General features: G+C 71.9%; 171 protein-coding genes and 1 tRNA gene. 93 read left to right on the top strand and 79 right to left on the bottom strand.

From position 1 onward, the window contains the following. The first annotated feature begins 98 nt into the window (after positions 1–98). Positions 99–752 carry an SIMPL domain-containing protein gene (locus tag H9641_RS01745; RefSeq protein ID WP_191800431.1) on the top strand — a complete coding sequence of 218 codons (654 nt, stop codon included), beginning with the start codon at positions 99–101 and terminating at the stop codon, positions 750–752. Between the two features lie 22 nt (positions 753–774). On the opposite strand, the gene H9641_RS01740 is transcribed toward H9641_RS01745, so the two are convergent. Further along, the gene (locus H9641_RS01740; protein ID WP_191800429.1) at positions 775–2,088 is read right to left on the bottom strand and encodes a UDP-glucose dehydrogenase family protein; all 1,314 of its coding nucleotides are present in this window, start codon (positions 2,086–2,088) and stop codon (positions 775–777) included. A gap of 227 nt (positions 2,089–2,315) precedes the next feature. Here H9641_RS01740 and H9641_RS01735 point away from each other — a divergent pair, with 227 nt between their 5' ends. The 6 genes from H9641_RS01735 to H9641_RS01710 all read left to right on the top strand — a co-directional run bounded on the left by H9641_RS01735 (position 2,316) and on the right by H9641_RS01710 (position 9,332). Continuing rightward, on the top strand, positions 2,316–3,011 hold the full coding sequence (locus H9641_RS01735) for a GOLPH3/VPS74 family protein (protein WP_191800427.1): 696 nt from the start codon (positions 2,316–2,318) through the stop codon (positions 3,009–3,011). A 298-nt stretch (positions 3,012–3,309) separates the two neighbouring features. Then, on the top strand, positions 3,310–3,900 hold the full coding sequence (locus H9641_RS01730) for a 50S ribosomal protein L25/general stress protein Ctc (protein ID WP_191800425.1): 591 nt from the start codon (positions 3,310–3,312) through the stop codon (positions 3,898–3,900). A gap of 135 nt (positions 3,901–4,035) precedes the next feature. Next, positions 4,036–4,635: an aminoacyl-tRNA hydrolase gene (pth, locus tag H9641_RS01725; RefSeq protein ID WP_191800423.1), complete on the top strand. Its 600-nt coding sequence runs from the start codon at positions 4,036–4,038 to the stop codon at positions 4,633–4,635. A gap of 154 nt (positions 4,636–4,789) precedes the next feature. Beyond that, positions 4,790–6,004, top strand: coding sequence for a glycosyltransferase (locus tag H9641_RS01720; protein ID WP_191800421.1), 1,215 nt, complete (start codon positions 4,790–4,792; stop codon positions 6,002–6,004). Continuing rightward, positions 6,001–8,100: a polysaccharide biosynthesis tyrosine autokinase gene (locus H9641_RS01715; RefSeq protein WP_191800419.1), complete on the top strand. Its 2,100-nt coding sequence runs from the start codon at positions 6,001–6,003 to the stop codon at positions 8,098–8,100. The genes H9641_RS01720 and H9641_RS01715 overlap by 4 nt, the downstream gene beginning before the upstream one ends. Before the next feature lie 44 nt (positions 8,101–8,144). Further along, the gene (locus tag H9641_RS01710; RefSeq protein WP_191800417.1) at positions 8,145–9,332 is read left to right on the top strand and encodes a glycosyltransferase; all 1,188 of its coding nucleotides are present in this window, start codon (positions 8,145–8,147) and stop codon (positions 9,330–9,332) included. Here H9641_RS01710 and H9641_RS01705 read toward each other — a convergent pair. The 5 genes from H9641_RS01705 to H9641_RS01685 are packed head-to-tail and all read right to left on the bottom strand — an operon-like array spanning position 9,292 to position 16,079. Next, complete coding sequence (locus H9641_RS01705) at positions 9,292–10,500, bottom strand: glycosyltransferase (RefSeq protein WP_318244315.1); 1,209 nt, start codon at positions 10,498–10,500, stop codon at positions 9,292–9,294. The two genes, H9641_RS01710 and H9641_RS01705, sit on opposite strands and share 41 nt — an antisense overlap. Next, positions 10,497–11,525: a glycosyltransferase family 4 protein gene (locus H9641_RS20550; RefSeq protein ID WP_191800415.1), complete on the bottom strand. Its 1,029-nt coding sequence runs from the start codon at positions 11,523–11,525 to the stop codon at positions 10,497–10,499. The genes H9641_RS01705 and H9641_RS20550 overlap by 4 nt, the downstream gene beginning before the upstream one ends. Further along, a complete protein-coding gene (locus H9641_RS01695; RefSeq protein ID WP_191800413.1) occupies positions 11,522–12,700 on the bottom strand; it encodes a glycosyltransferase family 4 protein in 1,179 nt (392 codons plus the stop codon). The genes H9641_RS20550 and H9641_RS01695 overlap by 4 nt, the downstream gene beginning before the upstream one ends. Continuing rightward, on the bottom strand, positions 12,697–14,043 hold the full coding sequence (locus tag H9641_RS01690; protein WP_191800411.1) for an O-antigen ligase family protein: 1,347 nt from the start codon (positions 14,041–14,043) through the stop codon (positions 12,697–12,699). Before H9641_RS01690 ends, H9641_RS01695 begins: the two co-directional genes overlap by 4 nt. Next, positions 14,040–16,079: a glycosyltransferase gene (locus H9641_RS01685; protein WP_191800409.1), complete on the bottom strand. Its 2,040-nt coding sequence runs from the start codon at positions 16,077–16,079 to the stop codon at positions 14,040–14,042. The genes H9641_RS01690 and H9641_RS01685 overlap by 4 nt, the downstream gene beginning before the upstream one ends. A gap of 158 nt (positions 16,080–16,237) precedes the next feature. Here H9641_RS01685 and H9641_RS01680 point away from each other — a divergent pair, with 158 nt between their 5' ends. Both H9641_RS01680 and H9641_RS01675 read left to right on the top strand, forming a co-directional pair. Next, positions 16,238–17,260 (top strand): NAD-dependent epimerase/dehydratase family protein, encoded by a 1,023-nt coding sequence (locus H9641_RS01680; protein ID WP_056645653.1) that lies wholly within the window; start codon positions 16,238–16,240, stop codon positions 17,258–17,260. 34 nt (positions 17,261–17,294) lie between these two features. Further along, entirely contained in the window at positions 17,295–18,470 is a 1,176-nt protein-coding gene (locus tag H9641_RS01675; protein ID WP_191800407.1) for a Rossmann-fold NAD(P)-binding domain-containing protein, read from the top strand. Between the two features lie 75 nt (positions 18,471–18,545). Here H9641_RS01675 and rfbC read toward each other — a convergent pair whose 3' ends face one another. Next, positions 18,546–19,094 (bottom strand): dTDP-4-dehydrorhamnose 3,5-epimerase, encoded by a 549-nt coding sequence (gene rfbC / locus H9641_RS01670; RefSeq protein WP_056646631.1) that lies wholly within the window; start codon positions 19,092–19,094, stop codon positions 18,546–18,548. Positions 19,095–19,330: 236 nt separating this feature from the next. Between rfbC and H9641_RS01665 the strand changes: the two genes are divergently transcribed. The 4 genes from H9641_RS01665 to H9641_RS01650 are packed head-to-tail and all read left to right on the top strand — an operon-like array spanning position 19,331 to position 23,558. Next, complete coding sequence (locus H9641_RS01665) at positions 19,331–20,749, top strand: glutamate-1-semialdehyde 2,1-aminomutase (RefSeq protein ID WP_191800405.1); 1,419 nt, start codon at positions 19,331–19,333, stop codon at positions 20,747–20,749. A gap of 4 nt (positions 20,750–20,753) precedes the next feature. Next, positions 20,754–21,608: a sugar phosphate nucleotidyltransferase gene (locus H9641_RS01660; protein WP_191800403.1), complete on the top strand. Its 855-nt coding sequence runs from the start codon at positions 20,754–20,756 to the stop codon at positions 21,606–21,608. Beyond that, a complete protein-coding gene (locus tag H9641_RS01655; RefSeq protein WP_191800401.1) occupies positions 21,605–22,243 on the top strand; it encodes a PIG-L deacetylase family protein in 639 nt (212 codons plus the stop codon). The genes H9641_RS01660 and H9641_RS01655 overlap by 4 nt, the downstream gene beginning before the upstream one ends. A gap of 4 nt (positions 22,244–22,247) precedes the next feature. After that, on the top strand, positions 22,248–23,558 hold the full coding sequence (locus tag H9641_RS01650; protein ID WP_191800399.1) for a polysaccharide pyruvyl transferase family protein: 1,311 nt from the start codon (positions 22,248–22,250) through the stop codon (positions 23,556–23,558). Here the strand turns inward: H9641_RS01650 and H9641_RS01645 are convergent. Then, positions 23,516–24,457 (bottom strand): glycosyltransferase family 2 protein, encoded by a 942-nt coding sequence (locus tag H9641_RS01645; protein WP_191800397.1) that lies wholly within the window; start codon positions 24,455–24,457, stop codon positions 23,516–23,518. The genes H9641_RS01650 and H9641_RS01645 overlap by 43 nt on opposite strands. 173 nt (positions 24,458–24,630) lie before the next feature. Between H9641_RS01645 and H9641_RS01640 the strand changes: the two genes are divergently transcribed. From H9641_RS01640 to H9641_RS01615, 6 genes are read left to right on the top strand one after another with little or no spacing between them, the layout of a single operon-like run. Continuing rightward, positions 24,631–25,599, top strand: a complete 969-nt coding sequence (locus H9641_RS01640; RefSeq protein WP_191800396.1) for a glycosyltransferase family 2 protein — start codon at positions 24,631–24,633, stop codon at positions 25,597–25,599. Continuing rightward, positions 25,596–26,387, top strand: a complete 792-nt coding sequence (locus H9641_RS01635) for a hypothetical protein (protein WP_191800394.1) — start codon at positions 25,596–25,598, stop codon at positions 26,385–26,387. Before H9641_RS01640 ends, H9641_RS01635 begins: the two co-directional genes overlap by 4 nt. After that, positions 26,384–27,307 carry a hypothetical protein gene (locus H9641_RS01630; RefSeq protein ID WP_191800392.1) on the top strand — a complete coding sequence of 308 codons (924 nt, stop codon included), beginning with the start codon at positions 26,384–26,386 and terminating at the stop codon, positions 27,305–27,307. Before H9641_RS01635 ends, H9641_RS01630 begins: the two co-directional genes overlap by 4 nt. A gap of 25 nt (positions 27,308–27,332) precedes the next feature. Then, entirely contained in the window at positions 27,333–28,907 is a 1,575-nt protein-coding gene (locus tag H9641_RS01625) for an acyl-CoA ligase (AMP-forming), exosortase A system-associated (RefSeq protein WP_318244314.1), read from the top strand. Further along, positions 28,904–30,157, top strand: a complete 1,254-nt coding sequence (locus H9641_RS01620) for a pyridoxal-dependent decarboxylase, exosortase A system-associated (protein ID WP_191800389.1) — start codon at positions 28,904–28,906, stop codon at positions 30,155–30,157. Before H9641_RS01625 ends, H9641_RS01620 begins: the two co-directional genes overlap by 4 nt. Continuing rightward, the gene (locus H9641_RS01615) at positions 30,154–30,420 is read left to right on the top strand and encodes an acyl carrier protein (RefSeq protein ID WP_191800387.1); all 267 of its coding nucleotides are present in this window, start codon (positions 30,154–30,156) and stop codon (positions 30,418–30,420) included. Before H9641_RS01620 ends, H9641_RS01615 begins: the two co-directional genes overlap by 4 nt. An 18-nt stretch (positions 30,421–30,438) precedes the next feature. Here the strand turns inward: H9641_RS01615 and H9641_RS01610 are convergent, their stop codons facing one another. From H9641_RS01610 to H9641_RS01580, 7 genes are all read right to left on the bottom strand, one after another. Then, positions 30,439–31,572 (bottom strand): GNAT family N-acetyltransferase, encoded by a 1,134-nt coding sequence (locus H9641_RS01610; protein WP_191800385.1) that lies wholly within the window; start codon positions 31,570–31,572, stop codon positions 30,439–30,441. Further along, a complete protein-coding gene (locus H9641_RS01605; RefSeq protein WP_191800383.1) occupies positions 31,569–32,672 on the bottom strand; it encodes a glycosyltransferase family 4 protein in 1,104 nt (367 codons plus the stop codon). The genes H9641_RS01610 and H9641_RS01605 overlap by 4 nt, the downstream gene beginning before the upstream one ends. 77 nt (positions 32,673–32,749) lie before the next feature. After that, a complete protein-coding gene (locus H9641_RS01600; protein ID WP_191800381.1) occupies positions 32,750–33,742 on the bottom strand; it encodes a glycosyltransferase family 2 protein in 993 nt (330 codons plus the stop codon). Continuing rightward, positions 33,736–34,578, bottom strand: coding sequence for a glycosyltransferase family protein (locus tag H9641_RS01595; RefSeq protein WP_191800379.1), 843 nt, complete (start codon positions 34,576–34,578; stop codon positions 33,736–33,738). The genes H9641_RS01600 and H9641_RS01595 overlap by 7 nt, the downstream gene beginning before the upstream one ends. Further along, a complete protein-coding gene (locus H9641_RS01590; RefSeq protein WP_191800377.1) occupies positions 34,579–35,397 on the bottom strand; it encodes an ABC transporter permease in 819 nt (272 codons plus the stop codon). A 2-nt stretch (positions 35,398–35,399) separates the two neighbouring features. Further along, positions 35,400–36,614 carry an ABC transporter ATP-binding protein gene (locus tag H9641_RS01585; RefSeq protein ID WP_082608444.1) on the bottom strand — a complete coding sequence of 405 codons (1,215 nt, stop codon included), beginning with the start codon at positions 36,612–36,614 and terminating at the stop codon, positions 35,400–35,402. A 65-nt stretch (positions 36,615–36,679) separates the two neighbouring features. Beyond that, complete coding sequence (locus tag H9641_RS01580; RefSeq protein ID WP_191800376.1) at positions 36,680–37,687, bottom strand: glycosyltransferase family 4 protein; 1,008 nt, start codon at positions 37,685–37,687, stop codon at positions 36,680–36,682. 248 nt (positions 37,688–37,935) lie between these two features. Here H9641_RS01580 and H9641_RS01575 point away from each other — a divergent pair, with 248 nt between their 5' ends. Genes H9641_RS01575 through H9641_RS01565 form a run of 3 tightly spaced genes read left to right on the top strand, consistent with a single transcriptional unit; the run spans position 37,936 to position 41,665 of the window. Continuing rightward, on the top strand, positions 37,936–39,081 hold the full coding sequence (locus H9641_RS01575) for a glycosyltransferase family 4 protein (RefSeq protein ID WP_191800374.1): 1,146 nt from the start codon (positions 37,936–37,938) through the stop codon (positions 39,079–39,081). Next, positions 39,078–40,223: a GNAT family N-acetyltransferase gene (locus tag H9641_RS20545; protein ID WP_191800372.1), complete on the top strand. Its 1,146-nt coding sequence runs from the start codon at positions 39,078–39,080 to the stop codon at positions 40,221–40,223. The genes H9641_RS01575 and H9641_RS20545 overlap by 4 nt, the downstream gene beginning before the upstream one ends. A gap of 2 nt (positions 40,224–40,225) precedes the next feature. Next, complete coding sequence (locus tag H9641_RS01565) at positions 40,226–41,665, top strand: apiosidase-like domain-containing protein (protein WP_191800370.1); 1,440 nt, start codon at positions 40,226–40,228, stop codon at positions 41,663–41,665. A gap of 22 nt (positions 41,666–41,687) precedes the next feature. On the opposite strand, the gene H9641_RS01560 is transcribed toward H9641_RS01565, so the two are convergent. The 4 genes from H9641_RS01560 to H9641_RS01545 all read right to left on the bottom strand — a co-directional run bounded on the left by H9641_RS01560 (position 41,688) and on the right by H9641_RS01545 (position 45,563). Further along, the gene (locus H9641_RS01560; RefSeq protein ID WP_191800368.1) at positions 41,688–42,389 is read right to left on the bottom strand and encodes a GNAT family N-acetyltransferase; all 702 of its coding nucleotides are present in this window, start codon (positions 42,387–42,389) and stop codon (positions 41,688–41,690) included. After that, entirely contained in the window at positions 42,386–43,594 is a 1,209-nt protein-coding gene (gene lhgO, locus H9641_RS01555; protein ID WP_191800366.1) for an L-2-hydroxyglutarate oxidase, read from the bottom strand. Before lhgO ends, H9641_RS01560 begins: the two co-directional genes overlap by 4 nt. Positions 43,595–43,657: 63 nt before the next feature. Continuing rightward, positions 43,658–44,317 carry a phosphatase PAP2 family protein gene (locus tag H9641_RS01550; protein ID WP_191800364.1) on the bottom strand — a complete coding sequence of 220 codons (660 nt, stop codon included), beginning with the start codon at positions 44,315–44,317 and terminating at the stop codon, positions 43,658–43,660. Then, the gene (locus H9641_RS01545) at positions 44,301–45,563 is read right to left on the bottom strand and encodes an acyltransferase family protein (protein ID WP_191800362.1); all 1,263 of its coding nucleotides are present in this window, start codon (positions 45,561–45,563) and stop codon (positions 44,301–44,303) included. The genes H9641_RS01550 and H9641_RS01545 overlap by 17 nt, the downstream gene beginning before the upstream one ends. Positions 45,564–45,788: 225 nt before the next feature. Between H9641_RS01545 and mfd the strand changes: the two genes are divergently transcribed. The 12 genes from mfd to H9641_RS01485 all read left to right on the top strand — a co-directional run bounded on the left by mfd (position 45,789) and on the right by H9641_RS01485 (position 63,093). Beyond that, positions 45,789–49,487 carry a transcription-repair coupling factor gene (gene mfd / locus H9641_RS01540; RefSeq protein WP_191800360.1) on the top strand — a complete coding sequence of 1,233 codons (3,699 nt, stop codon included), beginning with the start codon at positions 45,789–45,791 and terminating at the stop codon, positions 49,485–49,487. Between the two features lie 478 nt (positions 49,488–49,965). Then, a complete protein-coding gene (locus H9641_RS01535) occupies positions 49,966–51,468 on the top strand; it encodes an ABC transporter substrate-binding protein (RefSeq protein WP_191800358.1) in 1,503 nt (500 codons plus the stop codon). Between the two features lie 10 nt (positions 51,469–51,478). Then, a complete protein-coding gene (locus H9641_RS01530; protein ID WP_056645730.1) occupies positions 51,479–52,447 on the top strand; it encodes an ABC transporter permease in 969 nt (322 codons plus the stop codon). Continuing rightward, positions 52,444–53,379, top strand: coding sequence for an ABC transporter permease (locus H9641_RS01525; RefSeq protein ID WP_191800356.1), 936 nt, complete (start codon positions 52,444–52,446; stop codon positions 53,377–53,379). The genes H9641_RS01530 and H9641_RS01525 overlap by 4 nt, the downstream gene beginning before the upstream one ends. Then, positions 53,376–54,197: an ATP-binding cassette domain-containing protein gene (locus H9641_RS01520; RefSeq protein ID WP_191800355.1), complete on the top strand. Its 822-nt coding sequence runs from the start codon at positions 53,376–53,378 to the stop codon at positions 54,195–54,197. The genes H9641_RS01525 and H9641_RS01520 overlap by 4 nt, the downstream gene beginning before the upstream one ends. Continuing rightward, complete coding sequence (locus tag H9641_RS01515; protein ID WP_191800353.1) at positions 54,194–55,021, top strand: ABC transporter ATP-binding protein; 828 nt, start codon at positions 54,194–54,196, stop codon at positions 55,019–55,021. The genes H9641_RS01520 and H9641_RS01515 overlap by 4 nt, the downstream gene beginning before the upstream one ends. Positions 55,022–55,446: 425 nt before the next feature. Beyond that, positions 55,447–57,783: a carbohydrate-binding module family 20 domain-containing protein gene (locus H9641_RS01510; RefSeq protein ID WP_318244313.1), complete on the top strand. Its 2,337-nt coding sequence runs from the start codon at positions 55,447–55,449 to the stop codon at positions 57,781–57,783. 66 nt (positions 57,784–57,849) lie between these two features. Then, complete coding sequence (locus H9641_RS01505) at positions 57,850–58,656, top strand: MazG family protein (protein ID WP_191800348.1); 807 nt, start codon at positions 57,850–57,852, stop codon at positions 58,654–58,656. A gap of 182 nt (positions 58,657–58,838) precedes the next feature. Then, positions 58,839–60,119 (top strand): phosphopyruvate hydratase, encoded by a 1,281-nt coding sequence (gene eno / locus H9641_RS01500; protein ID WP_191800346.1) that lies wholly within the window; start codon positions 58,839–58,841, stop codon positions 60,117–60,119. A gap of 236 nt (positions 60,120–60,355) precedes the next feature. After that, positions 60,356–61,309 (top strand): FtsB family cell division protein, encoded by a 954-nt coding sequence (locus H9641_RS01495; protein WP_191800345.1) that lies wholly within the window; start codon positions 60,356–60,358, stop codon positions 61,307–61,309. Positions 61,310–61,552: 243 nt separating this feature from the next. Further along, positions 61,553–62,071: a DUF501 domain-containing protein gene (locus tag H9641_RS01490; RefSeq protein ID WP_191800616.1), complete on the top strand. Its 519-nt coding sequence runs from the start codon at positions 61,553–61,555 to the stop codon at positions 62,069–62,071. Positions 62,072–62,139: 68 nt separating this feature from the next. Then, positions 62,140–63,093, top strand: a complete 954-nt coding sequence (locus H9641_RS01485; RefSeq protein WP_191800343.1) for a Ppx/GppA phosphatase family protein — start codon at positions 62,140–62,142, stop codon at positions 63,091–63,093. Positions 63,094–63,160: 67 nt separating this feature from the next. Here the strand turns inward: H9641_RS01485 and H9641_RS01480 are convergent, their stop codons facing one another. Beyond that, positions 63,161–64,060, bottom strand: coding sequence for an endonuclease domain-containing protein (locus tag H9641_RS01480; RefSeq protein WP_191800341.1), 900 nt, complete (start codon positions 64,058–64,060; stop codon positions 63,161–63,163). Positions 64,061–64,326: 266 nt separating this feature from the next. Here H9641_RS01480 and H9641_RS01475 point away from each other — a divergent pair, with 266 nt between their 5' ends. The 5 genes from H9641_RS01475 to H9641_RS01455 all read left to right on the top strand — a co-directional run bounded on the left by H9641_RS01475 (position 64,327) and on the right by H9641_RS01455 (position 68,945). Further along, positions 64,327–64,659: a PadR family transcriptional regulator gene (locus tag H9641_RS01475; protein WP_191800339.1), complete on the top strand. Its 333-nt coding sequence runs from the start codon at positions 64,327–64,329 to the stop codon at positions 64,657–64,659. After that, complete coding sequence (locus H9641_RS01470) at positions 64,659–66,101, top strand: hypothetical protein (RefSeq protein ID WP_191800337.1); 1,443 nt, start codon at positions 64,659–64,661, stop codon at positions 66,099–66,101. The genes H9641_RS01475 and H9641_RS01470 overlap by 1 nt, the downstream gene beginning before the upstream one ends. Before the next feature lie 199 nt (positions 66,102–66,300). After that, positions 66,301–67,860 (top strand): NAD(P)/FAD-dependent oxidoreductase, encoded by a 1,560-nt coding sequence (locus H9641_RS01465; protein WP_191800335.1) that lies wholly within the window; start codon positions 66,301–66,303, stop codon positions 67,858–67,860. A 94-nt stretch (positions 67,861–67,954) separates the two neighbouring features. Then, complete coding sequence (locus tag H9641_RS01460; protein ID WP_191800334.1) at positions 67,955–68,809, top strand: oxygenase MpaB family protein; 855 nt, start codon at positions 67,955–67,957, stop codon at positions 68,807–68,809. Between the two features lie 62 nt (positions 68,810–68,871). Beyond that, positions 68,872–68,945 (top strand) — tRNA-Leu (locus tag H9641_RS01455). A gap of 6 nt (positions 68,946–68,951) precedes the next feature. Here H9641_RS01455 and H9641_RS01450 read toward each other — a convergent pair. Continuing rightward, entirely contained in the window at positions 68,952–69,347 is a 396-nt protein-coding gene (locus H9641_RS01450) for a VOC family protein (protein WP_191800332.1), read from the bottom strand. Positions 69,348–69,501: 154 nt separating this feature from the next. Between H9641_RS01450 and H9641_RS01445 the strand changes: the two genes are divergently transcribed. Both H9641_RS01445 and H9641_RS01440 read left to right on the top strand, forming a co-directional pair. Beyond that, the gene (locus H9641_RS01445; protein WP_191800330.1) at positions 69,502–69,930 is read left to right on the top strand and encodes a helix-turn-helix domain-containing protein; all 429 of its coding nucleotides are present in this window, start codon (positions 69,502–69,504) and stop codon (positions 69,928–69,930) included. Positions 69,931–70,108: 178 nt separating this feature from the next. Further along, entirely contained in the window at positions 70,109–70,873 is a 765-nt protein-coding gene (locus H9641_RS01440; protein WP_191800328.1) for a DUF6882 domain-containing protein, read from the top strand. A 102-nt stretch (positions 70,874–70,975) separates the two neighbouring features. Here H9641_RS01440 and H9641_RS01435 read toward each other — a convergent pair whose 3' ends face one another. The 4 genes from H9641_RS01435 to H9641_RS01420 form a co-directional block, all read right to left on the bottom strand. Continuing rightward, entirely contained in the window at positions 70,976–71,581 is a 606-nt protein-coding gene (locus tag H9641_RS01435; protein WP_056645763.1) for an ATP-dependent Clp protease proteolytic subunit, read from the bottom strand. Further along, complete coding sequence (locus H9641_RS01430) at positions 71,581–72,216, bottom strand: ClpP family protease (RefSeq protein ID WP_056645766.1); 636 nt, start codon at positions 72,214–72,216, stop codon at positions 71,581–71,583. Before H9641_RS01430 ends, H9641_RS01435 begins: the two co-directional genes overlap by 1 nt. Positions 72,217–72,324: 108 nt before the next feature. Then, positions 72,325–72,552: a hypothetical protein gene (locus tag H9641_RS01425; RefSeq protein ID WP_191800327.1), complete on the bottom strand. Its 228-nt coding sequence runs from the start codon at positions 72,550–72,552 to the stop codon at positions 72,325–72,327. Continuing rightward, positions 72,549–73,187 carry an ArsR/SmtB family transcription factor gene (locus H9641_RS01420; RefSeq protein ID WP_191800325.1) on the bottom strand — a complete coding sequence of 213 codons (639 nt, stop codon included), beginning with the start codon at positions 73,185–73,187 and terminating at the stop codon, positions 72,549–72,551. The genes H9641_RS01425 and H9641_RS01420 overlap by 4 nt, the downstream gene beginning before the upstream one ends. A 108-nt stretch (positions 73,188–73,295) precedes the next feature. Here H9641_RS01420 and H9641_RS01415 point away from each other — a divergent pair, with 108 nt between their 5' ends. Continuing rightward, positions 73,296–73,802, top strand: a complete 507-nt coding sequence (locus tag H9641_RS01415; RefSeq protein WP_191800323.1) for a hypothetical protein — start codon at positions 73,296–73,298, stop codon at positions 73,800–73,802. Between the two features lie 84 nt (positions 73,803–73,886). Here the strand turns inward: H9641_RS01415 and H9641_RS01410 are convergent, their stop codons facing one another. Beyond that, positions 73,887–74,441, bottom strand: coding sequence for a MarR family winged helix-turn-helix transcriptional regulator (locus H9641_RS01410; protein ID WP_191800321.1), 555 nt, complete (start codon positions 74,439–74,441; stop codon positions 73,887–73,889). 96 nt (positions 74,442–74,537) lie between these two features. Between H9641_RS01410 and H9641_RS01405 the strand changes: the two genes are divergently transcribed. Then, complete coding sequence (locus H9641_RS01405; RefSeq protein ID WP_318244312.1) at positions 74,538–75,773, top strand: MFS transporter; 1,236 nt, start codon at positions 74,538–74,540, stop codon at positions 75,771–75,773. A 79-nt stretch (positions 75,774–75,852) separates the two neighbouring features. Here the strand turns inward: H9641_RS01405 and H9641_RS01400 are convergent, their stop codons facing one another. After that, entirely contained in the window at positions 75,853–76,359 is a 507-nt protein-coding gene (locus tag H9641_RS01400; RefSeq protein WP_191800318.1) for a MarR family winged helix-turn-helix transcriptional regulator, read from the bottom strand. A gap of 277 nt (positions 76,360–76,636) precedes the next feature. On the opposite strand from H9641_RS01400, the gene H9641_RS01395 reads away from it, so the two are divergent. Then, positions 76,637–79,735, top strand: coding sequence for an efflux RND transporter permease subunit (locus tag H9641_RS01395; protein ID WP_318244328.1), 3,099 nt, complete (start codon positions 76,637–76,639; stop codon positions 79,733–79,735). Positions 79,736–79,821: 86 nt separating this feature from the next. Here H9641_RS01395 and H9641_RS01390 read toward each other — a convergent pair whose 3' ends face one another. The 5 genes from H9641_RS01390 to H9641_RS01370 all read right to left on the bottom strand — a co-directional run bounded on the left by H9641_RS01390 (position 79,822) and on the right by H9641_RS01370 (position 85,345). After that, positions 79,822–81,102: an alpha/beta hydrolase family protein gene (locus H9641_RS01390; RefSeq protein WP_191800316.1), complete on the bottom strand. Its 1,281-nt coding sequence runs from the start codon at positions 81,100–81,102 to the stop codon at positions 79,822–79,824. A gap of 106 nt (positions 81,103–81,208) precedes the next feature. After that, positions 81,209–81,853 (bottom strand): response regulator, encoded by a 645-nt coding sequence (locus H9641_RS01385; protein WP_197486996.1) that lies wholly within the window; start codon positions 81,851–81,853, stop codon positions 81,209–81,211. Between the two features lie 128 nt (positions 81,854–81,981). Further along, positions 81,982–83,424, bottom strand: a complete 1,443-nt coding sequence (locus H9641_RS01380) for a sensor histidine kinase (protein ID WP_191800313.1) — start codon at positions 83,422–83,424, stop codon at positions 81,982–81,984. 65 nt (positions 83,425–83,489) lie between these two features. Then, the gene (locus H9641_RS01375) at positions 83,490–84,374 is read right to left on the bottom strand and encodes an ABC transporter permease subunit (protein WP_191800310.1); all 885 of its coding nucleotides are present in this window, start codon (positions 84,372–84,374) and stop codon (positions 83,490–83,492) included. Then, positions 84,371–85,345 carry an ABC transporter ATP-binding protein gene (locus H9641_RS01370; RefSeq protein ID WP_191800308.1) on the bottom strand — a complete coding sequence of 325 codons (975 nt, stop codon included), beginning with the start codon at positions 85,343–85,345 and terminating at the stop codon, positions 84,371–84,373. The genes H9641_RS01375 and H9641_RS01370 overlap by 4 nt, the downstream gene beginning before the upstream one ends. A gap of 286 nt (positions 85,346–85,631) precedes the next feature. On the opposite strand from H9641_RS01370, the gene H9641_RS01365 reads away from it, so the two are divergent. Genes H9641_RS01365 through H9641_RS01355 form a run of 3 tightly spaced genes read left to right on the top strand, consistent with a single transcriptional unit; the run spans position 85,632 to position 88,466 of the window. Then, the gene (locus H9641_RS01365; RefSeq protein WP_191800306.1) at positions 85,632–86,501 is read left to right on the top strand and encodes a Bax inhibitor-1/YccA family protein; all 870 of its coding nucleotides are present in this window, start codon (positions 85,632–85,634) and stop codon (positions 86,499–86,501) included. A 59-nt stretch (positions 86,502–86,560) separates the two neighbouring features. After that, entirely contained in the window at positions 86,561–87,052 is a 492-nt protein-coding gene (locus tag H9641_RS01360; RefSeq protein WP_191800304.1) for a hypothetical protein, read from the top strand. Between the two features lie 7 nt (positions 87,053–87,059). Then, complete coding sequence (locus H9641_RS01355; RefSeq protein ID WP_191800302.1) at positions 87,060–88,466, top strand: cystathionine beta-synthase; 1,407 nt, start codon at positions 87,060–87,062, stop codon at positions 88,464–88,466. 105 nt (positions 88,467–88,571) lie between these two features. Here H9641_RS01355 and H9641_RS01350 read toward each other — a convergent pair whose 3' ends face one another. From H9641_RS01350 to H9641_RS01335, 4 genes are all read right to left on the bottom strand, one after another. Beyond that, on the bottom strand, positions 88,572–89,270 hold the full coding sequence (locus H9641_RS01350; protein ID WP_191800300.1) for a hypothetical protein: 699 nt from the start codon (positions 89,268–89,270) through the stop codon (positions 88,572–88,574). A 36-nt stretch (positions 89,271–89,306) separates the two neighbouring features. Beyond that, positions 89,307–89,903, bottom strand: coding sequence for a TetR/AcrR family transcriptional regulator (locus tag H9641_RS01345; RefSeq protein WP_191800298.1), 597 nt, complete (start codon positions 89,901–89,903; stop codon positions 89,307–89,309). Then, positions 89,896–90,756, bottom strand: coding sequence for an alpha/beta fold hydrolase (locus H9641_RS01340; RefSeq protein ID WP_191800296.1), 861 nt, complete (start codon positions 90,754–90,756; stop codon positions 89,896–89,898). The genes H9641_RS01345 and H9641_RS01340 overlap by 8 nt, the downstream gene beginning before the upstream one ends. A gap of 81 nt (positions 90,757–90,837) precedes the next feature. Beyond that, on the bottom strand, positions 90,838–92,874 hold the full coding sequence (locus H9641_RS01335) for a glycoside hydrolase family 15 protein (RefSeq protein WP_191800294.1): 2,037 nt from the start codon (positions 92,872–92,874) through the stop codon (positions 90,838–90,840). Between the two features lie 184 nt (positions 92,875–93,058). Between H9641_RS01335 and H9641_RS01330 the strand changes: the two genes are divergently transcribed. Further along, complete coding sequence (locus H9641_RS01330) at positions 93,059–93,463, top strand: FKBP-type peptidyl-prolyl cis-trans isomerase (protein ID WP_056645814.1); 405 nt, start codon at positions 93,059–93,061, stop codon at positions 93,461–93,463. A gap of 41 nt (positions 93,464–93,504) precedes the next feature. Here the strand turns inward: H9641_RS01330 and H9641_RS01325 are convergent, their stop codons facing one another. Together H9641_RS01325 and H9641_RS01320 are read right to left on the bottom strand one after the other, a co-directional pair. Continuing rightward, positions 93,505–94,791, bottom strand: a complete 1,287-nt coding sequence (locus tag H9641_RS01325; RefSeq protein ID WP_404821914.1) for a class I SAM-dependent methyltransferase — start codon at positions 94,789–94,791, stop codon at positions 93,505–93,507. A 34-nt stretch (positions 94,792–94,825) separates the two neighbouring features. Further along, entirely contained in the window at positions 94,826–95,695 is an 870-nt protein-coding gene (locus tag H9641_RS01320; RefSeq protein ID WP_191800292.1) for a LysR family transcriptional regulator ArgP, read from the bottom strand. A 69-nt stretch (positions 95,696–95,764) separates the two neighbouring features. Here H9641_RS01320 and H9641_RS01315 point away from each other — a divergent pair, with 69 nt between their 5' ends. Both H9641_RS01315 and H9641_RS01310 read left to right on the top strand, forming a co-directional pair. Continuing rightward, on the top strand, positions 95,765–96,376 hold the full coding sequence (locus tag H9641_RS01315) for a LysE/ArgO family amino acid transporter (protein ID WP_191800290.1): 612 nt from the start codon (positions 95,765–95,767) through the stop codon (positions 96,374–96,376). Positions 96,377–96,534: 158 nt separating this feature from the next. Further along, on the top strand, positions 96,535–96,843 hold the full coding sequence (locus H9641_RS01310) for a SelT/SelW/SelH family protein (RefSeq protein ID WP_191800287.1): 309 nt from the start codon (positions 96,535–96,537) through the stop codon (positions 96,841–96,843). Positions 96,844–96,878: 35 nt separating this feature from the next. On the opposite strand, the gene H9641_RS01305 is transcribed toward H9641_RS01310, so the two are convergent. Beyond that, entirely contained in the window at positions 96,879–97,313 is a 435-nt protein-coding gene (locus H9641_RS01305; protein WP_191800285.1) for a DUF5997 family protein, read from the bottom strand. Positions 97,314–97,373: 60 nt separating this feature from the next. On the opposite strand from H9641_RS01305, the gene H9641_RS01300 reads away from it, so the two are divergent. Beyond that, complete coding sequence (locus tag H9641_RS01300; RefSeq protein WP_191800283.1) at positions 97,374–98,303, top strand: LysR substrate-binding domain-containing protein; 930 nt, start codon at positions 97,374–97,376, stop codon at positions 98,301–98,303. A 27-nt stretch (positions 98,304–98,330) separates the two neighbouring features. On the opposite strand, the gene H9641_RS01295 is transcribed toward H9641_RS01300, so the two are convergent. Next, positions 98,331–99,167 carry a CPBP family glutamic-type intramembrane protease gene (locus tag H9641_RS01295; RefSeq protein ID WP_191800281.1) on the bottom strand — a complete coding sequence of 279 codons (837 nt, stop codon included), beginning with the start codon at positions 99,165–99,167 and terminating at the stop codon, positions 98,331–98,333. A 126-nt stretch (positions 99,168–99,293) separates the two neighbouring features. Here H9641_RS01295 and H9641_RS01290 point away from each other — a divergent pair, with 126 nt between their 5' ends. Further along, on the top strand, positions 99,294–100,073 hold the full coding sequence (locus H9641_RS01290) for a phosphatase PAP2 family protein (RefSeq protein WP_318244311.1): 780 nt from the start codon (positions 99,294–99,296) through the stop codon (positions 100,071–100,073). 131 nt (positions 100,074–100,204) lie between these two features. Here H9641_RS01290 and msrA read toward each other — a convergent pair whose 3' ends face one another. Continuing rightward, positions 100,205–100,867: a peptide-methionine (S)-S-oxide reductase MsrA gene (gene msrA, locus H9641_RS01285; RefSeq protein WP_191800279.1), complete on the bottom strand. Its 663-nt coding sequence runs from the start codon at positions 100,865–100,867 to the stop codon at positions 100,205–100,207. 164 nt (positions 100,868–101,031) lie between these two features. On the opposite strand from msrA, the gene H9641_RS01280 reads away from it, so the two are divergent. Genes H9641_RS01280 through ilvA form a run of 3 tightly spaced genes read left to right on the top strand, consistent with a single transcriptional unit; the run spans position 101,032 to position 104,851 of the window. Next, on the top strand, positions 101,032–102,264 hold the full coding sequence (locus H9641_RS01280; RefSeq protein ID WP_191800277.1) for a cystathionine gamma-synthase: 1,233 nt from the start codon (positions 101,032–101,034) through the stop codon (positions 102,262–102,264). Further along, on the top strand, positions 102,261–103,634 hold the full coding sequence (locus tag H9641_RS01275) for an AI-2E family transporter (protein WP_191800275.1): 1,374 nt from the start codon (positions 102,261–102,263) through the stop codon (positions 103,632–103,634). Before H9641_RS01280 ends, H9641_RS01275 begins: the two co-directional genes overlap by 4 nt. A 50-nt stretch (positions 103,635–103,684) precedes the next feature. Continuing rightward, the gene (ilvA, locus tag H9641_RS01270) at positions 103,685–104,851 is read left to right on the top strand and encodes a threonine ammonia-lyase (RefSeq protein ID WP_191800608.1); all 1,167 of its coding nucleotides are present in this window, start codon (positions 103,685–103,687) and stop codon (positions 104,849–104,851) included. A 193-nt stretch (positions 104,852–105,044) separates the two neighbouring features. Here the strand turns inward: ilvA and H9641_RS01265 are convergent, their stop codons facing one another. The 3 genes from H9641_RS01265 to H9641_RS01255 form a co-directional block, all read right to left on the bottom strand. Then, a complete protein-coding gene (locus H9641_RS01265; RefSeq protein WP_191800273.1) occupies positions 105,045–106,028 on the bottom strand; it encodes a PDDEXK family nuclease in 984 nt (327 codons plus the stop codon). Between the two features lie 504 nt (positions 106,029–106,532). Beyond that, entirely contained in the window at positions 106,533–107,015 is a 483-nt protein-coding gene (gene greA, locus H9641_RS01260) for a transcription elongation factor GreA (protein WP_191800271.1), read from the bottom strand. Positions 107,016–107,564: 549 nt separating this feature from the next. Next, entirely contained in the window at positions 107,565–108,056 is a 492-nt protein-coding gene (locus H9641_RS01255; protein WP_191800269.1) for a DUF4307 domain-containing protein, read from the bottom strand. A 166-nt stretch (positions 108,057–108,222) separates the two neighbouring features. Here H9641_RS01255 and mca point away from each other — a divergent pair, with 166 nt between their 5' ends. From mca to H9641_RS01235, 3 genes are read left to right on the top strand one after another with little or no spacing between them, the layout of a single operon-like run. Continuing rightward, positions 108,223–109,092: a mycothiol conjugate amidase Mca gene (mca, locus tag H9641_RS01250; RefSeq protein WP_056646692.1), complete on the top strand. Its 870-nt coding sequence runs from the start codon at positions 108,223–108,225 to the stop codon at positions 109,090–109,092. Continuing rightward, a complete protein-coding gene (locus H9641_RS01245) occupies positions 109,089–109,553 on the top strand; it encodes a hypothetical protein (RefSeq protein ID WP_191800267.1) in 465 nt (154 codons plus the stop codon). The genes mca and H9641_RS01245 overlap by 4 nt, the downstream gene beginning before the upstream one ends. Position 109,554: 1 nt before the next feature. Then, on the top strand, positions 109,555–110,565 hold the full coding sequence (locus tag H9641_RS01235; protein WP_225219751.1) for a carbon-nitrogen hydrolase family protein: 1,011 nt from the start codon (positions 109,555–109,557) through the stop codon (positions 110,563–110,565). Positions 110,566–110,646: 81 nt separating this feature from the next. On the opposite strand, the gene trhA is transcribed toward H9641_RS01235, so the two are convergent. Then, entirely contained in the window at positions 110,647–111,324 is a 678-nt protein-coding gene (trhA, locus tag H9641_RS01230) for a PAQR family membrane homeostasis protein TrhA (RefSeq protein ID WP_318244326.1), read from the bottom strand. Between the two features lie 430 nt (positions 111,325–111,754). Between trhA and H9641_RS01225 the strand changes: the two genes are divergently transcribed. The 6 genes from H9641_RS01225 to H9641_RS01200 all read left to right on the top strand — a co-directional run bounded on the left by H9641_RS01225 (position 111,755) and on the right by H9641_RS01200 (position 118,554). After that, a complete protein-coding gene (locus tag H9641_RS01225; RefSeq protein ID WP_191800263.1) occupies positions 111,755–112,516 on the top strand; it encodes an isoprenyl transferase in 762 nt (253 codons plus the stop codon). A gap of 163 nt (positions 112,517–112,679) precedes the next feature. After that, positions 112,680–113,186: a MarR family winged helix-turn-helix transcriptional regulator gene (locus H9641_RS01220; RefSeq protein ID WP_191800261.1), complete on the top strand. Its 507-nt coding sequence runs from the start codon at positions 112,680–112,682 to the stop codon at positions 113,184–113,186. Then, positions 113,183–113,776 carry a CE1759 family FMN reductase gene (locus tag H9641_RS01215; protein WP_191800259.1) on the top strand — a complete coding sequence of 198 codons (594 nt, stop codon included), beginning with the start codon at positions 113,183–113,185 and terminating at the stop codon, positions 113,774–113,776. The genes H9641_RS01220 and H9641_RS01215 overlap by 4 nt, the downstream gene beginning before the upstream one ends. A 167-nt stretch (positions 113,777–113,943) precedes the next feature. Further along, positions 113,944–115,842 (top strand): alkaline phosphatase, encoded by a 1,899-nt coding sequence (locus tag H9641_RS01210; protein WP_191800257.1) that lies wholly within the window; start codon positions 113,944–113,946, stop codon positions 115,840–115,842. A gap of 226 nt (positions 115,843–116,068) precedes the next feature. Beyond that, complete coding sequence (locus H9641_RS01205; protein WP_191800255.1) at positions 116,069–117,283, top strand: WxL protein peptidoglycan domain-containing protein; 1,215 nt, start codon at positions 116,069–116,071, stop codon at positions 117,281–117,283. Between the two features lie 23 nt (positions 117,284–117,306). After that, the gene (locus H9641_RS01200) at positions 117,307–118,554 is read left to right on the top strand and encodes a glycerate kinase (protein ID WP_191800253.1); all 1,248 of its coding nucleotides are present in this window, start codon (positions 117,307–117,309) and stop codon (positions 118,552–118,554) included. A 70-nt stretch (positions 118,555–118,624) separates the two neighbouring features. Here H9641_RS01200 and H9641_RS01195 read toward each other — a convergent pair whose 3' ends face one another. From H9641_RS01195 to H9641_RS01170, 6 genes are all read right to left on the bottom strand, one after another. Continuing rightward, positions 118,625–119,965 carry an AAA family ATPase gene (locus H9641_RS01195; RefSeq protein ID WP_191800251.1) on the bottom strand — a complete coding sequence of 447 codons (1,341 nt, stop codon included), beginning with the start codon at positions 119,963–119,965 and terminating at the stop codon, positions 118,625–118,627. A gap of 112 nt (positions 119,966–120,077) precedes the next feature. Then, positions 120,078–120,485 carry a RidA family protein gene (locus H9641_RS01190; protein ID WP_191800249.1) on the bottom strand — a complete coding sequence of 136 codons (408 nt, stop codon included), beginning with the start codon at positions 120,483–120,485 and terminating at the stop codon, positions 120,078–120,080. 58 nt (positions 120,486–120,543) lie between these two features. Next, the gene (locus H9641_RS01185) at positions 120,544–121,947 is read right to left on the bottom strand and encodes a type III PLP-dependent enzyme domain-containing protein (protein WP_191800247.1); all 1,404 of its coding nucleotides are present in this window, start codon (positions 121,945–121,947) and stop codon (positions 120,544–120,546) included. Next, the gene (locus H9641_RS01180) at positions 121,944–122,849 is read right to left on the bottom strand and encodes an IclR family transcriptional regulator (protein WP_191800244.1); all 906 of its coding nucleotides are present in this window, start codon (positions 122,847–122,849) and stop codon (positions 121,944–121,946) included. Before H9641_RS01180 ends, H9641_RS01185 begins: the two co-directional genes overlap by 4 nt. Next, positions 122,846–124,495, bottom strand: coding sequence for an N-acyl-D-amino-acid deacylase family protein (locus H9641_RS01175; protein WP_191800242.1), 1,650 nt, complete (start codon positions 124,493–124,495; stop codon positions 122,846–122,848). Before H9641_RS01175 ends, H9641_RS01180 begins: the two co-directional genes overlap by 4 nt. Next, positions 124,492–126,294 carry a beta-N-acetylhexosaminidase gene (locus H9641_RS01170; RefSeq protein WP_191800240.1) on the bottom strand — a complete coding sequence of 601 codons (1,803 nt, stop codon included), beginning with the start codon at positions 126,292–126,294 and terminating at the stop codon, positions 124,492–124,494. Before H9641_RS01170 ends, H9641_RS01175 begins: the two co-directional genes overlap by 4 nt. A gap of 118 nt (positions 126,295–126,412) precedes the next feature. Between H9641_RS01170 and H9641_RS01165 the strand changes: the two genes are divergently transcribed. From H9641_RS01165 to hemQ, 8 genes are all read left to right on the top strand, one after another. After that, a complete protein-coding gene (locus H9641_RS01165) occupies positions 126,413–126,778 on the top strand; it encodes an ACT domain-containing protein (RefSeq protein WP_191800238.1) in 366 nt (121 codons plus the stop codon). An 82-nt stretch (positions 126,779–126,860) separates the two neighbouring features. Next, a complete protein-coding gene (locus H9641_RS01160) occupies positions 126,861–127,880 on the top strand; it encodes a LacI family DNA-binding transcriptional regulator (RefSeq protein ID WP_191800236.1) in 1,020 nt (339 codons plus the stop codon). Between the two features lie 358 nt (positions 127,881–128,238). Continuing rightward, positions 128,239–129,942, top strand: a complete 1,704-nt coding sequence (locus tag H9641_RS01155) for a glycoside hydrolase family 13 protein (RefSeq protein WP_191800234.1) — start codon at positions 128,239–128,241, stop codon at positions 129,940–129,942. A gap of 83 nt (positions 129,943–130,025) precedes the next feature. Further along, positions 130,026–131,417: an ABC transporter substrate-binding protein gene (locus H9641_RS01150; protein WP_191800232.1), complete on the top strand. Its 1,392-nt coding sequence runs from the start codon at positions 130,026–130,028 to the stop codon at positions 131,415–131,417. A gap of 258 nt (positions 131,418–131,675) precedes the next feature. Then, positions 131,676–132,632, top strand: coding sequence for a carbohydrate ABC transporter permease (locus tag H9641_RS01145; protein ID WP_318244310.1), 957 nt, complete (start codon positions 131,676–131,678; stop codon positions 132,630–132,632). 146 nt (positions 132,633–132,778) lie between these two features. Continuing rightward, positions 132,779–133,747 (top strand): carbohydrate ABC transporter permease, encoded by a 969-nt coding sequence (locus H9641_RS01140; RefSeq protein ID WP_191800602.1) that lies wholly within the window; start codon positions 132,779–132,781, stop codon positions 133,745–133,747. A 396-nt stretch (positions 133,748–134,143) separates the two neighbouring features. Further along, on the top strand, positions 134,144–135,340 hold the full coding sequence (locus H9641_RS01135; protein ID WP_191800230.1) for a ferrochelatase: 1,197 nt from the start codon (positions 134,144–134,146) through the stop codon (positions 135,338–135,340). Positions 135,341–135,428: 88 nt separating this feature from the next. Beyond that, positions 135,429–136,163, top strand: coding sequence for a hydrogen peroxide-dependent heme synthase (hemQ, locus tag H9641_RS01130; RefSeq protein WP_191800228.1), 735 nt, complete (start codon positions 135,429–135,431; stop codon positions 136,161–136,163). Between the two features lie 42 nt (positions 136,164–136,205). On the opposite strand, the gene H9641_RS01125 is transcribed toward hemQ, so the two are convergent. After that, complete coding sequence (locus H9641_RS01125; protein WP_191800226.1) at positions 136,206–136,469, bottom strand: hypothetical protein; 264 nt, start codon at positions 136,467–136,469, stop codon at positions 136,206–136,208. 129 nt (positions 136,470–136,598) lie between these two features. Between H9641_RS01125 and H9641_RS01120 the strand changes: the two genes are divergently transcribed. Continuing rightward, positions 136,599–137,432: a tryptophan-rich sensory protein gene (locus H9641_RS01120; protein ID WP_191800224.1), complete on the top strand. Its 834-nt coding sequence runs from the start codon at positions 136,599–136,601 to the stop codon at positions 137,430–137,432. A 112-nt stretch (positions 137,433–137,544) separates the two neighbouring features. Here the strand turns inward: H9641_RS01120 and H9641_RS01115 are convergent, their stop codons facing one another. The 4 genes from H9641_RS01115 to H9641_RS01100 all read right to left on the bottom strand — a co-directional run bounded on the left by H9641_RS01115 (position 137,545) and on the right by H9641_RS01100 (position 141,217). Continuing rightward, positions 137,545–138,741 carry a Glu/Leu/Phe/Val family dehydrogenase gene (locus tag H9641_RS01115; protein WP_318244325.1) on the bottom strand — a complete coding sequence of 399 codons (1,197 nt, stop codon included), beginning with the start codon at positions 138,739–138,741 and terminating at the stop codon, positions 137,545–137,547. A gap of 222 nt (positions 138,742–138,963) precedes the next feature. Continuing rightward, positions 138,964–139,734, bottom strand: coding sequence for an aldo/keto reductase (locus tag H9641_RS01110; protein ID WP_191800220.1), 771 nt, complete (start codon positions 139,732–139,734; stop codon positions 138,964–138,966). An 80-nt stretch (positions 139,735–139,814) separates the two neighbouring features. Continuing rightward, a complete protein-coding gene (locus tag H9641_RS01105; protein ID WP_191800218.1) occupies positions 139,815–140,363 on the bottom strand; it encodes a hypothetical protein in 549 nt (182 codons plus the stop codon). Between the two features lie 86 nt (positions 140,364–140,449). Then, entirely contained in the window at positions 140,450–141,217 is a 768-nt protein-coding gene (locus H9641_RS01100) for an AraC family transcriptional regulator (protein WP_191800216.1), read from the bottom strand. Between the two features lie 53 nt (positions 141,218–141,270). Here H9641_RS01100 and H9641_RS01095 point away from each other — a divergent pair, with 53 nt between their 5' ends. Continuing rightward, entirely contained in the window at positions 141,271–144,852 is a 3,582-nt protein-coding gene (locus tag H9641_RS01095; protein ID WP_191800214.1) for a proline dehydrogenase family protein, read from the top strand. A 267-nt stretch (positions 144,853–145,119) separates the two neighbouring features. Next, positions 145,120–145,245: a hypothetical protein gene (locus H9641_RS20440; RefSeq protein ID WP_263600569.1), complete on the top strand. Its 126-nt coding sequence runs from the start codon at positions 145,120–145,122 to the stop codon at positions 145,243–145,245. Positions 145,246–145,287: 42 nt separating this feature from the next. On the opposite strand, the gene H9641_RS01090 is transcribed toward H9641_RS20440, so the two are convergent. Continuing rightward, positions 145,288–146,076, bottom strand: coding sequence for an anaerobic ribonucleoside-triphosphate reductase activating protein (locus H9641_RS01090; protein WP_191800211.1), 789 nt, complete (start codon positions 146,074–146,076; stop codon positions 145,288–145,290). A 325-nt stretch (positions 146,077–146,401) separates the two neighbouring features. Here H9641_RS01090 and H9641_RS01085 point away from each other — a divergent pair, with 325 nt between their 5' ends. After that, a complete protein-coding gene (locus H9641_RS01085) occupies positions 146,402–146,620 on the top strand; it encodes a helix-turn-helix transcriptional regulator (RefSeq protein WP_191800209.1) in 219 nt (72 codons plus the stop codon). Positions 146,621–146,632: 12 nt separating this feature from the next. Next, entirely contained in the window at positions 146,633–147,007 is a 375-nt protein-coding gene (locus H9641_RS01080; protein ID WP_191800207.1) for an SdpI family protein, read from the top strand. Between the two features lie 177 nt (positions 147,008–147,184). On the opposite strand, the gene H9641_RS01075 is transcribed toward H9641_RS01080, so the two are convergent. The 6 genes from H9641_RS01075 to H9641_RS01050 form a co-directional block, all read right to left on the bottom strand. Continuing rightward, the gene (locus H9641_RS01075) at positions 147,185–148,201 is read right to left on the bottom strand and encodes a LacI family DNA-binding transcriptional regulator (protein ID WP_191800205.1); all 1,017 of its coding nucleotides are present in this window, start codon (positions 148,199–148,201) and stop codon (positions 147,185–147,187) included. A 57-nt stretch (positions 148,202–148,258) separates the two neighbouring features. Beyond that, complete coding sequence (locus H9641_RS01070; RefSeq protein ID WP_191800203.1) at positions 148,259–149,710, bottom strand: GH1 family beta-glucosidase; 1,452 nt, start codon at positions 149,708–149,710, stop codon at positions 148,259–148,261. Then, on the bottom strand, positions 149,707–150,636 hold the full coding sequence (locus H9641_RS01065) for a carbohydrate ABC transporter permease (protein ID WP_068624496.1): 930 nt from the start codon (positions 150,634–150,636) through the stop codon (positions 149,707–149,709). Before H9641_RS01065 ends, H9641_RS01070 begins: the two co-directional genes overlap by 4 nt. Then, complete coding sequence (locus H9641_RS01060; protein ID WP_191800201.1) at positions 150,633–151,757, bottom strand: carbohydrate ABC transporter permease; 1,125 nt, start codon at positions 151,755–151,757, stop codon at positions 150,633–150,635. Before H9641_RS01060 ends, H9641_RS01065 begins: the two co-directional genes overlap by 4 nt. 103 nt (positions 151,758–151,860) lie before the next feature. Next, positions 151,861–153,195 (bottom strand): extracellular solute-binding protein, encoded by a 1,335-nt coding sequence (locus tag H9641_RS01055; RefSeq protein ID WP_191800199.1) that lies wholly within the window; start codon positions 153,193–153,195, stop codon positions 151,861–151,863. 284 nt (positions 153,196–153,479) lie between these two features. Then, a complete protein-coding gene (locus tag H9641_RS01050) occupies positions 153,480–153,986 on the bottom strand; it encodes a DUF2505 domain-containing protein (protein WP_191800197.1) in 507 nt (168 codons plus the stop codon). Between the two features lie 123 nt (positions 153,987–154,109). Here H9641_RS01050 and H9641_RS01045 point away from each other — a divergent pair, with 123 nt between their 5' ends. Continuing rightward, complete coding sequence (locus H9641_RS01045; RefSeq protein WP_191800195.1) at positions 154,110–155,597, top strand: sensor histidine kinase; 1,488 nt, start codon at positions 154,110–154,112, stop codon at positions 155,595–155,597. 110 nt (positions 155,598–155,707) lie between these two features. Here H9641_RS01045 and H9641_RS01040 read toward each other — a convergent pair whose 3' ends face one another. Then, positions 155,708–155,956, bottom strand: a complete 249-nt coding sequence (locus H9641_RS01040) for a WhiB family transcriptional regulator (RefSeq protein ID WP_056645926.1) — start codon at positions 155,954–155,956, stop codon at positions 155,708–155,710. Between the two features lie 232 nt (positions 155,957–156,188). Here H9641_RS01040 and H9641_RS01035 point away from each other — a divergent pair, with 232 nt between their 5' ends. Beyond that, positions 156,189–156,653 carry a hypothetical protein gene (locus tag H9641_RS01035; RefSeq protein WP_225219750.1) on the top strand — a complete coding sequence of 155 codons (465 nt, stop codon included), beginning with the start codon at positions 156,189–156,191 and terminating at the stop codon, positions 156,651–156,653. Between the two features lie 53 nt (positions 156,654–156,706). On the opposite strand, the gene H9641_RS01030 is transcribed toward H9641_RS01035, so the two are convergent. The 5 genes from H9641_RS01030 to H9641_RS01010 all read right to left on the bottom strand — a co-directional run bounded on the left by H9641_RS01030 (position 156,707) and on the right by H9641_RS01010 (position 167,067). Beyond that, on the bottom strand, positions 156,707–160,876 hold the full coding sequence (locus H9641_RS01030; protein WP_225219818.1) for an FtsK/SpoIIIE domain-containing protein: 4,170 nt from the start codon (positions 160,874–160,876) through the stop codon (positions 156,707–156,709). Between the two features lie 113 nt (positions 160,877–160,989). Further along, positions 160,990–163,719: an ABC transporter permease gene (locus H9641_RS01025; RefSeq protein ID WP_225219749.1), complete on the bottom strand. Its 2,730-nt coding sequence runs from the start codon at positions 163,717–163,719 to the stop codon at positions 160,990–160,992. Between the two features lie 23 nt (positions 163,720–163,742). Then, a complete protein-coding gene (locus tag H9641_RS01020; protein ID WP_191800189.1) occupies positions 163,743–164,585 on the bottom strand; it encodes an ABC transporter ATP-binding protein in 843 nt (280 codons plus the stop codon). A gap of 245 nt (positions 164,586–164,830) precedes the next feature. Further along, on the bottom strand, positions 164,831–165,553 hold the full coding sequence (locus H9641_RS01015; RefSeq protein WP_191800187.1) for a response regulator: 723 nt from the start codon (positions 165,551–165,553) through the stop codon (positions 164,831–164,833). Further along, positions 165,550–167,067, bottom strand: coding sequence for a sensor histidine kinase (locus H9641_RS01010; protein ID WP_191800184.1), 1,518 nt, complete (start codon positions 167,065–167,067; stop codon positions 165,550–165,552). The genes H9641_RS01015 and H9641_RS01010 overlap by 4 nt, the downstream gene beginning before the upstream one ends. 295 nt (positions 167,068–167,362) lie before the next feature. On the opposite strand from H9641_RS01010, the gene H9641_RS01005 reads away from it, so the two are divergent. Both H9641_RS01005 and H9641_RS01000 read left to right on the top strand, forming a co-directional pair. After that, positions 167,363–168,046 carry a response regulator transcription factor gene (locus H9641_RS01005; protein WP_056645940.1) on the top strand — a complete coding sequence of 228 codons (684 nt, stop codon included), beginning with the start codon at positions 167,363–167,365 and terminating at the stop codon, positions 168,044–168,046. A 34-nt stretch (positions 168,047–168,080) separates the two neighbouring features. Further along, positions 168,081–169,436 (top strand): ATP-binding protein, encoded by a 1,356-nt coding sequence (locus H9641_RS01000; RefSeq protein ID WP_191800181.1) that lies wholly within the window; start codon positions 168,081–168,083, stop codon positions 169,434–169,436. Between the two features lie 45 nt (positions 169,437–169,481). On the opposite strand, the gene H9641_RS00995 is transcribed toward H9641_RS01000, so the two are convergent. Continuing rightward, entirely contained in the window at positions 169,482–170,018 is a 537-nt protein-coding gene (locus tag H9641_RS00995; protein WP_191800180.1) for a GtrA family protein, read from the bottom strand. A gap of 102 nt (positions 170,019–170,120) precedes the next feature. Between H9641_RS00995 and H9641_RS00990 the strand changes: the two genes are divergently transcribed. Both H9641_RS00990 and purE read left to right on the top strand, forming a co-directional pair. After that, positions 170,121–171,356 carry a 5-(carboxyamino)imidazole ribonucleotide synthase gene (locus tag H9641_RS00990; RefSeq protein ID WP_191800178.1) on the top strand — a complete coding sequence of 412 codons (1,236 nt, stop codon included), beginning with the start codon at positions 170,121–170,123 and terminating at the stop codon, positions 171,354–171,356. Positions 171,357–171,359: 3 nt separating this feature from the next. Further along, positions 171,360–171,932 (top strand): 5-(carboxyamino)imidazole ribonucleotide mutase, encoded by a 573-nt coding sequence (gene purE, locus H9641_RS00985; protein WP_191800176.1) that lies wholly within the window; start codon positions 171,360–171,362, stop codon positions 171,930–171,932. Between the two features lie 79 nt (positions 171,933–172,011). On the opposite strand, the gene H9641_RS19840 is transcribed toward purE, so the two are convergent. From H9641_RS19840 to H9641_RS00965, 4 genes are all read right to left on the bottom strand, one after another. Further along, complete coding sequence (locus tag H9641_RS19840) at positions 172,012–173,145, bottom strand: LCP family protein (RefSeq protein ID WP_318244309.1); 1,134 nt, start codon at positions 173,143–173,145, stop codon at positions 172,012–172,014. An 886-nt stretch (positions 173,146–174,031) separates the two neighbouring features. After that, a complete protein-coding gene (locus H9641_RS20540) occupies positions 174,032–176,428 on the bottom strand; it encodes an LGFP repeat-containing protein (protein ID WP_191800172.1) in 2,397 nt (798 codons plus the stop codon). Next, on the bottom strand, positions 176,425–176,952 hold the full coding sequence (locus H9641_RS00970; protein ID WP_191800170.1) for a hypothetical protein: 528 nt from the start codon (positions 176,950–176,952) through the stop codon (positions 176,425–176,427). Before H9641_RS00970 ends, H9641_RS20540 begins: the two co-directional genes overlap by 4 nt. 198 nt (positions 176,953–177,150) lie before the next feature. Then, positions 177,151–177,501 carry a GtrA family protein gene (locus tag H9641_RS00965; protein WP_191800168.1) on the bottom strand — a complete coding sequence of 117 codons (351 nt, stop codon included), beginning with the start codon at positions 177,499–177,501 and terminating at the stop codon, positions 177,151–177,153. 296 nt (positions 177,502–177,797) lie between these two features. Here H9641_RS00965 and H9641_RS00960 point away from each other — a divergent pair, with 296 nt between their 5' ends. The 9 genes from H9641_RS00960 (at position 177,798) to H9641_RS00920 (ending at position 189,124) form a co-directional block, all read left to right on the top strand. Next, a complete protein-coding gene (locus tag H9641_RS00960) occupies positions 177,798–179,387 on the top strand; it encodes a DUF2142 domain-containing protein (protein ID WP_191800166.1) in 1,590 nt (529 codons plus the stop codon). A gap of 73 nt (positions 179,388–179,460) precedes the next feature. Continuing rightward, positions 179,461–181,359, top strand: coding sequence for a rhamnan synthesis F family protein (locus H9641_RS00955; protein WP_191800164.1), 1,899 nt, complete (start codon positions 179,461–179,463; stop codon positions 181,357–181,359). Further along, positions 181,356–182,627, top strand: coding sequence for an acyltransferase family protein (locus tag H9641_RS00950; RefSeq protein WP_318244308.1), 1,272 nt, complete (start codon positions 181,356–181,358; stop codon positions 182,625–182,627). The genes H9641_RS00955 and H9641_RS00950 overlap by 4 nt, the downstream gene beginning before the upstream one ends. Further along, positions 182,624–183,826, top strand: coding sequence for an alginate O-acetyltransferase AlgX-related protein (locus H9641_RS00945; RefSeq protein WP_191800162.1), 1,203 nt, complete (start codon positions 182,624–182,626; stop codon positions 183,824–183,826). Before H9641_RS00950 ends, H9641_RS00945 begins: the two co-directional genes overlap by 4 nt. Positions 183,827–183,901: 75 nt before the next feature. Next, positions 183,902–184,945: an NAD-dependent epimerase/dehydratase family protein gene (locus H9641_RS00940; protein ID WP_318244307.1), complete on the top strand. Its 1,044-nt coding sequence runs from the start codon at positions 183,902–183,904 to the stop codon at positions 184,943–184,945. Next, a complete protein-coding gene (locus tag H9641_RS00935) occupies positions 184,932–185,813 on the top strand; it encodes an ABC transporter permease (protein WP_318244306.1) in 882 nt (293 codons plus the stop codon). Before H9641_RS00940 ends, H9641_RS00935 begins: the two co-directional genes overlap by 14 nt. Next, the gene (locus H9641_RS00930) at positions 185,810–187,057 is read left to right on the top strand and encodes an ABC transporter ATP-binding protein (RefSeq protein ID WP_318244305.1); all 1,248 of its coding nucleotides are present in this window, start codon (positions 185,810–185,812) and stop codon (positions 187,055–187,057) included. The genes H9641_RS00935 and H9641_RS00930 overlap by 4 nt, the downstream gene beginning before the upstream one ends. Then, positions 187,044–188,162, top strand: coding sequence for a glycosyltransferase family 4 protein (locus H9641_RS00925; protein WP_191800156.1), 1,119 nt, complete (start codon positions 187,044–187,046; stop codon positions 188,160–188,162). Before H9641_RS00930 ends, H9641_RS00925 begins: the two co-directional genes overlap by 14 nt. Continuing rightward, the gene (locus tag H9641_RS00920) at positions 188,159–189,124 is read left to right on the top strand and encodes a glycosyltransferase family 2 protein (protein ID WP_191800154.1); all 966 of its coding nucleotides are present in this window, start codon (positions 188,159–188,161) and stop codon (positions 189,122–189,124) included. Before H9641_RS00925 ends, H9641_RS00920 begins: the two co-directional genes overlap by 4 nt. 159 nt (positions 189,125–189,283) lie before the next feature. Here the strand turns inward: H9641_RS00920 and rfbD are convergent, their stop codons facing one another. Together rfbD and rfbB are read right to left on the bottom strand one after the other, a co-directional pair. After that, positions 189,284–190,141: a dTDP-4-dehydrorhamnose reductase gene (rfbD, locus tag H9641_RS00915; RefSeq protein ID WP_191800152.1), complete on the bottom strand. Its 858-nt coding sequence runs from the start codon at positions 190,139–190,141 to the stop codon at positions 189,284–189,286. 49 nt (positions 190,142–190,190) lie between these two features. Continuing rightward, entirely contained in the window at positions 190,191–191,189 is a 999-nt protein-coding gene (gene rfbB / locus H9641_RS00910; protein ID WP_191800150.1) for a dTDP-glucose 4,6-dehydratase, read from the bottom strand. 187 nt (positions 191,190–191,376) lie between these two features. Between rfbB and H9641_RS00905 the strand changes: the two genes are divergently transcribed. Next, on the top strand, positions 191,377–192,348 hold the full coding sequence (locus H9641_RS00905) for a class I SAM-dependent methyltransferase (RefSeq protein ID WP_191800148.1): 972 nt from the start codon (positions 191,377–191,379) through the stop codon (positions 192,346–192,348). Positions 192,349–192,416: 68 nt separating this feature from the next. On the opposite strand, the gene H9641_RS00900 is transcribed toward H9641_RS00905, so the two are convergent. The 3 genes from H9641_RS00900 to H9641_RS00890 form a co-directional block, all read right to left on the bottom strand. After that, positions 192,417–193,268: an NAD-dependent epimerase/dehydratase family protein gene (locus H9641_RS00900; RefSeq protein ID WP_318244304.1), complete on the bottom strand. Its 852-nt coding sequence runs from the start codon at positions 193,266–193,268 to the stop codon at positions 192,417–192,419. Positions 193,269–193,373: 105 nt separating this feature from the next. Then, on the bottom strand, positions 193,374–194,657 hold the full coding sequence (locus tag H9641_RS00895; protein ID WP_191800144.1) for a polysaccharide biosynthesis protein: 1,284 nt from the start codon (positions 194,655–194,657) through the stop codon (positions 193,374–193,376). Next, on the bottom strand, positions 194,654–195,718 hold the full coding sequence (locus tag H9641_RS00890) for a glycosyltransferase (protein WP_191800142.1): 1,065 nt from the start codon (positions 195,716–195,718) through the stop codon (positions 194,654–194,656). The genes H9641_RS00895 and H9641_RS00890 overlap by 4 nt, the downstream gene beginning before the upstream one ends. Positions 195,719–195,824: the final 106 nt, after the last annotated feature.

Here is a 195,824-nt window from a genome sequence, read left to right as displayed (position 1 = left end):
GGGGGGGCGGGGCCGTCGTCGTCCTCCCGGACGAGCCGAGCGGCACGTGCGACAGGTGGGACGGGCGGCTCCGTCGTCGGGCTGGCAGGATGCCTGCTGTGACCCAGACGCAGACCCAGGACCTGTCCGCCGGCGTGACCACCACGGGACAAGGGGCCGCCACCGCGGTGCCCGACGTCGTCGTGGTCGAGCTCGGTGCCGAGGCGAGCGGCGACGACGTCCAGGTCGCGCTCGACTCCGCCAACGAGGGGGTCCGTGCCGCGCGCGAGGCGCTGCTCGCGGGCGGGGTCGCGGAGGAGGACCTGCGCACCGCGCAGACGTCCACGTGGACGCAGCAGTCACAGCAGCCCGACGGCGCCACGAGCCTGCGCGTCACGGCCCGCCTCACGCTGCGGGTCACGGTGCGCGACGTCGCGGTGTCCGGGGAGCTCGTGCGGGCCGCGCTGGGCGCCGCCGGGCCCGTCGCCCGGCTCGACTCGATGCGATTCGCCGTGAGCGCGCCCGGCCCCCTCGCCGTCGCGGCCCGCGAGGAGGCGTTCGCCGACGCGCGGACCAGGGCCGAGCAGTACGCGGCCCTCGCGGGCCGCAGGCTCGGCGCGGTCGTCGAGGTCAGCGAGCAGGGCGGCGGGTTCGTGCCGGTGCCCCGCATGATGTCCGCCAAGGCCGCGGGCGCTCACGACGCGCTGGCCGTGGACCCCGGGCACGAGCAGGTCGACGCGAGCGTGACCGTGCGCTGGGCGTGGGCGGACTGAGCACGTTTCTTCTGGGGCGGGCTCAGGGCCGTCCGAGGGCGCGGTACGTCCAGCCGGCGGCCCGCCATGCCGCAGGGTCCAGGGCATTGCGCCCGTCGAGGATGCGTCGGTGCGCGACGAGCTCGCCGAACGCCGCGGGATCGAGCGTCCGGTACTCCTCCCACTCGGTGAGCAGCACCACGACGTCGGCGTCCGCGGCGGCCTCCTCGGCCGTGTCCGCGAACTTGAGGTCGGGCACCATCCGGCGGGCGTTCTCGATGGCCTGCGGATCGGTCAGGACGACGCGAGCGCCCTGGAGGTGCATCTGGGTCGCGACGTTGAGCGCCGGGGAGTCGCGCGTGTCGTCGCTGTCGGGCTTGAACGCCGCGCCGAGCACCGCGATGTTGCGTCCGACGATGGAACCTCCGCAGACCTCGCGGGCCAGGTCGACCATCCGTACCCGTCGGCGCATGTTGATCGAGTCGACCTCCCGGAGGAACGACAGCGCCTGGTCCACCCCGAGCTCGCCTGCACGTGCCATGAAGGCGCGGATGTCCTTGGGGAGGCAGCCTCCACCGAAGCCGAGCCCCGCATTGAGGAACCGGCGCCCGATCCGCGCGTCGTGACCGATCGCGTCCGCGAGCACGGTCACGTCACCGCCCGTGGCCTCGCACATCTCCGCCATGGCGTTGATGAACGAGATCTTGGTCGCGAGGAACGAGTTCGCGGCGACCTTCACCAGCTCGGCCGTCGCGTAGTCGGTGGCGACCTTGGGGACGCCTTCGGCCAGGAGCGAGGCGTAGACCTCGTCGAGCACGGCCTCGCTGTGGCGGTCGACGTCCTCGGGTGGCAGACCGTAGACCAGGCGGTCTGGATGCAGCGTGTCGTCGACCGCGTGGCCCTCGCGGAGGAACTCCGGGTTCCAGACGAGGTGAGCGCCCGGGCTCACCTCGCGGACGCGCTCGGCGAGCCGTCCCGCGGTGCCGACCGGGACCGTGGACTTGCCGACGACCAGGTCGCCCGGCTCGAGCGAGGGGAGCAGCGCCTCGACTGCGGCGTTCACGTAGGCCAGGTCGGCGGCGTTCTCCCCGCGCTTCTGAGGGGTCCCGACGCACAGGAAGTGCACGCGGGAGCCGTGGGCGAGCGTCACGTCGGTCGTGAAGGTCAGTCTGCCCGAGGCGATGCCCTGGGCGAGGACGTCCGAGAGACCGGGCTCGAAGAACGGCGCCTGGGCACGGTTGAGGGCGTCGACCTTGTCCGCGTCGAGGTCGACACCCACCACCTCGTGGCCGAGCACGGCCATGCTCGCAGCGTGCACCGCGCCCAGGTATCCGCAGCCGATGACCGACAGTCTCACGGTGAACTCCTCGGAGGCTCTTGACGGTGGGCGACCCGAAGGAAGCAGAGATCGCTCACGCTACTACCGGGACCGAACACATCGACCGTGCGGTGTGGATGAAGGTTCTGCCGGGGGCGGGTGAACTTGTCGTCGAGCGCGGTGAGGTCGGGCCGCTGGCCGGTTCCGCCGAGGAGCGTGACAAATCTCAGGGGAGCGGCGCTCCGGGGCGCGCTACGTTTGTCGGCATGCTGATCATCGAGGACTACCTCCTGCTCGTGCTGGACGACGTCACGGGCAAGCCCGTCGGTGACAGCTCGTACCTCCAGCAGATCGCCGGTGGTGCGCTCCTCGTCGAGCTCGCCCTGCTGGGGCGGGTCGATCTCGCGGGCGACGGCTCGGGTTGGCGCTCGGGACGCGTCGTGGTCCGCGACCAGTCGCCGACCGGGCGGTCGCTGCTCGACGACGCGCTCATCGTGGTGAAGTCGAGGGAGGGCTCCAAGCCCAAGAACCTGGTCGACACCCTCGCGCGGACCAAGCCGGCCGACGCCGCGCTCGACGACCTCGTCGCGCGTGGCCTGCTGCGCCGCGAGGACGGTCGGATCCTCGGCATCTTCCCCACGACGCGCTGGCCCGCGGCGGACTCGCGTCACGAGGGCGAGCTGCGGGGCACGCTCGCACGCGTCCTGCTCGACGGCGGAGCCCCCGACGAGAGGACCGGTGCGCTCGTCGCGATCCTCGCCGCCACGCGGCAGGCGGGTCGCGTCATGGCGGCCGGTGCCCCGCTCACGGCGTCCGAGCGGCGGGCGGTCGACCACCGGGCCAAGGGGCTCGCGGAGGGGAGCTGGGCCGCGGGCGCGACCCGCGCGTACGTCGAGGAGATCACCGCGGCCACGACCGCGGCGATCACCACGACCGCGGTCATCGCGGGGGCCACGGCCTGACCCGCACGCCCTGCCCACGTCCCGCCCGTGTCGCGACACGAGCGGGTTTCCCTTGACGTCGTGCGCCCAGGTACAGTAGTTCGGTTGCCTCGGCGAGGGACGTCTGACGGCCGGTGAGTCACCGGAAGGTCAGCAGGATCCTGAAGGGTCCCCGTAATCGACTGGGCGGTCGTCCTCGTGCGCCCGTCATGTGTCCCGCGCCGACGCAGCCGCCCGTCCTCCGGTGACCAACCAGCCGGCCGGACAGCCGACTGCTTCCCACTGGTGGTCGGCCCGCAAACGTTCTTCAGGAGCTCACGTGTCCGATATCAAGCTTGTCGCAGAGGCCCGCACCGAGTTCGGCAAGGGTGCCGCCCGCCGTACCCGCCGCAACAACCAGATCCCCGCCGTCCTGTACGGGCACGGCACGGACCCGGTCCACGTCGCGCTCCCCGCGCACCAGACCACGCTCGCCCTCAAGCACTCGAACGCGCTCTTCACGATCGCGCTCGACGGCACCGAGGTCCTGGCCCTGGCCAAGGACGTCCAGCGCGACCCGGTCAAGGACGTCGTCGAGCACATCGACCTCCTCATCGTGAAGAAGGGCGAGAAGGTCGACGTCGACGTTCCCGTCCACGTCATCGGTGAGGCCGCCCCCGGCACCATCCACATCGTCGAGCAGCTCACGCTCTCGATCCAGGCGCTGGCGACCAACCTGCCCGAGGTCATCTCGGTCGACATCACCGGCCTCACCGCCGGCACGGTCGTCTTCGCGGGCGACATCGCACTGCCCGAGGGCAGCGTCCTCGTGACCGAGCCGACCGCCGACGTCGTGCTCATCACCGAGCCGCGCGTCGAGGCCACGGCCGCCGAGGTCGCCGCCGAGGCAGAGGCCGCTCCGCTCGTCTGATCGAGCTGACGGTCCGATCCACCGCTCCAGGACCAGGTCCAGGAGCGGCAGGACCTTGACGACCCGAGGCGTCCGGTGCAGCTCTGCACCGGACGCCTCGGACGTTCCCCGACCCCGACCAAGGACACAGGTGACATGACCGACCAGCCGTGGCTCGTCGTCGGGCTCGGGAACCCCGGCCCGACCTACGCGGGCAACCGCCACAACATCGGGCACATGGTGCTCGACGTCCTGGCCGGCCGCTCGGGCTCGACGTTCAGCGCGCACAAGGCCCGCGCGGCCGTCGCCGAGGCGCGCCTCGGCGTGCTGCCCGGCGGTGCGCCGGGACCGCGTGTCATCCTGGCCAAGCCCTCGACGTACATGAACACCTCGGGCGGCCCCGTCGCGGGCCTCGCCCAGTACTTCGGGATCGACCCGGACCACGTCGTCGTCGTGCACGACGAGGTCGACATCCCGTTCGGCGACGTCAAGCTCAAGTCGGGCGGTGGCGAGGGCGGCCACAACGGGCTGCGCGACATCACCAAGGCGCTCGGGACCCGCGACTACCTGCGCGTGCGCGCGGGCGTCGGACGCCCCCCGGGGCGCATGGACACGGCCGACTTCGTCCTCAAGAACTTCTCGGGCGCCGAGGCCAAGGAGCTGCCCTTCCTGCTCGACGACGCCGCCGACGCGGTCGAGATGGTCCTCACCGAGGGGCTGCTCGCGGCCCAGGGGAAGTTCCACACCAAGGCGTGAGGCCGTCGCTCCGCGCCCCGAGGGCGCGGACGGATGGCGTTTCACCCGGGTGAGGTGTCCTTGTCGCCCCGTTTCGCCCCGACCCCGCACCTAGGCTGGATCGATATCCATTCCTGGGCGGGTCTCCGACGTCCTGCCCCACGACGGAGGCACGATGACCGACGGTGTGGCACTGGCGCACGACTACGCGACGCAGCGCGGCGGCGCCGAACGGGTGGCGCTCTGGCTCGCCGAGGCGTTCCCGGGCGCGCCGATGTACACCACCTTGTACGACGCCGACGGGACGTTCCCGGAGTTCGCGGATCTCGACCTGCGCACCTCGGCCCTCGACCGTGTCGGCCCCCTGCGCCGTCACCACCGGCTTGCGCTGCCGTTCCTCGCCCCTGCCGTCTCGGCGCAGCGGGTCGAGGCCGACGTCCTGCTCGCGAGCTCGACGGGCTGGGCCCACGGCTACCGGGGGGCCGGGCGCACCGTCGTCTACTGCCACGCCCCGGCCCGGTGGCTCTACCAGCGTGACCGCTACCTGGGCGGCCGGGACGGCGCGAGCGCGCTCGACCGCCTGCGCGGCGGGGTCGCCTCGACCGCGCTGTCCGCGCTCACCCCTGCCCTGCGGGGCTGGGACCGGCGAGCCGCCGAGCGCGCCGACGTCTACCTCGCCAACTCGACCGTCACGCAGCGGGCGATCCGCGACGCCTACGGCATCGAGGCGGAGATCCTGCCGCCGCCACCCGCGATGATGCCCGCGGGGGCCGAGCGCGAGGTGCCGGGGCTCGAACCGGGCTTCCTGCTGTGCGTTGCCCGGCTGCTCCCGTACAAGAACGTCGACGTCCTGATCGAGGCTGCCCGCCTGGCCGGCAGACAGCTCGTGATCGTCGGCGACGGTCCCGACCGTGCACGCCTCGAGGGGCTCGCCGCGCGCGGGCGAGCGACCACCGGATGCTGGGGCACGCCGTCGGGCACGGGGCGCACGGGCGGCCGGACGACGCTCCTGGGTCGCGTCGACGATCCCGAGCTGCGGTGGCTCTACCGCCACTGCTCGATGCTCGTCGCGGCCTCGTACGAGGACTACGGTCTCTCGCCGCTCGAGGCGGGGGCGTTCGGACGCCCGTCGGTCGTCCTGCGCGACGGCGGCTACCTCGACACCGTGGTCGACGGGGTGACGGGGACGTTCTTCGACGCCCCCGAGCCCGGACTCGTCGCGCAGGCCGTCCAGGAAGCCCTGGGCGTCTCGTGGGATGATGGCGCTCTGACGTCGCACGTCGAGACCTTCGCGCTCCCGCGCTTCGTCGCTCGGCTCCGCGAGGTGGTAGACGCGCAACGAGGGCTCGTGCACACGGAGCTCAGCACGCCAGGGGAGAGGAACCCATGACCGTCCGGGAGTTCATCCGTACCGTGTGGGCCGGCAAGTGGTACGTGCTGGCGGCCGTGCTCGTGGTCGTCGCCGGCGCGACGTTCTACGTGCAGAACCAGGAGACCGTCTACCGGGCGACGGCGACGGTCCAGATCACGTCCGTGCAGTCCTCGCAGGGCGGGGACACCCCGGTCCAGGTCACGGTCACGACCGGGCTCGACGACGTCACCTCCGAGCCGGTCGTGACGCAGGCAGCGGACGAGCTCGGGTCCCCCGCCACGCCGGAGAGCGTCGCGAGCTCCGTGACGGCAGAGGTGGCATCCGAGGACGGGGCACTCATCGCGGTCAACGCCGAGAGCCTGGACCCCGACGAGTCGGTCGACACGGCCAACGCCGTGGCCACCGCCTACGTGGCCCAGCTGTCGGTCCTCCGGGACGCGCAGAGCGCTGACATCACGGCCCGCATGCAGGCCCTCAGCGAGAAGCTCGCGAGCGTCACCGCTCGGCTGGGGCCGGACCCGACCAACCCGCTCGTCCTCGCCGAGCAGGACGCGATCGTCACCGAGTACAAGAGCCTCATCACCCAGAACAACACCCTGAGCTCGATCACGACGCCAGGGGTCGTGGCGACCCCCGCGACCTCGGCCGAACCGCTCGGGCTCGGGACCCCGCTCGTGCTGGCGATCGCCCTGCTGGCCGGTCTCGTGGCCGGGATCGGCATCGCGTTCGCCCGTCGCGGCCTCGACCTCCATGTCCGGACGGCGGCCGAGGCCTCGCGCCTCGCCGACGCCCCCGTCCTCGCCGAGCTGTACGAGGTGCGCGCCGCGGACAAGGAGTTCCACCGCTCGCGCACCCTGCCCATCTCCAGCCGGGTCGCGACGCCGTTCACCGAGTCCATCAGAGAGCTCCGCACGGCGGTCCAGGTCTCGCTCGGCGACACGGAGCGGATCGTCGTGGTCGTCACGGCCGTGGACCCTCATGCGCCGCGCTCGTTCATCGCGGCCAACCTGGCTGCGTCGTTCGCGCTCAGCGGTCGTCGGACCATCGCGGTCTCGGGTGACCTGCGCCGGCCGCAGCTCGACCGGATCCTCCCGCCACCGGAGGGCTGGAGCGGTGGCGACAACGAGCTGCGCCCCACGGCGGTCCACAACCTGAGCGTCTTCCCGGTGCCGGTCGAGGAGCTCGACCCGGCCGACTACCTGGCCACGGCCGAGGCGCGGCGGCTCGTCGACGACCTCCGTGGTCAGGCCGACGTGGTCGTCATCGACGCGCCGCCCGTGCTCGCCGCGGCCGACGCGACGATCCTGGGAGGGTACGCGCACGGTGTCGTCCTGCTGGCGGCCGCGGGCCAGACCGACCGCGCGGTGCTCACCGAGGCCGCGGAGAGGCTCCGGATCAACAACGTTCCCCTTGCAGGCCTCGCCCTGGCAGGCGTCAAGGGCGATCGCCGGATGCTGTACGCGTCGACCTACGGTGCCGATGCGTCTGCGGCGGCAGCACGGGGACCCGAGGCGTCCCCCGGCGGGCACAAGGCGGCCGCTCCTCAGGAGCCGGCGAGCCCTCCCGTGACCGGGGCGGCACCCGCGACCTCCGACCCGACCGCCGAGGGGACGACCGCCCTTCCGGAGGCGTCCCCGGAGGTCCCGGAGCGAGCCCCTGGATCGATCGAGGACCCGGTCCCCGCGGAACCGACCTCGACCGGGGCGACGGACGACGGTCACCCCGTCGCCACCTCGACGCAGGACGACGCGGCACGCACCGGGCTGCGAGGTCCGGCAGAGCGCGCCGCTGCGATCGACGTCGCGCGCACCTCGACCGGCCCGGACACGACCGAGCCGGTCCCCCCGACGATCGGTAGCCACGCCCAGGCCACGGCGCCGGGCACCGACGACCGACGTGCACGGCGAGCCGCTCCCACGGTCGACGCCGGGGCTCCGGCGAGCCCCCCGACGAGTCACTCGGGCGGGCAAGGACAGGCACAGGGGCAGGGCCGTCCGCTCCTCTCGCCCGAGTGGAGCAAGGTGCCGACCGTCGTCGCCGACCAGACCGAGCACCGCCCGGCGACCGACGAGGAGCAGCAGAGCGGTACCCGCCGGCTGCCTTTCCGCTGGTGACGAGGGGCCGTCGCTCCGACGTTCCCGGGACCCCGGCCAGGCCGTTGAGAGTCCTCGTCCTCGACCACACCGGGGCACTGGGGGGAGCCGAGCTCGCTCTCGTCCGGACGTGCGAGGCGCTCGGGCCCGACGTCGACGTCCGCGTCCTCCTCTTCGCCGACGGTCCGCTGCGGGACAGGCTCGAGAGCCTCGGGGTACGTGTCGAGGTCCTGCCGCTCGACCCGGACCTCAACGAGCTCGACCGGGCCACGGTGGCGAGGGCCGCACCGGCCCACGCGAGGAGCGTCGCGCGGCTCCTAGCCTTCGAGGTGCGGCTGGCGCGCAGGGTGCGGGAGCTGCGGCCCGACGTCGTGCACACCACGTCGCTCAAGGCGGACCTGCTCGGGATCGTGCCTGCCCGCGTGGCCCGACGCCCCCTCGTCTGGCACGTGCACGACCGCATCAGCGACGACTACCTCGCCCGGCACCTCGTGACAGCGGTCCGGGCGCTCTCACGCCTCGCGGACGCCGTCGTGGTGAACTCGCACGCCACCGCGGCGACGCTGCCGGGTCCGGTGACGATCGCGTACCCGGGGTTCACGCCCGACCAGGCGACCGGCGAGGCGGTGCACCGCGCCCCGCGCCCCCCGGTGGTCGGCCTGGTCGGCCGGTACGCGCCGACCAAGGGGCAGCTCGAGCTCGTCCGCGCCGCAGCGACCGTCCTCGAGCGGCACCCCGAGGCGCGGTTCAGGTTCGTCGGAGCACCGTTCTTCGGGGCCGAGGGCTATGTGGAGAGCGTGCGTGCCGAGGCACGACGTCTCGGGGTCGACGAGGCAGTGACCTGGACGGGCTTCGCGGAGGATCCTCGCGCCGAGATCGACGGGCTGACCGTCCTTGTGCACGCGTCTCCTGTCCCCGAGCCCTTCGGACAGGTCGTCGTCGAGGCGATGGTCAGGGGTGTGCCGGTGGTGGCCACCGCTGCGGGCGGCGTCCCTGAGATCCTCGACCCGGACGGCGCGGTGACGGACGTACCGGCACCCGGGACGGTCCACGAGTCCGATCTGGGCCTCCTCGTGGCCCCGGGCGACGTCGCAGGACTCGCGGCAGCCGTCGTCGCGGTCCTCGGCGACCCGGTCGCTGCGGGACGTCGGGCTGACCGAGCCCACCTGTCCGCGACCACCAGGTTCTCCGTGGCATCGACGGCCGGCACGCTCAGCGACGTGTGGGAACGGGTGACCGCAGGCGGTCGATGACCTCCGCCATGCGGCGGGTCTGTCCCTCCCACGTCGGGACGTCCTCGGCGACGTCCGCAAGCCGGTCCTCGGCCCCGGTCCCCGGGGCCGAGAGGATCTCTCGCACGGCGGAGGCGAAGTCGGCGGCAGCCGCGACCGTCACCTGCGGATCTGTCGTGTCCCGGAAACCTGCGACCGGCGTCGCGACGACGGGTCGCCCGACGGCACGGTACTCGTAGAGCTTGATCGGGTCCAGGCTGTCGGTGAAGTCGTTGACGAGGTGCGGGACCAGGAGCACCGTCGCGTGCTGCAGGTAACCGGGAACGGCAGACCAGGGCCGTGAACCGAGCAGCCGGACCCCGGCAGCCCGCAGGGCACGGACCTCCTCCGTGCTGAGGTCGACGAGCGGGCCGACCAGGACGACCGTCCCCGTGCCGTCGAGCTCTCGTGCGGTCCTCAGCAGCGTCGGGACGTCGAACCTGTCGTGGTGGACCGTGCCGAGGTAGAGGGCCACGGGGCCGGCAGGCAGGTCGGGCGGTCGAGGGACCGGGCGACGGTAGCGGTCGAGGTCCACCGCGTTGGTGATGAGCGTGACCGCGCGATCTGCTCCCTTGGACCGTGCGAGGTGCTCGGAGCACACGACGACCTCACCGCAGCCGACGAGCAGCGTCCGCTCGTCGGCTGCGAGCCGCCGAAGTTCCTCGGACGTCCGGTTCGCCGCCAACCAGTCGTCCGTCACGTCGTAGAGCGCGGGCCAGGAGGTCAGGTCGAGCAGGTTCGCCGCCGCCGGGTCGTTGATCCACAGCACAGGGTGCGTGAGGCCGGCGCGACGTGCGGCACGACGCGTGAGCGCCGCGAGCCTGCCGTCGACCACCGGGTCGATCCTGCGAGGCAGGATCTTGGTCGGCTGATAGAGCCACAGGCGGTCGGGGTCCACGCCCTCGAGATCCGTGGCCCGGCGCAGGCCCTTGCCCGGGCGAGGGAGGAACCCCCGTCGGAGCTCGTGCAGGGGGTCCGTGGCCGGCTCGACGAAGAGCACCCGGAGCGTGGGGTCCGCGCGGAGCAGACCGGCGACGAGGTACTGGTTGCGCCGCCAGTGGTCGTCCCACGCCTCGAGCGAGACCACCACGATCTCGTTGCCGTCCGGGTCACGTGGTCGGTGCGGCCGGAGGGACAGGTACCGACTCACAGGACGCTCCGATAGACAGCAGCGGTCGCCGAGGCTTGTGCCTCGACGGTGAAACGGGTGCGCTGGGCGGATCGGGCGGCGCTCGCGTAGGCCTCGCGACGGCTCGGGTCCCGCGCGAGCGACCGCAGCCGTGTCCCCGCGGACTCCACGTCCCCGGGCGGGAAGAGCGCGAGCGGGTCGAGACCCTCGAGGGTCTCGAGGTGGCCACCGGCCGCAGAGGCCACGACGGGGAGCCCGTAGGACATCGCCTCCAGGACGCTCAGCCCGAGGCCTTCCACGTCGCAGGGAGCGAGCAGGATCGAGGCCGTCCTGAGAAGCGGCTCGGTGTCGCGCTGATGGCCGAGGAACGTGACAGCCGTCGCGATCCCCAGTTGGCCCGCCAGGACCTCGAGCTCCCCACGCTCCGAGCCGTCGCCCGCGATCTCGAGGGACCAGCCGTGCGCAGCGAGCCCCGAGGCGGCGAACGCGTGCATTCCTGCACCGGTCCGCTTCTCGGGTTCGAGCCGTTGGAGCATCACGATCGTGCGGCGCCGGTCGGACACGCTCAGCCCCGCGGGCTGGTCGAGGACTCCGGGGTGGACGACGACGCTCGGGCCGTCGACCGACTCCGCGACGTAGCGGCTGATGGCGATCTGCACGTCGACCCGGTGCCGTCCGACTGCGGCCACGAGAGCAGAGCCGGGACCGCTGCCGCGCGGGCCGGCGAAGTGACGTGTCGTGACGACGGGGGGCAGCCTCCGGCCGGATGCCCCTGCGAGGGTCGTGCCGACCTCGGCCGCGGTCATGTGGGTGTGGACCACGTCGGCGTTGCGGGACGAGGAACGGATCGCCCGGGCCACGTCCATCGTTCGCGCGGCCGCGGCCCTGCGGACCCCGGTGTTCGCCAGCGCGGAGGCCATGGCATCCTGTCTGCCTCCGACGACGAGCACCGTGTCGCCCCTCCGAGCCTGCTCGGCGGCGAGGCGGGCCACGTGCCTCTCGACCCCGGCGAACCCGTCGGACCGGATGGCGTGGACGATCCTCACGCGGTCTCTCCCTTCGTGCGCAGCGGCGCGGGGTTGATGCTCGTGGTCGGCCCCGTCGAGCCTGGGTGGTGGAGGGACTCGAACAGACGGAGGTACGACTGCGACACCTCGTGCCAGGAGTGCTCCTCGGCCACGGCTCGCGCCGCGGTGGCGAGCGCGCTGCGGTCCAGGCCGGCGAGGTCACGGACCGCTCGTGCGAGTGCTCCGGGGTCGGCCGACGTCATGTAGCCGTCGATGCCGTCGTGCAGGACCTCGGGCACGCAGCCGACGGGCGTCGCGACGACCGGTACCCCGCACGCGAGCGCCTCGAGGACCACGAGCCCGTAGGACTCGTACGCGCTCGGGAACGTGAAGACGTCGCTCGCGTGAAAGGCCTCACGAGGGTCGGGGACCTGTCCGAGAAGGATGACGCGGTCGGACAGGCCCAGGCGGTCGGCGGCACGACCGGCGTCCTGCACCATGTCCGGTGTCCCCCCGACGACGATCAGGCGAAAACGGGCCGGCAGCAGGGCTAGGGCGTGCATCACCGCCGGGAGTCCCTTGCGCTCGAACTCGTGCCCGACGAAGAGCAGGGCGACGTCGTCGTCGGTCAGACCCAGGCGACGACGTGCTGCGGTGCGCTCCGACGTCGTGGGCGGCCGGTACCGCCCGACGTCGACCCCGTTGCCGATCGTGACGGTCCGTGGTCGCAGCCGCGGGTAGGTGGCCCGGAGCGCCGAGTCCTCCTCGTCGACGAGGTTGACCACGGCCTGGTGGATCGCCGACCGGTACCGCAAGGTGTCACGTGCCGCGACGAAGAGGTGCATGGGGTTGCGGAGCATGCGGAGCCCGTAGCTGCCTCGTGAGCGCATCGCGGCCTGCAGGATGCCGTGGTTGACGTAGACGTCGCCTGCCAGGACGTCGTTGTGGCAGAGCGCGACGACGTCGGGGTGCCGCCGCAGCTCCCTGCGTGCGAGGAGGCTGCCCACCGTCGAGAACCAGACGACCCGTGCCATGAGTGCGAGCTTCCCGCGCATGCCAGGACCGGGCTCGGGGAGCCACGAGCCCCGGGCGTCGTCCATGGTGAACCGTCCCACCTGGTGCCCGGCCGCGCACCACTCCTGCTCCAGGTGGTGAGCAACGGCCCCGACGCCGGTGCCCGGCCCGATCACCGGGGCGATCTGCAGGATCCTCACACGCTTCTCATCTCTTCGACCGACCGCAGGTGGTCGGGGTTGGGGAGGACGTCCCCGGTGAGGTCTCGCGCCTCCTGCTGTCTTCGGGCGTAGGCCTCCGCGCCGACGCACAGGCCGACGATCATGAAAGGGACCGAGACCACCACGGAGGACCAGAAGAGGTCGAACTGGCCCTGGATGAAACGCATGAGAAGGATGGAGAAGGCCAACGTGCCGAAGCGGGGGTTCATCCGCCACAGGACGACGAAGGCCCCGAAGAACAGCACCAGGAAGCCGATGAGCCCCACGACGCCCGCCGAGGAGAGCACCTCGAGCTCGGCGTTCGGCGGCTGGAAGAAGTACTCGGTCCGTCCGGCCGTCCACCACCGCAGGCCCACGCCGAAGGCCTCGTTCTGGTGCCACACCTCGAGCGCCTGCTGGTACCAGGCGAGCCTCTGGTAGGCGGAGTTGAACTGGTTGTTCTCGGAGAGCTGCTCGCGCACCACGAGCACGACGAAGTAGATCGCCGGGATCACGGCGAGCAGGATCAGCTTGGACCGCTTGCGGTCCGGGTCGGCGCGCAGGGTCACGAGGATGAGCCCGATGGCGAGCCCGACCAGGGCCTGGCGCGCCTGGGAAGCGAGGACCGCGAGGCTGCACAGCCAGAACGATGCGAGCGCGAACCAACGGGGCCAGCCCACCCACCACGGCCGGGCGTACGCGACGAGGGCGGCGAACGCGAGCACGCACCCGATGAAGTTCTTGTGCATCCCGAAGGGCCACTCGAGATAGACGGCTCCCGTGTTGCCCGCGGCGAGCTGCTGCAGCGCGGTGACGCACGTGAGGACGGCGATCCCCAGGCACGGGACGAGGAACAGCGTCAGGCCGACACGGGCCCTGCCGGCGCGTCCGACGGCCCAGCCGACCACGAGGGCGCCGCCCACGGAGAGCCACGCGTGGAACCACTCCACGGTGTTGGCGACGTAGGGGTTCGCGATGACCGTGAAGAGGGTCGCGACCTGGTAGAGCGCCGACAGCCAGAGCAACGAACGCATGGGGCCGGAGAACGGGCGCGGGGCGAAGAACAGGGCGAACCAGAAGGCGCCGAAGAGGGCGAAGTCACTGAGCGACAGGTCGACCCCACCGCCACCGACCCGCTGGACGACCACCAGCGCGGGCATCGCGAGGATGGGGACGGCCACGGGCTCGTACACCGTGAGCCCGATCGCGAGCAGGACCACGGCCGCGCCGAGCGCGACCGGACCGGTGGCCGGGACCAGGACGCCGACGAGGGCCAGCACCGCGACGAGCGCCACCCCTCCGACGAGGACCGCCGACCCGTGCCGGAGCTGCCGGAGCCTCATCGTGCACCCACCGGGAGCGCCGCCTCGGAGCGCACCGGACCGCGTGCGTAGAGGCCGACCCGCCGACGCGCGGCGTGCTGTGCGGGGCCACGGAGGGCGACGGCTCGCGCGGCCGACCCGAGCAGCGCCGCGACCCGGGCCGTCTGCCAGCCGAGTACCCCGAAGTGCTTGCGCAGGTAGCGTTCCTGGGACGCGTGGAAGTGGGTCTCGCGTCGGGCCGGGTCGCTGCTCGTCGCGCCTCCCAGGTGCAGTGCGCGAGCTTCAGGGACGAGGACGTGGCGCCAGCCGGCGAGCGTGGCCCGGTACGCCCAGTCCGTCTCCTCGGCGTACAGGAAGAACCGCTCGTCGAAGCCACCCACCTCTGCGAGCGCCTGTGCACGGAGCAGGAGCACGGACCCGATCACGAACGAACGGTCGGGGGGAGTCGACCGCAGCCTCCCGAGGCCGGCTGCCTCGACCCAGGTGGCGAGCGGCGAGGGGTAGGGCCACGTGACACGAGCAGCGGTCCCCTCCCCGTCGACCTGTCGTGGTCCGGCGCTCGCGGCCCGCGGGTCGCCGTGCAGGCCGAGCTGGAGCGCGACGACGTCCTCGGGCGTGACCACGGCGTCAGGGTTCAGGAGCAGCACGTCGGACCCGGGAGTCCGCCGGTGAGCGAGTGCGTGGTTGACTCCCGCTGCGAAGCCGCCGTTGCGTCCCGGGTCGAGGTAGGTCGCCCCCGCGAGTGCCGCGACCTCGCGGATCTCCGGCATCGAGGAGTTGTCGACGACGGTCAGCTCGAACTTTCCGGCGAGCGGTGCCAGGGCGTCGGCCAGCAGCTCGGGGGAGCCGTAGGCCACGACCACGACCTCAGGTGCGGTGAGGTCGCCTGCTGGTCGAGCCGGTGTCGCGCCGGGCTGCGCGGCCTCGGCCAGGACGTCGGTGTACATCCGGTGGTAGCGGTGGGCGACCTCTGCCCAGCTGCAGGTCGCGGCCCGCTCGAGCCCCTCGCGCCGGAGCGTCGCGGCGAGGTCCGGGTCGGTCCCCACGCGGAGCAGGGCTCGCCGCAGGGCGTCGGGGTCTCCCGGGGGGACGAGCAGCCCCGCGCCGCCGACGACGTCCGGCAGCGCGCCGGAGTCGCTCGCCACGACCGGGGTGCCGCACGCCATCGCCTCGACGGCCACGCGACCGAACTGCTCGATCCACCCCGGCGTGTTGCGCGAGGGCACCGCGAGCACGTCGAGCCCGCGGTAGAAGTCGGGCAGCGCGGCGTCGTCGAGCGGCCCGAGGAACGTGACCCGGTCGCCCAGCGGGCCGGCCGTCGCACGGAGCGCGTCGGCGTCGGGTCCCGCTCCGGCGACGCGCAGCGCCAGGCGGTCGTCGCCGGCGACGGCGCGCAGGAGGACGTCGACGCCCTTGTGCGAGGCGAGCCGCCCGGCATATCCGACCACGACACGGCCCGACGACGGAGCGCGCGTCCCGTGGTCGGCATGCCCGGGTGCGTGCTCGTCCGCCGGCCCGGGCGAGAAGTGCTCGACGTCGACGCCGAGAGGGATCACCTCGACAGCTCCCCGTATGCCCTTGGCACGGGCCACGCGTCCTGCTTCCTCGTTGCACACCGAGATCGCGGAGGCCCCGCGCAGGGCGCGAGCCTCGAGCCACCGGAAAGGCCAGGGGTAGCGCTTGGTGATGTTCTGCGCCGAGTACAGGACGTAGGGCGCCGGCGGAGTTCCGGTCATCCGCCGCAGCGCGCGAAGGAGGAGCACCTCGGCCGTGGCGAGCGCGAAGGGTTCCTCATGGACGTCGACGACGTCCCAGGTCTCGCCGAGCGCGTGCCACAGCGGCAGCGGGTCGTAGAGGAAGAGCGCCGGGTGGCTGCCGATCGTGCGCACGCCCAGGACCTTCTCGCCGGGACGGCGCACCAGATCGACCGCCGTGCCGCCCTCGTCCCAGGTCCGGGCGCTCAGGAGGCGGACGTCGACCCCGCGGGCCCGCAGGCCACGCTCCCGCCCGCGCCAGGCGTCGACGACGGCGCTGTGGGAGACACGGAGGACCTTCATGCGTGCGATTCTCCCGCACGGTCTGCCGGTTGATGCACCGATCGCCGGAAGATCACCCGGGGCGGATTCCACCCGCTCCTGCAGTGCTGAGGCGTCGGGGGAGCGAGTATCTTCGACAGCGAACCTACCCACCCTGCCCCTGGCTGAGAAGGACCATCATGCGCGTACTGGTTGACGGAGACCGTGGATACATCGGAGCGGTCCTCGTCCCGTTCCTCCAGGAGGCGGGGCACGAGGTCGTCGGCCTCGATGCCGGGTGGTACGACGGGTGCGACTTCGGCCCCCAGCCCGGTGGCTACGAGCAACGCACCGGTGACATCCGCGACGTGGTCCCGGCCGATCTCGAGGGCTTCGACGCGGTGGTCCACCTCGCGGCGATCTCCAACGACCCGATCGGTCACCTCAACCCCGGGGCGACGTACTCCGTCAACGCCGAGGGCGCGGTGCACATGGCGCGCGCGGCCAAGGCCGCGGGTGTCGAGCGGTTCCTCTTCTCGTCGTCGTGCTCCCTCTACGGGGCAGGAGGCGATGCCCCCGTCGCCGAGGACGGCGACTTCAACCCGGTCACCCCTTACGGTGAGAGCAAGGTCATGGCGGAGCAGGGGATCTCCCCGCTCGCGGACGCCTCGTTCTCCCCTAGCTACCTGCGCAACGCGACGGCCTACGGCTCGTCGCCGCGCCTGCGGGCCGACATCGTGGTGAACAACCTCACCGGGACGGCGTTCACCCAGGGCCAGGTCCGGCTCCAGTCCGACGGGTCGCCGTGGCGTCCGCTCGTGCACGTCGAGGACATCTCGCGAGCCTTCCTCGCGGTGCTCGAGGCGCCGCGCGAGGCCGTCCACGACCAGGCGTTCAACGTCGGGCGCGACGAGGACGTCGTCCAGATCCGCACCATCGCCGAGCAGGTCAGCGAGATCACCGGGGCGCCGGTGTCCTTCGCAGCCGGGGCCGGTCCGGATGCCCGCAACTATCAGGTCGACTTCACGAAGATCCGCTCCGTGCTGCCCGCCTTCGCCCCGCAGTGGACGGTGCCCGACGGCATCCGGGAGATCTGGCGCGACGCCGGCGAGCGCGGGCTGACGACCGACGACTTCGAGGGACCGCGTTTCGTCCGCTTGCGCAAGATCCAGGAGCTCGCATCCGCGGGACGCCTCGACCTCGCGACCCTGCGCACCCCCTGACATCCCGAACACGACGACCCATCGAGGAGCCCGCATGAGTGACGCGACCAGCACCGCAGAGGCCACCAGCCTCCCCTTGCCCGACCCTTCCTGGCGCGACCGTTGGTCGGGGGCCGAGGGGGGCTACGTCGTCCTCGACCTGGGTGACCAGCCGCCTGCCGACCTCTTCCCCCTGCCCGACGACCCCACGCCGGACCCCGAGCACCCGCTGCGGATGGTGATCGGGACCGGCACCGGCCTCGTCCAGCTCGAGACCGACCCCACGACCCCGCAGGAGCCGCGCGGCGTCGAGCCGGCAGCCCTCGTGGCGCAGGCCGAGGCGGCGGTGGCGCAGGCCGAGGCGGCGGGGTTCGTCCGGCCGGGGACCCGCGTCCTGGAGTACCCGAGCCCGCACGGAGGCTCCTGGGTGGACCAGCTCGCGGCCCGCGACATGGTCGAGGTCTCGGAGGGTGAGGCCGAGCTGCTCGTCGACATCTTCGGCATGATGCACGACGCCGACCAGAAGGCCGCGCTGCTCGAGCGCGCCGGGCACCTGACCGACGACGGGGTGCTGCTCATGCAGTACCACACGGTCGCGGCGATCGTCCGCTCCGGGATCTGGAACGCGTTGCGGCACGGGCACTTCGCGTACTACTCGACGCCTGCCCTCGTCGAGATGGGCAAGGAGGTCGGCCTCGTCGCCGTGGGCGCGTGGGAGTACCCGCTCTACGGCGGGACCGTGATGCTCGCCTTCGCCAAGGAGGGGTCCCGTTTCGGAGCCCAGACGGCCGACGTGACGGCGATGGTCGAGCGTGAGCTTGCGGAGGGGATCACCGACCCGGCGTACGTCGCGACGCTCGGGACCGCACTGTCGGAGTCGGTCGCCGCGATCGAGGAGTACCTGCGCGGGACGACGGCCGAGGGTCTGGTCGTCGCGGGGTACGGCGCGGCCTCGCGCACCTCGGCGCTGCTCCGCTCGGCGCACATCGAGAAGGAGCAGGTCGTGGCCGTGGCCGACGCGTCGGTCGCCAAGCACGGGCGGACCATGCCTGGCAACCGCATCCCGATCGTCTCGCCCGCCGACCTGGTCGGGCTGCGCCCCGATCGCGTCCTGCTCTTCGTGCCGGACCTGCTCGACGAGGTCCGCAAGGCGCTCCCCGAGATCGAGGCGAACGGCGGGCGATGGGTCGTCCTCGACCCGATGCCGCGTGAGGTCGAACCCGTGGCGTGACGTCCGATCCCTTCGACGAGAGGGGCTCGACCCGGAACGGGGTCGAGTCCCTCTCGTCGTGCCTGGGCACGTGCCTCAGACGCCGAGCGTCTCCTGGAAGGCGGCCCAGGACATGCCCTCCTTGTCCCGGTCGCTCACCACGGTGATCGGCGCGGGCCACGGGACGGCGAGCTCGGGGTCGAGGTAGTTCACCGTGACGTCCTCGTCGGGACCGTAGAAGTCGTCGATCCGGTAGACGAAGTCGGTCACCGAGGTGAGCGCCTGGTACCCGTGCAGGAACCCGCGCGGGATGTAGACCTGGCGGCAGACCTGGTCGTCGAGCAGAAACGTCTCCATGCGGCCGAACGTCGGCGACCCGGGCCGGGCGTCGATCGCGATGTCCAGGACCGCGCCGTGGGCGCACCGGACGAGCTTTGCCTCCCCCTTGTTCGTGCGACCGTGCAGTCCACGGACGACTCCCTGGTAGGAGCGCGACTGGTTCTCCTGCTTGAAACCTGCCGGGTCGATCCCGGCGTCGGCCAGGATGTTCACGTCGAGGGTCCGGGAGAAGTAGCCGCGGGCATCGCGGTGGGGGGTCGGTTGGAACACGATGAGGCCGGGGATTGACGTCTCGATGATCTCCATCCGCTCAGCGTAGGGCTGCTGCGTCCCGTGCGGCACAGGGGGAGCGGATGAATCGGGCGCGGATGAAAACGGCCCGGTCGGCTTCCCTGCCTGCCGCAGGGCGGGGACACTTGGACCGTCGACGCCGTGGCGCATCACGCAGGACGGCCCTCCACCGGAGAGCGGAGCCGCAACCGCCGTCAGCTGGTCCTCCACCGAAGACGCCCGCACGACCGCAACCTCAGGAAGAGCCAAAGATGTCCTACCCCGCCCACGCCGCGCTCGCCCCGTCCGGTGCCGCATCTCGTCGATCGTTCGTCCGGTCCGCAGAGGCCCAGCGAAGGCTCCACGAGCTCGTTCCCGGCGGGGCGCACACCTACGCGCGGGGGTCTGACCAGTACCCCGAGAACATGGCACCCGTCATCGCCCGGGGCGTGGGGGCCCGGGTCGAGGACCTCGACGGGAACTGGTTCGTCGAGTACGGCATGGGCCTGCGTGCGGTGACGCTGGGGTACGGCTTCGCTCCCGTCGTCGAGGCGGTCTCCGCAGCAGCGCGCGACGGCGTGAACTTCTCGCGGCCCACGGTGTGGGAGCTGCGGGCCGCCGAACGCTTCCTCGAGCAGGTGCCGGGCGCCGACATGGTCAAGTTCGCGAAGAACGGCTCCGACGTCACGACCGCGGCCATCAAGCTCGCACGGTCCGCGACCGGGCGCGACCTCGTCGCGGTCTGCGGCACCCAGCCGTTCTTCTCGACCGACGACTGGTTCATCGGCACCACCCAGATGACGGCCGGTATCCCGCAGGCCCAGCGCGACCTCACGGTGTCCTTCCGGTACAACGACCTCGACTCGGTCCGTGCGCTGCTCGACGCCCATCCCGGGCAGATCGCCGCACTGATCCTCGAGCAGGCGACCGCCACCGCGGAACCTGCACCAGGATTCCTCGAGGGGCTGCGCGAGCTCGCCGACCTCCACGGGTTCGTGCTCGTGTTCGACGAGATGATCACGGGGATGCGATGGGCAGCCGGGGGCGCCCAGTCCGTCTACGGCGTCCGTCCGGACCTGTCGACCTGGGGCAAGGCGCTCGGCAACGGCTTCTCGGTGTCGGCCCTCGCCGGCCGTCGAGACCTCATGGATCAGGGTGGCCTCAACACCGACGGGTCCCGTCCCTTCCTCCTGTCCACGACCCACGGCGCCGAGACGACAGGTCTCGCCGCCTATCTCGCCGTTGCGGACGCCTATGCCGAGCGTGACGTCGTCGGGCTCATGGAGTCGCAAGGAGCCAAGCTTCGCGACGCGCTCGTGTCGGCTGCCTCGGAGGCGGGCCTCGCCGACCACGTGACGATCATGGGACGCCCGTCGTGCCTCGTCTTCGGTACCAGGGACCACGAGGGCAACCCCTCGCAGGCGTTCCGCACCCTCTTCATCCAGGAGATGCTCGAGCGGGGCGTGCTGGGACAGTCGCTCGTCATCTCCGCGGCCCACACCGACGAGGACCTCGACCTGACGGTCGACGCGGCGCGCGGGGCGCTCGCCGTCTACGCACGAGCCGTTGACGCCGGCACGACGGACGGGTTGCTGCGGGGACGTCCCGTGGCGCCCGCGATGCGCGAGTACGCCGCACCGCGGCGCCTGCCGGACACGTCCGCGGGCGACGCGGACCGACAGGAGGGGTGACGCCATGAAGGTCGTGCTGTTCTGCGGAGGACTCGGGATGCGTATGCGTTCCGGGACCGACTCCCTGCCCAAGCCGATGATGCCCATCGGCTCGCGCCCGGTGCTCTGGCACATCATGCGGTACTACGCGCACTTCGGGCACACCGAGTTCATCCTCTGTCTCGGCTACGGCGCCCGGGCCGTCAAGGACTACTTCCTCAACTACCAGGAGACTCACTCCAACGACTTCGTGCTCTCGAAGGGTGGGCAGGAGATCGAGCTGCTGTCGAGCGACATCAGCGACTGGCGGATCACGTTCGTGGACACCGGGATGGACACCGCGATCGGAGAGCGCCTGCGGCGCGTGCGCAGGTACCTCGACGACGACGAGGTGTTCCTGGCCAACTACGGGGACGTCCTGACGGACGCCCCCATGGACCAGATCGTCGACGACTTCCTCACGACCGACGCCGTCGGGACGCTCCTCGCGGTCGACCCCCAGGACTCGTTCCACGTCGTGAAGATCGACCCGACGGGGAACCTCACCGGGATCGAGCCGGTCGCCGACATGGAGATGCGGATCAACGGTGGCTTCTTCGTGCTGCGTCAGGGGATCTTCGACTACCTGAGCGAGGGCGAGGACCTGGTCATGGACGGCTGCGTGCGCGCCGCCAAGGACGGTCGCTTCCGTGCCGTGCGCTACGACGGCTTCTGGGCCCCCATGGACACGCTCAAGGAACGGTCGCACCTGGAAGAGCTCTACCGGACGGGCGAGAGTCCCTGGGCCGTGTGGGACGGGACGGACCGTGAGCCCGGTCGAGTCGTGCCCGTGGTCGAGGTCGGGGACGTCACGACGATCGGGTCGGGGAGGCGGCGTTGATCGAGCTCTCGCTCCCCGCGGGCCTGCTGGAAGTCCTGTGCGTCGGGGCGCACCCGGACGACATCGAGATCGCGTGCGGAGGCACGCTCCTCGAGCTCGCCGCCGCCCGGGAGGTCCGTGCGACCTTCGTGATGCTCACCGGATCGCCCGAACGCCGACTCGAGGCCGCAGCGGCCGCCGAGGCGTTCGTCCCCGGTTCCGAGGTCAGGTTCTGGGACCTGCCGGACGGCCGCCTGCCCGCGCACTGGGGCGAGGTGAAGGCAGCGATCGAGGAGCTCGCGTCGTCGCTGCGGCCGGACCTCGTCCTGTGTCCCAGCAAGACCGACTCGCACCAGGACCATCGGCTCGTGGCCGAGCTCGTCCCTACCGCGTGGCGCGACGCGCTCGTCCTCGAGTACGAGATCCCCAAGTGGGACGGCGACCTCGGCCGTGTCACCCACTACGTGCCCGTCAGTGCGGAGAACGCACGGCGCAAGGTCTCCCTCCTCACCACGTCGTACCCGTCCCAGGTGGACCGCGACTGGTGGGACGACGAGACCTTTCTCGGCCTGATGCGTCTGCGTGGCGTCGAGTGTCGCCAGCAGTACGCGGAGGGCTTCGTCATCCGGAAGGCAGTTCTCACCCTCGGAGAGTGATGCGATGGCACGACGGTCGAAGGTCGGCGGGAACGAACCGCTGAAGGTCGGGCTCTATGGAGGCTTCGGCACCGGGAACATCGGGAACGACGCGACGGCACGGGTCGTGGCGGAGCATGTACGCGGCCATCACGACGACGTCGAGGTCGTGCTCGTGTCCTATGCCGACGAGACGACGCCGTCGACCTCGATCGATCACCTGCCGCTCATGACGCTCGGTGAACCGGTCGAGGAGCGTGGTCGGACTCGGGTCGGCCGCGCGGTCCATCGACGCTGGCAGTCGGTCCGTCAGCTCGGACGCGACTGGACGATCACCCGGCAGTTCGACGCCATGGTGATCACCGGTGGGGGGGTGTTCGAGGCGGAGTCCACCGCGGCCGCCGGGGGGTTGGTGGGAGCGGTGGGCTTCTTCCTCTTGGCACTCGTCAGTAGTCACCGGCACCATCACTTCGCGACGCTCTCTATCGGTGGGACGTCGATGCGTCGGTCGCTCGAGCGGTTCCTTCTGGTCCGCTCGATGCGCTACGCGGAGTATCGGTCCTTCCGTGACGCGGCGAGCAAGGACGCCCTGGTCGGCATGCACGGTGCGCAGGACGACGACCGGGTCAGCAGCGACCTGGTATTCGCCACACCCATGATCTCGAGGGCTTCTCGCACCCAGTCAGGGCCGAAGCGGGTGGCGATCGGCGTGATGCGCTTCCCGTGGCTCGGCGAGGGCTGGGCCGACGAGCTTGCTCGGACGGCATATGTGCAGGCGCTCGCGGACGTCGTTGAGCACTTGCTCCCGACGAGCACGGTCGCGGTGTTCGGCGGAGACAAGGCCGACGCTCCGGTGATCGAAGCGCTCGTCCGTGTCGTCGAAGGGCGGGTCGGTCACGAGGTGGTACTGCATCGCGTCGAGGTCTGGGGCTCGCCCGCCTTTCATGACACGGTCGAACGTCTCTGCGACGTCGACGTCGTCGTCTGCTCCCGGTACCACAACCTCGTCGCCGCGTTCCTCCGCGGGACGGGCGTCATCGCGGTGGCGGACCGCGTCAAGGTCCGCAGCCTGATGAGGGAGGCTGGGGTGTCAGACCTCGTCGTCGAGGCACGGGGCCTCGACGGGCAGGACCTTGTCGAACGGATCGAGCACGTGGTGGCGCACCTCGACGACGTCCGCGCGGCCGTCTCGTCGACTACGCGCCAGTTCGCGCTGAGTGCCGAGGCCCAGCTCCGCGAGCTGGATGACCTTCTCGAGAGATGGAACAAGGGTCGGCACGGGGGCCGAGCACATCAGTCTGTCGTCGAACGACTTCCGGCTCGCCCGAGCCTCTGACGAACCCACGACACGGGTGCGCCCGGTGCGAACCGGGCCGCCCAGGCGAGCTCGCCGAGAGCTGGACCAGGTCGGCGCTCGGCGAGGAGCCGTCTGGCCGCCCGGGCCGAGCTCCACGCTGCGAACCGGTCGTTCGCCGCGAGGCTCGCCTCGTAGTCCGGGACGAGGTCGTCGCGTCCGCGCTCCCGAGCGTTCCACAGGTGCAGCCGGACGACATGATCGATGCTGCGGCACAGCTCCCGGTGACGCCGAGTGTTGTTCGCTCCGTGGAACCGGTAGTCCACGAGCGTCTCGTCGATGAACAGGAAGTCGCCCTCGAGCGCGGCCTTGAGGACCAGGTCGAGGTCCTGGGCGCGACGGAACGATGGATGGAATCCACCGATTCGCAGGAACGTCTCCCGGCGGATCATGACGTTCGGGAGGATGATCCCCGTCGTCCGACGAAGCACCTCGTGGACGTCGCGGACCTGGCGCTGGTCGGCAGCGAGGAGCTCGTGACCGTCCGCGTCGATCGTCCGCATCCCGCAGTACGACAGCACTGCTCCAGGATCGGCATCGAGGGCGGTGACCTGGCGCGCGAGGCGTTCGGGTTCCCAGCGGTCGTCGTCGTCGAGGAAGACGAGGAGGTCGCCCTTGGACACGGAGACCCCGTAGTTGCGTGCGACCGAGACTCCGGCGTTCTGCTGGCGGAGCACGCGCACGTCGGGGAACTGGTCCGTGATGGCCCGGAGTGCGTCGGGTGCCTTCGAGCCGTCGTCCACCAGGATCGTCTCCACCTCGCGAAAGGTCTGCCGATCGATGGACTCGAGCGCCTCGGCGAGGTAGGGACCTCCTCGGTCCGTCGCGACGACCACGCTCACGCGCGGTGTCACGGATGCGCCGGGAGGATGTTCGATCACTCTCTCTCCAACGTGAGGGTGGCGACGACGGTTCACCTGTCGATTCTGCCGGAGCGAGCCCGGGAAGGACATGGGACGGACTGTATTTCGCCCGGTCACGGTGGTGTCCGGAGGAGGTCGCTGCCCTAGGCTCGTGAGTGTCGACCACCTGCCCGCGACCGATGGAGCTCTCCGTGGATCCCGAGTCCCCCCGGCTGCACGCTGTGCCGTCCGTCTCCGTGGGAGTCCCCGTCTACAACGGCGAACGCTTCCTGGAGCGGACTCTCGTCGCGTTGCAGGAGCAGGACCTCGCTGACATCGAGGTCATCGTGTCCGACAACGGCTCGACCGACGGCACTCTGACGATCGCCGAGAAGTTCGCGCAGGACGACCCACGTTTCGTCGTCCTGCGCAGCACCGAGAACCGTGGAGTCCCCTGGAACTGGAACCGGGTGCTCGCGAAGGCCCGAGCCCCCTACTTCATGTGGAACGGTGCCGACGACGTGGTTCGACCGGACCACCTGCGAAGGTGCCGCGACGCACTCGTCGAGCACCGTGACGCGAGCATCGCGTTCTCCCGTGTGCTCCTCGTGGACGTCGACGACGTCCCGGTCGGCGAGATGGACGACCTGGGGCTGGACTTCGTGCACGGCTCGCCGTCCTCACGCGTCGACCTCTTCCTGGCACGGCACGTGTACCAGGTGATCGGCTTCGGCGGGGTGATCCGCACGGACGTCCTCCGGGCGATGGGCGGGCTGCCCGGCTACTACGGTGGCGACGTGGCCCTGGGCGTCAAGATGGCGATGCGTGCACCGTGGATCCAGGTCCCCGAGCAGCTCTTCGTCTCACGACGCCACGACGCGCAGACCAACAAGGTTCAGGGCGGCGACGTGCTCGACCAGGTCCGGACGTATGCGCCCGGTTGGCGCAGACCGGTCGCCTTTCCCCAGTGGTACCTCAATCATCGGATGATCGTCGAGGCCGCCACTGCGCCGGCCTCCGTCACCCAGCGCGCACGTGCGGTGGGTGTCGTGGTCCGCCGATGGACCGTCCCGAACTGGCGCTTTTTCCCTTTCGACGTGAAGAGGAACGTGATCCGACTCGCCAAGGGGCGCTACGTGGGGGCGTTCCATCCGTCCACCACGCGTGAGGCCGAGCTGTGAGGGCGCTGTCCTGGGAGCAGCATCAGCGACTCCGTGACATCGGACGAGGACTGGGTGGGCATGTCGGCCGTGCGGTGGTCGGTGTTCTCACCAAGCTGCTCGGGGCTCCCCGGCTCGCGGCCTGGGCAGTGGAGTCGACGAGGGATCGACGCGCGGCCGTCGCCTATGTGACCGAGGAGCTCACGCCGCTGGCACCCGTCACTGCCTCGGACGTCGTCGCACAGTACGTTCGTGGCTTCGTCCTCATGGGACGTGGCGGCGACGCCCAGCCGGAGCCTGTCTTCCGCTATGTGTCACCGCGAGCGATCATCGACGTCGACACGGCTCACGTGCCGAAGCGGGTGCGGACCTACCAGCGCCGAGGGGAGTACGTCGTGGACATGGACGCGCCGCTGTCGCCCGTGATCGCGGGGTGCGCCGACCGTTCCCGCACATGGATCGTCGCTCCGGTCGTCGAAGCGTGGAGTCGTGTCGAAGATGCTGGCTACGTGCGGAACCTCGCCGCGTACCGCGATGGTGAGCTGGTAGCCGGCATCTGGGGGATCGAGGTCGGACGGACCTTCGGGATCGTGAGCATGTTCCACCACGAGAGCGGGGCGGGGGCAGTGGTGATGGCGACGCTGGTCGACGCCCTGGGAGATGAGTGGGACGTCATCGACTGTGGAAGCCTCACGGCGAACTTCGCACGGTACGGCGCACATGAAATGGGGACGGACGAGTTCTCAGCACTGGTCCTCGCGGGTGTTCGCGGTGGACGGCCGGGGTCGGCAGAACGGGATGCCCGATGAGTGGCCAGTTTCGTGCTGACGTCGAACCGATCGGAGCGGAGAGCGTCACCGAGGTCGCCCGGTTCCTCCAGGAGAATACCCATGAGGGCCTCACCGCCGAGGACTGGCAGAGGACCATCGCTCCGTCCTGGACCAGTGCTGCGCCGAACCACGGGTTCCTGCTTCGAAGCGCGGGGCACGTCGTCGGCGTCTATCTCGCCTACTACTCCACCCGGTCGGTGGATGGGCGAGACCTGAGCGTCTGCAACCTGGCGACGTGGGTGGTCCACGAGGACCACCGGATCGCGAGCCTCAGGCTGCTCCGTGCGCTCCTGGCGCAGGACCACGACCTGTTCACCGACGTCTCGCCGAGCCCCAAGGTGGTCCGGATCAACGAACGCATCGGGTTCGAGTCGCTGAGCCAGGTCGGGCAGCGTGTCCCGAACGTGCCGCGGATGTCGCTTCGACGCAGGATCCGCGTCGTCACCCGGCCCGCGGAGATCGAGAGCCTGCTCACGGGGGCCGTGCTCCAGCAGTATCTCGATCATCGAGAGATCGACAAGCTCGAGCATCTCGTCGTCGTCGCCGACGGCAAGCCGTGCTACGTCGCGTACCGGGCCTACCCGGACCTGGCGCTCGGCCGGGTCATGGTTGCGCTGAGGCAGCGCGGGGTCGTCGCGATTCTGCACGTGAGCGACCGGGACGTCTTCAGGACCGTGGGTCCGCGGGTCTTCAGCTGGTTCCTGTTCCGCTACGGGCGACTCTTCACCCTGATCGAGGAACGAGTTGCGGGATTCCGCCCGAGGTTCTCCAAGCCCGCAGGAATCAGGCTGGACCGGATGTACCGCGGCGAGGGATTCCCCGACGAAGCGATCGACTACCTCTACAGCGAGCTGATGTTCATCGAGCGCACCGTCGGCTCTCCCGAGTCGAATGGCTGAGCAGCCCAGGAAGGGAGCGCACCGCGTGCTCACGACACTCTTCGACCTCGTCGAGCTCGCGACGGAGCGGGACCCGGATGCGCCTGCGATCACGTACCGCGAGTCGACGTCGACCTACGGCGAGCTCCGCCGCGCAGCGCTGGACGTGTCGCGCGGGTTCGCTCGCCTCGGAGCCGAGCGGGGTGCCCGCGTGGCCGTGTTCCTGGAGAAGCGCCACGAGTTGGTCACGACGATTCTCGGTGCCTCGGCCGCGGGCCTTGCCTTCGTACCGATCAACCCTGTTCTCAAGGTTCGCCAGGTCGAGCACATCCTCCGGGACAGCGGTGCGACGATCCTCGTGACCTCCGCGGACCGGTGGAGGGCTCTGACGGCGACACGTGCGGAGGCCTCGTCCCTGCGTCATGTCGTGCTCGTGGGTGCCGCCACGCACGAGGAGGGATCGGGGGCGAACATCGTCCCGTGGGACGTCTTGACCGCCCCTTGTGGTCCGGACGACGAGAGCGCGACGGCGGTACGGTCGATCGACCTCGACCTCGGAGCGATCCTCTACACCTCGGGGAGTACGGGTGGGCCCAAGGGGGTCGCCCTCACTCATCGCAACCTGTTGGCCGGGGCCGACAGCGTGAACGCCTACCTGCACAACGGTCCGGACGACGTCCTCCTGGCCGTTCTCCCCTTCAGCTTCGACGCGGGGCTCAGCCAGCTCACGACAGGCCTGGCAGCGGGGGCTCACGTCGTCCTGACGAACTACCTCCTCCCGCGGGACGTCGTGAAGCTGTGTGCACAGCACGGGGTCACGGGACTGACCTGCGTGCCTCCGCTGTGGCGGCAGATCGCCGATCAGGAGTGGGCAGAGGCAGGGCGGACGCTTCGCTACTTCGCGAACACAGGAGGGCGCCTGCCGCGAACCGTCCTGGACCGGCTGCGCTCGGCCTTCCCGTCGGCAGCGCCGTTCCTCATGTACGGGTTGACCGAGGCGTTCCGTTCGACCTATCTCGAACCCGACGAGGTCGACAGGCGCCCGGACTCGATCGGCAGGGCCATCCCCAACGCAGAGATTCTGGTGGTAGCGCCGGACGGCTCCCGCACCGGCCCGGGAGAGGTCGGTGAGCTCGTCCATCGTGGTGCCCTGGTCGCGCTGGGCTACTGGAACGACCCCGTGCGCACCGCTGAGAGGTTCAGGCCGGTCCCGGGCAGCGGCGCCGGGTGGGGAGCACCCGAGATCGCCGTCTGGTCGGGCGACCTGGTGCGCACCGACGACGACGGGTTCCTCTACTTCGTGGGACGCGCGGACGAGATGATCAAGACCTCTGGCTACCGCGTGAGCCCCACCGAGATCGAGGAGGTGGTCTACGCGACACGGTTGGTCGGCGACGCCGTTGCCCTGGGTGTCCCCGACGACGATCTCGGCCAGTCGATCCTGCTCGTGGTGACGGCTCCCGACGGATCGGTCGTCGACGTCGAGCGGCTCCTCACGGCCGTGCGCCGGGAAGTTCCTCGCTACATGGTGCCGTCGGAGGTCGTCGTGGTCGACGAGGTGCCACGAGGCCCGAACGGAAAGTTCGACCGCGCGACGCTGCGAGAGGTGCATGCTTCATGAACGGCCACGAACAGGTGATCGGCTCCTACAGGACTCAGGGCGGAGAGCTCCTCGTCGGGGGTGTTCCCCTTGCGCGGCTGACGCAGCGCGTGGGGACCACCCCGTACTTCGCGTACGACCGGGGGCGCCTCCTCGAGCGTGTCTCGCGGGTTCGCGGCGCGCTTCCCCCCTCGGTACAGCTCAGCTATGCGGTGAAAGCCAACCCGTTCGTCCCGGTCGTCCAGGCCTTGGCGCAGGTGGTGGACCGCTTCGACGTCGCGTCAGGGCGCGAGCTGCGCACGGCGCTCGACACGACCGTCCCCGCTTCACGCGTCAGCTTTGCGGGACCGGGCAAGTCTCGCCAGGAGCTCGCGCAGGCCGTGGCCGCGGGCGCGACGATCGAGCTCGAGTCGCGAGGTGAGGCGGTGCGCGTCGCCGAGACCGGGAACGCCCTGGGGATCCGTCCTCGCGTCGCTGTGCGGGTCAACCCGGACTTCGTGGTCAAGGGGTCAGGCATGCGCATGGGTGGTGGTGCGCAGCAGTTCGGTGTCGACGCAGAGGCGGTGCCCGACCTGTTGCGGTGGCTCGGGGAGGCCGACGTCGACCTGCTCGGGTTCCACGTCTTCGCCGGGTCTCAGAACCTCAGCGCCGAGGTGCTCGCCGACGCCCAGCGACGGACCGTCGATCTCGTGGTCGAGCTCGCGGCCGACTGCGTCGACCCCGTCCGCTACGTCAACCTGGGCGGCGGCTTCGGGATCCCCTACTTCGAGAAGGACTCGCCGCTCGACCTCGAGGCGGTCGGCGCGGGGCTCGCCGCTGCCGTCGACCGACTGGGGCGGGCCCTGCCCGAGGCACAGCCGGTCATCGAGCTGGGCCGCTACCTGGTGGGCGAGGCGGGGGTCTACGTGACCCGCGTGATCGATCGGAAGGAGTCTCGCGGACAGGTCTTCCTGGTCGTGGACGGCGGACTGCACCACCAGCTCGCCGCGTCAGGCAACTTCGGTCAGGTGATCCGGAGGAACTATCCCCTGGCGATCGGCAACAGGATGGGCGAAGCACCCACGGAGCCGACCAACGTCGTGGGCAAGTCCTGCACCCCGCTCGACCTGCTCGGTGATCGTCTGGACCTCCCGCTTGCGACGGAAGGTGACCTCGTGGTTGTCTTCCAGGCCGGGGCCTACGGCCTGACGGCGAGCCCCACAGCGTTCCTCAGCCACCCCGAGGCCGTCGAGGTCCTCGTCGGAGATGCACCAGCAAAGGAGACGTCATGACAGATCCGGATACGGGTTCGACCCTGGACGGAGTCGTCGAGGTGATCGTCTCGACCTTGGGCATCGCCGACCGGGCTGCGAGCCTCGACGCCGAGACCGAGCTCTTCGGGGCTATGCCCGAGCTGGACTCGCTCGCGGTCCTGGACCTCATCGCCTCGCTCGAGGATCGGTTCGAGATCACGATCGACGACGACTTCGTGACCGGCGACGCGTTCCTGACCATCGGTTCGCTGGCACGGTTGGTCGAGTCGCTCACCTCCTGACGTTCTCCCGCCGCGACCTCAGTCCTCGCCCAGCCGGTCACGGAGGCGATGCACCGCTCGCCCGGCAGTGGTCCGCAGCCTGAGGGCACCGTGGACAGGCCACGGGCCGAGGGCGACCGTCAGCGACACGGTGCTGACGCGGTCGGGAAAGTGCTGTGTCTGGTCGGGATAGCGGGACGGGTCCATGCAGGTGTCGAGGAGGTCGTAGGCCCCCGAGACCGAGAAGTGCTCGTTGACCAGCAAGCGCCCGAGCGAGCCGGGCGAGAACGAGCCGAAGGCCGGGGCGTATGCGTCGTACATGCAGAAGACGCTCCGGCCCGAGCTGAGGAACGTTCCCATGTAGGCCGTCTGCCCGCCATCGACGGTGAGCTCGAGGAGATGCCCGTCGCCCCTGGTGCTGAAGCCCTCGAAGACGGTGCGCCACCACTCCGCACCTCCGTCGCGCCGTGCGAAAGCCGGTCCGTCCTCGCCGCCCTTCCAGGAGCCCATCTCGAAGGCGAGGTAGGCGTCGATGTCTTGCGCCGAGCGGACCAGTGCGAGGGGGTGCTGCTCGTCACCTCCCAGGGCGTCCCGGAGCAGGCGCAGGCGTCGCCGCAGCACCCGGGCGCGTTTGGTCGAGACGAGATCCTGCCAGCTCGTCGGCCGGCGGTCCGCCGCGACCACGGCGGCGCGTTCCGAGGTGCCCCACACGTGCACGGCGCAACGCCTGCGTGCGATCTCGTCGAGGAGGGCGCGGCCCCCCGGCATGGTCGTCGTGACGAGGTGGAACGTGAAGACGCGGCCGAGAGCAGATCGGTGCGCGAGCAACGCGTCCAGGAGCGCACGCGCAGACTCCGCCGGGTCCCCTCGCAGGAGAGGGGTGCCGAGCGAGGTGTACTCGTAGAGGCCCGGACCCGCGTTGCTCGCATGGGGGAACGGCCACCGCGTGTCTCCTGGGACCGACTCGAACGGCAGTGCGGCCTGCCACGACCCGTCGGGCGACAGGGCCACGACGAGCCGGATGCCACGCCCCTCGCCGAAGTGCTGGTGCGTCGGCACGACGAACTCGGGCTCGTAGAAGACGTTGGGTTCTACGACGTCTTCCGCGAGAGCGCGCCATCGCTCGAGGTCGTCCGACGACAGGGCCGAGACGTCGACGATCCTGCCGTTCATCTCGTTCTCCTGTCGGCCGGTCGCTGTCCGACGAACGGTGCGAGGCGGTCGTCGAGCTCGTGGCGGACGGCCGACCACGTCCGGGAGCGTGCGCGGTCGATACCGGCATCGCTCCAGCGGGCGAGCTCCTCGGGCGAGTCGGCGAGTCCCTCGATCACCTGCGCCAGGGCGTCGACGCTTCCCGGTGCGACCAGGACGCCCGCGCCACGGACGGTCTCGGGGATCCCGCCGATCTCGGAGCCGACGACGGCCGCGCCCGCGGCCATGCCTTCGAGCACCGTGAGCGGGCAGGGGTCGGGCCATCGCGACGGGACGACCGCGACGTCTGCCTCACGCAGGACGTCGACGACCCCCGGGCGGTCAACGAAGCGACGGAAGACGACTCGTCCTCCGGCCGGGGTGGCGGCACGTCTCAGCTGGGCCTCGAAGTCGGTGAGAGGTGCCTCGGGGTCGAAGCCCGCACTCCCGACGACGAGGAGGTGGACGTCGGGACGCCCGAGCCGTACCACCGCATCGACGAGGACGTCGGGACCCTTCTCGGGGATCGTCCGCCCGACGAAGACGACCCGCAGCACACCGTCGTCGGTCCGCGTCCGGGGCGTGAACGCCTCCGCGTCGACCCCGTTGCGCACCACGACGACCCGGTCACGAAGCTCGGGAGGCAGGTGTGAGGCCAGCGCCTCGGCCAGATAGTCGCTCACCGCGACGATCGCGGCGGCGGGGCCGAGCGTGCGACGGGCCTCGCGCCGGTCGTACGTGCGCAGCAGCTGGTTGTGAGCGTAGAGGACGGGCGCGTGCCGGTCGGCGTCGATCAAGGGGACGGCTTGCGGCAGGTTGTGGGCGAAGAACACCGTGGGATCCCAGTCCGACTGCGCCGTGAGCGCCGGTCGCAGGGTGGCGCGCGCTGCCGGGCGCACGGCCAGGGTACGCGCGAGCGCGAGGTCGAGGTACCGGTCGGTCCGTCGGCCGGGGCGCAGGGGGTACTCGACGCTCTCGGCACTGTCGTAGCGTTCGGAGTAGGTGCCACGGGCGACGAGGACGCGTGGGCGGGGTGCGGTGGTGGGTGTCGCACCGCACAGGCCGTGCACCACGGTGGGCACGGCACTGCCGGTCCGGGGGGAGTAGTGGTCCCCCGGAGTGAGGAGATGCGTGTGTCCGAGAACCGCACCCCCTCGGCTCACGGCGTCGACACCCCCTCGGCGCGGTCCCGCCGTCGGGCGACGAGCGCGGCGGGGAACCCGGCGCCCAGTCCGATGATCTCCGCGAGCGAGCGGGTGAGCACGACCGGGGCGGTCAGCCGGCGCCGTCTCGAGGGGACGACCCCCTCGTGGTCGGGCCGCCCGCGGACCAACCGGTAGGTCGTCCGCAGGTAGTCACGCTGCTCTCGGAGAGCGGTCAGGACGTATCGTCGCAGCACCGGGGCGCGGAAGCCGAACACGCGGGCAAGGAGCACCACGTGGTTGCGCCGGGCGTAGTAGAGGTATCTCCGGTCGAACCGCTGTCCACCGGTCTGGTACGGGGCTGCGACGTGCCGCACCACGGCTGTCGGCATGAACACCAGGCGGTGGCCCGACTGTCGAACGCGCAGCGAGATGTCCGACTCCTCGCACAGGCAGGTGCCGGGATAGTTGCCACGAATGCCGCCCAGGGCGAGGAGCGTGGACCGACGGAACGACATGTTCGCGCCCAGGAGGTGATCGACGTCGATCGAACGTCCCGGATCGGCCCCGAAGTACCCGGTGAGCCGCCCGTCCGGCAGGAAGCGACCGATCAGGTCGAGCCCTCGCGACTCCTCGCCGTCGATCCCGTTCGAGGCGCGCCCACCGACACCGCCGACGCTCGGATCGGCATAGGGCCGCACGAGCTCGTCGAGCCAGTCGGGGTCGACGTACGCGTCGTCGTCGATGAACGCGACGACGTCACCGGTCGCGTTCACCAACCCGATCTGCCGTGACTCGGGCATCGTGCCCGGTCCGAGGTCGTTGCGCAGGTAACGCACGTCCGGGAAGTCCTCGCTCACGAGGGTGCGGGTGCGAGGGTCCGGGGAGGCGTCGACCACGAGCACCTCGTGGGGCGCCGTCCGCAGGGCGGCAAGGTGGCGCAGGCACTCACCCACGAAGTGCGGGCGAGCGTAGGTGATGATGACGACCGACACCGTGGGGTTCACCATTCGCCCTCCAGGTGGTCAGGAGCGTGCGTGACGCGGTACCAGTCTCGGGAGCGGAGGGGGCTCGTGAGGGCGGTGAGTCGAGGGTGTCGTGCACGACGGACCCAGGCGTCGTAGACGTCGGGCCGCGAGTACACGGCCGTGTGTCCCGACCAGCCGAACTTGCGACGCATGGTCTCGTCGGAGCGGACCCAGCTGTAGTGGATCACCGCGTCCTCATGGCCCACGACCTCGTGGACCGTGGCCGTCCGCGGGTGGAAAGGGTCGGTGTTCCACGGCCGCAGGTCGACGCGGAAGAGCGGTACGTCTGCCTGCCGGCAGTGTCTGAGCGTGGTCCCTGACCGGACAGCGAGCGGTCCGGGGAAGCTCGCGGCCGGGCGGCCTGATCGGGTGCTGGCCTCGAGGTAGGTACCAGGGCCGACGCGGGCGTAGAGCCACCGCGCAGGGTAGTCGACGCCACCGTGGCCCGACGCCTCGGCCGACCGGATGGCCGACACCAGCGGGGCCGACGACGGGAGCACCTCGTCGGTGTCGAGCTGGAGCACCCAGTCCGCGCCCTCGGACGCGAGGTCGAGCGCGGTCTGGCGCTGGTACGTGTCGTTCTCGAGGGGTTCGTGGTCGAGGCGGGCGAACGCCCCGGGGACGAACACGCACTTGTCCTCGGTGTCGATGGCTCGCAGTATCTCCAGGCACTGCTCGACGGGGATCGGGGTACCCGTCCACGACAGACCCTCCGCGTCGTACGACACGACGATCCGGTCCACCACGTCGTAGTAGGACTGCACGCTCTGGGCGAGGAACGCCGGGTCGGCAGCCAGCACGTACGCGTGGAGGCGCACTCAGATCACGTCCGCGAACTCGCGCTCGAACTTCTGGAACACGAACATGCCCCACGTGAGCACCAGGAGCGAGACGACGACGGCGCCGACGAACTTCCACGGCTCGGGTGCGGGGGTGCCCAGCAGCGACCAGCGGAACAGGTCGAGGAACCATGCGAGCGGGTTGAGGTTGAACAGCGTGGTGAGGTTCGACGGGACGTCGCTGACCGAGTACGCGACGGGCGATGCGAACATGAGGGTCTGGACGAGCCAGGGCAGCACGTAGGCCACGTCACGGTATCGGACCATGATCGCCGATGCCGCCAGCCCTAGTCCCGCACCCAGGAACGCGATCAGGACCGCCCAGAGGGGGAGGAGCAGCACAGGCCATCCAGGATTGATGCCGTAGACGAACAGCAGCACGATGCAGAGCCCGAGCGCGATGACGAAGTCGACGAAGACGGAGAGGATCCCCGACAGGGGGACGAGGATCCGCGGGAAGTACACCTTGGAGATCAGCGCCTGGCTACCGACCATGGAGCCGGCCGAACGGTTGAGCACCTGGGAGAACAGGTTCCAGGCGAGCATCCCGACGAAGCTGAAGATGAAGTAGGGCTTGCCGTCGCTCGACAGCCCCGCGACCTGGCCGAAGACGATCGAGAAGATGCCCGCCGAGACGAGCGGCTGCAGCAGGACCCACACGACGCCGACGGCGGTCTGGCGGTAGCGCAGGACGATGTCTCGCATGCCGAACCGATAGAGGACCTCCCGGGCGTTCCACATCTCCCGCAGGTTCGGCGCGGCGAACCGGCCGGGCGGCGTGATGACGGTCTGAACCACGGTCAGTCCTCCTTGTAGTCGAAGTCGGCGAGGACGAGCCCCTTGGTCAGCGCTTCGTCGCCGGCCAGCTCGGGGTACGGGTTGTGCGGGAGCACCTCGAAGCCGGCTGCGCCCTCCCAGGCGTCGAGGACACCGGTCTTGCAGACGAAGACGTCCACGGTGTAGCGGCCGGGCTTGAGCCAGGGCGTCCGGACGGTCAGCCGGATGGTGTGTTCCGTCGCGGCGTCGTACCACCCGCCGACCACGCGCGAGTCGCACTGCACGAGGACGCTGCCGTTGACGTCGTTGATGTGGCAGGACACGAAGTAGCTCCCGATGAGCTTCGGGTTGGCACCGACCCGGACGAGGATCGTCTTCTCCCCGTCGGGCTCGAGCTGGTCTTCGCCGATCTCCACGTCGATCGCCCGGAGCTCTCCCGATCCAGGCCGGGTGCCGGCGTCCCGTTGTTCGAGGGCGAACTTCTCGAAGCTGCGCCGGTACAGGTCGAGCGCGCCCGCGACGTCTCCCTCGTACGCCAGGCGTCCTTTGTCGAGATAGATCGCCGACGTGCACAGTGCGGTGACCGTCTGCACCTGGTGGCTCACGAACAGGACGGTTCGTCCGTCCTTCGCGACGTCGCGCATCTTCGCGAGCGACTTCGCCTGGAACTCGGCGTCTCCCACGGCCAGGACCTCGTCGATCGCCAGGATCTCCGTCTCGAGGTGTGCCGCGACGGAGAAGGCGAGGCGGACGTACATCCCGGAGGAGTACCGCTTGACGGGCGTGTCGAGGAACTGCGCGACTCCCGAGAAGTCGACGATCTCGTCGAAGTGTCGCCGGATCTCTCCACGCGTCATCCCGAGCAGAGCGCCGTTGAGGTAGATGTTCTCGCGGCCGGTCAGCTCCGGGTGGAAGCCCGTCCCGACCTCGAGGAGCGACCCGATGCGTCCGTTGAGCTCGATCCGGCCGCGTGTCGGGGCAGTGATCCTGGTCAGGACCTTGAGCAGTGTCGACTTCCCGGCGCCGTTGCGTCCGATGATGCCGGTCGCCTCGCCCCACGGGATGTCGAACGTCAGATCGTCGAGCGCGTCGAACAGCTCGTGCGACCCGCGGCGGACCGGATTGCGTGCCCAGCGAAGCGCTGCTTCGACGGCGGTCGTCGGACGGTCGCCCGAGAGACCGATGCGATAGGTCTTGCCGAGGCCGGCGACACGCACCGCAGGAGTGGAGGAGGACACACAGGGAACGATAGCCAAGTGACGGGGTTCGTAGCACCGCGGACGGGGTGAATTGCGCTCCCGAGTCAGGCGGCGGCCAGCACGCGCCGCCAGATCTCGGCGTGCTTGGTCGCGCTCGCCTCCCACGTGAAGCTGCGCGCTCGGGCGCGACCACGCTCGATCATGTCCGAGAGCGGCACCTCGCCCCGGAGCACCGCGATCAGTGCTTCGGCGATCCCGTCGGCGTCGGGCTCGACGAGCAGTGCGGCGTCCCCGCAGACCTCCGGCAACGACGACCGGTCGGCGGCGACGACCGGGACCCCGCAGGCCATGGCCTCGATCGCGGGCAGCCCGAAGCCCTCGTACAGCGACGGCACCACGACGGCGCGCGCACCGGCGACCAGGCCCGGAACGAGCCGTGAGGGCACCCTTCCGACGCGCGTCGCCGTCCGCGAGGGGCCGAACAGCGCGTCGCGTCGCGTCGACGGCGGGCCGGAGAGCACGAGCAGGGCGTCGGGGACCGCGCGTTCCACGAGGCGCCAGGCCGCAGCGAGACCGTCGAGGTTCTTGCGCTGCGAGGAGCCTCCCGCGTGCAGCACATAGGGGCGCTCGACTCCGAGGCGCGCCAGGTCGTCCTTCGACAGGGGCTCGGCGTGGAAGAACGCGTCGTCGACGCCGTTGTGGACGACGTCGACGTGCTCGAGCCCGAGGCGCTCGGCCACGTCGTCGGCGGAGAACCGAGAGACGGACACGACGGCGGCGGCGCGTCGGGCCTCGACGGCCGCGTGCGGCTCGGGGGTACCTTCGTCCGGGAATCGCCAGGCGACCGTGTCGTGGATGGTGACGACCTCTGGCCCTGGGGCGGGCGGGAGCGAGAGACCCATCCGATGGACGAGCCCGCTCCGCGGATAGACGAGCCTCCCGGCCGCGCGTCGCACCGAGGAGGGAGCGGCGCCGAGGACCCACGCCGGCAGCCGATCAGTCCCGGGCAGATCGGACCGGAGGCTCCGCACGACGGTCCGGCGGACGTCGAGCTCGGGGGCCACCTGCGGCGCTCGCCGCGCGATCTCCTCCTCGTAGACCTGTGCCCCCATCGGGGCAGCAGAAGCGAGAGTGGCTATGGTCAGCCGTGTCGGCACGGTGCTCCTCGAGGTTCTTGACACAGGGCGCTCGACGGTGCAACGCCATGGTCACGATTCTCTCTCATCGGGGTCGGGTGGCACGGGTGAATCTTGCCCGTCGAGGTCACAGCCGCAGACCGACGACGTATGCTCCTGGCCTGGGGTGGCTTGGCGATCGGCAGCCGAACGAGACACGGGACGACGAGGTGGAGACCTGACCGATGACCGACGTCGTGCTGGTGACGAGCTCGTTCCTCCCTCGCTTCGGCGGTGTCGAGGAGCACGTGCTCAACGTCGCGCGGGAGCTGCGAGCGCAAGGGGTCTCCGTCGCGATCTGGGCCGTCGACCAGAGCGACGTGGGGGCTCCCTCCGAGGTCGACGGGATCGTCGTGCGCTACCTGCCGTGCCCGCTGCCCGCTCGTTCCCCGCGCGCCGTCCTGTCCTTCGCCCGGAGAGCCCCGCAGGCACTCGCCGAGTGGCGTCGGGCGATGCGCGCGGATTCGCCGCGAATGCTCCACGTGCACTGCTTCGGCCCCAACGGTGTCTGGGCATCGGCTGTGGCGAGCATGTACCGGACCCCGTTCGTCGTCACCACTCACGGCGAGACCTTCGGTGATGCCGACGGGGTCTTCCAGTCGTCCAGGCTGCTCCCTGCTGCACTCCGGCGGTCTCTGCGCAGAGCCGCGGCGGTGACCGCCTGTTCCAGGTACGCCGCCCACGACCTGACGTCGTACGGCGTCGATCCGGCTGACGTTGTCGTGATCCCCAACGGCATCGACCTGCACGAGCCTGCGGGGGCTGCGCCTGCGGGGCTTCCGGGGCGCTACGTCCTGGGTATCGGTCGGCTCGTCGACAACAAGGGCATGGATCTTCTGGTGGAGGCCTTCGCCGCGGCGTCGCTCCCCGACGACGTGGGACTCGTCATCGCAGGGGACGGCCCGGCTCGTCGCGGGCTGGAGAGGCTGGTGGGCGACCTGGGCATCGACGACCGGACACTGTTCACCGGTGCGCTCGAACGGCCCCAGGTCGTCGAGTGCATGTCCCGCGCGGAGCTGCTCGTGGTCGCCAGCCGTGCGGAGGCGTTCGGCATCGCGATCCTCGAGGGGTGGCGTGCAGGGCTCCCTGTCATCGCGACGACGCACGGTGGGCCCCCGGAGTTCGTGACGACAGGGGTCGACGGCCTGCTGGTAGACCCGGAGGACACGGTGCGCCTCTCCGCCGCGATCACCGCGGTGGTGGACGATCCCGTGCTGGCCCACCGACTGGGAGACGCGGGCAGGGTCCGGGCGGCAGGCTACAGCTGGAAGCGGGTCGCGGGAGACTACGTCGAGCAGTACCGCCGCTCCGGCGCGAGGAGCGGTTCGTGAGGGCGAAGACTGTCCGGCTGTCGGACGTCGGTACGCAGGACGCGGACGCGTGGCGAGGGCTGTCGTCCGACGCCGTCGAACCGAACCCCTACTTCGACGTCGACTTTCTGCGTACCACGCACCGTCGGCTGCGTCCCGACGTCGACCCCTGGGTCGTCCTCGTCGGGGACGACGACAGACTGTGTGGTGTCCTCCCTTACGTCCAGAGGCGCTCGCGGACGGGGGCGGTGGTGCGCAGCACAGGACCTCCGCTCGGCTCCACCGTGGTGGACCTCCAGACGCCGCTGCTGCGGCGAGGGCGGCATCTCGAGGCGTCGCGAGGGATCCTCGCTGAGGTCGGCCGGGGGGCGTACGGGGCGCCCGTCGTCGTCATCGTCGAGCAGCAGCGGCTCGACGGTCCGGCGTGGGACGGCCTCGTCGGTGCCGTCGGGGGCTCGAACGTGCTGGTCCGGCACCGGGGCGAACGGGGGGCGGTCCTGCCCGCGCACGGTTCCACGGGCTCAGGGACGAACGACCGGCCGGCGTCGGGCCGGCCGGTGGCGATCGACGCCACGATGCTCGGGCACCTGTCGGGCAGTCGTCGCAAGTCGCTCAACCGGTCGCTGTCCGGCCTGGCCCGGGAGCTCGGCCCCGTCACCTGGTCCGACCGTTCGGACGACCCGCAGGCGATCGTCGACTTCATCGCGCTCGAGCAGCGGGGATGGAAGGGCGACGTCGCGCGGGGAGGAGAAGGAGTGGCGACGCGTCCGGACGGCGCACGGTGGCTCGTCGAGGTGACGGACAGTCTGCGGGACGCCGACGAGCTCTTCGTCGGTGAACTGCGCGCGGGGGACGTCACCCTGTTCGCGACCATCGATCTCCGCGCGGGCGACCGCTGGTTCGGGATGCGCGACGCCTACGACGAGCGGTTCTCAAGGTTCGGCGTCGGCAACCTGGGGCGGCTCTCCGAGATCCGGCACATGGAGCAGAGCGGTCTTCAGTTCGACTCCAGCGCCAACCCGCAGACCTATCCGCAAGCTTCCGCGCTCTACCCTGGCCGACTGCCCGTGGGCAAGATCGTGTACGGGGCGAACGCCGCGGGCCGGGCTGCCCTGCGGATCGCCCGGACGCTCGAGCGCGCCCGTGCGGCGGTGAGACGATGACGATGCGCACGCGAGCGGTCGGTGCGCTCCTCCTCGCCTTGCTGCTCGGAGCGTGCACCAGCGGGCCCCAGGAGCGCGAGCCGAGCCTCACCACGGGACCGAGCACCGCCGGACCGCAGTCGTCGGCACCGGCACGCTCCGAGAGCGCTCCGCCGTCGGCGCCGACGGGCACCTGGTCCACGGAGGGCCTGCCGGTCGTCGCGGGAGCCGACGGGCAGCACCTGGTCGACCAGCGGGGCGATCCCCTCCTGGTCCACGCAGAGACCATCTGGGCAGCGATGCAGAGTCTCGACGGCGACGAGTTCGCCGCGCACATGGCCCGTCGGCACGCCCAGGGCTTCAACGCGGTGCTCATGACTCCGGTGCCCTGGATCGGCCTCGATGGTGAGTCCATGGCCACGGTGGACGGGCTGCGCCCGTTCGAGGACGACGGCGTCACGTTCGTCGAGGAGTACTGGGCAGAGCTGGACCGTCGTCTTGCCGTGGCACGGGAGAACGGGATCACGGTCTTCCTCGCGGCCTCGGGGGTCGGCGTCGCGGCCGAGCAGCAGGGGCACGCATGGGGTGCGGACCAGGCGAGCGCGATGGGCCGGGCGATCGGGGAGCGCTACGCGGCCACCCCGGGGATCGTGTGGCTCATGGGGGTCGACTACCGCCCGGAGGACTGGGAACGGTATGACGCCGAGATGCTCGCCTTCGTCGACGGGCTTCGGGCGGGTGGCGACCGGCACCTGGTGACGGTCCAGTACTACAACACCGACTCGACGTCCTACGACAACCCTGCCTGGCGTGGTGTCTACCAGCTCGAGGCCGCCTACACCTACCGACCTTCCTACGGCCCGGTCCTGACCGCCTACGAGCGCGGCATCGCGCCGGTCATGCTCATCGAGGCGAACTTCGAGTCCGAGAACAACGAGGGCGGCCCGCCGACGACGGACGAGACGCTCCGCCGTCAGATGCTCTGGACCTACACGTCGGGTGGGACCGGCGCCGCGTACGGTCACCGCTCGGTGTGGCAGTTCAGCGACGACTGGGAGTCGGTGACGGACACTCCCGCCGTCGAGCAGCTCCAGCTGATCCACGCGCAGTTCTCGTCGATCCGGTGGTGGGACCTCGTCCCCGACGCTGACGACGCGCTCCTGGTCGAGGGCGGCGGCGAGGCGACCACCCGAGGGACGCAGGACGGCGGGTTCGCCGACGTTCTCGAGTCCGACCGGGCGACGTCGGCCCGTAGCGCGGCGGGAGACCTCGCCGTCGTCTACGTCCCCACCGCGCGCAGGCTCTCCCTGGACCTCTCGCTCGTCCCGGAGGTGACCCGTGCGCGGTGGTTCGACCCGACGTCGGGTGCACTCGTGGAGTTCGCCCTGACGGCGGACATGACGACCCCCGGCGCCAACGCCGCGGGGGACGGCGACTGGCTCCTGCTCCTCGATCGCGGCTGAGCGCCCGCAGGCTTCCCGGTGCCTACGGAGACGGTATGTCGAGGACCAGCCCGTGGTGGCAGGCGTCCTGCCACCGGACGTCGTCGTCGGGGGTCGCGTGGTAGGCGCTGCGCATGACGCCTTCCTTCTCGAGACCGAGCGAGGTGCTCATGAAGCAGGCCGGTCTGTTGAGCACGTTGTGGCGCGAGACGACGCGGTGGACCTGCTGGGTCTCTCGGAGCCAGGTCAGGACGAGTTCGACCGGTTCCCGGCCGAACGCCTTCCCGCGGAACGCGGGACGAAGCGCGATGGCCAGCTCGACCGTCTGCGGGACGTCTCGCAGGGGGAAGATCGTCAGCTCGCCGACGTACTGGTCGTCGTCCGTCGTCGCGATCGCGATCGAGTACGGCCCCCTGCTCTCCTTGAACATCCGGTTGCGCACCGCGAGCCAGCGCGCGTACTCCGCCGTCGTGGTCATTGGTTCGAGCAACGGGTTCCAGAACAGGATGCCGGCGGATCCTTCGAGCTCGATGCGTCCCTCGCAGTCGGACACCACGTGCTGGCGCAGCGTGGCGACCGGTCCGGCGATGCCGCCGGCCGGGAACGGCGGAAGCATGAGCTCGGTGTAGTAGCCGACCCGCCACCGCACCGCCTCGACGACGCGGGTCTGCAGTCGGAGCCAGAGATCCTGGACGTCTGCCGGGAGCGGAAGCACTCGCCGTGAGGTGCGGCTCTGCGCGTTCATGCCGCGATACCCGCATCGAGCTCGCGCTCGATGTGCTTGGCGATCTCGAGCGAGGCCGTGGCCGCAGGGGACGGAGCGTTGAGCACGTGGACCTGCCGGGGGACCGTCTGGATCAGGAAGTCGTCGACGAGCCCGCCGTCACGTCGAAGTGCTTGGGCACGGACGCCGGCGGGCGAGGGAGTGAGGTCGTCGCGACCGATCTCGGGGACGAGGCGGGCGAGCGACGATGCGAAGAGAGAGCGTGACATCGAACGTGCCACCTCACGGGCACCTGGAACCCAGTTGCGTGCCCCGAGACGCCACAGGCCGGGCCAGGTCAGGGCGTCTGCGACGTCCGCGGGCGACACGTCACGCCACCTGTAGCCCTCGCGTGCCAGGGCGAGAACCGCGTTCGGCCCGGCGTGGACTCCGCCCCCCACCATCTTGGTCAGGTGCACACCGAGGAACGGGAAGCGGGGATCCGGCACAGGGTAGATGAGTCCGTTCACGAGCTCGGCCGCCTGGGGTGCCAGCTCGAAGTACTCACCGCGGAACGGGACGATGCGCGCCTCGGGCTCGAGACCGCATGCCCGAGCGAGCCGGTCCGCGTGCAGGCCGCCGCAGACGACCAGGGCATCGGCGACGATCTCCTCGCGCTGCCCTCCGTCGAGGACATCCACCCATGCCCGAACGCGGTCGCCCTCGGTCCGGGCGCCGCGGAAGGCCCGTCCGAACAGGATCTCGCCGCCGCCGGCGCGCACCTGGTCCGCCAGCGCTCGGCACACGCCGCGATAGTCGACGATGCCGGTGCTCTCGACGTGCAGCGCCGCACGACAGACCACGTGGGGCTCGTACTCGCGTGCCTCGGCCGCGGAGATCTCACGCACGGGCACGCCGTTCGCCCGTCCACGCTCAGCCAGCACCGCGAGCCGTGCGACCTCGTCCTCCTCGACGGCGACGACCAGCTTGCCGCACGTCTCGACCGCGATCCCGTGCTCCTCGGCGAACTCCGTCATGGACCGCGCCCCCGCGGTACCGAGCGTCGCCTTGAGGCTGCCGGGTGGGTAGTACAGACCCGAGTGGATCACTCCGGAGTTGCGGCCGGTCTGGTGCTCGGCGACGTCCGCCTCTTTCTCGAGGACCGTCACCTCGTCCCCGCGGGCCGCGAGCCGGGCCGCTGTCGCGAGCCCGATGATCCCTGCCCCGACCACGATGAAGCGTGTCATGTCCTACCTCTTTCGGTCGGCGCCCTCCCAGAGGACGGCGCACACGGTCCGATTGTGCACCGGTCACGCCGGTGCCGTTCTCGGGACGCGCAGGAGCGCGCAGGTCAGGCACGTCACCGAGCCGACGAGCAGGACCGATGCGAGGGCGTCGCTCGGTCTGTGCGCGTGGCCGACGACCGATGCGACGCATGCGACCAACACGACGCCACCGGCGACCCAGGGCGCGCTGCGGGGGAGCGGCGGCGGCCAGAGCAGGAGCGTGGCCACGACGAGTGCCGTGGCCACGGTGACATGACCCGAGGGAAAGCTGTTGACCGTGTAGCCGAGGTCGCCGAGGTAGGGGCGCTCGAGCACGTCCTCCTTGAGGACCTCCGACAGGACGGCTGACACGAGGACAACGACCGTGGCTGCGGCGAGCAGACGCCAGCGGCGACGGCGGGCGGAGAGCGCCCCGAGCACGAGAGCCACCAGCCCGACGGCCACAGGCAGGCCAGGCCGTAGGAGCCCTGCGAGTGGTGCGAACACCTGGTTCATGGATTGCGCGTCGGCGAAGAGCAGGATGTCCTGGCGCTGGCCCGGGGAGGTACGGACAGCCCACCAGTAGAGCGTGACGAACCCGACGGTGAGTCCGAGGAACCCGAGCAGGAGGAACGGCCGGGAGAGGGCGCGCCGCGGGACGCGAGGGACCGGGCAGGTCTCAGTTGGGTCATCGGTGGAAGGCATGCAGCACCGTTCCGATCCGGGCGGTCCGCAGTCGGGACGACCAGGCCATCGCTGGCCTCTCTACCAGGCGATGGACCACCGAGGCTGCACCGAGAGAGACCGCCGCTGCGACCGCGTATGCGGCGAGTGCACCGACCGTGCTGTCGCCGGTGACCTTGTATGCGCCCGCCATGACGGTGTCGATCACGGGAAGGTGCACCAGGTACAGCGAGTAGGAGAGGGTTCCGAGGTAGAGCAACCAGCGAGGAGGCTGCATCGACATCTTGCCCGTGATGAGGAGCAGAAGGATTGCCAGCCCGGTCAGGTAGGCGAACCAGTGACTTCCCCAGGGATCCGCGACTGGGGACCATAGCGAGACGGCCACACACCAGACCCCCACGATGCCGCAGATGGCGGCGATCACGTGACCGCTGAGCCTGCCGAGCATGAACCAGGTGATCGCCATGCCGAAGCAGAACATCCACCAGGTACCGATGAACCATGGTCCGCCGTCGGCGCCGAGGAACGGGAGGCTCAGCGAGACCAATCCGAGCAAGAGCGCAATGGTCGTCACGAAGCGGATGCGGTGCTCGGTTGGTCCTGGGCCTCGCGAAATCCAGCCTGACGCGATGACGAGGACCACGACCACGAGATAGAACTGGACCTCGAGGCAGAGGGTCCAGGCGACGGCAAGGACAGCGGGCGCGCCGGCGATGTCCTGAAGGTAGAACATGTTGAGGAGGACGTCGCCAGTGGTCAGTGTCCGTGACTCAAGACCGGGCACGAGGCGCTCGCCGACCGCGAGCACCAGGACGATCGCCATGACGACGTAATACGGGGGGTCGAGACGCACTTGGCGGCGGAGCGCGAACCGGACCCCGTCGCGCACCCGCGGGCCCAGGTCTCGAGTGGTGTAGGCGATGACGAACCCCGAGATGACGAAGAAGACCGCGACGCCGCTGCGAGCGTAGTCCGAGAAGATCTCAACCGGGCCAGGGAACGCGGCGGCAAGTACGTCTGTCTGAGGGGGGCTTCGGAACAAGTGAAAGACGAGCACCGACATCGACGCGATCCCACGCATTGCGTCGATGGGCAGGAACCGTCCGGCGGGTGGCGGCTTCATCGCCCGGCCCCCTCCCCGTCGGTGCTCTCGGTGCTCTCGGTGCTCTCGGTCGCTCGGCGTGACCGTTCCGCCGTCAGTATCGAGGCTAGTGGTCGGCCCGACGTCGGCGTCAACGTCGACGCGGGGTGAAACGACACGTGTCATCGATGGATGGTCCGCCGCGACCGGACACGGCAAGGTGTCGGTCCCTCGGCGTAATCTGGTGCTCGCACCCCCAGCCCGGACCGTCTCCACCTCGGTTCGGGCCGCTCGTGCTGTTCCGGCGCGCCCGCCTCTCGCTGTGGGTCGCGTCGAACGGTGTCCACACCTGCCCGGGCTCTTGCCCGTGGGCGCCCTGCCACGCCGTCGGTGACCTGCTCGAAGGAACACATGAACCTCACCGGAATCCTGCCCGCCCTCCTGGCCGACCCGACCGCGCGCGCGGTCGTCGAGCACGTGCGCCTGCGGGGCGCCGTCGACGTCGTCGGACCGGTCGGCGTGCGCCCGCCGTTGCTCGCCGCGATGGCGGGGGCGACCGCGACCGGGGAGACCACCGGGGCAGAGAGGGGCGCCCCCGCCCAGGGCTCCCGGCCCCTCGTCGTCGTCACCGCGACGGGGCGCGAGGCCGACGAGCTCGCCGCGAGCGTGCGCGCCTACCTGCCCGACGAGCTGGGCGACCTGGTCGCGGTCCTGCCCGCGTGGGAGACGCTGCCGCACGAGCGTCTGTCGCCGCGCAGCGACACGGTCGCCAAGCGGCTCGCGGTGTTCCGGCGCCTCGCGCACCCGACCAGCGAGATCAGCCAGTCGGGCCCGGTGCGCGTCCTGGTCATGCCGGTCCGGGCCCTGCTGCAGCCGGTCGTCGAGGGCCTGGGCGACCTGGAGCCGGTCGAGCTGAGCACGGGCGAGACGGCCGACCTCACGGACGTGGCCGAGCGCCTGAGCGCGGCCGCCTACCAGCGCGTGGACATGGTCGAGCGGCGCGGCGAGTTCGCGGTGCGTGGCGGCATCCTCGACGTGTTCCCGCCGACCGAGGACCACCCGCTGCGCGTCGAGTTCTGGGGCGACGAGGTCACGGAGATCCGCTGGTTCGCGGTCGCGGACCAGCGCAGCCTGGAGATCGCGGACCACGGCGTGTGGGCGCCGCCGTGCCGCGAGATCCTCCTCACGGACGCGGTGCGTGCCCGCGCGGCCGAGCTGATCGAGACGCTCCCCGGAGCGACCGACATGCTCGACAAGCTCGCCGCCGGCATCGCCGTGGAGGGCATGGAGTCCCTCGCACCCGTCCTCGTGGACCGCATGCTGCCCGTCCTGGAGCTCGTCCCCGACGACGCGCTGCTGATCATCAACGACCCCGAGCGAGTGCGCCGTCGCGCGCACGACCTCGTCGCGACGACCGAGGAGTTCCTCGCCGCCGCCTGGACCGGTGCGGCCGCGGGCGGCTCGACCCCGATCAACCTCTCGGCCGCGTCGTTCGAGACGTTCGCCGACGTCCACGACGTCGCCGAGCGTCGCGGCCTCGGGTGGTGGACGCTCAGCCCGTTCGGCCTCGACGAGGGCGCGACCCCCGACAGCGAGACGCACCCGGGTGACGAGCTCCCCGGAGGCGAGGGCCCGACGTCGGGCATGGGCACGGACGGCGTGACCACCTTCACCGTGCCCGCGCGCAACGTCGAGTCCTACCGCGGGGACGTCGCGCGCGCGCGCGACGACCTGCGCTCGCTCCAGCACGCCGGCTGGCGACTGGTCCTGACGACCGAGGGCCACGGTCCCGCGCGCCGCATGACCGAGCAGCTGTCCGCGGTCGACACCGCGGCGCGTCTGGTCGCGTCGATCGACACCGAGCCCGAGGGCGGCGTGGTGCTCGTGACGCCCGCGCCCGTGGGGCCGGGCTTCGTCGCGCCAGAGCTCAAGCTGGCGGTCTTCAGCGAGTCGGACCTCACAGGACGCCAGGGGTCGAGCACGCGCGACATGCGCAAGATGCCCTCGCGGCGGCGCAACGTCGTCGACCCCCTCGCGCTGCGCGCGGGCGACTACGTGGTGCACGAGCAGCACGGCGTGGGGAAGTTCGTCGAGCTCGTGCAGCGCACGCTCGGCACGGGCGGCAACGCCGCGACGCGCGAGTACCTCGTGATCGAGTACGCGAGCAGCAAGCGCGGCCAGCCGGGCGACCGCCTGTTCGTGCCGTCCGACCAGCTCGACCAGGTCACCAAGTACACGGGCGGCGAGTCACCCAGCCTGAACAAGATGGGCGGCTCGGACTGGGCCAAGACCAAGAGCCAGGCGCGCAAGCACGTCAAGGAGATCGCGGGCGAGCTCATCCGCCTCTACAGCGCCCGCATGGCGACGCAGGGGCACGCGTTCGGCCCCGACACCCCGTGGCAGCGCGAGCTCGAGGACGCGTTCGCGTACGTCGAGACGCCCGACCAGCTCGTCACGATCGACGAGGTCAAGGCCGACATGGAGAAGCCCGTCCCCATGGACCGGCTCGTGTGCGGCGACGTCGGGTACGGCAAGACCGAGATCGCGGTCCGGGCGGCGTTCAAGGCCGTGCAGGACGGCAAGCAGGTCGCGGTCCTGGTCCCCACGACGCTCCTGGTCCAGCAGCACTTCCAGACGTTCGCCGAGCGCTACTCGGCGTTCCCCGTGACGGTCAAGGCACTGTCACGCTTCCAGACCGAGGCCGAGTCCAAGGAGACGGTCGAGGGGCTCAAGGACGGCTCGGTCGACGTCGTCATCGGCACGCACCGCATCATCTCCGGGTCCATCAAGTTCAAGGACCTGGGCCTGGTCATCATCGACGAGGAGCAGCGGTTCGGCGTCGAGCACAAGGAGACGCTCAAGCAGCTCCGGACCAACGTCGACGTGCTCGCCATGAGCGCGACCCCCATCCCGCGCACGCTCGAGATGGCCGTCACGGGCATCCGCGAGATGTCGACGCTCGCGACCCCGCCCGAGGAGCGCCACCCCGTGCTCACGTACGTGGGCGCGTACGAGGAGAAGCAGATCTCGGCCTCGATCCGGCGCGAGCTGCTCCGCGAGGGCCAGGTCTTCTACGTGCACAACAAGGTCGAGACGATCGACCGCACGGCCCAGCGTCTGCGGGAGCTGGTCCCCGAGGCCCGCATCGGCGTCGCGCACGGCAAGATGAGCGAGTCCCAGCTCGACCAGACGATCACGGCGTTCTGGGAGAAGGAGCTCGACGTCCTGGTCTGCACCACGATCATCGAGACCGGCCTCGACATCTCCAACGCCAACACGCTCATCCTGGAGCGCGCCGACATGCTGGGCCTGTCCCAGCTCCACCAGCTCCGTGGCCGCGTGGGTCGTGGGCGCGAGCGCGCCTACGCGTACTTCCTGTACCCGCCAGAGCGCCCCCTGACGGACACCGCGCACGACCGCCTCGCGACCATGGCCGCCAACACGGACCTGGGCGCGGGCATGCAGATCGCCATGAAGGACCTCGAGATCCGCGGCGCGGGCAACCTCCTGGGCGGCGAGCAGTCGGGGCACATCGCGGGCGTCGGTTTCGACCTGTACGTGCGCATGGTCGGGGAGGCCGTGGCGTCGTTCAAGGGCGAGGTCGAGGAAGAAGCTCCCGAGGTCTCGATCGAGCTCCCGGTCGACGCGCACATCCCGCACGACTACATCGCGCACGAGCGCCTGCGCCTCGAGGCGTACCGCAAGATCGCGGCGGCCCAGGACGAGCCCGCGCTCGCCGAGGTGCGGGCCGAGCTCGTCGACCGCTACGGCGCGCTCCCGGAGGTCGTCGAGGCGCTGTTCGCCGTCGCCGACTTCCGCAACCACGCGCGCCGCGCGGGGCTCGCGGACGTCACGGCGCAGGGCAAGTTCGTGCGCTTCGCGCCCGTCGACCTCCCGGAGTCCGCGGAGCTGCGCCTCAAGCGGCTCTACCCGGGCACCATGCTCAAGCCCGCGATCCGCGCGTTCCTCGTGCCCTTCCCGACGACGGCGCGCATCGGTGGCCGTCCGCTGCGGGGCATGGAGGTGCTCGCCTGGGCACGCCAGCTCATCGACGCGGTCATCACGGGCGACGTGAGTGCGGCCGCGTCGGTGGGGACGGCGAAGCGGTAGCCGTCTCCGGTGTGGTGGCGGTCGACGTGACCACCACCACACCCGCCGCGCGTATCCATACCGCTCGGTCGGTGAGATAGTTGTCGCATCATGTTTCTCGACCTGAGCGCTCCCACGCGCACCCCCAGCACCGGACGGCACGGCTCGACGAGCGCCGCCCGCTGTTGTCGCTGTCTCTGAGCAGCCGCTGACAGGCGGCGTCCGTCGCGGGACCACCCCGACGTGACGGCCCCTCTCGCACAGGTCTGATCCTTCCCCCGCCTTCCGGCAGTCGCCTCCCCCTGCCTGCCGCGCCCTCGCGCGGCGCGCTGCGGCGACGCCCGACGGCCCCCTCGGCCCCCGGTCTCGTGGCTTCGTCCACGCCGTCGGACTGCCGACGCTCCACGATCCCCCTCACCACACCGTCCGTCGGCCACCGGCCGCGTCCGGGGTGGTCCCCGTGCAGCCGTGCTGCACCTCCTGGAACGGAAGAACCCCCATGAGAACCCTCAAGGCAGCCGCCGCGGTCCTGGCGACGACCCTCCTGCTCGCCGCGTGCGGCTCGGGCGGGTCCGGTGGTGCGAGCAGCAGCGCTGCGGCCGGAGCCGACGCCGAGATCGTCATCGGCTCGACCAACGAGCCCACGGGCCTCGTCCGCAACGTCGGCGGCAGCTCGGGCGTCTCGCAGACCATGACGCGCAACGTCTTCGAGGGCCTGACCTCGGTCGACGTCGACGGTCTGGTGGTCCCGACCCTCGCGAAGGACTGGGACGTGTCCGAGGACGGCCTGGTCTACACGTTCCACCTGCAGCCGGGCGTCCACTTCCACGACGGGTCGGACCTCACGGCGCAGGACGTCGTCTGGAGCATCTCGCAGACCATCGCGCCCGAGTCCAAGAGCGCACGCAAGAACGACCTGTCGGTCATCTCCTCGATCACGGCGCCCGACGACGCCACGGTCCAGCTCGACCTGTCGCGCCGCAGCCAGTCGTTGCCGTTCTACCTCGCGTCCGTGACGATCGTGCAGGACGGTGACACCGAGCTGTCGAGCGAGAACGGCACGGGCCCGTACCGGTTCGTCGAGTGGACGCAGGGCGACCACCTGACGATCGAGCGCAACGACGACTACTGGGGCACCCCCGCCAAGAACTCGGGTGTCACGTTCCGCTTCTTCAAGGACACGACCGCGCTCAACAACGCGCTCCTGACCGGCGACCTCGACCTGGTCATCGCGGAGGACTCCCCGGACCAGCTCGTGCAGTTCGAGGGGAACGACGCGTTCACCATCACCGAGGGCACGTCGACGACCAAGCAGATCTGGGCCTTCAACGACCGCGTCGCCCCGTTCGACGACGTCCGCGTCCGCCAGGCGCTGTACAAGGCGATCGACCGTGAGAAGGTGCTCGACGCCGTGTGGGACGGCTACGGCCAGGTCATCGGCTCGATGGTCCCCCCGACCGACCCGTGGTTCGTCGACCAGGCCGACGTGCACGCGTACGACCCGCAGGCGGCGAAGGACCTGCTCGCGCAGGCGGGCGTGAGCGACCTGACGATCGCGGTCGACTATGTCGCGGGCGACCCGTCCGAGACGATCGCCCAGCTCCTCCAGGCCGACCTCCAGGCCGTGGGCGTCACGCTCACGCTCAACCCGGTCGACGACGCGACGTGGTACCAGAAGATCTACACCGATCACGACTTCCAGACCACGCTCATGGGCCACGTGAACCCGCGCGACGTCGTCTGGTACGCGAACCCTGACTTCTACTGGGGCTACGACAACAAGGACGTCCAGCAGTGGGTCGCGGACGCCGACCAGGCGGCCACGACCGAGGAGCAGACGGCCCTGCTGACCCAGGTCAACGAGACGATCGGGCAGGAGGCGGCGAGCGCCTGGCTGTACCTCGACCCGCAGATCCGGGTCGCTCGCGCCGAGATCACGGGTTTCCCGGTGAACCAGGTGACGGAGAGCTTCTACGTCGCCGACATCGTGCGGGAAGGCTGACCGAGCACCCATGTCCCGCTACCTCCTGACGCGCGTCGGCACGCTGCTGCTGTCGTTGGTCCTCGCGAGCGTCGTGGTCTTCGCCGTCCTCCGGTTCCTGCCGGGGGACAGCGCGGGCACGTCGCTCGGCGTGGGCACGACGAGCGACCAGCTCGAGCAGCTGCGTGCCGACCTCGGCACCGACCAGCCCCTGTGGACGCAGTACGGGCAGTGGGTCGCGGGACTGTTCTCGGGGAGCGCGGGCACGTCGTTCGTCTCGCGCCTCCCGGTAGGCGAGCTGATCGCGAGCAAGCTCCCGATCACGCTGCCCCTGAGCCTCGCGGCCTTCGTGGTCTCGGTGCTCGTGTCGGTGCCGCTCGGCGTGGTCGCGGCGGTCCGTCGGCGTGGCGTCGTGGGGGTCACGGTCTCGGCGGTGTCCCAGCTGGGCGTCGCGGTGCCGGTCTTCTGGGTCGGCGTGATCCTGGTGTGGATCTTCGCGCTCGAGGCGGGGGTCCTGCCGCCCGGCGGGTTCCCCCGCCAGGGCTGGGAGGACCCCGCAGCGGCCGTGCGGTCGCTGGTCCTGCCCGTGGCGACGGTGGCCATCGCGATGTCGTCGGTCATGGTCCGCTACGTGCGCTCGGCGACGCTCGACGTGCTGGACCAGGACTACGTCCGCACGGCTCGTTCGCTCGGCTACGGCCGGTGGCACGCCCTCGCGCGGCACGGTCTGCGCAACGGCGCGGTCCCGGTCGTCGCGATCCTCGGCATCGAGCTCGCGACGTCGTTGCTGGGGGCCGTGGTCGTGGAGAACGTCTTCGCGCTGCCGGGCCTCGGCACGCTCCTCGTGTCGTCGGTCGAGGGGCGCGACCTGCCGGTCGTGCAGGCCCTCGTCCTGGGGCTGACGGCCCTGGTCCTCGTCACGAACTTCCTGGTCGACCTCGCCCAGCGCGGGATCGACCCCCGGCTGCGCGCCGGCTCGGCCCTCGGAGGCGCACGATGAGCATCAACCTGGGCGGGGAGATCCCCGGGGCCGCTGCGGGCCGCATCGAGGTCGAGGAGTCGCTCGCGCCGCACGTCGCGGGCGGCGCGGGGGAGGCCCCGCGTGCCCGACGACGGAGCGTCAGCCCGTCGTTCGTCGCGGGTCTCGTCATGGTCGGGCTGGTCGCGCTCGTCGGTGTCGTCGCGATCTTCTGGACGCCCTACGACGTGGGTGCGGGCGCTGCCGGCACGGGTGGACGGCTCGAAGGGCCCAGCGCGCAGTTCTGGGCCGGCACCGACCGGCTGGGACGCGACCTGCTGAGCCAGCTCATGGGCGGTGCGACGGTCGCGATGACCGTGGCGATCGCCTCGGTCGTCATCGCGGGCGTCCTGGGCATCACGATCGGCGTGGTCGCCGCGGCGACCACCCGGTGGGCCGACGTCGCGCTGCTCAACGTGATCGACCTGATGATCGCGTTCCCCACGCTGCTGCTGGCCATGCTCATCGTGACGGTCCGCGGGGCCTCGCTGACCTCGGCGATCGTCGCGATCGGCATCTCGGGGGCGGCGGTGATCGCGCGCGTCACGCGGGTCAACGCCGCGCGCGTGCTGCGCGAGGACTACGTGACGGCCGCGACGGCGTCGGGCACGGGATGGTGGGGGACGATCCTCCGCCACGTCCTGCCCAACGTGGCCCCCACCCTGCTCGTCCAGCTCATGCTGCTCGCGGGCGGGGCGATCCTCGCCGAGGCGTCGCTGTCCTACCTGGGCCTCGGCTCGCCGTCGGCCCTGTCCTGGGGGCGGCTGCTCAGCGCCGCCCAGAAGTCCGTCGCGGTCCAGCCGCTCGGGGCGATCCTGCCCGGGCTCCTCATCGCGTGGACCGTGCTCGGCCTGAACCTCCTGGGCGACGGCATCCGCGAAAAGACCGACCCGAGCCTGCGAGGCGACCGATGACCGCGACCCCCACGACGAGCACCGCCGGGCTCGAGGTGCGCGACCTGACGGTGGCGACGTCGTCGGGCCGGGTGCTGCTCGACCGCGTGAGCTGGCGCGTCGCACCCGGCGAGCGCCTGGGCGTGATCGGCGAGTCCGGCTCGGGCAAGTCCCTCACCGCGGCCGCGATCCTCGGGCTGCTGCCCGACGGCATGACCGCGACCGGGCAGGTCCTGCTCGACGGGACCGACCTGCTGCCCCTGGGCGAGAAGGCGCTGCGCCGCGTGCGCGGGGCGCGCATCGCGATGGTCTTCCAGGAGCCGCTCACTGCCCTCGACCCGCTCATGACGATCGGCCGGCAGATCGCCGGGCCGCTGCGCCTGCACCGCAAGGTCTCGCGTGCCCGGGCCGCCGAGCTCGCCGCCGACCTGTGCCGCCTGGTGCGCCTCGACGACACCCAACGCATCCTCGGGTCCTACCCGTGGCAGCTCTCGGGCGGGCAGCGCCAGCGCGCGTGCCTCGCCATGGCGCTCGCGTGCGAGCCCGACGTGCTGATCGCCGACGAGCCCACCACGGCGCTCGACGTGACCGTCCAGGCCGAGATCCTCGCGCTGCTCGACGACCTGATCGAACGCACCGGGACGGCACTCGTGTTCGTGTCGCACGACCTGCCCGTGGTCGCCCGCGTCACGCGCGACCTCGTCGTGATGCGGCACGGGAAGGTCGTCGAGGCCACGAGCGTCGCACGCGCCCTCGACGCGCCCGAGGACCCCTACACGCGCTCGCTGCTCACCGCGGCGCGCGCCGTGACCCACCTGCCGACCCTGGAGGACCGATGAGCGACCAACCCACGAGCGGCGACCGGCCCGTCCCCGGCGACAGGACTGCAGGCGACGCCGTGCCACTCATCGCGCTCGACCGCGTGCGGCGAGAGTTCGGCGGGTCGCGCCGCACGCCCCCGACGACGGCGCTCGCGGGCGTCGACCTCACGGTCCGGGCCGGGCGCAGCGTGGGGATCGTCGGCGAGTCGGGAGCCGGGAAGTCGACCCTCCTGCGGCTGCTGCTGGGGCTCGACAGCCCGACGAGCGGCACCATCTCCTACCGTGGCGCGCCCCTGGACCGTCGGGACCGCGCACTCATGCGGCGGTACCGGCGAGAGGTCCAGGTCGTCCTCCAGGACCCGCGCACGTCTCTCGACCCGCGCATGACGGTCGCCCGGATCGTCGCCGAGCCGTTGCGCTCGCTCCGGGTCGGGGGCGACGTGTCGGCGCGTGTCGACGAGGTCCTGGGATGGGTGGGGCTCGACCCCGACGTCCGGACCAAGTACCCGGCCCAGTTCTCGGGCGGCCAGCGCCAGCGCATCGCGATCGCGCGGGCCCTCGCGCCCTCGCCGTCGGTCCTGGTGGGCGACGAACCCGTGAGCGCGCTCGACGTATCCGTCCGCGAGCAGGTCATGGACCTGCTGCGCGGGCTCCAGCGCGACCTGGGTCTCACGCTCGTCCTGGTCAGCCACGACATGGCGATCGTCGGGCAGCTGTGCGAGGAGACCGTGGTGCTGCGCGGGGGAGAGGTCGTCGAGGCCGGTCCCACGCGCGAGGTGCTGACCCGGCCGACGGCGGCGTACACGCGCGAGCTGCTCGCGGCGGTGCCGACGCTGCCCTGAGGTGCGTCCCGCCGTCGGGCACGGTGGCGGCGCAGCGAGATCCCGTCGACGTAGAGGGTTCTTGTCGAGACAGAGGCCTGTGGACCTCTGTCTCGACAAGAACCCTCTTTCTCGTGGTGCCCGCGCCCTGCCCGAGAACCCGCAACCTTCTTGCATGTCCGGAAAGGGAGACACGTCCTTCGGGTCTGTGTAATCTTTCAGCAAGAACTCGCAATTCTCTGCAAAGGTGACAGACGCGGGTTCGGCCGGCGGTCAGGCCGGTTCAGGGGGAACAGGGGGAGCGGTAACGCACCGGCACCGATGCCGGGGCGCGGACGGGCAGTCACGCACCGACGCGGGGCTGTACGCAGCACCGAACGGAGAACGCAGCAATGATGCTCAGCCGAACAACCGGGAGACCGGTCCGCAGGAAGCCACGGCACAGGGTGCTCGCCGGGCTCACGGCGCTCGCCGTGATCGCGTCGGGCCTCGCGGCGGGGGCGGTGCCGGCTTCGGCCAAGGCGCCGACCCCGTCGCCCGTGGTCGCGTCCGACAACGGGCGGGGGAACGTCGTCCTCAACATGTTCCAGTGGACCTGGGACTCGGTCGCGGCCGAGTGCGCCAGCACGATCGGGCCCGCCGGCTTCGGCTACGTCCAGGTCTCGCCGCCCCAGGAGCACATCCAGGGCACCGCGTGGTGGACCTCCTACCAGCCCGTGAGCTACAAGATCGAGTCCAAGCTCGGCAACCGCGCCGAGTTCCAGAACATGGTCAGCACCTGCAAGACCGCCGGCGTCGGCATCGTGGTGGACGCGGTCGTCAACCACACGGCCGGCGCGGACACCGGGTCCGGCACGGGCACGGGAGGGACCAGCTACTCGGTCGACAACTTCCCCGGCGTCCCGTACGGCGCCAACGACTTCAACGACTGCCGCGCCAACATCACCAACTACGGCGACCGGTACAACGTCCAGAACTGTCGCCTCGTCTCGCTCCAGGACCTGCGCACGAGCTCGGACTACGTGCGCGGCAAGATCGCGGGCTACATGAACGACCTGATCGGCCTGGGCGTCGCCGGCTTCCGTATCGACGCGGCCAAGCACATCCCGGCCGCAGACCTCGAGGCCATCAAGGCCAAGCTCACCAACCCGAACGTCTACTGGGTCCACGAGGTCATCGGGGCCGCGGGCGAGCCCATCCAGCCCTCCGAGTACCTGGGCAGCGGGGACTCGCACGAGTTCAACTACGCGCGCACGCTCAAGAGCCGCTTCGACGGCAGCATCGCGAGCCTCGACGAGATCGGCAACGGGCTGCTCACCTCGGACCGCGCCGGAGTCTTCGTGGACAACCACGACACCGAGCGCAACGGCGAGACCATGAACTACAAGTGGGGCGCCAAGTACAAGCTCGCCAACGCCTTCATGCTCTCCTGGCCCTACGGCTCGCCCTCGGTCTACACGGGCTACACGTGGACCGACAAGGACGCCGGAGCCCCCGGCGCCACCAGCACGTCGGTCCCCGACGCGAGCTGCTCCAACAGCGCCTGGACCTGCACGCAGCGCTGGACCGAGATCGCCGGCATGGTCGGCTTCCACAACACGGTCGAGGGCACGTCGGTGTCGAACTGGTGGGACGACGGCAACAACAACATCGCCTACGGGCGCGGCGACAAGGGCTACGTCGCGATCAACAACACCGCCTCGGCCGTGACGCGCACCTACCAGACGTCGCTGCCCGCGAACACCTACTGCGACGTCGTGGCGAGCAAGGACTGCTCCACGACCTACACCGTGAGCGCCTCGGGGACCTTCACCGCGACCGTCCCCGCGTACGGGGCTCTCGCGCTGCACGTCGGGAAGGTCAAGACGACCCAGCCCACGTGCGCGAACGACACGACCGCGCCGAGCGTCCCCCAGAACGTCAAGGCCACCGCGGCCGGGACCTCGATCGCGGTGACCTGGGCCGCGTCGACCGACGACTGCGCCTCACCCCTCACCTACGAGGTGGCCCGCACCGCGGGCGGCACGACCGTGAAGACGACCGTGACCGGCACGTCCACCACCCTGACGGGCCTCACGGCCTCGACCGCCTACTCGATCACGGTCACCGCGATCGACGGGTCGGCGGCCAAGAACAGGTCGGCGGCGAGCGCCACGGCCACGGCCACCACCGGCGCGCTGCCGGTCGACACGACCACGACGGTCTACTACTCGACCTCGAAGGGGTGGAACGCGTACAAGGTCCACTACAAGGTCGGCTCGGGCGCCTGGACCACGGCCCCCGGCGTCGACATGACCGCGGCCTGCACGGGCTGGGTCTCCCGTGAGATCCCCGCGAACGGGGCGACCGTCACGGCCGCGTTCACCAACGGGTCGGGCGCCTGGGACAACAACGGTGGCAAGGACTTCAGCCTCACGGGGCAGCACGTCCAGGTCTCGGACGGAGTGGTGACCGCGGGCAACCCCTGCACGGGCGGCGAGGGCGGCGGCACCGAGGGTGATGCGAGCTTCTCGGTCAACGCCACCACGGTCCTGGGGCAGAACGTCTACGTCGTGGGCAGCATCACGGCACTCGGATCGTGGGCACCCGCCTCGGCCAAGCCGCTCTCGGCCGCGACCTACCCCGTCTGGAAGCTCACGCTCGACCTGCCCGCCGGGACGACCTTCGAGTACAAGTACGTCAAGAAGGACGGCGCGGGCAACGTGGTCTGGGAGAGCGGTGCCAACCGCACCGCGACGGTCGGGGCGAACGGGGCCGTGACCTTGAACGACACCTGGAAGTAGCCGCAGCAGGCAGTCCGGAGGGTCCCCGTCCGGGGGCCCTCCGGTCCGCGCTCCTACGATGGGCGCATGACCACGAGCGAGCCGTCCAGCCCCGTCGACCCCCTGCGCGAGTCCGTCGCCGTCATGGACCGCCTGTACTCGCCCGGTGGCTGCCCGTGGGACCGCGAGCAGACCCACGAGTCGCTCGTGCGCTACCTGCTCGAGGAGGCGCACGAGCTCGCGGAGGCCATCGAGACGGGCGACCGCGCGGGCGTGCGCGAGGAGCTGGGCGACCTGCTGCTGCAGGTCCTGTTCCACGCGCGCATCGCGAGCGAGGACCCGGTCGACCCGTTCACGGTCGACGACGTCGCGGCCGACCTCGTCGCCAAGCTCGTCAGGCGTCATCCCCACGTGTTCGCGGACACCGCGGTCGCCACGGGCGACGGCCACGCGGCCCTCTACGCCCAGTGGGACCAGATCAAGCAGCAGGAGAAGCAGCGCGAGTCGGTCCTGGAGGGGATCCCGCTCGCGCAGGGCGCGCTGGCCCGTGCGCAGAAGGTCCTGTCCCGCGCGGAGCGCGCCGGGCTCGTCCAGGATCCCGGCCCGACGACGGAGCTCCCGTCGGTCCCGTCCCCCGCCCCGGGCGAGGCGCGGCTCGGGAGAGGAGCGGCGCCGTCGGGCCCGACGGACGTCCGGACCGCGGGCGACGAGGGTGCCCCCGGCGGGGCGCCGGTCGACGCGGCCGAGCGGGCCTACGGGCACGAGCTGCTCGACGTGGTGCGCCGTGCGCAGGCCGACGGCGTGGACGCCGAGACGGCGCTGCGGGGTGCCCTGCGCGAGGTCGAGCAGGCGGTCGTGGCGGCCGAGAAGAGCGCGACCGCGCCCCGAGCGTGACGCACGCCGGACGCCCGGTGGCCGCGGGCGGTCGACATGCGGGCGATCGTGTCCACGTGCCGACGACGGGAGCACTATGTGTTCCCGACCACTAGGCTGGGTTGCGACAACCCCGGACGCGCCCGACCGCCATCGTCGCCTGCCCTGCGCTCCGGACCTGGAAGCAGCCTGAAGGAGCAACCGTGGCAAGCATCGAAGCCGTTGGAGCACGCGAGATTCTCGACTCGCGCGGAAACCCCACCGTCGAGGTCGAGGTCGTTCTCGACGACGGTACCTTTGCGCGCGCAGGCGTCCCCTCGGGTGCCTCGACCGGCGCCTTCGAGGCCGTCGAGCGCCGTGACGGCGACAAGTCCCGCTACCTGGGCAAGGGCGTCGAGAACGCGGTCAACGCGGTCATCGACGAGATCGCCCCCGAGCTGATCGGCTACGAGGCAGAGGACCAGCGCCTCATCGACCAGGCCCTGATCGACCTCGACGGCACCCCGAACAAGGGCAAGCTCGGCGCGAACGCCATCCTCGGTGTCTCGCTGGCCGTCGCGAAGGCCGCAGCCAAGAGCTCGGGCCTGGACCTCTACCGCTACGTCGGTGGCCCCAACGCCCACGTCCTGCCCGTCCCCATGATGAACATCCTCAACGGTGGGTCGCACGCGGACTCCAACGTCGACATCCAGGAGTTCATGGTCGCCCCGATCGGCGCCACGTCCTTCCGTGAGGCGCTGCGCACCGGTGCAGAGGTCTACCACTCCCTGAAGTCCGTGCTCAAGAGCAAGGGCCTCGCGACGGGCCTCGGCGACGAGGGCGGCTTCGCCCCGAACCTGCCGAGCAACCGCGACGCGCTGGACCTGATCCTCGTCGCGATCGAGCAGGCCGGCTTCAAGCCGGGCGTCGACGTGGGCCTCGCGCTCGACGTCGCCGCGACCGAGTTCTTCAAGGACGGCGCGTACCAGTTCGAGGGCAAGGCGACGAGCTCGGACGAGATCATCGCGTACTACAAGCAGCTCGTGGCGGACTACCCGCTGGTCTCGATCGAGGACCCGCTGTCCGAGGACGAGTGGAGCGCCTGGTCGCAGCTCGTGACCGAGGTCGGCGACAAGGTCCAGATCGTCGGCGACGACCTGTTCGTCACCAACCCGGAGCGCCTCGCCAAGGGCATCGAGCTCAAGTCGGCGAACTCGCTGCTCGTCAAGCTCAACCAGATCGGCACGCTCTCGGAGACCCTCGACGCCGTCGAGCTCGCGCAGCGCAACGGCTTCACCGCGATGGTCTCGCACCGTTCGGGCGAGACCGAGGACACGACGATCGCGGACCTGTCCGTCGCCGTCAACGCCGGCCAGATCAAGACCGGTGCCCCCGCCCGTGGCGAGCGCATCAACAAGTACAACCAGCTCCTGCGCATCGAGGAGGCCCTGGACGACGCGGCTCGCTACGCCGGCGCCTCGGCGTTCCCGCGCTGGAAGGCGTGAGCTGACGCTCACCTGCTAGCCGCGGTCTGATCGCGGTCGGCGACCGGACGCCCGGTGGTTCCTCGGAACCACCGGGCGTCCGTGCGTCCGGGCGGCGTGACCTCTCGGGGGGAGCGCGCCGCCGCGACACGTCAGGGGGCACGGGTTGTGAACGCTTGGTGTGGATCCGACCACGTTGCCCGGCACGCCGCAGACCCTGCGGCGGGCGGGGACCGCGGGACGGCACAATCGGCACCATGCCCTCGAACCGCCGCCCGTCCACCCCTGGCGCCTCGGCGCGCCCGGGCGGACGTGGCGCGGGATCGCGCGGGGACGGTCGTTCGTCGTCGGGCCGCGCGCGCAGCCCGGGCTCCAGCCCGACGACGTCACGCGCCGACACGGCGACGTCCGGTCCGGCGTCGGGCGCGTCAGGCGCTGCGAAGCCGGCCAAGAAGGGCGCGCCGGCGGGAAAGTCGCCGAAGTCGCCGAAGTCCACGGGCGCGAACCCGACAGGTTCGGCGTCCGCCGCGGCCAAGGGCTCGGCGAGGAACAGCACGAAGAAGCCCCCGGCCCCGGGCGGTGCAGGCGCCCGGTCCGGGTCGACGAAGCCCGCCGCCGCGCGTCCGGCGTCGTCCCGTTCTCCGCGTGCTCGCAGCACGGCAGGAGGCCGCGCCCCCGCGCTCGCCGACCGCCGTCGGAGCAGGTACGGCCTGCTGCTCCCCGAGGTCGTGACGGTCCGCGCCCTGGTGATGTCCGTCGTCGTGCTCCTGGCCGTGATCCTCCTGCTGCCCACGGTGCGCGCCTACGTCAACCAGACGGGCGAGCTCCGGGCGCTGCGCGCCGACGTGGCCGAGGCGCAGGCGACACGCGACGCGCTCGAGGTCGAGCTCGGCCGGTGGGACGACCAGGCCTACGTGATCGCGCAGGCTCGCGACCGGCTCAGCTACGTCATGCCGGGCGAACGGTCCTGGCGCGTCGTCGACCCGGACACCGTCGTCGACGACCTGGACCCCGAGACGGGGCAGGTCGTGACCGACGGGCCGGTCGACGTCGCGGGGCACGTCGGTGCGCCCTGGTACACCTCGCTGTGGCGCTCGGTCCAGCTCGCGGGCGAGCAGCCCGAGCCGGGGTCGGCGAGCCCCACGGGCGGCGTGCAGACCCCGCCGCCCGCGAGCGACACCCCGACCGATCCCGCGACGCCCTCGGGCTGAGCCGGCGGATTGCGGAACCACCCGGGGGAGCGGGGACAATGGGAGAGCGCCGGTACCCGGCGCCGGACCAGCACCGCACGCCGCAGAACGGAACCTCTCGTGAACGACTCGCACCCCGCAGCCTCCGACCTGGAGAACGTCCAGGTCCCGGGGAACCCCTCGGGCACGACCACGGCCGCTACCGACAGCACCGACGCTGTGCCTGCCGCGCCTGCCGCGCCTGCCGCGCCTGCCACGCCCGCCGTGCTCGCCGTGCCCCAGGCCGACCGGTCCCGCCCCGAGGTGACCCCCGAGGACCTCGAGGTCCTGCAGGAGCAGCTCGGTCGCCCGGCGCGCGGCGTCGTCGGGATCGCGGCGCGCTGCGTGTGCGGCCGCCCGCTCGTGGTGCACACGGCCCCGCGCCTGCCCGACGGCACGCCCTTCCCCACGACCTACTACCTGACGAGCCCGGGAGCGGTCGCGGGCGCCTCGACGCTCGAGGCGAACAGTGTGATGAAGGAGATGTCGGAGCGCCTCACGCAGGACGAGGAGCTCGCGGCGGCCTACGCCCGCGCGCACGAGCACTACCTCGCGGCCCGCGAGTCGCTCGGCCACGTCGAGGAGATCGCGGGCATCTCCGCAGGTGGCATGCCCGTGCGCGTCAAGTGCCTGCACGTGCTCGTGGGGCACGCCCTCGCAGCAGGGCCCGGGGTCAACCCGCTCGGCGACGAGGCGCTCGTCATGATCTCCGGCTCGTGGCGCGCGGACCGCTGCACCTGCTGACCGCCTGAACCGGTCCACGGGCGGGCCGGCCGCCCGCCGGTGGCGCAGAGGATGGCACCCTTGATGCCATGACTTCTTCTCGTGTCGCCGCGATCGACTGCGGTACCAACTCGATCCGCCTCCTCGTCGCCGACGTCGACTCCACGACGGGCGTCCTCACCGAGCTCGACCGCCGCATGGAGGTCGTGCGGCTCGGTCAGGGCGTCGACCGTACGGGGCGGTTGGCGCCCGAGGCGCTGGCCCGCACGCTCGACCAGGCGGCCGAGTACGCGGCCGTGATCGAGGAGCTCGGGGCGACGCGCACGCGCTTCGTGGCGACGTCGGCCACGCGCGATGCCGAGAACCGCGGCGAGTTCGTCGAGGGCGTGCTCGCACGCCTGGGCGTCGAGCCGGAGGTCGTCTCCGGGAACGAGGAGGCCGAGCTGTCGTTCCGCGGGGCGACCGGTGTGGTCGCGGCGCACCACGAGGGTCCGTTCGTGGTCGTGGACCTCGGGGGAGGGTCGACCGAGCTCGTGCTCGGCACCGATGCCCCCGAGGCGGCGTGGTCCATGGACGTCGGGTGCGTGCGCCTGACCGAGCGTCACCTGCGCTCCGACCCGCCGACCGCCGAGGAGATCGCGGCGGCGAGGGCCGACGTGCGGGCCGCGCTCGACGTCGCGACGCAGACCGTCCCGCTGGGCAAGGCCGCGACGCTCGTCGGGCTCGCGGGCTCGGTGACGACCGTGACCGCGCACGCGCTGGGCCTCGAGCGCTACGACCGCGACCGGATCGACGGCGCGGTGCTGACCGTCGAGCAGACGCTGGACGCGTGCGAGGACCTGCTGGGGCGCACGCGCGCCGAGCGCGAGGCGCTGGGCTTCATGCACCCGGGACGCATCGACGTGATCGGGGCGGGGGCGCTCGTGTGGTCCGAGGTCGTGCGCCGGGTGCGCGAGGACGTCGCGGCCGCGGGCGGCGAGCTCACGTCGGTCGTGACGAGCGAGCACGACATCCTGGACGGGATCGCGCTGTCGATCGCGTGAGGTTCGCGAAGTCTCCTGCCGAGAAGTGAGTAGATGCCCCTGGATCGCGCGATCCAGGGGCATCTGCTCACTTCTCGGCACGCCCCGGGACCGCACGAGCCCGGAGCAGGGCCGCCACGCGTTCGACCAGCCGGGCGGGGTGGCGATAGACGTCGTCGGCCGTGACGACCACGGTCCTCCACCCGAGGTCCTCGAGCCACTGCCGCTTCTCGACGTCCCGGCGCCACGTCCGCATGTCGGTCCGGTGCACGTCCCCGTCGTACTCGATCGCGATCTTCTCTGCCAGGTAGGTCATGTCCGGGAGCGCGACGAAGCGTCCGGCCGGGTCCAGGACGGGAACGTTGACGGCTGGGCACGGCAGACCCGCACGCACGAGGACGAGCCGCGCCCTGGTCTCCATGGGCGAGTCGGTGCCTGGGCGGAGGTCGTCGAGCGCCGCACGCATCCGTGCGACACCACGCGCCCCGGGCGGCGTGGCGTGGACGGTCGCCTCCAACGAGGCGCGGTCGGAGACCGCGCCCTTGCGACGCAGCAGCGAGTCGCCGAGAACGACCAGCTCGTCGAGGGGCAGCACCCCGGCGAGCTGGCGCCACGCATGCTCCGCGGTCACGACCAGCAGTCCGTTCGTCCGGCGTACCGGCAGGTCGGCGTCGTACGTGTGGATCACGTACCCGGCCCGGCGCGGCACGACGGCGCTGCTCGGGACGCTGACGTGCACGAGGTCGTCGCGGTCGACCTGCCGGGTAAGGTCGACGCCGACCAGACGGAGCGCGCTGCCGTGGCTGATCGCCGAGCCGGGCGGCGCGCACCTCAGCAGCGCGCCGGCCCGGACGGTGAGGTCGTCGGCCCTGGTCGCGGCGACACGCAGTCCCCGTGTGGGGATCGCCAGGCGGGGATGGCGCAGCTCCTTGGTGGAGAGGCCGGCGGCTCGGCCCTCGGCCACCGTGAACGGTTCGTCGGTGCGCATGCACGCACTGTGGCGGGAAACCCCGCCTCGCGGTCGAGGCCCCGGGGGCTTCGGTGGAAACGGTCACGTGGGGGCGGCCTGTGCATGAGCATCGCTCCGCCGAGAAGTGAGTAGATGCCCCTGGATCGCGCGATCCAGGGGCATCTGCTCACTTCTCGGCGACGGTGTGTGCTCACGAGCGCGACACGCGGTAGTTCGCTCTGACCGGTAGTGCGGTTCGCGTAGTAGTGTCTGCCGCACAGGAGCCGGTCGAGCAGGGAGTCAGGGTGGACACCACACAGCTGTTGAAGGGCGTCCTCGACGCGGCGGTCCTCGCCGTCGTCGCGGACGAGGACGGGTACGGGTACGACGTCGTGCGCCGCCTACGAGCCGCAGGGCTCGTCGAGGTGGGTGACGCGTCGGTCTACGGCACGCTGCGCCGCCTGTACTCGGGCGGGATGCTCACGAGCTACGTGGTCCCCTCCGACGAGGGCCCGCACCGCAAGTACTACGGCATCAACGCGCAGGGGCGGGCCGTGCTCGACACCCAGCGCAAGGAGTGGCAGGAGTTCTCCGGCACGCTGACCGGCCTCCTCGGGACCTCGGAAGGAGCCGCGTGATGTCCACGACCATGAGCCCCGAGGACGTGATCCTCGACCAGGTCCACCGCTACGCCGCGGAAGTCCGCGCGCACCTCGCGGACCTGTCGCCCGAGCAGGTCGACGACCTCACGGACGGCCTCGAGGCGGACCTCGCGGAGGCGCTCGCCGACATGCCGGGTGCGCTGCGGCCCGCCCCTGCGGGGAGCGAGGTGCCCGACGGCGGAGCGACCTCGTTCCTCGACGTCACCGCACGCTTCGGTCCGGCCGCCGAGTACGCGGCCGAGCTCCGGTCGGCGGCCGGCCTGGATCCCGCAGCACCGGGGCCCCGCCCACGGATCGGGGTGCGCGGTCGGTTGACCGTGGTCGGAGGGATCTTCGAGTCGGGGTGGAAGTCCCTGTGGGCTCCGCTGACGTCCACCCCGCAGTGGGCCGCGTTCAGGGAGTTCGCAGCCGAGCTGCGGCCCGTGTGGTGGGTGCTGCGCGCGTGGGTCGTGGTGCTCGTCGTGCACCAGTGGCTGGGCGGCTCGGAGGGCTTCGGCCTCGTGCCACAGGTGCCGTTCTGGCGCCTGCTCCTGCTCGCGGCGATCGTCGTGAGCGTGCAGTGGGGGAGGGGCCGGTGGCTGCGATGGCGCGCGGTGCACGTCCTGCGCAAGGTCGTGAACGTCGTCGCGGTCGTCGTGGCTGTGCCCCTCCTCCTGGGTGCGGCCTTCGGTGCGAGCAACGGGCTCACCGGCTGGGGCGGCTACGACGATGGCGGGTCGTACTCTCACGGCCACGAGATCGGATACGGGGCCGGCTACGAGGCGGCTCAGCGCGACGGGATGAGCCAGGTCAGCACAGGGAGCGGGGACGGCGGCGTGTTCGTCGACGGCTCGCAGGTCAGCAACCTGTTCGTCTACGACGCGAGCGGTCGGGCTCTCCAGGACGTGCAGATCTTCGACGACCGGGGGCGTCCCGTCCGGACCATCACGGGGGAGGGCACCACGCAGGCCTGGACCCTCCCGGACTTCGAGCAGGGTTGGTACTTCCAGCCGTCGTTCTCGACCGACGGGCGCGAGCGCTGGAACGTGTACCCGTTGCGCGGGCTGCCCGACGACGCGGTCGAGTGGGACGGCTCCGAGCGTCCCGTGCCGCTCGAGGGCGAGCAGCCGCGGTCCATGCCGTCGCCCTTCCTGCAGGCGCAGCCGCTCCTGGTGCCCTCGACGGGCGGCGGCGGACAGGCGGCCACGCCCGGCACGTCGCCCGGCACCGCACCTGACGCCACGCCCGGCACTGCGCCGGACCCGGCAGCCCCCGAGGTGCCGGCCTCCCCGGAGGCCCCGGTCGGCGGCGAGACCCCGGTCGACCAGCCGGTCGAGGGGACCACGGCCCCCTCGGGCCGGGGGCCGGGCGCGCCCGCCCCGGCCACGGCCCGACCGGTGCTCGAGGCCTCGACGGGAGCTGCGTCGTCGGGCGGCTGAGCCCCGTCCGTCACCCGAGGTTCTCCAGGCGACCCACGTCGGTCGCCTGGCGAACCTCGGGTTCGGCGACCTCGCAACCCTCGCCAAAGCGCCGTACCGCCCCCAAACGACACGCAAACAGGCCGCTTGTGAAGGTTGTCACGCCCACGGATCGGACAGAAGTTCACCAAGAAGTTGAAGACGGTAATACTCTGGTTTCATGCCTCAGAATGACCTGACCTCGGTCACCCCTGCCCAGAACGCGGACAACGCTGCGTCGCCGCGTCCCCGCAAGGTCCCCCGCATCATCGTCCTGGGTGGCGGCTCTGTCGGTCTGTACTCGGCCCGCCGTCTCCGCAAGAAGCTCGGCAAGCGCGAGGCGGCCATCGTCGTCGTCGACCCGCGCCCGTACATGACGTACGCGCCCTTCCTGCCGGAGGCCGCCGCCGGGTCGATCGACGCGCGCGACGTCGTCGCGCCCCACCGCCGCGCCCTCAAGGGTGTCGACGTGCTCCAGGGCAAGGTCGTCGAGATCGACCACGCCGGGCGCAACATCACGATCCACCCGGAGGAGGGCGACGACTACTCGGTCTCCTACGACCACCTGATCGTCGGCCTCGGCTCGGTCTCGCGCACGCTGCCCATCCCGGGCCTCGCGGAGAACGCGATCGGCTTCAAGAACGTGGAAGAGGCCATCGCGGTCCGCAACCACGTCATCAACCGGATGGACGTCGCGTCGTCCACCTGGGACCAGGACCTGCGCAAGCGCATGCTCACGTTCGCCTTCATCGGCGGCGGCTTCGCCGGCATGGAGGCGATCGCCGAGATCGAGGACATGGCGCGCTACGCGACCCGCAACTACCCGACGATCAACCCCGAGGACCTGCGCTTCGTGATGATCGAGGGCTCGGGGCGCATCCTCCCCGAGGTCTCCGAGCCCATGGGCCTCTACGCGCTTGAAGAGCTCAAGAAGCGCGGCATCGAGTTCCACCTCAACACGTTCCTGTCCTCGTGCGTCGACGGTCACGTCGTCACCTCGACTGGCGTCGAGTTCGACACCGACACGATCGTGTGGACCGCGGGCGTCAAGGCGAACCCGGTCCTCAAGGAGAACTCGGACCTGCCGGTCGACAAGCTCGGCCGCGTGATCGTGCTCCCGACGCTCCAGGTCGCGGACGAGGACGGCAACGTCATCCCCGACGCCTGGGCCGCGGGCGACTGCGCCGCCGTCCCGGACCTGCTGAACCCCGGCAAGTTCTGCCCGCCGAACGCTCAGCACGCGATCCGCGAGGCCACGCGCCTCGCCGACAACCTGGTCGCCGTGCTGCGCAGCGACGAGCCCGTCGAGTACAAGCACAAGAGCGTCGGTACGGTCGCCTCGCTCGGCCTGTACAAGGGTGTCGCCGAGCTGTTCGGCATCTTCAAGCTCAAGGGCTTCCTCGCCTGGGCCATGCACCGCAGCTACCACGTGATGGCGATGCCCACGGGCAACCGCAAGATCCGCATCGCGATCGGCTGGATGGGTCAGTTCCTCATGGGCCGCGAGCTCGTCTCGCTCGGTTCGCTCCACGACCCGCGCGCGGAGTTCCGCCAGGCGTCCGTGCCCCCCAAGGCTGCGGGCGAGCCCGTCAAGCAGGAGGCCGTGTCGTCGGCCGCCGAGGCCGAGTCGGGCGGTGCCGAGGCGAAGTCCTCCACGGCTGCTCCCGCCGAGGCAGCGGGCACCGACGCGGGCCACGGTCCGGCCAAGAAGGCGACCAAGAAGGCCTCGACCAAGGCCTGAGCCACCCGCACGTCAGCACGTCCCGCGAGGGCGGTCCCGGAAGGGGCCGCCCTCGCGGCGTCCCGGGAGGCCGACCGGCGCGCACAATGGACGGGTGAGCACTCGCGTGGTCGACGACCTGCGGTCCCGTGCGGGCCGTGCCCTGTTCGAGCGTGTCGCAGGCCCGGACGGCCCGGCCGAGCGCTCTCGGATCCACGACACCCCGGGCCCCCGCTGGTTCGCACCGGACTCGGCGATCGCGCGCGTCCACGGCGACGCGTCGATGTTCGTGGGCGGCCTGCGCGCCCTGCTGCTCCAGTCGTTGCACCCGCTCGCCATGGCGGCGGTCGCGGCGCACTCGGGGTACCGCGGCGACCCGTGGGGTCGCCTGGCCCGCACGAGCACCTTCCTCGCGGTCACGACGTTCGGGACGGTCGAGCACGCGCAGCAGGCGATCGACGTGGTCCGCTCGGTGCACGTCCGCGTGCGCGGCACGGCTCCCGACGGTCGCCCGTACGCTGCCGACGACCCCTGGCTGCTGCGCTGGGTCCACGTGGCCGAGGCCGACAGCTTCCTCGCCGCGCACCAGCGCTACGGCGAGCGTCCCCTCGACGCCGCGGGCTGCGACGAGTACCTGGCCCAGGCCGCGACGATCGCGGACCGGCTCGGAGCCGTGGACCCGCCGCGCTCGCGTGCCGAGCTGGCGCGGGCCTTCGAGGAGTTCCGCCCGCAGCTCGCCAGGACCACCGAGTCCGACGACGTCGCTCGCTTCCTGCTGTCCGAGCCGCCGCTCCCGTTCCTCGCTCGTGGCCCGTACGCAGCCCTGGGCGCGGCCTCGGTCGCGTCGCTGCCCCCGTGGTCTCGGCGCATGATCCCGGTGCGGTGGCCGATGCGGGGCGAGTCGGTGCTCGTGCGGGCGGGTGGCCGGACCGTCACGCAGGCGATCCGCTGGGCGCTGGCCGGGTCGTAGCGCAGGGCGCGCCGTGCGGGCCGTGCGGTGTCCCTGGCCGTCGCCGAGATATCCTCACCCGGGCCCCCATAGCCCAATCGGCAGAGGCATCCGACTTAAAATCGGCGCAGTCTGGGTTCGAGTCCCAGTGGGGGCACCCTGCCTACGACAACCCCGTCGGCCCGTCCGGCTCCGGGTCCTCGGCGGCCTCCTGGCCGAGGGACACCTGGTTGCCGTCAGGGTCCAGCACCCGGGCGACGCGTTCGCCCCACGGCTGGTCCTCGGGCGGCGAGACCACGACGACGCCGGCCGCGGCCAGGTGCGACACGGCCAGGTCGCAGTCGTCGACCGTGACCCACAGGTGAGCGTGCCCGACGTCGGTGCTCTCGCGGTCGACCCCGATCCCGAGCGACGCGTCGCCCACGGCGACCGAGACGTAGACGGGTGGGCCGTCGGCAGGGAACTGGTACTCCACGGTGCCGCGCAGGAGGTCGCGGTAGAAGCCGAGCGACCGGTCGAGGTCGGTCGTGACGAGGATGGGGAAGAGCGTGCGGAACATCGGTGGGCCGCCTCTCGCGAAGGTCTCCTCGGAGTCGTTCCCACGTTACGCCAGGAGCAGACGAGCCACTCCTGCGGGCCTCTGGGCCGCAGGGCGGCGCTAGGTTGAGGGGACGAGGGCCGCCGAGCCCACGACCGCGACGAAGGAGCACGCGATGGCAGCCGCAGGCCAGGTGGTGCTCTTCGAGCGCCGGACCGCCGAACCGTTGCTGCGCCACGTCGTGGGCGGGATCCTGCGGGCAGAGCGCACCGAGCAGGCGCGCACCCTGCTCGACGTCGCCCTCGCGGCGCAGGTCTCGACCGCGTACCTCTCGGAGGTCGAGCGCGGCCGCAAGGAGGCGTCCTCGGAGGTGCTCGCCGCGATCTGCCGCGCTCTCGGCCTGCGCGTGGTCGACCTGCTGGCGCGCAGCCAGGACGAGTTCGACGCCGAGGCGAACCGCCGTGCGGGCGTCGAGCGCCGCAGCCTCACGTCACGCCCGCGTGCCGCGCGCGATCTCCACACGCTCGGCGCCGCGCCGCGCCGCAGCAGCGCACCGGTGCGCAGCACCACGCCCACCACGACGGTCCTGCTGCTCGCGGCCTGATCGCCTCGGCTCACCCCGTCCACCGCGCCGTCCCCGGCCGGGCCCGCCTCGTCCCCTCGCCCGCGGGCCGCGCGCTCCGGCGAGCCACCAATTCCGCCGAGGGTGAATCGCCCCCTCCCGCGCGGCGATCTGTCCGTTTCGCCGCGCGCCCGCGTCCGGTCGGTGGTGTGCTGAACGGATGTCGCAGACGAACCCGGCCCCGACCCTCCAGGACCTCGTCGACCGAGCCGTGATCCTCTCGACCGAGCACCAGGCGCACTTCGCCGAGCTGGGTGGCGAGTCGGCGTGGGACGCCGACCTCCAGGCGGGCACGCTCACGTTCCACAGCGAGATCCCGCTGGTGTGCGGGGCGCACTTCCTGGGCACCGCGGCCCCGGGGACGCAGAGCTGGTTGTGGGGCTGGCACAACGTGAACAACTTCCCCGAGGGCGTCGTGGCCGCGGCCGAGCACGTCCACCAGCGCGGGGTCTCGGGAGGGATCTTCGAGCTGAGCACGGCCGAGATCCTCCTGACCGACGCGGTCCCGTACCGGCTCGCGCTCGCGGCCAAGGCCGTCACGGGCCACTTCACGCACTTCGCGGCCCCCACGGGCGGCGGGACGTGCGCATGGTTCCTGCTGACCCACCCGCGGTTCGAGCTCCCGCCGGCCTCGGTCCCGCGGGTCCTGCGCGTGATCCCGGAGGGGATCGGCAGCACGACGGTCGCCGACCACCGCCGCGCGGTGCGCGCGTACGCGGTCCTGCGCGGCCTCGACATCCGGTGGCTCGACGAGCAGACGGCCGTCGTCGGGGCGTCCGACGGCGAGGTGACGGTCGCGTTCGACGGTCACGGTCGCCTGACGAACCTGTCCGCGACGCTCACGGCCCCCCCGGAGCCGGAGCCCGCGCCGGCGCCGCCGCCCGAGCGGCCCGAGCGCCGTGGCTGGTTCGGCCGCAAGAAGTAGCCTCCCCTCCGCCCGCCCGGCTCACCGCGCGGGCGACCCGGGCGCGGGAGGTGAGCGACGCCGTCGGGCAGGGGGACCACCGTGCCCGACGGCGCCACGCACCTACGCCGCGACCGGCAACTTGCGCGAGGTCACCACGGCGTCGGCGAGCCCGTACTCCACGGCCTGGTGGGCCGTGAAGATGCGGTCACGGTCGGTGTCGGCCCGCAGCCGCTCGACGGTCTGGCCCGTGTGCCGCGCCAGGACGAGCTCGGTCTCCGCGCGCAGGCGCAGGATCTCCTGGGCCTGGAGCGTCAGGTCGGAGATGGTGCCCTCGGCGCCGCCCGAGGGCTGGTGCAGCAGGACCCGCGAGTGCTCGAGCACGAACCGCTTGCCGGGCGTCCCCGCGGCGAGCAGCACCGCGGCGGCCGACGCAGCCTGACCCATGCAGATCGTCGAGACGTCCGAGCGGATGAACTGCAGGGTGTCGTAGATGGCCATGAGCGCCGTGATCGACCCGCCGGGGGAGTTGATGTAGAGCCCGATCTCCTGGTCGGGGGCGTCCGACTCGAGGTGCAGGAGCTGGGCCATGACGACGTTGGCGACGCCGTCGTCGATCTCTGTTCCGAGGAAGATGATGCGCTCCGAGAGGAGGCGGCTGAAGACGTCGAACGCGCGCTCGCCGAGCGGGGTGCGCTCGACGACCGTCGGGATCGTGTAGGTGGACATCAGAGGCCGACCTTCCGGGAGTGGGCGGTGGGGCGGACGTCGTCGACCGACGTGACGACGTGGTCGACCATGCCGTAGGCGAGGGCCTGCTCGGCCGTGAACCAGCGGTCGCGGTCGCTGTCGGCCGTGACGGTCTCGGTGGTCTGGCCCGTGTGCTCGGCCGTGAGCCGGTGCATGAGTCCCTTGGTGTACTCGAGGTTCTCGGCCTGGATCGCGATGTCCACGGCCGTCCCCCCGATCCCGGCGGACGGCTGGTGCATCATGATGCGCGCGTGGGGGAGCGAGTAGCGCTTGCCCGCGGTGCCCGTGCACAGCAGGAACTGGCCCATGCTCGCGGCGAAGCCCATGGCGAGCGTGCTGACGTCGTTGGGGACGAGCTGGATGGTGTCGTAGATCGCGAGCCCCGCGCTCACCGAGCCGCCGGGCGAGTTGATGTAGAGCGCGATGTCGGCGCGCGGGTCCTCGGCCGAGAGCAGGAGGATCTGCGCGCACACGCGGTTCGCGACGGCGTCGTCGACGGCCGTGCCGAGGACCACGATGCGCTGGTGCAGCAGGCGCGACGCGAGCTGGTCGTCGAAGGGGGAACTGGGCGGCGGGGCCGCCTCGGTCCGCAGGAGCGGTGGCTGGTTCGTCATGCCTCGACCATCTCGCGGGGGAGGAGAGCGAGGTCGGGGTATCTGCCGGGGGCGGATCTGCCGACGGCAGACGGGATCCGCGGTGCGACGACGCACCGCGGGACCCGGTCAGACCATCGAGCGGCCCTCGTGCAGACGAGCGGCGAGCTGTGCCCGGTCGTCCGCGGCGGCGTCGAGCCCGGTGCGGCGAGCGAGCCGCAGCGCGTGCGAGGCTGCGCGGCGCTCGCCCCAGGTCGTGAGCCGGGCGCCCGTCACGACGAGGAACCGGTCGCTCGGGCGCAGCGCGCGCAGGGACGGTGAACGGAGGTCGGCGCGGGTCGGTGCGTAGGCGCTCATGAGGGGTTCTCCTTGCCGTTGATCAGGGGGAACGCGTTGAAGTGGACCTGGACGGGGCGGGCCCCGGGGGTGTCCTGCTGACCGGCGAACCGGTCGAGGACCGTGTCGCTGAAGCGCTGCCACTCGGCCTGCACCTCGGCGAGCTGCTCCTTGGTGAGCCACATGTTGATCGTGGCGAGCGTCGCGCCCGAGTCGAGCCACGCGCGGTCGAGGGTGCGGGCGTTGTCGAGGAAGTCCATGATCTTGCGCTGACGCATGGCCTCGAACTCGCGGTTGACCGCCAGCGTCGCGACGACGGCGCCTTGGTTGCCGTCGTCGGCCGCGGCCTCGTCGTCGGGCAGCTCGATGGTGAACCCGCCGGGCGCTCGCTCCCACCAGCGCTCGCGGGCGGTGCCACGGCCCGGGACCTCCTGGACGAACCCGTGACGCTCGAGCTGGCGCAGGTGGTAGCTCGTGGCGCCGCTCGACTCGCCGAGCAGCTCGGCCAGACCGCTCGCCGTCAGTGCGCTGTGGTGACCCAGGAGATCGAGGATCTGGATCCGCAACGGGTGCGACAGCGCCTTGAGCGCGTCAGGGCCGACGGGCCGCTGAGTGCGGGGCTCGGGTGCCTGCTCGGGTTCGTGGTTCGTGGGCATGACACCACCGTAGCGATGCAAAGATCTCTTTGCAAGAGTTTCTTTGCAACAAGTTCTTTGGAGCTGTTGTGGGCGGGCGTGGTGGGCCCGACTGGCTAGGGTGTCACCGTGAGCATCGAGGAGCCGCGCGAGACGGCTGACGGGTTGTGGTCGGTCGGCGTGCACGGCATGCACCCGTCGACGCTCGTGCAGGCCCTCGATCTGGAGGTCCCGTTCGTGGTGATCGAGGGGCACCTACCCTTCCGGTCGGGCTGGCACGACGTCGACGTCCCGCTCGCACCGCTCGATGTCGCGGGGGTTCGCAGGGTGCGGAGGCTCCGGTACGACCTGATCATGAGCCCGGCGGAGGTGCTCGATGCTGCCGACAGGCTCGACCGGGCGGGCCAAGGGTGGCTCTTCGCGTGGCAGGCGATCCGGATGCCTCCACCCGATCTGCTGCTCGATGGCAAGAGCGGGCGCGCACGCTCGGCGGCTGTCCGCGGGTGCGGCGTCACTCTGATCCTCGATCTGCCGCACGCGGACGAGAGCGCCGTGCTGACGAGTCCCGACCGGACGAGGTTGCGGGGTGCCGTCGGTCGCCTCGAGCGTCATCTCGCTACCCAGCGCCTCGCGTGACCTGCGTCGGGTGCTGTGACGCCCGTCCGTCGCACGGGCCCAGGGGCACGGGCCGTCCGACCGGGCTGCGCCGTGGCGACGCCGTCAGTCCCCACCCCTGCGTCCGCCGCGCTTGTAGGCGTCCAGGTCGTCGTTGAGCCGTTCGAGCAGCTCGCCCAGGAGCGCCCGGTCGAGGCGTGACCAGTCGGCCAGGACCTCGGCGTAGAGCTCGGTGCGCATCTCGCGGTGCCGGGCGAGCTCGTCGATGCCCTGCGGCGTGGCCTCGACCAGGACGGCGCGCCCGTCCGCGGGGTCGCGCGTGCGGCGGGCGAGGCCGGCCTTCTCCATCGCGACGACCTGGCGGGTCACGGTCGAGGCGTCGAGGCCCAGGTGGTCGGCGAGGGTGTTGACGTTCTGGGCGCCGTCGACGAGGAGGTCGTGGAGCAGGAGGTAGGCCGACCTGTCCAGGGAGCCGCTCGGTGGCCCGCCCGCCCGGGCCGACTTGGCGCGCCCTGCGGCCGTCGTCCGTTCGGCGCGTCGCAGGAGCTGGGCGAGCTTGAGCTCGATGGTCGAGAGCACCTCGCGCGCGGCCGGATCGGGCGCCCCGGTGTTGCCCTCGGCGACGCGATCCACAGAACTGTTACCCCGAGCAGCTGTCATGGGTGTATTCTACAGGTAGTTATCTGCATGATGCAGGTAAATTCCCAGCGAGGCCGCAGCGGCCCGCGCACCAGCACCCACAGACCCGGGGGACGTGTGTCCAGAACCACCAGGAACGAGCCCAACAAGACCGCGATCTACGCGACCGCCCTCACGGCCTTCTTCGCCATCGCGGGCATCGCCGTGGTCGACCCGATCCTGCCGATCATCGGCCAGGAGATCGGCGCGAGCACCTGGCAGATCGAGCTGCTCTTCACGGCCTACATCGCGGTCATGGCGATCGGCATGATCCCGGCCGTCCTCGCGACCGGGAGGTTCGGGTACAAGAAGGTCCTCGGCGCGGGCGTGAGCCTGGTCGCCGTCGCGGCGATCCTCGCGGCGCTCTCGCAGAACATCGGTCAGCTCGCCGCGCTGCGCGGGCTGTGGGGACTGGGCAACGCGATGTTCTTCGCGACCGCGATGGTCCTGCTCGTCTCGCTCGCGAACGACCGCGAGTGGGTCGTCGGGCTGTTCGAGACCTGCGTGGGCCTGGGCTTCGCGGTCGGCCCGCTCATCGGCGGGCTGCTGGGCCAGTTCAGCTGGCGCATCCCGTTCCTCGCGTGCGGCCTGTTCATGATCGTCGCGCTCGCGTTGTCGATCACACGTCTCAAGGACCCGGCCGAGAAGCCGGCGCCGCTCCACGTGGGCCAGGTCTTCGCGCTCTTCCGCAAGCCCGGCTTCCGGGCGCTGTGCATCGTGACCGCGGCCTACAACTTCGTGTTCTTCATCATCCTGGGCTACACGCCGGTGTTCCTGGGTCTCGACGTCATCCCGCTCGGCCTCGTCTTCACGGCCTGGGGCATCGGGCTCGCGTTCGGCATCCTCGTCGTGGGGCACAGGCTCGCGCACACGGTCGGTGCCGTCCAGACCATGGGGATCGCCGTCGTGGGCGTGCTCCTGGCCACGGTGGCCCTCGCGCTCGACCTCGGCACGGCCGGGTCGGTCGTCGTCCTGGTGGTCGCCGGGGTGTTCATGGGCATCGCGAACGCCAACCTGACCGACCTCTCGCTCGCGCTCGGCAGCCCCGACCGGCGCGTGACCACCGGTGCCTTCAACCTGGTCCGGTGGGGCTTCGCGGCCCCGGCTCCCGTGATCGCGGGCCTGCTCCACCCGGTCGGGCTCTCGGTCCCGTACTGGGTCGGCGCGGGCGTGCTGCTCGTCGGGGTCGTCGCGTTCCTCGCGACCGCCCACAGGATGGCGGGCGAGCTGGGGGAGTCGGTCCTGTGGTCGCGCTGGAACCGTCGTGCGCGGGCCGTCGAGGGGACGCCCGAGGAAGCGCTCGGCGAGATCTGAGCGGGAGGCGGGAGGCGCCGTCGGGCATCCGTGGGGGGACGCGCCCGCCGCCGGCCCGACGGCGCAGCCCGCCCCGCGCCTACTGCTCGCCCGGGTGCGAGGTGTCCTGGGCGGGGGTCTCCGGGGCCCGCGCGCCACCCTCGCGCACGACGCGCAGGAGCCCGCCGAGGCCCGCCTTGAGCCCTTCGAGCTCGGGGACCGTGAGCAGTGCGAGCGTCTCGGGACCCGCGGGCCCGTCGTTCGCGACGATGCTGCGCACCGCCTCGGCACCGCGCTCGGTCGCGGCCACGAGGCGGACGCGCCCGTCCTCGGGGTCGGCGCGACGGGACGCCATGCCGGCGGCCTCGAGCCGGTCGACGATCCCGGAGATCGTGGCGGGGCTGACTCCCAGGACCTCGCCGAGGTGGGTCGTGCTGCGCTCGCCGTCGATGAGCAGGATCCCCAGGGCGCGCATCTGCTGGGCCGTCAGGTGCGTGCGCATGAGCGGCTCGAGGCGTCGCGCGAGGACGAGCTCCTGCAGGGCGCGCTGCGCCTCGACGAGCTCGTGCTCGAGCCGGGCGCGGTCGGGGTCGGGGGACGGGGTCACGCGGCCGACTCTATCGGAGGCGCGGCGGGCGCCCTGGCCCCCTGAGGGGCCGTGACCTGCGGTTTCCCGGCTGGTGGGACACGGGAACTTCTCGTAATTGCTTAGCGTTAGGCTAACGACCCCGCGACGACGACGTCGTGACAATCCACCGTGCCCTGGAGGCCCCGTGTTCCGTCTCGCCCGAACGTCGTTGGCGAACCGCGCCGTCGTCGCGCTCGCCACGATCGCGATAGCCGTGTTCGGCGTCGTCAGCATGGGATCGCTCAAGTAGGAGCTCATCCCGAGCCTGCAGATCCCCACCGCCGCCGTCGTCGCCGTGTACCCCGGATCTGCCCCGGCGATCGTCGAGCAGCAGGTCACGACCCCCCTCGAGACCGCCGCCCGCGGAGTCGACGGCGTCGAGGACGTCACGTCGAGCTCCTCGACCGGCATGTCCGTGACGACCGTGCAGTTCACGTACGGCACCGACATGGACCTCGCCGCGCAGCAGCTCCAGACCGCGGTCACGCGCGTGAGCAGCCAGCTGCCCGCCGACGTGGACCCGACCGTCGTGACCGGCTCGGTCGACGACCTCCCCGTGATCCAGCTCGCCGTCTCCGGGGGAGCCGACGAGGCAGCGCTCGCCCAGACGGTCGACAGCGTCGTGGTGCCCGCGCTCGAAGAGGTCGCGGACGTGCGCAGCGTCGCGGTCAGCGGCGTCGCCGACCAGCAGGTCACGATCGACCTCGACGTCGCGGCCCTCGCCGCCGCGGGCCTGAGCCCGGCCCAGGTCACCACGATCCTCCAGGACAACGGAGTGGTCGTCCCGGCCGGGACGGTCGCCGCGGGCGACCGCACCCTGTCCGTCCAGGTCGGCTCGGCGGTCACGAGCGCCGACGACCTGATCAACCTGCCGCTCGTCGCCTCGCCGGCCGCGTCCGCCGCGGGCGCCGCAGCCGGGATCGCTCCGAGCGCGCCCGTGACCCTGGGCGACGTCGCGACCGTGACCGTGGGCCCGCAGCCCGCGACCTCCTACTCGCGCCTCGACGGCGAGCCCGCGCTCGCCGTGGCGATCACCAAGACCCCGGCCGGCAACACGGTCGAGGTCTCGCACGCGATCCAGACCGCGATCGAGGACATGGACGGCGCCCTCGAGGCGAGCGACGTGCGCGTCGAGGTCGTGTTCGACCAGGCCCCGTTCATCGAGGAGTCCATCGAGGGCCTCGCGACCGAGGGCCTCCTCGGCCTGGTGTTCGCGGTCGTCGTGATCCTGCTGTTCCTCACGTCCCTGCGCTCGACCCTCGTCTCGGCCGTCTCGATCCCGCTGTCCCTGTTCGTCACGTTCATCGTCATGAACGCGACCGGGTACACCCTGAACATCCTGACCCTCGGGGCCATGACGGTCGCGATCGGCCGCGTGGTCGACGACTCGATCGTCGTGATCGAGAACATCAAGAGACACCTGTCCTACGGCGAGAAGAAGACCACCGCGATCCTCACCGCGGTCAAGGAGGTCGGCGGCGCGATCACGGCCTCGACCGTCTGCACCGTCGCGGTCTTCCTGCCCATCGCGCTGGTCGGCGGCATGGTCGGCGAGCTCTTCCGTCCGTTCGCCATGACGGTCGCGATCGCCATGACGGCGTCGCTGCTCGTCGCGCTGACGATCGTCCCCGTCCTGGCCTACTGGTTCATCAAGGCCCCCGCGGTCCCGGCCGACCCCGAGCAGGCTCGGATCGTGGCGGAGCAGGCTCGCGAGGAGGCCGAGCTCAAGGAGCGCCGCGGGCTGTGGCAGCGCGGCTACCTGCCGACGCTCAACGCCGCTCTGCGCCACCCCGCCATCACGCTGACGGTCGCTGTCGCGGTCCTCGCGGGCACGGTAGCGCTCGTGCCGCGCCTCGAGACCAACTTCCTGGGCGACTCCGGTCAGGACACGATCACGGTCACCGAGTCCTTCGCACCGGGCACGTCCTTGGCGACGCAGGACGCCGCGGCTCGTGAGGTCGAGCAGGCGCTCATGGACCTCGAGTCCGTCGACACCGTCCAGACGACCGTCGGTACCGCGGGCGGCCCCGAGGCCGCGTTCTTCGGCGGCGGAGGGTCGCCGAAGGCCACCTTCTCGCTCACCCTCTCGGCCGACGCCGACGGCGTCGCGGCGCAGCAGGAGGTCCGTGACGCGGTCGCCGACCTGGGCGGCGAGGACTCCGAGGGCATCACGGTCGCGGGCGCCGACGCGGCGTTCGGCAGCTCGACCGTCGACCTCGTGGTCCGTGCTCCCGACACCGAGACGCTGGCCGACGCGGCCGACCAGGTCCAGCAGCTCGCCGAGGACACCGAGGGCGCGTCCGAGGTCACCAACAACCTCGCGAGCGCGCAGTCCACGATCCAGGTGACGGTCGACCGGGACGCGGCAGCCGCCGTCGGGCTCACCGAGACCCAGGTCGCCGGGACCGTCGCGAGCCTCATGTCGCCCTCGCCCGTGGGCAGCGTGAACCTCGGTGACGGCCCCGTGCAGGTGCGCGTCGCCGTCGGGCAGGCTCCTGCCACGGTCGACGAGCTCGAGGCGCTCGTGGTACCCACGGCCGCGGGCGTCGTCCCGCTCACGCAGATCGCGAGCATCGACGAGGTCGAGGTCCCCACGTCGATCTCCCGGGTCAACGGCGAGCGCAGCGCGACCATCGCGGTCACGCCCGCGAGCCAGGACCTCGGCACGCTCACGACGGCCCTCACGGCCGCGATCGACGACCTCGACCTGCCGGGCGGGGCGACCGTCGAGCTCGGCGGCGTCGCGACCCAGCAGGCCGACGCGTTCGCCGACCTGGGCCTCGCGCTCCTGGTCGCGATCGCGATCGTCTACCTCGTCATGGTCGCGACGTTCCGCAGCCTGCTGCAGCCGTTCATCCTGCTCGTGTCGATCCCCTTCGCCGCGACCGGTGCGCTGCTCCTGCTGCTCGCGACCGGCACGCCGCTCGGTGTGCCGGCGCTCATCGGCATGCTCATGCTGGTGGGGATCGTGGTCTCGAACGCGATCGTCCTCATCGACCTCATCAACCAGTACCGCCAGCAGGGGCGCGGGCTGGACGAGGCCGTGCTCGAGGGCTCGCGCCAGCGCCTGCGCCCCATCGTCATGACGGCCGCGGCGACGATCTTCGCGCTCACGCCCATGGCGATCGGCATCACGGGTGGCGGCTCGTTCATCTCGCAGCCGCTCGCCCTCGTCGTGATCGGCGGGCTCCTGTCCTCGACGCTGCTCACGCTCGTCGTGGTGCCCGTGCTCTACACGATCGCCGAGCGTGCGGGCGAGAAGCGGGCTGCCAGGCGCGCTGCGAAGCGTGACGCCGAGGCCGCCGAGCTCGTCGGCAAGACCACCGAGGAGCCGGAGGTCGAGCCCGCGGTCTGACACCTGCTGCGTCCTGCACGCTGTCCCGCGAGGGCTCAGCACACCGAGGCCCGCCCGTCCTTCCCGGACGGGCGGGCCTCGTGCGCTCACCGCTCGTCGGCCACGAGCACCGGGGCGAGCGCCTCGTCGAGCCAGTCGAAGACCCGTTGCTCGGTCAGGGCGCGGGCGAGGGGCTGGCAGTGCAGGCTCGCCCCCTCGGCGGCGGTGAACCGCACGAGGGTCGCGACGTCGGGCGCGAGCCGGACGAGCTCCTCGGACTGGCCGGGCCAGAACTGCTCGCCCTCGGGGGCCGTCACGAGCAGGGGCGTGGTGATGCGGGCGGCGACGTCCCGCAGGTCGTACTTCTGGACCGCGCGGAGCGTCGCGGCGTAGCCCTCGACGCCGTACGGCCGCGAACGGAACCGCCACGTGGCCGCCGTGCCCTTCGACAGGCGCAGGCCCAGGTCCATGTCCCGGTCGAACGCGTGGTCCTTGCCCTCGTCGAGAAGCTTGAGGAGAGCCTTCGGCATCGTCGTCGTCCACGAGGCCGCGACCTCGACGACCCCGGGATCGACCACGGCCGCCGCGGGGCGGTGCTCGAACGCGAGCGCCCGCGGCACCCAGTACCCGGCCTGGCTCGAGCCGTAGACGGCGACCCGCTGCGCGTCCACGTCCGGTCGGTCCACGAGGGCGTCGAGCACGGGAGTCAGGACCGCCTCGAAGTCGTACCGGAAGGGCGTGCCGTGCTCGAACAGCATCGACTGCTGCCCCGGGCCGTCGAACACGAACGCGTGGTAGCCGCGACGCAGGGCTCCCGCCGCGCACGCGTTCCACATCGCGGTCAACGAGCCGTCGGACCCGTTGACCGCGACCAGGAGAGGTCGCGGACCAGCGGGCCCGCGCCCCGCGTCGCCGGTCGTCGAGCCGCCAGGCATCCGGGGGGCGTGGAAGAGGTAGCCGGGCAGGGTCGTGTCCTCGTACGGGACGTCGACGCGTTCGACGTCGAGCCCGCTCGTCCCGACCCACCGGTCCCACGCGGCGCGGTGCTTGCGGAAGGTGGGCAGGAGCAGGTCGTCGCTGCCGAGGGCCGCGACCGCGTCGACCGCGACCGCGTAGTACGCGGACGCGCGCAGGAACGCGGCGGCAGCGCTCGCGTCGTGCCCGGCGGCTGCCGCGTCCGTGGCGATCCCGGCCACGCGGTCGCCGAGCGCGTGCCACGCGTCGAACCACCCCTGGTGGTCCTTGTCGCGGACGTGCGCGACGGCCGCGAGGACCTCGCCCACGTCCGCCGTCCCGTTCGTGGCGCCGCCCAGGACGGTGCGGATCTCGTAGTCCCGGTCGCGGTCGCCGGAGAACCCGGCGTCGAACGGGTCGTGGTGAGCGGGCATGGCGGTCCCCTCGTGCGGCGTGCGCGGCGGAGCCGACGGGCGTCGGGTCCTCTCCGACGATCCCCCTGAACACGGGCGCTCACCAGCCGGGGCCCGACGGCGTCGCTCAGCTCGGGCGGGCCACGCCCGTCTCGTAGGCCAGCACCACGGCCTGGACCCGGTCGCGGAGTCCGAGCTTGCCGAGCACCCGACCCACGTGCGTCTTGACGGTGGCCTCCGAGACCACGAAGCGCGCCGCGATCTCGGCGTTCGACAGCCCCTCGCCGAGCGCGGCGAAGACCTCGAGCTCGCGCGCGGTCAGCTCGCGCAGGCGCGGGTCGTCGACACCGTGCCCGGGACCCGCAGCACCCTGTGCGTGCGCGTCCTCGGGCAGGTAGCCCGCGAACATCTCGAGCATCCGGCGCGTGACCCGGGGCGAGACCGCGGCGTCGCCGCTCGCGACGTTGCGGATCGCGCCGACGAGCTCGGCCGGCCGCGCGTCCTTGAGGAGGAACCCGCTCGCACCCACGCGCAGCGCCGCGAACGCGTACTCGTCGAGGTCGAACGTCGTGAGGATGATGACCCGGCTCGCGGGCAGCTCGGCGACGATCCGCTCGGTCGCGTCGATCCCGTTGACGCCCGGCATGCGCACGTCCATGAGGATCACGTCGGGGCGCAGGGCCGTGGCCTGGGCGAACGCGGTCTCGCCGTCGCTCGCCTCGCCGACCACCTCGATGTCGTCCTCGGCGGCAAGGATCATGCGGAAACCCATGCGCAGCAGCGACTGGTCGTCGACGAGCAGGACCCGGACCGGGTGCGTGGCGTCGTGCGGCACGGACGTCCGGGCGCCGTCCTCGGCACTCTCGTCCGAGCCGCCCGGCCCCCTCGTGGACGGGAGGCTCACAGCGGGGCCCCCGTGCCGCCGTCGGGCCGGGACGCGTGGTCGCTCCCCGTGCCGTCGAGGCGCAGCCTCGCCACGACCTCCCAGCCCGAGCCCGTGGGACCGGCCGTGACCGTCCCCCCGTAGAAGGCCGCACGTTCGCGCATCCCGATGATCCCTCTTCCTGTGCCGATGGGTTGGTCGCCCGCGATGCCCGCGGGCAGGGGGCGGGCGTCCGCCCCGTCCCGGGCCGTCCCGCCCGGTGCGCGCCCCGCCTTGTTGGTGACCGTGATCACGAGCCAGTCTCCACCGTCGACCTCGCCCGCGTCACGCCGGGCGATCTCGACCACGACCATGGGGGTCAGGGGCGCATAGCGCAGGACGTTGGTCAGCGACTCCTGCACGATCCTGTGCGCCGCCTGACGCAGCCCCGGGTCGGGGTCCGGCTGGACGCCCACCCGCACGAGACGCACGGGCAGGCCCGCGTGCCGGAAGCGCTCCGCGATGTCCTCCATGGTCGGCACGTCGGCGGTGGGCGTGAGGGGGGCGACCGAGCCGTCGGGGTCGCGCAGGACCCCCAGGACCCGGCGCATGTCGGCGAGCGCGGCCCGGCCCGTCTCGGTCAGCTCGTCGAGCGCCTGGCCCGCGAGCTCGGGGTCCTTGGCCCCCAGCGCCTTGGCTCCGTCGGCGAGCGCGACCATCACGGTCAGGCTGTGCGCGACGACGTCGTGCATCTCGCGCGAGATCCTCGCCCGCTCTGCGGCGGCCGCGAGCTGCGCCTGCTGGTCGCGGTCGCGCGCGATCGCGTTGGCACGGTCCACGAGGTCCGCGACGTGCAGACGCCGGCCGCGCACGCTCGACCCGATCGCGATGCCCAGCAGCGCGAACGTGAGCGTGATCGCGACGGCCGCGACCCGGGACCCCGTGACCTCACCGCTGCCCACCTCGGCGCGCACCACCGCGCCGGACTCGCTCACCGCGAAGTCGTACCAGATCATCTCTGCGGTGCACACGGTCAGGACCAGGGCTCCGAGCACGCTCCACGCCACGACCGGGCGGTAGGTCGTCGCGACCGCGTAGATCGCGAACGCGACCGCGAGCTCGAAGCCAGCCGAGTCGCCGCTGAGAGCGATCGTGAGGACCGCGAGGACCCCGATGGCCGCTGCGGTCAGGAGCGGGTTGCGCCGACGCCACAGCAGCACGGCGCCGCCCACGAGCGTCGCGGCAGCGACGCCGTAGCGCGCGTGCTCGGGCGGCAGCAGGGTCGTCAGGAGGCCGGGGACCGTGAACCAGGCCGCGACGAACCAGTCCATGACGACCGGGTGACGGACGAAGTACCGGCGGACCGGTCCGAGCTTGCGCGCGTCGAGCTCGGTGAAGACCGCGATGCTGCCCGAGCGCGGCCGGGGGGAGGGCTTGGGTGCCCTGCCGGCACCGGGGTTGCTCGGAGCCCCGGGACGCACAGCGCCCGACGCCGGACCACGGGTCTCGTGGTCCGGCGCCGGGCTGTGCGCTGTACGGGAGATGGTCAGGCGTCCCGACGCTTGAGCATCACCGCGGCGACGACCAGGACCAGGACGGTCCAGCCGGCGAGGACGCCGTAGCCGACCCACGGCTCGAGCGCGCCCGAGGAGGAAGCCCCGGTCATGGGGTCGATCGACCCGCCGGTGGCGAGGAGTCGTTCTCCGGCCACCCCCGGCAGGAACTTGTAGATGTTCTCCACGACCTTGTTGCCCGTGGCCATCGCGACGATCGACAGGATTTGCGGGACCACCATGAGCAGGCCGACGACCGTGAAGATCGCGCCCGCGGTGCTGCGGAGCAGCGCACCGATGCCGAGCGAGAGCGCCGAGATGGTCGCCACGTAGAGCGCCGCCCCGATCAGGATGCGCACGTTGTCGCTCGACCCGAGGTCCAGGGCCATGCCCTGGTTCGACAGCAGCGGGGCCGTGACGAGGGCCGAGAGGCCGACACCGAGGAGCGTGACGACGAAGCTCGTCACGAAGAGCACGGCCAGCTTGGCGAAGAACGCCGGCAGGCGGCGCGGGACCGCGGAGAACGTCGAACGGATCATGCCCGTCGAGTACTCGCCCGTGATGGCCAGCACACCGAGCACGGCGATCGCGAGCTGCCCGACCGAGTAGCCGATCGTCACGATCGTCGCGGACGGGAAGAAGTCCGACATGGACGAGCCGTCGCCCCCGCCCGCCTCGACGTCCGGGATGTTCAGGATCGCGGCGAACATCAGCGCGATCCCGACCATGACCACGACCGTGATCGCGAGCGTCCACACGGTCGAGCGCAGGGTCCAGAGCTTGATCCACTCGGACTTGAGGACTCCGCCGAAGGTGAGACGGGCGGACGGGGCGCGCTGCGCCGTCGGGCGTGCTGCGGAGACGGTGGCGGCGGTCATCGCTGGGCTCCTTCGGAGATCGGGGCGTCGGCCGGAGCGTCGACGCCGTGGCCCACGTGCTGGGTCGCGGACTCGGTCTGGTACTCGACCGAGTCGGCCGTGAGGAGCATGTACGCCTCCTCGAGGGTCGAGGTCACGGGCGTGAGCTCGTGCAGGACGATGCCCGACGCCGCGGCGAGCTCGCCGATGCCGGGCGCCTCGACGCCCGTGATCTGGAGCAGGCTGGGCTCGTCCGACGTGACGGTCGCGCCGTCACGGGTCAGCAGCTCGGCGAGCTGCGTGGCCTGCGGGGTGCGGACACGGACCGTGTGCTGGGCGCCGCCGTCGACGATGTCCTTGACGGGCGCGTTCGCGATGATGCGCCCCTTGCCGATCACGATGATGTGGTCCGCGGTCAGCGCGACCTCGCTCATGAGGTGGCTGGACAGGAAGACCGTCCGACCCTCGGACGCGAGGTAGCGGGCCAGGTTGCGGACCCACAGGACGCCCTCGGGGTCGAGGCCGTTGACGGGCTCGTCGAGGATGAGCGTCTTGGGGTCGCCCAGCAGCGCGGACGCGATGCCCAGGCGCTGGCCCATGCCGAGCGAGAAACCGCCGACGCGCTTCTTCGCGACCGACTGCAGGCCGGTCATCTCGATGACCTCCTGCACGCGGGTCTTCGGGATGTTGTGCGTGGCCGCCATCGCGAGGAGGTGGTTGTAGGCGCTGCGGCCCGTGTGCACGGCCTTGGCGTCCAGGAGGGCCCCGACCTCGGTCAGGGGCGAACGGTGCGCGGCGTACGGCTGACCGTTGACGGTCACGGTGCCGGCCGTCGGGCGGTCGAGCCCCATGATCATGCGCATCGTGGTCGACTTGCCGGCGCCGTTCGGGCCCAGGAAGCCCGTGACCTGGCCGGGCTGGACGGTGAAGGAGATCCCGTCGACAGCTGTCTTGGGCCCGTACCGCTTGGTCAGGCCTCGTGCTTCGATCATGCTCGCCCCTCGGGTGGGTTGCGTGTGGTGGCTCGTACGTCCTCCAGCCTAGGGACCGGGACGTCGGCAGCGATGCCCCCGCACGGTCGATCTTCACGACGGGCTCGCGTACGCCGCAAGGATGACGTCGTCGACCAGGGGAGCGATCCTGCGCCGCGAGCGGGTGGAAAAGTCGGACGAACCTCGCGGGAACACCGGCGCGAACCCGCTCGTTGCATAGGATGGAAACACGGCCAGCGACACCCGCCTCGCCAGAGGGCACTGGACGCCGCGACCAGGAGGAAGCATGAGCAACCCCGTCTTCAACAACAGCGCCATCTTCGGCGAGCCCAAGCGCGCGCGCACCAACCAGGGGGCTGCGGGCACCATCCAGCAGAACCCCGCGTACGGCACGCCGCCGCAGCAGGCGCAGTACGGCAGCTACGGTGCGCAGGCAGCCGACGCCGCGACGCTCGACGCCATGTACAACGCGCCGACCGCGACATCCGCGGACACCAAGCGCCTGACGTACGACGACGTCATCATCAAGACCGGTGGGCTGCTCGCCCTGCTCGTCGTCGTGGGTGCCGCGAGCTGGCAGCTCGTCGACACCATGCCGTTCCTGTGGATCGGCGGCGCGATCGTCGGCCTGGTCCTGGGTCTGGTCAACGCGTTCAAGAAGAGCCCGAGCCCCGCGCTCATCGTGGCGTACACGATCGCGCAGGGCGCGTTCCTGGGCGGCATCAGCGCGTTCTACAACACGCAGTGGAACGGCGTCGTCGTCCAGGCGGTCCTCGCGACCGTCACGACCTTCGCCGCAGCGCTCTTCCTCTTCAAGTCCGGCAAGGTGCGCGTCACGCCCAAGTTCACGCGCTGGCTCATCATCGCGATGGTCGGCTACCTGGCCTTCTCGCTCGTCAACCTTCTGCTGACGATGACGGGCGTCCTCGACGGCTGGGGCATGCGCGAGGGCGGCCTCGGCATCATCGTCGGGCTCGTCGCGGTCGGCCTCGCCGCCGCCTCGCTCATCGTCGACTTCGACTCGATCAAGCGTGGCGTCGAGGCCGGCGTCCCCGCCAAGTTCGCCTGGTCGGCCGCGTTCGGCCTCATGGTCACGCTCATCTGGCTGTACCTCGAGTTCCTGCGCCTGTTCGCGATCCTGCAGGGCAACGACTGATCTTGGCCGACGCCCGGAAGAAGTCCCCGGCACCCGCTTCGGAACCCGTTCCGACGCGGGTGCCGGTCTTTGCCGCCGGCCTGGTGCTGGCTGCCTTCACGCTGCTCGCCCTCCAGGTGCCGTACGGGCTCCTCGTGGGCCGCAGCCTCCCCAACGCCGTCGCGTGGATCACCGTCGCCGCGGTCGTCATCCTGCTCGTGACGATCACGGCCGGCGCGGTCGTCGCCTGGCTCGGGCACCGCATCTCGCGCGAGTGGGACGACCGCAAGGCGACCACGCTCTTCTTCGTCCTCGGCTTCGTCGGGGCCGGCATCTGGAGCTTCATGGTGCTCGGCTCGCTGCTGAGCGCCGCGACGGGGAACCCGGGCACCGCGACGAGCGGCGTCGCCCTGGCCTCGGTGCTGTACCTGGCCGTGGCGGGAGGGCTGAGCGGCGCCGTCGGGCGGTACTTCGCGCGCGACGCCGCGGACCGTCCCCTGCTCGTCGTGGTCCTCGGGGTCGCGGTCGCCCTGTGTGCCGTGCTGGGCGGGATGGCCCTCGGCAGCGCATGATCGGTGCATGAAGTTCGCACACCACATCTCTGACCTCGTCGGCGGGACACCCCTGGTCCGGCTCGGATCGGTGACCGACGGCCTCTCTGCGACGATCCTCGCCAAGGTCGAGTACCTCAACCCGGGCGGTTCCGTGAAGGACCGCATCGCACTCAAGATGATCGAGGCCGCCGAGGCCTCCGGAGAGCTCGCACCCGGTGGCACGATCGTCGAGCCCACCTCGGGGAACACCGGGGTCGGGCTCGCTCTCGTCGCCCAGCGCAAGGGGTACGACTGCGTGTTCGTCTGCCCCGACAAGGTGAGCCAGGACAAGCGCGACGTCCTGGCGGCCTACGGGGCGCGCGTCGTCGTGACCCCCACGGCCGTGGCCCCCGACCACCCCGACTCCTACTACTCGGTCTCGGACAGGCTCGTCGCCGAGATCCCCGGGGCCTGGAAGCCCAACCAGTACGCCAACCCCAACGGCCCCGCGTCCCACTACGAGAGCACGGGCCCGGAGATCTGGGCCGACACCGACGGCCGTGTCACGCACCTCGTGGCGGGCGTCGGGACGGGCGGGACCATCACGGGGACCGGCCGGTTCCTCAAGGACACGTCCGTATCTCGGGAGGCCGAGGCCGGCGGCCGGGTGCACGTCGTGGGCGCCGACCCCGCCGGGTCCGTCTACTCGGGCGGCGACGGTCGCCCCTACCTGGTCGAGGGCGTGGGCGAGGACTTCTGGCCCGCCGCGTACGACCCGACCGTGCCCGACGAGATCATCGCCGTGAGCGACGCCGACTCGTTCGAGATGACGCGCCGGCTCGCGCGCGAGGAGGGCCTGCTCGTGGGCGGCTCGTGCGGCATGGCCGTGGTCGCGGCGCTGCGGCTGGCCCGTCGGCTCGAGGACGAGGACCCCGAGGCGGCGGCACGCGCCGTGGTCGTCGTGATCCTGCCCGACGGCGGGCGCGGCTACCTGTCCAAGATCTTCAACGACTCCTGGATGCGGTCCTACGGGTTCCTCGACGCCGAGGAGGGCGTGACCGCGGGCGACATGCTGCGCTCCAAGAGCGGGCAGCTGCCGGACCTGGTCCACACCCACCCGGGCGAGACCGTGCGCGACGCGATCGAGATCCTGCGCGAGTACGGCGTCTCGCAGATGCCCGTCGTCGGGGCCGAGCCGCCCGTCAAGATCGGCGAGGTGGCGGGGGCCGTGAGCGAGCGGGCCCTGCTGGACGCGGTGTTCTCGGGCAAGGCGTCGCTCGCCGACCGGGTGGACAAGCACATGGAGGCGCGGTTCCCGCTCATCGGGGCGGGCGAGGGCGTCGCGGCGATCCGCTCGGCGCTGCACGACGCCGACGCGCTGCTCGTGATCGACGACGGCGACCCGGTCGGGGTGCTCACGCGCCACGACCTGCTGGGCTTCCTGGCGCACTGACGGCCGCTGGTCCGCCGGCCCGCCGAGGGTGACGGAACCGCCCGCCGAGGGTGACATCGGATGTCACCCTCGGCATCGGTGGCGGTCACCCTCGGCGAACGGGCGTCACCGTCGGGGCCGATCCAGGTCACCCTCGGCGTTCGAGGTGAGGGTCCACGCCACGAGCCAGCAACCAACGGCCAGCAGCACCCCGTGCGCGATCCGTCCTGCCGGAGGCGTGAAGAACTGCGGCAGGTAGAGCGCGAGCCCCGCTGCGAGCGGGACGCCCACCCAGCGGGGCACGAGCCCGCCGCGCCACGCGGCCACGGCCACGAGCACCCCGCTCGCGCCGATCGTCAGCAGACCCGCGCCGAACATCGTCACCGCGACGGGCTGCATCCGGACGGCCTCGATCGTCGTCAGGAAGTCGAGGCTGCCGGTCGAGAGGGCATCCTGCGCGATCGCATGGATCCCGAAGATCTCCGCCCCGAAGTAGGGCAGGGCCAGCCCCGCTCCCAGCCAGCTCGTCACCACCGCGCCCGACGCCGGAGCCCGGCCCCGCGTCCCGGCGAGCCGTTCGCGCAGCGCGAGGAACGTGGCGGGGAGCAGCACGAAGCCCGCCGCACCGCACAGGTGCGCAGCGATCCAACGCCCCGAGGCGAACGCGGCGGCGAGCTCCGGCGCGGCGACGTCCTCGGGGACCCACGGGCGTACGAGCGGGAACGCGAGGAAGAGAACGCCCGCGACCACGAGCAGGATCGCTCCAGTGCGGGGGCGGACGAGGCCCAGGTCGGGGCGGGTCCGGTCGATCGACGGTGCGTTCATGGCGGCTCTCCTTCGGTGGGTGGGACGGCGGTCGTGTCAGGACGCAGCCGGGCGGGCGAGGTCCGCGATCCCGACCACGAGCAGGCCGACGAGGACCTCGAAGCTGTGGTCGACGTCGTCGGGCATGCCGAACCCGCCCAGGAGCTCGAGCGAGACGAACCCGTGGACCGCCGACCGCACCGCGCGGATGGCGTCGACCGTCGTGGCCTCCGGGAGGCCGAACCCGCGCAGGACTGCCGCGACGACCGCGACGGACTCGGCGGCCGCGAGCGAGAGCGGGTCGTCGGCGCCCGCGCCGAGGTCGGGAGCGACCTGGGTCGCGGCGTACCGCCCCGGGTGCTCGCGCGCGAAGTCGCGGATCGCGTGCGCGAGCGCGGCGAGCGCGTCCGGGCCCGAGCGGCCGATCGTCGCCCCTGCCGCAGCGCGCGTGAGGTCGTCGACCGCGACGACGGCGACCGACCGCCGCAGGTCCGCGAGCGAGCCGACGTGCTTGTAGAGGCTCGGGGTCGCGACCCCGGCCGCCGCGGCGACCTTCGCGAGGGACAGGTCGGCGAAGCCCTGCGGGCCGCCGTCGTCCACGACCCGCAGCGCGAGGGCCGTGACCGCCTCGCGGCTCAGGCCCGCCCTAGCCACGGGCGACCCAGCCGTGCGCACCCGCGGACGAGCGCAGGCCGTCGAGGAACGCGAGGGTCGCGGGTGCGACGACCTCGGGGGACTGGTGCTGCGGGTAGTGCCCGACGTCGGGCACCAGGTGGCCCTGCGCGCCGATCGACTCCTCGATCCAGGCGAGCTCGGCGGCCTGGTCCGAGAAGTCGGGGTCGAGCGACCCCATGAAGGCGATCGCGGGGGCCTCGACCTCGCGGAGGCGTGCCTCGACGGGTGCGTGCGTGAGGGCGAGCGCGAGGTCGCGGAAGCTGCGCAGGCGACCCGGCTCGCGCATCGAGGTGCGGAGCGCGGCGACGTGCTCGGCATGCCACGGGGCCTTGCGCCCCTTGGTCAGCGACGAGTAGAAGCCGGCCCACGCGGCCGCGCCCCAGGGGCGGGCCAGGGTGACCCGGTAGAGCCACCGGTTCGCCCGGGCGCGTGCGGCGCTCACGGCCGGGTCCCGCAGGAAGGGGCCGAGGAGGACGAGGCCCACGACGGCGTCGGGCTGCTCGGCGGCGGCCCAGGTCGCCGCCCCGGCTCCCATCGAGTTCCCGACCAGGACGGCGGGACCGCCCAGGTGCTCGACGAGCGCCACGAGGTCCTGGCCCGTCGCGACGTCGCCGTGCGTGCGGAAGGTCGTGTCGCTGTCGCCGTGGCCCCGCAGGTCGGTCACGGCGACGCGGTAGCCCGCGGCCACGAGCGGGGGCACGAGGTCGCGGTAGGTCGAGCGCAGGTCGCCCATGCCGGGGACGGCGACCACGAGCGGGCCCGTGCCGGTCACGGTGTACGCGATGCGCCCCTCGGGGCGGGGGAGGAACTCCACGGTCTGGTGAGTGCTCATAGCGTCTAGGCTAATGCCATTAGCCACGGGTGCGCAAGAGGGTCGCGCGGGTCGGTTCGTCGCCCTCGGCAGGAGAGCCCGTCAGCGTCGGCGGGCCGCCTCGAAGTGCCCCGCGTCGTCGCGCCGTTCCTCGGCCCGCACCACGTGCACGACCGCGTTGATGAGTGCCAGGTGCGTGAACGCCTGCGGGAAGTTCCCCAGGTGCCGGCCCGAGTGCGGGTCGATCTCCTCCGCGTACAGGTCGAGCTCGCTCGCGAACGACAGCAGCCGCTCGCACAGCACGCGCGCCCGGTCGAGCTCGCCGACCTCGACCAGCGCGGACACCAGCCAGAACGAGCAGATCGTGAACGTCCCCTCCTCGCCCGAGAGCCCGTCGTCGGTCTCGTCGGTGCGGTACCGGAGCACGAGCCCGTTGACCGTGAGCTCGCTCGCGATCGCGTCGACCGTCGCGACCACGCGCGGGTCGTCGGGCGGCAGGAACCGCAGGAGCGGGACGAGCAGCAGAGACGCGTCCAGGGCGTCGGCGCCGTAGCGCTGGACGAGCACGCCCCGCGAGTCGACCCCGTGCTCGAGCACGTCGGCCCGGATCTCGTCGGCGACGGCCTGCCACTGGTCGGCGTAGTCGGGCTCGTCGTACATCCGGGCCAGCCGGGCACCGCGGTCGAGCGCGACCCAGCACATGACCTTGGACGACGTGAAGTGCTGGGGCTCGCCGCGGATCTCCCACAGCCCCCGGTCGGGCTCGTGCCAGTGCGCGGCCGCCTCCTCGACCTGGGCCTTGAGGACGGGCCACAGCGACTCGGGCAGCTGCTCGCGCGACTTGGCATGCAGGTACACCGAGTCGAGCACCGCTCCCCACATGTCGTGCTGCTGCTGGTCGTAGGCGGCGTTCCCGAGCCGGACGGGCCGCGCGTCGTCGTACCCCGCGAGGTGGTCGAGCGTGCTCTCGGTCAGCTCGGTCTCGCCCCCCACGCCGTACATGATCTGGAGCTCGCGCCCGTCGCGGCAGACGTCGTGCACGAACGCGAAGAAGTCGTCGGCCTCGCGGTCGAGACCCAGCGTGTACAGGCCCCACAGCGCGAACGTCGAGTCGCGCACCCACGCGTAGCGGTAGTCCCAGTTGCGCTCGCCCTGGGGCGCCTCGGGAAGGGACGTGGTCGCGGCGGCGAGCAGCGCCCCGGTCGGTGCGTACGTGAGCCCCTTGAGCGTGAGCGCGCTGCGCTGGAGGTACGAGCGCCACGGGTGGTCGGGGAAGACGCCCTGCGTGATCCAGTCGCGCCAGTACTGCTCGGTGCGGCCCATGGCGTCGGCGGCCTCGGGCCAGGTCCCGGGCGTCGGGCGGTCCGACCACGACAGCGTCACGTACGCGGTCTCGCCCGCGCTCATGCGCGTGCGACCCTGCGCGCGACGGTCCTCGATGCCGAGCCGCAGGCTGCCGCTCAGGCGCAGGTCCGGGCTCGCCGTGAGGGGCGAGCGGGTCACGAGCGTGCTGTACGTGGGCCCCTCGTACTCCCACCGGGCGGCCTCGCGCCCGTAGTCCGGGAGCGGTTCGCACACGACCTCGACGTCCACCGTGCCGTTGACGCACACGATCGTGCGCAGCAGCATGTGCTCGGCGTCGCAGTCCGTGGGCGTGCGCCGGTGCGTCCGCGAGCGTTCGTCGACGTTGTGCCAGGGCCCCATGAGCATCGCGTCGCGCACGACGAGCCAGCCCGTGGGCGTCTGCCACGTCGTCTCGAGCACGAGCGTGCCCGGCACGTAGCGGCGGGCCGCGGGCACCCGTGCACCGTAGGGTCCCACGCGGAACGAGCCCGCCCCCCGGTCGAGCACGGCCGCGAAGATGCTGGGCGCGTCGGGGCGCGGCACGCACATCCACTCGATCGCGCCGCTCGGGGCCACGAGCGCGTTGCACTCGCAGTCGGACAGGAACGCGTACTCCGCGATCCCGGGGAACGCCGAGCGTCGCCCGCTCGGCACCTGGGCGCCGCCCGCGTGCGTCACGGGCGAGTCGAGCCCGTCGCCCGCGTCGACCGGCCGGGCGGAGTCGGCCGGGGCGAGCGGGGCGGCCGGGGGCGGGGCGTCCTGGGTGGTCTCGCGATCGGCACGCGGAGCGTTCATCCAGCCAGCGTGCGCCTCCGGGCGGCGGTTGTCAGGTGGAGCGGTGCCCGACGGCGGAGCGCACCCGGGAGCGCGCGGTGCGCTCCGTCGTCGGGCACGCGGGACGGGCGAGCCGGGCCCGCCGGTGAGGCGCGCCGCTTAGGCTTGTTCTCGAAACCCTGCACTCCCACCGAGAGGTAGCACCATGAGCACGCAGCTCCCCACCGCGTCCGGCACGTTCGGCGACAAGCCCGTCCTGACGTTCCCCGAGGGCGGCGCCCCCGCCGGCCTCCAGGTCCAGGTCCTCGAGGAGGGCAGCGGCCCGGTCGTCACCGCAGGCCGCACCATCGTCGTGAACTACCTGGGTCAGGTCTGGGACGGCGACATCTTCGACACCTCGTACGACCGCGGCCAGACCATCTCGTTCCCCATCGGGACCGGCGCGGTCATCGGCGGCTGGGACAAGGGCCTCGTGGGCCAGAACGTCGGATCGCGCGTCCTGCTCTCGATCCCGCCGGAGCACGGCTACGGCATGCGCGGCGTCCCCCAGGCGGGCATCGGCGGCACGGACACGTTGGTCTTCGTGGTGGACGTCGTCGGGGTCCAGTGACCTCGACCTCACGCGACTGACGGGCCGGGGCCCTCAGGTTCTCACCGGGCGACGCTGCGCGTCACCGTGAACTTGGGGCCCCGGCCCGCCTGCGTCGTGGGGCCCACCGCGCGCTCGAGCGCGGGGCGGTAGCGCAGGTGCGAGTTGTAGACCGTCCACAGCTCGCCGCCCGGGCGCAGCACGCGCCCCGCGGCCGCGAACATGCGGTGCGCGACGCCCGTGCTCAGGGCGGCGCCCTGGTGGAAGGGCGGGTTGCACAGCACGACGTCGGCGCTGCGTTCCGCGAGCGAGGAACCCACGTCGTCGCGCACCACGCGCACCCGCTCGCCCACACCGCCGGCCACAGCCGTCGCTCGGGCCGAGCGCACCGCGGCCTCCGACTGGTCGGTCGCCACGACCACGGCGTCCGGGCGCGAGCGCGCGAACGACACCGCGAGGATGCCCGTGCCGCAGCCCAGGTCCACGGCGTCGCGCGCGTCGGGCGAGACCCGGTCGAGGAAGCCCAGGAGGTAGCGCGTGCCGATGTCGAGGCTCGCACCCGCGAACGCCGCCCCGTACGCGACCACGTCGAGGTCGAGCTCCGCCAGGTGCTCGGTCACGGGATAGGTGAGGCCGACGCCGGGACGGGGCCCGCGCGCCACCAGGACGCGCGACTTCTGCCGAGCGAGGCTCGCCCGCACGTCCGTGAAGGACTCGGCCAGGACGTCGTTCATGGTCGGGGTCATGTGCTTGAGGCGGCCACCGGCGAGCACCACCACGTCCGGCGCGGCGAAGCGCGCCACGTGCTCCGCGACGTCGCGCAGCGCGGCGAGCGAGCGCGGGAGCTGGAGCAGGACGACGCGCGCGCCCCGCAGCAGGTCCTCGCCGAGCGGGAGGTGGGTGAAGGTGGCAGTCAGTCCCGCCTGGCCGTGGACCGTCGCCTCGTGCGCGTTCCGGTCGAGCGCGAGCTCGCTCGTCAGCGCGTCCTGGTGGACCCGGATCCCCGTGAGCCCGTGCGCGACCGCGGCACCCAGGGTCAGCGCCCCGAACCGGTCGTCGATCACGACGACCTCACCCGGGCCGCTCGCAGCCAGGGCGCTCGCCGCCTCGTCGAGCAGCAACCGGTCCGTCGCGTCGACCGCGACGAGCGGAGGGTCTGCCGCGCCGCCGCGCGGGTGAGCGGGATCGTCGTCGGGCGAGAAGCGCTCGAGCCCCGCGAGCAGCCGGTCGAGGGCGGCCTGGTCCCGGAGCGCCGCGGCGTCAGGCTGTGCGGCGCGGCCTGGGCCGGCCGGGCCGTCGGACGGGACGGAGCTGCGGGGAAGTCGTTCGTCGGAAGTGGGGGAGGGCACGGGACAAGTCTGCCCTGCCCCGTGGTGCCCGGCGTCAGCGCAGGTGGGTGGCCGCGGCCTCGCGGACGGCGGTCGCGACCCTGTCGAGCGTGGGTGAGTGCAGGCGCCACTGCTGCCAGTACTGCGGCACGGTCAGGCTCGCTGCGTCGTCGAACCCCACGAGCAGGCCCGCCGCCTCCGGCTCCCGGCTCTGGAGGTCCGGCAGCATGCCCCAGCCCATGCCGAGCTCGACCGCGCGCAGGAACTCGTGCGAGGCCGGGACGTGGTGGCGCGGGCCGCCCGCGCGCCCGCCCAGGTAGCGGTCCTGGAGGTCGTCCTTGCGGTCGAACACGAGGACGGGCGCCGCTGCGAGTGCGGCGGCCGTGGGGCCGTCGGGGAACCAGCGCTCGACGAACGCCGGGCTCGCGAACGGGCGGTAGCGCATCCGGCCCAGCCGCGTCGAGCGGCAGCCGGGGACGGCCTCGGCGACCGACGTGATCGTGGCGACGGCCTTCCCGTCCCGCAGGAGGTCGATCGAGTGGTCCTGGTCCTCGCGCAGGATCTCCAGCCGGGCCCAGGCCGAGGCCTCGGCGAGCACGGGAAGGGCCCAGGTCGTCAGGGCGTCGCCCGTGATGACGAGCGTGAGCTCGGGGGTGTCTCCCTCGGCCAGGTCGAGCTCGGCCAGGACCTCGGCGTGCTGGAGGGCGAGCCGGCGTGCGTGGCGCACGAGCACCTCGCCCGGCGCCGTGAGCGTCGCGGGCCGTCCCCGGCGCACCAGCACCTGGCCCACGGCGGCCTCGAGCGCGCGCATGCGCTGGCTGATCGCGGACGGGGTCACTCCGAGCTGCTGCGCGGCGGCCTCGAACGTGCCCGCGGTCGCGATCGCGTCGAGCGTCCGGAGCTGGTCGGCCTGAAGATCCACCATGAGCAGATCTTAAGGTTCTGCAGAAACATTCGCTGTACTGAACCGCTGGCCCTGCCTACCGTGGAGGACGTGACCACCCTCGCGCCCCTGCTCGCCGGCCTCGGCACCGGACTGTCCCTGATCGTCGCGATCGGGTCGCAGAATGCGTTCGTCCTGCGGCAAGGGCTGCGGCGCGAGCACGTCCTGCCCGTGGTCCTGGTGTGCGCGCTGTCGGACCTGGTGCTCATCGCCGCGGGCGTCGCCGGCCTGGGCGTCCTCGTCTCGAACGCCCCCGTGCTGCTCGCGGTCGTGCGCTGGGGCGGGGCCGCGTTCCTGCTCGTCCTGGCGGTCCAGGCTGCCCGGCGCGCGCTGCGCCCCGCGGCCCTCGAGGCGGCCGAGGGTGGGCTGCGGATGTCGGTGGGTGCCGCCGTCGGGACCGCGCTCGCCCTCACGTGGCTCAACCCGCACGTCTACCTCGACACGGTCCTGCTGCTCGGCTCGCTCGCGGCAGCGTACGGGGAGAGCGGGCGCTGGGTCTTCGGCATCGGGGCCGGGATCGCGAGCCTCGTCTGGTTCACGGCGCTGGGCTTCGGGGCGCGTGTGCTCGCGCCGCTCTTCGCGCGCCCGGTCGCGTGGCGCGTGCTCGACGGCGGGATCGCGCTCGTCATGGCCGTGCTCGCGGTCGTGCTCGTCGTGCGCTGACGGGTCGGCTCGCGGTGCCGAGCACGAGGTTGCGGTCGCTGTGACGGGTTCGGCGACCGCAACCTCGTGCTCGGGTGCGCGCAACCTCGTGCTCGGCGCCCGGGGGCCACGGACGGCCGCGGTGCTCGGCGGGCCCCGTCGTCTGGCACGCTGGGCGCGTGGACGAACAGAGCACCGAGACACCGGCCCGCGTGGAGATCACCTACTGCACGCAGTGCAACTGGCTGCTGCGTGCGGCATGGCTCGCGCAGGAGCTGCTGACGACGTTCGGGACCCGGCTCACCGAGGTCGCGCTGGTACCCGGCACGGGCGGGATCTTCCAGGTCCGCGTGGGCGACGAGCTCGTGTGGGACCGCAAGGAGAAGAAGGGCTTCCCCGAGGTCCCGGTGCTCAAGCGGATCGTGCGCGACCGAGTGGCCCCCGGCCTCGCGCTCGGTCACACCGACCGCGCCGGGGGCGCCTCCTAGCCGCTGCCTCCGGGCCGCTCAGACGACGCGAGGCGTCACTCGGCCGCTGCGGCCTTGTGCTCGGCCTCGCGGTTCGCGCGCGCGACCTTCTTGGCCTTCTTGAGGTCGCGCTCCTTGATGCGCTCCTCCTCGGCGCGGACCTCGGCCTGGATGGTGCGCTCGCGCTCGAGCCACGCCGGCGGGTCCTCACGGAGCTCGTTGATCTGCTCGGTGGTCAGTGCTTCCTCGACGCCGCCGCGGGCCAGGCCCGCGATCGAGACGTTCAGGCGACCGGCGACGACGGGTCGCGGGTGGGGTCCGTTGCGACGGAGCTCGACGAGCCACTCGGGCGGGTTGGTCTCCAGCTCCTCGAGCTGGCCGCGCGTGATGGTCCCCTCCTGGAACTCCTGGGGAGTGGCGGGAAGGTACACCCCGAGCTTCTTCGCCGCGGTAGCGGGCTTCATGGTCTGGGAGGAGTGCGGGGTGCTCATGGTCCCAGGGTATCGGTCCCGGCCGCGGTTCCTCGTCCCGGGGGCGGCTAGTGTTGTCGGGTGGAAGAGACTGCGCGCAGCGCCGAGCACGAGGCCGAGCAACCGGCCGAGGACGTATCCGACGCGCAGGCCCCCGGCTTCCGCCTGGCCTACGTCCCCGGCGTCACCCCGTCCAAGTGGGTGCGGACGTGGATCGACCGCGTCCCCGACGTGCGCATCGAGGCGCTCGCGGTGCCGTCCGCGCAGGTCGAGGCCCTCCTGCTCGACGGCGGGGCGGACGTCGCGATCCTGCGTCGCCCCGTGCGCAGCGAGGACCTGAGCCACATCGCGATGTACACCGAGGTGCCCGTCGTCGTCGTGCCGCGCGACCACGTCTTCGCGGCGCTCGAGAGTGACGAAGCGCTCACCGTGGCCGACCTCGCCGACGAGGTGCTCCTGCACCCGCTCGACGACGTCCTGGGCTGGGCGGAGGCCTCCGACGGCGCAGCCGCGGACGACGACCGGCTCGCGCTGCCCGGCAAGCCTGCGCGCGAGCGTCCGACCACGACGGCCGACGCGATCGAGCTGGTCGCCGCGGGGATCGGGCTGCTGGTCGTGCCGCAGTCGCTCGCGCGGCTGCACCACCGCAAGGACCTGACGTACCGGACGCTCGGCGACGGCCCCGAGGCCCCGGTCGCGCTGGGGTGGGTCACCGAGGACAAGACGGACCTCGTCGAGGAGTTCATCGGCATCGTGCGCGGGCGCACCGCGAACAGCTCGCGAGGCGTGGCGGGCCCGACGCCCCCCACGCCCGAGGCGAGCAAGAAGAAGGACGGGCGTTCGTCGTCGGGCGGCAAGAGCGGTGCAGGTGCCAAGGGGTCCCGGGCCACGAGCGCCGCCGCGCGCAGCGGCGCCAAGCAGGCCCCGAGCGGCGGCAAGAAGTCCGGCAAGTCTGTCGCCAAGCGCCTCGGCAAGTCGCAGTCGATGAAGGGCCGCAAGAAGGGGCGCTGACGTCGGTGCGCGCCGCGCGCGGGCGGCTCAGCGCCCGCCCGTGACGAACACGTCGAACAGCTCCGGGTGGTGCGCGTGCACCAGCACCGCGAACACGATCGCGTCGAACAGCAGGTGCACGCACACCACGTACGTGAGCGACTTGGTGCGCGCGAAGATCCAGCCCTGGACCAGCGCGAACGGGATCGTCAGGAGCGGCCCCCAGCTGCGGTAGCCGAGCTCCCACAGAAACGACACGAACACGGTCGCCTGCAGGAGGTTCGCGGGCCACAGCGCGAAGTGGCGGCGCAGCAGCGCGAACACGACGCACACGAAGAAGAGCTCGTCCCAGATCCCCACGGCGTTGACACCCACGAAGAGTCGCGCGATCTCCTGCGGCGTCTCGATCGGGGGCCAGTTCTGGTACGAGCCCGACCCGATGAAGTACGCGGGCAGGATCAGGTAGCCCGCGACCAGGACGACGAGCAGGTACACGATCTGGGTCCGGTTCCAGCGCCTGCCCGTGCGCACGGGGAACCTGATCGCGTCGTCGCGGTAGACATAGCGCGAGACGGCCCACGGCACGAGCACGGCGAGCGAGAGCACCACGGCGAAGCGCGCGATCCCTGCGTCGCTCAGGTCGGCAGCGAGCGGGATGCTGCTGATGATCGCCATGCCCGTCGCGATCAGGAGCAGGTCGCGCCCGAGCCGCCGGTCGACCACGAGCCCCAGCGCCACGCCCGCGACGAGCGGGAGGTAGCCCAGCGGGCGGACGTGCACCGCGAACAGCAGGACCGCCGACCCGCACACGAGCGCCGCGGCGAGGAGCCGCCAGGCGACGCGCAGAGCAGTGTCGGCCGGGGCGGCGCTGCGGGCTGCGGTCACGCGCCCCACGATGCCACGGCCGCGCTCGTGAAGGCGGGGTGAGGGCCGCGCGAGGGTTGCCGGGAGGTCGCCCGGTCCGACCGTGGGCGGATGTTCATCCTCCGTTCACCTCCGTACCATTCCGGGGTGAAGTCCCCCAGATCGCCCCTCCTCCTGGCCCTGCTCTGGCTGCTCGCGGCCGCTGTGATCGTTCCGTCGCTGCTGCTCCTGAGGGGTCCGAGCACCGACCTCTACCTCGCGGTGACGGCCCGCACCGCAGACCTGCCAGGGGTCGAGCTCATCGCCGAGGTGGGGGTCGTCGTGCTCGCCCTGCTGTGGGTGCTCGCGGCCTGGCAGGCTCGCGGGGCGGGGCTCGTCGCGGTCGCGACCGCCGTCGTCGGGGGCGCGGGCGCCGTGCTGGCGTACGCGACGTCCGAGGTCGCCAAGACGATCGTCCAGCAGCCCCGCGGCTGCTGGGAGCTCATCGAGATCGCACACTGCCCCGTGGCAGGCGACTGGTCGTTCCCGAGCAACCACACGACCATCGCGTTCGCGCTCGGGACCGCCGTGGTCCTCACGGCGCTCGCGACGGGCCGCGCCCGCGGGGGAGTCGTGGACTCCCTCTTCGGCACGACGACGGCGCTCCGGTTCCGGCGCGCCCGTCGCCTCCCGCCGCACCGGGCCATGGTCGTCGCGCCGGTCGTCCTCGCGGTCGTCACGGGCGCGGCGCGCGTGGTGCAGGGCGTCCACTACCCGCACGACGTCGTCGCCGGTGCGACGGTCGGTGTGTGCGTCGTCGTCGCGGTCGTCCTGGCGCTGAGGGGGCCGGCGGCTGCGGGGCTCGGTGTGCTGTGCCGCAACGAGGCGGTGTGCCGGCTGGTGCTGGCGCCGGGGGTTCGTGGCGAGGGTGGCGTGCGACGGGGCTGACGCTGAGCCGACCGGCCGAGAAGTGAGTAGGTGCCCCTGATCCGACCGGATCAGGGGCACCTGCTCACTTCTCGGCGAGACCGTCCAGCCTGGCGGGGCCGTTCAGACCGGCCAGGGCGCGCAGCCCACCGTCACGCCGCGTCGGGGAACGGGATCCCCGTCGTCGCGTGGCAGCGGTAGCCGTTGGGGTTCTTGTCGAGGTACTGCTGGTGGTAGTCCTCGGCGTAGTAGAACGTGCGGCCCTCGGCCGGCGCGACCTCTGTGGTGATGGGGTCGAGCCCGCGTGCGGTCAGCACCTTCTGGTACCGCGCCTCGGTCTCGCGGACCGCGGCCTCCTGCTCGGGCGTCGTCCAGTAGACCGCCGAGCGGTACTGGGTGCCGACGTCGTTGCCCTGCCGGTAGCCCTGCGTGGGGTCGTGGCGCTCCCAGAAGATCTTGAGGAGCTCCTCCTCGCTCACGACCGACGGGTCGTAGGCCACGAGCGCGGTCTCGGTGTGCCCTGTGCGCGCGGTGCAGACCTCCTCGTACGTGGGGTTCGGCGTGGTGCCACCCATGTAGCCGACGGCCGTCGAGATCACACCCGGCACCTGCCAGAAGATCTCCTCGGCTCCCCAGAAACAGCCCATCGCGAGGTACAGCACGCGCGTGCCCTCGGGCCACGGGCCCGTGATCGAGGTCCCGAGGACCGTGTGCGGGCGGGCCACGGGGAGCACGGGCTGGTCCCGCCCGGCGAGCGCCTTCTCGGGCGCGACCATCTGGGTCTTCATCGAGGACCCGAACAACGACTCGAACATCTTTACCTCCACCTGTTGCCGACACCTGGGCAACACCTCGTCGCCGCCCGCTGTTCCCCGGGAGCCTCCTGCCGATCGGCCGTGGGTGAAATGCACACGTCCGCTCTCCGAGAACCGTCGTGTTCGGCAGGAACACGCGCCGTCAGGGCACGTAGGCTCACAGGATGAGCAGCGCGAGCACTCCCTCCCACCCCGACTGGTCGAGCACCGGCTTCGCGACCCGCGCCATCCATGCGGGACAGGACCCGGACGCGACGACGGGGGCCGTCGTGCCCCCGATCTACCAGGTCTCCACCTACAAGCAGGACGGCGTCGGCGGTCTGCGCGGGGGGTACGAGTACTCCCGGTCCGCGAACCCGACCCGCACCGCGCTCGAGGAGGCGCTCGGCGCCGTCGAGACGCCTGCCGGGGCTGCGCAGGCGCGCGGCTTCGCGTTCGCCTCGGGCCTCGCCGCGGAGGACACGCTCCTGCGGGCGACGCTGCGCCCGGGTGACCACGTCCTGGTGCCCGACGACGCGTACGGAGGCACGTACCGCCTGGTCGCCCGGGTCTTCGGCCCGTGGGGGATCGAGCACACGGCCGTGGACCTCACCGACCTCGACGCCGTGCGAGCCGCGGTCCAGCCTGGGCGCACCAAGGTCCTGTGGGTCGAGACCCCGACCAACCCGCTGCTCGGCATCAGCGACATCGCTGCGCTCGCACAGGTCGCGCACGAGCACGGCGCGACCCTCGTGGTCGACAACACCTTCGCGACGCCCTACCTGCAGCAGCCCATCGCCCTGGGGGCGGACGTCGTCGTGCACTCGACGACCAAGTACATCGGCGGGCACAGCGACGTCGTCGGGGGAGCGCTCGTCGTGGCGGACGGCGCCGAGCTCCCGGGCGACCTCGTCTCGCCCGCGGGCACGCGCGGCCTGGCCGACGCGGTCGGCTTCCACCAGAACTCCTCGGGGGCGGTCGCCGGGCCGTTCGACGCGTGGCTCACGCTGCGCGGCCTCAAGACGCTCGCGGCGCGCATGGACCGGCACGCGGCCAACGCGGCCGCGGTCGCAGAGTTCCTCGAGACGCACCCCGCGGTGACCCAGGTCATCTACCCGGGCCTGGCGTCGCACCCGGGGCACGAGCTCGCGACGCGGCAGATGCGCGGGTTCGGCGGCATGGTGTCCTTCCGCGCCGGGAGCGAGGAGAAGGCGCTCGCGGTCTGCGCCCGCACCCAGGTGTTCACGCTCGCGGAGTCTCTCGGCGGTGTCGAGTCGCTGATCGAGCACCCCGGTCGCATGACGCACGCGTCGGTCGCGGGCTCGGCCCTCGAGGTCCCTGACGACCTCGTGCGCCTGTCGGTCGGTATCGAGGACGCAGCAGACCTGATCGCGGACCTCGCGCGGGCTCTCGCGTGAGCGCGGCATCGCGCAAGGGCCGTGCGGCCCAGGCGGGCGCTCCCCGCCCGACGGCGTCGTCCGCCCCCGCAGGTGCGGTCGCCTCGGCGGGCACGTCGGGGACGAACCCACGGGGCGGCAAGCCGTTCGGTGCGGAGGCCGTCCCGCCGTCGATCCAGACCGCCGCGGCGTGGTCGTGGCGTCTCCTCCTGATCGGCGCGCTCGTCGCCGCGAGCCTCTACGTCACGGCGCTGTTCAAGGTGATCGTCGTCCCGGTCGCGATCGCGCTGCTCCTCACGGTCCTGCTCACGCCGGTCCGCAGCTTCCTCCAGCGGCACCTGCGCTTCTCGCGCGGGCTGGCCTCGATCTCGGCCCTCCTCGGTTTGCTCGCGGTGGTCGCCGGGCTCGTCACGGTCGCCGGCAGCACGATCGTGAGCGGCATCGCCGAGCTCAAGGACAAGGCGATCGACGGCTTCAACGAGTTCATGGACTGGCTGGAGGCCGGCCCGTTCGGGATCGGCGTCGAGCAGATCAACGGGTACCTGAAGGAGCTCGAGGGCTTCATCAGCTCGAGCCAGGACAGCATCGTGTCGGGCGCGCTCGGTGCGGCCACGACGGTCGGCCACGTGGCCGCGGGGGCCGTGATCGCCCTGTTCTGCACGTTCTTCTTCCTGCTCGACGGACGAACCATCTGGTCCTGGTGCGTGGGGCTGTTCCCGGCGCGCTCGCGGTTCACGATCCACCAGGCCGGGCGCCGCGGCATCGTCACGCTGTCCGCCTACGCCCGGACGCAGATCCTCGTCGCCCTCGTCGACGCCGTCGGTATCGGTGTCGGTGCGGCCTTCTTCGTGCCGTCGCTCGCGCTGCCGCTCGGCATCCTCGTGTTCGTCGGGTCGTTCATCCCGATCGTCGGAGCGGTCGTGACGGGCGCGGTCGCCGTGCTGGTCGTGCTGGTCGCGAACGGGTGGGTCGCGGCGCTCATCATGCTGGGCATCGTGCTCGCGGTCCAGCAGATCGAGAGCCACGCGCTCCAGCCGTTCCTCATGGGGCACGCGGTCTCGCTGCACCCGGTCGCGGTGCTGCTCGTGGTCGCCGCGGGCGGGTTCGCGGCGGGCATCGTCGGCGCCCTGTTCGCGGTGCCGCTCGCAGCCCTGATCAACACCGTGGTCCTGTACTTCAACGGGCACGACAAGTTCCCCGACCTCGGGACCGACGACACCCTCGTCATCCGCGGCAAGCCCGCGGTGCCGGTCATGATCCGTCGCGCCGAGGCCGACCTCGCGGACGACGAGAGGGTCCCGGCCTCCTCGACCACCGCGGGTCGCCGGCGCACCCGCCTGGGGCGTGCGACGCCGTCGGGCACCGGGACGAGCACGGGCGGGGACGCGTGACCCTCGCTCAACCCGCCGTGACCCTCGACAGCATCCGCGACGCCGCCCGCATGCTCGACGGCGTCGCCTACCGGACCCCCGTCCAGACGAGCCGCGCGATCAGCCAGGTCGCGGGTGTGCCCGTGGTCCTCAAGTGCGAGAACCTCCAGCGCGCCGGCTCCTTCAAGATCCGGGGCGCGTACATCCGCATGGCCCGGCTCACCCCCGCGGAGAAGGCACGCGGTGTCGTCGCGGCGAGCGCCGGGAACCATGCCCAGGGCGTCGCGTTCGCGGCGGGGCTGCTCGGTATCCAGGCCGTGGTCTACATGCCGGTCGACGCCGCGCTGCCCAAGGTCGCCGCGACGCGCGAGTACGGCGCCGAGGTGCGTCTCGTCGGCGTCGACGTCGACGAGACGCTCGCGGCCGCGAAGGCCGAGGCCGAGCGCACGGGCGCGGTCTTCATCCACCCGTTCGACCACCCCGACGTCGTCGCGGGCCAGGGCACGCTCGCGCTCGAGATCCTCGAGCAGGTGCCCGACGTCCGCACCGTCGTCATGCCGCTCGGCGGCGGCGGCCTGGTCGCGGGCGTCGCGGCGGCCATGGCCGAGGCCGCGCCGCACGTCAAGGTCGTGGGGGTCCAGGCGGCGCGCGCCGCGGCGTACCCGGGCTCGCTCGCGGCAGGGGTCCCGACGACGTCGCTCGCCCGCTCGACCATGGCCGACGGCATCGCGGTGGGCACCCCGGGACCCGTGCCGTTCTCGATCGTGTCCGAGCTCGGTCCCGAGGTGCGCACCGTGACCGAGGACGAGCTGTCCCGGGCGCTGCTGATGATCACCGAGCGGGCCAAGCTCGTCGTCGAGCCGGCGGGGGCCGCGGGGGTGGCCGCGCTGCTGGCCGACCCGACCGGGTGGGAGGGCCCCGTCGTGGTGATCCTGTCCGGGGGGAACATCGACCCGCTGGTGCTGCTGCGCGTGCTGCGGCACGGGCTCGCGGCCGCGGGCCGGTACATGCAGATGCAGGTCCTGCTCGACGACCGGCCCGGGGCCCTCGCGCAGATGCTCGACGTGATCGCGGGGGTCGGCGGCTCGATCATGCACATCGACCACGACCGTACCGACGTGCACCTCGCGATCGGCGAGGCCTGGGTGCGCATGCAGGTCGAGACCAAGGGGCAGGAGCACTGCGAGGCGCTCGTGGCGCAGCTGCGGGGAGCCGGGTACCGGGTCCTGACGGGCTGAGCGGCCTGGGGCGGCGGGAGGGCCCTGGGCCCGGGCGCCCGACGCCGAGATGCGGCTATCGGGGGTCGAATCGCCGATTCGACCCCCGATGGCCGCATCTCGCGGGTGGTGGTCATGCGTCGGCGCACGGCTTCTGGGCTGGACGGGTGCTGAGGCGAGCCGGCGACCGCGGGCTGACGGGTCGAGGGGACGGTCAGCGCCGAGCGACGACGATGCGGGCGCGCACAGGGGTGTCGGGAGCGTCGGCGAGCCGACCGAGGTCCACACCCTGGTCCCCGAACGCGGTGATCAACCGCCCGCAGGTCGCTTTCCACGCGGTGAGCACGTCGTGCGAGTAGAGGACGACCACTCTCCAGCCGAGCCGTTCGATGTTCTCCCTGCGGGCGACGTCGCTGCACATCTGGTGCTGGGACGAGTAGTGGTGTGCGCCGTCGTACTCGATCGCTATGCGCGCCTGCGGCCAGCACATGTCTGGACGCGCGACCCACTGGTCCTCCGCGAGCAGGTCCGCCCCGACGACCGGGCACGGGAAGCCCGAGGCGACCAGCAGGAGCCGGACCCGCGTCTCCATGGGCGAGTCGACGAAGGATCGGGCGGCAGACAGCGCAGTCCGCAGGTCACGCCGCCCGCGACCGCCGACGAACCAGGACAGCGCGCGCTCCAGTGCGAGGCGGGTGGTGGCCGGGTGACGCAGCGCGAGGACCGCGTCGGTCAGGACGACGAGTTCCTCGCGCGTCAGGCGGTCTCCGGCGTCCGTGCCCGTCATGCTGCCGAGGTCCAACCAGGTGCGGGCGGGGACAGTCACCGGGAGCCCTCGGTGCCGGAAGGTCTGCTGGGCGAGCACTCCCGAGTGCCCGACGAGCAACGCCGCGTCGCGCGAGCGCGACCCAGGGCTGCTGGAGACGTGCAACCGCTCGGTCGGCTGATGGTGAGCAGGCAGGGGCAGCCCCAGGAGAGCGGCCGCCGTGAGGTGCGAGAACGCGTCCCCGGCCCGGAAGGTCAGGGCGACGGCGCGGCAGAGTGCGTCGAGATCGTTCGCGGACCCGGCCGCCATGCGGACCCCGCGGACCGGCGTGTGCAGCGCGGGGTGGCGCAGCTGGTCGCGTGTGCACCCGGCCGCGCAGGCGTCGGCCACGAGGAACGGGGTGGGCGGCAGCGGGACGAGAGCAGCGGGCACGGGAAGATGCTCGCAGATCTCGGTGCCCTCGTGGAGGCGGGGCCCGGTACCTGTGGACAACTGTCGGACCCTTGCCGGTCGGGCGCTTGCCCGGCCCGGCGGGCGGTTGCCTGGCCCGGCCCGCACCCAGCCCGCACTGGCGGACCGGGCCCGAGGGGGATCGAGATGCGGCTATCGGGGGTCGATTCGCCGATTCGACCCCCGATAGCCGCATCTCGACGGAGAGTGGGCAGGGAGGCGGCACCGGGGAGCGAGGGCGGGAGGGTCCGGACCGGCGCGCGACGACGCAGCCGGCCGTCGGCAGCGCCGTCTGGTCCGGCCCGCGCCCCGCGACCGCGTCGCACCCGGCACGTCGTGCCGGTGTGCCGGTGGGCCGAGCGTTTCCTGTCCGGCGGCGCGCCCCCCCGGGGACGCACGACGGCCCCGGGACCGTGGGGTTGCCGGGGCGTCGTGGGTGCGTCGAGCCGACTCCGTCCGGAGCAGCGACGCCGGTGTGTCGCTGGGTCAGGCCTGGAACGGCTTGGCGGCGAGGATCTCGACCGCGATCTCGTTCCCGTTGGGAGCCGTGTAGGAGACCTTGTCGCCGATCGAGGTGCCGTTGATCGCGGCGCCCATCGGGGACGTGGGGGAGTAGACCCGGATGTCCGTGCCGCCGGCGATCTCGCGCGAGCCGAGCAGGAAGGACATCTCCTCGCCGGCCACGTTCGCGGTCACGACCATGCCGGGCTCGACCTTGCCGTCGTCCGGCGGCGTGCCGATCTGCACGTTGCGGAGCTTCGCGGTGAGCTCGCGGATGCGGGCCTCGTTCTTGGCCTGCTCCTCGCGGGCGGCGTGGTAGCCGCCGTTCTCCTTGAGGTCGCCCTCGTCGCGGGCGGCGGCGATGCGCTCGGCGATGTCGGTGCGGCCAGCACCGGACAGGTGAGCCAACTCGGCCTGAAGCCTGTCGTGTGCCTCCTGGGTCAGCCAGGTGACGCTGGTCTCGGTCACGGTTCGCTCCTTCCTTTCCTTGCGTTCTGGCGGCCGTCGTCTGTGGACGCGGCCGCACAGGGGGAGGCAGTGTGTGCGGGTGAGGGCGACTCCGCTGCCTGCCCGTGGTGGTGGCGCCGGTCGGTGACCGACGCCGCGTGGCGGGTTTCGCTGGTCCTGAAGCTTCTGGGGCAGCGTGAATCCCTCAGGATACCAAATGTCCGCTGCATCACACCGTTCCCTGCCCCCGGCAGACCTCCGTGGTCTGCCCCGCGACCCGTCGTGGGACGCCTCCGAACCGTTGCGGGCGGCTCCGCCCGCGGTCCCATCCTTGCACTGCTTGCGGAGCAGGTGCCAGGACCTCGTGCGAGGTCGTGTGACGGAGGTCTTCGGACAGCGCCCCGGACGTGCTTCGACCCCGTGCCGGCCGCCGGACCTCGGTCCGCGGCGCAGCCACGACCGGGCTCGCGCTCGTGCCCGGCGTCCGCACGCGGTGGCGACGAGGGGAGGCCGGGCAGCTCGCCACTGGCCCCTCGGGACACCTGCCCCTAGACCCAGGGACGCTCGCCGTCAGGGCAGCGGGACGCAGCTCTCGACGATCCCGGTCGTGGCGAGCTCGGACGTCGCGACGCTCACGGTGTAGCGCCCCTCGAGCTTGTCGCTCGGCCCGACGACCACCGTGACGGTCCCGACCTGGGCGTAGCTCTCGGCCAACGCGTCGATGGTGCACTCGGCCTGGGTGCCGGGCTCCATGGAGACCTGGAACGTGACGTCGATCTGCTCGGAGCTGACGACCTTGAAGCCGAAGTCGTCGTAACGCACCGGGGTGGAGGCCTGCCCCAGCCCGATCCAGACGGTGATGCCGATCCCGACGAGCGCGGCAGCGGCGATGCCGGCGACGGCCAGGCGACGTCGGAGGGCCGTGGGCTCGGGGCCGTAGCGTCCCGCGGGGGGCCGCGGGCCCTCGCTGCGCGGCGCGAGGCCGATCGGGTTCTCGTCCTCGTCGAGGGCGTCTGGCCCGGGGTTCGGGGAAGTTCCCAGCGGGGGCGTGCTGTTCGTCATGGTCGATCGACGTCCAAGGGTTGGGTGGACTACCTGCTCGTGAGTCATCATTGTCTCTGAACTTCTCCATCTCGAAGTACCCCCAGGAGGACCTGTGACCGAATCGACGGCGCGCCCCACCGCAGGATCGGCGCCCGGGACGGTCGACCGCGCACCGCTGCGCCTCATGGCCGTCCACGCGCACCCCGACGACGAGTCGAGCAAGGGTGCCGCGACGTCGGCCCGCTACGCCGCGGAGGGCGTCGAGGTCCTCGTCGTGAGCTGCACGGGCGGCGAGCGCGGCGACGTGCTCAACCCGAGCTTCGGCGAGCTTCCTGCCACCGCAGAGGGCATGGCCGAGCTGCGGCGCGCCGAGATGGCGGCGGCCGCCAAGGCGCTGGGCGTGAGCCACCGCTGGCTGGGCTTCGTCGACTCGGGACTCCCGGAGGGCGACCCGTTGCCCCCGCTGCCCGAGGGCTGCTTCGCGCTCGTGCCGCTCGAGGAGGCCGCGGCGCCGCTCGTCGAGCTGGTCCGCGAGTTCCGTCCGCACGTGATCACGACGTACGACCCGAGCGGCGGCTACCCGCACCCGGACCACATCATGTGCCACAAGGTCGCGTTCGAGGCGTTCCACGCGGCGGGCGACCCGGAGCGCTACCAGGTCGAGGGCGGGGCGCCCGCTTGGGAGCCCGCCAAGCTCTACTACAACCACGACTTCTCGATGAACCGCATCCGCACGATCCACGAGGCCGTCGTGGACGCGGGGCTCGAGTCGCCGTTCAGCGACTGGGTCGAGTCGCGGGCCGCGCGCGAGATCCCCGAGCGCGAGGTCACGACGCGCGTCGAGGTCGCCCCGTACTTCCCGCAGCGCGACGCGGCGCTCATCGCGCACGCGACGCAGATCGACCCCGAGGGCTTCTTCTTCGCGATCCCGCGCGACCTCGAGGCCGACGTGTGGCCCTTCGAGGAGTTCGAGCTCGCCGAGTCGCGCGTCCCCACCACGCTCCCGGAGGACGACCTGTTCGCCGGCATCCGCACCGAGGAAGGTCTCGTATGAGCCCGACGCCGCAGCTCGCGGTCGATCTGTCGTCCCACCTGGCCGGAGGCCCCGGTTGGGCGGCCGGGGTGACCACCGAGACGACGCCGTCGCCCGCACCGACGACCGACGAGCTCCGACCGGGGCTCGAGCCGACCGACGTGTCGCCGGGCCTTCCCGGCTTCCTCACGATCTTCGCCGTGGCCCTCGCGTGCGTGGTCCTGTTCCTGTCGCTGACCAAGCAGCTGCGCAAGGTCCGCCACGACGAGCGGGGTGCCGGCAACGGGGGCGCGGCGGCGACGTCGGGCGGCGCCGCTGCGGCCGGGACGAGCACCACGGCCACGACGACCGACCCGGACCGTCGGGACGACGCGTCGGAGACCGGCACGGCCGGCGGCGACGCGGGCGCGAGCGACTCCGGGAGCAACGGCGGCAGCGACTCCGGCTCCAGCGGTGGCGACTCCGGCGGCGGCGGCGACTGACATGACGCAGACGCCGCACGGTCCGGTCCGGGTCACGATCGCCCAGATCGAGGTCTCGAACGACCACGCGGCGAACCTGCTCGTGGTGCGCTCGGCGTTCGCCGAGGCGCAACGGCTGCACGCTGACCTCCTGGTGCTCCCCGAGTACGCGTCGGGCTTCGATCCGCGCGGCGTGGGGATCGAGCACGCCGAGCCGCTCGACGGCCCGTTCGTCACGACGCTCCAGCGCTGGGCTGGCGAGACCGGGGTCGCTGTCATCGCGGGCACGACGATCCCGGGCTCACGGGCGCCGCTGGTCGGCGTGGCGGGACACGGTGGGACGTCGTCCTCGCACGGCTCGACACCCTCCGACGGCACAGCCGTGCGGGACCCGTCGGGCCTTCCGGACACCGCGGTCGACCCGGCGGGCGCCGCACGCGACGCGTCGACCAGCACGCCGGTCTCCACGGGGGCCGAGACGTCCGAGCGCCCTGTTCGCGCGGTGAACGCGGTCGTGGCGATCGACGCTCAGGGGCGGCTGTCCGGTGTCTACCGCAAGGTGCACCTGTACGACGCGTTCGGGCACCGTGAGTCGGACCGCCTGGAGCCGGGGCCTGCAGACGCGCCGCCGACGGTCCTGAGGGTCGGCAGCCTGACGTTCGGCGTCATGACCTGCTACGACCTGCGCTTCCCCGAGGCGGCCCGCCGCCTGGTCGACGCCGGGGCCGACGTCCTGGTCGTCCCGGCCGCGTGGGCCGCGGGCGACCTCAAGGCCGACCACTGGCGCACCCTGGCCCGCGCCCGCGCGATCGAGAACACGGCGGTCGTGCTCGCCGTCGGGCAGGCCGGGAAGGGCGTGACCGGGCGCTCGCTGCTCGTGGGGCCCGACGGTCAGGTCGGGCTCGAGCTCGACGAGCGAGCGGGACTGCGCACCGCCGACATCGACCCCGAGGCCCTGGCCGCGGTACGCCGGACGAACCCGTCGCTCGCGAACCGGCGCTACGCCGTCGTGCCGGCTGCCGACCAGCCGTAGCAGAACGCCGGGTGCGGAGCGCGCGTCGCGGACCGGCCCGATCCGTGAAGCGCACCTCGCACCCGGCGGAGGCTCTCAGCGCTAGGCGTTGAGGGCGGCGATCATGATCGCCGCGTAGTGGCACCCGAAGCCCACGACAGTCAGGACGTGGAAGATCTCGTGGAACCCGAACCACCGCGGGCTCGGGTTGGGGCGCTTGAGCCCGTACACCACGGCACCCAGCGTGTAGGCGAGGCCGCCGATCGCGACGAGCCACACGATCGCGGGACCGCCCGGCGTGGTCCAGAACTGCGGCATGTATCCGACCGCGACCCAGCCGAGCGCGACGTAGATCGGGACGTAGACCCACCGCGGGGCGCCCAGCCAGATGATGCGTGCCGCGAGACCGAGCAGCGCCCCGGACCACACGATGATCAGCAGGATCGTCGCGGTCTGCTTCGGCAGGAGCAGCACCGCGAGCGGCGTGTACGTGCCCGCGATGATGAGGAAGATGTTCGAGTGGTCGGCCCGGCGCAGGATCCCCGCGACCCGGGGTGACCAGGTGCCGCGGTGGTAGACGGCGCTCGTGCCGAACAGCAGGCAGGCGCTCAGGCCGAAGATCGCGCACGCGACCTTGCCGGCGACGGGGGGAGCGAGGGCCACCAGGACGATGCTCGCGACGAGGGCCACGGGGAACGTGCCGGCGTGGATCCAGCCGCGCAGCCGGGGCTTGGCGGCGTCGAGCACGTCGGCCGCCTTCGCGGCCGCGCCCGCCAGCACAGTGCCTGACGCGGCATCGTCCGACAGGGGATCGCCGGGCGAACCCGGCGCGTTCTCGACGGCGTCGCCCACGGACGGGCGCTCGGAGGGTCGTGCCACGGAGAGACTCCTACTCGTTCGGCGTCGGGCGGGGGGAGCGGGACGTCCCTGACCCGGGGACTGCACGTGAGTCGACGTGAACGGCTCAGGAAACAACCTACGCCATCGTAAGTTACGTCACCGTAGGTTGCTGACGGGGACTGTGAAGATCCTGCGCAAAGGCGAATCGCAGGGCGGACGTCTGGACAAATCGACCGTTGCCTCCGGTACCGTTTGGCGGGCGACCTGCTCGATCCCGACCCTGCGGCCGCGCAGCTCGTGCCCACCGTGCGACGCGCTCCGGCCGTGCCGGTCCCGTCGCCCACTCCCTTCATACCGCTAAGGACCCCACGTGCGCATGCCCCACCTGCTCTACGGGCTGTACGAGCGACGACTGGCGAGCTCCCTGCCGCGTGAGGCGATGCCCCGGCACGTGGGCGTGATCCTCGACGGCAACCGGCGCTGGGCCAAGTCGTTCGGCGAGACCGCCGCGACCGGCCACCGGCGCGGTGCCGACAAGATCGCCGAGTTCCTCACCTGGAGCGAGGACCTCGGCATCGAGGTCGTCACGCTCTGGATGCTGTCCACGGACAACCTCTCGCGCTCGCGCGAGGAGCTCAGCGCGCTGCTCGACATCATCGAGGACGCGGTGTGCGACCTCGCGGAGACCGGCCGCTGGCGCCTGCGCGTCATGGGCCGTCTCGACCTCCTCCCCGAGCGCCTCGCGGCGGCGCTGCGCGACGCCGAGGAACGCACCGCGGGGGTCGACGGCCTCCAGGTCAACGTCGCGATCGGCTACGGCGGTCGCCACGAGATCGCAGACGCGGTCCGTTCCTACCTGCGCGAGCAGGCCGACCGCGGCGCCTCGCTCCCCGAGCTTGCGGAGAACCTCGACGTCGAGCACATCGAGGAGCACCTCTACACCAAGGGCCAGCCCGACCCCGAGCTGGTGATCCGCACGTCGGGCGAGCAGCGGCTGGGCGGGTTCCTGCTGTGGCAGAGCGCGCACGCGGAGTTCTACTTCTGCGAGGCGTACTGGCCCAGCTTCCGCCGGGTCGACTACCTGCGTGCCCTGCGCTCGTACTCCCAGCGCGAGCGCCGGCTCGGCAGGTAGGTCCTTCCGGGGAGGGAGCGGTCGAACCCGAGGGTCCGGAATACACCTCCCGTCCCGCCGGTTGTACCGCTCGAGTTCATACGAACGCATCTACCCGGGTGACGTGCGCCGACCAGGCGGGCGGCGCCGTCGGGCCGGTGCACCCCGCAGGATCGAGAGACGCATGCCCAGCCCCACCACCGCCCTCCCCGCCGTCCACGACCGAGCCACCACGCGCGAGGCCGCCGAGACCTGGGAGTCGCTCTTCCGCACCCAGGTCGCCCTCATGCGCCGCTTCCAGGCCGACGACATCTGGGAGGAGCTCACGATGCGCGAGTACGACGTGCTCTTCACGCTCTCCACGTGCCCCCAGGGCGGGACCCGGCTCCGCGACCTCAACGAGTACGTCCTCATCAGCCAGCCCTCGCTGAGCCGCATGGCCGAGCGTCTCGAGCAGCGCGGCCTCGTGGAACGCGTCCCCGCGCCCGACGACGCACGCGGCACGATCGTCCGGCTCACCCCGGAGGGCGCGCGGCTCCAGAAGGAGATCGGGCGCAAGCACGTCCGGACCATCAGCGCCTACGTGGGCGGCGCCCTCGACACCGACGAGCTCGCGACCCTCAAGGGGCTGCTCGACAAGCTGCGTGGCGCGCAGGAGCACCTTCCGGCGCGCGACGGGAGCGAGGCGTGAGCGCGGAGACCGAGGCGTCGGGCACCGAGCGCAGGCCGCTGAGCGTCGTGGCGGTCGCGGGCGGCGTGAGCTTCCCCTCGACCACGCGCGCCCTGACGGACCTGCTGCTCGACAAGACCGTCGCCCGCCTCACGGCCGCGGGGGTCGCCGTCGACGCCCGGACCGTCGAGGTCCGCGAGCACGCGCAGGACGTCGCGACCGCGACCGTCGTGGGCATGCGCAGCGAGGAGCTCGAGCTCGCGCTCAAGACCGTCGAGCAGGCCGACCTGCTCGTCGTCGCCTCTCCCGTGTTCCGCGGCTCCTACTCCGGGATCTTCAAGTCGTTCTTCGACCTCGTCGACTCGCTCGCGATGGTCGACAAGCCCGTGCTGCTCGCGGCAACGGGCGGCACGGCGCGTCACACCCTCGTGATCGACCAGGCGCTACGGCCCCTGTTCTCCTTCATGGGCGACCTGATCGTGCCCACGGGCGTGTTCGCGTCCAAGGAGGACTGGACGATCGAGCTGTTCCCCATGCCGTGGCTCGACGAGCGCGCCGAGCGGGCCGTTGGCCAGCTCGTGCGGTTCGCGGACCTGCCTGCCCCTCGCTGAGCGCCTGCCGGGCCCCGGTGCCTCCGGGGCCCCGGCCGGACATTTACCCCATCTGTCCACGCACGGCCTCCCACCGTTCACCGTCGCGCCACCTCGACCCGCTTGGCTCTCAGGTGCCGGCCGGAACTCGACTCCGGACCGGACCAGACCTCGACAGGGAAGAGACCATGACTTCACGTGTACCGATGAAGTGGCTGCGGATCGCCGGGACCGGCGTCCTCGCTGCTGGTATCGCGATCTCCTCGACCACGCCGGCGCTCGCCGCGCCGTCCGCCGACCCCGGGGCGCCCGGACCGAAGAACATCATCCACCTCATCGGTGACGGGATGGGGTTCAACCAGGTCGACCTCGGCAGCCAGTTCGAGTACGGCCGCACGGCCTACCAGACCACCGTGAAGCCCGGCGGCGTCTCGACCCCCGTCCCCGGCCAGGCCGGTACGCAGGTGTACCAGGAGTTCCCTGTCGCCCTCGCGATGTCCACGTACCAGTTCGGCAACACGTACGACCCGGTCCAGAACTGGAGCAGCTTCGCGGCACCGCTCAAGAACTCGACCGACTCCGCCGCCGCGGCGACGACCCTCGCGACCGGTGTCAAGACGCTCAACAACGTGATCGGCCAGGACGAGAACCACGAGGACCTCAAGACGGTCGCCGAGCGCGCGCTCGAGCTGGGCAAGGCCACCGGTGTCGTCACCTCGGTGCCGTGGACCCACGCGACGCCCGCGTCCTACCTGGCGCACAACGAGCACCGCAACAACTACCACGACATCGCGGCCGACATGATGGACTCGGGCGCGAACGTGATCTTCGGCGCGGGCAACCCCTGGTACGACGACAACGGCGACAAGCTCGCGAAGCCCAGCTACAGCTACATCGGCGAGACCGAGTGGAACAAGCTGGTCGACGGTCAGTCGGCGTTCGACCTGGTCGAGTCCAAGGACGACTTCCTCGCGCTCGCCGAGGGCGACACGCCCACGCACGTGCTCGGCACCGCGCAGGTCGCCGGCACGCTCCAGGCGGACCGCACCGCACTGAAGTCCGGCGACGTGCCCTTCTCTGCCCCCCAGAACGACAACGTCCCCTCGCTCCCGCAGATGACGGACGCCGCGCTCAACGTGCTGTCCAACGCCTCGGACGAGGGCTTCTTCGTGATGATCGAGGGCGGCGCGATCGACTGGGCCTCGCACGACAACAACACCGCGGGTGCGGTCGAGGAGCAGGTCGACTTCAACCGGACCATCGAGACGGTCGTCGACTGGGTCGAGGAGAACTCGAGCTGGGACGAGACACTCGTGGTCATCACGGCCGACCACGAGTGCGGCTACCTCTCCGGTCCCGCGGCGAACCCGGCCTGGACCCCGATCCAGGGCGCGCAGGGCGCAGCTCCGCAGGTCAGCTGGAACAGCGGCGGGCACACCAACCACCTCGTGCCCGTGTACGCCAAGGGCCCGGGCTCGGAGCTCCTCGCGGCCGCCGCGACCGGCACCGACCCGGTGCGTGGCGCCTACCTCGACAACGCCGACGTCGGCCGCGTCTCCAACGCCCTGTGGGCGGCGAACGACACCGACGGCATCCCGCTGCTCGCAACCGTCCCCGAGGCCGGTGAGGTCGAGGGCAAGCTCACGCTGTCCGTCGCGGACTTCGGTGCGGGCGTGGCGCTCACGGGCGGGGAGAACGTGGGCGACCGCCTGCGCTTCGCGGGCCGGCTCCCCGAGGTCTCGGTGACCGACTCGCGGGCGACCGCCACGGTCGGCACGGGCGGCTGGACCGTCTCCGGCCAGTCGGGCGACCTGTCCTCGGGCCCGCGCACGCTGCGGGCCCAGAACCTCGGCTGGACCCCCGGCCTGGTCTCGGCCAAGGACGGCGTGAGCGCGGGCTCGCCCGTGGCCTCGCTCCTGGGCGGCGGCAAGGGCCTCGCGGCCCCGGCGACGCTCGCGACCGCGACGTCGGACAGCCGCCTGGGCACCACGACGGTCTCGGCCGACCTGGCGCTCGAGGTCCCCGTGGACACCCGTGAGGGCGACTACGCGGGCACCCTGACGGTCTCGCTCTTCCCGGTCGACTGACCGTCCACACCCGACGGAGCCGTCGGGTCCTGCGTGCGCTCCGGCGCGCCGGGACCCGACGGCCTCTTCCCGTTCCCGGCCCGTCCGTGCCCGACGGCGTCACGCACCGTGCGTCGTCGGGTGCCCGCGGGCCACGCCCGTCCTCCTGCCCGACGGCGCCCCGTCCGTCCCGCTCGCGGGTCGCGGTGGGCGCGGGGCCACGACTCTTCCCGCTCGGAGCTCCTCGATGAACGTCACCTCTCGCCGCACCGCCCGTCCGCGTCGTGCCACGGCTCACCAGGCCTCCCGGCAGCGCCTGACCCGGACCGCCGGCACCGCAGCCCTCGTGGGTGCACTGCTGACGGGTGCTCTCGCGGCTCCGGCCGCGGCCCTGCTCGCCCCCGGTGCCCACGCAGCCGGACCTGTCTCCGCGACCGGTGCGGCGCCGTCGGGCACCGTGCTTGCGGTCGCAGGCCGCGCAGCCGCCACGGCCTCCGACGAGCCCGCCACGCGCACGACCTGGGCCGTCGAGCCCGCGACCGCCGAGGGGCCCGACGGGCGAGTGTCCTACCGCCTGACGGTCGACCCCGGGGGCCAGGCCGTCGAGCACGTCACGGTGACCAACTTCAGCGACCACCCGGCGACGTTCGACGTGTACGCGAGCGACGGCGTCGTGACCGCGGACGGGCAGTTCGACCTGCTCGCGGCCGGCACCACCCCGACCGACGGCGGCTCGTGGATCACGCTCGGCGAGGGCGAGACCGCGGGCCCGACCCAGCGCGTCGAGATCGCGGCCGAGTCGTCGGCGACGATCCCGTTCACGGTCGTCGTGCCCGCCGACGCGACGCCCGGTGACCACCCGGCCGGCGTCGTGGCCGCGCCGGCCCGCGCCGAGGGCGACGGGTCGACCGTCACGTTCGACACCCGCGTGGGCGCGCGCCTGCACCTGCGCGTGGCCGGCGACCTCGCCCCGGCGCTCGCCCTCACCGACGTCCGTGCGACGTACGAGCCGAGCTGGAACCCGTTCGCGCCCGGCTCGGTGCGCGTCGAGTACACGGTCGCGAACGAGGGCAACGTGCGCCTCGGTGCCGACACGCAGGCCGGGGTCGCAGGCCTGTTCGGCTGGAACGCGCGCGAGGTCGTGGCCCCCGCCCAGCGTGAGGTCCTGCCGGGTCAGGAGGCGGGCGGGACCGTGGTGCTCGACGGCGTCTGGCCCCTCGGCAAGGTCTCGGGCGACCTGACGACGACGCCGCTCGTCGTCGGTGACGACGTGGTCGACGTGGCGCTCTCTCCCACCACGACCTCCTACGGGGCGTGGGCGCTGCCGTGGGTCCAGCTCGGGTCGCTGCTCGTGCTGGTGGGCCTGGTGCTCGGGGTCCTCCGGGCACGGCGGCGCCGTGAGGCGCGCACGCAGGCGCGGATCGAGGCCGCGGTCGCGGCCCGGGCCGCCCAGCGGACCTGAGGACGCGTGGCTACGATCGGGACGTGCCTTCGACGACGAACACCGACGCCTCCCGGCCCCTCGACCCACCCGGCGCGGCGCGGCCGCTGCGGGTCGTGATCGCACCCGACTCGTTCAAGGGCTCCGCGACCGCGGAGGCCGTCGCACGGCACGTCGCGGACGGTGTCCTGGCCGCCGCCCCCGACGCCGTCCTCACCCTGCTGCCCATGGCCGACGGGGGAGAGGGCACGCTCGACGCGCTCCTCGCGGTCTGGGGCGTGCCGGCACGTGAGGTCGTCACGGTCGACGCGATCGGTCGGCCGCACACGGCCCGCTACGGGGTCTCGGCCGACGGCCGGGTCGGCGTCGTCGAGCTCGCGGCAGCGAGCGGCCTGCCCGACGTGAGCGACGTCGCCCTCCAGCCCTTGCACGCGCACACGCGCGGCACGGGCGCGGTCGCGGCGGCGGTCCTGGACGCAGGCGTCGAGGAGGTCGTCGTGTGCCTCGGCGGGTCGGCGTCGACCGACGGCGGTGCGGGTCTCCTCACGGGGCTCGGGGCGCGGCTGCTCGCGCACGAGCCGGCGACCGTCCCGTCCTCGGCCGACGGGGAGCTCGCGGGCAGGCTCGTGCCCGACGGCGGCGAGGGCCTCGCGCGCGTCGTGGGCCTCGACCTCGACGGGCTGCACCCGCGTGCCCGCGAGGTGCGCTGGCGAGTGGCGGTCGACGTCACGAACCCGCTCGTGGGCGAGCGCGGAGCCGCGGCGGTGTTCGGTCCGCAGAAGGGCGCGAGCGGGTCGGACGTCAGGTTCCTCGACGCTGCGCTCGTGCGATGGGCCGACCTGCTCGAGCGCGAGACGGGGATCCGTACCCACGAGCTCTCGGGGGCGGGCGCCGCGGGCGGGGTGCCCGCCGCGCTCGTCGCGGTCCTGGGCGCCGAGCTCGAGCACGGGGCGACGCTGGTCGCGCAGAGCATAGGGCTGCCCGCGGCGGTGGCCGACGCGGACCTGGTGCTCACGGGCGAGGGGTCGTTCGACTCGCAGTCGATCAACGGCAAGGTCGCCGACGCGATCGGCACGCTCGCCGCGGCGGCCCCCGGGCGACCTCCGGTCGTGGTGCTCGCGGGGCAGGTCCTGCTGCCCGCTCAGCGGGCCCGGGCCGCCGGGATCACGGCTGCGTTCTCGATAGCCCCCGGGCCGATCGACCTCGACGACCTCCTGGGGCGTACGGGGAGCAGGTTGACCGAGCTCGCGGCGTCGGTCACGAGCCTGTACCTGGGGTCTGCGCGTCGCTGACCCCCGGGACCCGCTCGAGTGCATGGTTCGGCCAGTGCCACGCCCGGCGAGTCGCTGCCGAACCATGCACTCAGCGCTTCGGCCAGTGCCACAGCGGCTCGTCGAGCGGACCCTCGCGGCCTGCGACGGTCGTCTCGCCGAGCTCCTTGACGAGCTCGACGTGGGCGAGCCCGGGCAGCCCGTGCAGGCCGGGCACCCCGTGCGCCGCAGGGAGGCCGCGCGGCCCGCTGCGACCGGTCCGCTCGGCCGAACCGTCGCTCCGTGGCGACGGTGTCCGCGCTCGCGAGCCGTCCGCCGCCTCCTCCATGGCCCGCACGAGTGCGCCCGAATGTGTCACGACCACGACCTGCGTGCGCTGCGCAGCCCCAGCGATCAACGATCCGAGAGCGGGCAGCAGCTCGGGGTGCAGGCTGGTCTCGGGCTCGTTGAGCACGAGCAGCTCGGGAGGCCTGGGAGTGAGCAGCGCCGCGACCCACAGCAGGTACCGCAGCGTGCCGTCGGACAGCTCGGCGCTGCCGAGGGGACGCAGCAGGCCGTGCTGGCGCAGCTCGAGCGAGAACCGGCCGTCGTCCGTCACGCGGACCCGCACGGTGGACCCGGGGAACGCGTCCTCGACCGCGGCGTCCAGCTCGTCGGCCAGCCCCAGCTCACGGATCGTCTCGAGCGCCGCGGCGAGGTCGGCGCCGTCGTGCGCCAGGACGGGGGTCCGGGTGCCGACGTGCGCGCCGCGCGCCGGTGCCAGGGCGTCGGTGCGGAACTGGTCGTAGAAGCGCCAGGACCGCAGACGCTCGCGCACGACCAGGAGCTCGGGTGCTCCTACGGGGTCCACGACCTCCGAGAGCATGCTGTCGAACGACCGCAGGCGTCGCCCGGAGACCTGCCACGAGCCGTCCTCGTCGCGCAGCCGGACCGACGGGCCGTGGCGGTCGGCGACCAGCGTCGCGGGGCGCAGCACGGGACCCGACCACACGACCTCGGTCTTGATCTCCGGGTCCAGGCCGAACGACGCCCCGCCGTCCTGCGGCAGCCCCAGGTCGATCGCGTACCCGTACGCGCCCGTGAGGGGCGCACCCGCCGGTGCGGCGCCGTCGGGCAGGAGGTCCGGGCCGCTCGCGAAGCCCAGGCGCAGCGCGACCGGGCCGCTGCGGACCGTGCCCTGCACGGGGTGGACGCCCGCGCGCACGGCGCGGCCGATCACCTCCGGCCCGGCCCACAGCGTCGAAGGCAGGCCGCCCTCGCGGGCCAGGGCCCCGACCGCGCCGCCCAGCGCGCACTCGGCGAGCAGGCGCAGCGAGCGGTACAGGCTCGACTTGCCCGCCCCGTTGGCGCCCGTCACGACCGTGAGCCGGCCGAGGGGCAGGACGAGGTGGCGCAGCGAGCGGTAGCCCTCGATGGCGAGCGTCTCGATCATCCGGCCAGGCTAGGTGCGCCCACCCACGGCGCGCGTTCCGTCGGGTGCATCGTTCGGCAGCGACACGCCCGGCGAGTCGCTGCCGAACCACGCACTCGACGGCGGGGGAGCGTCAGTCCGTGATCGCGAACGCGTCGATCTCGACCAGCATCTCCTCGCGGGGCAGCCCCGTGAAGACCGTGGTGCGGGCCGGCAGCACGCCGCCCGGGCAGTTGGCCTCGACGAACGCGCCGTACGCGTCGTTCATGACGGAGAAGTCCTCGCGCTTGGTGAGGTACACGCGGAGCATCACGACGTCGTCGAACGTGGCGCCCGCGCCCTCGACGATGGCCTTGACGTTCTCCAGGGTCCGCGTGGTCTGCGCCGCGACGTCGCCGGGGAACAGGTACTCGCTCGTCGCGGGGTCGACCGGGCCCTGGCCCGAGACCTGGACGAACGGGCCCTTGCGCACGCCCTGGTGGAACGTGTGGGCCGGTGCCGGCGCGTGCGGGGTGCTGATCGGGGACTTGGCGGTGCTCATCGTGCCTCTTTCTCTCGGGAACTTGCGGGTGGTGCTGGTCGGTCCGGGACGTGCAGGGTCAGAACTCGGTGCCGACCAGGTCGACCACCTGGTCGTCGTCGCTCACGACGGCTGCCACGCGCCACTTGTCGAACAGCGTGCACGGGTGCGAGATCCCGAACCCGACGACGTCGCCGGGCCGGATCTGCGTCGTGACCGGGGCGCTGCCCGCGGGTGCGGGGTCGACCGTGAGGTACAGGTGCTGGTCGTTGAGGCCCGTGACGCGCGCGCCCGCGAGGTCGTGCGCAGGGCGCAGACCTCCGTTCTCGTCGAGCGTGCGCAGCCACAGCGCGGTGGGCAGGTCGATGTCGTAGGACACGTCGCGCCGCCCCACGCCGCACAGCACCAGGCCCGGCTCGGGGACCGAGAGCACCTGGCCCCACACGACCGCGGCCGCGTGCATGGGCTCGCCGCCCGGGATGCGGTCCCACGGGTCCATGCGGGCGCAGAACCCGTGGTCGTGCGTGAGGTAGGCCCCCGAGCGCACGACGACGCGCACGTCGCGGGTGGTCTCGGTGCCGCCGCCGGTGCCCACGACCGTGAGCGGCCCGGGCAGCTCGGCGAGCACGACGTCGAGGAACGAGCTGCCGCCCGCGGTCACGACCACGGGCTCGTCGTCGGGGACCAGGCCCTCGCGCACGAACGCCGCCGCGACGTCGCGCAGGCCGCGGCAGTACGCCGCGACCTTGGCCAGGTCCTCGGGCGTGGTGCCGCCCGCGGCGGACCCCTCGTACCCGGCGACCCCGGGCAGTCGCAGGCCCGCGGCCCGCACGGCCCGCGCGAGGCCCAGCGCGTCGGCCGTGCTCCGCACGCCCGTCCGGCCGCCCGGGACACCGACCTCGACGAGCACGCCGAGGCCCGCGACCACGTCCTCCGAGGCGCCCGCGAAGCCGCGCGAGAGCAGCCCGACGCCCTCGATCGAGTCGACGTACACCCACACCTCGAACGGGGTGCCGCCGGGGGCGACCGAGGCCTCGAGCTCGCGGCGCAGCCACGCGATCTCGCGCGGGTCCACGAGCTCGTTCGCGAGGAACACGCGCTCGACGCCCCACGTGCGCACCACGCGGAGCTGCGCCGGGTTCGCGACGGTCGCGCCCCACGCCCCGGCGCGCGCCTGGCGGGCGTAGAGCCCGCGCGACATCGCGGTCTTGACGTGCGGCGCGTGCTCGACGCCGTGCTCGGCGCACAGCCGCGCCATGAGGGCCACGTTGTGGTCGAGGGCCGCGTCGTCGAGCGTCAGCAGCGGCCAGGAGAAGGCGTCGTCGGTGATGCGGGGGGAGTCCGCGAGGACGTCCGCGACGGTCCGCTCGGCGTCGAGCCGCAGGCCCTTGGTCGCGGGCCCGACGACGGCGCTCGGGTCCGCAGGGACGGTCGCGCGGGTGGACGGCTGGGTGGGGCGGTCGGCCTGGGTGGGGTCGGTCATGCGTTCCTCCCGGTGGGTTCGTAGCCGCAGCGCACGGAGCCCATCCCGGCGGAGACCGCACGGGCGGCCTGCACGACGAGCGGGCCCAGCTCGCGCACCCGGGCGGGTGGCATGTGCGAGGCGAGCGCGGAGACGGAGAGCGCGCCGATCGCGGTCTCCGTGTGGTCGACGACGGCGGCCGCGACGCAGCGCACCTCGGTCTCGTTCTCACGGTCGTCGATCGCGTAGCCGCGCTGGGCGACCGTGCGGAGCTCGGCGCGCAGCGCGTCGGGATCCGTCAGCGTCCGCGCGGTCACGGCCGACAGCGGGTGCGCGAGCACGGACTCGAGCAGGTCGACGTCGCTCGCGGCGAGGATCGCCTTGCCGACGCCCGTGCAGTACAGCGGCATGCGGTGCCCGATGCGCGAGGCCATGCGTACGACCGCGGTGTTCTCCTGCTTGTCGATGTAGACGACGTCGAGGCCGTCACGCACCACGAGGTGACACGTGGCCCCCGAGGCCCGCATGAGGTCCGCGAGGTGGGGCTCCGCGACCGTGCGCAGGTCGAGCCCCTCGAGGTAGGCCTGGCCGAGCCGCAGCGTCCCGGCTCCCAGCACGAACCGTCCGGCCGGGGTGCGCCGGACCAGGTGGACCTCGACGAGCGGGGCCAGCAGGCGCGAGACCGTGCTCTTGTGCGTGCCCAGCACGTCCGCGAGCTCGACGAGGCTCAGCCCGCGAGCCGCGTCGTGACGCAGGGCGTCGAGGATCGTCAGGGCGCGGCGGAGAGACTGGGACGAGTTCCGGGCGGAGTCGGCGGTGGCCTGCGGTGCGGGGGACGCCGGCCGGCTCACCGGGGCCGCTCGACCAGCCTGCTCGGCGCTCGCGGCTCCCTGCGCAGCGGCGGCACGCGCGGTCGCCGTCATGCGCGAGCCGCCGCGGCGGTCGGGCGCAGCGCGCGCCCCGGGGTCGCGCCGGTGGGCTGCCCGCCCGCGAGCACCGGCACGCCCGCGACGAGCACGTCGTCGATCCCTGTCGCGGGGCGGCGTGGGTCCTCGTACGTCGCGACGTCCTGCACGGTCTCGGGGTCGAGCAGCACGACGTCGGCGCGTGCGCCGGGGCGCAGGACCCCGCGGTCGGCGAACCCGAAGCGCTCGGCGGCCGCTGCGGACAGGTGCCGCTCGGCGTCGTGCCACGTCCAGTCGCCGAGCGTGCGCACGTGCTCGGCGAGGAAGCGCGCGAACGCTCCCCAGCCGCGTGGGTGGGGGCGACCGCCCTGGTAGATCGCGTCCGACCCGCCCATCTGGGCCGGGTGCCGGAGCAGCGCCCGGACCGACTCGGGGGAGTTGGTGGGGGGCTGGGCGAACACGCAGCCCGCGCGCAGGTGGGTCGAGACCAGGATCCGCAGCGTCGTCTCGACGGGGTCCAGGCCCAGGCGGTCGGCGACGTCGAGCAGCGCCATGCCCTCGCACCACTGCAGCTCACCGGGCACGGCGGCCATGGTCACGCGCTCCCAGAGGTCCGCGAGGCCGGGGAAGTGCTCGGCGCGGAGGCGCGCGACGACGTCGGGGTCCTGGAGCATCGCGACCGTGGCGTCCGGGTCCGCGATGGGCAACCACGTGGGCAGCGAGACCATCGAGAGGATCGAGCAGCCGCGCAGGTACGGGTAGGAGTCGAACGTGACGTCGAGCCCGGCCGCGTGGGCGTCCTCGACGTAGCCGACGAGCTCGTCCGCGGGTCCGTGGTAGTGCGAGACGTGGGTCGCGACGCCCGACGCCCGGGCGACCCGGACGAGCTCGGCCATCGCGGACCCGGCCTTGTCCTCGTAGCCGCGCATGTGGCTCACGTGGGGCAGGCCCTGCTCGGCGAGGACGCGGGTCAGCGCGACCAGCTCGTCGTCGGTCGCGTTCGAGGCCGGCGCGTACTCGAGGCCCGTGGACATGCCGCACGCGCCGTCGTCGAGGGCCTCGCGCAGCAGGGCGACCATGCGGGCCGTCTCGTCGGGGCTCGCGGGCCGGGCCGCGCCGCCCAGGACGTCGTAGCGCAGCGTGCCGTGCGGGACGAGGTAGGCGACGTTGAGGGGCGTGGTGCCCTCGTACGTCGCGAGCAGGTCGACGACCGAGCCGCCCCGGAACGTGGGGTGCTCGCCGTTGATCGCGCTGAAGTACCCCGTGGCCCAGGTGTGCGCGTCGGCGGTCCCGTCCGCGACGGGCAGCGGCGCGGAGGGCGCGTAGGACACGCCGTCCTGCCCCACGACGATGCTCGTGACGCCCTGGCGCAGCATCGCGAGCTGCACGTCCGGGTCCAGGACCGCGGCCTCGCCGTGCACGTGGGCGTCGACGAAGCCGGGGAACGCGATGCGGCCCGCGGCCTCGATCACGAGCGCCCCCGCGGGGACGGGCACGCTGCCCGCCGGGACGACGTCGTCGATCAGGTCTCCTGCGACCAGCAGGTCGACCGGTGCGGTCAGCCCGCCCGGGGCCGTGAGCCGCGCCCCGCGGACGACGAGCGTCACGTCGGTGCCGGGCTCGCGCTTGCCCTGAGCGTCCGTCGACGCCTGTGCCGCGCTCATGCCTGCCCCTCCGAGCTCGCGTCGCGTCCCTCGACCCAGCCGCCCACGCCGGCCCAGCCGCCCGCGGCCATCTCCTGGTCGAGGTGGCGCAGGAACCCGTGCACGCCGGGGCGCTGCTGCCAGGGCTTCGGCCCGTCGAGCGGACGGTACTCGACCCCCGCCGCGTCCAGGCGCGGCAGGTGGTCGTGCTCGAGCCGCGCGAGGAACTCGGCCGAGGCAGGAGCGCCCGGGGTGCGCTCCGCCGTCGGGCTCCAGACGACCTCCGCGAACGCCGCGAGGCGCGGGAACGCCGCGTAGTCCACGCGGCGCGGCGAGTCGAGGTGCTCCGACCACACCTCGGCCTGGGCGCCCAGCAGGCGACCGGGCGCCGCGTCGAGGCCCGGGTGCTGCGCCAGGACCTCGGCCGGGAACGGGTCGAACGCGTAGACGTCCTCGACCGTGCGGAGGAAGCCGACGGGGACGGGCTCGTCCTCGCCGTCGCCTGCGCGGTGGTCGAGGTAGACGACCTGCTCGGGGGCCATGACGACGTCGTTGCCCGCCTCGAGCGCGTGGGCTCCCACGGTGAAGCCGCGCCACGCGGTCACGACGACGTCACGCGGGAGCTGCTCGCCGAAGCCCTCGTCCCACACGACCGCCCGGCGTCCCCTGGCCGTGACGTGCTCGCTCAGGCGGGCCAGGAACCAGCCCGCGAGGTCCGCGACGTCCGGCAGGCCGAGCTCCGCGGCCCGCGCCACGATCGCCGGGTTCTCGCGCCACAGCGTCGTGGGGACCTCGTCGCCGCCGATCGCGATCCAGGGGGAGTCGAAGACGTCGCAGACCTCGTCCAGCACGTTCGTGAAGAACTCGAGCGCCTCGTCGGACGGGTCGAGCACCTCGGTGCTCACGCCCCACGTGGTGCGCACCGTGTGCGGGGTCTTGCGGGTCCCGAGGAACGGGTAGGCCGCGACGGCCGCCTCGACGTGCCCGGGAGCGTCGATCTCCGGCACGACGACGACGCCCCGCTCACGCGCGTAGGCGACGATCTCGCGCAGGTCGTCCTGGGTGTAGAAGCCGCCGTGCGGGCGCCCGTCGAAGACCCCCGTGCGCCACGTCCCGACGTTCGACTCGGTGCGCCAGCCGCCGACCTCCGTGAGGAGCGGGTAGCGGTGGACCTGCATGCGCCAGCCCTGGTCGTCCGTGAGGTGGAGCTGGACCACGTTGAGCTTGTGCGCGGCCGCGAGGTCGACGAACCGCATGACCTCGCGCTGGGGCAGGAAGTGCCGCGCGACGTCGAGCAGCACGCCTCGCCAGCCGAAGCGCGGACGGTCCTCGATCGTGAGGGCGGGCAGACGGACGGCGCTCGCCGGGTCCCCGGGGGCCGCGTCGACCGGAGCCGTCCGGTAGGCCTGCGGGCCCGCGAGCTGGCGCAGGGTCTGGACGCCCGCATGGGCACCGGCCACGTCGGCAGCCGTGAGCAGCACGGCCTGCGGGGTGATCTCGAGGCGGTAGCCGCCCGCGGGGCGCGTCGCGTCGAGGGCGAGGGTCACGCCCGGGCGGGCCGCGTCGTCGGGCGTCCCGGTGGCGGGAGCCGGACCGTCGGACGCCGAGGTGGCCGGGCCGGCGGAGGCGCCGGGAGCGACGAGGAACGGCAGGTCCACGCCGAACGCGGCCTCGGTGGTCCGGCGCCACCAGCGCGCGGCCGCAGCGAGGGCCGGGTCCGTGCGGACGGGCGTGCCGTCGGTCAGCGGAAAGGTGCCGGTGGCGGGCTGAAGGCTCACGGGCGCGGGCAGGAGCCCGGGCGAGAGGGTGGGGGCGCTCACCCGTCGAGCCTAACCACGGCGAGGCGCTCGCGGTGTGCCGCGCACACGGGTTGTTGTGCACTGCACGACGGCCGCCGTGACGATCTGCGTGTCGGTGGCGCGCCCTAGGCTCGCGGGCATGCCCGCCCAGAAGCTGCGCCTCCTCGACACCTTCTTCACGCTCGCGCACGAGCCCCACGCCGCGTTCCCCGACGACGACGAGTGGGTCGCGCTCGTGCGTGCGCCCGAGGGTCTGACGGTCCTGCGCGAGGCCTCGCCCTTCGGCGGCGGCGGCGACCGCTGGGCAGGGTTCTACGGCGACCCCCACGGGCTGGGCAAGCCCGGCATGCTCGCGGCGATCGTCGGGCCGCTCGCCGAGGCGAGCATCTCGGTGTTCGTCGCCTCGACGTTCCACGCGGACCTCGTGCTGGTCCCCGAGGACTCGGTCGAGGCCGCCGTCGACGTGCTGACCGACGCGGGGCACACCGTGACGCGGGGTCGCTGACCGCACCGAGAGGATCCGCAGGGATCGCTCAAGGTTGCGCAAGTGAACGCAAGCGGCTTGCGCGCTGCGTATAGTCAGCAGCATGTCCAGACGACTTGCCGAGGTGGCCAAGAAGGTCGGCGTCAGCGAGGCCACGGTCAGCCGCGTGCTCAACGGCAAGCCGGGAGTCTCCCAGGCGACGCGCGACTCCGTCCTCACGGCCCTCGACGTGCTCGGGTACGAGCGGCCCACCAAGCTGCGCGGTGAGCGAGGCCGGCTCGTCGGCCTCGTCCTCCCCGAGCTCGCGAACCCCATCTTCCCCGCGTTCGCCGAGGTCATCGGTGGTGCGCTGGCTCAGCAGGGGTTCACGCCAGTGCTCTGCACGCGCACCGCGGGCGGCATCACCGAGTCCGAGTACATCGACCTGCTGCTCGGCCAGCAGGTCTCGGGCGTGCTCTTCGCGGGCGGCTTCTACGCGCAGCGAGAGGCCGACCACGAGCCGTACCGGCGCCTGGCCGAGCGCAACCTGCCCGTGGTCCTCATGAACGCCTCGATCGAGTCGCTCGACTTCCCGCGGGTCTCGTGCGACGACGTCGTCGCCATGAACCAGGCGCTCGGGCACGTCCTGTCCCTGGGGCACCGCCGGATCGGGTTCCTGCTCGGCCCCGCCGACCACATCCCGTCCGAGCGCAAGCTCGCGGCGGCGCACGCGCTCGCCGCGCGCCACGGCGTGACCATCGACCCGGAACTGGTCCAGCACAGCCAGTACTCGCTCGAGAGCGGCCAGGCCGCCTCGGTGCGGCTCCTCGAGGCAGGGGCCACCGCGATCGTGTGCGCGAGCGACCCGCTCGCGCTCGGCGCGATCCGGGCCGTGCGCCGGGCGGGCAAGGAGGTCCCGACCGACGTGTCGGTCGTCGGCTACGACGACTCGTCGCTCATGAACTCGACCGATCCCGCGCTCACGACCGTCCGCCAGCCCATCGAGCCCATGGGGCGCGCGGCCGTCGACCTGCTCGCGAGCATGATCGCGGGGGCCGACGTGTCGCGCGACGAGCTGCTGTTCGAGCCCGAGCTCGTGGTGCGTGCCTCGACCGCGCCGCTGAACACGAGCGGTACCCGCTAGGCGAGCGGTACCGCGGCACCGAGAGGGCGCCGCCCTGGGGGAACCCGGGGCGGTGCCCTTCGTCGCGCCCGGCGCTGCTCGCTGGGTGCGGAGTTCTTGCGGGGCACGCCCGGCGAGTCGCACAAGAACTCCGCACTCAGCAGCGCGCCGTTCGGGAGTCGCCCTACCCACCGCCCAAGGTCGCGTTTCGATAACGCTCTTGTCGAGTTCTTGCGCGCAACCTGTCGACTGATTACGTTAATGCTCAAGACGACGGATCCACGGATCAGGAGTCCAGCGGCACGCCCACCCGGGACGCCGCGCTCGACGCAGAGCACCCGTTCATCGCTGAACGGGACGGACGGAAGACGAGGACACGGTGCGCGAGGACGACTCGACCCGAACGACGGCCGACCCCACCTGGTGGCGGGACGCAGTCATCTACCAGGTGTACGTGCGCAGCTTCGCGGACGGTGACGGCGACGGCACGGGAGACCTGGCCGGCGTGCGGCAGCACCTGCCCTACCTGCGCGACCTGGGCGTCGACGCGATCTGGTTCACCCCCTGGTACCTGTCCCCGCTCGCCGACGGTGGCTACGACGTCGCGGACTACCGCGAGATCGACCCGCAGTTCGGCACCCTCACCGAGGCCGAGCAGCTCATCACCGAGGCCCGCGAGCTGGGCATCCGCACGATCGTCGACGTCGTGCCCAACCACGTCTCGGCCGCGCACCGCTGGTTCCAGGCCGCGCTCGACGCTGGCCCCGGATCGCCCGAGCGCGAGCGCTTCTGGTTCCACCCCGGCAAGGGCCCGGGCGGCGACGAGATGCCCACGCACTGGGTCTCCGACTTCCAGGGCACCACCTGGACCCGCACCACGAACCCCGACGGCACGCCCGGCGAGTGGTACCTGCACCTGTTCACGCCCGAGCAGCCGGACCTCAACTGGAACCACCCCGACGTCCGGCGCGAGCACGAGGACATCCTGCGCTTCTGGTTCGACCGCGGTGCCGCCGGCATCCGCATCGACTCCGCCGCCCTGCTCGTCAAGGACGCGACGCTCCCCGAGGTCCCGGCCCACCCCGGCCCGGGCGAGCACCCCCACGTCGACCGCGACGAGATCCACGACATCTACCGCGGCTGGCGCGCCGTCGCCGAGTCCTACGACGAGCCGCGCGTCCTGGTGGGCGAGGTCTGGCTCGCCGACCGTGCCCGGTTCGCGCAGTACCTGCGCCCCGACGAGATGCACACCGCGTTCAACTTCGACTTCATGGCCCGTCCCTGGGACGCCAAGTCGTTGCGCGAGTCCGTCCAGACGACGCTCGACGCGCACGCCCCCGTCGGCGCCCCCGCCACGTGGGTCCTGTCCAACCACGACGTGACCCGCCCCGTGACGCGCTACGGCCGCGAGGACAGCGCGTTCGCCTTCCCCGCCAAGCGCTTCGGCACGCCGACAGACCTGGCCGCGGGACGCCGTCGGGCCCGGGCCGCCGCCCTGCTCTCCGCCGCCCTGCCCGGCTCGCTGTACGTCTACCAGGGCGACGAGCTCGGCCTGCCCGAGGTCGAGGACCTCCCGCTCGACGTCATCAACGACCCCATGCACTTCCGGTCCGGGGGAGTGGACCCCGGCCGCGACGGCTGCCGCGTCCCCCTGCCGTGGACGCGCGGCGGGAGCAGCCACGGGTTCGGGCCCGACGGCGGCGCTCACCCCTGGCTGCCCCAGCCGGCCGGGTGGGGCGACCTGTCCGTCGAGGCACAGGCCGACGACGACGCGTCGATGCTCAGCCTCTACCGCCGCGTCCTCGCGCTCCGTCACGGCGACCCCGCGTTCCGCGGCGACTTCGCCTGGGCGGACGTCCTGCCCGGCGAGGCGACGAGCGACCAGGTGCTCGCGTTCACGCGCGACGACGTGCTGTGCCTCGTCAACCTCGGCCCCGCCGTCCCGCTGCCCGCAGGGTACGACGTGCTCCTGGCGAGCGCCGACCTCGAGCAGGGCGCCGCCGGCGCAGAGCTGCCCACCGACACGGCCGCGTGGCTCCGGCGCACCCCGCCCGGCCACACGACCGGCACCACCCCGACCTGACCAGCCCACCCACCCGCACCCACCACCGCAACCGCGCTGGGCAGCACCGCCCAGCACACCCGCCCGCACAAGGAGCAGAGACAATGAAGTCCACACGCCGCGCGATCGCCCTCACCCTCGTGGGGGCCCTCACCGCCACCGCCCTCGCCGCCTGCTCGAGCTCCGGCTCGGGCGAGGGCGACGGAGAGTCCGCCGACGGGAAGACCACCCTCAAGGTCGTCTCCCTGCTGCCCGGCTCCGAGCCCGAGGCCATCGACGCCTTCAACGAGCAGGTCAAGCAGTTCGAGGACGCCAACCCCGACATCGACGTCGTGCCCGAGGAGTACGAGTGGAAGGCGACCACGTTCGCCGCCCAGCTCGCCGGCGGCACCCTGCCCGACGTGTTCGAGATCCCGTTCACCGACGCCAAGACCCTCGTCGAGAACAAGCAGATCGCCGACCTCGACACCCAGTTCCGCACCCTGCCGTACGCCGACAAGTTCAACCCCGCGATCATCGAGGCAGGGACCGGCCCCGACGGGCACGTCTACGCGATCCCCGCCAAGAACGTCTACGGCGTCGGCCTGCACTACAACCGGGCCCTGTTCGAGTCCGCAGGCCTCGACCCCGACTCCCCGCCCACCACCTGGGACCAGGTCCGCGAGTACGCCAAGAAGATCGCCGACGCCAACCCCGGCGTCGCCGGCTACGCCCAGATGACCCAGAACAACACGGGCGGCTGGCAGCTCACCGTCAACACCTACTCGCGCGGCGGACGCGTCCAGGAGGTCGGCGACGACGGCAAGGCCACCGAGTCGCTCGACAACGACGGCACCAAGGAAGCCCTCGAGTTCCTCCAGGCCCTGCGCTGGGAGGACAACTCCATGGGCAGCAACTTCCTGCTCGACTGGGGCACCATGAACGAGGCCTTCGCCGCAGGCCAGGTCGGCATGTACACGTCGGGCTCCGACGTCTACACCTCGATGGTCCAGTCCAACGGGCTCGACCCCGCGACCTACGGCCTCACCGCCCTCCCGCTCGACGGCGACGACGCCGGCGTCCTCACGGGCGGCACGCTCGCCGCGATGCCCGCCAAGGCCACCGACGACAAGAAGGCCGCCGCCGTCAAGTGGATCGACTTCTTCTACCTCAACAAGCTCGTCGACCAGGATGCCGCCGTCAAGGACGCCCAGACGCTCGTCGCGAGCGACCAGCCCGTCGGCACCCCCGTGCTCCCCATGTTCAGCAAGGAGCAGTACCTGGAGAACCAGGAATGGATCAAGGACTACATCAACGTCCCGCTGAACCAGATGACCGGGTACACCGACACCATGTTCGACCTGCCCCTCGTCGGTGAGCCGTCGCAGAAGACGCAGGAGATCTACGCGCTCATCGACCCCGTCGTCCAGGCCGTGCTGACCGACCAGAACGCCGACATCGACAAGCTGCTGGCGGACGCGAACAAGCAGGCACAGGCGCTGCTCGACCAGGGGTGACGTGCTGGGTGAGGTGACGCGGGGGACGGGGCCGGGCCTTCCATCCGGCCTCGTTCCTCGGCCTCCCGCCAGACCCGCCACGGCCCGGCCCCGTCCCCCGCATCCCCTCCCGGCCGGCAACCCTGTCTCGCCCGGGGCTCACCCGGAGCTCGTGAGCAGGCCGGGGCAACCCGGCCACAGACTCCCGGTCGGTCGTGGGCGCCCCCTCCGACCGACCGGGAACCCTCTTCTCCTCTCCCTGAACCCGAAGGACCCCTCGTGACCGCGACCAGTGCACCACCGCGCAGACGCCACGAAGCGCCTGCCGACAAGCCCGCCCGACGACGGTCGCCCGCGACCTGGGTGCGCGGCGGCGGGCTCAGCAACCTGATCTTCCTGCTGCCCGTGATCGTGATCTTCGGGGTCTTCTCGTGGTTCCCCATCGTGCGCGCGCTCATCATGAGCGTGCAGGAGACCAACCTCGTCGACACCCAGTTCGTGGGGCTCGACAACTTCCGGTACGTCCTGGCCGACCCGTTGCTGTGGACCGCGGTCAAGAACACGGCCTACTTCGCGTTCCTCGCGCTCCTGTTCGGCTACCCGATCCCGCTCGTGGCCGCGGTGCTCATGAGCGAGGTGCGGCGGTACAAGGGGTTGTACTCGGCGCTGGCCTACCTGCCGGTCGTGGTCCCGCCCGTCGTCGCGGTGCTGCTGTGGAAGTTCTTCTACGACGGCAGCCCCAACGGCGTGTTCAACACGATCCTCGGCTGGGTGGGCCTGGGGCCGTACCCGTGGCTCCAGGACGCGTCGACCGCGATGCCGTCGCTCGTCCTCGCGGCCACGTGGGCCGGCGCGGGCGGCACGATCATCATCTACCTCGCGGCCCTCACGAGCGTCCCGCCCGAGCTCTACGACGCGGCCGAGGTCGACGGCGCGGGCGTGTGGCGCAAGGTGTGGCACGTGACCATGCCCCAGCTGCGCGGCGTCCTGTTCATCACCCTGATCCTGCAGATCATCGGGACCGCGCAGGTGTTCCTCGAGCCGTACCTGTTCACGGGCGGCGGCCCCGCGAACTCGACCATCACGATCCTGCTGCTCATCTACAACTACGCGTTCGCGAACAGCCTGGGCGGCAACTACGGCGCGGCGACCGCCCTGTCGCTCATGCTCGCGCTCGCCCTCGCGGCCTTCTCCGCCCTGTACTTCCGTCTGACCCGGTCCTGGAGCACCTCATGACGACCTCGCGCACAGACCGTCCTGCCGCCTCGGGCGGTACGTCCCCCGCGGGGCGCGGGGCCACGCCCGGTGACCTGCCCGACGGCGCGGCGCACCCCGGCACGTACCCTCCGGCCGAGGAGGTCTCGGCCCAGGCCGGCGGCTCGATGGCCGCGCTCGCCGAGAAGGCCCTGCTGACCCGACGCGAGGGCGACGCGGCGCGCGAACGCAAGAACCGCCGTCGGGCGCTGGACGCCGTGGCCGACCGCGGCGCGGTGTCGACCGCGGACTGGCGCCGCCCCTCGGTGCGCTTCGGGATGGGAGGCACGCACGTCCTGCTGCTCGTGCTGCTCGTCGTCGCGGGGCTCGGGCCCATGCTGCTGCTCGCCAAGTTCGCGATCACGCCCACGCAGGACATCCTGCGCACGCCCATGGCGATCTTCCCCAACGGGATCGCCTGGGACAACCTCGACAAGGCGTGGAACGAGGTCCAGATCAGCAAGTACTTCTTCAACACGATCTGGCTCGCGCTCGGCTCGTGGGCCGTGCAGATGGTCGTCGCCACGACCGCCGGCTACGCGCTGTCGGTCCTGCGCCCGCGCTACGGCAAGGCGATCCAGGCAGCGGTGCTGTCGACCATGTTCATCCCGGCCGTGGTGCTGCTCGTCCCGCTGTACCTGACGATCCTGAACCCGCCCCTGCTGGGCACCTCCCTCATCAACAGCTTCTGGGCAGTGTGGCTGCCGGCGGGCGCGAGCGCGTTCAACGTGCTCCTCGTGCAGCGCTTCTTCGACAACCTGCCGCGCGAGGTCTTCGAGGCCGCGCGGGTCGACGGCGCGGGGCCCTACCGGTTGTTCTGGTCGATCGTTCTACCCATGTCCAAGCCCATCCTGGGCGTGGTCTCGGTGTTCGCGATCATCGCGAGCTGGAAGGACTTCCTCTGGCCGCTCCTGGTCCTCAAGGACCCGCTGATCCAGCCGCTGTCGGTGCGCCTGCCCGCGATCGCGGCCACGACCGACAAGGGCGTGTTCCTCGCGGCGCTCGCGATCTCGACCATCATCCCCGTGCTGCTGTTCCTCGTGTTCCAGCGCACGTTCCTCCAGGGTGCGGGGCTCGGGGGAGCGGTCAAGGGGTAGCCGGGAGGCACGGAGTGCGCCGGTGCGCCGGGTGGGTCACCTGGTGCGCCGACCGCCGTGCGCTCGCCCGGTCGCACAGCCGAGCGGGCGCACGGTCGGTCGTTCGCGAGATGCGGTGAACGGGGGTCGGAGGATGCCTTCCGACCCCCGTCCGTCGTATCTCGCGGACTATCCCGGGGGTTCCCGCGTCGGTTCCGCGACGGTCTCGGCACGGTCTGAGGCGCGGTTCCCGCCCCGGGCGCAGGCCCGCCCGGCGCCCGCGCAACCGCTCCCGCACCGCGGGCCGCGGCCTCGCCGACCGCCCGCAGCTGTTCTGACGATCTGTCCCGTCAATGTCACGTCGGGGTCGTCCGACTCCGGCGAAGAACCTCCAGGAACGCCTGACATGATGGCGACATGCCCTCGTTCTCGCCCCAGACGACGGCCGCCGGACCCGGTGCACGGACCAGCACCGCTCCTGCCGCTGCCGCAGAAGTCCGCCCCTACGACGCCCTCCTCCTGTACTCGTTCGGAGGGCCCAACAAGCCCGAGGACGTCGTGCCGTTCCTGCGCAACGTCACGGTCGGCAAGGGGATCCCCGACTCGCGCCTCGAGGAGGTCGGCGAGCACTACTACGGGTTCGGCGGCAAGAGCCCCATCAACGAGCAGAACCTGGCCCTCAAGGCCGCGCTCGAGGAAGAGCTCGCCTCGCGCGGGATCGACCTGCCCGTCGTGTGGGGCAACCGCAACTGGGAGCCGTACACGCGCGACGCCGTCGAGCAGCTCGCCGGTGCGGGCGCCCAACGCGTCGTGGCCCTCGTGACCTCGGCCTTCTCGTCCTACTCCGGGTGCCGTCAGTACCGCGAGGACCTCGCGCTCACGCTCGACGCCCGCGGTGAGCTCGGCCCCGACGGCTCGACCGGCATCCAGTTCGACAAGGTGCGCTCGTACTTCAACCACCCCGGGTTCGCGCAGGCCAACATCGACGCCGTGCTCGAGGGCTACGAGGCGCTCGCGGCCAAGGGGGGCGACGTCGCCGAGGCGCGCCTCGTGTTCGTCACGCACTCCATCCCGCTGACCATGGAGGCCGCGTCGCGCATCTCGCACGCGACCTACTCGCGCCAGCACCTCGACCTGGCCCGCGTCGTCGCCGAGGAGGTCTCGGCACGTCTCGGCCACGAGGTCGAGTGGAACCTGACGTTCTGCTCGCGCTCGGGCCCGCCCGCGCAGCCGTGGCTCGAGCCGGACGTCAACGACCACCTCGAGTCGCTCGCGGCCGACGACGTCACGAACGTCGTGCTCTCGCCCATCGGCTTCGTGTCGGACCACATGGAGGTCGCGTACGACCTCGACACCGAGGCCATGGAGACCGCGTCGCGCCTCGGGATCACCGCGGTGCGGGCCGGGACCGTGGGGACCCGCGCCCCGTTCGTGGCCGGCCTGGTGGACCTGGTCCTCGAGCGCGCGGCCATCGCGCGCGACGAGAAGTTCACCGAGGCGGTCGTCGGTGAGCTCGGCCCGTTCCGTTCGGTGTGCGCACCGGACTGCTGTCTGCGACGCGACGGCGAGCCCAGCGGCATCCCTGCGCTGTGCAGCACCGACCTGCACCGCTGACCCCGACCACACGGCGGCCCCCGGTCGCCACGACCCGCCCTCGGGACGCCGACGTCACCGGGGCTCCCGCACCGAGAGAGGCACGACGATGAACGACGCGCACCGCGTCCCCGTGGACCACGAGCAGATCAACGACGCGATCCGCTACACCATGTGGTCGGTCTTCGCGCTGGCCGAGTCGCTGCCGGCGGACCCCGCCGAGCGCACCGAGATGGTCGAGGCCGCGCTCGCCGCGGTGGGCGGCGGCGACGACCCGTCGGCCGTCGACGGCGACCTCGTGGTCCGCGGCTGGTACGACGTGGGCGGCCTGCGCTCCGACGCCGACCTCATGGTGTGGTGGCACGGCCCGAGCATCGAGTCGGTCCAGGGTGCCTACCAGCGCCTGCGCGCCAGCGACCTCGGCCGTCACCTCGAGCCGGTCTGGTCGAACGCCGCGCTGCACCGCCCGGCCGAGTTCAACCGGGGCCACGTCCCGGCGTTCCTGATGAACGAGGAGCCGGGGGCGTACCTGTGCGTGTACCCGTTCGTGCGCTCCTACGACTGGTACCTGCTGCCCGACGCCGAGCGCCGCACCATGCTGCGCGACCACGGCCTCGCGGCGCGCGACTACCCGGACGTGCGCGCCAACACGGTCGCGTCGTTCGCGCTCGGCGACTACGAGTGGCTCCTGGCCTTCGAGGCCGCAGAGCTGCACCGCATCGTCGACCTGATGCGCGAGCTGCGGGCCACCGAGGCGCGTCGCCACGTGCGTGAGGAGACGCCGTTCTTCACGGGGCCCCGGACCACGCTGATCGAGTGGGCGGGGCGCCAGCCGCTGTCCTGAGCCGTCCGCCCGTCCGCCGAGCGCGGGGCGGCTGTCGAGGATCTACGACGGCTGCTCCGCACTCGGCGCCTCTTCCCGGGCGTCGAGGACGCGGCCGAACGCCCCGAACAGATCGAGCGACATCGGCACGTGGCCGTGCTCCCACATCGGTGCGACGTACTGCTGCTCGACGAAGGTCCGGTCGGTCGTCGGCGCCGGATCCGCCGCCGGTCCTGCCGATCCCGTCGTCGGTCCTCCCGAGGCCTCGGCCCCGGGGGCAAGGAGGCGGACGAGGGCGCCGAGGGCCGCTCGCAGCATGCTGTTCATCTGGTTCTCCGACGGCGGGCCGCGACGCGGCGATCTGCTGGCGCCGGAGCGTAACCGGTCGGAGAACCCCGGCGCCAGCCGGGTGCGCCCCAGATGCTCAGCATGCTGAGCGTTGGCATGCTGGGAGGCATGAGCACCGACCGACACACCGCCACGCCCCAGCCGGTCGAGGTCACCACGACCTCCGACCGGGTCCGTCAGGTCACGGTCCTCGTCGGGGCCGTGGTCGCGATCGCGGGGGCCGCCTTCGGGTCCGGCGCGTTCGGGGGCCAGGCGATCCAGGACGCCGCCGGGGGAGCCCTGGCGGCCGACGCGACCGTGGTCGCCCCCGACGGCCCGGCGTTCTCGATCTGGTCCTTGATCTACCTCGGGCTCGCGGTCTTCGCGGTCTACCAGGCGCTCCCGCGCCACGCCGCCGACACCCGGCTGCGCGCCGTGTCCTGGTGGGTCCTGGCCTCGATGCTGCTCAACGCCGCGTGGATCGGCGTCGTCCAGACGGGGGTCCTGCCGCTCAGCGTCCTGGTGATCGGTGTCCTCGTCGCGGTGCTCGCCGTGATCCTCGTGCGGCTCGTCCGGACCCCTCCCACGAACGCCGTGCAGGCTGTCGTCCTGGACGGCACCGTCGGCCTCTACCTGGGCTGGGCCAGCGTGGCCACGCTCGCGAACGTCGCTGCGACGCTCGCCGACGCAGGCGTGGACCTGGGCCTCGGTGCGACCGCCTGGGGCGTGCTCGTCGTCCTGGCCGGTGCGGTCCTGGCCGTCGCCTACGCGGTCTTCGCGGCGGGGCGGCCCGTGGTCGCGGTCGGGATCGGGCTGGCCATGGCCTGGGGGCTCGGCTGGATCGCCGTCGGTCGGGCGGACGGCCCGCTGGTCGACACCACGGTCGCGCTCGCGGCCGGCCTCGCCGCGGGCGTCGCGCTCCTGGCCCCCGTCGTGACCACGCTGCGCGCGCGTCGGGGCTGACGCGCCGCCGTCGGGCAGGGCGCGCACGTCCTGCCGCCAGCCTGCACCCCGACGCGCGAGGGGCGGCCCTCGCCGTGCGAGGACCGCCCCTGCCGGGCGTCGAGCCAGGACCCTACGGGTAGAGCCCTCGGATCTGGTGCGCCTCGGCGGTCCGCTGGATGCCGATGACGAGCGCCGCGTCGCGCAGGCTCATCTCTTCGCGACGGGCCAACGACGAGACCCCCTGGTAGGCCACGTGCATGCGGTGCTCGAGCTTCTCGCCGATCTCCTGCTCGGTCCACCAGTAGGCCTGGTTCGCCTGGACCCACTCGAAGTAGGACACGACGACGCCGCCCGCGTTCGCGAGGATGTCCGGCACCACGGTCACGCCGTTCTTGGCCAGGATCCTGTCGCCCGCGGCGGTCGTCGGTCCGTTCGCGCCCTCGACGACCCAGCGCGCCTTGACGGTGTGCGCGGTCACGTCGTCGAGCACGCCCTCGACCGCGGCCGGGATGAGCACGTCGACGGGCAGCGCGAGCAGCGCGTGGTTGTCGATCGGGTCGGCGTCCTCGAAGCCGACGACCGTCCCGGTCTCGGCGACGTGCCGGAACAGGGCGGCGACGTCGAGCCCGTCGGGGTCGTGGATGCCGCCGTACTGGTCGCTCACCGCGACGACCCGCGCGCCGTGGCCCGCGAGGATCGCGGCGGCGTGCGAGCCCACCTTGCCGAAGCCCTGGACCGCGACCGACGCGTCCGAGAGCTCGAGGCCCGCCTCCGCGAGGGCTGCCCGGGTCGTGTGGACGACGCCCTGCGACGTGGCCGTGGTGCGCCCGAGCGAACCGCCCACGGGGATGGGCTTGCCCGTCACGACGCCCGGGATCGTGTAGCCCCGGTTGACCGAGTAGGTGTCCATGACCCACGCCATGGTCTGCTCGTTGGTGCCCATGTCCGGTGCCATGATGTCCCGCTCGGGGCCGATCACGGGCATGATCTCGCTCGTGTAGCGCCGGGTCACGCGCTCGAGCTCGGCCTGCGAGTACTCGCGCGGGTCGATCGACACGCCGCCCTTGGCCCCGCCGTACGGCAGGTCGACGACGGCGCACTTCCAGGTCATCCACATCGCGAGCGCGCGCACCTCGTCGATGTCGACGCTCGGGTGGTAGCGCAGCCCGCCCTTGCCGGGGCCGCGCGAGACGTTGTGCTGGACGCGGTAGCCGCGGAACAGCACGATGTCCCCGCTGTCGCGTCGGAGCGGGACCGAGACGTTGACCTCGCGGCGCGGGGTCGCGAGCATCTCGTGCAGGCCCGGGTCGTAGCCGAGGATCTCCACCGCGTTCGCGAGCTGGCTGTGGGCCGTCGCGAGGGCCGAGGCCTTCTCAGGGGTGGATGCAGGCTGGGTGGCGCCGCTCGTGGGCGGCGTTGACGTCGTCGTCACTCTTCCTCCGGGTGATGAGGGATTCCTCGCGGTCCCGTGGTGAGGGACCGTGTCCGACCAACGTACCGCCAGGTCGGGGCCCGATTCACGTCGGCTCCCGGACCTGGCCGTGCGCCGTCACCCGAGCGCGTCGATGCTCGCGAGCTCGTCGGGGGTCAGGGAGAAGCCTGTGACGTCGAAGTTCGCCTCGATCCGGGCCGGGGTCACGGACTTGGGGATCACGACGAACCCGTGGTCGAGGTGCCAGCGCACGACGACCTGCGCGGTGCTCACGTCGTGCGCCCGGGCGACCGCCTGCAGGGCGGGCGAGTCGAGGTTCGTGCGCTTGAACGGGCTGTACCCCTCGAGAACCACGCCGCGCTTGGCGTGCTGCTCGACCACCTGCGGGTCGTAGTCGTCGGGCCCCCAGGGGATCTGGTTGACCGCGGGGGTCTCGCCCGTCTGCTCGGACAGGATGTCGAGCTGGTCCACCGAGTAGTTGGACACCCCGACCGATCGCACGAGGCCCACGTTCCGCGCCGCGAGCAGCTCGGCCCACACCCAGGGCGAGGCGTCTCCGGACGGCGGCCAGTGGATGAGCCACAGGTCCAGGTAGTCCGTGCCGAGCAGGCGCAGCGACTGGGCGAGGGTCTCGTGCTCCCGCCCGACGTCGGCGGGACGCAGCTTGGTCGTGAGGAACACGTCCTCGCGCGGGACGCCCGACGCGGCAAGGGCCCGGCCGACCTGCTCCTCGTTGCCGTACATGGTCGCGGTGTCGATGTGCCGGTACCCGACGTCGAGCGCGTGGCGGACCGCGCGGTAGCAGTCGTCGCCCTCGGACTGCCAGGTGCCGAGGCCGAGCAGGGGGATGTCGCCGCCGGGAAGGGCGGCGGTGGGGATCGAGGTCATGGGTCCCAGTCTTGGCACGGCCGGAGCGGGTGCGCGACCGGGAGGCCGGTCGTGACGAGCCGTGCGGTCGTGGAGACCGCTCACTCGTCGTCCAGGACGACGGTCGCCCTCTGGGGGCCGGCGCAGTTGCTGCCGGGGTTCTCGGCCTGCCAGTCCAGCTCGACGACGCGGTCGAGCGCGACGTCTCCCGTCGACGCGTCCACGACAGTGACGACGACCTCCGACGGCGGGGAGAACGCGGTGCCGACCCAGACCGGTCCGGCGACCGCGGGCGGGGACGGCTCGACCGCTGCCTCGACCGAGCCGTCGGACGGCGCGGCGACGGACGGAGCTGCACCACCGGAGAGGGCGGCGATCGGCGGAGCGTCCGGGGCCGGCACGAGCTGCAACGAGCCCGCGCGGACGAGGTCACAGCCCCCGGTGCCCGGCGGGCAGTCGACCGCGACGTCGAAGGCCTCGCGATCGGGCCACGAGTCGGCGAGCCGCACCTCGAGCGTCGAGGCCTGCATGACGAGCGCGCAGGCGCTCCCGTCGTCGCCCACCCCGCACGCCGCCAGGAGGGGGAGCACTGCGGCGCCGAGCACGAACGCGCCCGCAGTGCGTCGGGAACGGCGGTCGTCGTGGCGCACGGGCGCGGGGTCCTCTCGTCGGGGGATGGTCGATCCTGGTCGCCCCGAGGCTAGGCGGCCGGCCGGGGCGCGTCACGCCGACTCGCTCACCGCCGCGCCCGCCGCCGGAACGACGACGGCGTCTCGCCCGTCAGGCGCGCGAAGGTCCGGGTGAACGCGGGCTGGTCGTAGAAGCCCGTGACGACCGCGATCTCGGCGATGGGGGAGTCCGAGTGCGCGAGCATCTCGGCCGCGCGGTCGACCCGGGCACGGAGCACGAGCTGTCGAGGGCTGAGGGAGAACACGCGGCGCACGCGCCGGTCGAGCACCGCGGGCGTGCATCCCGCGAGGGTCGCGAGATCGGCGACCGTGAGCGACTGGCCGAGGCGCTCCTCGATCCCGGCGACGAGCCGTGCCATCGAGTCCATCGAGGCGTCGTCGGCGTCGTCCTCGCGCAGGTCCTGCGAGACCGACACCAACCCGACGAGGCGACCTGCGCCGTCGTGCACCGAGAGCTTGGACGTGAGGAACCAGCCGGGCGTGCCGCCCAGGCGGCGGATGAGCTCGAGCTCGTTGCGCAGCGGGCGCCCCGTGCGCAGGACCTCGGCGTCCTGCTGGTCGTAGCGCTCGGCGAGCTGCGGGACGAACAGGTCCGTGGCGCGCCTGCCCACGACCGCGCGGCGCGAGCGTTCGTTGGTGCGGGCCACGAAGACCCGGTTGACCAGCACGTAGCGGCCCGTGACGTCCTTGGCGCAGAACATGGTCGACGAGAGCTCGTCCATGAGGTCGACCATCGCGGGGCTCAGGGCAGCCAGGAGCGCCTCGCCCTCGGGCCAGGTGCGGGGTGGGGTGGACTTGTCCGGAAGTGCTGCCATGACAGCCCGGATCGTACAAGACGAAGCGTCAGCATCGGAGGCACGCTAGGAGGATGAGCAACGAAGCATCGCCTGCCCCTGCGGGAGCAGCACGTGCGGGGGACCGGTCACGAGCCGGTACCCCCGCGTCCCCGGCCCCCCTCGGCAACCCTGCCGACGTCCTGACGAGCACCTCGACCGGCACCCCGATCGACGCCCTCACCGACGACGCCGCGCGCCTGGCCCGCAGCTGGATCGCGGCGGCGGACGCGGCCTCCGAGGGGGCGAGCGAGCGCAGGACCGCCGAGCGCCTCGGTGCCCTGGTGTCCGACCCCGCGGGTCTCGAGCTCGCGGTGCGCTTCGTCGACAACGTGGCGCGCCCCCAGGACGTCCAGGTCGCCGCGCGCGAGCTGGGCCTGCTGGGTGAGCTCGCGGGCGGGGCCCAGGGGTTCCTCGGCCCCGTCGACACCGCGCTCCTGCGGCTCGGTGCGCGCATGGCACCCCTGCTGCCCAAGGTCGTCGTGCCCGCCGCGCGGATCCGCCTGCGCCAGCTCGTGGGCCACCTCGTGGCCGACGCCGGGCCGGGGCTCGGCAAGCACCTCGCGCGCACGCGTGCCGAGGGCTACGCGCTCAACGTCAACCTCCTCGGGGAGGCCGTGCTCGGCGAGGACGAGGCCCAGGCACGCCTCGCCCGCACCATCGCGCTCGTCGAGCGCCCCGACGTCGACTACGTGTCGGTCAAGGTGTCCTCGGTCGCGTCCCAGCTCGTCACGTGGGACCTCGAGGGCTCGCGCGACCGCGTCGTCGAGCGGCTCCTGCCGCTGTTCCGCGCAGCGCGCGACCACGGGGTGTTCCTCAACCTCGACATGGAGGAGTACCGCGACCTGGCCCTGACGACCGAGGTCTTCCAGACGATCCTCGGGCGCGAGGAGTTCCGCGGCCTGGAGGCCGGGATCGTGCTCCAGGCGTACCTGCCCGACGCGCTGGGTGCGCTCGACGGCCTCACCGCGTTCGCGACCGAGCGCGTCGCGGCGGGCGGAGCCCCCGTCAAGGTGCGCCTCGTCAAGGGCGCGAACCTCGCGATGGAGAAGGTCGAGGCCGAGCTCCACGGCTGGGAGCAGGCGCCCTACCCGACCAAGCCCGACGTCGACGCCAACTACGTGCGCCTCGTCGACCACGCGCTGCGCGCCCCGCGCACCGACGCCGTGCGGATCGGCGTCGCGAGCCACAACCTGTTCCACGTCGCGCTCGCGATCCTCGTCGCGCGGGCACGAGGTGTCAGCCACGCGCTCGACATCGAGATGCTCCAGGGCATGGCGCCGGGCGAGGCGCGGGCCGTGCGGGACGAGGTCGCCCGGGACGGCGGCCGCGTCGTCCTCTACACCCCGGTCGTCGCGCGCGAGGACTTCGACGTCGCGATCTCCTACCTCGTGCGCCGCCTCGAGGAGAACGCGGCCGAGCAGAACTTCCTGCACGCCATGTTCGCGCCCTCGGACCACCCGTCGGACCACTCCTCGGACACCGCGATGGACCGCCAGGAGGCCGCGTACCGCGCCTCGGTCGAGCTCGGCACCCGGTACTCCGACGCGGACGTGACGCCGCGTCGTCAGGCGCGCGACGCCGTCGGGCCGCTCGGTGCGGCGACGCCCGGCGACGCCGTCGCGACCGGGTTCCGCAACGCCTCCGACACCGACCCGGCCGTCGCGGCGAACCGCGCCTGGGCCGCACGGGTCGTCGGGCCCGACTCCGGGTACGTGCCCGCGCAGTCGCCCGAGGTGACCAGCGCGGACGAGGTGGACGACGTCGTCGCGCGTGCGGGGAAGGCCGCCGTGGCCTGGGCGCAGGTGGTCCCCGCGGACCGCGCCCGCGCGCTGCGGGCCGTGGCCGCGCGCCTCGAGGAGGCGCGCACCGCCCTCGTGACCGCGATGGTGCACGAGCCCGGCAAGACCGTCGCCGAGGCGGACCCCGAGGTCAGCGAGGCCGTCGACTTCGCGAGCTACTACGCGCGGTCGGCCGAGGCGCTCGACCAGGTGCCCGGTGCGACGTTCACGCCCGACGGCGTGACGCTCGTGACCCCGCCGTGGAACTTCCCCGTCGCGATCCCCGTGGGCGGGATCGTCGCGGCGCTCGCGGCCGGCTCGGCCGTGGTCGCCAAGCCCGCCCCCGCGACGCCGCGCTGCCTCGAGGTCGCGGTCGACGCGATCCACGCGGGGCTCGCGGACGCCGTGGCGAGCGCGCCCGCGGGCAGCAGCCTGACGGCCGAGGCTGTGCGCGACGTCGTGCAGCTCTCACGCGTGCCCGACGGCGACCTGGGGCGCCATCTCGTGACGCACGAGGGCGTGGCCCGCGTGATCCTCACGGGGGCGATCGAGACGGCGCAGATGTTCGCGTCGTGGCGCCCCGACCTGGACGTGCTCGCCGAGACGTCGGGCAAGAACGCGATCGTCGTGACCCCGTCGGCCGACCTGGACCTCGCGGCGGCCGACGTCGTGCGCTCGGCGTTCGGTCATGCAGGGCAGAAGTGCTCGGCGGCCTCGCTCGTGATCCTCGTGGGCTCGGTCGGCGACCTGCGCACCGAGACCGGTCGCCGGTTCTCGGTGCAGCTCGTGGACGCGGTCCGCTCGCTCGCGGTGGGACCGGCGACCGACGTCTCGACGACCATGGGGCCGCTCACCGGGGTCGCCGAGGGCAAGCTGCTGCGCGCCCTGACGACGCTCGAACCGGGCGAGCAGTGGCTCGTCGCCCCGCGCAGGCTCGACGAGGACGGGCGTCTGTGGACCCCGGGCCTGCGCTCGGGCGTCGCGCCGGGCTCGTTCTTCCACCTCACCGAGGTGTTCGGCCCCGTGCTGGGCATCATGACGGCCACCACGCTCGACGAGGCGATCGAGCTGCAGAACGCGGTCTCGTTCGGCCTCACGGGCGGCATCCACAGCCTCGACGACGCCGAGGTCGACACCTGGCTCGACCGCGTCCAGGTCGGCAACGCCTACGTCAACCGGGTCATCACGGGGGCCATCGTGCAGCGCCAGTCGTTCGGCGGCTGGAAGCGCTCGGCCGTGGGCCCGGGCGCCAAGGCCGGTGGGCCCAACTACGTGGCCGAGCTGGGCACGTGGAGCGACGCGGTCGCCGCGGGCTCCGGGAGCGGGGCGCCCGACGGCGGCCCCGTCCCCGCGCGCGAGGCCTCGCCCGAGGCGTGGCTCGCGTGGGCGCAGGCCGACGACGCCCGCTGGTGGGCGCACGAGCTCGCGGTCGAGCACGACCCGTCAGGGCTGCACGTCGAGTCCAACGTGTTCCGGTACCGGCCGATCGACGTGCTCACGGTCCGGGTCGGCACGGGGGCTGCGCCGGTCGAGGTCGAGCGCGTGCTGTCGGCGGCGCGCACGGCCGGGGTGCCGGTCGTCGGGAGCCGCGCCGACGGCGCCGCTCCCGTGAGCGACGAGGACTTCGCCGCGGCGGTCGCGCGGGGCGAGGTCACGGGCCGCGTGCGTGTGGTGGGCTCGGCGCCGGGCCTGCGCGAGGCTGCGGCCGGCCACGTGGGCGACGTGACGGTGCTCGACCACCCGGTGCTCGCGAGCGGTCGGCGCGAGCTGCTCACGGTCCTGCGCGAGCAGGCGATCAGCCGGACGATGCACCGGTTCGGGCACGTGACCGCCTGACCCCTGGGGAGTGCCGAGCCCGAGGTTCGTCCCGCGACCGCCGCTGGTCGCCGGAGAAACCTCGGGCTCGGCACGGGGAGGTGTCGGTAGGGTGCCCCGCATGGACCTATCGCACGCCGCGCCTCCAAGCGGTGGAACAGGACCGCACGCACGCGCATCGACACCCACGGGTACCCGGCGCGTCATTTCGGGCTCAGCCTGCCGGACGGGGAGGGACGGGACGACGTCGCCGCCCTGTTCGAGCGCGTGGCGGCCGAGGTACGGGCGATGGGACTGAAGGCCGAGGACATCATCTCGATCACCTACGAGGAGATCATCGACGAGGACGGCCACTGGCCGAACTTCGTGGTGACGTTCTCCCCGCGCAAGCACCTCGGGCCGCGGGGGCGCTGAGCGGGCCCGTTCCGCGCGCTCGAGGGCGAGCACGGACGCGGGCTACGTGCGGCGTTCGAGCTGCGGCAGGTCGTCGTCGTGGAGCACGTCGGACAGCCGCATGCCGACCAGCTCCGCGGCGTACCCGGCGTCCGTCCCGAGCGGGTGCGCCTCCTGGAGCACGTGCCCGCGCACGCCCAGGGCGGCGAGCCGCCCGCAGAGCTCGAGGACGTCCCCGCGCGAGTGGACGGTCGGGTCGACGGTCGTGCGGACTTCGTGCTCGACCCCCGAGCGCTGGAGCACCGCGAGCGACCTGTACGCGGCATCGCCCGAGGGGCGCGCACCCGTGACGAGCTCGTAGTCCTCGGGCAGGTGCTTGATGTCGAGGCCCACCCAGTCGACGAGCGGCAGGACGTGCTCGAGCCGCACGGGCCAGGGCCCCGCGGTGTGCAGCCCGACGGCGAGCCCCAGCTCCCGCACGTCGGCGATCGCTGCGGGGAGCGCGGCCTGGAGCGTGGGCTCGCCGCCCGAGAAGACGACCCCGTCGAGACGGTCCCGCTGTCGCTCGAGGAACGCGACGACGTCGGGCCAGGCGATGGGCCCTTCGCTGTCCGCCGGGGCGACCGGAGCGAGGTCCCTGGAGTGGCAGTAGGTGCAGCGCCAGGGGCAGCCCTGCAGGAACACGGTCGCGACGAGGCGACCCGGCCAGTCGACGGTCGAGAGCGAGGTCATGCCTGCGACCGCCAGCGGCGCGAGGGTGCGGCTCCGGTCCGAGCCCGTGCCGTGTCCTGCGGTCGGCGACGCGTTCGGGCGGCCGGAGGGACCCGGGGGAGTGCTCGCGAGGGCTGTCATGACAGGTCCTTCCGTCCGTGGATGGGTGTCGGGAAGCCCTCCCGGGCGCGCACGGGTCGGCGTCGACGCGACGTCCCTCGACGGTACGCGGGTGTGACGCGCGACTCGCCGAGAGGTCTTGTGAGAACTTTCACAAGACAGATGCGTCGAGGCTCCGTACGACGCTCGCCCTTGTCCTCATGTCAAGTGTTCTTTACTCTGAACACATGACGCGCCGAACCGTCCGGACCGTCGCCGCGCACGGCGTCGTGAACGTCGTGCCGGGTGCGGCGCTCGGCGTCGCGCCGCGCCCCCGTGGGCACACGACGCGGCTGGTCGCGGCCTGATGGAGAACCACGTGCGCGCCCGCCGTGCGGCTCTCGGGCTGACGCAGGCCGAGCTCGCCGAGCGGCTCGGGGTCTCGCGCCAGACCGTCATCTCGATCGAGCGTGGCCGGTTCGACCCCAGCCTCCCGCTCGCGTTCCGCCTGTCCGCTCTCCTCGGCGCGCCGATCGAGGAGCTGTTCGTCCCCTCGCACCACGACGTCCGCGTCGACCCCCTCTAGGAAGAGGCCCTCGTGCTCGCAGTCTGGATCCTCGTCGCGGTCGCTCTCCTCGTCGTGTGGCTCACCTGGCTCGGGGCCACCGACCGCATGACGCGCAACGGTCTGATCGGGATCAGGACGCCCGCGACGCAGCGCAGCGACGCGGGGTGGATCGCGGGGCACCGGGCGGCGCTCCGGGTCGTGGTCCCGGGCGGGGTGGTCGTCGCCGCGGTCGCGCTCGTGGTGACGGTCCTGGAGCCCGACGGCGCCACGGACGCCGCGTTCTTCGCCGTCGCGGGTGCGTTGCTCGTCGAGGTGGTCGTCGCTGCCGTGGTCGCCGAGGTCGCGGCCCGTGGCGTGGGCGCGGACCTGGGGGACGAGCGCGCCGACCAGTGGGACGTCGACTGATGCTGCGGTCCAAGGGGTCGGTGATGCTCGCCGACCCCTGCTGAAGAGTGGCGCCCGACCGCTCACGTCACCGCGGAGGCCGGGGCGCTCTGAGGCCGAGATGCGGCCGACGGGGGTCGAATCGCTGACGAGACCCCCGTTGGCCGCATCTCGCGCACCGTCGGTGGGATCCCGCTGTCAGTCCGACGCCCCGCGGATGAGCACGGGGGAGAAGATGCGGGCCGACTCCTTCACGGGCTGGCCCGCGATGAGGTCGAGCAGCATGCCGGTCGCGGCCTTGACCATCTCCACCACGGGGTTCTGGACCGTGGTCAGCGCGGGGCTCGTGGTCGCGGCGACCCCCAGGTTGTCGAACCCGACCACCGCGACGTCGCCCGGCACGGACCTGCCCTGGGCGCGCAGGACGCGCAGCGCGCCCTCGGCCATGAGGTCCGACGCGGCAAAGACCGCGTCGATGTCCGGGTGGCGCTCGAGGAGCTCCTCCATGGCCGCCGCCCCGCCTGCCGCGGCGAAGTCCCCGTAGGCGATCGCGTCGTCGGGCAGGCCCGCCGAGCCCAGGGCTGCACGCCATCCGGTGAGACGGTCCACCGCGGCGGTCATGTCCTGCGGTCCGGCGATCGTCGCGATGCGGCGGTAGCCGCCGTCGATCAGGCGCCGGGTCGCGATGCGCCCTCCCTCGACGTTGTCGACGTCGACGTAGACCAGGTCGTCCATCGCGGTGAAGGGGCGCCCGACGAACACCGCGGGCAGCGGCGAGGCGAGCACGGCGCCCTCGAGGTCGTCCTCGCGGTGGTGCGAGGTGATGATCGCGCCGTCGACGTGCCCGCTGCGCAGGTAGCGCACGATCCGGCCGGCGTGCTCGTCGGGCCGCGCGATGAGCAGCACGAGCTGAAGGTCCGTGGGGGCGAGAGCCGCGCTGACGCCACGGAGCGTCCCCGAGAGGAACGGGTCCGTGAGGATGCGCTCGTCCGGCTCGGGCACGACGAGCGCGATCGAGTCGGTCCGTCGCGTCACGAGCGAGCGGGCCGCGCGGTTCGGGGTGTACCCGAGCTGGAGGACCGCGGCGTCGACGGCGGCCTGCGCCTCGGGAGAGACGCGCAGGCCCCCGTTGATCGCACGGGACGCCGTCGAGCGGGACACGCCGGCCGTCTGGGCGACCTCGTCCAGGGTCGGCGCGGAACTCAAGGTGCTCATGGTCTCAGTATCCTGCCAGGCCACGATGAGAGAACTGCCACGATCGGCGTCGACGCCCTAGGAGCGCGCGGGGACGGCGTTGTCGGCCGCCACCTGGGCGAACCACCGACCGCTGGCCTTGACGGTGCGCTCCTGGGTCTCGTAGTCGACCCGGACGACCCCGAACCGCTTCGAGTAGCCCCACGACCACTCGAAGTTGTCCAGGAGCGACCACGCGAAGTAGCCGCGCACGTCGGCGCCGTCGACGATCGCGTCCTTGACGGCCCGCAGGTGGGCGTCGAAGAACTCGAGGCGGTTCTGGTCGTCGACCGACCCGTCGGCCTCCACGACGTCGTCGTAGGCGCAGCCGTTCTCGGTGATGTAGAGCGGCACGCCTGCGGGACCCGTGTAGTCCGCCTGCAGGCGGTTCAGCAGGCGGGTCAGGCCCTCGGGCTGGATCTCCCAGTTCTGGTCGGTGACGGGCAGCCCGCGCGGGTGGTTGAACACGCTGTCGGCCGCCGGGTAGGGGCTCGACGTCTTGCGCTCGACCGGGGCGTCGCCCACGAGCTCGGTGCTCGCGGGACGCGAGGAGACGAGCTCACCGTGGTAGTAGTTCACCCCGAGCGCGTCGATGGGCGACGAGATGATCGCCAGGTCGCCGTCCTGGATGTGGTCCGCGAAGCCGTACTGCTCGACGTCCGCGAGGACGTCGGCCGGGTACTCGCCCTTGATGACGGGGTCCAGGAAGATGCGGTTGAACTGACCGTCGATGCGGCGGGCCGCGTCGACGTCGCCCGCGTCGTCGGGGTCGACCGGGTCGGCGACCGTGAAGTTGAGCGTGATCCCGAGGTTCGCCTCGGGGGCCCGCTCACGCAGCGCCTGGACCGCGAGGCCGTGGCCGAGCAGCAGGTGGTGCGCTGCGGCGAGACCGTCGGGTCGGCTCTGGCGCCCGGGCGCGTGGATGCCGCCCGTGTACCCGAGGAACGCCGAGCACCAGGGCTCGTTGAGGGTCGTCCAGACCCCGACCCGGTCGCCGAGGGCCTCGTGCATCGTCACGGCGTAGTCGGCGAACCGGTAGGCCGTGTCGCGGTTGGTCCACCCGCCCTGGTCCTCGATCGCCTGCGGGAGGTCCCAGTGGTACAGCGTGATCCACGGCAGGAGGTCCTTGGTGAGGAGCTCGTCGACGAGGCGCGAGTAGAAGTCGAGCCCCTTCTGGTTGACCGCTCCGCCGCCGGGCTGCACGCGCGCCCACGAGGACGAGAACCGGTACGTGTCCAGGTTCAGGTCGGCCAGGAGCGCGACGTCCTCGCGGTAGCGGTGGTAGTGGTCGCACGCGACCTCGCCGTCGTCGCTGCCCAGGACGGCGCCCGGGATCCGGCAGAACGTGTCCCAGACGGAGTCCTCGCGGCCGTCGGTGTGCGCGGCCCCCTCGATCTGGAACGCGGCGGTGGCGGCGCCCCAGAGGAATCCCTCGGGGAACTCGACGCGCCCCGTGGTGCCCAGGGTGCGGGGTGTGATGATCTCGGTCATCCCTTGACAGCTCCTTGCATGATGCCGGCGACCAGCTGGCGACCGGTGAAGATGAACAGCACGATCAGCGGCAGGGTCACGAGGAACACCCCTGCCATGACGAGCGAGTAGTCCACGAAGTAGTTCGCCTGGAGAGAGCGCACCACGAGCGGCAACGTCGGGTTCTCCTGGTTCAACACGATGGACGGCCAGAAGAAGTTCGTCCACTGCTGGACGAACGTGAACAGCCCGAGCATCGCGGCGGCGGGTCGTGCCGCGGGCAGCGCGATCGACCAGAAGGTCCGGAACATCGACGCTCCGTCGACGCGAGCGGCCTCGATGAGCTCGTACGGCAGCGACTCGGACAGGTACTGGGTCATCCAGAACACGCCGAACGCCGTGACGAGCGCGGGCACGATCACGGCCTGCAGCTTGCCGATCCAGCCCAGGTCCGACATGAGGATGAACATGGGGATCACGCCGAGCTGGGTCGGCACGGCCATGGTCGCGATGACGAAGACGAGCAGGGGACCCCGGCCGCGGAAGCGGAGCTTGGCGAACGAGTAGCCCGCGAGCGTCGAGAACAGCACCACGGACAGCGAGGTGATGACCGCGATGATGACCGAGTTCGTGAACGCCTTCCAGAAGTTGATCGCGCTCGAGCCGACCACCTCGGCGAACTGGGTGAACAGGCTCATGTCCGGCAGGAGCTGCGGCAGCGCGCTCTTGGAGATCTCCTCGGGGGTCGAGGAGCCCAGGATGAGCGTGAAGTACAGCGGGAAGACGGAGACCAGCAGCACGAGGCCGAGGACCGTGTAGGTGATCCAGCCCGGGCGGCGGGTGTAGCCGCCCGTGCCCTTGCGGACGGGGCGACGGTTGGGGCGGCGGGCCGCGGCACGAGCGGCGCCGGCGCCGGCGGTCTGCGCGACGACGGGGATCGAGCTCATCGCTTGTTCCGTTCGTTCGGAGCGCCCGTGGGCGCGCTGCTGCTGCGGGCGGGGGCACCGCTGGGTCGGCCGGAGGCGTTCTGCGCGCGGACGGCCGCGGCGGCGGCCTTGCGTCGGGCGCGCTGGACCCCGCGGGGGACCTTCTTGCTGGGGCCCGACGTCGAGATGCTCCGTGTGATCGCGAAGTTCACCAGGCCGATGAGCAGGATGACGATGAACAGGATCCAGGCGATCGCGGCCGCACGGCCGAAGTTCTTCTGGTTGCCCCACGCGACGTCGTAGAGGTAGAGCACCGTCGTCATCCACTGCCGGTCGGCGCCGCCGAGGCCCTGGGCGTCGAACGCACGGACCTCGTCGAAGATCTGCAGGCCGCCGATGGTCGAGGTGATGATGACGAAGATGATCGTGGCGCGGATCTGCGGGACGGTCACGGAGAAGAACTGACGGAACCGGCCGGCGCCGTCGATGATCGCGGCCTCGTAGAGCTCGCGCGGGACGGCCTGCATCGCGGCCAGGAAGATCAGCGCGTTGTAGCCGGTCCAGCGGAAGTTGACCATCGAGGCGATCGCGACGTGGCTCGCGAGCGTGTCGGCGTGCCAACGGATGGGGTCGATCCCGAACGTGCCGAGCAGACCGTTGATGAGGCCGTACTGGTCGGCGAAGAGGCGCCCGAAGATGAGGCTGACCGCGATGGGTGCCACGACGTAGGGCAGCAGGACACCCATGCGCCAGAACGTCGCGGCGCGCAGGTTCTGGTCGAGCAGGGCGGCGATGATGATCGCGCAGATCACCTGCGGGACCGAGGACAGCAGGAAGATCGAGAAGGTGTTGCGCAGCGACTTCCAGAAGGTGGGCTGCGCGAGCACGTCGGTGAAGTTCTGCAGGCCGACGAAGTCTCCCTGTCCGCCCAGCAGGTTCCACTCGTGGACCGACACGAACGCCGTGTAGATCAGCGGGAACAGCCCGGTGATGGCGAAGAGGATGAAGAACGGGGAGATGTAGAGGTAGGGGGAGAGCTTGACGTCCCAGCGGCCGAGCCGTTGGGAGAAGCCGACGCGGCGCGAGGGGCGCGGCGGTTCGCCGAGGCCCTGGGTGGGCTGGGTGGGAGAGAGGACGGTCATCTGACTTTCCTGTGCTGGGTCGAGCTGGGACGCGGTGCCCGACGGCGGGCTGGGGCGTGGGAGCGCGGGGTGACCTCCCGGAGAGGTCACCCCGCGCACCGGATCAGCTCAGGCCGAGGTCCTTGTAGGCCTGGACTGCCTTGTCCCACGACGCCTGGGCGTCAGCGGTCTTCTCGACGTCGACGCGCTTGATGGCGTCCTGGACCGTCTGGTGGATCGCGAAGTAGTTCGCGCCCTTGAACGGGGCCCCGTCGATCGCGAGCGCACGGTTGACGAAGATCGTGCCGACCGGTGCGTCGTTGAAGAACTCGTTGGTGAAGGTCTGCACGGCCTCGGACTCCTGCGCCTCGATCTGCGAGGGGAAGGTGCCGGCGTTGGTGAACGCCGTGGTCTGCTGCGCGGGGTCGGTCAGCCAGGCGGCGAGCTCCTTGGCGGCGTCGGCGTTCTTGCCCGACGCGGGGACCGTGAGGAACGAGCCACCCCAGTTGAGGCCGCCGCCGGGGAAGACGTCAGCGACGTTCCAGCCGGTCACGCCGCCCGAGCGCTCCTCGACCGGGCCGGTCATCCACGCGGGGCAGATCATCGTGGCGAAGCCGTTGTTCTGGAACGCGGCGTCCCAGTCGGCGCTCCACTGCTCGAGCCCGGCAGACAGGCCGTTGGTGGCCGACTGCTCGACGACCGTGTTGTAGATGTCCTGGATCGCGGTGTTGGTCGCGAGGTCCTTGGGCGTGCCGTCGGACTCCTCGTAGGCGTTGTCGATCTGGTTGACCATGCCCTGGGAGATCGACATCGCGCTGTCGTACCAGGCGGCGTCGCTCGCTGCGGCGAAGGTGGCGCCCGCGGCGAAGTAGTCGTCCCACGTCGCGTCGGCCCCGCCGAGCAGCTCGGCGACCGCTGCCGGGTCGGTCGGGAGGCCCGCGGCCTCGAAGAGGTCCTGGCGGTAGCAGATCGCGCTCGGGCCGATGTCGGTGCCGTAGCCGATGACCTTGCCGTCGGTGGTCGTGGCCTGCTGGACCTTCCAGTCGACCCAGCGGCCGTCGAGCGACGCGTCGGTCAGGTCGGTGAAGAGGTCGGGGTACTGCATGAGCTCGGGGAGCCAGTCGACCTCGATGGCTTCGATGTCGGCCAGGCCGTCGCCACCGGCGGCGAGCTTGGTCGTGAGGTTGGTGCGTGCGTCCTCGGACTTCGCGGCCTTGGTCTGCTTGACCGTGACGTTGGGGTGCTCGGCGGTGTAGGCCGCGAGGAGCTCGTCGGTGTAGCCGAAGTCGTTGAACGTGGCGACGGTGAGGGTGATCTTCTCGCCGTCGGCGGACCCGCTGCTGTCGTCCGACGAGCCGGAGCCCGAGGAGCAGGCGGTCAGGGTGAGGGTGAGGGCCGCGAGTCCTGCGACGGCGGCGGTTGCCGTGCGGGTGCGGGTCGGACGGGTGCTGCTCAGCACGATGACTCCCTTGTCGGTGATCGGCGTGGCAGCGCTCCCACGGTCAGGGGTGGTAGCGCTCCCACGAAGTGCCACGATGGTGGCCTGCCGGTTCTGGAGATGTCAACCTCGCGACGTGACAATCCGTCGTGGAAACGCTCCCATGAGTGTATCTGTGCAGGTCAGAGCGATATGGTCACGACAGTCGTTCCTCAATCGTTATTGGTTCCCGACCGCCTGGAAAGTAAGTTGGACGGCCGTTCAGCTCCGCTCGCAGTGCTGGCCGGCGGACGATCGCGGGGAGCTCAGGGGGCCGTGAGCCACTCCACGCCGGCCTGCTCCTCCGACGCCAGGGTCGTGCGGACGGCACCCGCCGCGGCCTCCTCGACGGCCGCCGCGAACAGGGGGACCGTGGCCTTGAGCTCGCCGTCGTACGAGTGCCGCGTGCCGCCGTCGGGCAGGGCCTCGAGCGTGACCGTGCCGGTCATGCGCACGGGCGCCCCCGTGATCTCGAGCGAGACCGTCCCGCGTCGGACGTCGCCGTCGGCGGGCTCCCACACCTCTGCTTGGCGGACCTCGAGCGCGTTGCCCACGAACGCGCGCAGGTGACCCGGGATCTGGTCCGTGGGCAGCGTGCGCCGCACGACCACCGAGAAGCCCTCGTCGATCGAGCCGGTCACGTCCGCGAGCTCCACGAGGGCCTGAGAGCCGCCCGTGCGCTGTGCGCGCCACCGGACGAAGGCCTCGCTCGCGAGCATCCGGGTGACCTCGTCGAGACCGGCGGGGTAGTGCAGATCGACGCTCAGGTGCACAGGTTCTCCTCGGGACGTGCTGACCGGCGCGCAGGGTGCGCCAGGGAGACCGACTCTACCGAAGGAGAGGCCCCGATCCCGTGAAGACGCCCACGGATGCGTACGCTGGGGCTCGTGTCTGCCATGAGTGACTTGATCTCCCGCCACGCCGAGCTGTCGCCTGCCGACAACGAATGGCTGCACCTGCTCGTCGGCGACTGGCAGGTGGTCTCCGACCTGGCCTTCGCAGACCTCGTCCTGTGGCTCCCCACCGACGACGGCAGCTTCGTCGCCGTCGCGCAGTGCCGGCCCAGCACGGGCGCAACGGTCCACTACGACGACATCGTGGGCTCGACCGCGCCCGAGGGCCAGCGGCCCCAGCTCGAGCGCGCCCTGTCCGAGGCCCGGTCGCAGCGCTCGCGCGAGCCGCGCTGGTTCGGGGCGTACGCGGTCCGTGAGGAGGCCATCCCGGTCGTCCACAACGGGCACGCGATCGCCGTCGTCGCGCGCCAGACCAACCTCGGCAGCGGGCGCACGCCCAGCCGGCTCGAGCTCAACTACGTCGAGGCCGCCGACGACCTCATCGCGATGATCTCCCGGGGCGAGTTCCCGGCCCCCAACGCGGCGACCGGCCCCCGCCGTGGCGCACCCCGCGTGGGCGACGGCCTGATCCGGCTCAACTCCGAGGGCGAGGTCCTCTACGCGAGCCCCAACGCCCTGAGCTGCTTCCACCGTCTCGGCGTGATCGGGCCGCTCGTGGGCCGCTCGCTCATCGAGGTCACGACCGACCTGATCGAGCACCAGACGCCCGTCGACGAGTCCCTGCCGCTCGTGGTCATGGGGCGCGCCCCGTGGCGCACCGACATCGAGGCCCGCGGGGTCGCGCTCTCGTTGCGTGCCCTGCCGCTCACCGAGTCGGGGCAGCGGATCGGCGCGGTGCTGCTGTGCCGTGACGTCTCCGAGCTGCGCCGCCGCGAGCGTGAGCTCATCACCAAGGACGCGACGATCCGTGAGATCCACCACCGGGTCAAGAACAACCTGCAGACCGTCGCCGCCCTGCTGCGCCTCCAGGCGCGCCGCATGGACGTGCCCGAGGCGCGCGCGGCCCTCGAGGAGGCCATGCGCCGCGTCGCGACCATCGCTCTGGTCCACGAGAGCCTCTCGCAGACCCTCGACGAGGAGGTCGAGTTCGACGACATGGGTGGGCGCGCGCTGCGTCTCGCCGCGGACGTCGCCTCGGCCGACACCAAGGTCCGTACGGTCCAGACCGGGAGCTTCGGGCTGGTGCCCGCGGAGGACGCCACGCCGCTCGCGCTCGTCCTCACCGAGCTCGTGACCAACGCGGTCGAGCACGGTTTCGCGAACCGGACGAACGGTACGGTCGAGATCGACGCGCAGCGCGACGGGTCGGCGCTGCGGATCATCGTCGCCGACGACGGGGTGGGCATGCCCGTGCCGGGCACCGAGCCCTCGGAGAAGCCCAAGAAGAGCGGCCTGGGCTCGCAGATCGTCGCGACCCTCGTGTCCAACGAGCTGGGCGGGACCATCGAGTGGTCGGATCGTCCGGGCGGCGGGACCCAGGTCGTGCTGCGGCTCGTCCTGCGTGACGGCGGGGGCTCCCGTCAGGGATGACGAGGGCCTCGACGGAGAGGATCCAGAACGCCGACAATTCTCTTCCGAAGGCAAACATAAAGGGCCGTCACCAGCAGGTGACGGCCCTTTATGAGAAAAGTATGTGAAGCTCAGCCGGCGCGACGGGCGCGAGCGGTGCGGCGCTTGAGCGCACGACGCTCGTCCTCGGACAGGCCACCCCAGACTCCCGCGTCCTGACCGGACTCGAGTGCCCACTTGAGGCAGGTGTCGACGACGTCGCAGCGGCGGCACACGGCCTTCGCCTCTTCGATCTGGAGGAGGGCGGGGCCGGTGTTCCCGATCGGGAAGAACAGCTCCGGGTCTTCGTCCAGGCAGGCTGCGCGGTGGCGCCAATCCATGTGAGGTCTCCTTGGCATGACGAGCAAGGCCCCAGGTGGAATGGTGTCGGACGCACGTCCACAAAAGGGCTTCAGGCTCAGGTGGGGGGTAATTGATGCTTGAACTAGGTTCACATCTTGAGAAGCCCAGCACAAGGGGTTGCCGGAAAGTTTCTGCGACATGAACGGTGAGGTCTTGGTCACACTTCGGTGAAGGTGCAGGTCACGCGTAGTCTGGGTTGTCGTGGCAGCTGTGAGGACTCCGAATCAATCCACGCCCGAACCTCCCGAGGGCGGTTCCGGCTCGTCGACCCCGCCTGCGGGCGGCCCGCGCCCGCCCGCGCTCTGGGTCGTGATCGCCGGGATCGGGCTCGAGGCGGTCGCACTCGTCGTCGGCGCGCTGCTCGTCCTGGTCGAGCTCGTGTCGGGCCGGTCGTCGGCCGCGGGCGTCTCGATCTTCCTGGTCGTGTTCGCCCTGGGGGTCGCCGCCGTGCTCGGAGCGAGCGCGCGTGGACTCCTGCGCGGACAGCGGTGGTCCCGGTCCCCGGTGGCCACCTGGCAGCTGCTGCAGGTCGTCGTCGCGTTCAGCTGGCTCCAGGTCGAGGTCACGGCTCCCGGGATCGCGGTCCTGGTGCTCGCCGTGGTGGTGCTCGTGTGCCTCATGCTGCGTCCCGTCGTCGTCGCGACCACGCGCGACACGGCCCGCACCGAGGACTGACCGGGCGAGCAGGGGAGCCGACGGGCCGGCCGCTGCGTCCTCCTGGCGTCGTGTCACCCGGCGAACGCGACCTGCACGGGCACGAGCTCGCCCGACCGTACGGCCACCGCCCGGCCCGCCGGCCCGGCGCCAGGGTCGAGCACCCGTTCGAGCGACGTCCCGAACACGTCGCCGCTGCCGCGTTCGCCAGGACGCAGCACGAGCCCGCACCGTGCCGCGCGCACCTCGGCGAGCGGCCCTCGGTGAGCCGTCGCGGCGGCGACCGTCGACGCGGAGGCCAGGAGCACGACACCTGTCCGCACGAGTTCCGTGAGGATCTCGACCTCGAGCGGGCACGCCTGCTGGAGGGTGTCGAGGTCGTCGACGACCACGACGTCCCCCCGGGCGGGAGGGGCGATGGAGAGCAGCTTCAGCGTCTCGGCCGCCTCGAACGGTGAGAAGCTGCTCGCGGCCACGACGTGGCCCGCGCCGGTGTGGGTGGCCGCGAGCTGCGTGAGACGTGGGTCGCGCGAGAGCACCGCCCGCACCCGGCCCGTCGGCAGCACGTACCCGAGCACGAGGAGCAACGCGCTGCTCCGCCCGCTGCCCCCGGGGCCGACGACGAGCGCGCCGGCACCCAGGTCGAGGTGCACAGGGGTCGCCGCGTCACCTCCGATCCCGACCGGCACGGCCCGGAGCGGAACCTTGCCGGGGCCGGGGAGGTCTGCCGGCGCCACGAGGCGCGGCAGGGGTGCGAGCCGGACCGGGGCCGGTCGGCCGTCGTCGCGGGACGGCGCGTCCGAGAGGGCGCCCCGTCCCGGTACCGGTGAGGCGTCGACCACGACCTGGCACTCGACGGGCTCGCCGGACCCGAGCCAGACGCCGCGCCCGGCTCGCCCACCGCGCCCTGCGAGGTGGGAGGGCACGCCGTGCGCGACGTCGTCGTGCACGGCGCTCGAGGCCAGCACGAGCCGCGGCCCGACGCGGTGCGCGAGCCCGCCCAGCCCCGGTGTCTGCCCCGAGAGCGCGACGTGCACGCCGCGCGACGCCCCTTCACCGAGGAGGCGCCCCAGGAGGTCGGCCCCCGCACCGCCCGCCAGGAGCCCGAGCGAGGTGCGCAGGTCCTCGATCCCGTCGAGCAGCACGAGCGTGGGCTCGCGGCCCGCCCGGCCGAGCAGGAGGTCGACGAGCCGTGCGACCCGGCGCGGGTCGTGCTGGTCGGCGACGGTCCCGCAGCCTGCGTGCGCTCGCAGCCCGGGTCCGGTGAGCGCGGGATCCTCGGCGACGACGTGCACGTCCCACCCCCGGTCGAGCGCCGCGACGGCGAGCGCCCGCAGTGCCGTGGTCCGGCCCGAACGTGGGCGGCCGACGACCGCGAGGTGGCCGTCGCCGACGTCCCACGTCACGACGCCGCGGCGCTGCTCGGCGGGCAGGTCGGAGAGGGCGAGGGGAAGCCGGCCCGGCACGTCGCCGGGGGCGGTGCCCGCTCCCGGGAGGTCCGACGGCGTCACGCGCCCCGGCAGGCCCGGGAGCCACGGTGCGGGGAAGGGAACGTGCCCCGCGAGCACCGCGGCCTCGCGGGCCGCCGCGACGAGGACCGTCACCTGGTCGGGGGCGTCCGGTGCGTGTCCGCCCGGGGAGACGGGGGCGGCGCCCCACCGTGGAGCGGCACGCACGGCGTCCGTCCCCCGCGGAGCGGGTGCGGCCGCGTGGGCGCACTGGAACGCGAAGGGTTCACCGTCGCCGCGGCGCAGGACCGCCCGCCCGGGACGGTCGACCGGTATCCGCGCCGCGTGCGGGGCGTCGATCACGTCGTGCGAGTCGCCCGTGTCGATCTGCCGCAGCGCGATCCTCAGCGAGATGTTGGCGCGCATGTCCGCGGTGACCGCACCGGCCGGCCGCTGGGTGGCCAGGACGAGGTGGACCCCGAGCGACCGGCCCTGGGACGCGAGGCGCAGGAGCCCGGGCAGGAAGTCCGGCAGGTCGTCGGCGAGCGCCCGGAACTCGTCGACGACCACGAGCAGCCGGGGCAGGACGCCCGGGGGAAGATCGTCGAGGCAGGTGGCGCCCGCGCCTGCGACCACGTGCTCGCGACGACGCAGCTCGGCGCGGAGCCCGGCGAGCGCCCGGCCCGCCAGGCCGGGCTCGAGGTCAGTGACCTGCCCCACGACGTGCGGGAGCCCGACGCACCCGCCGAAGCTCGCGCCGCCCTTGTAGTCGACGAGCGCGATGGCGAGGTCGCGCGGGGACGTGGTGAGGGCCAGCCCCAGGACGAGCGACTGGAGCAGCTCGGACTTGCCCGCGCCCGTGGTCCCGGCGACCAGCGCGTGCGGGCCGTCCCGCACGACGTCGACCACGACCGGACGTCCGTGCGCGTCGAGACCGAGGGGGACCGGCAGGCCTGGCGTCGTCGGCGCGCCTCGGGAGGATGCCTCCCACCGGTGGGCGACACGGGTCGTGAGCGAGCAGCGGACGTCGGCCGAGGGAGCGACGGCGTCGCTGGTGCCGAGCCCGAGGAGTGCCGCGAGCGACGCCGCAGCGGGAAGCCCGGGGGCGACAGGGTCGGACGGCTCGCCCGCGGCCGGGTCGCCCGTGCCGGCGGGCCAGCGCCCGAGCCGGGCCGCCGCGGCGAGGTGCCGGGCGTAGCGCTCGGACCAGGCGGCGGTGACGCCGACGGCGGGGGCGGGACGGGTGCTCCCGTCCGCGAGGTGCCATCGGCCGTTCGTGGCGTCGAGGGCGGTCCGGCACCATGCGGGCACGGCGCCCGGACCGCTGGCGAGCAGGATCAGCCGTTCGTGCGGGCCTCGTGCGGCCCACCACCGGTCGAGGTCCTGGGCTCCCACCGGTGGCCCTTCGTGCCCCGCCGGGGAGACGTCCACGAGGAGCACCCGGTCGGCCGCGGACGCCCCCGGGGAGGCTTCTCGGCTCCGGCGCGACCGGGGGAGCCAGCGCAGCCACGCCCACTCGTGCGCATCCTCGTCGGCGTGCACGGCCTCGGCCGTGGCGCCCGAGGCGACCTGGGCCAGGAGGAGCGTGCGCGCCGCGGCGAGCCGGTCCGCCCGCTGCCCGACGACGGCCACGCACCCGTCGGGGAGCCGTGCCCCCGGGGCGTGGGGTCGCGCGGGCAGGGGGTCGGCCCAGGGGGCCGGGCCGGTCCCGGTGGCTGCCCTCGGCACGCGCGACGGGTCGGGGGCAGCCCGGTGGACCGCGACCACGGCCGTCATGAGGTCCGCCGGGCTCGGGGCCGGTGGATCGCCGTCCGCGGGCTCGGACGCCGCGAGGGGGACGCGGTCCGTGCCCGCGACTCCACGCGCCGCAGCGCCTCGGGGCGCCTCGGTCGGTGCGAGGGCGCCGCCCGGGTCACCACCCGTACGCCCGACCCGACCGGCGCCCGGGCCGGACCCGTCCTGCCCGCGCGAGCGACGCCGTCGGGCAGCGACGAGGAGCGGGACCACGAGCGTGAGCGGACCGAGCAGGGCGAGGAGCGCGAGCACGGGTTGGCGCAGCGTGGCCGCGAGCGCGAGCGAGCCGACCGCAGGGGTGAGCGCCATGGCGACCGACTGACCGCTGAGGCCCGGGCCGCCGGCCCGCACCGGGACGGGGAGGGGCAGCGCACTCGTGACGGCCCACTCCTCGAGGCGGGGACGCGGCCGCAGGTCGTAGACGGCACCGCCCACGTGCAGGACCCTGCCCGTGGGCCAGGCGCGAGGACGAGCGCCCCGGACCCGGCGCGGACGCGCACCAGGGGACTCCCACGTGCCGTGGGCGCCGCGGACCGCGACCCGGACCGGACCCCCCTGCCCTCCCCGCCCGGACCGCCGGTCCCACGGGATCCCTCGGGCCCGTCCCGCCCGCCGCGCGCCGACCGTCACCACGACCGTGGCTCCTCCAGAGCCCGATGCCGCCAGCACGAGCCCGGATCCCTCCCGCACGGCGTGCAGCCCGCCGCTCCCCGGACCCGAGAGGACCGCGACGTGCCAGGGGGCGCGCAGCGCCGCGGCCTCGGGGTCCCGCTCCGTGGCGCTCGCGGCCGGACCCGTCCCGGGCAGGAGTGCGTGCAGGGTCGCCCCCGGGAGCAGGGGGCGGGTGCCGACGAGGTGGTCGTCGTGCACGAGCACCCCGTCGGCCGCGAGCGGTGCGGCCAGCAGCTCGGGTCTGCGCGCGAGGCGCGCGAGGTCGGCCCGGAGGTCGCCCAGGCGGGCGCCGGGCTCGAGCAGGACGTCGAGGCCGGGGTGGAGGGTCATGCGCACGACCCGATCCTGGTGCCGGGACGGGTGTTCCTGCAGACGACGACGGCGCGCCTGTGGACGAGGTGGTCGTCCACAGGTGCGCCGTCGGGCGTCGAGCCTTGCCGCGGTCAGTCGACCGCGAGCGCCTCCACGGGAGAGGTGCGGGCTGCCGAGCGGCCGGGGATCACCGACGCCAGGAGACCGGCGACGAGGGCCACGACCAGGACCAGGGCGACGTCGCGCCACGGCACGGCGAGCGTCACGTCGCCCATCACGGCCAGGGCCGCGGACGCGCCCGCCCAGCCGTACGCGATCCCGAGCAGGATGCCCAGCACCGCACCGACCCCCGCGATGAGCATGCCCTCGATCGCGAGCATCCAGCGCAGCTGGGACCGGCTCAGGCCGATGGCCCGCAGGGTCGCGGACTCCCGACGGCGCTCGATGACCGAGAGCGACAGCGTGTTCGCCACGCCGATGAGGGCGATGACGACCGCGACCGCGAGGAGCCCGACGATGACGCCGAGGATCGTGTCGACGACCTTCTGGTACATCGCTCGCTCGACCGCGGCCCCCGTGACGTCGATCGGGAGGTCGGTCTCCGCGAGCGCGTCCTGGAGGGCGGGCACCACGGACGCGGCGTCGTTGACGTCGGCCAGGCCGACCCAGGCGCTCGTGACGGGTGTCCCCGTCGCGACGCCCTCGAGCGTCTGCGGCGTGACGAGAAGGGCACGTCCACCCATCGGGGTCACGAGCGCCTCGAGGGTCGCAGGCGTCCCCTGGGGGTTCGCGTCCTCGGGGAGCGGTGCGGCGGCCAGCTCGAGCTCATCGCCCGTCGAGATGCCCCAGTCCTCGGCGACCCCTGCCGGGACGACGACGGTGCCCGGGGCCAGGCCCTCGACCGCCTTCTCGTCGCGCACGAGCGCGGCCGCCGCGCCGGGGTCGACCCCGCGTGCGAGGAACGTGACGTCGTTGCCGTCGAGATCGACCGTGACCGACGTCGCGGTCAGCGGGACGACGGACTCGACGCCGTCGACCTTCTCGGCCGTGCCGATCGTCGACTGCGGGAGCGCGACGGGCTGGTTGCCGCCGTACTCGTCGTAGCCGTCGGTCGCGAGCGAGACGTCCACGGGGTAGCGACCGTCGAGCTCGTTGTTCATGCTCATCCGGGCGCTCACCGCCCCGGTCGACATCATGGCCACGAGCGTCACGCCGATGAGGAGCGCGGTGCTCGTCGCGGCGGTGCGGCGCGGGTTGCGCAGGGTGTTCGCGGCCGCGAGCTTGGCCGTGCTGCCGGAGCCCGTCAGGACCTTGCCCACGAGGCTCACGACCTTGGGGAGCCAGAAGATCGCTCCCACGAGGACGCCCACGAACGAGGCCGCGCCACCGGCGGTCGCGGCGAGCAGGCCCGCCTCCGCGCTGCCCTGCTGCCCCAGGAGGACTCCCAGGACCAGGAGGCCCGCACCTCCGACGACGAGGATCGACGAGATCGCGAGGCGGACGCGTCCTGCTCCCGACGTGAGGGTCGGCGCGTCGGAGGGACGCAGCGCGGCGAGCGGCGCGACCCGGGTCGCGGCACGCGCCGGCGAGAACGACGCGACGAGCGTCACGACGGTCCCCACGAGCAGCGGGACGAGGACCGCGACGGGCGTCACCTGGACGACCGAGGGCAGCGGGATGCCGAGGTCCATGCTGCCCGCGACGGTCAGCGCGAGCTGGACGAGCCCGATGCCGAACAGGATGCCGGCGACCGAGGCGACCAGGCCCAGGATCACGGCCTCGAGCAGGACCGAGCGGGCCAGCTGCTTGCGGTCGGCACCCACGCAGCGCAGGAGCGCGAGCGTCCGGGTGCGCTGGGCGACGAGCACCTGGAAGGTGTTCGCGATGACCAGGGCCGCGACGAGCAGCGCGATCGCCGCGAACGTGAGGATCACGTAGGTGAAGACGTCCTCGCCGCCCGTCATCTGGGCGGCCTGCTCCTTGGCGTACTCGGCGCTCGTCCAGACCTCGGTGTCTCCCCCGAGCGAGCCCGTGACGCTCGACCGGACGGCCTCGAGGTCGGCACCGGGCGCCAGGGCGACCAGCACCGCGTTGTACGCGGTCGCGGACTCGCCCGGGACGAAGCTCTCTGCCTCCCAGGCGGTCAGGTCCTCGTCCGACAGGACGCCCGCGCCACCCACCTGGGCGTAGGCGCCCATCGGGTCGTCGAGGGTCCCGACGAGGGTCAGCTTCTCGTTCGTGTCGACGAAGGTGCCCGCGGGCTCCTCCTCGACGGGGGCGTCCTGGTCGGTGGGCGCGGTCTCGCTGCCCGCCTCGTCGGTCGCCCCGTCGGTGGGCGCGATCTCCTCGGGGGCGGCGGTCTCGCCGTCCGTCGCACCAGTCGGCGCGCCCTGCTCGGTGGCCGCGCCCTCGGCGTTCGGCGTCCACACCGAGCGCACGACGGTCACGGTGTCGCCGAGCCCGAGCCCCAGCCGCTCGGCGACGTCGGACGGCAGCGCGATCTGGCCCGAGCGTGCGGGCATCGCACCCTCGACGAGCTCCTGGGCCTCGAAGCGCGGGTCCGAGGCGGTCGGGACGACGACCTGGTAGGTGCGCTTGCCCCCCGAGACGAGCTCGAAGGCCCGCAGGACCTGCGGGTCGGCGGCCTCGACGCCCTCGGTCCCGCGGATCTCCGCGACCCCTGCCTGGTCGATGCCGGCGTTGCTCGCGACCACGAGGTCCGAGTCGGCGAACTGCGCGGCGATCGAGTCGGTCGTGATGCGGTTGATGACGGTTCCCGCGAGCAGGGTCGCGGTGAGGAACGCGGTCCCGATGAGGATCGCGATGCCGGCGGCGCTCAGCCGCCCGATGCTGCGGCGCATCTGCGCCAGGGTGAGCCGGACCATCAGGCGCGCACCGCCGTCGGACCGGTGGTGCCGGCGAGCGCGTCCGCGGGGTCGTTCTCGAGCGTGCGCAGCGCGTCGAGCCCGGCGAGGACCGACTCGGGGGTCGGGTTGTCGATGTCTCCCGCGATGCGGCCGTCGGCGATGAGGATGACGCGGTCGGCGTAGGCGGCGGCCGTGGGGTCGTGCGTGACCATGATGATGGTCCGGCCGAGCTCGCGCACCGAGCGGCGCAGGAAGCTCAGGACCTCGGCGCCCGAGCGCGAGTCCAGGTTGCCCGTGGGCTCGTCCGCGAAGACGACCTCGGGCTTGGCGATGAGCGCGCGGGCGATGGCCACGCGCTGCTGCTGCCCGCCCGAGAGCTCGCTGGGGCGGTGCGTGAGGCGCGCGCCCAGGCCCAGGGTCTGGACGAGCGTCGCGAGCCACTCCTTGGTCTCGGCGTCGACCTTGCGTCCTGCCAGCTCGATCGGCAGCGTGATGTTCTGCTCGGCCGTGAACATGGGCAGCAGGTTGAACGACTGGAAGACGAAGCCGACGCGGTCGCGGCGCAGCCTGGTCAGCTCGTTGTCGCCCAGGGCCGTGATCTCGGTGTCGCCGATGAAGCCCTGGCCGCTCGAGGCGGTGTCGAGCCCGGCGAGCAGGTGCATGAGCGTGGACTTCCCCGAGCCCGAGGGGCCCATGATCGCGGTGAACGCGCCCTTCTCGAAGTCCACGTCGACGCCGTCGAGGGCGCGCACGGTCGCCTCGCCCTTGCCGTACAGCTTGGTCAGGGACCGGGCGCGCACGGCGGGCGTGCCTTGCGCCGGAGGGGTGCCGGGGATGGGCTGGTACACGGTGGTGTCCACGTCTGCTCCAGGAGAGTTCGTCGTCGGTCTGCGCCGGTCCTGGGCGGGGGCGCGCAGGGCGCCCGGGCCCGGGACCGAGGGGTGCGGGAGAGGGCGCGAGGCCCTCGTTCCCACCTGATGACGACACTAGGAGCCGGGGTGGTGGTCGTGCGTCCGGCGAGGGGCGGGTCCTCGGGACGCGGGACGTCATCCCGTGGTCGTACACCGACCGGGGGGAACCCCTACCGGCGAGGTGCCCGACGGCGTCACGCGCCCGGGCGCACGAGTCCCGTCTCGTACGCGGTCACCACGGCCTGGACGCGGTCGCGCGCCCCGAGCTTGGCGAGGATGCGTCCGACATGGGTCTTGACCGTGGCCTCGGCGACGAACAGGTCGCTCGCGATCTCGTTGTTCGAGCGGCCGCGGGCCATGAGGACGAGGACCTCGCGCTCACGCTCGGTGAGGGAGGAGATCTGCTCCTGCGCACCCGTGTCGACGAGCTGCTCGGCGGGCAGGGCCACGACCAGGTGCTCGAGGAGCCGGCGCGTCGACGACGGGGCGATCACCGCGTCGCCCGAGTGCACGGTACGGATCGCGGCGAGCATCTCCTCGGGCGGGGCGTCCTTCAGGAGGAACCCGCTGGCTCCGGACCGGATGGCCTCGAGCACGTACTCGTCGAGGTCGAACGTCGTGAGCACGATGACCCGGGGCACGTGGTGGCCCTCGGCCGCCGCGGCCGTGAGCTGGGCCGTGGCCGAGAGCCCGTCGAGGTGCGGCATGCGCACGTCCATGAGCACGACGTCGACCGGGTGGTCCGCGAGGAGCCGCAGGGCCTGGAGCCCGTCGCCCGCCTCGACCGTGACCTGGAGGTCGGGCTGGGAGTCGATGACCATCCGGAACCCGGCGCGCACGAGCTGCTGGTCGTCGACGAGCGCGACCCGGATGGGGTCCTGCGCGGGGAGGTCGGGCGTGAAGAAGGTGGAGGTCATGGTTCCTGGGGATCGTCGGGTGCGGGTGCGGGTGCGGGTGCGGGTACAGGGGGTGCTGCCGTGCCGGGCGTGCCGGGCGTCTGCTGCCCCATCCTGCCCGACGCCGGTGCGGGCGGCGCCGGGACGGGGGGAGCGGCGCCGTCGAGCCGGGGGATGGGCATGGTGAACCGGACGCGGAACCCGCCGCCGGGGCGCGGACCCGTGGTCACCGCGCCGCCGAAGATCACCGCGCGCTCGCGCATCCCGAGCAGGCCGTAGCCGGGGGAGTGCGTACCGTCGGCCGACGCCCCGCGGCCGTCGTCGTCGACCGCGAGCTGGAGAGTGTCGACGCCCCAGGTCACGACGACCGTGACGGTCGGGTCGGGGCCCGCGTGCTTGAGGATGTTGGTGAGCGCCTCCTGGCACACGCGGTAGACGGTCAGACCCGCCCCCGGGGGCAGCGGGCGCGGGGTGCCCATGCGGACGAGCGAGATGCGCATGCCGCTGTCGCGGACCTGCGAGACGAGGGACTCGAGGTCGGCGGAGTCGGGCTGGGGCGTGAGCTCGACGCGTCGCACGGAACCCGTGGCGGTCGGCACGGGGCCGGTCGTCGGGCCGGCCGTGCGGGGGACGGTCGCCGTGCCCGTTGCGTCGTTCGTCCGGGCCTCGTCGAGGACCTGTCGGGGCCGGTTGTTGAGCCCGGGGGCGTGCGTGAGCTGTGCGGGACGACCCGAGCCGGCGACCGCGTCGCGGTCGTCGGTGCGCAGGACGCCCAGGAGCCGGCGCATGTCCGCGAGGGCCGCACGACCGGTGTCCGAGACCGTGGCCAGCGCACGCGTGGCCGCCGCGGGGTCGGTGGCTCCCGCGTACCGGCCGCCGTCGGCCTGGGCGATGATGACCGACAGCGAGTGGGCCACGATGTCGTGCATCTCGCGGGCGATGCGCGAGCGCTCGGCGGCCGTCGCGATCTGCGCCTGCTGGTCGCGCTCGACCTCGAGACGCTCGGCGCGGTCGACCAGGGCGTTGATGGTCTCGCGCCGTGAGCGGCGCACCAGGCCGAAGGCCCAGACGGCCAGGAACATCATGGTGGAGAACATCGCCGTGAAGACGAACACCCCCGCCGCCTCGGCGGCGCTGGAGGCGTTGACGGCGAGCCTCAGCCCCAGCACGAGCGACCCGGCGGCCGACGAGATCATCGCGGTGCGGTGGGCCCAGCGGGGGCCGTAGACCGTCACGGAGAACAGCGAGATCAGCAGGAGGAAGTCGGACGGCAGGAAGATGATCCCCACGAGCAGGTGGAGCAGCGCGACCGCGTAGACCGTGACCGCCGATGCGACGGGGCGGACGCGCCGCCAGGGGAGCGGGGCGAGCATGCCGATCGTGAAGAGCGTCGAGAGCGTCGACCCGCCCGTGACGGAGGACCCGTAGGCGAGCGCGAACGGGATGAACACGAGCGCGACGACGACCGTGCTCGTGAGGTCGACCGCGAACCGGTGCCGCTCCCACCACTTGCCCATGTTCTCGTACCAACCCATGCCTGCCAGCGTAGGTGGCGGGCTCGGGGCGACGCGTCCACCTCCGGACGGACGGGACGCGCGACCGTGGGGGGACCCGCGGCGGGTGTGCGGCCGGCGAGCTGGGGGGACGACGCCGGGGGCGGGGTCCGGGCCGTGGCAGCGGGCGGGCGCAGGCGCCGGCGGACGGTGCGGACCGGGACAGACCCGGGCAGAGCGGGACGCCGACTCCGGGGTGTCCAGCAGGTGTGTCACGAACGTCCCACGAGGCCTGATGGATAACGCCAAAGTTCTGCGAATGCCCTAGCATGATCGAATGACCCACGTACTGCTAGCGGAGGACGACCCGGCGATTGCCGAACCTTTGGCGCGTGCGCTGACGCGTGAGGGTTACAACGTAGTCGTGCATGGAACTGGTCAAGGAGCGATCGACGCCGCGAGCGGTGTCGACATCGTGGTCCTGGATCTGGGCCTCCCGGACATGGACGGCCTCGACGTCGCACGTGAGATTCGCAACAAGGGTCTGACGACGCCGGTCCTGGTCCTGACCGCGCGCGCCGACGAGGTCGACCTGGTGGTCGGCCTCGACGCCGGCGCCGACGACTACGTGACCAAGCCGTTCCGCCTGGCCGAGCTCCTCGCCCGCGTCCGGGCGCTGCTGCGTCGTACGCACGGCGACCCGACCGACGAGGAAGAGCTCGTCGCCCAGGACGTCCGCATCGACGTCGCGGCGCACCGCGCTTTCCAGGGCGACCGTGAGCTGCACCTGACGACCAAGGAGTTCGAGCTCCTGCGCGTCCTCATCGCGAGCGCCGGTTCCGTCGTGGTGCGCGACACCCTCATGCGCGACGTGTGGGGCTCGGAGCCCGTCGGCTCGACCAAGACCCTCGACATGCACGTGTCCTGGCTGCGTCGCAAGCTCGGGGACGACGCCAACTCGCCGCGCTACGTCTCCACGGTGCGAGGCCTCGGCTTCCGCTTCGAGACCGGCGAGGGCTGATCCCCCGACGGGGCTGAGCGAAGGGTCGGGGAGCGTGCGTCGACGCGTGCTGCAGGCGACGGTCGCGGCCGTCGCCGTCGCCGTGCTCCTGCTCGGCTTCCCGCTCGCGTTCCTCGGGGCGCAGTTCGTCCTGGCCAACGAGATGGCCCAGCTCCAGGGGCGGGTGGACACCCTGGCGCGCAACATCGACAACCGGCTCGCGCAGAACGAGCCCATCCCGCAGTCGCTCCTCGACAGCGCGTCCGAGGGGCGGCCGGGCGAGCTGCCCGCGTACGTGTTCGTGAACCTTCCGGACGGTGAGCAGATGACCGCGGGCGAGGTCATCACAGGACGGGCCAACGAGGCCGCCGACCGGACCGACCAGAACGCGACGGTCGCCCTCAGCACGTCGTTCGTCGACAGCTACTGGAACGCCGCCCAGATCGTCCTGCTCGTCGTGGCGGCATCGGTCGTGGCGTTCGCGGCCGGGATCGCCATGGCGGTGTGGCAGGCCAACCGGCTCTCCGCGCCGCTGGTCTACCTCGCGGCGTCGGCCGAGCAGCTCGGGTCGGGGCAGGTGCGCCCACGGCTCGAGCCCTCGGGTGTCGAGGAGATCGACCTCGTCGCGGCCGAGCTCGCGCGCAGCTCGGACCGGCTGGCGGGACGCCTCGCGGCCGAGCGGCAGTTCGCCTCCGACGCCTCGCACCAGCTCCGCACGCCGCTGACGGCGCTGAGCATGCGGCTCGAGGAGATCTCGATGGCCTCCGACGACCCGGCGGTCCAGGAGGAGGCCCGCATCTCGCTCGAGCAGGTCGAACGGCTCGTCACGGTGGTCGACGACCTGCTGACGCAGTCGCGGCGGGCGCAGGGTGGGACGACCGAGGCCGTCCGGCTCATCGAGGTCGTCCGGCAGCAGGAGGAGGAGTGGGTCCCGACGTTCGCCCAGGCGGGGCGCAAGCTCGTGGTCGACGTACCCGAGGGGTACCAGGTGCTCGCCACGCCCGGCGCGCTCGCGCAGGTCCTCGCGACGCTCATCGAGAACTCGCTCAAGCACGGTGCCGGCACCACGACGGTCCGTGCCCGTCCCAGCGGGACGAGCGGTGCTGTCGCGGTCGAGGTCGGTGACGAGGGTGAGGGCGTCTCGGACGAGATGGCACCCCGTGTCTTCGAACGCGGCGCGACCTCGGGCGCTGGGACCGGCCTGGGGTTGGCGCTCGCACGTGACCTGGCCGCGGCCGACGGTGGCAGGCTCGAGCTCGCGCAGCGCCGTCCGCCGATCTTCGCGCTCTTCCTCGCAGGGGTCCCGCGGACGCTCGACCCGCGCGTCGTCCTGCCGACGGGGACGCTGATCTCCGCACGCGGCGGGCGTCGGCGTCGGCGGGGGCGCGGACCCGAGGTCGAGCCCCGCTAGGTGACCGGCCACCTGCTCCGGTGACCGGCCGGGCGTCCTGCCCGGTCAGGCTCCCGTGAAGACGAACCTGCGGTAGCTCACGTAGCGGAAGACGTTGGCCAGGGCGAGCCCGACGATGTTCGCCGAGACGTTCTCCGCGAGGGGGGACGTCAGGCCCAGGACGCTCGTCGAGAAGGCGAGGCACCCGAGGGAGATCGCCATGCCGACGGCGTTCACCAGCAGGAAGCCGACCAGCTCGCGCGTGCGCTGCGTGGTGCGCCGGTCGGAGAAGGTCCAGTAACGGCTGCCGAGCCACGAGACCAGGGTCGACACGACGACCGCTATGGCCTTGGCCTCGAGGGGGCTCGAGCTGAGCGCCTCCCAGGGGCCGAAGCGCAGGAGGTTGAAGACGCCGAGGTCGACGAAGAACGCGATCGTCCCGACGAAGCTGAAGCGGCCCAGCTCGAGGAGCCGTGCGGCGACACGGGCGCGGCGCAGCGCACCGCGGGCGAGGCCGTCGGCCGTCGCGCGGGCGGACCTGACCTCGCGGGCGGTGGACGGCCGGGTGGGATCGAGCGCGAGCTCGTCGACCTGGCTGGACATGATGGGCAGGGTACGCGGTCGACCTGGGAACGATTGCCAGGAGCAACTGATCGTTTGGGACCGGTCGGCCGGGGGCGTGCCGAGCGACTACCCTCGGTACACGTGTCAGCACCAGTGATCGCCGTTGTCGGAGGCGGGCAGCTCGCCCGCATGATGGCCCCTGCGGCCGGTGAGCTCGGAGTGCACCTGCGGGTGCTCGTCGAGGCTCCCGGGTCGTCGGCGGCCCAGGTCGTGACCGATGCCCCCGTGGGCGCGGCCGGGGACGAGGCCGCCGTGCGCGAGCTCATCGCCCCGACCGACGGACGCCCCCCTGCGGACGTCCTCACGTTCGAGCACGAGCACGTACCCAACGACCTGCTCGCCGACCTCATCGCGCACGGCACCCCGGTGCGCCCCGCACCGCACGCGCTGGTCCAGGCGCAGGACAAGATCGTCATGCGCCGGCGGCTCACCGAGCTCGGGGCCCCGTGCCCGCGCTGGGCACCGCTGCCCGTCGACCCCGAGCGGGGCCACGCGAGGCTCGTCGAGTTCCTCGCAGAGGTCGGGGGACAGGCCGTGGTCAAGACCTCGCGCGGTGGGTACGACGGCAAGGGCGTGCGCGTCGTGTCGTCCGCCGACGAGGCCGCTGACTGGCTCGCGGCGGCCGCCGCGGGCGGACCGCAGCTCCTCGTCGAGGAGAAGGTCCCCTTCACGCGTGAGCTCGCGGTCCTGGTCGCCCGCCGCCCGAGCGGCGAGGTCCGCACCTGGCCCGTGGTCGAGTCGATCCAGCGCGACGGCGTGTGCTCCGAGGTCGTGGCGCCCGCGCCCGACCTCACCGACACCGAGGCCGAGGAGGCCCGGACCGCCGCGATCGCGATCGCCGAGGGGCTCGACGTGACGGGCGTGCTCGCGGTCGAGATGTTCGAGGTCCTCGAGAGCACGGGCGACGGCCGCCCGGTGCGCCGTGTCCTGGTCAACGAGCTCGCGATGCGCCCGCACAACTCGGGGCACTGGACCATCGACGGCTCGGTCACGAGCCAGTTCGAGCAGCACCTGCGCGCCGTGCTCGACCTGCCGCTGGGCGACACGTCGCCCACCGCCCCGTGGACCGTCATGGCCAACGTGCTGGGGTCGAGCCTGCCCCGGCTGACCGACGCGCTGCCCGCGGTCCTGGGGGCGTTCCCCGACGCGCGCGTCAACCTGTACGGCAAGGACGTGCGCCCGGGCCGCAAGCTCGCCCACGTGAACGTGAGCGGACACGACCTGGGCGAGGTCCGCCGTCGGGCGCTGGGCGCCGCCGCGCTGCTGCGCGGCGAGACCCTCCCCGAGAACCCCACCAGCGACGAGACGAAGGCCTGAGACATGACGGAGAACGCTGCGACCAGCACGCACACGGTGACCGGTACCCCCGTCGTGGGGATCGTGATGGGGTCCGACTCCGACTGGCCCGTCATGCAGGAGGCCGCGAACGCGCTGCGAGAGTTCGGCGTGGCGATCGAGGTCGACGTCGTCTCGGCCCACCGCATGCCCACCGAGATGATCGACTACGGGCGCAGCGCTGCCGAGCGCGGCCTGCGGGTCGTCATCGCGGGCGCCGGGGGAGCAGCGCACCTGCCGGGCATGCTCGCGGCCGTGACGCCCCTGCCGGTCATCGGGGTCCCCGTGCCCCTGCGCTACCTCGACGGCATGGACTCGCTCCTGTCGATCGTCCAGATGCCCGCGGGAGTGCCCGTCGCGACCGTCTCGATCGGGGGCGCGCGCAACGCAGGCCTGCTCGCCGCGCGCATCCTGGCCTCGGGCGTGGACGACGACGCAGCGCGCCTGCGCGAGAGGATGGTCGCCTTCCAGGAGGGGCTGAGCGAGCAGGCGCACGCCAAGGGCGCCGCGCTGCGCTCCTCGGTCGCGGGGGAGCGCCGGACGGGGTTCGGGGCGTAGGGGTCCGTCGCGAGCGGCCGCGGGGCCTCCCGGGCGGCCCCGCTGTGGCTGGTCCTGAGCGCGGTCGCCTGGCGACGAGCTAGGACTGCGGCAGCCCACCCACGACACCCGGGGGCAGCTTGCCGTCGCGGATGTCGGCCCAGAACGCAGGGCTCAGGTCGGGGTCGAGCTGCACGGTGGATCCCACACCACCCGGTCGGTAGTCCGGGTTGGAGATCGGCGGGGTGCCCGTGATGCCGTCGGGGCCGTTGGCCGCACGGAAGGCCAGGGCGAGCCTGCCGAGGTCGATGATTCCCGTCTTCTCGTCGACCTCGATCGCGCCGAGGCCCGCACCGATCAGCGCGACCTGGTCGCCGGGCTTGACGAGCAGGCTCGCGTCGACGGCCTTCTGGCTCACGGCACCGACGACCTGTCGCTGGCGTTCACCACGACCGATGTCGCCCTTGGGGTCCGCATAGCGCATGCGCGCGAAGGCGAGCGCGGTCGTTCCGTCGGTCTCGTGGCACCCGGCAGCCCAGACGAGCCCGCTGTTGGGGTCGTTGACGTCGTAGTCGAGGCACAGCTCGACGCCGCCGACCGCGTTGACGACGTTCGAGACCCCGCCGAGGCCGATCTCGACGTAGTGGTCCACCGTCAGACCGGTCAGGCCCTCGACGGTCTGGACGAGAAGAGGGGCCCCGCCCCAGGAGTACGCGGCGTTGAGCTTCGCGGGTCCCTTGCCGGGGACGTCGACGAAGGTGTCGCGGGGCAGGCTGATGAGCGCGGCGGGCCCGCTCGAAGGCTTGTGCAGAACCATGATGGTGTCCGTACGAGCGCCCTCCGTCCCGTCCTCGGCGATCCCGTCGCCACCACGAGCGTCGGACCCGGCCAGGAGGTAGGTCGTGCCGGCCGTGCCCGGCGCACCGGAGAGTGCGTCGACGTGCTGGATCTTCCCGTTGGCCCACACGAGCAACCCGACGGGCCACGCAAGGAGCAGGACGAGCGCGAAGACCCCGACGACGGCGGCAAGGCGTCCCTTCCGCAGCCGGAAGCCCGAGCCGCCACGCGGGCTCGACGGCCGGTCGAGCGGGGGCCGAGTCCCCGGGGGGGAACCCGCACCCGGCCGGGCCGGAGCGGCACCGGGGGCGCGAGCGCTGCGCGCGGTGGTCGCGGAGGCGCCACGCGTCGCCTGGCCCGGCGTGGTGGACCGCGGTCGCTGCGTCGGCTGGACCACCGCCGGACGACCAGCCGTTCCCCCGGAACCTTGCTGCTGTGCCCCCACGGAGCGCACGGGCGCGCTCGGGGGGCGCTGCTGCCTCCCACGTGACGGTGTGAGCGACGGTGGAGCCTCGCCCCGGGCTGCGGACTGCTGCGGAGCCGATGCCCGCGGTCTCTCGGCCCGGGTCGAGCCGACCGGGCGCACCGGTACCGCGGGCGGCGGGGTGCCCGGTCGGGACGGAGCGCTGTCCGGTGCACGAGAGGACTGGCGCTTGATCCGGGGTTCCGCGGCGAGCGGGACGTCCGGGGCCAGGTGCTCGCCCGGCTCCTGGGGGGCGGGTCGCGCGCCGTCGGAGCCGACGGCGATCGCGTCACCCACGCTGGGGGGACGGACCGCGCGTCCCGACTGCGGCGTGAAGCTGGGTGGGCGTGTGCGCCCTGACTCCTCGTGGCTCATGCTGGCCTCAGGTCCCGACGGGGGAGAGGTCGGCGAGCGGGGAGACCCCGACCCGGGTGTCGAGGCGGGTTCCGAACGAGACCGTCATGAAGGAGATGTTGCCACTCGACGGGGTCAGAACGGGCAAAGCGCGGCCGTGGGTCCCGAGCTTGCGTGCGTCACGGCGTCCGGAGACGCGAAGGGTCGAGGTGTGCAGGGCCGACCGACGGATCGGCGGTCCCTGAGGCCCCCCGGCCACGTCGAGCGAGGGGCAGCTACGAGAGGTCACGGTTCAAGAGCATAGGTCGTCGTCCCGGTCACCCGGCGGCGCGCCGGAGGGCGCGACGTGGAGGTCTCGTAGAGACCGTCGTCTCCTCCGCGAGCCTCGCCGAGACGGTGGTGTCCCGTGCCGTGGTGGGCGACGGGAGCACCTCCGCCTCGTGCGAGGCCCGTGCGTGGCGAGGGCCTAGCCCGGGGTGATCGTCACCGTGCCGTCCGACGCCACAGCGATGCTGCCGCGCTGGAACCGCTGGGTCGTCACGGTCCCGGAGACGACGGCCGCAGCGACCGGGAATCCGAGCGTTCCGCCAGGGCCACCGTTCGAGGCGAAGGCGGCCTGGATCGCCGGCGGTACCGTGTGGATCCCCGTGCTGCCCGCGATGTAGATCGTCCCGCCCTGGAAGGACTGGACGATCCCGCCCGCCTCCACGTACGGGCTGGAGAGCGGGAACCCGAGGGAACCCGCGGGCCCACCGCGCTGCGTGTAGACGTCACCCATCCACCCCGACGAGTAGTGGAACCCGGTACCGCCCGAGATGTACATCGTGCCGCCCGTGTACGCCTGGACGATCCCGCCCGCGACGCCGCGCTCCGCCCCGGCAGGCCACCCGAGAATCCCGGTGGGACCTCCCAGGGACCGGTAGTACATCTCGGCGAGCCCCCCGGCCGGGTTGGTGTGCATGCCCCCCGCGCCGGAGATGTACGCGGTCGCGTTCCTGAACGCCTGGACGATCCCGCCGCCCACGAGCTGGGTGCCACCGACCGGCAGGCCCAGCGAACCGTTGTACCCACCGCGCGCCCCGTAGAAGTCGGCCATCATCCCTCGCGAGACGTAGCCGCCCGTCGTCCCGTCCGTGTAGACGGTCCCCGCCTGGAACGGCTGGAACGTGACAGGGGTCGCCGACGTGGCGGGACCGGTCGGGAACCCCAGCGGGCCGGCCGGACCGTTGCTCGCCGAGTAGACGGACTGCACCGCGGTCGGCACCACCTGGATCCCCGTGCCGCCGGCGATGTAGATCGTCCCGCCCTCGAAGGACTGGACGATCCCACCGGCCTCCCACCGCTGGTTCCCGATGGGGGCCCCCAGCCTGCCCGAGGGGAAACCGTTCGCCCGGTAGACGTCCATCATCCATCCGGACACCGCGAAGAACGCGCCGCTGCGACCAGCGATGACACCGTTCTGGAAGGGCTGGACCTCCATCCCGCCGACGGTGCTCTGTGCACCCGTGGGGAAGGCGAGGGGCCCGGACGGTCCACCGGCGGCAAGGAACGCACTCTGCATCTCGGGCCTGAGGGTGTGGATGCCGGCGCCCCCGGAGATCCAGACCGTCCCGCCCTGGTACGACTGCGTGAGCCCACCGGAGTTCACCGAGCCCAGGCTCGTCGGGAATCCCAGGGTTCCCGCGGGACCGCCCTTGGACTGGTAGACGTCCAGCAGCCAGCCTGAGACGTAGGCGAAGCCCGAGCCCCCGGAGATGAAGACGGTGCCGTTCTGGAACGGCTGCGACAGCCCGCCCGCCGGGGCCGAGTACGCACCGGTCGGGAATCCCAGGGTTCCCGGGGGGCCGCCGAGCGCGTCGTAGTACAGGTTGAGTAGTCCTGCCGGGACGAGCTGTACGCCGAACATTCCCGACACGTACACCGTTCCGCCCTGGAAGCCCTGCCGGATGCCTCCTGCGGTGACGGAGGCCTGGGTCGTGGGCTCGCCGGCGCTCGCCTTGTTCGCCGGGTTCTGGTACCAGTCCCAGATGTAGGGCGAGATGACGAGACCGGACGAGCCGAACCAGTCGCCGAAGTACAGGAAGAAGTTGCGGTTCCCGTAGCTCGAGCACGAGTCGCCCGTACCGTATCCCGCCGCGAGGGCAGCTGCGTTCGGGACGTAGGGGGTGTAGTTGTAGAGCGCTGCGGTCGCCTGGTTCTGGATGTAGACCTGGGTCGTCCCGCACGCCGTGTTGGGGTGGTACAGGATCGTGTTCGTCCTGCCCGCGACATAGGAGTAGCTGGTGGGGCGTGCCTTGTAGATCTGGAACTGGCGGGCGGCGCGCTGCATCTGGACGAAGAACCCCGAGTAGTTCGGGTCGCACCATCCGCCGGCGTTGTCCGGACATCCGTACCCGAGGGCGCGTCGGAAGGTGGCGGCGGGCTTGCCCGCCGTCGAGGTGACCAGGCCCTGCTCCTTCTGGAGCGTGACCAGGAGGACCTGGGGATTGATGCGGCAGGCAGCCGCCACCTTGGCGATGATCTGCGCGGCCGCTTCCGAGGCAGCGCCCTGGTATGCCGCGCAGTAGCTGTCGGCGGGGATCGTGTTCGTCGACTCCTGGTAGTTCTTGAGACAGGTGTTCCCGGCGGCCGGGGTGCACCGAGCACCCTTCGAGTCGATGAACGACTGGATCTGGCTCGCGTTCATCGCCCCGGCGTCGTAGAAGACGGCGTCCGAGATGATGAAGCCGGGATTGAAGTCAGAACCGGAGACCGCGGATGCCGGTCCCGCGGAGACGAGCGCTCCCGCGAGCAGCATCACGAGCGAGGCCAGTGCGCCGACCAGGGAGCGGGAGCGCCTCGTGCTCGACGCTCCGCGGATCACGGCACGGTGACGACCACGGGGGCGGAGGAGCCCCACGCGGTCGTCGACTTGTAGGAGAGAACTGCCGTCCAGTCCCCTGAGGAGAGGGCATCCGATCCGACGATCAGCTCGCCGCAGGACATGGTGGTCGGACCCTCGAGCGCCTCGGACGTGACGCTCCGAGTGGTACCCGCCTTCGACAGGTCGAGGGTGCAGGTCGCCGCAGCATCGATCGTGTCGGCATATCCGCGCACGGTCACCCCGGTCTCCGCTGTCCAGCCCGCGTTGGAGATCAGGACGCCCACGCCCCCGACGACCGGCTTCCCCGACTCCGAGGGCGTGATCGGTTCGGGCGTCGTCGGATCGATGTCCGGCGGGTCGGTGGTCGGATCGGTGGCAGGCTCCGTCGGGGGCGCCACGGTCGGGACGGTGCCTGTCGACTCCAGTGCCCCGGGCGTGCTCTGGCCGTCCACCGCGCACCCGCCGACGGCGAGCGCGAGGGCGAGGACGAGTGCGACGCCAGTGAGTGATGTGTTGCTGGCCATGGTCAGGCCTCTCTGTCGACGGTGTGCTCAGCGACAGCTCGCGGTGCGCACGGTACGCACAGGTCGAAGGACGTGCCGACGACGATGTGAGAACCTCGAAAGGAAGCAGGTCAGAGGGTCGCTTTCTGGCACGCTACGTGGTAGGAGACTTGTCGCCTTGCAGGCGCGCCGTGGGACGACCCTGGCCGGGGTCCGTGCTCAGGCAAAGACCCACAAGCGATAGAGCACGTAGTTCCAGCACGTGCTTCCTGCGACGATCGCGGTCTTCGCGACCACCACCGGCACGCCCCAGGACGTCGTGAGGTGGAGAATTCCGAGGGTCACGACGTAGTTGAACGCCAGGAGCACGCCGTACCGACTCGTCTGGGTCAGGAGCGAGCTCTTGTCGCGATTCATGACGATCCTGTTGAGCGTGAAGTTGACCAGCACACCGGTCCAGAACCCGATCGTCGCCCCGAGCCACACGGCCCACCCGAGGAGCGAGGTGCAGAGCCACAGGAGGCCTGCGTCCACGAGGAAGGACAGGCCACCGACGACGAGGTACTTCACCAGCGGGTGCTGCACGAGCCGCCGGACCGCGCTCTTCGGTCCGATGGCAGGGGGGACCGAAGCTCTCGCGCCGTCACCCGGACGTTCGTCGGGCATCTGGTTCCACCTCTCCTGTCCGACTTCCGCGGCCAGGCGACCGAGAAGTCTGGCGCGGGCGTCGCCCGGCCGGTCGACCCAGAATAAGGTGACCGCATGACGTCCTCTCGACCTCGGGGTCTGCCGGACCGCCAGGTGGCTCCGCGACGCCGACAGGCGCCCTCCTTCTCCCGAGCTACTCTCCGACGCGTGGTTGCACCGTGATCCGGGCGCTGACAGGCGTCGCAGCGGTGCGTCTGCGGTGGTGCATCATCACGGCCTCCTTCTTCGCGATGTGCGCGTTGTGGGCCGTCGCGACGCCGGCGATGTCCTCGCCGGACGAACCCAGCCACACGATCAAAGCCGTCGCGGTCGCCCGAGGGCAGCTCACGGGTACCGTCGGTCCTCGACCCACGACCTGGATGGTGCCGGGCGCGCTGACCACGGTCCATGTCCCTGTCGACTACGCCGTCGTGCCCGGTCTCAACTGCTACGCGACGCTCCCGGAGCAGCCCGCCTCCTGCATGCCGGCCATCCTGGACGACCACACGACGATCGTGGAGGCCTCCACGGCTGCCGGGCACTACCCGCCGCTGTACTACGCGCTCGTCGGCTGGCCTTCGCGGTTGCTTCCTGCCGACCCGGGAATCCTGGTGATGCGCCTGGTGTCGGCTGCGGTGTCGACGGCCTTCGTCGTCGCGGGCCTCGTCGCGCTCCGTGCCGTGAGGGCGAGCCGGATCGTCTGGTGGGGGGCGATCACCGCGCTCACCCCGATGGCCCTGTTCCTGTTCTCGACGATCAATCCCAACGGGCTGGAGATCTCGGCCGCGCTCGCCGCGTGGGCGTCGAGCTGGGCCGTGTTCGGTGCCCGAGGGCGCATACCCCGGCACACGCTGGTGATCGCAGCGGTGAGCTTCGCCGTCCTGGCCAACGTCCGAGGTCTCTCTCCTCTCTGGGCGCTGGTGATCGTCACGCTCAGCCTGCTCGGCAGCGGGCGGGCACGGATCCTGTGGGCCGAACGACGACGGCTCGTCGTGGGATCCTTCGCCTACGTGGCGGTCGTCTCCCTGCCCTCGGTCCTGTGGTCCGTGCGGTACGGGACCCTGCTCACCGGGGAGGGGCTGTGGCCGGCCTACGGGGACAAGGTCCTGGCGGTCACCGACATGGTGCTCTCCTTGAGCAAGCAGTACGAGCAGATGATCGGGAACCTGGGTTGGTTCGACTCGCCGGTCCCGCTCCTGACCCTGCTCGTGTGGACCGTGTCGCTCGGGATGCTGGCCGCGCTCGCTCTCCAGCGCCGTGGGCAGGTGTCGGCCAAGGTGGCACTGGGTGTGCTCTTCGTCGGTGTGGTCGTCGGTCCGATGCTCGTCCAGCTCCCAGGAGCCGAGGACGCCGGACTCGTCTGGCAAGGGCGCTACACCCTCCCCATCGCCATCGGCCTCCCTCTGCTCGCGGCCTGGATCCTCGCACCGGGGGAGGGGGACGAGGAACCGACGGCGGCTCGCCTCTCCCGCGGGATGACCGCAGCCCTCGGAGGGGCGGGAGCGCTGGCGTTCTACGGCGCTGCGAGGAGGTATGCGGTCGGAGCGGGCGGACCTTATGCCACGACGGAGCCCGCGTGGTCGTCGAACCTCGGCTTCATGCCGGCCGTCGTGCTCTACGTGATCGCGCTGACGATCTTCATCGTGGCGCTGGAGGGGGCTCGAGGTCCCCGCGGGCCCGAAGCTTCTGAGCGGGTGCGCCAGGTGCCGGCCCTTCGGCGAGGGGCCGGTCCGGTCGCGGAAGACGGGCCGGCGGGCGCCCGGCCGTAGGGTGGTGTTGGGGTAGCATCATGCAGTCCTCGGCGCGGCCTTGCCGAGCGAGCTCGCCATACGGAGGAATCGATTGAAGCGCGTTGCCATCTACCTGTTCTGGGCTGCTGACGGTCATGTGGACGACTACATCCCGTTCTGCCTCGAGGACTTGGGGCGCAGCGTCGAGACCATCATCTTCGTGTCCAACGGTCCGCTCGACGAGGACTCCCGAGCGCGGGTCGCGCCCTTCGTCGCGGAGATCGTCGAGAGAGAGAACGTCGGGCTCGACGTCGGCGGCTACCAGGAGGGGCTCGCGAGGCTCGGCGCCGACCGGTTGCGCGAGTACGACGAGCTCGTGCTGCTCAACTACACGTTCTTCGGTCCGGTCTACCCGTTCGCCGAGGTCTTCGAGCGCTCGGAGACCTGGAACGTCGACTTCTGGGGACTCACCGATCACGGTGAGGTCACCCCGCACCCGTTCGCCGCGAAGAGGACCATGCACGGCCACATCCAGTCCCACTGGATCGCGGTCCGACGGTCGCTCTTCGACACCGACGCGTTCCGAGCGTACTGGGACACCATGCCCCCCATCGCGACCTACAACGACTCGGTCGACAACCACGAGGCTCGGTTTACGCACCACTTCGAAGAGCTCGGATACGGCAGCATGGTGGCGTTCCCCGAGCGCAACTACCCGACCAACCATCCTGCGATCGACACGCCTGTCCTGCTGCTGAACGATCGCTGCCCGATCGTCAAGCGCCGTCTCTTCTTCCAGGACCCGCTCTACATGAACGACAACGCGGTCATCGGGCGAGACATGATCGAGAAGCTGCGGACCACGGACTATCCGTTGCGGCTCGTCTGGCAGAACATCTCGCACTCGGCAGAGCCACGGGTCGTGTCGACGAACATGACCCTGACGCACGTGCTCCCCGACGTGCCGGTCGGCAGCGGGAGCGGTTCCGACGTCTCGATGGCCGTCCTGGTGCACGTCTTCTACGAGTCGATGATCGACGAGCTCATGGACTCGATCGATCACGTCCCGGTCCCGTACGACCTGTACATCACGACCACGGACACGCTCAAGAAGGAGTTCATCGAGCGCCGCCTCCTGGCTCGTGGGCGCGAGCAGTTCGACGTCCGGGTGCTCGAGTCGAACCGTGGTCGTGACATCACCGCCTTCCTGATCGGGCTGCGGGACGTCCTCCTGGACCCGAAGTACGACGTGATGCTCAAGCTGCACTCCAAGAAGTCCGCCCAGGACGGGTTCACGATCGGTGAGTGGTTCAAGCGTCACCTGATGGAGAACCTGCTGAGCTCCCCGGGGTACGTCCAGAACGTCCTCGACCTGTTCGGCGACGACGAGTCGGTCGGCATGGTGTTCCCTCCCGTGGTGCAGATCGGTTACGCGACGCTGGGCAAGGCCTGGTACGCCAACAAGAAGCCGGCCATGGCGCTCGCGAAGCGACTGGGGATCGACGTCGCGTTCGACGCCACCACCCCGCTGTCGCCGTATGGCTCGATGTTCTACTTCCGTCCTGCTGCGCTCCGTCCGCTGCTCGACGCAGAGTTCACCTGGAGCGACTTCCCGCTGGAGGGGCAGTACGCCGACGGCTCCCTGGCCCACGTGGTCGAGCGGCTCTTCAGCTACTCGGCGCTGTCGCAGCAGTACATGGTGCACACCGTGATCAACACGACGAACGCTGCCATCAACTACAACTTCCTCGAGTACAAGCTCAGCGCCCTGAGCTCGCGGCTGCCCGGAACCATCACCGAGCAGAACGAGTACCTGGAGTCGATCACCGGTCTCCCCAACGTGCTCGTCGCGATCAAGCGTTCGGTGGCTCTGCGCCACCCCCGTGTCGCCAGCATGCTCAGGCCGGCCTATCGGGGCGTCCGAGGGGTCCGACGGATTCCCGGGAACCTGGCCAGAGGGATCAAGGGCGGCCCCGCCGCGACGGCGAGCCAGGACGAGGACCTCACGTGACCGCAGGTGTCTTCTCAGTCCCCCGAAAGCTGCGCCTGCAAGGGGGGCCGCTCTCGCTCGTCGAAGCGTTCGACCCCCGGGCCAACAGCATCGGATTCCTCCGTTGGCTCATGGCGTTCCTCGTCATCTTCAGCCACGCCGGCCCGATCGCCGGCTTCTACGGCGGCCACGACCTCGGGGTCCAGATCAGCTCGGAGCAGTCGATCGGTGGCGTCGCGGTCGCGGGCTTCTTCTTCTTCAGCGGGTTCCTCATCGCACGCTCGCGGATGGGCTCGTCGACCATCTGGCGCTATCTCTGGCGCCGCTGCCTCCGCATCTTCCCGGCATTCTGGGCCACCCTCCTGCTGGTCGTCCTCGTCTTCGCCCCGATCGCCTGGTGGCACACGACCGGCTCGATCGCTGGTTACTGGGGTGTGAACTACGAGTCACCGCTCACCTACTTCTCCAACAACATGTGGTTGGACCTGGGGCAGCGCAACATCGCTGGCATGGGTGCCGAGCTGCCTTATGCGCAGCTGCACGGTGGCTACGACTGGAACGGGTCGGCCTGGACGCTGAGGTACGAGTTCCTGGCATACATCATCGTTGCGATCCTCGGTCTCTTCGGCGCGCTGGCGAACCGCATGGTCGGTGGGATCTTCTGTGCCGTGATCCTGGGGCTCAACGCGATGCAGTGGTCCGGCGCGGCCACCCTGTGGTCCGTCAACCCGATCTTCTCGGACCCTTTCCTCCTGATGTTCCTTGCACCCTTCTGCTTCGGGGTCCTCTTCACGCTCTTCGGTGACAAGATCCCGGTCGACGACCGTCTCGCGATCGGAGCCCTGATCTTCAGTGCGCTGACCTACGCGTACGGTGGCTGGAACGTCCTCGGCCAGTTCGGCTTCCTCTACTTCCTCATGTGGTTCGCCGTGCGTGGTCGGATCACCAACTGGGAGAAGCACGGAGACTTCAGCTACGGGATCTACATCACCGCCTGGCCGGTCATGACCCTCGGTGCATTCTTCGGCCTGCAGAACTACGGATGGGCGGTCTACCACGTCGTGGTGATCGTCGCGACGCACGTGCTGGCCTATCTTTCGTGGCACCTCATCGAGTCTCCTGCGATGAGCCTCAAGAACTGGACCCCGCGGTTCCTCGAGCGCGGGATCGCCCGCATGAGGCCCGCGACCACGTTCCTGCGGGAGGAGCTCGTCAACGTCGACTACTCGTCGACTCCGTACGCCAGCCGGATGCGCAAGCAGCGGCAGTCAGCAGAAGGACAGTCATGAGCGAGCCCCTGCAGGGCGCGGGGGAGCAGACCTCCGCTCCGACGACCTCGACAGCGCCTGGTGTCCGCCCGCGGACGCCACTGCTGCCGCGTCGTTCCTACATCCCGCTCGTGACGCTCGTCGTGCTCTCGGCACTCATGGCTGGCCTGGGTGTCGCCACGACACGAGGGTGGCTCGATGCCGAGGCGGTAGGTGTCGCGAGCACCCCGAAGTCCTGCCGATCCGAGGTCGTCCCTGGAGACCCGACGATCTGGACGGGGCCCAGGACACCCGAGTCGGAAGCGGTCTTCGCCGAGAACACGGCAGACCTGCCGTACCCGGGAGTGCCAGGCCGCGACGGCTTCGTCTTCTGGTCCGACATCCAGGCCAACAACTTCTCGGACATGCTCGGTCGGGCTCCCTGGCTCGACGAGCAGCGCGACCAGTGGCGTGACTACTTCGACGATCTGCAGGCGGGGCTGGCGCGCGAGGGAACCGACCTGATCGTTGTCGTCGCTCCCTCGTCGGGCGCCGTCTACCCGGAGATGCTCCCCGACTGGGCGCAGCCCTTGCGTGGCCTGACGCACTTCGACCAGCTGCTCGAGGTCTCCGGAGACCTCCCGATCGTGGACGTCCGCGGCGACCTGCAGGCCGCAGCGGAGGACGAGTGGGTCTACAGCGCGGTCAACAGCCATTGGACCCCCTACGGTGCGTCGGTGGCCTGGGAGTCGATCAGCGACTGCCTCCAGGACCTGTACCCGAACTCCGACTACGACGGGCTGGTGAGCGGGAAGGTCGTCGAGGTCCAGAGGCAGGCCCCGCCGAACGAGTTCGCCGAGTGGGGCGTCGAGGCGCCGCGGGACGACTGGACCGTCCCGACCCTTGACCCGGAGCCGGTGGTCACCACCCGCACCGCGGCCGACGGGACGGAGTCGGAGCTCTCCTGGCCCGGTGGCGTAGACCTGCTCGAGCTCCCCGTGACGACCGCCGGCGGAGAGATCCCCAAGAAGGCGCTCGTCCTGGGTGACTCGCAAGGAACCGCCCTGTCGGCGTTCTGGGCAGGCTCGTTCGAGTCGACGTTCCAGATCCGTCACCACCTGGACGATCCGAGCCAGCGCGCCAACGTCCTTCACGCCGCACGGACGTCCGGTGCCGACCTGGTCGTCTTCGAGCTGACGGAGAGATATCTGAGCCTGCAGCCACCCACGATCCTCAGCTGACGTGTTGGTGGAAGGGCCCCGGTGGGGCGCATGCCAGATGTATGGAGGGAGTACGGATCGATGACGACGTGTGTGGTGACAGGCGGTGCAGGCTTCATCGGGTGCGCACTGTCCTCTTCCCTGGCCGAACGCTTCGACCAGGTGGTGGCGATCGACAACCTGCATCCGCAGGTGCACTCCGACCGGTCACGACCCGAGGGGCTCGACCCCAGGGTGGAGCTCGTCGTCGGAGACGTGACGGAGGCGGCGGACTGGGATGACCTTCTCGATCGGTTCGTCCCTGACGTGATCGTGCACCTCGCCGCGGAGACCGGGACTGCTCAGTCGCTCAGCGAGGCGAGCCGGCACGGACTGGTCAACGTCGTGGGTACCACCCGCATGCTCGATGCGCTGGCGCGCCGTGGGATCCGACCACGTTCCATCGTCCTGACGTCGTCCCGAGCGGTCTACGGGGAAGGGGCGTGGCGGGACTCCGTCACCGGGGAGGTCACCTTTCCGGGACAGCGTTCGAGCGAGATGCTCACGGCGCACCAGTGGGTCTTCCCGGGGCTCGAACCGCTGCCGCACCGGTCGCACGACGTCCGAGCGATGCCCTCGAGCGTCTACGGGTCCACCAAGCTGTGCCAGGAGAACCTCGTGTCGGCCTGGTGCCGTTCGATGGGAGTGGCGGCCGTGCTCTTCCGCCTGCAGAACGTCTACGGGCCGGGTCAGTCGCTGACCAACCCCTACACCGGGATCGTCCCGCTCTTCGCCCGGACGGCCAAGGCCGGCCAGTCGATCCCGGTCTACGAGGACGGCGAGATCGTCAGGGACTTCGTCTACATCGACGACGTGGCACGCGCGATCGTCGCAGGGACGGACCTCGTCACCACGACGACGGACCCCATCGACATCGGCTCAGGGCAGGGGACGACCATCATGGAACTCGCGACCGTGGTCGCGAAGAGGTACGGCGCCCCGGCGCCGCACGTGACCGGACAGTTCCGCGAGGGGGACGTGCGTTCGGGCGTGGCAGACATCGAAGCGGCGAAGGCCGTGCTGGCATGGCGCCCTGCTGTGCCGGTGGAACGAGGGATTGGCCGACTGTGCGATTGGATCGATGGCAGTGAGCAGCATTGACAGAGGGGTGGCCGAGCCCACGGGGAGTGAAGAGTTCCGTCACACCATCGGCCTGATCTGGAACCTCGCGCGACGTCAGCTCAGCTCCCAGTACAAGCGCACGATGCTCGGGCGGGTGTGGTCGCTGCTCAACCCGCTCGCATCGATCGCCATCTACTCCCTCGTGTTCGGACTGGTGATGCGCGGGGGTGTCGCACCCGGCACGAACTCGGGAATCACCTCGTTCGCGGTGTGGATCGCGATCGGGGTCATCGCCTGGGGCTATCTCTCCGGGTCGATCATGTCGGGCATGAACTCGCTGACGTCCAACACGGCGCTGCTGACCAAGGTGTACTTCCCGCGCTGGGTGCTGCTGGTCTCGGAGATGGTCGCGAACACGATCAACCACCTTCCCGAGATCGCGATCCTGATCGTTCTCGTGCTCTTCGTCGGGGGACCGGGGGTCCTTCCCTTCGTGCCCTTGCTCCTCGGAGTCGTGCTGCTGACCGGTTTGTTCGCTACCGGGGTCGGTCTCGTCCTCTCGCTGGGAATGGTCTACTTCCGCGACCTGTCGTACCTCTGGGGGATCTTCAACCAGATCTGGCTGTACATCTCGGGGATCGTCTTTCCGTTGACGTTGCTGGTCACCGTGCAGAACGATCTCTACGACGAGGGGTGGGAGTTCCGCGGTGAACCGATCCCGCTCGCGCAGATCGCACGACTGAATCCTGCGCAGCTCTACGTCGAGGCGTACCGCAGCATCTTGTACGACTTCGCCGCCCCCTCTCTCGGGGTCTGGCTCGGCTGCCTCGCGTGGGCTGTACTTGCACTGACTGCTGGGATCCTGGTGTTCCGCAAGCACAGTGCGCGGATTGTGGAGGCACTGTGAGCACGTCAGCCGTAACCGTGGACAACGTCTCCAAGACGTTCCGGATGTACACGAACCGGAGCCAGTCCTTGAAGTCGCTGTTCGTCGACCGTCGCCGGTCGCAGTACGAGGACTTTTGGGCTCTCCGAGACGTCGCGCTGGAGATCCCGGAGGGCAAGACCTTCGGTCTCCTGGGCAACAACGGCTCGGGCAAGTCGACGCTCCTCAAGTGCATCGCCAAGATCTTGACCCCCAACCAGGGGACCATCACGAGCCGTGGACGCATGGCCGCCATGCTCGAGGTGGGATCCGGGTTCCACCCTGAGCTGACCGGGCGAGAGAACGTCTACCTGAACGGCTCGATCCTCGGCATGAGTCGCCACGAGGTCGACCGGAAGTTCGACGACATCGTCGACTTCGCCGGCATCGGTACGTTCATCGACCAACCGGTCAAGAACTACTCGTCCGGCATGTACGTGCGACTGGGGTTCGCGGTGTCGATCCACGTCGAACCCGAGATCCTTCTGGTGGACGAGATCCTGGCGGTCGGGGACGCGGAGTTCCAAGAGCGCTGCATGGGGAAGTTCGCCGACTTCCGTCGGGAGGGGCGGACGGTCGTCGTGGTGAGCCACGGTCTGGAGCAGATGCGCAGCTTCTGCGACGAGGCCGCCTGGCTGTCGCACGGCGAGCTCAAGGGCACCGGACCGGTCAGCGAAGTCATCGAGCAGTACTCGGAGGCAGCCCACCTCGCCAAGCCCGTCGAGGGAGGGGGCGCCCGTATCGGATCGGGTGACGCCCAGATCACCCGGATGGAATGGCTCCATCCGGACGGCCGTGACGCGCGGACGTGCCGGACGGGCGACGAGATCCGGATCCGCCTGCACTACACGGCGTCGGAGACCATCGAACGGCCGGTCTTCGGCGTCTCGGTCCAGACGCTCGACGACCGTCTCATCTGGGGGCACCACGCCCAGGACTCCGACTACGTGCCGCAGAGCATCGAGCCGGGTGACGGGTCGATCGACGTGGTGATCCCCAGCCTGCCCTTGCGTCCGGACACCTACACGTTGTCCGCGTCGATCCAGGGGCCCGGAACGTCGCACCTGATCGACGGCTACCTGCGCGGGCTGACCTTCACGGTGGTGCCCACGGGGCGCACCGAGTCGGGTGGATACGTGGTCTTCGGATCTCACTTCGAGCGGCTGACACCGCCGCGCCCCATGGTCACGTCCCCGAGGAACGACGTCGTCGATGCCACGAAGTGAGACCCCACGGGTCGCGCTGGTCGTCGAGCAGCTGTGGCAGCCCGTGCCCGGCGGGTCCGGCACCTACGTCCGTGAGCTCGCCAACGGCCTCGTCCGCTCGGGCGCCGCACGCGTGCGGGGGATCCGGGCCCACGGTGCGGCGGGAGAGCTCCAGGGGCTGGATCCGAGGGTCCCGGTGAGCATGTCTCGCCTTCCGAGAAGGGTGCTGTACGAGTCCTGGCGTCGGCTGCGCACACCCCGGGTTCCCGGTGGGCGCGACCTCGACCTTGTCCATGCCACCACGTGGGCCATTCCGCCTGCCCCCGTCCCGCTCGTGGTGACGGTGCACGACCTCGCGTTCCTGCGCGAGCCCGAGCACTTCACGAAGCACGGGGCGGCCTACTTCCGAGACGCGCTCGCGGTCACGCGCGAGGAGGCCGCGGTGGTGATCGTCCCGTCCGAGGCCACGGCTCGAGACTGTGTGTCCGCGGGCATCGATCGTGGACGCGTCCGAGTGGTCCCGCACGGGGTCACGTCCGAGCAGGTCTCCGCGGACGACGTCGCCGGCTTCCGGCGACGCAACGGGCTCGAACGCCCCTACCTCCTGTGGGTCGGCACTCTCGAGCCGCGCAAGAATCTGCCGACGTTGCTCCGGGCCTACTCGGAGCTCAGGTCGGACGGGACCCAGCTGGACCTCGTGCTCGTCGGACCCACGGGGTGGGGCGAGACCGCGGACGAGGTGAACAGGGCCATCGAGGTGAACGGCCCGGACCGGGTGCATCGGCTGGGCAAGCTGAGCCAGCACGACCTCCAGGCGGCATACGCGGGGGCACGAGCCTTCTGCTTCCCGTCCGTGTGGGAGGGCTTCGGCCTCCCGGTGCTCGAGGCGCAGGCGCACGGCACTCCCGTCGTGACGTCGCGCGGCACCTCGATGGAAGAAATCTGCGGTCCGAGCGCACTGTCGGTCGATCCGCTGGACGTCCCGGCGTTGGCCGAGGCACTGCTTCTCGCGACGGGGGACAGGCATGACGAGCTGGCCGCTGCAGGGCGCGCGAACAGCTCGCGTTTCACGTGGGACGCGGCAGTCACCGCTACCGCAGCGGTCTACCGCGAGGTGATCTCGTGACCGAACCTCTGGTGAGGGCCGTCGTCGTCAACTGGAACGGTGAGGCGCTCCTCCGGCCGTGCCTGGACTCGCTGGTCGCCCAGGACCTTCCGCCGGGTTCTCTGGAGACGGTGGTGGTCGACAACGCCTCGCACGACGGCTCCGTGGATCTTCTGCGCAGGGAGTACCCGTCTGTCCGGCTGGTGCAGAACGCGACGAACCGTGGATTCGCCGGCGGTGTCAACGCGGGGCTCGACGACCTACGCGCGCCGTACGTCGTCCTGCTGAACAACGACGCGCGGTTCGAGCCGGATGCCGTCCGACGGATGATCGAGCTGCTCGAGGAGCCGGGCAACGAGGACGTCGGTGCTGTCACGGCCCTGATCCTGCTGGAAGGTCGGACCGGCGAAGGCGCCCCCCTGGTCAACTCGACCGGGAACGTGGTCTCACGGTCCGGCTCGGCCACGGATCGGGACTGGCTCACGCCGTTGAACCGGTTGTCGGCTCCGCAGGACGTCTTCGGCTTCTGCGGGGGTGCGGTGGTGCTGAGGACGGCCGCGCTGGACCAGGTGGGTCAGTTCGACGACTCGCTCTTCCTGTACTACGAGGACACCGACCTCTCGTGGCGCTTGCGCGCCGGCGGATGGCGGATCCTGTTCCACAGGGAGGCCGTCGCGTGGCACCGGCACGCGCAGAGCTCCGACTCGACGAGCGCCCTGTTCCGCTACTACAACAACCGCAACGCGCTGCTCGTGTTCGCGCGCTACGCACCCTTCTCGGTGGTCGTCAGGGCGTTCGCGCGTCAGGTGGTCGCGCCGTTGCGGCACGTCCTGCGCCGCGACGAGCGACCGGAACTGCTGCGTGCGCGGATCCGTGCCCTGGCGCAGGCTTGTCGGCGGATGCCCGTCGAGCGGCGTGCTGCCCGTGGGGCTCGACGACGGCTCGCCGCGCAGGGGGGGCTGGACTCGCCGTTCGAGCGCTAGGTCCTCGGCGCGGATCGTCCGGTCCACGGGCCTCGTGGTCCAGGTTCGTGTCCGTTCCGGGTCGCTGGAGGCGGTCCGGAACGGGCCCGGGTGCCATGGCCTGCTCGACACGGGCGGCGTCGTGCCTTCGGGAGCGCTGGATCGGCGCGCCCGAAGGCGTCAGTGCCGGGTCGCAGCGAGGACCGAACCGGCAGCCTTGCTCCAACGCTCCTGCCACGTGCCGATGGGGTCGACCCCCACCGCCCGCAAGGAACCGTGATCGAGCACGGAGTATGTCGGACGAGGAGCAGGACGTACGAAGGCCTCGCTCGTCGTCGGGCGAACCAGCCCTCGATCCATCCCCGCTGCTGCGACGGCCTCGGCCGCGAACTCGAACCAGGAGGCGCTGCCCTGCGACGTCGCGTGGTAGACGCCGCCGGGCACCTCGGCGTCGACCGCACGCAGCACCAGGTCGGCGACATCGACCGTCCACGTCGGCTGGCCGTGCTGGTCGTCGACCACGTCCAGCCCGCCCCGCTCCGCCGCGAGCTTCACGATCGTCCGTGGGAAGCACACGCCGCCCGCCCCGTACAGGTACGCGGTCCGCATGATCAGGTGCTGGGAGCCGAGCGCCGCGACAGCCCACTCGCCTGCGGCCTTGGTGCGCCCGTAGGCCGTCGCGGGGTTCTGCGGGGCGTCTGCGGCGTAAGGAGTGCGCGCCGACCCGTCGAACACGTAGTCGGTGGAGATCTGCACGAGACGCGCGCCGACCGAGGATGCAGAACGCGCGAGGTTTGCCGCGCCCGTTGCATTGACGGCGAAGGCCTCGGCCTCACGCTCCTCGGCCAGGTCGACCGCCGTCCACGCTGCACAGTTCACGACCACGTCGGCGCCACGGAGGAGCCGATCGCACGCAGCGGGGTCGGTGATGTCGAGGTCGCCCCGGTCGAGCGCCTCGACCGACCGACCCTCGCCCTCCAGGCGTGCGACGACGTCCTGGCCGAGCATCCCGGCCGCGCCGATCACGATCCACTGCATGTAAGAACTCCTCGTCCTGGCCAGGGCCGGCGATGGTGAAAGGGGACGCTCAGGCCTGGCCGGAGAGCTCGTACTTGGCTTCGGTGGCAGCCTTCACCGGACGCCACCACGCCTCGTTCTCGCGGTACCAGGTCACCGTCGCCTCCAGACCGGCACGGAAGTCCGTGTAGCGAGGAGTCCAACCCAGCTCGGTCCGCAGAAGGCTCGAGTCGATCGCGTAGCGCAGGTCGTGGCCGGGGCGGTCGTTGACGTGGTCGAAGTCGTCGGCAGGGCGGCCGAAGATCTCGAGGAGCGTCCGTACGACGTCCAGGTTGTTGACCTCTCCGTCGGCACCGATGAGGTACGTCTGGCCGATCCGGCCTCCGTCGATGATCGCCCACACCGCGGAGTTGTGGTCCTCGACGTGGATCCAGTCACGGACGTTGAGGCCTGCCCCGTAGAGCTTGGGGCGGACGCCGTCGATCAGGTTGGTGATCTGGCGCGGGATGAACTTCTCGACGTGCTGGTACGGGCCGTAGTTGTTGGAGCAGTTCGAGATCGTGGCCTGCACACCGAACGACCGCGCCCAGGCGCGCACCAGCATGTCGCTCGACGCCTTCGTGGACGAGTACGGCGACGAAGGGTTGTAGGGCGTGCTCTCGGTGAATCGCGCGGGGTCGTCCAGCTCGAGGTCTCCGTACACCTCGTCGGTCGAGATGTGGTGGTAGCGCACACCGTGCCGACGAACCGCCTCGAGCAGCGTGTAGGTGCCGATGACGTTCGTCTGCACGAACGGCCACGGGTCGTCGAGGGAGTTGTCGTTGTGGGACTCGGCGGCGAAGTGCACGACGAGGTCGGCGGCGGCGACGAGCCCGTCCACGAGCGACGCGTCAGCGATGTCTCCTTCGACGAAGGTGATCGCGTCCGCGACGGAGGCGAGGGAGGACTTGTCCCCTGCGTACGTCAGCGCGTCGAGGACCGTGACCTGGACGTCCGGACGTTCCCGGACCGTCTGGTGGACGAAGTTCGATCCGATGAAGCCGGCTCCGCCGGTGACGAGCAGACGCATGGGGGTGTTCCTCCTGAACGTGGTGTGGCCTGCAAGCCTACCGAACCGAAGGATGGCCTCGTGCGCCCCAGGTCGGGTGACGTCGGGCTCTCGACGTGTGAGTACGCTTGCCGACATCGATCGCTCGGCTGCTCGTCATCTTCCGGTCGCGCACAGCCGCGCTTCCCTTCGTCGAAGGAGACCGTCCATGCCGTCGAAGTACGCTTTCGACTTCGATCCACAAGAGACCAACACGAGCCACGGCCTCCTCGTCGGGATGGTCCCACCCAGGAGCCGCGTGCTCGACGTCGGTTGCGCCGCGGGATACCTGGGTGACGCGCTCAAGGACAAGGAGTGCATCGTGCGCGGGGTGGAGCTTGACCCCGTGGCGGCCGAGGAAGCACGGGCTCACCTCGCATCCGTGGTCGTCGCGGACGCGGAGACCCTCGACTATGCGGCGGAGTTCGGTGCCGAGGCCTTCGACGTCGTCGTCCTTGCGGACGTGCTCGAGCACGTCCGCAACCCGGCGCGGATCCTCGCCGGGGCGCTCTCCGTCCTCACCGAGGACGGGACCCTGGTGATCTCGATCCCCAACGTCGCTCACGGGTCGCTACGACTCGGGCTGCTGCAGGGGCGCTGGAACTACACGCCCCTCGGCCTGCTCGACGAGACCCATGTCCGGTTCGTCACCTGGGACACCCTCCAGGACCTGCTCACCGACGCGGGCATCGTCGTCACCGCCGCGTGGATGACCACGGCCGATCCTCTGGCGACCGAGGTCGACGTCGACCCCGCGCTGCTGCCGCAGGAGATCGTCGACTGGGTGCGCGCCCAGCCCCTGGCGCTCGGCTATCAGTTCGTCCTGTCCGCGCGTCGGGCCGTGCCCGGTGAGACGGCGCCGCAGGTCGAGCCGTTGCCTGCGGGGCCCGTCGTCACGCCGGCGGAGAGCCCCACGATCGTCTCGGCACGCGAGGAGGCTGATCGCCTCCGCCGCACGCTCGCGGACCGTGAGGACGAGCTCCGTGCTGCGAAGGAGATCATCGCCTACCACGAGGCGGCAGCCCTCGAGGCGGAGCAGAGGCTCCGTGACTCGGCCGCGTGGCGGGTGGGCAACGCGGTCGTGACACCGCTGCGGGCAGCCAAGCGTGCGTTCCGGCCGACAGACCCGGGCAAGGGCTGACTCCTGGCGGTGGTCCATGCCTCCGGGCGACGCCCGGTGCAGGGGGCGGCGTGGCCCGGAGGCATCGCTCAGGCCGAGGGATCGGCCTCGAGGACCTGGCGGATCTTGGTCGCGTCGCCCCACACGCCCGGGGAGTCGTAGGCGCGGTCGGGGAACGCGCCGTACGCGAGCGTGATGTCGTAGCCGTGCTGCGCGATGTACGCCTCGACCTCGTCTGCGAGGGACACGGGCTCGCCGGTGCAGCAGTTGATGACCCCCGTGACACGGGTCTGCAGGGCTACCGCGGCGATCTGCTCGGCAAGCTCGTCGACCTCGATGAAGTCGTACCGGTTCTTCCCGCTGGTGAAGGGGAACTCCCGCTGGCCGGACCGTGCGGCCGCGGCGATCTTGCCGAAGATCGAGCTGCCGCGCTCGTCGTCGCCGTGGATGTAGAAGCAGCGCAGCCACTGGACGGTCACGTCCTTGCCTTCGCTCACCACTCCCAGGCTGCGTCGCAGCGCGTCCTTGGCGATGCCGTACAGCGAGCGTGGGGCCGTCGGGGTCGACTCGTCGATCGCGCCCTCGTGGTAACCGACCTCGTGCATGGTCCCGAGGACGACCAGTTGTGGCACCCCCGCGGCGATCGCAGCCTCGAGGAAGCGCAGGTGGTCGGGAAGGCGGCGGATGTGGACCGGGTCGTTGTGGACGAAACCCTTCTCCCACGCGAGATGCACGACCACGTCGAGCTTCCCCGCTCGGTCGAACAGCCCTTCGGGGTCCGCGAAGATGTCGCCCGGGACCGCGACCACGCCCTCGGGGTATCGCGTGGAGGCATCCGGCGACCGGTCCGCGGCCACGACCGTGGCCCCTGCACGCATCAAGGCCTTGACCACATGGGCCCCGATGTAGCCGTTCGCTCCTGTCACAAGAATCCGAGTCACGCAGTCATTCTGCCGCATGTGAGGAAGGCGCTCGACCTCCGTCTGCCGTCGCGTCCGTGGTGCCGACGGCCCGGAGCCGCCGAGACGGACGGGTCGACCTGCGGTTCAGGCGTGGTCCGCGACGGCGCTCACGTGCCGTCCGACCATCCGCCACAGGACCACCAGGGCGACGCAGACTCCGACGACCGGGCCGACCAGGGCGCCGACGACGGCCGACAGGACGATGTCGAACGGGTTGAGGAGGAGCCACAGTGCGGTCGTGCCCGTGGCGGTGGCCCAGACGGTCGCCATCCAGCGGTAGCTGCCGAAGGCGATGAGCGCGGCGGAAGCGAGCTGCAGGAGGCCGAGGAAGCAGGCGGAGAAGACCAGGACGGCGATCGTCGCGGGGCTGACGACGTATTTCGCCCCGAGCGCGACCTGGACGGCCCACGGTCCGATGAACCACGCGACGAGGCCACCGACGAGGCCGACGGCCAGCGTGCCGGTCGCTGCGAGCACGAGAAGGCGGTGTGCGTCCTTGACGGTGTTCGTGCCGGCCTGCTGCCAGCGCAGGATCGTCGGTACTGCGAGAGCCTGGAGCGGGGCGACGAAGAGGAGCGGTAGACGGGAGACGGTGAGCGCCGCGAAGACCGCGCCGCCCGCCGCGCCGGGTGCCCCTCCCGAGAAGGCCGTGACCATCGTCGTGTACCCGGTGATCAGCGCGGCGGTCAGCGCAGCCCCGAGCATGAGCGATCCTGCGCGCCGCAGCGGGTCGAGCCAGGACCGGACGCCGAACCCTGCCTGGACCTGGGTCCGACGCAGCAACCGACGAGCGGGACCGACCCACCCGATCCACGCGAACGCGCCGACGGCGACCGCCGCGGCGGCGGAGCCGAGCGTGACCCCGACCGTGAGCCAGACGACGGCCAGGACGAGCAGTCGGGACGTGGGTTCGGCGACGACCAGGCCTGCGTAGCCCCGGATGTCGTCGGCACCGATCAGCAGCCCGCGCACCATGAACTGCGCGGCGAAGCCGAGCGTCGCGATGACCACGAGCACTCCCATGCCGCTCTCGGCATGACCGTAGAGACGGACGGAGACCGCCGGGAGGAGCGTCAGGGCCGCGACCGTGGTGGCGATGGCGCCCGCCGCGAGAGCGACGCGCAGGATCGGGGCCGAGTGGTCCTTCTCGCCTCCGGCCGACTGCCGGGCCGCCTCCTGCTCGACCATCGACATCGAGCTCGCGAGCCCGAAGAGCAGACCCCAGAAGGACATGAAGAGGGCAAACTCCGAGGTGGTCAGCGTGCGACCGACGACCGCGAGCAGAAGGTACCCCGCGACGCTGGAGACGGCGACTGCCGAGCCGACGCCGAGGATGCCCGAGGTGCGGGCGCGCTGCAGCAGGCTCACGAGGTGCGGGCGGAGCGTGCGCGCAGGGCTGACCGGGCCGCCAGGGCGTAGCCGCGCAGGACGCCTGCGCCGAAGAGAGCGACGAAGGGTGGGGTCATGACGGCGGCAGCGACCACGTGCCGCCGGCGTCCGCCGGCGGCAGCGACGGCTGCGGGCACGGCGGCCCACGCCAGGGCGATGGCAGGAAGGCCGACGACGGGCTTGAGGATCGCGGTGACGACGAGGGCGAAACCGATACCGGTGGCACCCAGGAGCGCGACCGTGAGCGGTGTCGACTGGCCGAGGTAGCTGTCGACGAAGGTGGTCCCACGGAAGAGGGCCTGCCGGCGGAACCCGCCCCAGCCCGACTTGCCGTGGTACGTGAACCTGAAGTCCGGTGCGAGCCAGATGCGTCGCTCGGTAGCAGCCGTGCGCAGGAGGCGGGTGTCGTCGCTGGCCAGGTGCTGGACGTCGTAGAGAGACTCGAAGGACTCGGCGAGCTGGGCGAAGTAGTCGCGCTCGATGAGCAGGCAACCAGTGCCCTTGGGGTAGCGGTCGAAGTCCTCTCCGCCGAAGGAGAGCACCCGAGGCGAACGCAGGTAGGAACGCCAGCCCACGCGGGCCAAGGCGTCCCAGAACGCGGCCGGCAGGTTGCCGCGCGTGTCGACCTCCACGTGACCGCACCACACGCGGGCCTCGGACAGGTCGGGCGCCTGCTCGACGAGCCAGCGCAGGGCGTCGGGATCGACGATGACCCGGGCGTCGAGCAGGAGCATCCACGGGTGGTGCGCGGCTCCGGCACCCGTCAGGCGGGCGGCCATCCGACCGGCGTTCGCCTGGCCGACCAGGCGCACACGAGGATCGTGCGCAGCGATCTCCTGCACGACCGCTGCGGTGGAGTCCGTGGAGCCGTCGTCGACGACGACGACGTCCAGCGGAAGCCCGGCCCGGTCGCCGGACTCCAGGATCGCGGTGAGCGACCGGCGGATCCACGCCTGCTCGTTGTACACGGGCACGACCACGCTGAGCGCCGTCAGCGCAGGTGCCGGGGGCAGGGGGGCGGTGGCTGGAATAGCGGTCACCGCCCTAGGTTAGCGGTTGCGCGGCAGGCCCCCGGTCGAGCGCCCCACGCTGCGGTCTCACCGCACGGGGACCTTGGCCCCGACCGTCCACCCCCCCCCCCCGGCC

This window comes from Oerskovia merdavium (assembly GCF_014836755.1).
GTDB lineage: Bacteria > Actinomycetota > Actinomycetes > Actinomycetales > Cellulomonadaceae > Oerskovia > Oerskovia merdavium.
The sequence above is the reverse complement of the archived record's forward strand: the minus strand, read 5'-3'. Positions and strand labels throughout refer to the sequence as shown.

What these genes read in the sequence shown, in the direction of transcription:
- H9641_RS01735 (WP_191800427.1), top strand. Translation starts at nt 2,316, where the DNA reads ATGCTGATCATCGAGGACTACCTCCTGCTCGTGCTGGACGACGTCACG.
- pth (WP_191800423.1), top strand. Translation starts at nt 4,036, where the DNA reads ATGACCGACCAGCCGTGGCTCGTCGTCGGGCTCGGGAACCCCGGCCCG.
- H9641_RS01720 (WP_191800421.1), top strand. Translation starts at nt 4,790, where the DNA reads ATGACCGACGGTGTGGCACTGGCGCACGACTACGCGACGCAGCGCGGC.
- H9641_RS01715 (WP_191800419.1), top strand. Translation starts at nt 6,001, where the DNA reads ATGACCGTCCGGGAGTTCATCCGTACCGTGTGGGCCGGCAAGTGGTAC.
- H9641_RS01690 (WP_191800411.1), bottom strand. Translation starts at nt 14,043, where the DNA reads ATGAGGCTCCGGCAGCTCCGGCACGGGTCGGCGGTCCTCGTCGGAGGG.
- H9641_RS01685 (WP_191800409.1), bottom strand. Translation starts at nt 16,079, where the DNA reads ATGAAGGTCCTCCGTGTCTCCCACAGCGCCGTCGTCGACGCCTGGCGC.
- H9641_RS01680 (WP_056645653.1), top strand. Translation starts at nt 16,238, where the DNA reads ATGCGCGTACTGGTTGACGGAGACCGTGGATACATCGGAGCGGTCCTC.
- H9641_RS01675 (WP_191800407.1), top strand. Translation starts at nt 17,295, where the DNA reads ATGAGTGACGCGACCAGCACCGCAGAGGCCACCAGCCTCCCCTTGCCC.
- rfbC (WP_056646631.1), bottom strand. Translation starts at nt 19,094, where the DNA reads ATGGAGATCATCGAGACGTCAATCCCCGGCCTCATCGTGTTCCAACCG.
- H9641_RS01665 (WP_191800405.1), top strand. Translation starts at nt 19,331, where the DNA reads ATGTCCTACCCCGCCCACGCCGCGCTCGCCCCGTCCGGTGCCGCATCT.
- H9641_RS01660 (WP_191800403.1), top strand. Translation starts at nt 20,754, where the DNA reads ATGAAGGTCGTGCTGTTCTGCGGAGGACTCGGGATGCGTATGCGTTCC.
- H9641_RS01650 (WP_191800399.1), top strand. Translation starts at nt 22,248, where the DNA reads ATGGCACGACGGTCGAAGGTCGGCGGGAACGAACCGCTGAAGGTCGGG.
- H9641_RS01630 (WP_191800392.1), top strand. Translation starts at nt 26,384, where the DNA reads ATGAGTGGCCAGTTTCGTGCTGACGTCGAACCGATCGGAGCGGAGAGC.
- H9641_RS01620 (WP_191800389.1), top strand. Translation starts at nt 28,904, where the DNA reads ATGAACGGCCACGAACAGGTGATCGGCTCCTACAGGACTCAGGGCGGA.
- H9641_RS01615 (WP_191800387.1), top strand. Translation starts at nt 30,154, where the DNA reads ATGACAGATCCGGATACGGGTTCGACCCTGGACGGAGTCGTCGAGGTG.
- H9641_RS01610 (WP_191800385.1), bottom strand. Translation starts at nt 31,572, where the DNA reads ATGAACGGCAGGATCGTCGACGTCTCGGCCCTGTCGTCGGACGACCTC.
- H9641_RS01600 (WP_191800381.1), bottom strand. Translation starts at nt 33,742, where the DNA reads ATGGTGAACCCCACGGTGTCGGTCGTCATCATCACCTACGCTCGCCCG.
- H9641_RS01580 (WP_191800376.1), bottom strand. Translation starts at nt 37,687, where the DNA reads ATGGGGGCACAGGTCTACGAGGAGGAGATCGCGCGGCGAGCGCCGCAG.
- H9641_RS01575 (WP_191800374.1), top strand. Translation starts at nt 37,936, where the DNA reads ATGACCGACGTCGTGCTGGTGACGAGCTCGTTCCTCCCTCGCTTCGGC.
- H9641_RS01565 (WP_191800370.1), top strand. Translation starts at nt 40,226, where the DNA reads ATGCGCACGCGAGCGGTCGGTGCGCTCCTCCTCGCCTTGCTGCTCGGA.
- H9641_RS01560 (WP_191800368.1), bottom strand. Translation starts at nt 42,389, where the DNA reads ATGAACGCGCAGAGCCGCACCTCACGGCGAGTGCTTCCGCTCCCGGCA.
- lhgO (WP_191800366.1), bottom strand. Translation starts at nt 43,594, where the DNA reads ATGACACGCTTCATCGTGGTCGGGGCAGGGATCATCGGGCTCGCGACA.
- H9641_RS01550 (WP_191800364.1), bottom strand. Translation starts at nt 44,317, where the DNA reads ATGCCTTCCACCGATGACCCAACTGAGACCTGCCCGGTCCCTCGCGTC.
- H9641_RS01545 (WP_191800362.1), bottom strand. Translation starts at nt 45,563, where the DNA reads ATGACACGTGTCGTTTCACCCCGCGTCGACGTTGACGCCGACGTCGGG.
- mfd (WP_191800360.1), top strand. Translation starts at nt 45,789, where the DNA reads ATGAACCTCACCGGAATCCTGCCCGCCCTCCTGGCCGACCCGACCGCG.
- H9641_RS01535 (WP_191800358.1), top strand. Translation starts at nt 49,966, where the DNA reads ATGAGAACCCTCAAGGCAGCCGCCGCGGTCCTGGCGACGACCCTCCTG.
- H9641_RS01530 (WP_056645730.1), top strand. Translation starts at nt 51,479, where the DNA reads ATGTCCCGCTACCTCCTGACGCGCGTCGGCACGCTGCTGCTGTCGTTG.
- H9641_RS01525 (WP_191800356.1), top strand. Translation starts at nt 52,444, where the DNA reads ATGAGCATCAACCTGGGCGGGGAGATCCCCGGGGCCGCTGCGGGCCGC.
- H9641_RS01520 (WP_191800355.1), top strand. Translation starts at nt 53,376, where the DNA reads ATGACCGCGACCCCCACGACGAGCACCGCCGGGCTCGAGGTGCGCGAC.
- H9641_RS01515 (WP_191800353.1), top strand. Translation starts at nt 54,194, where the DNA reads ATGAGCGACCAACCCACGAGCGGCGACCGGCCCGTCCCCGGCGACAGG.
- H9641_RS01505 (WP_191800348.1), top strand. Translation starts at nt 57,850, where the DNA reads ATGACCACGAGCGAGCCGTCCAGCCCCGTCGACCCCCTGCGCGAGTCC.
- H9641_RS01495 (WP_191800345.1), top strand. Translation starts at nt 60,356, where the DNA reads ATGCCCTCGAACCGCCGCCCGTCCACCCCTGGCGCCTCGGCGCGCCCG.
- H9641_RS01485 (WP_191800343.1), top strand. Translation starts at nt 62,140, where the DNA reads ATGACTTCTTCTCGTGTCGCCGCGATCGACTGCGGTACCAACTCGATC.
- H9641_RS01480 (WP_191800341.1), bottom strand. Translation starts at nt 64,060, where the DNA reads ATGCGCACCGACGAACCGTTCACGGTGGCCGAGGGCCGAGCCGCCGGC.
- H9641_RS01470 (WP_191800337.1), top strand. Translation starts at nt 64,659, where the DNA reads ATGTCCACGACCATGAGCCCCGAGGACGTGATCCTCGACCAGGTCCAC.
- H9641_RS01465 (WP_191800335.1), top strand. Translation starts at nt 66,301, where the DNA reads ATGCCTCAGAATGACCTGACCTCGGTCACCCCTGCCCAGAACGCGGAC.
- H9641_RS01450 (WP_191800332.1), bottom strand. Translation starts at nt 69,347, where the DNA reads ATGTTCCGCACGCTCTTCCCCATCCTCGTCACGACCGACCTCGACCGG.
- H9641_RS01445 (WP_191800330.1), top strand. Translation starts at nt 69,502, where the DNA reads ATGGCAGCCGCAGGCCAGGTGGTGCTCTTCGAGCGCCGGACCGCCGAA.
- H9641_RS01440 (WP_191800328.1), top strand. Translation starts at nt 70,109, where the DNA reads ATGTCGCAGACGAACCCGGCCCCGACCCTCCAGGACCTCGTCGACCGA.
- H9641_RS01435 (WP_056645763.1), bottom strand. Translation starts at nt 71,581, where the DNA reads ATGTCCACCTACACGATCCCGACGGTCGTCGAGCGCACCCCGCTCGGC.
- H9641_RS01430 (WP_056645766.1), bottom strand. Translation starts at nt 72,216, where the DNA reads ATGACGAACCAGCCACCGCTCCTGCGGACCGAGGCGGCCCCGCCGCCC.
- H9641_RS01425 (WP_191800327.1), bottom strand. Translation starts at nt 72,552, where the DNA reads ATGAGCGCCTACGCACCGACCCGCGCCGACCTCCGTTCACCGTCCCTG.
- H9641_RS01420 (WP_191800325.1), bottom strand. Translation starts at nt 73,187, where the DNA reads ATGCCCACGAACCACGAACCCGAGCAGGCACCCGAGCCCCGCACTCAG.
- H9641_RS01410 (WP_191800321.1), bottom strand. Translation starts at nt 74,441, where the DNA reads ATGACAGCTGCTCGGGGTAACAGTTCTGTGGATCGCGTCGCCGAGGGC.
- H9641_RS01390 (WP_191800316.1), bottom strand. Translation starts at nt 81,102, where the DNA reads ATGCCCGCTCACCACGACCCGTTCGACGCCGGGTTCTCCGGCGACCGC.
- H9641_RS01385 (WP_197486996.1), bottom strand. Translation starts at nt 81,853, where the DNA reads ATGGGTTTCCGCATGATCCTTGCCGCCGAGGACGACATCGAGGTGGTC.
- H9641_RS01375 (WP_191800310.1), bottom strand. Translation starts at nt 84,374, where the DNA reads ATGACCGCCGCCACCGTCTCCGCAGCACGCCCGACGGCGCAGCGCGCC.
- H9641_RS01370 (WP_191800308.1), bottom strand. Translation starts at nt 85,345, where the DNA reads ATGATCGAAGCACGAGGCCTGACCAAGCGGTACGGGCCCAAGACAGCT.
- H9641_RS01365 (WP_191800306.1), top strand. Translation starts at nt 85,632, where the DNA reads ATGAGCAACCCCGTCTTCAACAACAGCGCCATCTTCGGCGAGCCCAAG.
- H9641_RS01355 (WP_191800302.1), top strand. Translation starts at nt 87,060, where the DNA reads ATGAAGTTCGCACACCACATCTCTGACCTCGTCGGCGGGACACCCCTG.
- H9641_RS01350 (WP_191800300.1), bottom strand. Translation starts at nt 89,270, where the DNA reads ATGAACGCACCGTCGATCGACCGGACCCGCCCCGACCTGGGCCTCGTC.
- H9641_RS01340 (WP_191800296.1), bottom strand. Translation starts at nt 90,756, where the DNA reads ATGAGCACTCACCAGACCGTGGAGTTCCTCCCCCGCCCCGAGGGGCGC.
- H9641_RS01335 (WP_191800294.1), bottom strand. Translation starts at nt 92,874, where the DNA reads ATGAACGCTCCGCGTGCCGATCGCGAGACCACCCAGGACGCCCCGCCC.
- H9641_RS01330 (WP_056645814.1), top strand. Translation starts at nt 93,059, where the DNA reads ATGAGCACGCAGCTCCCCACCGCGTCCGGCACGTTCGGCGACAAGCCC.
- H9641_RS01320 (WP_191800292.1), bottom strand. Translation starts at nt 95,695, where the DNA reads ATGGTGGATCTTCAGGCCGACCAGCTCCGGACGCTCGACGCGATCGCG.
- H9641_RS01305 (WP_191800285.1), bottom strand. Translation starts at nt 97,313, where the DNA reads ATGAGCACCCCGCACTCCTCCCAGACCATGAAGCCCGCTACCGCGGCG.
- msrA (WP_191800279.1), bottom strand. Translation starts at nt 100,867, where the DNA reads ATGTTCGAGTCGTTGTTCGGGTCCTCGATGAAGACCCAGATGGTCGCG.
- H9641_RS01280 (WP_191800277.1), top strand. Translation starts at nt 101,032, where the DNA reads ATGAGCAGCGCGAGCACTCCCTCCCACCCCGACTGGTCGAGCACCGGC.
- ilvA (WP_191800608.1), top strand. Translation starts at nt 103,685, where the DNA reads ATGCTCGACGGCGTCGCCTACCGGACCCCCGTCCAGACGAGCCGCGCG.
- H9641_RS01255 (WP_191800269.1), bottom strand. Translation starts at nt 108,056, where the DNA reads ATGACGAACAGCACGCCCCCGCTGGGAACTTCCCCGAACCCCGGGCCA.
- mca (WP_056646692.1), top strand. Translation starts at nt 108,223, where the DNA reads ATGGCCGTCCACGCGCACCCCGACGACGAGTCGAGCAAGGGTGCCGCG.
- H9641_RS01245 (WP_191800267.1), top strand. Translation starts at nt 109,089, where the DNA reads ATGAGCCCGACGCCGCAGCTCGCGGTCGATCTGTCGTCCCACCTGGCC.
- H9641_RS01235 (WP_225219751.1), top strand. Translation starts at nt 109,555, where the DNA reads ATGACGCAGACGCCGCACGGTCCGGTCCGGGTCACGATCGCCCAGATC.
- H9641_RS01220 (WP_191800261.1), top strand. Translation starts at nt 112,680, where the DNA reads ATGCCCAGCCCCACCACCGCCCTCCCCGCCGTCCACGACCGAGCCACC.
- H9641_RS01210 (WP_191800257.1), top strand. Translation starts at nt 113,944, where the DNA reads ATGACTTCACGTGTACCGATGAAGTGGCTGCGGATCGCCGGGACCGGC.
- H9641_RS01205 (WP_191800255.1), top strand. Translation starts at nt 116,069, where the DNA reads ATGAACGTCACCTCTCGCCGCACCGCCCGTCCGCGTCGTGCCACGGCT.
- H9641_RS01195 (WP_191800251.1), bottom strand. Translation starts at nt 119,965, where the DNA reads ATGATCGAGACGCTCGCCATCGAGGGCTACCGCTCGCTGCGCCACCTC.
- H9641_RS01190 (WP_191800249.1), bottom strand. Translation starts at nt 120,485, where the DNA reads ATGAGCACCGCCAAGTCCCCGATCAGCACCCCGCACGCGCCGGCACCG.
- H9641_RS01185 (WP_191800247.1), bottom strand. Translation starts at nt 121,947, where the DNA reads ATGACCGACCCCACCCAGGCCGACCGCCCCACCCAGCCGTCCACCCGC.
- H9641_RS01180 (WP_191800244.1), bottom strand. Translation starts at nt 122,849, where the DNA reads ATGACGGCGACCGCGCGTGCCGCCGCTGCGCAGGGAGCCGCGAGCGCC.
- H9641_RS01175 (WP_191800242.1), bottom strand. Translation starts at nt 124,495, where the DNA reads ATGAGCGCGGCACAGGCGTCGACGGACGCTCAGGGCAAGCGCGAGCCC.
- H9641_RS01165 (WP_191800238.1), top strand. Translation starts at nt 126,413, where the DNA reads ATGCCCGCCCAGAAGCTGCGCCTCCTCGACACCTTCTTCACGCTCGCG.
- H9641_RS01160 (WP_191800236.1), top strand. Translation starts at nt 126,861, where the DNA reads ATGTCCAGACGACTTGCCGAGGTGGCCAAGAAGGTCGGCGTCAGCGAG.
- H9641_RS01150 (WP_191800232.1), top strand. Translation starts at nt 130,026, where the DNA reads ATGAAGTCCACACGCCGCGCGATCGCCCTCACCCTCGTGGGGGCCCTC.
- H9641_RS01140 (WP_191800602.1), top strand. Translation starts at nt 132,779, where the DNA reads ATGGCCGCGCTCGCCGAGAAGGCCCTGCTGACCCGACGCGAGGGCGAC.
- H9641_RS01135 (WP_191800230.1), top strand. Translation starts at nt 134,144, where the DNA reads ATGCCCTCGTTCTCGCCCCAGACGACGGCCGCCGGACCCGGTGCACGG.
- hemQ (WP_191800228.1), top strand. Translation starts at nt 135,429, where the DNA reads ATGAACGACGCGCACCGCGTCCCCGTGGACCACGAGCAGATCAACGAC.
- H9641_RS01125 (WP_191800226.1), bottom strand. Translation starts at nt 136,469, where the DNA reads ATGAACAGCATGCTGCGAGCGGCCCTCGGCGCCCTCGTCCGCCTCCTT.
- H9641_RS01120 (WP_191800224.1), top strand. Translation starts at nt 136,599, where the DNA reads ATGAGCACCGACCGACACACCGCCACGCCCCAGCCGGTCGAGGTCACC.
- H9641_RS01110 (WP_191800220.1), bottom strand. Translation starts at nt 139,734, where the DNA reads ATGACCTCGATCCCCACCGCCGCCCTTCCCGGCGGCGACATCCCCCTG.
- H9641_RS01100 (WP_191800216.1), bottom strand. Translation starts at nt 141,217, where the DNA reads ATGGCAGCACTTCCGGACAAGTCCACCCCACCCCGCACCTGGCCCGAG.
- H9641_RS01095 (WP_191800214.1), top strand. Translation starts at nt 141,271, where the DNA reads ATGAGCAACGAAGCATCGCCTGCCCCTGCGGGAGCAGCACGTGCGGGG.
- H9641_RS20440 (WP_263600569.1), top strand. Translation starts at nt 145,120, where the DNA reads ATGGGACTGAAGGCCGAGGACATCATCTCGATCACCTACGAGGAGATC.
- H9641_RS01090 (WP_191800211.1), bottom strand. Translation starts at nt 146,076, where the DNA reads ATGACAGCCCTCGCGAGCACTCCCCCGGGTCCCTCCGGCCGCCCGAAC.
- H9641_RS01085 (WP_191800209.1), top strand. Translation starts at nt 146,402, where the DNA reads ATGGAGAACCACGTGCGCGCCCGCCGTGCGGCTCTCGGGCTGACGCAG.
- H9641_RS01075 (WP_191800205.1), bottom strand. Translation starts at nt 148,201, where the DNA reads ATGAGCACCTTGAGTTCCGCGCCGACCCTGGACGAGGTCGCCCAGACG.
- H9641_RS01070 (WP_191800203.1), bottom strand. Translation starts at nt 149,710, where the DNA reads ATGACCGAGATCATCACACCCCGCACCCTGGGCACCACGGGGCGCGTC.
- H9641_RS01065 (WP_068624496.1), bottom strand. Translation starts at nt 150,636, where the DNA reads ATGAGCTCGATCCCCGTCGTCGCGCAGACCGCCGGCGCCGGCGCCGCT.
- H9641_RS01060 (WP_191800201.1), bottom strand. Translation starts at nt 151,757, where the DNA reads ATGACCGTCCTCTCTCCCACCCAGCCCACCCAGGGCCTCGGCGAACCG.
- H9641_RS01045 (WP_191800195.1), top strand. Translation starts at nt 154,110, where the DNA reads ATGAGTGACTTGATCTCCCGCCACGCCGAGCTGTCGCCTGCCGACAAC.
- H9641_RS01040 (WP_056645926.1), bottom strand. Translation starts at nt 155,956, where the DNA reads ATGGATTGGCGCCACCGCGCAGCCTGCCTGGACGAAGACCCGGAGCTG.
- H9641_RS01030 (WP_225219818.1), bottom strand. Translation starts at nt 160,876, where the DNA reads ATGACCCTCCACCCCGGCCTCGACGTCCTGCTCGAGCCCGGCGCCCGC.
- H9641_RS01025 (WP_225219749.1), bottom strand. Translation starts at nt 163,719, where the DNA reads ATGCGCCGCAGCATCGGGCGGCTGAGCGCCGCCGGCATCGCGATCCTC.
- H9641_RS01015 (WP_191800187.1), bottom strand. Translation starts at nt 165,553, where the DNA reads ATGACCTCCACCTTCTTCACGCCCGACCTCCCCGCGCAGGACCCCATC.
- H9641_RS01010 (WP_191800184.1), bottom strand. Translation starts at nt 167,067, where the DNA reads ATGGGTTGGTACGAGAACATGGGCAAGTGGTGGGAGCGGCACCGGTTC.
- H9641_RS01005 (WP_056645940.1), top strand. Translation starts at nt 167,363, where the DNA reads ATGACCCACGTACTGCTAGCGGAGGACGACCCGGCGATTGCCGAACCT.
- H9641_RS00995 (WP_191800180.1), bottom strand. Translation starts at nt 170,018, where the DNA reads ATGTCCAGCCAGGTCGACGAGCTCGCGCTCGATCCCACCCGGCCGTCC.
- purE (WP_191800176.1), top strand. Translation starts at nt 171,360, where the DNA reads ATGACGGAGAACGCTGCGACCAGCACGCACACGGTGACCGGTACCCCC.
- H9641_RS00970 (WP_191800170.1), bottom strand. Translation starts at nt 176,952, where the DNA reads ATGGCCAGCAACACATCACTCACTGGCGTCGCACTCGTCCTCGCCCTC.
- H9641_RS00945 (WP_191800162.1), top strand. Translation starts at nt 182,624, where the DNA reads ATGAGCGAGCCCCTGCAGGGCGCGGGGGAGCAGACCTCCGCTCCGACG.
- H9641_RS00925 (WP_191800156.1), top strand. Translation starts at nt 187,044, where the DNA reads ATGCCACGAAGTGAGACCCCACGGGTCGCGCTGGTCGTCGAGCAGCTG.
- rfbD (WP_191800152.1), bottom strand. Translation starts at nt 190,141, where the DNA reads ATGCAGTGGATCGTGATCGGCGCGGCCGGGATGCTCGGCCAGGACGTC.
- rfbB (WP_191800150.1), bottom strand. Translation starts at nt 191,189, where the DNA reads ATGCGTCTGCTCGTCACCGGCGGAGCCGGCTTCATCGGATCGAACTTC.
- H9641_RS00905 (WP_191800148.1), top strand. Translation starts at nt 191,377, where the DNA reads ATGCCGTCGAAGTACGCTTTCGACTTCGATCCACAAGAGACCAACACG.